Source organism: Cellulomonas composti, assembly GCF_007990245.1.
GTDB classification, from domain to species: domain Bacteria; phylum Actinomycetota; class Actinomycetes; order Actinomycetales; family Cellulomonadaceae; genus Cellulomonas; species Cellulomonas composti.
Genome location: NZ_BJWG01000001.1, coordinates 1 through 230,109, shown reverse-complemented (window position 1 = coordinate 230,109; position 230,109 = coordinate 1). Strand labels below are relative to the sequence as shown.

205 protein-coding genes, 1 tRNA gene and 1 riboswitch are annotated in these 230,109 nt (G+C 73.1%); of the genes, 59 read left to right on the top strand and 147 right to left on the bottom strand.

Features of this window, described 5'->3' with window-relative positions; all coding sequences use genetic code 11:
- The first annotated feature begins 56 nt into the window (after window positions 1-56).
- From CCO02nite_RS01025 to CCO02nite_RS01015, 3 genes are all read left to right on the top strand, one after another.
- A complete protein-coding gene (locus CCO02nite_RS01025) occupies window positions 57-830 on the top strand; it encodes an MBL fold metallo-hydrolase (RefSeq protein ID WP_146841124.1) in 774 nt (257 codons plus the stop codon).
- Window positions 831-935: 105 nt separating this feature from the next.
- Window positions 936-1,418, top strand: coding sequence for a GNAT family N-acetyltransferase (locus tag CCO02nite_RS01020; RefSeq protein ID WP_146841122.1), 483 nt, complete (start codon window positions 936-938; stop codon window positions 1,416-1,418).
- A gap of 75 nt (window positions 1,419-1,493) precedes the next feature.
- The gene (locus CCO02nite_RS01015; protein WP_146841120.1) at window positions 1,494-1,982 is read left to right on the top strand and encodes a GNAT family N-acetyltransferase; all 489 of its coding nucleotides are present in this window, start codon (window positions 1,494-1,496) and stop codon (window positions 1,980-1,982) included.
- Here the strand turns inward: CCO02nite_RS01015 and CCO02nite_RS01010 are convergent.
- The 3 genes from CCO02nite_RS01010 to CCO02nite_RS01000 are packed head-to-tail and all read right to left on the bottom strand — an operon-like array spanning window position 1,975 to window position 5,262.
- Complete coding sequence (locus CCO02nite_RS01010) at window positions 1,975-4,368, bottom strand: ATP-binding cassette domain-containing protein (protein ID WP_146841118.1); 2,394 nt, start codon at window positions 4,366-4,368, stop codon at window positions 1,975-1,977. The genes CCO02nite_RS01015 and CCO02nite_RS01010 overlap by 8 nt on opposite strands.
- Before the next feature lie 31 nt (window positions 4,369-4,399).
- Window positions 4,400-4,810: a VOC family protein gene (locus tag CCO02nite_RS01005; protein ID WP_146841116.1), complete on the bottom strand. Its 411-nt coding sequence runs from the start codon at window positions 4,808-4,810 to the stop codon at window positions 4,400-4,402.
- 5 nt (window positions 4,811-4,815) lie between these two features.
- A complete protein-coding gene (locus tag CCO02nite_RS01000; RefSeq protein ID WP_246117250.1) occupies window positions 4,816-5,262 on the bottom strand; it encodes a helix-turn-helix transcriptional regulator in 447 nt (148 codons plus the stop codon).
- Between the two features lie 90 nt (window positions 5,263-5,352).
- Between CCO02nite_RS01000 and CCO02nite_RS00995 the strand changes: the two genes are divergently transcribed.
- The 6 genes from CCO02nite_RS00995 to CCO02nite_RS00970 all read left to right on the top strand — a co-directional run bounded on the left by CCO02nite_RS00995 (window position 5,353) and on the right by CCO02nite_RS00970 (window position 10,836).
- Window positions 5,353-5,988 (top strand): SRPBCC family protein, encoded by a 636-nt coding sequence (locus tag CCO02nite_RS00995; protein WP_246117249.1) that lies wholly within the window; start codon window positions 5,353-5,355, stop codon window positions 5,986-5,988.
- A gap of 51 nt (window positions 5,989-6,039) precedes the next feature.
- Entirely contained in the window at window positions 6,040-6,654 is a 615-nt protein-coding gene (locus CCO02nite_RS00990; protein ID WP_186812536.1) for a DUF4166 domain-containing protein, read from the top strand.
- 74 nt (window positions 6,655-6,728) lie between these two features.
- Complete coding sequence (locus tag CCO02nite_RS00985; RefSeq protein ID WP_371862455.1) at window positions 6,729-7,163, top strand: helix-turn-helix domain-containing protein; 435 nt, start codon at window positions 6,729-6,731, stop codon at window positions 7,161-7,163.
- 48 nt (window positions 7,164-7,211) lie between these two features.
- Window positions 7,212-7,622 carry a VOC family protein gene (locus tag CCO02nite_RS00980; RefSeq protein ID WP_146841114.1) on the top strand — a complete coding sequence of 137 codons (411 nt, stop codon included), beginning with the start codon at window positions 7,212-7,214 and terminating at the stop codon, window positions 7,620-7,622.
- Window positions 7,623-7,717: 95 nt separating this feature from the next.
- Window positions 7,718-9,973 (top strand): LLM class flavin-dependent oxidoreductase, encoded by a 2,256-nt coding sequence (locus CCO02nite_RS00975; RefSeq protein ID WP_146841112.1) that lies wholly within the window; start codon window positions 7,718-7,720, stop codon window positions 9,971-9,973.
- A gap of 110 nt (window positions 9,974-10,083) precedes the next feature.
- Window positions 10,084-10,836, top strand: a complete 753-nt coding sequence (locus CCO02nite_RS00970; protein ID WP_146841111.1) for a hypothetical protein — start codon at window positions 10,084-10,086, stop codon at window positions 10,834-10,836.
- Window positions 10,837-10,880: 44 nt separating this feature from the next.
- Here the strand turns inward: CCO02nite_RS00970 and CCO02nite_RS00965 are convergent, their stop codons facing one another.
- Window positions 10,881-11,828, bottom strand: a complete 948-nt coding sequence (locus CCO02nite_RS00965; RefSeq protein WP_146841455.1) for an aldo/keto reductase — start codon at window positions 11,826-11,828, stop codon at window positions 10,881-10,883.
- A gap of 172 nt (window positions 11,829-12,000) precedes the next feature.
- On the opposite strand from CCO02nite_RS00965, the gene CCO02nite_RS00960 reads away from it, so the two are divergent.
- Window positions 12,001-12,345 (top strand): RNA polymerase-binding protein RbpA, encoded by a 345-nt coding sequence (locus CCO02nite_RS00960; protein ID WP_146841110.1) that lies wholly within the window; start codon window positions 12,001-12,003, stop codon window positions 12,343-12,345.
- A 57-nt stretch (window positions 12,346-12,402) separates the two neighbouring features.
- On the opposite strand, the gene CCO02nite_RS00955 is transcribed toward CCO02nite_RS00960, so the two are convergent.
- The 10 genes from CCO02nite_RS00955 to CCO02nite_RS00910 all read right to left on the bottom strand — a co-directional run bounded on the left by CCO02nite_RS00955 (window position 12,403) and on the right by CCO02nite_RS00910 (window position 24,303).
- Window positions 12,403-13,176: a polyprenol monophosphomannose synthase gene (locus tag CCO02nite_RS00955; RefSeq protein ID WP_146841108.1), complete on the bottom strand. Its 774-nt coding sequence runs from the start codon at window positions 13,174-13,176 to the stop codon at window positions 12,403-12,405.
- Window positions 13,173-14,735, bottom strand: coding sequence for an apolipoprotein N-acyltransferase (gene lnt, locus CCO02nite_RS00950; RefSeq protein ID WP_146841106.1), 1,563 nt, complete (start codon window positions 14,733-14,735; stop codon window positions 13,173-13,175). Before lnt ends, CCO02nite_RS00955 begins: the two co-directional genes overlap by 4 nt.
- 416 nt (window positions 14,736-15,151) lie before the next feature.
- Window positions 15,152-16,792 (bottom strand): amidohydrolase, encoded by a 1,641-nt coding sequence (locus CCO02nite_RS00945; protein WP_146841104.1) that lies wholly within the window; start codon window positions 16,790-16,792, stop codon window positions 15,152-15,154.
- A gap of 29 nt (window positions 16,793-16,821) precedes the next feature.
- Window positions 16,822-19,689: a DEAD/DEAH box helicase gene (locus tag CCO02nite_RS00940; RefSeq protein WP_246117248.1), complete on the bottom strand. Its 2,868-nt coding sequence runs from the start codon at window positions 19,687-19,689 to the stop codon at window positions 16,822-16,824.
- A gap of 93 nt (window positions 19,690-19,782) precedes the next feature.
- Window positions 19,783-20,709: a diacylglycerol/lipid kinase family protein gene (locus CCO02nite_RS00935; RefSeq protein ID WP_146841100.1), complete on the bottom strand. Its 927-nt coding sequence runs from the start codon at window positions 20,707-20,709 to the stop codon at window positions 19,783-19,785.
- On the bottom strand, window positions 20,706-21,530 hold the full coding sequence (tatC, locus tag CCO02nite_RS00930) for a twin-arginine translocase subunit TatC (protein ID WP_307724020.1): 825 nt from the start codon (window positions 21,528-21,530) through the stop codon (window positions 20,706-20,708). Before tatC ends, CCO02nite_RS00935 begins: the two co-directional genes overlap by 4 nt.
- A gap of 5 nt (window positions 21,531-21,535) precedes the next feature.
- Window positions 21,536-21,841, bottom strand: a complete 306-nt coding sequence (tatA, locus tag CCO02nite_RS00925) for a Sec-independent protein translocase subunit TatA (protein WP_222593106.1) — start codon at window positions 21,839-21,841, stop codon at window positions 21,536-21,538.
- 92 nt (window positions 21,842-21,933) lie between these two features.
- Window positions 21,934-22,257, bottom strand: coding sequence for a hypothetical protein (locus tag CCO02nite_RS00920; protein ID WP_246117247.1), 324 nt, complete (start codon window positions 22,255-22,257; stop codon window positions 21,934-21,936).
- Complete coding sequence (locus tag CCO02nite_RS00915; protein WP_146841098.1) at window positions 22,254-23,237, bottom strand: helix-turn-helix transcriptional regulator; 984 nt, start codon at window positions 23,235-23,237, stop codon at window positions 22,254-22,256. Before CCO02nite_RS00915 ends, CCO02nite_RS00920 begins: the two co-directional genes overlap by 4 nt.
- Entirely contained in the window at window positions 23,230-24,303 is a 1,074-nt protein-coding gene (locus CCO02nite_RS00910) for a helix-turn-helix transcriptional regulator (RefSeq protein ID WP_146841096.1), read from the bottom strand. Before CCO02nite_RS00910 ends, CCO02nite_RS00915 begins: the two co-directional genes overlap by 8 nt.
- Before the next feature lie 33 nt (window positions 24,304-24,336).
- On the opposite strand from CCO02nite_RS00910, the gene CCO02nite_RS00905 reads away from it, so the two are divergent.
- Window positions 24,337-25,473: a DUF3866 family protein gene (locus CCO02nite_RS00905; protein ID WP_146841094.1), complete on the top strand. Its 1,137-nt coding sequence runs from the start codon at window positions 24,337-24,339 to the stop codon at window positions 25,471-25,473.
- Window positions 25,474-25,477: 4 nt separating this feature from the next.
- Here the strand turns inward: CCO02nite_RS00905 and CCO02nite_RS00900 are convergent, their stop codons facing one another.
- The 26 genes from CCO02nite_RS00900 to CCO02nite_RS00775 all read right to left on the bottom strand — a co-directional run bounded on the left by CCO02nite_RS00900 (window position 25,478) and on the right by CCO02nite_RS00775 (window position 53,885).
- On the bottom strand, window positions 25,478-25,897 hold the full coding sequence (locus CCO02nite_RS00900) for a PH domain-containing protein (RefSeq protein ID WP_146841451.1): 420 nt from the start codon (window positions 25,895-25,897) through the stop codon (window positions 25,478-25,480).
- Between the two features lie 20 nt (window positions 25,898-25,917).
- A complete protein-coding gene (hisG, locus tag CCO02nite_RS00895; protein WP_146841093.1) occupies window positions 25,918-26,766 on the bottom strand; it encodes an ATP phosphoribosyltransferase in 849 nt (282 codons plus the stop codon).
- A gap of 42 nt (window positions 26,767-26,808) precedes the next feature.
- Window positions 26,809-27,072, bottom strand: a complete 264-nt coding sequence (locus CCO02nite_RS00890) for a phosphoribosyl-ATP diphosphatase (protein ID WP_146841092.1) — start codon at window positions 27,070-27,072, stop codon at window positions 26,809-26,811.
- 130 nt (window positions 27,073-27,202) lie between these two features.
- The gene (gene ribH / locus CCO02nite_RS00885; RefSeq protein WP_146841090.1) at window positions 27,203-27,676 is read right to left on the bottom strand and encodes a 6,7-dimethyl-8-ribityllumazine synthase; all 474 of its coding nucleotides are present in this window, start codon (window positions 27,674-27,676) and stop codon (window positions 27,203-27,205) included.
- Window positions 27,673-29,040, bottom strand: coding sequence for a 3,4-dihydroxy-2-butanone-4-phosphate synthase (ribB, locus tag CCO02nite_RS00880; protein WP_146841089.1), 1,368 nt, complete (start codon window positions 29,038-29,040; stop codon window positions 27,673-27,675). Before ribB ends, ribH begins: the two co-directional genes overlap by 4 nt.
- Window positions 29,037-29,633 carry a riboflavin synthase gene (locus CCO02nite_RS00875; protein ID WP_146841087.1) on the bottom strand — a complete coding sequence of 199 codons (597 nt, stop codon included), beginning with the start codon at window positions 29,631-29,633 and terminating at the stop codon, window positions 29,037-29,039. The genes ribB and CCO02nite_RS00875 overlap by 4 nt, the downstream gene beginning before the upstream one ends.
- 1 nt (window position 29,634) lies before the next feature.
- Window positions 29,635-30,690, bottom strand: a complete 1,056-nt coding sequence (gene ribD / locus CCO02nite_RS00870; protein ID WP_246117246.1) for a bifunctional diaminohydroxyphosphoribosylaminopyrimidine deaminase/5-amino-6-(5-phosphoribosylamino)uracil reductase RibD — start codon at window positions 30,688-30,690, stop codon at window positions 29,635-29,637.
- An 81-nt stretch (window positions 30,691-30,771) separates the two neighbouring features.
- A riboswitch (FMN riboswitch) is annotated at window positions 30,772-30,907 on the bottom strand.
- Between the two features lie 120 nt (window positions 30,908-31,027).
- Window positions 31,028-31,690 carry a ribulose-phosphate 3-epimerase gene (rpe, locus tag CCO02nite_RS00865; RefSeq protein ID WP_146841085.1) on the bottom strand — a complete coding sequence of 221 codons (663 nt, stop codon included), beginning with the start codon at window positions 31,688-31,690 and terminating at the stop codon, window positions 31,028-31,030.
- A 120-nt stretch (window positions 31,691-31,810) separates the two neighbouring features.
- Complete coding sequence (locus tag CCO02nite_RS00860) at window positions 31,811-33,391, bottom strand: RsmB/NOP family class I SAM-dependent RNA methyltransferase (protein ID WP_146841083.1); 1,581 nt, start codon at window positions 33,389-33,391, stop codon at window positions 31,811-31,813.
- A complete protein-coding gene (fmt, locus tag CCO02nite_RS00855; RefSeq protein ID WP_146841081.1) occupies window positions 33,388-34,338 on the bottom strand; it encodes a methionyl-tRNA formyltransferase in 951 nt (316 codons plus the stop codon). Before fmt ends, CCO02nite_RS00860 begins: the two co-directional genes overlap by 4 nt.
- Window positions 34,339-34,424: 86 nt before the next feature.
- Window positions 34,425-36,545, bottom strand: coding sequence for a primosomal protein N' (locus CCO02nite_RS00850; protein WP_246117245.1), 2,121 nt, complete (start codon window positions 36,543-36,545; stop codon window positions 34,425-34,427).
- Window positions 36,546-36,677: 132 nt separating this feature from the next.
- Window positions 36,678-37,877, bottom strand: coding sequence for a methionine adenosyltransferase (metK, locus tag CCO02nite_RS00845; RefSeq protein ID WP_146841080.1), 1,200 nt, complete (start codon window positions 37,875-37,877; stop codon window positions 36,678-36,680).
- Between the two features lie 91 nt (window positions 37,878-37,968).
- Entirely contained in the window at window positions 37,969-39,177 is a 1,209-nt protein-coding gene (gene coaBC, locus CCO02nite_RS00840; protein ID WP_146841078.1) for a bifunctional phosphopantothenoylcysteine decarboxylase/phosphopantothenate--cysteine ligase CoaBC, read from the bottom strand.
- A gap of 23 nt (window positions 39,178-39,200) precedes the next feature.
- On the bottom strand, window positions 39,201-39,470 hold the full coding sequence (gene rpoZ / locus CCO02nite_RS00835) for a DNA-directed RNA polymerase subunit omega (RefSeq protein WP_146841076.1): 270 nt from the start codon (window positions 39,468-39,470) through the stop codon (window positions 39,201-39,203).
- A gap of 65 nt (window positions 39,471-39,535) precedes the next feature.
- The gene (gmk, locus tag CCO02nite_RS00830; protein ID WP_146841075.1) at window positions 39,536-40,105 is read right to left on the bottom strand and encodes a guanylate kinase; all 570 of its coding nucleotides are present in this window, start codon (window positions 40,103-40,105) and stop codon (window positions 39,536-39,538) included.
- A gap of 43 nt (window positions 40,106-40,148) precedes the next feature.
- A complete protein-coding gene (mihF, locus tag CCO02nite_RS00825) occupies window positions 40,149-40,460 on the bottom strand; it encodes an integration host factor, actinobacterial type (RefSeq protein ID WP_146841073.1) in 312 nt (103 codons plus the stop codon).
- A gap of 139 nt (window positions 40,461-40,599) precedes the next feature.
- Window positions 40,600-41,460, bottom strand: coding sequence for an orotidine-5'-phosphate decarboxylase (pyrF, locus tag CCO02nite_RS00820; protein WP_146841071.1), 861 nt, complete (start codon window positions 41,458-41,460; stop codon window positions 40,600-40,602).
- Window positions 41,457-44,819: a carbamoyl-phosphate synthase large subunit gene (carB, locus tag CCO02nite_RS00815; RefSeq protein ID WP_146841070.1), complete on the bottom strand. Its 3,363-nt coding sequence runs from the start codon at window positions 44,817-44,819 to the stop codon at window positions 41,457-41,459. The genes pyrF and carB overlap by 4 nt, the downstream gene beginning before the upstream one ends.
- Window positions 44,819-46,003 (bottom strand): glutamine-hydrolyzing carbamoyl-phosphate synthase small subunit, encoded by a 1,185-nt coding sequence (gene carA / locus CCO02nite_RS00810; protein ID WP_146841069.1) that lies wholly within the window; start codon window positions 46,001-46,003, stop codon window positions 44,819-44,821. Before carA ends, carB begins: the two co-directional genes overlap by 1 nt.
- Window positions 46,000-46,563 carry a PH-like domain-containing protein gene (locus CCO02nite_RS00805; protein ID WP_246117244.1) on the bottom strand — a complete coding sequence of 188 codons (564 nt, stop codon included), beginning with the start codon at window positions 46,561-46,563 and terminating at the stop codon, window positions 46,000-46,002. Before CCO02nite_RS00805 ends, carA begins: the two co-directional genes overlap by 4 nt.
- On the bottom strand, window positions 46,560-47,870 hold the full coding sequence (locus CCO02nite_RS00800; RefSeq protein WP_146841067.1) for a dihydroorotase: 1,311 nt from the start codon (window positions 47,868-47,870) through the stop codon (window positions 46,560-46,562). The genes CCO02nite_RS00805 and CCO02nite_RS00800 overlap by 4 nt, the downstream gene beginning before the upstream one ends.
- Window positions 47,867-48,841 carry an aspartate carbamoyltransferase catalytic subunit gene (locus CCO02nite_RS00795; RefSeq protein WP_146841065.1) on the bottom strand — a complete coding sequence of 325 codons (975 nt, stop codon included), beginning with the start codon at window positions 48,839-48,841 and terminating at the stop codon, window positions 47,867-47,869. Before CCO02nite_RS00795 ends, CCO02nite_RS00800 begins: the two co-directional genes overlap by 4 nt.
- On the bottom strand, window positions 48,838-49,416 hold the full coding sequence (gene pyrR, locus CCO02nite_RS00790; protein WP_146841064.1) for a bifunctional pyr operon transcriptional regulator/uracil phosphoribosyltransferase PyrR: 579 nt from the start codon (window positions 49,414-49,416) through the stop codon (window positions 48,838-48,840). The genes CCO02nite_RS00795 and pyrR overlap by 4 nt, the downstream gene beginning before the upstream one ends.
- Before the next feature lie 171 nt (window positions 49,417-49,587).
- Window positions 49,588-51,321 carry a S8 family serine peptidase gene (locus tag CCO02nite_RS00785; RefSeq protein ID WP_186812535.1) on the bottom strand — a complete coding sequence of 578 codons (1,734 nt, stop codon included), beginning with the start codon at window positions 51,319-51,321 and terminating at the stop codon, window positions 49,588-49,590.
- Between the two features lie 221 nt (window positions 51,322-51,542).
- Window positions 51,543-52,313 carry a putative protein N(5)-glutamine methyltransferase gene (locus CCO02nite_RS00780; RefSeq protein WP_246117243.1) on the bottom strand — a complete coding sequence of 257 codons (771 nt, stop codon included), beginning with the start codon at window positions 52,311-52,313 and terminating at the stop codon, window positions 51,543-51,545.
- Window positions 52,314-52,382: 69 nt separating this feature from the next.
- A complete protein-coding gene (locus CCO02nite_RS00775; protein ID WP_146841060.1) occupies window positions 52,383-53,885 on the bottom strand; it encodes a S8 family serine peptidase in 1,503 nt (500 codons plus the stop codon).
- Between the two features lie 234 nt (window positions 53,886-54,119).
- Between CCO02nite_RS00775 and CCO02nite_RS00770 the strand changes: the two genes are divergently transcribed.
- Window positions 54,120-56,372: a putative bifunctional diguanylate cyclase/phosphodiesterase gene (locus CCO02nite_RS00770; protein ID WP_246117242.1), complete on the top strand. Its 2,253-nt coding sequence runs from the start codon at window positions 54,120-54,122 to the stop codon at window positions 56,370-56,372.
- An 18-nt stretch (window positions 56,373-56,390) separates the two neighbouring features.
- On the opposite strand, the gene CCO02nite_RS00765 is transcribed toward CCO02nite_RS00770, so the two are convergent.
- The 9 genes from CCO02nite_RS00765 to CCO02nite_RS00725 form a co-directional block, all read right to left on the bottom strand.
- Entirely contained in the window at window positions 56,391-56,876 is a 486-nt protein-coding gene (locus tag CCO02nite_RS00765; RefSeq protein ID WP_146841058.1) for a hypothetical protein, read from the bottom strand.
- Between the two features lie 136 nt (window positions 56,877-57,012).
- Window positions 57,013-57,429 carry a transcription antitermination factor NusB gene (gene nusB, locus CCO02nite_RS00760; RefSeq protein WP_146841057.1) on the bottom strand — a complete coding sequence of 139 codons (417 nt, stop codon included), beginning with the start codon at window positions 57,427-57,429 and terminating at the stop codon, window positions 57,013-57,015.
- Between the two features lies 1 nt (window position 57,430).
- Window positions 57,431-57,994 (bottom strand): elongation factor P, encoded by a 564-nt coding sequence (efp, locus tag CCO02nite_RS00755; protein ID WP_146841056.1) that lies wholly within the window; start codon window positions 57,992-57,994, stop codon window positions 57,431-57,433.
- Between the two features lie 150 nt (window positions 57,995-58,144).
- On the bottom strand, window positions 58,145-58,714 hold the full coding sequence (locus tag CCO02nite_RS00750; RefSeq protein WP_246117241.1) for a hypothetical protein: 570 nt from the start codon (window positions 58,712-58,714) through the stop codon (window positions 58,145-58,147).
- Between the two features lie 503 nt (window positions 58,715-59,217).
- Window positions 59,218-59,688 carry a hypothetical protein gene (locus tag CCO02nite_RS00745; RefSeq protein WP_246117240.1) on the bottom strand — a complete coding sequence of 157 codons (471 nt, stop codon included), beginning with the start codon at window positions 59,686-59,688 and terminating at the stop codon, window positions 59,218-59,220.
- A 259-nt stretch (window positions 59,689-59,947) separates the two neighbouring features.
- Window positions 59,948-60,826, bottom strand: a complete 879-nt coding sequence (locus CCO02nite_RS00740) for an endonuclease domain-containing protein (RefSeq protein ID WP_186812534.1) — start codon at window positions 60,824-60,826, stop codon at window positions 59,948-59,950.
- A gap of 109 nt (window positions 60,827-60,935) precedes the next feature.
- Window positions 60,936-61,388 carry a type II 3-dehydroquinate dehydratase gene (locus CCO02nite_RS00735; protein WP_146841052.1) on the bottom strand — a complete coding sequence of 151 codons (453 nt, stop codon included), beginning with the start codon at window positions 61,386-61,388 and terminating at the stop codon, window positions 60,936-60,938.
- 53 nt (window positions 61,389-61,441) lie between these two features.
- Window positions 61,442-62,563 carry a 3-dehydroquinate synthase gene (gene aroB, locus CCO02nite_RS00730; protein ID WP_146841051.1) on the bottom strand — a complete coding sequence of 374 codons (1,122 nt, stop codon included), beginning with the start codon at window positions 62,561-62,563 and terminating at the stop codon, window positions 61,442-61,444.
- Window positions 62,556-63,131: a shikimate kinase gene (locus tag CCO02nite_RS00725; protein WP_246117239.1), complete on the bottom strand. Its 576-nt coding sequence runs from the start codon at window positions 63,129-63,131 to the stop codon at window positions 62,556-62,558. Before CCO02nite_RS00725 ends, aroB begins: the two co-directional genes overlap by 8 nt.
- Before the next feature lie 198 nt (window positions 63,132-63,329).
- On the opposite strand from CCO02nite_RS00725, the gene CCO02nite_RS00720 reads away from it, so the two are divergent.
- Window positions 63,330-67,235 carry a fibronectin type III domain-containing protein gene (locus tag CCO02nite_RS00720; RefSeq protein ID WP_146841049.1) on the top strand — a complete coding sequence of 1,302 codons (3,906 nt, stop codon included), beginning with the start codon at window positions 63,330-63,332 and terminating at the stop codon, window positions 67,233-67,235.
- 62 nt (window positions 67,236-67,297) lie between these two features.
- Here CCO02nite_RS00720 and aroC read toward each other — a convergent pair whose 3' ends face one another.
- The 12 genes from aroC to CCO02nite_RS00660 form a co-directional block, all read right to left on the bottom strand.
- Window positions 67,298-68,485 (bottom strand): chorismate synthase, encoded by a 1,188-nt coding sequence (aroC, locus tag CCO02nite_RS00715; protein WP_146841048.1) that lies wholly within the window; start codon window positions 68,483-68,485, stop codon window positions 67,298-67,300.
- Between the two features lie 83 nt (window positions 68,486-68,568).
- Entirely contained in the window at window positions 68,569-69,396 is an 828-nt protein-coding gene (locus CCO02nite_RS00710; protein WP_146841047.1) for a hypothetical protein, read from the bottom strand.
- A 1-nt stretch (window position 69,397) separates the two neighbouring features.
- The gene (locus CCO02nite_RS00705; protein WP_186812533.1) at window positions 69,398-70,177 is read right to left on the bottom strand and encodes a PilN domain-containing protein; all 780 of its coding nucleotides are present in this window, start codon (window positions 70,175-70,177) and stop codon (window positions 69,398-69,400) included.
- Window positions 70,174-71,235, bottom strand: coding sequence for a type IV pilus assembly protein PilM (pilM, locus tag CCO02nite_RS00700; RefSeq protein WP_146841046.1), 1,062 nt, complete (start codon window positions 71,233-71,235; stop codon window positions 70,174-70,176). The genes CCO02nite_RS00705 and pilM overlap by 4 nt, the downstream gene beginning before the upstream one ends.
- A 103-nt stretch (window positions 71,236-71,338) precedes the next feature.
- Window positions 71,339-72,136 (bottom strand): prepilin peptidase, encoded by a 798-nt coding sequence (locus CCO02nite_RS00695; protein ID WP_222593105.1) that lies wholly within the window; start codon window positions 72,134-72,136, stop codon window positions 71,339-71,341.
- A 25-nt stretch (window positions 72,137-72,161) separates the two neighbouring features.
- Window positions 72,162-74,075, bottom strand: a complete 1,914-nt coding sequence (locus tag CCO02nite_RS00690) for a hypothetical protein (protein WP_246117238.1) — start codon at window positions 74,073-74,075, stop codon at window positions 72,162-72,164.
- Complete coding sequence (locus CCO02nite_RS00685; protein ID WP_246117237.1) at window positions 74,075-74,848, bottom strand: type IV pilus modification PilV family protein; 774 nt, start codon at window positions 74,846-74,848, stop codon at window positions 74,075-74,077. The genes CCO02nite_RS00690 and CCO02nite_RS00685 overlap by 1 nt, the downstream gene beginning before the upstream one ends.
- Window positions 74,845-76,767, bottom strand: coding sequence for a type II secretion system protein (locus CCO02nite_RS00680; protein WP_146841045.1), 1,923 nt, complete (start codon window positions 76,765-76,767; stop codon window positions 74,845-74,847). The genes CCO02nite_RS00685 and CCO02nite_RS00680 overlap by 4 nt, the downstream gene beginning before the upstream one ends.
- A gap of 177 nt (window positions 76,768-76,944) precedes the next feature.
- A complete protein-coding gene (locus CCO02nite_RS16190; protein ID WP_146841044.1) occupies window positions 76,945-77,394 on the bottom strand; it encodes a prepilin-type N-terminal cleavage/methylation domain-containing protein in 450 nt (149 codons plus the stop codon).
- A 177-nt stretch (window positions 77,395-77,571) separates the two neighbouring features.
- On the bottom strand, window positions 77,572-78,801 hold the full coding sequence (locus CCO02nite_RS00670) for a type II secretion system F family protein (RefSeq protein WP_146841043.1): 1,230 nt from the start codon (window positions 78,799-78,801) through the stop codon (window positions 77,572-77,574).
- The gene (locus CCO02nite_RS00665) at window positions 78,801-80,519 is read right to left on the bottom strand and encodes a type IV pilus twitching motility protein PilT (protein ID WP_246117236.1); all 1,719 of its coding nucleotides are present in this window, start codon (window positions 80,517-80,519) and stop codon (window positions 78,801-78,803) included. Before CCO02nite_RS00665 ends, CCO02nite_RS00670 begins: the two co-directional genes overlap by 1 nt.
- Before the next feature lie 100 nt (window positions 80,520-80,619).
- Window positions 80,620-82,293 carry a GspE/PulE family protein gene (locus CCO02nite_RS00660; RefSeq protein ID WP_146841042.1) on the bottom strand — a complete coding sequence of 558 codons (1,674 nt, stop codon included), beginning with the start codon at window positions 82,291-82,293 and terminating at the stop codon, window positions 80,620-80,622.
- Between the two features lie 142 nt (window positions 82,294-82,435).
- On the opposite strand from CCO02nite_RS00660, the gene CCO02nite_RS00655 reads away from it, so the two are divergent.
- Window positions 82,436-83,167 carry an alpha/beta fold hydrolase gene (locus CCO02nite_RS00655; protein WP_246117235.1) on the top strand — a complete coding sequence of 244 codons (732 nt, stop codon included), beginning with the start codon at window positions 82,436-82,438 and terminating at the stop codon, window positions 83,165-83,167.
- Between the two features lie 87 nt (window positions 83,168-83,254).
- On the opposite strand, the gene pyk is transcribed toward CCO02nite_RS00655, so the two are convergent.
- The 18 genes from pyk to CCO02nite_RS00565 all read right to left on the bottom strand — a co-directional run bounded on the left by pyk (window position 83,255) and on the right by CCO02nite_RS00565 (window position 105,621).
- Complete coding sequence (gene pyk, locus CCO02nite_RS00650) at window positions 83,255-84,682, bottom strand: pyruvate kinase (protein ID WP_146841041.1); 1,428 nt, start codon at window positions 84,680-84,682, stop codon at window positions 83,255-83,257.
- 86 nt (window positions 84,683-84,768) lie between these two features.
- Window positions 84,769-86,250: a glutamate synthase subunit beta gene (locus CCO02nite_RS00645; RefSeq protein WP_146841040.1), complete on the bottom strand. Its 1,482-nt coding sequence runs from the start codon at window positions 86,248-86,250 to the stop codon at window positions 84,769-84,771.
- Window positions 86,243-90,793: a glutamate synthase large subunit gene (gltB, locus tag CCO02nite_RS00640; protein ID WP_146841039.1), complete on the bottom strand. Its 4,551-nt coding sequence runs from the start codon at window positions 90,791-90,793 to the stop codon at window positions 86,243-86,245. Before gltB ends, CCO02nite_RS00645 begins: the two co-directional genes overlap by 8 nt.
- Before the next feature lie 179 nt (window positions 90,794-90,972).
- Entirely contained in the window at window positions 90,973-91,938 is a 966-nt protein-coding gene (lgt, locus tag CCO02nite_RS00635) for a prolipoprotein diacylglyceryl transferase (RefSeq protein ID WP_222593104.1), read from the bottom strand.
- Window positions 91,935-92,765 (bottom strand): tryptophan synthase subunit alpha, encoded by an 831-nt coding sequence (gene trpA, locus CCO02nite_RS00630; RefSeq protein ID WP_146841038.1) that lies wholly within the window; start codon window positions 92,763-92,765, stop codon window positions 91,935-91,937. The genes lgt and trpA overlap by 4 nt, the downstream gene beginning before the upstream one ends.
- Window positions 92,762-94,051, bottom strand: a complete 1,290-nt coding sequence (trpB, locus tag CCO02nite_RS00625) for a tryptophan synthase subunit beta (RefSeq protein ID WP_371862453.1) — start codon at window positions 94,049-94,051, stop codon at window positions 92,762-92,764. The genes trpA and trpB overlap by 4 nt, the downstream gene beginning before the upstream one ends.
- Window positions 94,048-94,860, bottom strand: a complete 813-nt coding sequence (gene trpC / locus CCO02nite_RS00620) for an indole-3-glycerol phosphate synthase TrpC (protein WP_146841037.1) — start codon at window positions 94,858-94,860, stop codon at window positions 94,048-94,050. Before trpC ends, trpB begins: the two co-directional genes overlap by 4 nt.
- Window positions 94,861-95,102: 242 nt before the next feature.
- Window positions 95,103-95,591: a DUF4190 domain-containing protein gene (locus CCO02nite_RS00615; RefSeq protein WP_146841036.1), complete on the bottom strand. Its 489-nt coding sequence runs from the start codon at window positions 95,589-95,591 to the stop codon at window positions 95,103-95,105.
- A 115-nt stretch (window positions 95,592-95,706) separates the two neighbouring features.
- Window positions 95,707-96,159 (bottom strand): DUF2752 domain-containing protein, encoded by a 453-nt coding sequence (locus CCO02nite_RS15945; RefSeq protein ID WP_246117234.1) that lies wholly within the window; start codon window positions 96,157-96,159, stop codon window positions 95,707-95,709.
- Window positions 96,160-96,804, bottom strand: coding sequence for a DUF4190 domain-containing protein (locus tag CCO02nite_RS00605; RefSeq protein ID WP_146841035.1), 645 nt, complete (start codon window positions 96,802-96,804; stop codon window positions 96,160-96,162).
- A gap of 52 nt (window positions 96,805-96,856) precedes the next feature.
- The gene (locus CCO02nite_RS00600) at window positions 96,857-97,162 is read right to left on the bottom strand and encodes an HGxxPAAW family protein (RefSeq protein WP_146841034.1); all 306 of its coding nucleotides are present in this window, start codon (window positions 97,160-97,162) and stop codon (window positions 96,857-96,859) included.
- 41 nt (window positions 97,163-97,203) lie between these two features.
- Complete coding sequence (locus CCO02nite_RS00595) at window positions 97,204-97,878, bottom strand: Trp biosynthesis-associated membrane protein (protein ID WP_146841033.1); 675 nt, start codon at window positions 97,876-97,878, stop codon at window positions 97,204-97,206.
- On the bottom strand, window positions 97,875-99,443 hold the full coding sequence (locus tag CCO02nite_RS00590) for an anthranilate synthase component I (RefSeq protein WP_146841032.1): 1,569 nt from the start codon (window positions 99,441-99,443) through the stop codon (window positions 97,875-97,877). Before CCO02nite_RS00590 ends, CCO02nite_RS00595 begins: the two co-directional genes overlap by 4 nt.
- Complete coding sequence (hisI, locus tag CCO02nite_RS00585) at window positions 99,440-99,877, bottom strand: phosphoribosyl-AMP cyclohydrolase (RefSeq protein WP_246117233.1); 438 nt, start codon at window positions 99,875-99,877, stop codon at window positions 99,440-99,442. The genes CCO02nite_RS00590 and hisI overlap by 4 nt, the downstream gene beginning before the upstream one ends.
- Before the next feature lie 43 nt (window positions 99,878-99,920).
- The gene (locus CCO02nite_RS00580; protein WP_146841031.1) at window positions 99,921-101,270 is read right to left on the bottom strand and encodes a hypothetical protein; all 1,350 of its coding nucleotides are present in this window, start codon (window positions 101,268-101,270) and stop codon (window positions 99,921-99,923) included.
- A complete protein-coding gene (locus CCO02nite_RS00575; protein ID WP_146841030.1) occupies window positions 101,267-101,800 on the bottom strand; it encodes an RNA polymerase sigma factor in 534 nt (177 codons plus the stop codon). The genes CCO02nite_RS00580 and CCO02nite_RS00575 overlap by 4 nt, the downstream gene beginning before the upstream one ends.
- A gap of 84 nt (window positions 101,801-101,884) precedes the next feature.
- Window positions 101,885-103,699: an ABC transporter ATP-binding protein gene (locus CCO02nite_RS00570; protein WP_146841029.1), complete on the bottom strand. Its 1,815-nt coding sequence runs from the start codon at window positions 103,697-103,699 to the stop codon at window positions 101,885-101,887.
- Complete coding sequence (locus CCO02nite_RS00565; protein WP_146841028.1) at window positions 103,696-105,621, bottom strand: ABC transporter ATP-binding protein; 1,926 nt, start codon at window positions 105,619-105,621, stop codon at window positions 103,696-103,698. Before CCO02nite_RS00565 ends, CCO02nite_RS00570 begins: the two co-directional genes overlap by 4 nt.
- Before the next feature lie 81 nt (window positions 105,622-105,702).
- Here CCO02nite_RS00565 and CCO02nite_RS00560 point away from each other — a divergent pair, with 81 nt between their 5' ends.
- The gene (locus CCO02nite_RS00560) at window positions 105,703-106,344 is read left to right on the top strand and encodes a TIGR03085 family metal-binding protein (protein WP_146841027.1); all 642 of its coding nucleotides are present in this window, start codon (window positions 105,703-105,705) and stop codon (window positions 106,342-106,344) included.
- A gap of 54 nt (window positions 106,345-106,398) precedes the next feature.
- Here CCO02nite_RS00560 and hisF read toward each other — a convergent pair whose 3' ends face one another.
- From hisF to CCO02nite_RS00530, 6 genes are all read right to left on the bottom strand, one after another.
- Window positions 106,399-107,169: an imidazole glycerol phosphate synthase subunit HisF gene (gene hisF, locus CCO02nite_RS00555; protein ID WP_146841026.1), complete on the bottom strand. Its 771-nt coding sequence runs from the start codon at window positions 107,167-107,169 to the stop codon at window positions 106,399-106,401.
- Between the two features lie 126 nt (window positions 107,170-107,295).
- The gene (locus CCO02nite_RS00550; RefSeq protein ID WP_146841025.1) at window positions 107,296-108,183 is read right to left on the bottom strand and encodes an FKBP-type peptidyl-prolyl cis-trans isomerase; all 888 of its coding nucleotides are present in this window, start codon (window positions 108,181-108,183) and stop codon (window positions 107,296-107,298) included.
- Window positions 108,184-108,240: 57 nt separating this feature from the next.
- Window positions 108,241-109,602: a Pup--protein ligase gene (gene pafA, locus CCO02nite_RS00545; RefSeq protein ID WP_146841024.1), complete on the bottom strand. Its 1,362-nt coding sequence runs from the start codon at window positions 109,600-109,602 to the stop codon at window positions 108,241-108,243.
- On the bottom strand, window positions 109,602-110,300 hold the full coding sequence (gene prcA / locus CCO02nite_RS00540; RefSeq protein ID WP_146841023.1) for a proteasome subunit alpha: 699 nt from the start codon (window positions 110,298-110,300) through the stop codon (window positions 109,602-109,604). Before prcA ends, pafA begins: the two co-directional genes overlap by 1 nt.
- Window positions 110,297-111,151, bottom strand: coding sequence for a proteasome subunit beta (prcB, locus tag CCO02nite_RS00535; protein ID WP_146841022.1), 855 nt, complete (start codon window positions 111,149-111,151; stop codon window positions 110,297-110,299). Before prcB ends, prcA begins: the two co-directional genes overlap by 4 nt.
- A gap of 6 nt (window positions 111,152-111,157) precedes the next feature.
- Window positions 111,158-111,352 (bottom strand): ubiquitin-like protein Pup, encoded by a 195-nt coding sequence (locus CCO02nite_RS00530; protein WP_146841021.1) that lies wholly within the window; start codon window positions 111,350-111,352, stop codon window positions 111,158-111,160.
- Between the two features lie 145 nt (window positions 111,353-111,497).
- Here CCO02nite_RS00530 and CCO02nite_RS15585 point away from each other — a divergent pair, with 145 nt between their 5' ends.
- Window positions 111,498-115,232: an SCO7613 C-terminal domain-containing membrane protein gene (locus CCO02nite_RS15585; RefSeq protein WP_186812531.1), complete on the top strand. Its 3,735-nt coding sequence runs from the start codon at window positions 111,498-111,500 to the stop codon at window positions 115,230-115,232.
- A gap of 17 nt (window positions 115,233-115,249) precedes the next feature.
- On the opposite strand, the gene dop is transcribed toward CCO02nite_RS15585, so the two are convergent.
- The 4 genes from dop to CCO02nite_RS00505 all read right to left on the bottom strand — a co-directional run bounded on the left by dop (window position 115,250) and on the right by CCO02nite_RS00505 (window position 120,914).
- Window positions 115,250-116,848, bottom strand: coding sequence for a depupylase/deamidase Dop (dop, locus tag CCO02nite_RS00520; RefSeq protein ID WP_146841020.1), 1,599 nt, complete (start codon window positions 116,846-116,848; stop codon window positions 115,250-115,252).
- Window positions 116,849-116,871: 23 nt separating this feature from the next.
- A complete protein-coding gene (arc, locus tag CCO02nite_RS00515; protein WP_146841019.1) occupies window positions 116,872-118,500 on the bottom strand; it encodes a proteasome ATPase in 1,629 nt (542 codons plus the stop codon).
- A 150-nt stretch (window positions 118,501-118,650) separates the two neighbouring features.
- Complete coding sequence (locus tag CCO02nite_RS00510) at window positions 118,651-119,682, bottom strand: tRNA (adenine-N1)-methyltransferase (RefSeq protein WP_146841018.1); 1,032 nt, start codon at window positions 119,680-119,682, stop codon at window positions 118,651-118,653.
- Window positions 119,683-119,780: 98 nt separating this feature from the next.
- Window positions 119,781-120,914, bottom strand: a complete 1,134-nt coding sequence (locus CCO02nite_RS00505; protein ID WP_146841017.1) for a site-2 protease family protein — start codon at window positions 120,912-120,914, stop codon at window positions 119,781-119,783.
- Window positions 120,915-120,987: 73 nt separating this feature from the next.
- Here CCO02nite_RS00505 and CCO02nite_RS00500 point away from each other — a divergent pair, with 73 nt between their 5' ends.
- Window positions 120,988-121,893 (top strand): RecB family exonuclease, encoded by a 906-nt coding sequence (locus tag CCO02nite_RS00500; protein WP_146841016.1) that lies wholly within the window; start codon window positions 120,988-120,990, stop codon window positions 121,891-121,893.
- Between the two features lie 44 nt (window positions 121,894-121,937).
- Here CCO02nite_RS00500 and CCO02nite_RS00495 read toward each other — a convergent pair whose 3' ends face one another.
- A complete protein-coding gene (locus CCO02nite_RS00495; RefSeq protein WP_307724026.1) occupies window positions 121,938-122,603 on the bottom strand; it encodes an HAD family hydrolase in 666 nt (221 codons plus the stop codon).
- 258 nt (window positions 122,604-122,861) lie between these two features.
- Here CCO02nite_RS00495 and CCO02nite_RS00490 point away from each other — a divergent pair, with 258 nt between their 5' ends.
- Window positions 122,862-123,716, top strand: a complete 855-nt coding sequence (locus CCO02nite_RS00490) for a PAC2 family protein (protein ID WP_146841015.1) — start codon at window positions 122,862-122,864, stop codon at window positions 123,714-123,716.
- Window positions 123,717-123,726: 10 nt separating this feature from the next.
- Here CCO02nite_RS00490 and mshC read toward each other — a convergent pair whose 3' ends face one another.
- Complete coding sequence (gene mshC, locus CCO02nite_RS00485) at window positions 123,727-125,013, bottom strand: cysteine--1-D-myo-inosityl 2-amino-2-deoxy-alpha-D-glucopyranoside ligase (protein WP_146841014.1); 1,287 nt, start codon at window positions 125,011-125,013, stop codon at window positions 123,727-123,729.
- Window positions 125,014-125,084: 71 nt separating this feature from the next.
- On the opposite strand from mshC, the gene CCO02nite_RS00480 reads away from it, so the two are divergent.
- Entirely contained in the window at window positions 125,085-126,155 is a 1,071-nt protein-coding gene (locus CCO02nite_RS00480; RefSeq protein ID WP_246117231.1) for a magnesium and cobalt transport protein CorA, read from the top strand.
- Between the two features lie 24 nt (window positions 126,156-126,179).
- On the opposite strand, the gene CCO02nite_RS00475 is transcribed toward CCO02nite_RS00480, so the two are convergent.
- Complete coding sequence (locus tag CCO02nite_RS00475) at window positions 126,180-127,055, bottom strand: undecaprenyl-diphosphate phosphatase (RefSeq protein ID WP_146841436.1); 876 nt, start codon at window positions 127,053-127,055, stop codon at window positions 126,180-126,182.
- Between the two features lie 44 nt (window positions 127,056-127,099).
- Here CCO02nite_RS00475 and CCO02nite_RS00470 point away from each other — a divergent pair, with 44 nt between their 5' ends.
- Window positions 127,100-128,074: an aldo/keto reductase gene (locus CCO02nite_RS00470; RefSeq protein ID WP_146841013.1), complete on the top strand. Its 975-nt coding sequence runs from the start codon at window positions 127,100-127,102 to the stop codon at window positions 128,072-128,074.
- A gap of 439 nt (window positions 128,075-128,513) precedes the next feature.
- Here CCO02nite_RS00470 and CCO02nite_RS15580 read toward each other — a convergent pair whose 3' ends face one another.
- Both CCO02nite_RS15580 and CCO02nite_RS00465 read right to left on the bottom strand, forming a co-directional pair.
- The gene (locus tag CCO02nite_RS15580) at window positions 128,514-128,684 is read right to left on the bottom strand and encodes a hypothetical protein (protein ID WP_186812530.1); all 171 of its coding nucleotides are present in this window, start codon (window positions 128,682-128,684) and stop codon (window positions 128,514-128,516) included.
- 72 nt (window positions 128,685-128,756) lie between these two features.
- The gene (locus CCO02nite_RS00465; protein WP_146841012.1) at window positions 128,757-129,074 is read right to left on the bottom strand and encodes a primosomal protein; all 318 of its coding nucleotides are present in this window, start codon (window positions 129,072-129,074) and stop codon (window positions 128,757-128,759) included.
- Window positions 129,075-129,407: 333 nt separating this feature from the next.
- Here CCO02nite_RS00465 and CCO02nite_RS00460 point away from each other — a divergent pair, with 333 nt between their 5' ends.
- Together CCO02nite_RS00460 and CCO02nite_RS00455 are read left to right on the top strand one after the other, a co-directional pair.
- Window positions 129,408-133,511, top strand: a complete 4,104-nt coding sequence (locus CCO02nite_RS00460; RefSeq protein WP_146841011.1) for a CARDB domain-containing protein — start codon at window positions 129,408-129,410, stop codon at window positions 133,509-133,511.
- Between the two features lie 135 nt (window positions 133,512-133,646).
- Entirely contained in the window at window positions 133,647-133,883 is a 237-nt protein-coding gene (locus CCO02nite_RS00455) for a DUF5703 family protein (RefSeq protein ID WP_146841010.1), read from the top strand.
- Window positions 133,884-133,936: 53 nt separating this feature from the next.
- Here CCO02nite_RS00455 and CCO02nite_RS00450 read toward each other — a convergent pair whose 3' ends face one another.
- Window positions 133,937-135,247: a M20/M25/M40 family metallo-hydrolase gene (locus CCO02nite_RS00450; RefSeq protein ID WP_146841009.1), complete on the bottom strand. Its 1,311-nt coding sequence runs from the start codon at window positions 135,245-135,247 to the stop codon at window positions 133,937-133,939.
- Window positions 135,244-137,385 carry a M3 family metallopeptidase gene (locus CCO02nite_RS00445; RefSeq protein ID WP_146841008.1) on the bottom strand — a complete coding sequence of 714 codons (2,142 nt, stop codon included), beginning with the start codon at window positions 137,383-137,385 and terminating at the stop codon, window positions 135,244-135,246. Before CCO02nite_RS00445 ends, CCO02nite_RS00450 begins: the two co-directional genes overlap by 4 nt.
- Before the next feature lie 205 nt (window positions 137,386-137,590).
- Here CCO02nite_RS00445 and CCO02nite_RS00440 point away from each other — a divergent pair, with 205 nt between their 5' ends.
- Window positions 137,591-138,058, top strand: a complete 468-nt coding sequence (locus tag CCO02nite_RS00440; protein WP_146841007.1) for a hypothetical protein — start codon at window positions 137,591-137,593, stop codon at window positions 138,056-138,058.
- Here the strand turns inward: CCO02nite_RS00440 and CCO02nite_RS00435 are convergent.
- From CCO02nite_RS00435 to CCO02nite_RS00420, 4 genes are read right to left on the bottom strand one after another with little or no spacing between them, the layout of a single operon-like run.
- Window positions 138,042-138,554 (bottom strand): ACT domain-containing protein, encoded by a 513-nt coding sequence (locus tag CCO02nite_RS00435; protein WP_186812529.1) that lies wholly within the window; start codon window positions 138,552-138,554, stop codon window positions 138,042-138,044. The genes CCO02nite_RS00440 and CCO02nite_RS00435 overlap by 17 nt on opposite strands.
- Before the next feature lie 41 nt (window positions 138,555-138,595).
- A complete protein-coding gene (locus CCO02nite_RS00430) occupies window positions 138,596-139,696 on the bottom strand; it encodes a lactate/malate family dehydrogenase (RefSeq protein ID WP_146841005.1) in 1,101 nt (366 codons plus the stop codon).
- A gap of 43 nt (window positions 139,697-139,739) precedes the next feature.
- The gene (ald, locus tag CCO02nite_RS00425) at window positions 139,740-140,855 is read right to left on the bottom strand and encodes an alanine dehydrogenase (RefSeq protein WP_146841004.1); all 1,116 of its coding nucleotides are present in this window, start codon (window positions 140,853-140,855) and stop codon (window positions 139,740-139,742) included.
- A gap of 38 nt (window positions 140,856-140,893) precedes the next feature.
- Window positions 140,894-142,099: an AI-2E family transporter gene (locus CCO02nite_RS00420; protein ID WP_146841003.1), complete on the bottom strand. Its 1,206-nt coding sequence runs from the start codon at window positions 142,097-142,099 to the stop codon at window positions 140,894-140,896.
- 141 nt (window positions 142,100-142,240) lie between these two features.
- On the opposite strand from CCO02nite_RS00420, the gene CCO02nite_RS00415 reads away from it, so the two are divergent.
- The 4 genes from CCO02nite_RS00415 (at window position 142,241) to CCO02nite_RS00400 (ending at window position 143,375) form a co-directional block, all read left to right on the top strand.
- Window positions 142,241-142,323: transfer RNA gene (locus CCO02nite_RS00415), tRNA-Leu, on the top strand.
- A 103-nt stretch (window positions 142,324-142,426) separates the two neighbouring features.
- Entirely contained in the window at window positions 142,427-142,840 is a 414-nt protein-coding gene (locus CCO02nite_RS00410) for a VOC family protein (protein ID WP_371862452.1), read from the top strand.
- Between the two features lie 35 nt (window positions 142,841-142,875).
- Entirely contained in the window at window positions 142,876-143,124 is a 249-nt protein-coding gene (locus CCO02nite_RS00405; protein ID WP_146841002.1) for a type II toxin-antitoxin system Phd/YefM family antitoxin, read from the top strand.
- Window positions 143,121-143,375, top strand: coding sequence for a Txe/YoeB family addiction module toxin (locus CCO02nite_RS00400; RefSeq protein ID WP_146841001.1), 255 nt, complete (start codon window positions 143,121-143,123; stop codon window positions 143,373-143,375). Before CCO02nite_RS00405 ends, CCO02nite_RS00400 begins: the two co-directional genes overlap by 4 nt.
- Before the next feature lie 160 nt (window positions 143,376-143,535).
- Here CCO02nite_RS00400 and CCO02nite_RS00395 read toward each other — a convergent pair whose 3' ends face one another.
- Window positions 143,536-144,318 (bottom strand): VanW family protein, encoded by a 783-nt coding sequence (locus tag CCO02nite_RS00395; RefSeq protein ID WP_146841000.1) that lies wholly within the window; start codon window positions 144,316-144,318, stop codon window positions 143,536-143,538.
- A 166-nt stretch (window positions 144,319-144,484) separates the two neighbouring features.
- Between CCO02nite_RS00395 and CCO02nite_RS15575 the strand changes: the two genes are divergently transcribed.
- Window positions 144,485-145,150 carry a hypothetical protein gene (locus tag CCO02nite_RS15575; protein WP_186812528.1) on the top strand — a complete coding sequence of 222 codons (666 nt, stop codon included), beginning with the start codon at window positions 144,485-144,487 and terminating at the stop codon, window positions 145,148-145,150.
- 258 nt (window positions 145,151-145,408) lie between these two features.
- Here CCO02nite_RS15575 and CCO02nite_RS00385 read toward each other — a convergent pair whose 3' ends face one another.
- A complete protein-coding gene (locus CCO02nite_RS00385; protein ID WP_146840999.1) occupies window positions 145,409-145,789 on the bottom strand; it encodes an SHOCT domain-containing protein in 381 nt (126 codons plus the stop codon).
- Window positions 145,790-145,944: 155 nt separating this feature from the next.
- Between CCO02nite_RS00385 and CCO02nite_RS00380 the strand changes: the two genes are divergently transcribed.
- The 4 genes from CCO02nite_RS00380 (at window position 145,945) to CCO02nite_RS00365 (ending at window position 152,344) form a co-directional block, all read left to right on the top strand.
- Window positions 145,945-146,562 (top strand): hypothetical protein, encoded by a 618-nt coding sequence (locus CCO02nite_RS00380; RefSeq protein ID WP_146840998.1) that lies wholly within the window; start codon window positions 145,945-145,947, stop codon window positions 146,560-146,562.
- 86 nt (window positions 146,563-146,648) lie between these two features.
- Window positions 146,649-149,363 (top strand): cation-translocating P-type ATPase, encoded by a 2,715-nt coding sequence (locus CCO02nite_RS00375; protein WP_146840997.1) that lies wholly within the window; start codon window positions 146,649-146,651, stop codon window positions 149,361-149,363.
- A 10-nt stretch (window positions 149,364-149,373) separates the two neighbouring features.
- Window positions 149,374-150,969 (top strand): MFS transporter, encoded by a 1,596-nt coding sequence (locus tag CCO02nite_RS00370; RefSeq protein ID WP_146840996.1) that lies wholly within the window; start codon window positions 149,374-149,376, stop codon window positions 150,967-150,969.
- Window positions 150,970-151,021: 52 nt separating this feature from the next.
- Complete coding sequence (locus CCO02nite_RS00365) at window positions 151,022-152,344, top strand: MFS transporter (RefSeq protein ID WP_146840995.1); 1,323 nt, start codon at window positions 151,022-151,024, stop codon at window positions 152,342-152,344.
- Window positions 152,345-152,383: 39 nt separating this feature from the next.
- Here the strand turns inward: CCO02nite_RS00365 and CCO02nite_RS00360 are convergent, their stop codons facing one another.
- Window positions 152,384-155,023 (bottom strand): winged helix-turn-helix domain-containing protein, encoded by a 2,640-nt coding sequence (locus CCO02nite_RS00360; RefSeq protein ID WP_146840994.1) that lies wholly within the window; start codon window positions 155,021-155,023, stop codon window positions 152,384-152,386.
- Window positions 155,024-155,118: 95 nt separating this feature from the next.
- Here CCO02nite_RS00360 and CCO02nite_RS15940 point away from each other — a divergent pair, with 95 nt between their 5' ends.
- Entirely contained in the window at window positions 155,119-156,033 is a 915-nt protein-coding gene (locus CCO02nite_RS15940) for a DUF8691 family protein (protein WP_246117229.1), read from the top strand.
- Window positions 156,034-156,082: 49 nt separating this feature from the next.
- A complete protein-coding gene (locus tag CCO02nite_RS00350; protein ID WP_146840993.1) occupies window positions 156,083-156,406 on the top strand; it encodes an SHOCT domain-containing protein in 324 nt (107 codons plus the stop codon).
- Window positions 156,407-156,478: 72 nt separating this feature from the next.
- Here CCO02nite_RS00350 and CCO02nite_RS00345 read toward each other — a convergent pair whose 3' ends face one another.
- Window positions 156,479-157,351, bottom strand: coding sequence for an alpha/beta fold hydrolase (locus CCO02nite_RS00345; RefSeq protein ID WP_146840992.1), 873 nt, complete (start codon window positions 157,349-157,351; stop codon window positions 156,479-156,481).
- A gap of 122 nt (window positions 157,352-157,473) precedes the next feature.
- Between CCO02nite_RS00345 and CCO02nite_RS00340 the strand changes: the two genes are divergently transcribed.
- Entirely contained in the window at window positions 157,474-158,028 is a 555-nt protein-coding gene (locus tag CCO02nite_RS00340; RefSeq protein WP_146840991.1) for an isochorismatase family protein, read from the top strand.
- Window positions 158,029-158,046: 18 nt separating this feature from the next.
- Here the strand turns inward: CCO02nite_RS00340 and CCO02nite_RS00335 are convergent, their stop codons facing one another.
- A complete protein-coding gene (locus CCO02nite_RS00335; protein WP_146840990.1) occupies window positions 158,047-159,606 on the bottom strand; it encodes an ATP-dependent DNA ligase in 1,560 nt (519 codons plus the stop codon).
- 165 nt (window positions 159,607-159,771) lie between these two features.
- Here CCO02nite_RS00335 and CCO02nite_RS00330 point away from each other — a divergent pair, with 165 nt between their 5' ends.
- Both CCO02nite_RS00330 and CCO02nite_RS00325 read left to right on the top strand, forming a co-directional pair.
- A complete protein-coding gene (locus CCO02nite_RS00330; protein ID WP_146840989.1) occupies window positions 159,772-160,395 on the top strand; it encodes an SRPBCC family protein in 624 nt (207 codons plus the stop codon).
- A gap of 11 nt (window positions 160,396-160,406) precedes the next feature.
- Window positions 160,407-161,174: a glycerophosphodiester phosphodiesterase gene (locus CCO02nite_RS00325; protein ID WP_146840988.1), complete on the top strand. Its 768-nt coding sequence runs from the start codon at window positions 160,407-160,409 to the stop codon at window positions 161,172-161,174.
- Window positions 161,175-161,189: 15 nt separating this feature from the next.
- On the opposite strand, the gene dnaE is transcribed toward CCO02nite_RS00325, so the two are convergent.
- The 3 genes from dnaE to imuA' are packed head-to-tail and all read right to left on the bottom strand — an operon-like array spanning window position 161,190 to window position 167,390.
- The gene (gene dnaE, locus CCO02nite_RS00320) at window positions 161,190-164,849 is read right to left on the bottom strand and encodes a DNA polymerase III subunit alpha (RefSeq protein WP_146840987.1); all 3,660 of its coding nucleotides are present in this window, start codon (window positions 164,847-164,849) and stop codon (window positions 161,190-161,192) included.
- The gene (locus tag CCO02nite_RS00315) at window positions 164,842-166,572 is read right to left on the bottom strand and encodes a DNA polymerase Y family protein (protein WP_146840986.1); all 1,731 of its coding nucleotides are present in this window, start codon (window positions 166,570-166,572) and stop codon (window positions 164,842-164,844) included. Before CCO02nite_RS00315 ends, dnaE begins: the two co-directional genes overlap by 8 nt.
- Window positions 166,569-167,390 carry a DnaE2-dependent mutagenesis accessory factor ImuA' gene (gene imuA', locus CCO02nite_RS00310; protein WP_146840985.1) on the bottom strand — a complete coding sequence of 274 codons (822 nt, stop codon included), beginning with the start codon at window positions 167,388-167,390 and terminating at the stop codon, window positions 166,569-166,571. Before imuA' ends, CCO02nite_RS00315 begins: the two co-directional genes overlap by 4 nt.
- 210 nt (window positions 167,391-167,600) lie before the next feature.
- Here imuA' and CCO02nite_RS00305 point away from each other — a divergent pair, with 210 nt between their 5' ends.
- From CCO02nite_RS00305 to CCO02nite_RS00290, 4 genes are read left to right on the top strand one after another with little or no spacing between them, the layout of a single operon-like run.
- Complete coding sequence (locus CCO02nite_RS00305; protein ID WP_146840984.1) at window positions 167,601-167,948, top strand: ArsR/SmtB family transcription factor; 348 nt, start codon at window positions 167,601-167,603, stop codon at window positions 167,946-167,948.
- Window positions 167,945-169,672: a SulP family inorganic anion transporter gene (locus CCO02nite_RS00300; RefSeq protein ID WP_246117228.1), complete on the top strand. Its 1,728-nt coding sequence runs from the start codon at window positions 167,945-167,947 to the stop codon at window positions 169,670-169,672. The genes CCO02nite_RS00305 and CCO02nite_RS00300 overlap by 4 nt, the downstream gene beginning before the upstream one ends.
- A gap of 40 nt (window positions 169,673-169,712) precedes the next feature.
- Complete coding sequence (locus CCO02nite_RS00295; protein WP_146840983.1) at window positions 169,713-170,252, top strand: YbhB/YbcL family Raf kinase inhibitor-like protein; 540 nt, start codon at window positions 169,713-169,715, stop codon at window positions 170,250-170,252.
- A gap of 57 nt (window positions 170,253-170,309) precedes the next feature.
- Window positions 170,310-170,873, top strand: a complete 564-nt coding sequence (locus tag CCO02nite_RS00290; protein ID WP_146840982.1) for a YbaK/EbsC family protein — start codon at window positions 170,310-170,312, stop codon at window positions 170,871-170,873.
- Window positions 170,874-170,897: 24 nt separating this feature from the next.
- Here the strand turns inward: CCO02nite_RS00290 and CCO02nite_RS00285 are convergent, their stop codons facing one another.
- From CCO02nite_RS00285 to CCO02nite_RS00240, 10 genes are all read right to left on the bottom strand, one after another.
- On the bottom strand, window positions 170,898-171,728 hold the full coding sequence (locus CCO02nite_RS00285; protein WP_371862467.1) for a TrmH family RNA methyltransferase: 831 nt from the start codon (window positions 171,726-171,728) through the stop codon (window positions 170,898-170,900).
- Between the two features lie 35 nt (window positions 171,729-171,763).
- Window positions 171,764-172,969, bottom strand: coding sequence for an endo-1,4-beta-xylanase (locus CCO02nite_RS00280; RefSeq protein WP_146840980.1), 1,206 nt, complete (start codon window positions 172,967-172,969; stop codon window positions 171,764-171,766).
- Entirely contained in the window at window positions 172,966-174,330 is a 1,365-nt protein-coding gene (locus CCO02nite_RS00275) for an MFS transporter (RefSeq protein WP_146840979.1), read from the bottom strand. Before CCO02nite_RS00275 ends, CCO02nite_RS00280 begins: the two co-directional genes overlap by 4 nt.
- Before the next feature lie 16 nt (window positions 174,331-174,346).
- Entirely contained in the window at window positions 174,347-177,349 is a 3,003-nt protein-coding gene (locus tag CCO02nite_RS00270; RefSeq protein WP_146840978.1) for a hypothetical protein, read from the bottom strand.
- Between the two features lie 64 nt (window positions 177,350-177,413).
- Window positions 177,414-179,393 (bottom strand): ABC transporter ATP-binding protein, encoded by a 1,980-nt coding sequence (locus CCO02nite_RS00265; RefSeq protein WP_146840977.1) that lies wholly within the window; start codon window positions 179,391-179,393, stop codon window positions 177,414-177,416.
- Complete coding sequence (locus CCO02nite_RS00260) at window positions 179,390-181,132, bottom strand: ABC transporter ATP-binding protein (protein WP_146840976.1); 1,743 nt, start codon at window positions 181,130-181,132, stop codon at window positions 179,390-179,392. The genes CCO02nite_RS00265 and CCO02nite_RS00260 overlap by 4 nt, the downstream gene beginning before the upstream one ends.
- Window positions 181,133-181,169: 37 nt before the next feature.
- Complete coding sequence (locus CCO02nite_RS00255; RefSeq protein WP_146841432.1) at window positions 181,170-181,808, bottom strand: TetR/AcrR family transcriptional regulator; 639 nt, start codon at window positions 181,806-181,808, stop codon at window positions 181,170-181,172.
- 157 nt (window positions 181,809-181,965) lie between these two features.
- Window positions 181,966-183,162: an SPFH domain-containing protein gene (locus CCO02nite_RS00250; protein ID WP_146840975.1), complete on the bottom strand. Its 1,197-nt coding sequence runs from the start codon at window positions 183,160-183,162 to the stop codon at window positions 181,966-181,968.
- Window positions 183,163-183,237: 75 nt separating this feature from the next.
- Complete coding sequence (locus tag CCO02nite_RS00245) at window positions 183,238-183,672, bottom strand: NfeD family protein (protein ID WP_146840974.1); 435 nt, start codon at window positions 183,670-183,672, stop codon at window positions 183,238-183,240.
- Between the two features lie 137 nt (window positions 183,673-183,809).
- Window positions 183,810-184,595, bottom strand: a complete 786-nt coding sequence (locus tag CCO02nite_RS00240; RefSeq protein WP_146840973.1) for an ABC transporter ATP-binding protein — start codon at window positions 184,593-184,595, stop codon at window positions 183,810-183,812.
- A gap of 108 nt (window positions 184,596-184,703) precedes the next feature.
- Here CCO02nite_RS00240 and CCO02nite_RS00235 point away from each other — a divergent pair, with 108 nt between their 5' ends.
- Window positions 184,704-185,507: an Rv1486c family protein gene (locus CCO02nite_RS00235; protein WP_146840972.1), complete on the top strand. Its 804-nt coding sequence runs from the start codon at window positions 184,704-184,706 to the stop codon at window positions 185,505-185,507.
- A gap of 58 nt (window positions 185,508-185,565) precedes the next feature.
- On the opposite strand, the gene glgA is transcribed toward CCO02nite_RS00235, so the two are convergent.
- Complete coding sequence (glgA, locus tag CCO02nite_RS00230) at window positions 185,566-186,795, bottom strand: glycogen synthase (RefSeq protein ID WP_146840971.1); 1,230 nt, start codon at window positions 186,793-186,795, stop codon at window positions 185,566-185,568.
- Between the two features lie 125 nt (window positions 186,796-186,920).
- On the opposite strand from glgA, the gene glgC reads away from it, so the two are divergent.
- Window positions 186,921-188,162, top strand: coding sequence for a glucose-1-phosphate adenylyltransferase (gene glgC, locus CCO02nite_RS00225; protein ID WP_146840970.1), 1,242 nt, complete (start codon window positions 186,921-186,923; stop codon window positions 188,160-188,162).
- 43 nt (window positions 188,163-188,205) lie between these two features.
- Window positions 188,206-188,880 (top strand): phosphoserine phosphatase SerB, encoded by a 675-nt coding sequence (gene serB / locus CCO02nite_RS00220; protein WP_281284542.1) that lies wholly within the window; start codon window positions 188,206-188,208, stop codon window positions 188,878-188,880.
- A gap of 36 nt (window positions 188,881-188,916) precedes the next feature.
- Here serB and CCO02nite_RS00215 read toward each other — a convergent pair whose 3' ends face one another.
- The 3 genes from CCO02nite_RS00215 to CCO02nite_RS00205 all read right to left on the bottom strand — a co-directional run bounded on the left by CCO02nite_RS00215 (window position 188,917) and on the right by CCO02nite_RS00205 (window position 191,051).
- Complete coding sequence (locus tag CCO02nite_RS00215) at window positions 188,917-189,450, bottom strand: SixA phosphatase family protein (protein WP_146840969.1); 534 nt, start codon at window positions 189,448-189,450, stop codon at window positions 188,917-188,919.
- Between the two features lie 15 nt (window positions 189,451-189,465).
- The gene (gene fabI / locus CCO02nite_RS00210; RefSeq protein WP_146840968.1) at window positions 189,466-190,236 is read right to left on the bottom strand and encodes an enoyl-ACP reductase FabI; all 771 of its coding nucleotides are present in this window, start codon (window positions 190,234-190,236) and stop codon (window positions 189,466-189,468) included.
- Between the two features lie 83 nt (window positions 190,237-190,319).
- Window positions 190,320-191,051 carry a beta-ketoacyl-ACP reductase gene (locus CCO02nite_RS00205; protein WP_146840967.1) on the bottom strand — a complete coding sequence of 244 codons (732 nt, stop codon included), beginning with the start codon at window positions 191,049-191,051 and terminating at the stop codon, window positions 190,320-190,322.
- A 218-nt stretch (window positions 191,052-191,269) separates the two neighbouring features.
- Between CCO02nite_RS00205 and CCO02nite_RS00200 the strand changes: the two genes are divergently transcribed.
- The gene (locus CCO02nite_RS00200) at window positions 191,270-191,578 is read left to right on the top strand and encodes a DUF7677 family protein (RefSeq protein ID WP_222593103.1); all 309 of its coding nucleotides are present in this window, start codon (window positions 191,270-191,272) and stop codon (window positions 191,576-191,578) included.
- Here the strand turns inward: CCO02nite_RS00200 and CCO02nite_RS00195 are convergent.
- Window positions 191,575-191,934 carry a transposase gene (locus CCO02nite_RS00195; protein ID WP_186812527.1) on the bottom strand — a complete coding sequence of 120 codons (360 nt, stop codon included), beginning with the start codon at window positions 191,932-191,934 and terminating at the stop codon, window positions 191,575-191,577. The genes CCO02nite_RS00200 and CCO02nite_RS00195 overlap by 4 nt on opposite strands.
- 239 nt (window positions 191,935-192,173) lie before the next feature.
- Window positions 192,174-192,554 carry a CPCC family cysteine-rich protein gene (locus CCO02nite_RS00190; RefSeq protein WP_146840965.1) on the bottom strand — a complete coding sequence of 127 codons (381 nt, stop codon included), beginning with the start codon at window positions 192,552-192,554 and terminating at the stop codon, window positions 192,174-192,176.
- 127 nt (window positions 192,555-192,681) lie between these two features.
- On the opposite strand from CCO02nite_RS00190, the gene CCO02nite_RS00185 reads away from it, so the two are divergent.
- The 3 genes from CCO02nite_RS00185 to CCO02nite_RS00175 are packed head-to-tail and all read left to right on the top strand — an operon-like array spanning window position 192,682 to window position 194,182.
- Complete coding sequence (locus tag CCO02nite_RS00185; protein WP_246117227.1) at window positions 192,682-193,023, top strand: DUF3099 domain-containing protein; 342 nt, start codon at window positions 192,682-192,684, stop codon at window positions 193,021-193,023.
- Entirely contained in the window at window positions 193,020-193,289 is a 270-nt protein-coding gene (locus CCO02nite_RS00180) for a hypothetical protein (protein WP_146840964.1), read from the top strand. The genes CCO02nite_RS00185 and CCO02nite_RS00180 overlap by 4 nt, the downstream gene beginning before the upstream one ends.
- Entirely contained in the window at window positions 193,286-194,182 is an 897-nt protein-coding gene (locus CCO02nite_RS00175) for an SURF1 family cytochrome oxidase biogenesis protein (protein WP_146840963.1), read from the top strand. Before CCO02nite_RS00180 ends, CCO02nite_RS00175 begins: the two co-directional genes overlap by 4 nt.
- 4 nt (window positions 194,183-194,186) lie before the next feature.
- Here the strand turns inward: CCO02nite_RS00175 and abc-f are convergent, their stop codons facing one another.
- Both abc-f and CCO02nite_RS00165 read right to left on the bottom strand, forming a co-directional pair.
- Complete coding sequence (gene abc-f / locus CCO02nite_RS00170; RefSeq protein ID WP_146840962.1) at window positions 194,187-195,785, bottom strand: ribosomal protection-like ABC-F family protein; 1,599 nt, start codon at window positions 195,783-195,785, stop codon at window positions 194,187-194,189.
- A 63-nt stretch (window positions 195,786-195,848) separates the two neighbouring features.
- Entirely contained in the window at window positions 195,849-197,687 is a 1,839-nt protein-coding gene (locus tag CCO02nite_RS00165) for a peroxidase family protein (protein WP_146840961.1), read from the bottom strand.
- Window positions 197,688-198,005: 318 nt separating this feature from the next.
- Here CCO02nite_RS00165 and CCO02nite_RS15935 point away from each other — a divergent pair, with 318 nt between their 5' ends.
- From CCO02nite_RS15935 to CCO02nite_RS00140, 5 genes are all read left to right on the top strand, one after another.
- A complete protein-coding gene (locus CCO02nite_RS15935) occupies window positions 198,006-198,716 on the top strand; it encodes a biotin transporter BioY (RefSeq protein WP_146840960.1) in 711 nt (236 codons plus the stop codon).
- Window positions 198,713-199,453, top strand: a complete 741-nt coding sequence (locus CCO02nite_RS15930; protein ID WP_146840959.1) for an energy-coupling factor ABC transporter ATP-binding protein — start codon at window positions 198,713-198,715, stop codon at window positions 199,451-199,453. Before CCO02nite_RS15935 ends, CCO02nite_RS15930 begins: the two co-directional genes overlap by 4 nt.
- Window positions 199,450-200,166, top strand: a complete 717-nt coding sequence (locus CCO02nite_RS00150; protein ID WP_146840958.1) for a CbiQ family ECF transporter T component — start codon at window positions 199,450-199,452, stop codon at window positions 200,164-200,166. Before CCO02nite_RS15930 ends, CCO02nite_RS00150 begins: the two co-directional genes overlap by 4 nt.
- Complete coding sequence (ypfJ, locus tag CCO02nite_RS00145; RefSeq protein WP_146840957.1) at window positions 200,163-201,056, top strand: KPN_02809 family neutral zinc metallopeptidase; 894 nt, start codon at window positions 200,163-200,165, stop codon at window positions 201,054-201,056. The genes CCO02nite_RS00150 and ypfJ overlap by 4 nt, the downstream gene beginning before the upstream one ends.
- Before the next feature lie 67 nt (window positions 201,057-201,123).
- Window positions 201,124-202,170 carry an NYN domain-containing protein gene (locus tag CCO02nite_RS00140; RefSeq protein WP_146840956.1) on the top strand — a complete coding sequence of 349 codons (1,047 nt, stop codon included), beginning with the start codon at window positions 201,124-201,126 and terminating at the stop codon, window positions 202,168-202,170.
- A gap of 286 nt (window positions 202,171-202,456) precedes the next feature.
- Here the strand turns inward: CCO02nite_RS00140 and CCO02nite_RS00135 are convergent, their stop codons facing one another.
- The 8 genes from CCO02nite_RS00135 to CCO02nite_RS00100 all read right to left on the bottom strand — a co-directional run bounded on the left by CCO02nite_RS00135 (window position 202,457) and on the right by CCO02nite_RS00100 (window position 209,246).
- Window positions 202,457-202,783, bottom strand: a complete 327-nt coding sequence (locus tag CCO02nite_RS00135) for a metal-sulfur cluster assembly factor (protein WP_146840955.1) — start codon at window positions 202,781-202,783, stop codon at window positions 202,457-202,459.
- Window positions 202,780-203,268, bottom strand: a complete 489-nt coding sequence (gene sufU / locus CCO02nite_RS00130) for a Fe-S cluster assembly sulfur transfer protein SufU (protein ID WP_146840954.1) — start codon at window positions 203,266-203,268, stop codon at window positions 202,780-202,782. The genes CCO02nite_RS00135 and sufU overlap by 4 nt, the downstream gene beginning before the upstream one ends.
- The gene (locus CCO02nite_RS00125) at window positions 203,265-204,572 is read right to left on the bottom strand and encodes a SufS family cysteine desulfurase (protein ID WP_146840953.1); all 1,308 of its coding nucleotides are present in this window, start codon (window positions 204,570-204,572) and stop codon (window positions 203,265-203,267) included. The genes sufU and CCO02nite_RS00125 overlap by 4 nt, the downstream gene beginning before the upstream one ends.
- Before the next feature lie 73 nt (window positions 204,573-204,645).
- The gene (gene sufC / locus CCO02nite_RS00120; protein ID WP_146840952.1) at window positions 204,646-205,401 is read right to left on the bottom strand and encodes a Fe-S cluster assembly ATPase SufC; all 756 of its coding nucleotides are present in this window, start codon (window positions 205,399-205,401) and stop codon (window positions 204,646-204,648) included.
- Between the two features lie 29 nt (window positions 205,402-205,430).
- Window positions 205,431-205,763 (bottom strand): non-heme iron oxygenase ferredoxin subunit, encoded by a 333-nt coding sequence (locus CCO02nite_RS00115; RefSeq protein ID WP_146840951.1) that lies wholly within the window; start codon window positions 205,761-205,763, stop codon window positions 205,431-205,433.
- On the bottom strand, window positions 205,760-207,061 hold the full coding sequence (gene sufD, locus CCO02nite_RS00110) for a Fe-S cluster assembly protein SufD (protein WP_146840950.1): 1,302 nt from the start codon (window positions 207,059-207,061) through the stop codon (window positions 205,760-205,762). Before sufD ends, CCO02nite_RS00115 begins: the two co-directional genes overlap by 4 nt.
- Complete coding sequence (gene sufB, locus CCO02nite_RS00105; RefSeq protein ID WP_146840949.1) at window positions 207,061-208,491, bottom strand: Fe-S cluster assembly protein SufB; 1,431 nt, start codon at window positions 208,489-208,491, stop codon at window positions 207,061-207,063. The genes sufD and sufB overlap by 1 nt, the downstream gene beginning before the upstream one ends.
- Window positions 208,488-209,246: a helix-turn-helix transcriptional regulator gene (locus CCO02nite_RS00100; protein WP_146840948.1), complete on the bottom strand. Its 759-nt coding sequence runs from the start codon at window positions 209,244-209,246 to the stop codon at window positions 208,488-208,490. Before CCO02nite_RS00100 ends, sufB begins: the two co-directional genes overlap by 4 nt.
- 264 nt (window positions 209,247-209,510) lie before the next feature.
- On the opposite strand from CCO02nite_RS00100, the gene CCO02nite_RS00095 reads away from it, so the two are divergent.
- The 6 genes from CCO02nite_RS00095 (at window position 209,511) to CCO02nite_RS00070 (ending at window position 215,073) form a co-directional block, all read left to right on the top strand.
- Window positions 209,511-210,359, top strand: coding sequence for a M15 family metallopeptidase (locus CCO02nite_RS00095; RefSeq protein ID WP_146840947.1), 849 nt, complete (start codon window positions 209,511-209,513; stop codon window positions 210,357-210,359).
- Between the two features lie 44 nt (window positions 210,360-210,403).
- Window positions 210,404-211,336: an ABC transporter ATP-binding protein gene (locus CCO02nite_RS00090; RefSeq protein WP_146840946.1), complete on the top strand. Its 933-nt coding sequence runs from the start codon at window positions 210,404-210,406 to the stop codon at window positions 211,334-211,336.
- The gene (locus CCO02nite_RS00085) at window positions 211,333-212,115 is read left to right on the top strand and encodes an ABC transporter permease (protein ID WP_146840945.1); all 783 of its coding nucleotides are present in this window, start codon (window positions 211,333-211,335) and stop codon (window positions 212,113-212,115) included. The genes CCO02nite_RS00090 and CCO02nite_RS00085 overlap by 4 nt, the downstream gene beginning before the upstream one ends.
- Before the next feature lie 73 nt (window positions 212,116-212,188).
- Window positions 212,189-213,193 (top strand): COX15/CtaA family protein, encoded by a 1,005-nt coding sequence (locus CCO02nite_RS00080; protein WP_246117226.1) that lies wholly within the window; start codon window positions 212,189-212,191, stop codon window positions 213,191-213,193.
- Between the two features lie 63 nt (window positions 213,194-213,256).
- Window positions 213,257-214,261 carry an ATP-binding cassette domain-containing protein gene (locus CCO02nite_RS00075; RefSeq protein ID WP_146840943.1) on the top strand — a complete coding sequence of 335 codons (1,005 nt, stop codon included), beginning with the start codon at window positions 213,257-213,259 and terminating at the stop codon, window positions 214,259-214,261.
- Window positions 214,261-215,073, top strand: coding sequence for an ABC transporter permease (locus CCO02nite_RS00070; RefSeq protein ID WP_146840942.1), 813 nt, complete (start codon window positions 214,261-214,263; stop codon window positions 215,071-215,073). Before CCO02nite_RS00075 ends, CCO02nite_RS00070 begins: the two co-directional genes overlap by 1 nt.
- Window positions 215,074-215,089: 16 nt before the next feature.
- On the opposite strand, the gene CCO02nite_RS00065 is transcribed toward CCO02nite_RS00070, so the two are convergent.
- The 13 genes from CCO02nite_RS00065 to CCO02nite_RS16305 form a co-directional block, all read right to left on the bottom strand.
- Window positions 215,090-215,701 carry an NUDIX domain-containing protein gene (locus CCO02nite_RS00065; protein ID WP_146840941.1) on the bottom strand — a complete coding sequence of 204 codons (612 nt, stop codon included), beginning with the start codon at window positions 215,699-215,701 and terminating at the stop codon, window positions 215,090-215,092.
- Window positions 215,698-217,365 carry a CTP synthase gene (gene pyrG / locus CCO02nite_RS00060; RefSeq protein WP_146840940.1) on the bottom strand — a complete coding sequence of 556 codons (1,668 nt, stop codon included), beginning with the start codon at window positions 217,363-217,365 and terminating at the stop codon, window positions 215,698-215,700. The genes CCO02nite_RS00065 and pyrG overlap by 4 nt, the downstream gene beginning before the upstream one ends.
- Window positions 217,366-217,371: 6 nt before the next feature.
- Complete coding sequence (gene murJ, locus CCO02nite_RS00055; RefSeq protein ID WP_246117225.1) at window positions 217,372-219,012, bottom strand: murein biosynthesis integral membrane protein MurJ; 1,641 nt, start codon at window positions 219,010-219,012, stop codon at window positions 217,372-217,374.
- Window positions 219,009-219,890, bottom strand: coding sequence for a hypothetical protein (locus CCO02nite_RS00050; protein WP_146840939.1), 882 nt, complete (start codon window positions 219,888-219,890; stop codon window positions 219,009-219,011). The genes murJ and CCO02nite_RS00050 overlap by 4 nt, the downstream gene beginning before the upstream one ends.
- On the bottom strand, window positions 219,887-220,960 hold the full coding sequence (locus tag CCO02nite_RS00045) for a copper transporter (RefSeq protein ID WP_146840938.1): 1,074 nt from the start codon (window positions 220,958-220,960) through the stop codon (window positions 219,887-219,889). Before CCO02nite_RS00045 ends, CCO02nite_RS00050 begins: the two co-directional genes overlap by 4 nt.
- 91 nt (window positions 220,961-221,051) lie before the next feature.
- Window positions 221,052-222,236 carry a putative cytokinetic ring protein SteA gene (gene steA / locus CCO02nite_RS00040; RefSeq protein WP_146840937.1) on the bottom strand — a complete coding sequence of 395 codons (1,185 nt, stop codon included), beginning with the start codon at window positions 222,234-222,236 and terminating at the stop codon, window positions 221,052-221,054.
- A 6-nt stretch (window positions 222,237-222,242) separates the two neighbouring features.
- The gene (gene recN, locus CCO02nite_RS00035; protein WP_146840936.1) at window positions 222,243-223,982 is read right to left on the bottom strand and encodes a DNA repair protein RecN; all 1,740 of its coding nucleotides are present in this window, start codon (window positions 223,980-223,982) and stop codon (window positions 222,243-222,245) included.
- Window positions 223,979-224,854 (bottom strand): NAD kinase, encoded by an 876-nt coding sequence (locus tag CCO02nite_RS00030; protein WP_146840935.1) that lies wholly within the window; start codon window positions 224,852-224,854, stop codon window positions 223,979-223,981. Before CCO02nite_RS00030 ends, recN begins: the two co-directional genes overlap by 4 nt.
- The gene (locus CCO02nite_RS00025) at window positions 224,851-225,738 is read right to left on the bottom strand and encodes a TlyA family RNA methyltransferase (protein ID WP_222593102.1); all 888 of its coding nucleotides are present in this window, start codon (window positions 225,736-225,738) and stop codon (window positions 224,851-224,853) included. Before CCO02nite_RS00025 ends, CCO02nite_RS00030 begins: the two co-directional genes overlap by 4 nt.
- Before the next feature lie 2 nt (window positions 225,739-225,740).
- A complete protein-coding gene (locus CCO02nite_RS00020) occupies window positions 225,741-225,977 on the bottom strand; it encodes a hypothetical protein (RefSeq protein WP_146840933.1) in 237 nt (78 codons plus the stop codon).
- A 152-nt stretch (window positions 225,978-226,129) separates the two neighbouring features.
- Window positions 226,130-227,161, bottom strand: coding sequence for an HAD-IIA family hydrolase (locus CCO02nite_RS00015; RefSeq protein ID WP_146840932.1), 1,032 nt, complete (start codon window positions 227,159-227,161; stop codon window positions 226,130-226,132).
- The gene (locus CCO02nite_RS00010; RefSeq protein ID WP_246117224.1) at window positions 227,158-227,988 is read right to left on the bottom strand and encodes a hypothetical protein; all 831 of its coding nucleotides are present in this window, start codon (window positions 227,986-227,988) and stop codon (window positions 227,158-227,160) included. Before CCO02nite_RS00010 ends, CCO02nite_RS00015 begins: the two co-directional genes overlap by 4 nt.
- 1,735 nt (window positions 227,989-229,723) lie before the next feature.
- On the bottom strand, window positions 229,724-230,109 hold a 386-nt coding region (locus CCO02nite_RS16305), incomplete at its 5' end, for a histone H1-like repetitive region-containing protein (RefSeq protein ID WP_186812526.1).

Genomic DNA, 230,109 nt, shown 5'->3' with positions numbered 1-230,109 from the left:
CCCGTCCGCGTGGGGTCGAGGTGCGTTGTCCGGGCAGGCCGGAGCAAGATGGCGCCATGACGACGATGACCTGGTGGGGGCACTCCTGCGTACGGCTCGACGGACCCGGGGGAGCCCTGGTGATCGACCCGGGTGCGTTCTCGGACTCGGCGTCCGCGTTGGCGGGTGCCGAGGCGATCCTCGTCACCCACGAGCACGTCGACCACGTCGACGTGGAGCCGGTCGCCGCGGCCGTCACGGGTGGAGCAAGGCTGTGGTCCACCGCCGCGGTCGTCGAGCTCGTCGCCGCCGCGGGAGCGCCCGCCGACCGGCTCACGGTCGTTGCCTCAGGCGACACGATCGACGTCGCGGGGTTCACCGTCCGGGTGATGGGGGAGCGGCACGCCGTCGTGCACGCCGATGTGCCGGGAATCGCGAACGTCGGCTACCTCGTCGGCGGCATGCTCCACCCGGGCGACGGGTTCGCCGCCGTCTCGGCGGACGTGGACCTGTTGCTCGTCCCGGTCTCGGGGCCGTGGCTGCGGCTGGGGGAGGCGATCGACTGGGCGCGGTCCGTGGCGCCGCGACGTGTGATGCCGATCCACGACGGTTTGCTGAACGAGCGCGGCCAGGCGCTGTCCCGCCGCCTGCTGGCCCTGGCGGGCGGCGAGCTCGTGACACCCGCCGTCGGCGAACGCGTCGCCCTGCCGGGCACCCACGACCCGCACGACGACGTCCCGGAGCTCGAGTACGACGAGACGGTGCCGCCCCGCCCCGAGGAGGAGATCGCCGACGTGGCCCGCAGCGTCCCCGACCCGCAGGGGCACGGGGGAGCGCCCTCGTCGGACTGAGAGCACGTCCGCGTCCGGCGAGTGACGAAGGCAACTGTGCAAGTCAGCGCGTCACTCGGGCGTGGTGTGCAGGACGCGCACCGGGCGATAGGGCATCCTGTGGGCGTGCAGATCACGCGCGCAGGTGAGGACGACTGGACGCAGGTCCGAGAGGCGCGCCTACGTGCGCTGCGCGAGGACCCGACGGCCTTCGGCTCATCCATCGCGCGCGAGGAGCGTTTCAAGGAGTCGCACTGGCGCATGCGCGTGCGCACCGTGCCCACGTGGCTCGCGATCGACGACGACGGGATCGTGCGGGGCCTGGTCTCGATGCTCCAGGAGCCGGGTTCACCGGTCGACGACAGGCACATCGTGAGTCTGTGGGTCGCGCCCGAGTCGCGGCGGATCGGCGTCGGCTGGAACTTGCTCGACGCGGCCAAACGCGCCGCCCGCGCGGAGGGTGTGCGGACGATGTCGCTGTGGCTCGTCGACGGCAACAACGCCGCCGGCGACCTGTACGTCCGCTCCGGCTTCACCCGCACCGGCGAGCGCATGGCCCTGCCGCGCGACCCGGACATCACCGAGGAGCGCTACGTCCTCACGCTGTAGTCGCTCGCGGGGGGAGATCCGCGGCGATCACCGTCCGACGCCGGCTGCGGCCGCCGACGTCGGTAGATTGTCATAATGCACATTATCGGCGCACAACCGGTACGTGTTGCATCTGATGTGGGAGCGGTATCAGTTGCCGCTCCAACTGACCGTCGTGAGCCGCCGGTCGGCCGCGGCTCCTCTAGCAAGCGTCGCGAGCACTTCTGGACAGCGGTCATCGCGGATGAGCGGTACCGCGACCGGGTCTCGGCTGTCGCCGAGGTGGACGGCACGATCGTCGGTCTCGCGCTGGCCGGTCCGCCGTCCGACGAGGATGCCGCGTGGGCGCAGCAGCTGTACGCGCTGTACACGTACGTGGCGTACCACGGCTCGGGCGCCGGATCGGCGCTGCTGGCTGCGGTGCTGGATCCGCGGGCGTCGGCGGGCCTGTGGGTCGCCGACCCGAACCCGCGCGCCCAGGCGTTCTACCGCAAGCACGGCTTCGTGCCCGACGGCACCACGAAGGTCGATCACGGCGTCCACGAGCTCCGCATGGTCCGCCCGGGCGCCCCCGGGATCACGTAGGCGCGACGTAGGTCGCGAGGTGCTGGGCCGTGAGGGTCGAGCCGGCCGCGATCAGGTCTGCCGGGGTGCCCTCGAAGACGATGCGACCGCCGTCGTGGCCGGCGCCGGGACCGAGGTCGATGATCCAGTCGGCGTGCGCCATCACGGCCTGGTGATGCTCGATCACGATCACCGACTTGCCCGAGTCAACCAGTCGGTCCAGCAGGCCGAGGAGCTGCTCGACGTCGGCCAGGTGCAGGCCCGTCGTCGGCTCGTCGAGGATGTAGACCCCGCCCGGCTCCCCCATCCGGGTCGCGAGCTTGAGGCGCTGCCGCTCGCCGCCGGACAACGTCGTCAGCGGCTGGCCGAGGCTGAGGTACCCGAGGCCCACGTCGGCGAGGCGGGCGAGGATCGCGGACGCCGCGGGTGTGCGCCCCTCCCCCGCCGCGAAGAACTCCGCGGCCTCCGTGACGCTCATCGCGAGCACCTGGGCGATGTCCTTGCCGCCGAGGTGGTACTCGAGCACCGCGGCCTGGAACCGCTTGCCCTCGCACTCCTCGCACATCGTCGACACGACGTCCATGAACCCGAGCTCGGTGAAGATCACGCCCGCGCCGTTGCACACCGGGCAGGCGCCCTCGGAGTTGGCGCTGAACAGGGCCGGCTTGACGCCGTTCGCCTTGGCGAACGCCTTACGGATCGGCTCCAGCAGCCCGGTGTAGGTCGCGGGGTTGCTGCGGCGCGAACCGCGGATCGCACCCTGGTCGATCGTCACCACCTCGTCGCGCCGCGCCAGCGAGCCGTGGATCAGCGAGCTCTTGCCCGAGCCCGCGACACCGGTGACGACGACGAGCACGCCCAGCGGCACGTCCACGTCGACGTCGCGCAGGTTGTGCGTGCTCGCGCCGCGGATCTCCACGTGGCCGGACGGCGTACGCAAGTCCGGCTTGAGCCGGGCACGGTCGTCCAGGTGGCGGCCGGTGAGCGTGCCGGACGCGCGCAGCTCGTCGAGCGTCCCCTCGAAGCAGATCGTGCCGCCGGCGGCGCCGGCGCCGGGACCGAGGTCGACGACGTGGTCCGCGATCGCGATCGTCTCGGGCTTGTGCTCCACGACGAGCACGGTGTTCCCCTTGTCGCGCAGTGCCACGAGCAGCTCGTTCATGCGCGCGATGTCGTGCGGGTGCAGCCCGATCGTCGGCTCGTCGAACACGTACGTCACATCCGTGAGCGCGGAACCGAGGTGCCGGATGAGCTTGGTGCGCTGCGCCTCTCCCCCGGACAGGGTCCCCGAGGGGCGGTCCAGCGACAGGTAGCCGAGCCCGATCTGGGTGAACGAGTCGAGCGTGTGCCGCAGGTTCGCCAGCACGGGCGCGACCGACGGCTCGTCGAGCCCGCGTACCCACTGCGCGAGGTCGCTGATCTGCATCGCGCATGCATCCGCGATGCTGATGCCCGCGACCTTCGACGAGCGCGCCGGCGCGTTGAGCCGCGTCCCGTCGCACTCTGGGCACGTCGTGAACGTCACCGCACGCTCGACGAACGCGCGGATGTGCGGCTGCATCGCCTCCTTGTCCTTGGACAGCATCGACTTGGTGATCTTCGGCACCAGGCCCTCGTAGGTCATGTTGGCGCCGCCCATCGGCACCTTCGTCGGCTCCTTGTAGAGGAAGTCGTCGCGCTCGCGCTTCGTGTACTCGCCGATCGGCTTGTCCGGGTCGAGGAAGCCCGACTCCATGAACAGCCGCACGTACCAGCCGTCCGGCGTGTAGCCCGGGACGGTGATCGCGCCCTCGGCGAGCGACTTCGACTCGTCGACGATCTGCGTGAGGTCGATGTCGTTGACGCGACCGGTGCCGTCGCAGCGCGGGCACATGCCTCCGAGCTGCGTGAACGTCACCCGCTCGGCCTTCTGGTTGCCGCGCTCGATCGTGCGGGCGCCGCTGGCGTGCACGGTCGGCACGTTGAACGAGAACGCGTTCGACGTGCCGATGTGCGGCTGGCCGAGGCGGCTGAAGAGGATGCGCAGCAGGGCGTTGACGTCCGTGACCGTGCCGAGCGTCGAGCGCGGGTTGGCGCCCAGCCGCTCCTGGTCGACGACGATCGCGGTGGTCAGGCCCTCGAGCGCGTCGACGTCGGGCCGCGCCAGGCTGGGCATGAACCCCTGCAGGAACGCGCTGTACGTCTCGTTGATCATGCGCTGCGACTCGGCGGCGATCGTGCCGAACACCAAGGAGCTCTTGCCGGAACCCGAGACGCCCGTGAACACGGTCAGGCGCCGCTTCGGCAGCTCGAGCGAGACGTCCTTCAGGTTGTTCTCACGAGCACCCTGCACGCGGATCAGGTCGTGCGCGTCGGCGCGGTGGGGCGCTCCGGGCGCATCGGTCTGCGTGCTCGTCGTCGTGTTCACAGGCGATCCCGTCCGTCGATCAGGCGGTTGGTCAGGTGGTCTGGTTGATGCGCAGCAGGTTGCCGGTCGGGTCCCGGAACGCGCAGTCGCGCACACCGTACGGCTGGTCGGTCGGCTCCTGAACCACCTCGGCGCCGCTCGCCGCGAGCTTCTCGAACGTCGCGTCGAGGTCGTCGGTGGCCAGGGTCAGCGAGGCGTAGGTCCCCTTGGCGATGAGCTCGAGGATCGTGCGGCGCTCGTCGTCGGTGATGCCCGGGTCGGCGGCCGGCGGGTGCAGGACGATCGACGTCTGCGGCTGGCCGGCCGGGCCGACCGTGAGCCACCGCATGCCGCCGTAGCCGACGTCGTTGCGCAGCTCGAAGCCCAGGGTGTCGCGGTAGAACGCCAGCGCGGCGTCCGCGTCCGTGTGCGGCAGGAAGGCGTAGTGGATGGTGATGTTCATGGGCGTCACGTTAGGCGCGCCCGGTCGGGGCGTGCTTCTCGATTCCTGACGGGTCGCGTGACCTGCCTGGTGACGCACGACGGCATCTCCGGAGCGCCCGACGCCGACAGTCGCCGATAGGTGCTCGGGGGCACGCCCACCAGCTCGGTGAAGCGCGTGCTGAACGTGCCCAGCGACGAGCACCCGACCGCGAAGCACACCTCGGTCACGCTCAGGTCCCCCCGCCGCAGCAGCGCCATCGCCCGTTCGATCCGCCGCGTCATCAGGTAGGAGTACGGCGACTCGCCGTAGGCCCGTTTGAACTCGCGGCTCAGGTGCCCGGCGGACATGTGCACACCGCGCGCCAACGCCTCCACGTCCAGCGGCCGGGCGTACTCGCGGTCCATCCGGTCCCGCACGCGCCGCAGGCGCGCGAGATCCCGCAGCCGCTGCTCGTCGACGTCCCCGCTCACCCCGGCGATGCTGCCACGTCCCTCCGACACGGCGCAGCCCGGGCGGGAGTCGTAGCGGTAGGTGCGGGCGCCGCCCCCTACCCTGGGCCCGTGGCGAGCCGCGGGATCTACGTCGAGACGCACGTCAGGGCGCCGCTCGACGTCGTGTGGGCGCGCACGCAGGACCCGGTGCAGCACGTGCGCTGGGACGTGCGGTTCTCGCGCATCGTCCCGGAGGTGCCCGACGACGACGGTGCCGCGCGCTTCACCTACGAACGGCGGGTGCCGCTGCGCACCGTCCGCGGCGACGGCATCAGCATCGGTGAGCAGGCCCGCCCCGACGGTACCCGCACGTCCGCGCTGCGGTTCGCGACCGCCGACCGCTGGTCCCCGATCCGCTCCGGGCGCGGCTACTGGCGCTACGTCCCGGACGGCGCCGGCGTCCGCTTCATCACCGGCTACGACTTCGCCCCCGGCTGGGGTTCGCTGCTGGACCGCGTCGCACGCCCGGCGCTGGGCTGGGCGACCGCCTGGAGCTTCGACCGGTTGCGCATCTGGGCGGAGCGCGACGAACCGCCCGAGCGATGGCCCCTGCGCAGCGTGCTGTGGTTCTGGCGGCCGGAGCGACCGCGTGCGTCGCGCTGCTTGCGCGCCCCGCGCGGCGGTCGTCGTCGCGACGACCACCTGCTGGATGCGCCCACGACGCTCGACGCGCTCGCCGCACCCCACGCGGAGCGGGCGCCGTGAGCTCGATCTTCCAGGAGGCGATGGGCGCCGGAGTTCGAGCGCCTGCACCCGATGATGCAGCGGCGGTTCTCGGTCGGGCTCGACTCCGCCGTGGCGTGCGTCGGGCGCGGCGTGATGACCTCGGTGCGTCGCGGCCCCTGGTGGACGGTGCCGTTCGTGCAGCTCGGTCGGCTGCGCAACATCCTGGTCCCGGACGTCGGCACGGACATCCCCTTCGTGATCGAGAACTACCCGTACACCGACCCACTGGGCCGCGAGACGGTCACCTTCGTGCGCTCCTACGACTTTCTTGGTCACGCCCGCCGGTTCGACGCGACGATGATCCGCAGCGAGCGCGGCGTCGTCGACTACCTCGGCACGCACCAGCACCTCGCGGTCGACCTGGACCTGCACGTCGACGACGAGGGCGGTCTCGTGCTGACCACCGGCGCGCAGCGCTTCTACGAGGGTCCGATCGCGTTCCGCTTCCCGATGATCGGCAGCGGGCGCGCGGTGCTGCGCGAGCGGTACGACGAGGAGGCACAGGTCTTCCAGGTCGACCTCGAGGTCCGCAACCACAGGTTCGGATTCCTGTTCGGCTACCGCGGCTGGTTCACGTGCGAGTGGGTGCCGGCCGACGACGCTCCGGCGCGTCTCAAGCCCCGCCGGCACGAGCGGCGCACCTGAGTCGGCCCCCCGCGCACGACAGCGCGGTCACCGCGTTCCTCCTCGCCGCCGGCGCCGGGCGTTAGCGTGACGACGTGGGTGCCGCGCAGGAGGACGTGAACCGGCGGCTGCTGCGTGCTCGGGACGCGATGGACCGGCGATACGCCGACCCGCTCGACGTCGCGGCGCTCGCGCGGATCGCGTACATGTCCACGTCGCACTTCGCGCGCGAGTTCCACCGTGTCTTCGGCGAGACCCCTCACCGGTACCTGCAGCGACGTCGCATCGAGCGGGCGATGTTCCTGCTGCGGACCACCGACGCAGCCGTGACCGAGGTCTGCGTCCTCGTCGGGTTCACGTCGTTGGGGACGTTCAGCCGCCGGTTCACGGAGGTGGTCGGATGCTCCCCCACGGAGTTCCGCTCGGTGACCGAGGGCGTGCCGATGCCCACGTCAGGGTCGTTCGCGATGCGCTGGGGCAGGCCGAGCAGTTTCGGAGAAGCGCGCGCGGGGCTCGAGCACCTAGCGTGACGAGCGCCGGGCACGACCGGCGACACCCACGACGATCCTGGAGCCGTCATGCTGCTGCGCAACAACATCTCGTCGATCTTCGTCCTCGACCAGGACCAGGCACTCGACTTCTACGTCGGCCTGCTCGGGCTCGAGGTCAGCGCGGACCTGAACTTCGGTCCGATGCGCTGGCTCACCGTGCGCGTCCCCGGTGACGCCAAGGAGATCCTGCTCGAGCGGCCCGGCGCCCCGGCGATCGACGACGCCACGGCCGAGCAGGTCCGCGAGCTGGTCACCAAGGGCGCGGGCGGCGGGTGGTTGGCGTTCACGACCGACGACGTCGACGGCACCTTCGAGCGGCTCGAGGCGGCGGGCGTGGACGTCACGCAGGAGCCCACCGATCAGCCGTACGGCCGCGACTTCGGCATCCGGGACCCGTTCGGCAACCACCTGCGCATCGGCAGCGTGTACGCCGGCTGAGTCCTCCGAGGACGCAGCGCGTCCGGGGCCGGAACAGGGGGTGCCGCCTCGGGGTTGTCGTCACTGGCGCATGACGACAGCAGAGGAACCCCCACATGCCTGACTACGGCCACGAGATCCAGCTCGGCACGTTCCTGACCCCCTCGGCGGCCGACCCGCGACGGGTCGTCGCGCTCGCGCAGGCCAGCGAGGACGCCGGGCTGGACCTCGTGACGTTCCAGGACCACCCCTACCAGCCGCGTTTCCTCGACACGTGGACGCTGCTGACCTGGGTCGCGGCCGCGACCGCACGCGTCACGCTCGCGGGCAACGTGCTCAACCTGCCGTTGCGCCAGCCCGCGGTGCTCGCCAAGGCCGCCGCGAGCCTGGACCTGCTCTCGGGCGGGCGGGTCGCGCTCGGGCTCGGCGCGGGTGCGTTCTGGGACGCGATCGAGGCCATGGGCGCGCCGCGCCTGTCCCCCGGCGACGCCGTGACCGCTCTCGACGAGGCGATCGCCGTGATCCGCGGGTTGTGGGACGACGACGAGCGCGGCGTGCTCAGCGCCGGCGGCCGGTTCCACGCGGTTCACGGCGCCAAGCGCGGGCCGGCGCCCGCGCACGACGTGCCGATCTGGGTCGGCGCCTACAAGCCCCGCATGCTCGAGCTCGTCGGCCGCACCGCCGACGGCTGGCTGCCGAGCCTCGGCTATCTCCAGATCGCCGACGCGGCCGCCGCGAACGCGCGGATCGACGAGGCGGCGCTCGCCGCCGGCCGCGACCCGGGCGAGATCCTCCGTCTGCTCAACGTCGGCTCCGGCACGTTCTCCGCGTCGTCGTCGGGCTTCCTGCAGGGCCCGCCGGAGCAGTGGGTCGACGACCTGCTGCCCCTCGTCCTGGACGAGGGCTTCTCGACGTTCGTGCTCGGTTCCGACGACGAGACGACGATCACGCGCTTCGGCGAGGAGGTCGCACCCGCACTGCGTGAGGCCGTGGCTCAGGCGCGGCGGGAGTCGGGCACGACGACCGGGACCGTTCGTCCGGCGGCGTCGCTGGCCGCGCGTACGCCGGGGCTGGACTACGACGCCGTGCCCGACGAGCTGCGCGGACGTGCCGTCGAACCCGGCGACCGGGCCTACCGGGACGTCCGTTCGACCTACGTGTGGCCCGGCTCCCCCGCGCTCGTGCTGCGGCCCGCCGACGCCGAGCAGGTCGGCGCCGCGGTGCGGTACGCCCGCACGCAGGACGTGCCGCTCGCGGTGCGTTCAGGCGGGCACGGACTGGCGGGCCGGGCGACGAACGACGGCGGGATCGTCGTCGCGCTCGAGGCCCTGTCCGGGATCGAGGTGCTCGACGAGTCTCGACGCCTGGTGCGGATCGGCGCGGGCGCCCGCTGGGGTGACGTCGCCGCCGCGCTCTCACCGCGTGGCTGGGCGATCAGCTCGGGCGACATGGGCGACGTCGGCGTCGGCGGCCTGGTCACGGCCGGCGGGCAGGGGCTGCTCGGCCGTGCGCACGGCCTCACGCTCGACCACGTCGTCGGTGCCGAGGTCGTCCTGGCGGACGGCTCGGTGGTCCGGGCCACGCCCGACAAGCACGCGGACCTGCTCTGGGCCGTGCGCGGTGCCGGGTCGCACGTCGGGGTGGTCACGTCCGTCGACATCGAGGCCGCTCCCGTCGGCGACGTCGTGTTCGTCGTCGTCGTGCAGGACGCGAGCGAACCGGAGCGCCTCATGACGCGCTGGGCGCGGCACGTCGAGGCCGCGCCGCGCGATCTGACCAGCTTCCTGACGTTCGCACCCGCGCGTGCCACGCAGCCGGCGGTCGCCTACTCGATGAGCGTGTGGGCGGACGACGACACCGAGGCGGCGGTCGCGGCGATCGAGCCGATCCTCACGCTGGCGCCCGTGCTGCAGCAGCAGGCGCAGCTCGTCCCGTACGCAGCGGTGGTGCCGGCGGCGCACGCGCGACACTCCGCGCAGGCCACACCGGCGTTCCGGGGCGGGCTCGTCGAGCACGTCACGGACCGCGTCGCGCAGGTGCTCGGCGGCCTCGTGCGGCACGGGCTGGCCGACATGACGCAGCTGCGCGCGGTCGGAGGCGCCGTCAACGACGTCCCTGCCGACGCCACCGCGTACGCGCACCGCACGCAGGCCTTCTCCCTGCTCGCGACGTCCTCCAGCGGCCGGTCGGCGACGATCGACGGGCACTGGGGCGCGCTGCGCGACGACATCACGGGCGTCTACCGCAGCTTCGACGCGGCCCCGGACCGCCTGGCGCTCGTGTACCCGCCGGCCACGCTCGCCCGGCTCCGGACGATCGCCGCGACCTACGACCCGGACGGCGTGTTCGGACGCGACCTGCCGCTCGCCTGACGAGCACACGAGCGCTCGCGACCCGCCCCCAGCCCGCGACGGACGCGCGCCGCGCACCGTTGCGGTCGGTGCGGCCGCACGGGTCTTCGGGCGCGCAGCAGGGTGGCGGCATGACGACCTCCAGCCGCCTCGGACCGACACCCGACGACGAGCGCCCCCGTGCGATCGACCTGTCCGCCCTGGGCGATCCCCCGACTCGGGCACACACGTTCGACCGGTTGTGCTGGTGCAGGGACGACGCCGGTGCGGACTACCTGCCGCCGTGGTTCGACGACCCGGACGAGCTCGACCGGCTGGATGACGGAGGGTTCTTCGACGGCCGGCTCCTGGATGACCGGCTGATCGATGACGGTGCGTACGACGACGAGGACGACGACGAGGACGACTGGTTCGACGTCGCCGGGCCGGACGACGACCTCGCGGACCTCACCGTGCCCGGGTACCCGTTGCTGACCGACGACGACGTGCTCACCACGCTGCTCGGCCTCGTCGGACCGCGCGACACCCCCATGTCGTTCTGGGGCCTGTTGCTCGACGACGAGCACCGCACCCTTCCGGTCGTGCTGACGTTGCCGCTGCCCGCGATCACCGGCAGTGGACGCGAGCACCACGTGCGCGCCCGCGGGATCTTCCGTCAGCTCCGCTCGGCGCTCGACGCCATGGCGCCGGGCGGGTCGGCCGTGGTCGCGCTCGTGCGCCGCGGCGGTGGCGCGCTCGCACCGCAGGAGCACGCCTGGCTGGAGGTCCTGGCTCCCGCCGCCGACGACTTCCGGGTGCCGATCCGGGCAGCCGCGGTGATCGGTCCGGCGCGCGCTCGAGTCGTACGGCCACGAGCAGGTCGTTCGGGACGCTCGTGGAGGTGAGCCCTGTGCGCGCGAGGTGCGTGCGCGTGCGTCGTCGCGACGTGTCAGGCCGGGCCCGGCGCCGCGTCGTCGATCGCGGCGAGCTGGTCGAGCGTGGGCTCCCAGAGGGTGGCGGTGACGTTCGCGCGCACCTGCTCGGGCGTGCGCGCCCCGGCGATGACGGTCGCGACCGCAGGCTGCGCGGCCAGGCCGCCGAGCGCCACGGTCGGCAGGTCGATCCCCCAGTCGGCGGCCAGTGCACTCAACGCGTCGATGCGGTCGAAGTCCGCCGCGCGCAGCCGGTCCGGCATACGGGTCAGCCGAACGCCGGCGGGCGCCGGCTCGTCGCGCCGGTACTTGCCCGTGAGCAGGCCGGACGCGAGCGGGACGTACGGGATCATGCCGACGCCGACCGCCTCCGTCGCGGGCACGAGCTCACGCTCGGCCGAGCGGTCGAGCAGGTTGTAGCGGTTCTGTGCGGAGACGAACGGGGTCAGCCCGGACGAGCGCGCGGTCCAGTCCGCCTCCACGACCTGCCAGGCGGCGAGGTTCGACGAGCCGACGTAGAGCACCTTGCCCTCGAGCACGAGCTCGTGCAGCGCCGCCAACGTCTCCTCGACGGGTGTGAGTGCATCGGGCGCGTGCAGCTGGTAGAGGTCGATCCGGTCGGTACCCAGGCGCCGCAGCGAACCCTCGACGGCGCGCCGGACGTAGCGCCGCGACCCGCGCGCTCCCCAGTCGGGCCCGTTCAGGCCGCCGGTGTCCATGCCGAACTTGGTCGCCACGACGACCTCGTCGCGCACCGCCCGCAACGCTGCGCCGAGCAGCTCCTCGCTCTGGCCGGGCGTGCCGCCGTAGACGTCGGCCGTGTCGAAGAACGTCACACCGGCGTCGAGCGCGGCCGCGACGAGGCCGGGCACGCCCTCGGGCGCGAGCGTCGCGCCGAAGGTGTTGCACCCCAGCCCGGCGGTGGAGACGGTCAGGCCGGAGTCGCCCAGGCGGCGAAAGGTCATGTCGGGGAGGTTCTCGTCAGGCACATCCGCACCCTAAGCCTCCCCGTCGCTCTCGGCGTGCGTTCACGAACCCTTCACGGGAGGCTGGAACAGTTGAGGGAGCCCCGCCGTTGTGCACGGTGGAACCCCCAGAACTCTCGACGGCCGAAACCCGGCACGGAGGCTGATCTTCATGGCAAACCGGTCCCTGCGCGGCATGCGCATCGGGTCGCAGAGCATGGAGTCCGACGAGGGCGTTGACTTCGCCCCGCGGCTCCAGGCCCACTACGACTGCCCCAACGGGCACACCATCATCCTGCCCTTCTCGATCGAGGCGGACGTCCCGGTGGTGTGGGAGTGCCGGTGCGGCGCCGAGGCGCTGCTGCGCGACGCGTCCAAGCCCGAGGCGAAGGCCACCAAGCCCCCGCGTACGCACTGGGACATGCTGCTCGAGCGCCGCACGATCGGCGAGCTCGAGGAGCTGCTCGACGAACGGCTCGACCTCCTGCGCGCCGGCAAGCTGCGCCGCAGCGCCTGAGCTCCACGCGAGCACCCGATGCTCAGGAACGACGTCTGAGCATCGGCACAGCCGGCGTCACGCGCCGACGTGCTCCTTCTTCCGGAACGCTCCCGCCACCCGGCGGGAGCGTTCTGCTATGCCCCACCGGGTCACGTTGACCAGCGCCTCGAACACGATGTCGCGGCTCATCTTCGAGACGCCCAGCTCGCGCTCGACGAACGTGATCGGCACCTCGACGACGCGGGCACCCTGCTGGACGGACCGCCACGCCATGTCGACCTGGAAGCAGTACCCGCGTGAGGAGACCTCGCCGAGGGGCAGCGCGCGCAGCAGCTCGGCACGGTAGGCGCGGAAGCCGCCGGTCGCGTCATGCACGGGGATACCGAGCATCAGACGCGTGTAGGTGTTGGCGCCGCGCGAGAGCACCTCGCGGTTCTTCGCCCAGTTCTCGACGCGTCCACCGGGGATCCAGCGCGAGCCCAGCACGAGGTCGGCGTCGTCGATCGCGGCCAGCAGCCGCGTGAGGTCCTGAGCACGGTGCGAGCCGTCCGCGTCCATCTCGACGACGACGTCGTACCCGCGCTCGAGCGCCCACCGGAAGCCCGCGACGTAGGCCGTCCCGAGCCCGAGCTTGCCCTCGCGGTGCAGCACCGAGATCGTGCGACCGGAGTCGGTCGCGGCCTCGTCGGCGGCGATCTTCTCGACGAGCGCACCCGTGCCGTCGGGCGAACCATCGTCGACCACCAGCACGTCGACGTCCGGCGTGTGCTGGGCGAGGCGGGCGAGTGCGACCGGGATCGACTCGCGCTCGTTGTAGGTGGGGACGACGACCAGCGTCCGCTCGCTCACGCGCCGACCTCCCGCGCGTCGGCACGCCGCCGCGAGGCACCGACCGCACCCGCGACGACGGCGCACACCGCCAGCGCCTCGGCGATCCACGCGGGCCAGCCGCCGAGCCGGGCGGCGGGGGTCAACGAGGTGCGCAACGGCAGGGTGGTGACCATCTGGTCCGCGGTGAACAGCTCGGTGGACTGCGTGACGACCCCGTTCGGCTCGATCACGGCGCTCACGCCGACGGTCGAGATCTGGACCGTCGCCCGGCCGTGCTCGATGGCACGCACACGCGACATCGCGAGCTGTTGCGTCGACTCGTCGGACCAGCCGAACGTCGCGTTGTTGGTCTGCACCACCAGCACCTCTCCGCCCGCACGCACCGTGTCGCGCACCAGCCCGTCGTAAGCCACCTCGAAGCAGATCACGTCGCCGATGCCGACCGTCCGCCCGAGGCGCGGTGAGTCCAGCGGCACGTACCCCGGCGAGTCCCCCGGAAGCATGTCACGGGTGACGCGGTCCACGGCCGACGAGAAGCGGCGCGCGATCGAACGCATCGGGATGTACTCGGCGAACGGCGCCGGGTGCTGCTTGGTGTACGTCGCCACGACGCCCACACCGGGCTCCCAGAGCACCGCGGTGTTGTACCGACCGCCCGTGGGCGGGTACTGCACGGTTCCGACGAGCAGCGGCGCGCCGACGGCCACCGCGGCGTCGTCGATGAGCCGGGCGGCCTCCTCGTCGACCTGCGGGTCGATGTCGGTGCCGTTCTCCGGCCACAGCACGAGGTCGAGGTCGCCCTGGTCCACCTGGTCCAGCAGCGCGTAGGTGCCGTCGATGTGGTTCTGCAGCACCTGCTCACGCTCGCCGAAAGCGTCGAGCCCCTGCCCGGGGACGTTGCCCTGGACCGCGCCGACGTGCAGCGACCCGGCCTGCGCGCTCGTGGGCAGCGGCACCAGCAGCCCGGCCAGCACCGCGACCAGGGCGACGAGCGCCGCGACGCTCGCCGCGAGCACCTGCGCGCGTCGCACGGTCACGACGACGCGCGCCAGGAGCACTCCGACCGCGCACACCAGCGCGCTGACCAGCGGGACCCCGCCCCAGGCGGCGAACGGGACGATCGGTGAGTCGGCCTGCGAGAACGCGAGCCGACCCCACGGGAAGCCGCCGAACGGCCACGCCGAACGCACCTCCTCGACCGCGACCCACAGGAGTGTGAACGTGAGCAGCTGCCACCAGGCCGAGCGCCACACCCCCGTGCCGCGGCGTGCCCACGTCCAGGCGACCGCGAAGCCGGCGACGTAGCCGGCCTCCGTGATCGAGAGCGCGAGCCAGGGCACGGGTCCGACGGCCTCGTCCGCCCAGGTGATCAGCAGCGGGAAGAAGGCCAGGCCCCACACGAGCCCGACGAGCGCGTTCCAGCGGGCGCTGTCGCGACGGAGCGCGAGGTACAGGAGCGCGATCCCGACGAAGGAGGTGGCCCACCAACCCGGCTCGGGGAACGCCAGCCGCGTCGCGATCCCGCCCGCTGCCGCCAGCACGAGCGTCCACCAGCGGGACGGTTGGACGGGGCTCACCGGGCAAGAGTAGGCGAGGAATCTGCGCAGGTGGTGGGCCGACCGACCGGCCCGCGTGTCCTTCGTACCGGACGGCCGCCGGGGCGGACCGACCGTTGTCTACTGAACACGCGGGCCCGGTCGGAGCCCATGGATCCGCCACCCCGAGCGACGCCCGGATCGGGTTGATCGACCTCGTCGTCGTCGTCCCGTGGCAGTGGGTCAGTGGGAAACCTATCGAACCCACGGGGCGTGTCAAGCGCGCGTCTACGCAGGTCAGGGCACTTCCTGCAGGTCATCTAGGTGAACAGCAGGCGGACATCACGCATCGGCACGGCGTGTCGCCCCGCGTGTCGCGGAAGCGATCTCCTTCAGGGTGCATCGCGAGGGCCGATCCGCGCGCGGGGTGCTCGCGAAGATCACCCGGACGGCCCACATCACCCGAGGGTGTCGAAGATCGTGACGCCCGCCCGGACGGTCCGCAGGCAGCTCGGCGGCGGCTCGTCGCCGCCGAGCAGGGGCAGCAACGGTGTCCCCGCCTGTGCGTCGGGGTTCCACGCCGACAGGCGGCCGTCGGGTGCCTGGACCGCGAGGTGGTCCGCGCGCCAGACCGCCAGGTGCGCGGGCGCCCCGACCCGCAGGTCGCCCGTCCCCCAGTGCTCGGGACCCGCGAGCCGCCAGCCGCCGCGCGTCGCGGCGCGGAAGGCCGCCCGCGCCGAGATCCGCTGCTCGGTGGCGTGGTGCTCGACCGCTGCGCGCACGCCCGCCCACGGGTCGACGGGCGTCACCGGGGCATCGGAACCGAACGCGAGCGGCACTCCCGCACCCGCCAGGTCCGCGAACGGGTTGAGCGTCGCCGCGCGTCCCGCGCCGAGCCGGTGGGAGTACATGCCGTCCGGCCCACCCCACGCGGCGTCGAAGGCGGGTTGCACGCTGAGGGTCACGCCCAGCAGGAGCAGCGTCGCGAGGGCCGGCGCGTCGACCATCTCGGCGTGCTCCAGCCGGATGCCGGTGCGCGCGAGCGCGGGCACGCCCTCGACGTCGCAGGCCGCGCGCAGCCCGAGCAGCACCTCGTCCATCGCACGGTCGCCGATGACGTGGAAGCCCGACTGCAGCCCGGCGCGCGAGGCTGCCGTGACGTGGTTCGTGATGCGCTCTGCGCTCAGGTACAGGCTTCCGGACCCGGCGGAGGCGTCGGAGTACGGCGCACGCAGGGCGGCCGTGCGCGAGCCCAGCGACCCGTCGACGTTGAGGTCTCCCCCGAGCCCGGTGAGCCCGGGGACAGCCGCCAGGATCTCTCGCGCGTCGTCGACCGTGACGCACACCTCACCCCGGTACGCGACCAGGTGCGGCAGCGCACTGCCCGGCTCCCCCGTGAGCTCGAGCAGCTCGACGAGGCCGGCGCGCGTGTCGATCCCCGGCGCGGAGTGCTCGTGGACGGAGACGACCCCCCGCGCAGCGGCGTGCTCCAGCGCCGCGCGGTACAGCCGCGTGCGCGTCGCGGGGGTCAGGTCGCGCACCGCGTCGCGCGCGCCGTGGTGCGCATCGCGCACGACGAGGCCGTCGTCGCGCCACCCCTCGAGCGCGGGCAGGCCGGCGCGTTCGGCGAGCGCGCTCGAGACGACCGCGGAGTGGATGTCGGCCCTCGCGAGGTACACCGGGGCGCCGCCCGCGGCGGCGTCGAGCTCGGTCCGGGACGGCGGGCGACCCTCGGGCCAGTCGCCCTCGTCCCACCCGAAGCCCAGCAGCGGCTCCTCGCGCCGGTCGCCGGGCCGCCCGGCCGCGGCACGGCGCACCGCGTCGAGCGCGTCCGCGAGCGTCCGGACGCCGCCCGAGGCCCCGAGGTCGATGCTCTCGAGCGAGAGCCCCGTCTCGAGGACGTGCACGTGCGCGTCGACGAAGCCCGGCGCGACGAGCGCGCCGTCCAGGTCGATCACCTCGTCGGCCCGGGCGGCGAACCCGTCGGCCGTGTCGTCGGCGCCCAGCCAGGCCACGACGCCGTCCTCGACGAGAACAGCCTCCGCGAAGGGGTCGGCGGGCGAGTGCACGACGCCGCCTCGGTACAGGGTGGAGCTCACAGCCGCACGATAGGGCAGGTCGCCGACCGCTACACCGACGAGTACGCGACCACGCCCCGGCGGATGGCGTCGATCGCGCGGGACGCGGTCGCCCGCAGGCGTTCCTGCGGTGCCGCCTTGGCGAGCTGGTCGAGCACGTCGATCACCTGCTTGCACCACCGCACGAAGTCGCCGGCCGTCAGGTCCGATCCGCGCAGGACCACGTCCAGGCTGCGACCGGCCGCCCAGCGGTGCACCGCCTCGACCAGGCCCTCGTCGAGCGGGACGATCGTCTCGAGCCGGTGCACGCCCTCGAGGTCGTCGAGCTCCGACCACGCCCGCAGCGTCCCTTCCAGCGCGAGGCCGAGCCGCCCGTGCGGTCCCCCGGGCACCCGAGCCTCGGTCTCGTCGTCGCGGCGCGAACGGTAGACGACGGTCGAGACGGCCGCCGCAAGGCCGGGCGCGTCGAGCTCGTCCCACACGCCCCGACGCAGGCACTCCGCGAGCAGCAGGTCGTTCTCCGCGTACAGGCGGCGCAGCCAACGGCCCTCGTCGGTCACGCGCAGCACGCCGTCGGTCTCGACGAGGTAGCCCAGCTCGACGAGCACGTCGCACGTGCGGTCGAAGACCACGGAGATCGAGCCCGTGCGGCCCGTGATGCGCTGCACCAGGCTCTCGTGCTCGGCGCGCAGCCGTTCCCAGCGCTCGGCCCAGCGCGCGTGCTCGTCGCGTTCGGGGCACTGGTGGCACGGGTGCGCCCGCAGTCGCCGTCGCAGCGCCTGCACGTGCTCGTCGTCCTCCTGCGCGCGACGACGAGCTCGCCCGGCGTGCGGCGCGGGGGCGCCGTCGAGCCCTGCGACCAGCGCGCGCAACGCGGCGGCCAGGTCACGACGGGTCGCCGCGACGCGCACGCTGAACCCCGGTGGGACACGCAGCCGCCCGACCCTCCGCACGCCCGGACCGACGTCGGCAGCCGTCAGGCGCCGCACCTCGCGATCGGGTGTGAGCACCGTGGGCTGCGGTCCGTCGAAGCCGCCCGCACCGCCCGGGTCCACCACGACGCCGTACCCCCGGCGCCGGCCGGTCGGGACCTCGACGACGTCGCCGACCTCCAGACCCTCGAGCGAGCGCACCGCGTCGGCGCGGCGTGCACCCGCGGCGGCGCGCGACGAGTCGCGCTCGGCCTGGCCGATCTCGCGTCGGATCTGCGCGTACTGCGCGAAGTCGCCGAGGTGGCACGACATCGCCTGCTCGTACCCTTCGAGCGCCTCGGCGTGCGCCTGGGCCTGCCGTGCGAGGCCGACGACCCCGCGGTCCGCCTGGAACTGCGCGAACGACGTCTCGAGCACCTCACGTGCGCGCTCGCGGCCCACCTGCGCGACGAGGTTGACCGCCATGTTGTACGTCGGGCGAAAGCTCGAGCGCAGCGGGTACAGGCGCCGCGACGCGAGGCCCGCGAGCTGCACCGGGTCCAGGTCGCGGTGCGCGAGCACCACGGCGTGCCCCTCGGTGTCGATGCCGCGCCGGCCCGCGCGGCCCGTGAGCTGCGTGTACTCCCCCGGGGTCACGTCGACGTGGCGGCTGCCGTCCCACTTGACCAGCTTCTCCAGCACCACCGAACGGGCGGGCATGTTGATCCCGAGCGCCAGGGTCTCGGTCGCGAACACGACCTTGACCAGCCCGCGCGAGAACAGGTCCTCGACGGTCTCCTTGAACAGCGGCAGCATGCCCGCGTGGTGGGAGGCGACGCCGCGGCTCAGCGCCTCGACGAGGTCCCAGTAGCCGAGGACGTCCAGGTCCTCGGGCGGCACGGCGGCGCAGCGCTGCTCGACCATCCGGCGGATCTCCGCCTGCTCGGCCGGCGACGTCAGCCGGACCCCGGCGGCCAGGCACTGCTGGACCGCGGACTCGCAGCCGGCCCGCGAGAAGATGAACACGATCGCCGGCAGCAGGCCCTCGCGGTCGAGCACGTCGACCACCGCGAAGCGCGGCGTCGGCCGCCCTCCTCCGCCGCCCGGCCCTCCTCCGCCGCCCGGCCCTCCCCCGGGTCGACCACCGGGGCCGCCCGCCGGCTCACCCGGCCGGCCGGGGCGCCGCCCGCCGCGTCCGCGGTACCCGCGGTCGCCGGGACCCCCCTGGTCCGCGCGGTCACGTCCGAGCAGGCGCCGCAGGTCGGGGTTGATCGGTGGGTCGACGCCGGGGTCGGTCGGGTCCACGTGTCCCGCGTACAGATCGACGAGCTCTCGTTGTACGAGGACGTGCTGGCCCAGCGGCACGGGCCGATGCTCGCTCACGACCACCGTGGTGTCGCCCCGGACCGTCGCCAGCCAGTCGCCGAACTCCTCCGCGTTGGAGACCGTCGCCGACAGCGAGACGAGCTGCACGTCGTCGGGCAGGTGGATGATGACCTCCTCCCAGACCGGTCCCCTGAACCGGTCCGCGAGATAGTGCACCTCGTCCATCACCACGAAACCGAGCCCGACGAGCGTCGGCGAGTCCGCGTACAGCATGTTGCGGAGCACCTCGGTGGTCATCACGACCACGGGCGCCTCGCCGTTGATCGTCGTGTCCCCCGTGAGCAGCCCGACCTGTTCCGGTCCGTACCGGCGCACGAGGTCCGCGTACTTCTGGTTCGAGAGCGCCTTGATCGGCGTGGTGTAGAACGCCTTGCGCCCGGCACCGAGCGCGAGGTGCACCGCGAACTCCCCCACGACGGTCTTGCCGGCGCCCGTCGGCGCCGCGACGAGCACGCCGCTGCCGCGTTCGAGCGCGACGCACGCCTCGACCTGGAAGTCGTCGAGCGGGAAGCCGAGCAGCTCGCGCAGCTCGCCCAACCGGCCCGTGTCCTGCGCCTGCCGACGACGTGAGGCGGCGTACCGCTCGGCCGGTGACGGTTCGGGCTCGGGTCCGCGCCCCACCGGACCGCCCCCGGGCGGGCTCACCGCGGCCGGGGCCGCCGGATCGGGCTGCGACCGCTGGCGATGACGATGGCGGGACGGCACGGGCCCACCCTAGGGCCGGGGTGGCGCCAGCACCTGCAGCGCACCGGCGACCAGCTCGGCGCGCAGCGGCAGGGGGCCGATCCGCTCGCCGTCCGCGAACGCCGGCGGCGGCGTCGCGCCGATCGTCGGGACGGGCTCGATCAGCACCGTGCGCGACCGGCGGATCTGCACCCGCGGGTCGTGCACGTGCCGTCCGCGGTAGATGCCCGGGAAGATGCGGACCACGCCGGGCTTGGTGAACGGTCCTGCGAGCACGACGTCGAGCAGGCCGTCGTCCAGCAGCGCGTCCGGCGCGACGTGCAGCCCGCCGCCGAACCACGGCGCGTTGGCCACCGCGACGAGCGTGCCGGCGGACTCCCACACGTCGTCGTCGAGCGTCACCCGGTACCCGTACGGGCGGAACGAGGTGAGCTCGGCGAGCAGCGCGCGCACGTAGCGCGCCTCGCCGCGCGGCCACCGCAGGCCGTTCGCGCGCGCGTTCACCGCCGCGTCGATGCCACCCGAGAGCACACCGACGTACCACTCGTACGCCTCGACCCCGGGGGGCGCGACCCGCACCGCGTCGACCGCGCGGGGACCGTGGGCGATCGCGTGCTCGAGCACGGCGAGCGCCGCGGCGACGTCGGTGCGCGGCAGCCCGAGTCCGCGCGCGAAGTCGTTCCCCGTCCCGGCCGGCACGATGCCCAGCGGCATCGTCGTGCCCGCGACCACGTTGGCGCCCAGGTGCACCATGCCGTCACCGCCCACGACGACGAGCGCGTCGAGCCCCGCGAGCGTCGCGGCGCGCGCCCGGTCGGTCGCCTGCGCGAGCGTCGGGGCCGAGAGGTCCTCCACGTCGAACCCGGCCGCACGCAGGCGCTGGTGGGCCTCGTGCCCGGCCTGCGTGCCGCGCCCCTTGCCCGCGGTCGGGTTCACGACGAGCCCGATGCGCGTCATGCGGCGACCTCGGGATCGGGTTCGGACGGCCACGAACCGTCGAGCCGCGGCAGACCCGCCGCGTCGCGCTGCCGGTCGACGCGACGGTCGTGCAGCACGCAGATCCCGAGCGCGACGAAGTACAGGACGCAGATCGGCATCGCGAGCACGAACATCGACAGCACGTCGGGTGTCGGCGTCATGACGGCCGAGAAGACGAATGCCGTGAGAACGGCCCACCGCCACCCGCGCGCCCAGGCGCGGGCCCGCACCACCCCGGCGAAGGTGAGCGCGACCATGATCACCGGCAGCACGAACGCGACCGCGAACGCGAGGATGAACCGCATGACGAACGAGAGGTAGGTCTGCGCGTCGATGAGGTTGGTCGCACCCTCCGGCGTGAACTCGGTGAGCACCCGCACCGCGTTGGGCAGCACGAGCGCCGCGAACGCGGCACCCGCCCAGAACAGCGGCAGCGCGGCCGCCACGAAGCTGTACGCGTACCGCCGCTCCTTGCGGGTCAGGCCGGGCGTGATGAACGCCCACAGCTGGTACAACCACCACGGGCTCGACAGCACGACGCCGATGAAGAACGCGACCTTGAACTTCATGTCGACCGCGGTGATCAGGCCCGCGAAGTTGACCGAGACGATGCTGCCGCGCTCCTCGGCCACGCTCAGCAGCGGCTCCTGCAGTGCCGCGAAGACCCGGTCGTAGAGGAACCAGCCGACCGTGGCCCCCGCCACGACACCGAGCGCGGCCAGCACGATCCGGCGGCGCAGCTCGCTCAGGTGCTCGCGCAGCGGCATCCGGCCGTCGGGCGGCCGGGCGGGTCGCGCCACTCGAGTCAGGCCGTCGGCCTGGAGTCGCCCGACGAGGGCGTCGCGGTGTCACCGTCGACCACGGGGTCGACGGGCGTCGTCGCGACCGGCGGCACGACAGGTCCGGCAGGCACGGCAGGTGTGGCGGGCGCGGCGGGCGTCGCCGGTGCGGACGGTGCCGGGTCGTCCTTGATGTCCTTCACCTCGGACTTGAAGATCTTGAGCGACTGCCCGACGCTGCGGGCCGCGTCCGGCAGACGCTTGGAGCCGAACAGCACGATGATCAGGACCAGCAGCGCGATGATCGTGACCGGGTGCTCGAGGATTCTCACGTCGGAACTCCTTGGGGGTGTCGTGCGCAACGGTCGCGCACAGGCGTCGTGCTGATCGTAACGCCCGGCCCGCGGCGGTCGCCGCGACCAGGTCAGGTCCAGTAGACGCGCCAGCCCCGCGCGACCTCGAGCCGGCGTGCCCGGCGCCCCGCACGTTCCGCCCGCAGCTCCTCGCGCCGCGCGCGCAGCGGCTCGGGGTCCGCGAACAGCGTCGGCCCGATGGGCACGCGAGAGGCGGCCGCGATGGCCTGCAGCTCGTCGACGCGCTGCGCGAGCTCCGCGGAGACCTCGGTCGCCCGAGCCAGCTCGCGACCGAGCGCGAGGGCCGAGCGCCACAGCCGCCGAGCCAGGAAGAACGCCCCGACGAGCGTGCCGACGACCAGAACGGTCCACAGCCAGAAGAACACCGTGCTCACCCCCGCCCGGCTTCGGCGTCCGCGAGCGGTCCGTACGCGGCCAGCGCGTCGCGCGCGGTCTGTGCGACGTCGACCGCGAGCCCGGCGGGCCGGACGTCGATCACGACACCGGCGACCTGCGTGAGCAGATGACGCAGCCACGCCGGCGAGACGACCCGCAGATCCACCTCGAACGAGCCGTCCTCGAGGTTGCGCACGTCCTCGACCGGGCTCGACTCGGCGACCCAGCGACCCTGGCTCGCCAGGTGCAGCGTCACCAGCTCGCCGTCCGGCCCCGGTGCGAACCGGTCCGAGCTCTCGCTCAGGGGGTGCAGCTCGGTCGGGACGTCGAGCACCTCGGCCGCGACGATCCGGTCCACGCGGAACAGCCGTTCGCCGTCGGCGGCGCGGCACCAGGCGAGCAGGTAGCCGCGGTCGGCCTCGGCGACCAGACGCACCGGGTCGACGTCCCGCTCGGTCACCGCGTCCGACGCGTCGACGTAGCGCAGGTGCAGCCGGCGGTCGAGTCGCAGCGCACGGGTGAGCGCCGCCGCGACCTCGGGCCGTGCTCCGACGGCGAGCTCCACGTCGACCGCCCCCGCGAGCTCGCCCGTCGCCGCACTGAGCTTGGTCAACGCCGAGCTCACCACCTGCGCGCGCTCGTCGTCGAGGGTGCCCTCGAGCGCCGCCTGCAGCGCGCGCAGCGCGGCGACGAGCGCGAGGCCCTCGCGTGCGCCGAGGCGCAGCGGACGGGTCATGTTCCGCGACTCGGTGAGCCGCACGACGCCCTCCTCGAGCGACGTGACGTCGAAGTCGATGAGGTCGTACGGGAGGTAGCCGGGCGTGCCGGTGAGCCACAGCGTCTCGACGTCGCGCACCACCTGCTGCGGTGTCACGCCGAACTGGCGCGCGAGCTCGTCGACGCGCACGCCCTCGTGCCGGGCCAGGTAGGCCACCATCCCGAGCAGCCGCAGCACCCGGTCGCTCGCGCGCTCAGCCACGGGACACCTCCTGCTCGTCGGAGGGCTCCTCGTCGGACGGCTGCTCGTCGGACGGCTGCTCGTCGAGGCGGGCCGCCGTGCGTAGCAGCGCGATCGCGTGCTCGCGCGCGTCGGGCGGGTCGAGCACCAGGACCGCGTCCCCGTACCCGACGACCTCCTCGGCGAGCTCCCAACCCGCACGGAACGTCACGTGCACCACGTCGCGCCCGACGAGCAGCGGCGCGAACGCCGGATCGCCGTGCAGCTCGGCGGCGTCGGCGGGAGCGGCCACCGCGCGGGCCCGCAGAGCCCCGGCGCGCTCCGGTGCGACCGCGAGCGTCGCGATGCGCTCGGGGCCGCCGCCCTGCCACTGCGCGCGCGCCCGCTCGAGCTCGTCGGCCGCGGGCGGGCCGAACGCGTCGTCGGGTCCCACCGCTCGGACGGCGCCCTCGATCCGGGACAGCCTGAACGAACGCGCCGCACCACGTGACCGGTCCAGCCCGATGAGCACCCAGCCCCCGCGGCGGCCGAGCAGCTGCCACGGCTCGACGACGCGCTCGCGGACCTCGCCCGTCGCCGCGGCCCGGTACGTGAACCGCACCGCACGGCGCGCCTGAACGGCGTCCAGCAACGGCTCGAGCGCACCGCCACCCGGGCGGACGCGCGGCGCGAGGCCGGGCAGGAGGTCGGTCGCGCCGGCGCCCTGGCCCACGGCCCGCAGCTTGGTCAGCGCACGCGACGTGTCGGTCCGCAGCGCGCGGTCCTGCCAAAGCTGTGCAGCGAGCGCGAGCACGCCCAGCTCGGCGGGCGTGAGCTCGAGCGGTGCGAGCTCGTACGCGTCGAGGTCGACGCGGTAGCCGATGTCGTCGCCGTGCCGCGGGTCGGTCACGGTGACCAACGGGATGCCGAGCTCGCGCAGCGTGTCCTTGTCCCGCTCGAACATCCGCTCGAAGGCTTCGCCGCCGTCGGCCTCGTGGTAGCCGGCCACGGACGTGCGCACCTGCTCCTTGGTCATCCGCCCGGTCGTGTTGACCAGGGCGATGACCAGGTTGAGCAGGCGTTCGGCGGCGTCGATCTCGGAAGGCATCAGGACAACCGTAGTGGCCGGTAGCGTGGAGCGGTGATCACATGGCGTGCGGGTGTCGTCGACGAGGTCGGGGCCGCGTGGGAGGGGGCGCAGGAGCTCGTCGTGGCGCTCGACCACCCGTGGGCGGACCCGGGCCTGCCGGCCCGCGTCAAGGCGCTCGCGTACCCGTTGCTGACCGGCCCGGTCGACAAGGGCTCGCGCGTGCTGCTCAACGTCTCGGCACTGGCCCGTGGGCTCGGCACCGGCGGCTACGCGTTCGTCGTCGGACCGGAGGGTGCAGTCCCGCGCGACACGCAGCGCGGCCCCGGCCACCTCGTGAAGGCGCGCTACACGCCCCTGCAGGCGATGGTCCTCGGCGTGGACGACCAGGAGTCGGAGCACCACGACGTGCTGCGCGACGCGGACGACCTGGGCGGGATGCCCGTCGTCGTCGCCGACCTGCACTCCGCGCTGCCGGCGATCGTCGCCGGCGCGCGCCTCGCCGCGCAACGGACCGGGCGGCCCGCACCGCGCGTGGCCTACGTCATGACCGACGGTGGCGCGCTGCCCGCGTGGTTCTCACGCACGGTCGCCGGTCTGCGCGAGGCGGGCTGGATCTCGACGTGCATCACGGTCGGGCAGGCGTTCGGCGGCGATCTCGAGGCCGTCTCGGTGCACACCGGTCTGCTCGCGGCCCGGTTGGTCGACGGGGCCGACCTCGCGGTCGTCGCACAGGGTCCGGGCAACCTCGGGACGGGCACGCGCTGGGGGTTCTCGGGCATCGCGGCCGGGGACGCGGTGAACGCCGTCGCCACGCTCGGCGGGCGTCCCGTCGCGTCGTTGCGCGTCTCGGGTGCCGACCCACGCGGACGCCACCGCGGCGTCTCGCACCACTCGCTGACGGCCTACGGGCGGGTCGCGCTCGTGCCCGCGGACGTCGTCGTGCCCGTCCCCGACCTGGGCGACAACGCACTCTCCGAGCTGGGGCGGCACGTCCGCGACCAGGTCAAGGAACTGGTCGCGCCGGCCGGCCGGCACCGTCTCGTCGAGCTGCGGGTCGACGACGAGCTCCGGGCCGCGCTCGCGGCCTCGCCGGTGCGGCTGTCCACGATGGGCCGCAGCCTCGAGCAGGACCCGCTCGCCTTCCTCGCCGCGGGCGCCGCCGGGGTGCACGCCGAGCACCTGGTGTAGCTGCTCAGTCGTCGCGTTCGGTGCTCGACATCGCGGCGACGAGCGTCGCGAGCCGGCGCGCCTCACCCTGCGCGTACTCGCCGTCGGCGCGTTGGATCCCCATGACGGCCAGCGTGTCCCCGTTCGCGAGGTCGAGCTGCACCCAGGGCCGGTCGCCGAAGCTCACCGCGACCACCTGGGCCCAGGTCAGCCGGGTCGTCACGACGAGGTTGCGGACCGTGAGGCCGTCCTCGTCGGGTACTGCCCGCACGCTCGCCTGACGCCAGCAGAACCACACGATGAGCAGCCCGAACACGACGAAGCTCGCCCGGTCGAACCCCGTCAGCCCGCCCATCAGCACGACGAGCGCACCCGCGGCGACCAGCACCACCGCGGCCAGACCCAGCGCAACGTTGCGCGCGAGCCGTGGCCGGAACGGGGTCATGTCCACGTGTGGTCCGCGTGCTACAGCCGGCAGGCGTGGATCGAGGTCACGAGGATCGCGCGCGCGCCCAGGTCGTACAGCGCGTCCATGACGCGGTTGGTCTCCTCGCGGCGCACCATCGCGCGCACCGCGGCCCATTCGTTGTTGTGCAGCGCAGAGACGGTCGGCGACTCGAGACCGGGCGTGATCGCGACGGCCTGCTCCACCAGCGACGTCGGCACGTCGTAGTCGAGGAGCACGTACTGCCTGGCGGTGAGCACGCCCTGCAGCCGGCGGGTCAGCACGTCGAGCCCGGCCGGCACGTCGACGTCGGACCGCCGCACGAGCACGGCCTCGGAACGCAGCAGCGGCTCGCCGAAGATCTCGAGCCCCGCGGCGCGCAGCGTCGTGCCCGTCTCCACGACGTCCGCGATCACGTCCGCGACGCCGAGCCGGATCGCGGTCTCGACCGCGCCGTCGAGGCGGACGACCGCCGACGGCGTGATGCCGCGCTCGCGCAGGTGCGTCTCGACGAGCACCGGGTAGGACGTCGCGACGCGCTGGCCGTCGACCTGCGCGAGGTCGGTCATCGTGCCCGCGGTCGTCGCGAACCGGAAGGTGGACCGTGCGAACCCGAGCGGCAGGTGCTCGGTCGCGGGCGACGACGAGTCGAGCAGCAGGTCCCGGCCCGTGATGCCGACGTCGACCGTGCCCGCACCGACGTACACCGCGATGTCGCGGGGGCGCAGGAAGAAGAACTCGGCGTCGTTGTCCGGGTCCGGCAGCACCAGCTCGCGCGCGTCGCGGCGCTGGCGGTATCCCGCCTCGCGGAGCAGGTCGGTGGCCGGCTCGGAGAGCGAGCCCTTGTTCGGGACGGCGATGCGCAGCACGGGAATCCTGTCGGGTCTGAAGGCTGGGGGTTCGGCGGCCGGTCAGAGGTGGCGGTAGACGTCCTCGAGCGTGAGCCCGCGCGCGATCATCAGCACCTGCACGTGGTAGAGCAGCTGCGAGATCTCCTCCGCCGCGCGCTCGTCGCCCTCGTGCTCGGCGGCCATCCAGGCCTCCGACGCCTCCTCGACGACCTTCTTGCCGATGAAGTGGACGCCGGCGTCGAGCTCGGCCACCGTGCCCGAGCCGTCCGGGCGCTCGAGCGCCTTCGTCGAGAGCTCGGCGAACAGCGTGTCAAAGGTCTTCACGTCGGCCAAGACTAGACGCAGGCGCACGCACGCTTCGCGGCGGCCCGTCCACTGGGACGCGCGTCATGGGGCCGGCCGGGCCTGGCCGGCCCCGGTCGGACCCCGCCGGGCCCGACCGGGCACCCGTGCGTCACTCGCGCAGCGGCCGCAGGGCGACGACGGTGGCGACGGCGGCCTGGGCAGCCTCGTAGCCCTTGTCCTCGATCGAGCCCGGCAGGCCGGCACGGTCCAGCGCCTGCTGCTCGTCGTCGCAGGTCAGGACCCCGAACCCGACCGGCACACCGGTGCTGGTCGCGACGTCGGTCAGCCCCGTCGTCGCACCCGAGCAGACGTAGTCGAAGTGCGGCGTCCCCCCGCGGATGACGACCCCCAGCGCCACCACGGCGTCGGCACCGCCGCGCGCGGCGACCGCGGCGCCGACGGGAAGCTCGAACGTGCCCGGGACGCGCACCAGGGTGACGTCCTGCACGTGCGCGTCGGCGAGCGCCCGGCGCGCACCGTCGACGAGTCCGTCCATCACGACGGTGTGCCAGCTCGCGGCGACGACGACGACGCGCAGGCCGGTCCCGTCGACGGTCAGGGTGGGTGCTCCGGCGCCGCTCATGCGAGGTCCTCCAGTGGTTCGAACGCGTGGTCGTGGGTGTCGGCGCCGGGGACGGTCGGTGCGGCGCGCACCGGGGCGACCGCGATCGCCGGGGCCACCGCGTCGATGTCGCCGTCGAGGTGCAGGTCATGGCCCATCGAGGTCGCCTTGGTGCGCAGGTAGGCCTCGTTGTGCGGCGTGCGGCCGACCTCGAGGTTGCGTACCTCCGCGACCTCGATGCCGTGCGCGCGCAGCCCCGCGACCTTGGCGGGGTTGTTGGTCAGCAGCGTCACGCGCTCGATGCCGAGGTCCGCCAGTATCGCGGCCGCGGCGCCGTACTCGCGCCGGTCCGCGGGCCAGCCGAGGTCGAGGTTCGCCTCGACGGTGTCGCGGCCCTCGTCCTGCAGCGCGTACGCCGCGACCTTGGCCAGCAGCCCGATCCCCCGGCCCTCGTGACCGCGCAGGTAGACGACCGCACCGCCCTGCTCCGCGGCCAGCCGCATCGCCGCCTCGAGCTGCGGCCCGCAGTCGCACCGCGCGGAGCTGAACGCGTCGCCGGTCAGGCACTCGGAGTGCACGCGCACCGCGGGCGTCGCCGCGAGCCCCCGCGTCGGCACGAGCGCGACGTGCTCGTCGCCCGTGCGCAGGTCGCGGTAGCCGTGGATGCGGAACTCGCCGTGCCGCGTCGGCAGGTACGCGGTGTGGGTCGCGTGCACGCGCGCCCTGGAGGCGCCGTCCGTGACCTGCTCGGCGCCCTCGACGGTGTCGCCGTGCTCGCGGCGCCAGGCGACCAGGTCCTCGATCGTCAGGAGCACGAGCCCCTCGTCGGCCGCGAGCCGAGCGGCGTCGTCGAGCCGCATCATCGTGCCGTCGTCGTGCACCAGCTCGCCGATCGCGCCGACGGGCGCCAGGCCCGCGAGGCGGCACAGGTCGACCGCGGCCTCCGTGTGGCCGGCGCGGTGCAGCACGCCGCCGGGCACCGCCCGCAGCGGCAGCACGTGGCCCGGACGGATCAGGTCCCCCCGGCCGCTCGCCGGGTCGGCCAGCACCCGGATCGTCCGGGCACGGTCCGCGGCCGAGATGCCGGTCGTGACGCCCGTGGCCGCGTCCACGGTCACCGTGTAGGCGGTGCGGCGCGGGTCCTGGCTGTGCGGGACCATGAGCGGCAGGTCGAGCGCATCGGCGCGCGCGGCCGGCATCGGCGCGCACAGGTAGCCCGACGAGTGCCGGATCGTCCACGCGACCCACTCGGTCGTCGCCGACTGCGCCGCGAGGATGACGTCGGCCTCGTTCTCGCGGTCCGGCGAGTCCGCGACGAGCACGGGCCGCCCCGCGCGCAGCGCGTCGAGCGCCTCCTCGACCGTCCCGAGCACGATCTCGCTCATGCGCGCACCCCCAGCAGCCGCTCCGCGTACTTGGCCAGCACGTCCACCTCGAGGTTGACCGCATCGCCCACGACGAGCGTGCCCAGCGTGGTCGCCGCCAGGGTCGTCGGGATCAACGAGACGCCGAACGACTCGTCGGACACGTGCGTGACCGTCAGGGAGATGCCGGACACCGCGATGGACCCCTTCTCCGCGACGTAACGCGCGAGCTCGGGCGGCAACGCGATCTCCACGTCGTCCCACCGCTCCCCCGGAGTGCGGCTCACGATCCGGCCCACGCCGTCGACGTGACCCTGCACGACGTGACCGCCGTAGCGCCCGCCGACGGGTAGCGCGCGTTCGAGGTTGACCGGTCGCCCGGTCGTCACCCCGCGCAGCGCGCTGCGTCGCAGCGTCTCGGGCATGACGTCGGCCGTGAATGTCCCGTCGCCGGGCAGCGCCGTGACGGTCAGGCACACGCCGTCGACCGCGATGGAGTCACCCGCTCGCGCGTCGGAGGTGACGAGCGGACCGCGCACGAGCAGCCGCGAGTCGGGACCGTGGTCCTCGACGGCGACGACGGTGCCGATCTCCTCGATGATGCCGGTGAACACGTCAGGCCTCCTGATGGGGCGGGGTGGGAACGGGGGTCGGGACGGCGACGACGAGCACGTCGGGGCCGAGGGGTTGCACGCTCGTCGGGACCAGGCGCAGCGCGTCCGCGATGCCGGCGATGCCGAGGTCGCCGATCGCGGTGGGACCCGCGCCGAGCAGCACGGGCGCGACGTAGGCATGGACCTCGTCGACGAGACCCGCGCGCAGGAACGCCGTCGCGAGCGTCGGGCCGCCCTCGACGAGCACATGGCGCACCTCGCGCTCGACCAGAGCGGCAAGGACGTCGGCCGGGTCGTGGCTGCGCACCTGCACCAGGTCGCCCCCCGGTCCGCGCAGCCGCGCGCCCGCGGGAACCTCCCGGTGCCCGACGACGACGCGCAGCGGCTGGTGCGCCGAGAGCTCGCCGGAGGCGGTGCGGGCCGACAGCGACGGGTCGTCACGCAGTGCGGTGCCCGTGCCGACGACGATCGCGCCGACCTGGCCGCGCAGCTCGTGCGCGTGGCGCCGGGCCATCTCCCCCGTGATCCAGCGGCTCGAGCCGTCGGATGCGGCCACCCGGCCGTCGAGGCTGGCCGCGATCTTGAGCGTGACGAACGGGCGGTCGCGCTCGACGGCCGGCAACCAGGCGCCGAGCAGCGCACGGCCCTCGTCGGCCAGGACGTCCGTGACGACCTGCACCCCTTGGTTGCGCAGGCGCTCAGCGCCGCCCGCGGCGAGCGGGTTCGGGTCCGTCACGGCGACGACGACGCGCGCGACGCCCGCCGCGAGCAAGGCGGCCGTGCACGGTCCGGTGCGGCCGGTGTGGTCGCACGGCTCGAGGGTGACGACCGCGGTCGATCCTCGCGTGGACGTCCTGCGCTGCGCGGCGTCCGCGAGGGCGGCGACCTCGGCGTGCGGGGTACCCGCGCCCCGGTGCCAGCCCTCGCCGATCGTCTCGCCGTCGGCGCCGAGCAGGACGCAGCCGACGCGCGGGTTGGGCCCGTGGTGCGGGCCGCGCCGGGCCAGGTCGAGCGCGCGGCGCATCGCCGCGACCTCGTGGGCGCTCACCGTGCTCATGTGCCACCTCCCCAGCCGTCGTCGGCTCCGGGGGTCGGCGGCAGGCACGCTCCGCCCACAGCGCACGTCAGACGTGCGCCGCCACGTACTTCCTCCCATCCGGACTTTCACCGTCGGTCCTGGAGTTCCACCAGGTCAACCGTCCGGTCCCGAAGGACCGTGCGGGTCGCGGACTGTCACCGCCGGCTCGGAATTGCACCGACCCCGGAGCACGTGTGTGTTGTTGCTCGCGACGCCTCGCGGCGTCGTTCGCGTCAACGATCATGCCACAACAAGGATTCCGGCAGCCGTGCCGGTCCGGTCAGTGATCGGCGGTCAGGCCGACGTCAGGCCGACTTCAGGCCCAGGTCAGCGTCGCGAGGTCGCGCAGCGCGGCGATCTCGGCCGCGATGTCGTCGGCCCCGTAGACCGCGGAACCCGCGACGAACACGTCGGCGCCCGCCTGCGCGACCCGAGCGATCGTCGCGCGCGAGATCCCGCCGTCGACCTGCAGCCACGTCCCCGTGCCGGCCGCGTCGATCGCGGCCCGCGTGCGGGCGATCTTCGGCAGCATCCCCTCGATGAACGACTGCCCGCCGAAGCCGGGCTCGACGGTCATCACGAGGATCATGTCGAGCTCCGTGAGCAGGTCGAGGAACGGCTCGACCGGCGAGGCCGGCCGCAGCGCCAACCCCGCGCGCACGCCCATCTCGCGCAGCTCGCGCGCCAGGCGCACGGGTGCCTGCGTCGCCTCGGCGTGGAACGTCACCGACGCCGCGCCGGCCCGCGCGTACTCGGGCGCCCAGCGGTCGGCGTCGTCGATCATCAGGTGCACGTCGACCGGGACGGGCGAGACCTCCGCGATGCGCTGCACCACGGGCAGCCCGAGCGTGAGGTTCGGCACGAAGTGGTTGTCCATGACGTCGACGTGCACGAGGTCGGCGCCCGCGATCCGCTGCAGGTCGCGCTCGAGGTTGGCGAAGTCGGCGGACAGGATGCTGGGGCTGATCAGGGCGGGCACGCGGCCAGACTAGCCAGCCCGGGGCCGCCCGCGCCCGACCTGTACCGCCCGCCCTGTGCCGCCTGTCCTGAGCCGTCCGTCCTGAGCCGTCCGTCCTGAGCCGCCCGCCCGGCGGCCCGCTCAGAGCCGGCGCAGCAGGGTCAGGTGCATCGCGTCGGTGCCGTGCACGTGCGGCCACAGCTGCACGTCCGGACGCTCGGGCAGGTCGAGCGGGCCCGCGGCGACACCCCGCACGACCGCGCGTGCGTCGAGGACCTCCACGGCCAGGCCCGCGCGGCCGGCCGCCTTCACGGCATCCGTGACGACGAGGCGGGTCTCGGCCAGGTGCGGCGAGCACGTCACGTACGCGACGACGCCGCCCGGCCGCACGGCCCGCAGCGCCGATCCCAGCAGCTCGCGCTGCAGCACGCCGAGCGTCGCGAGGTCGGCGGGCGTGCGGCGCCAGCGCGACTCCGGCCGGCGCCGCAGCGCGCCCAGCCCGGTGCACGGCGCATCGACCAGCACGCGGTCGTAGGCGCCCGGCTCCTCGTCCCCGAGCGTCCGCCCGTCTCCCGTGCGGACCTGTTCGACGGCGCCGTCCGGCGCGGCGCGCAACGCCTGCTCGACCAGCCGCGCCCGGTGCGGCTGCACCTCGTTGGCCACCAGCCGCGCACCCTGGCGACCGGCGAGCGCCGCGAGCAGTCCCGCCTTGCCGCCCGGCCCCGCGCACAGGTCGAGCCACCGCTCGTCGGGGCCGTCCAGCGGCGCGGCCGCAAGCGCGAGCGTGACGAGCTGGGAACCCTCGTCCTGCACCGCCGCCGCGCCCGAGCGCACCGCCGGGAGCCGGCCCGGGTCGCCGCCGCGCAGCACGACCGCGTCCGGCGCCACCGCCCCCGCAGTCGCCTCGTCGCCCGCCTCGGCCAGCAGGTCGGCGCCCTCCACCAGGCCCGGCCGCGCGACGAGCGTCACGCGCGGGGCCTCGTTGTCGGCCGCGAGCAGCGCGGCGACCTCGTCGGCGCCGCGACCGTGCCCGACGAGCGACTCCCGCAGTGCGCGGACCACCCATGCGGGATGGCTCTGCGTGACCGCGAGACGCGCGACCGGGTCGGAGTCTCCCGGGTCGGCCGCGTCGCCGATCGTCGTGAGCCAGGTCCCGAGGTCCCGCTCGGCGACGCGGCGCAGCACCGCGTTGACGAACTGCGACGCGCCGGCGCCGGCCCGCGCGCGCGCGAGGCCGACGGTCTCGGAGACCGCCGCGTGCGCCGGGACCCGCATGCCGAGCAGCTGGTGCGCGCCCAGGCGCAGCAGGTCGAGCACCGGCGGGTCGATGCTCGCGAGCTCGCGCGCCGCCGCCTGCTCGACGATCGCGTCGTACCGCCCGCGCAGCCGAAGCGTCCCGTAGGCGAGCTCGGTCGCGAACGCCGCGTCCCGGCCCTCGATGCGCCGCTCGCGCAGCAGCGGCGGCAGGACGAGGTTCGCGTACGAGTCGCCCTCGTCGACCGCCCGCAGCACGTCGTACGCCGCCGAACGTGCCGCGTCGCCGTGCCGGGACCGCTGCGACGGCGCCTGCGCCGAACGCTGCACCCGTCCGGCGGCGCGTGCGGCGCCGCGCTCGCGGCCGCGCTCGTCGCGTCGGTCGTCGCGTCGGTCGTCGGACCCCGACCGCCCGCCCGACGACGCACCCGACGAGTCCCCCGACGAACGGGGCCGGTCGCCGCTCATGCGTTCACCTGCGCCTGCGCGCCGAGCCGGGTCCCGTCGGCAGGCCGCGCACCGCGCGCCCAGTCCGCGGCGGGCATCGACCGCTTGCCGGCCGGGACGACGTCGCCGAGGCGGACCGCATGCGTCGCGGTCCCGACGAGCACGTCGCGACGCCCGACGCGCAGCTCACCGGGTGCCAGGTCGTCGACCTCGGGCGCGAGCGCGACCGGGCCCAGGCCCAGCCGCGACCCGTCGGGCAGCGTGGTCCACGCCCCCGGCGCGGGGGTGCACCCGCGCACGCGCCGGTCGACGGCAGCCGCGGGGTGCGACCAGCGCACGCGCGCGTCGTCGACCTCGAGCTTGGGCGCCAGGCTCACGCCGTCGGGTGGTTGCGGTACGGGACTGAGCGCGCCGTCCTCGAGCGCGTCGAGCGTGCGCACGAGCAGCTCGGCGCCCGCCACGGCGAGCCGCCCCAACAGGTCGCCCGCGGTGTCGCGCGGCCGGATCGTCTCGGTGAGCATCCCGAGCACCGGACCCGTGTCGAGTCCCTCCTCGAGCAGGAACGTCGTCGCACCCGTCACCTCGTCGCCCGCGATCACGGCGTGCTGCACGGGTGCGGCGCCGCGCCAGGCCGGCAGGACCGAGAAGTGCAGGTTGACCCAGCCGTGGCGTGGCACGGCCAGGAGCGCCGGCGGGACGAGCGCGCCGTACGCGACGACCGGCGCCGCGTCCACGTCGAGCGCGCGCAGGTCGTCGTCGAACGCACCTCCCCGCAGCGAGTCGGGCGTGAACACGGGGATGCCGTGCTCGAGCGCGACCTCCTTGACCGGGCTCGGGGCGAGCGAGCGCCCGCGGCCCTGCCGTGCGTCGGGCCGGGTCAGCACGCCGACGACGTCGTGCCGTGACGCGAGCAGCGCCTCCAGCGCGGGTACGGCGGGCGCGGGCGTACCGGCGAACAGGAGGCGCATGCCGCGATTCTAGGCGTGCGGCCGCGCAGCGCCCCGCCGGGACCGTCGTCGACGCGGCCGTGGCAGCGGCGGTGGGGACGATGCCGTCAGCGCAGGTCCTGGGGGTCGAGCTGCACGGTCAGGGTGCCGCCCTCCCGGCGTGCGCTGCGCACCGCGAGCGAGGCAGCCAGCGCGCGTGCGAGCACCGTCCCACCTGCACGCGGCACGCGCAGCACGGTGCGCACGTCGGGCGTCAGGTCCCCGGTACCGGGCACGGGCACCGGACCGAGCACCTCCAGGTCCGGGACGGTGACGCGTTCGACGACGGCGAGCACCGCCTCGCGCGAACCCTGCACCGCGGCGAGGCGGACCGCGGGTGGCAGCCCGAGCGTCCCGCGTTCGGCGAGCTCACGGCTCGCGAGCCCGACGGGGTCCCAGCGCACGAGCGCCTGCGTCGCACGCTCCTCGGCGTCCCCGACGAGCAGGACCACACCGCCGTCCGACGCGGGCCGCACGAGCGCCGCGGCCCCGAGCCAGCGCCGCAACGCATCGGGCAGCACCCCGAGCGACGAGCCCGCGGTGGCGACCGCGGCGTCCAGCAGCACGGCCGCGGCGTAGCCCGCGGGCGTCACCGGCTCGGCCCCGACGGTCGCCACGACGACCGCGGGCCGGTCCGGGACCTCGGCCAGCACGCCACCCGTGGCCCGACCCGAGACCCGCACCGTGATGCCGGGGAACGCCCGCCCGAGCTCCTCGGCCGTGCGCTGCGATCCGATCCGTACGGAGCGCAGCGTCGCGCCGCCGCACTCGGTGCAGCGCCAGTCGGCGGCAAGTCGCCCGCACCAGCCGCAGGTCGGCGTCCCGTCGGCCTTGGCGAGTCCGAGCGGGCCGTGGCACGTGCCGCAGCGGGCCGCCGCACGGCACCGACCGCACGCGACCGCCGGTACGTAGCCGGCGCGCGGCACCTGCACGAGCACGGGGCCGTCGGCGAGCCGTTCGCGGATGGCGCGCCACGCCGGGGTCGGCAGACGTGCCGCCGCGGCGGGGCCCTCCCGCGCGAGCTCGGTGGTCGTGAGGGCGCGCACCCGCGCGGTCCGGGCCCGCACCTGCCGCCGGTCCGCCGCGACCTCGTGCGCCCACCCGTGCTCGACGAGCGCCTGCGCCTCGACCGTGCGCGCGAACCCGCCCACCAGGAACGCGCAGCGCTCGAGCTCCGAGCGCAGCGCGAGCACCTCACGCGTGTGCGGGTACGGCGCTCGCGGTTCGGCGTGCAGCGGGTCGCCGTCGTCCCAGCACACGACGAGCCCGAGGTCCGCGACGGGGGCGAACGCCGACGCCCGCGTCCCCACGACGACGCTCGCGTGCCCGCGCAGCGCCGCGAGGAACGCCCGGTAGCGCGCGGCGGGCCCCTCGTCGGCCGTCAGCCGGACCGCTCCCCCGCTCGTGCCGGGCGTCCAGCGCGGCACGCCCGCCGCCGCCAGCGCCGCGAGCACACGGTCCACGTCACGCGCGTCCGGCAGCACGACGAGCGCGCCGCGGGCACCCAGGCGCGCGGCGACCACCGCCTGCGCGATCGCGTCGGGCCAGCCCCGCCCCGGTTCGCCCGGCAGCGCGGTCCACACCGCGCGCGGCGCCCCGCCCGCGGTCACATGCGTCAGGAACGCCGGCCCGCCCCGGTGGTCGGCCCAGGCGCTCGCCGCGGGGGCCGGCACGGGTTCGGGCGCACGCTCGTCGGAGCTCGGCACCTCGCCCTCGACGCGCGCGTGCCGCGGCGGCACCGCGAGGCGCAGCACGTCGGCCAGGGTGCCCGCCCACCGGTCCGCGGTCGCCCGGGCCAGGCGTGCGACCTGCGGTGTCACGACCGGCAGCCCGTCCACGACGCGCCGCAGCGGCACGAGCTCGCCGTCGTGCTCCGCCTCCGTCACGCGTTCGAGCACGTACGCGTCGACGTCCTGGCGTCCGAACCGCACCTTGACGCGCACGCCCGGGAGCGCCTGGTCCGCGAGTGCGGCGGGGACCGCGTACTCGAACGGGTGGTCCAGGTGCGGCGGCGGCAGGTCGATGCACACCCGCGCGACCGGGAGCTCCGTTGCGAGCACGACGCCCTCGGCACGCGTCCGCCGCCGGCGGCGGACCGTCGGCAGGCCCTCGAGGGTCAGCTGCTCGCCGCGGGCACCGGCATCGCTGCGCCGCGCATCCGTGGGCGGCAGGGCCGACTCTCCAGGCACGCGCCTATCTCACCACCCGCGGCCGACGCGCAGGACCGGTTCCCACAGACGTCGCCTCCGTCCGGTCTCGCGACGACAGCGGGGACGTCGACAGCTGCGGCGTCAGCAGTTGCGGCGTCGACTGCTGCGGCGTCAGCCGACCGCGGACAGCAGCTCGGCGGTGCGGTCCGTGCGCTCCCACGTGAACTGCGGCAGCTCGCGGCCGAAGTGCCCGTACGTCGAGGTGGCCCGGTAGATCGGGCGCTTGAGGTCGAGATCGCGGATGATCGCCGCGGGCCGCAGGTCGAACACCTCGCTGATGGCCGCGGTCAGGCGCTCGTCGGAGACCGCACCCGTGCCGAAGGTCTCGACGTACAGGCCCACGGGGTGCGCCTTGCCGATCGCGTACGCGACCTGGACCTCGCAGCGCCGGGCCAGCCCGGCGGCCACGACGTTCTTCGCGACCCAGCGCATCGCGTACGACGCGGAGCGGTCCACCTTCGACGGGTCCTTGCCGGAGAACGCGCCGCCGCCGTGCCGCGCGTACCCGCCGTAGGTGTCGACGATGATCTTGCGTCCCGTCAGACCGGCGTCGCCCTGCGGACCGCCGATCACGAACTGCCCGGTCGGGTTCACGTACAGCGCCATCTCGGACGCGTCGAGGTCGACCAGTGCGAGCACGGGCTCGATGACGTGCTCGACGATCGCCGGCTGGAGCTGCGACTCGAGGTGCAGGTTCGGCTCGTGCTGCGTCGAGAGCACGAGCGCGTCGAGCCGCACGGGGCGGTCACCCTCGTACCCCACGGTGACCTGCGTCTTGCCGTCCGGACGCAGCCCCGCGACGAGCCCCTGCTTGCGCACGAGAGCCAGTCGCTCGGACAGCCGGTGCGCGAGCCAGATCGGCAGCGGCATCAGCGACGGCGTCTCGTCGCACGCGTAGCCGAACATGAGGCCCTGGTCGCCCGCGCCCTGCTCGTCGAGCTCGTCGTGGTCCGAGGAGTCCTCGCGCAGCTCGAGCGACTTGTTGACGCCCTGGGCGATGTCCGCCGACTGCGCGCCGATCGACACCGAGACGCCGCACGACCGTCCGTCGAACCCGATGTCCGAGGACGTGTACCCGATGCCCGTGACCGTCTCGCGGACGATCGTCGGGATCTCGACGTACGCCTCGGTGGTGACCTCGCCCGCGACGTGCACGAGACCGGTGGTCACCATCGTCTCGACCGCGACGCGCGCACCGGGATCCTGCTCGAGGATCGCGTCGAGGATCGCGTCGGAGATCTGGTCGCAGACCTTGTCGGGGTGGCCTTCCGTCACGGACTCGGACGTGAACAGGCGCGCCGGGGTGGACATGTGCCCAGGGTAGTCGGGGCGACCGACAGCCCCGATCAGCGCCCGCGTCGTGGACCGTCGGGCCGTTCGTCGGGCCTTTCGTCGGACCGCACTACGGCTGGAACGGCTCGTCGAGCAGCGCGACCGTCGCGTCCCACACGGCGTCCGCGACCGTCTCCTTGGACCCGCGCGCCGTGGTGAGCACCGAGCCGTCCGCGCGCAGGATCGTCACGTCGTTGTCGCGGGTGCCGAAGCCGAGGCCGTCCCCGACGGCGTTCACGACGAGCAGGTCGGCACCCTTGCGCCGGGCCTTGGCCTGGCCGTGCTCGAGCACCGAACCCTCGGCGTCGCCGGTCTCGGCCGCGAACCCGACGACGACCTGACCTGCTCGCAGCCGGTCGCTCGCGAGCTCGGCGAGGACGTCCACGGTCTCGGCCAGCGCGATCGTCGGCGGCGCGGCGCCCGGGCGCTTCTTGATCTTGACGGTCGCCGGGTCCAGGGGCCGGAAGTCGGCGACCGCGGCGGCCATGACGACCGCGTCCGCGTCCTTCGCGGCGACGCGCACCGCCTCCCGCAGCTCGTCGGCCGTGCCCACGGGCACGACGTCGACCCCCGCCGGCGCGGCCACGGACAGGTGCGCGGCGACGAGCGTCACGCGCGCGCCGCGGGCCGCGGCCGTGGCGGCCAGCGCGACGCCCTGGCGGCCGGACGAGCGGTTGCCGAGGAACCGCACCGCGTCGAGGGGCTCGCGCGTGCCGCCCGCGGAGACGACGACGTGGCGACCCGCGAGGTCCCGCGGCCGGACCAGCGCCAGCGCGGCGGCGGCGATCTCGTCGGGCTCGGGAAGCCGACCGGGGCCTGAGTCCGTCCCGGTCAGCCGCCCCGAGGCGGGGTCGAGCACGTGCACCCCCCGTGCGCGCAGCGTCGCGACGTTCGCGACAGTCGCGGGGTGCTCCCACATCTCGGTGTGCATCGCGGGAGCGAGCAGCACGGGCGCCCGCGTGACGAGGAGCGTCGCGGTGAGCAGGTCGTCCGTCTGGCCCGTCGCGGCCCTGGCCAGCAGGTCCGCGGTCGCGGGGGCGACGACGACGAGATCGGCCTCCTGGCCGATCGCGACGTGCGCGACCCGGTCGACGTCCTCGAACACGTCGGACGTCACGGGTTGCCCGGACAGCGCCTCCCACGTCGGGCGGCCGACGAACTCGAGCGCAGCCCTCGTCGGGACCACGCGCACCTCGTGCCCCGCCTCGCGCAGCAGGCGCAGCAGCAGGACGGCCTTGTAGGCCGCGATCCCGCCGGAGACGCCCAGGACGACGCGCATGGCAGCGGGGCCGGGGTGGAGGGTCAGGCCTCGGAGGGGACCGACTCGACCGTGAGCAGGCCGCGGTCGATCTCACGCATGGCGATCGAGAGCGGCTTCTCCTGCGGGCGCGTCTCGACGAGCGGGCCGACGTACTCGAGCAGGCCCTCGTTGAGCTGCGAGTAGTACGCGTTGATCTGGCGGGCACGCTTGGCCGAGTACAGCACGAGTGCGTACTTCGAGTCGGCGCGCGCCAGCAGGTCGTCGATCGGCGGGTCGGTGATGCCCGTGGGTGCGGCGACGGTTCCGGCCATGGTGGACTCCCGGGGAGCTAGGGGGTGTGGTTTCGAGGCGGGGCCTCGCACGACTGCGGACGATTCTACCCGCTGACCACGCCCATGACGCGGACCAGCTCGTCGGTGGCCCGGTGCACGTCGTCGTTGACGATCACGTGGTCGAACTCCGAGGCTGCCGCGAGCTCGACGCGAGCGGTCTGCAGGCGGCGCTCGCGCTCGGCCTCGTCCTCGGTGCCGCGTCCGACGAGCCGGCGCACGAGCTCGTCGAATGACGGCGGGGCGAGGAAGACGAACTGCGCGTCCGGCATCGTCTGCCGCACCTGCCGCGCACCCTGCAGGTCGATCTCCAGCAGCGCGTGCTGCCCGGCGTCGAGGCGCTGGCGCACCGGCCCGCGCGGCGTGCCGTAGCGGTGCACGCCGTGCACGATGGCCCACTCCAGCAGCTCGCCGGCCTCGACCATGCGCTCGAACTCGTCGGCGGACACGAAGTGGTAGTGCACGCCGTCGATCTCGCCGGGCCGCGCGGGCCGCGTGGTCGCGGACACCGACAGCCAGACCTGCGGGTACCGGTCGCGCACGTCCGCGGACACCGTCCCCTTGCCCACGGCGGTCGGTCCGGCGAGAACGGTCAGCCGGGCGGGCGTCGTGGTCATGGGTGGTGCGGTGCTCCTCGGTGCGGGGGTGCGGACACTCACCTCACCCGAAGCGCTTGACCAGCTCCTCCACCTGGTGAGGGCCGAGGCCGCGGACGCGCCGCGTCTCGGAGATCCCGATGTCGGACATGATCGCACGAGCCTTGACCTTGCCGACGCCCGGCAGGGATTCGAGCAGCGCGACGACCTTGAGCTTGCCGATGGTCTCGTCCCGCTGGCCCTCGGCGACGACCTCCGAGAGCTTGCCGTTCGAGTACTTGAGGCGATTCTTGACCTCGGCGCGGGCCTGCCGGGCGGCGGCGGCCTTCTGCAGCGCTGCAGCGCGCTGTTCGGGAGTCAGCGGAGGGAGAGCCACGCGCGTCACCTTCTCATTCAGTGCTCGGACGGGACCGTTCTGACCTACCGGAGCAGGTCGTACCTGTGAACCTAGCGACCCCCGTGGACTCCGGCAATGCGGACGCGGGTGCCGCCACCTGCAAGAACGAGGGTGAAGCTCAGTCGCGGCCGAGTGCGACGCGCGCCTCGTCCGCTGCGGCGCGCGCGGTCGAGCGCAGCGCCGCCACGTCCGGACCCGCCTGCAGCACGCCGCGCGACGACGATGCGAGCACCTGTCGGCGCGCCGCACCGAACACCGCGGCGAGCTCGGCCGCACCGGCGCCCTGCGCGCCGACGCCCGGCGCGAGCAGTGGACCGTTGACGGCCAGGTCGGTACCCGTGCGCGCGGCCGCGTCGCCGATCGTCGCGCCGACGACGAGACCGATCGAGCCCATCGGCGCCGCGTCGGCGTTGAGCGCAGCGGCACGCGCGGCCATCAGGGCCGCGACGGTCCCGTCGTCGGTGGTGCGCGCGTGCTGGACCTCGTGGCCCTCCTTGTTGGAGGTCAGGCACAGCACGAACAGCCCGCGTCCCGACGAGAGCGCGAGGTCGACCGCCGGGTCCAGCGAACCGAAGCCCAGGTAGGGCGAGACGGTCAGGGCATCGGCCGCGAGCGGCGAGCCGTCCCGCAGGAACGCCTCGGCGTACGCCTCCATCGTCGAGCCGATGTCACCGCGCTTGGCGTCCAGCACGACGAGCGTGCCCGTCTCGCGCCCGGCGGCCACGACCTCCTCCAGCACCGCGACCCCGCGCGAGCCGTGCCGCTCGAAGAACGCCGCCTGCGGCTTCACCGCGGCGACGCGGCCGGCCACCGCCTCCATCACCGTCAGCGCGAACCGGCGCAGCCCCTCGGCGTCGTCGGACAGCCCCCACTGCGACAGCAGCGTGGCGTGCGGGTCGATGCCCACGCACAGCGGGCCGTGCGCGTCCATCGCCGCGGCGAGGCGGGCACCGAACGGAGCCCGCTCCCCCGCGCTCACGCGTCCACCGGCCCCGCGGACGCGCCCGTGACGGACGCTGCTGCGGCCGCCCGGCGGGCCGCCGTGGCCGCCTCGTGCTCCTGCAGGCTCGTGACCGTGAACGGCCCGGCCTGCGCGGCCTCGATCGCCTGGACGGCGGCGCCGAGCTGCTGCACGGTCGTCACGAGCGCCTTGTCGGCCGCGACCGTCGCGGCGCGGATCTCGTAGCCGTCGGCGCGCGCGCCCTGGCCCGAGGGCGTGTTGACCACCATGTCGACCAGCCCGTCGATGATGAGGTCGACGATCGTCGGCTCGCCGTTCGGGCCGCGGCCCGTCGAGTGCTTGCGCACGACGGTCGACCGGATGCCGTTGCGGCGCAGCACCGCGGACGTGCCCTCGGTCGCGAGCACCTCGAACCCGAGCTCGGTGAGCCGCTTGACCGGGAAGACGATCGAACGCTTGTCGCGGTCGGCGACCGAGATGAACACCTTGCCCGACGAGGGCAGCCCGCCGAACGCGGCGTCCTGCGACTTGGCGAACGCCGTCGGGAAGTCGGCGTCGAAGCCCATCACCTCGCCCGTCGAGCGCATCTCCGGGCCCAGGACGGTGTCGACCACGTGACCGTCGCCCGTGCGGAACCGCTTGAACGGCAGCACGGCCTCCTTGACGGCGATCGGCGCGTCGAGGTCGAGCACCGAGGCGTCGGTGGCCGGCAGCAGGCCCTCGGCCTTGAGCTGCGCGATCGACTTGCCCGTCATCACGTGCGCCGCGGCCTTGGCCAGCGAGACGCCGGTCGCCTTGGACACGAACGGGACGGTGCGCGACGCGCGCGGGTTGGCCTCCAGGACGTAGAGCACGTCGCTGACCAGTGCGAACTGGATGTTGAGCAGGCCGAGCACCCCGACGCCGCGCGCGATGGCCTCGGTCGAGACGCGGATGCGCTCGAGCTCGGCGAGCGAGAGCGTCACGGGCGGCAGCACGCACGCGGAGTCGCCCGAGTGGATCCCGGCCTCCTCGATGTGCTCCATCACGCCGCCCAGGAACAGCTCGGTGCCGTCGAACAGCGCGTCGACGTCGATCTCGATCGCGTCGTCGAGGAAGCGGTCGATGAGCAGCGGCGAGACCGTGCCCGCGCGGCCGCCGTCCGCGGCGTTCTCCAGCGCGCGCTCGACGTACCCGGTGAGCTGGTGCTCGTCGTAGACGATCTCCATGCCACGTCCGCCCAGGACGTAGGACGGGCGCACGAGCACGGGGAACCCGATCCGGCGCGCCGTCTCCTTGGCCCCCGCGAGCGTCGTCGCGGTGCCGAACGCGGGCGCGGGCAGCCCGGCCGCGGCGAGCACCTTGCCGAACTCGCCGCGGTCCTCGGCGGCGTCGATCGCCGCGGGCGAGGTGCCGAGGATCGGCAGGCCGGCGTCCTGCAGGCGCTGCGCGAGCGACAGCGGCGTCTGGCCGCCGAGCGTGACGATGATCCCGGCGACCGGCCCCGCCGCGAGCTCGGCCTCGTAGACCTCGAGGACGTCCTCGAACGTCAGGGGCTCGAAGTACAGCCGGTCGGAGGTGTCGTAGTCGGTCGACACCGTCTCGGGGTTGCAGTTGACCATGACGGTCTCGTACTCACCCTTGAGCGTGAGCGCCGCGTGCACGCACGAGTAGTCGAACTCGATGCCCTGGCCGATGCGGTTCGGGCCCGAACCGAGGATGAGGATCGCCTCGCGCTCACGCGGGCGAACCTCCGTCTCCTCGTCGTACGTCGAGTAGTGGTACGGCGTGAGCGCCGCGAACTCGGCCGCGCACGTGTCGACCGTCTTGAACACCGGCCGCAGGCCCACCGCGTGCCGCGCGCGGCGCACGGCGTCCTCGGTGGTGCCCCGCAGCTGTGCGACCTGCACGTCCGAGAGCCCGTGCCGCTTGGCGCGCGCCAGCACGTCGCGCGTGAGCGCGTCGGCCGTCCGGGTCGCCTCCGCGACCTCGTTGACCAGCACGATCTGGTCGAGGAACCACGGGTCGATGCCCGTCAGTTCGTGGACCCGCTCCACCGGCACCCCCGCGCGCAGCACCTGCTGCACGTCGATGAGCCGCCCCTCGGTGGGCCGCGAGATCGTCGCGACGACCGCCTCGAGGGCGTCGCCGCTCAGCGCCTGGCCGGCCCAGTGGAAGACCGAGCCCTTCTTGTCGATCGACCGCATGGCCTTGCCGAGCGCCTCGGTGAAGTTGCGGCCGAGCGCCATCGCCTCGCCGACGGACTTCATCGTCGTGGTCAGCGTCGGGTCCGCGGCCGGGAACTTCTCGAACGCGAACCGCGGCACCTTCACGACGACGTAGTCGAGCGTCGGCTCGAAGCTCGCGGGCGTCGAGCCGGTGATGTCGTTGGGGATCTCGTCGAGCGTGTAGCCCACCGCGAGCTTCGCGGCGATCTTCGCGATCGGGAAGCCCGTCGCCTTCGACGCGAGCGCGGACGAGCGCGACACGCGCGGGTTCATCTCGATGACGACGACCCGGCCCGTGTCCGGCTCGACGGCGAACTGGATGTTGCAGCCACCCGTGTCGACGCCGACCTCGCGGATCACCGCGATGCCGATGTCCCGCAGCCGCTGGTACTCGCGGTCCGTCAGCGTCAGGGCCGGCGCGACCGTGACCGAGTCGCCCGTGTGCACGCCGACAGGGTCGACGTTCTCGATCGAGCAGACGACCACGACGTTGTCGTGCTTGTCCCGCATGAGCTCGAGCTCGTACTCCTTCCAGCCGAGGATCGACTCCTCCAGGAGCACCTCGGTGGTCGGGCTGTAGTGCAGGCCCTGTCCGACGATCCGGCGCAGGTCGGTCTCGTCGTACGCGATCCCCGAGCCGAGCCCGCCCATCGTGAACGACGGGCGCACGACCACCGGGTAGCCGAGGTCCTGCACCGCGGCGAGCGCGTCGTCGATCGTGTGCACGATCGCCGACCGCGCCGACTCGGCACCGCAGACCTCGACGACCTCCTTGAACTGCTCGCGGTCCTCGCCCTTCTGGATCGAGGCGATGTTCGCGCCGATGAGCTCCACGTCGTACTGCTCGAGCACGCCGGCCTCGTCGAGCGCGATCGCGGCGTTGAGCGCGGTCTGGCCGCCGAGCGTCGGCAGGATCGCGTCCGGGCGCTCCTTGGCGATGATCGAGGTCAGCACCTCGGTGGTGATGGGCTCGACGTAGGTCGCGTCGGCGAACTCCGGGTCGGTCATGATCGTGGCCGGGTTCGAGTTCACGAGGACGACCCGCAGGCCCTCCTCCTTGAGCACGCGGCACGCCTGGGTGCCGGAGTAGTCGAACTCGCAGGCCTGGCCGATGACGATCGGGCCGGACCCGATGACCAGGACGCTGGAGATGTCGGTGCGGCGAGGCATCAGGCAGCGCCCTTCGTGTTCGTCGGGTTCGCGGTCATGAGGTCGAGGAAGCGGTCGAAGAGGTAGGCGGCGTCGTGCGGACCGGCCGCGGCCTCGGGGTGGTACTGCACCGAGAACGCCGGCAGGTCGAGCGCCCTCAGCCCCTCGACGACGTCGTCGTTGAGGTCCACGTGGCTCACGACGACGCGGCCGTAGCGACCGCCGTCGTGCGGCGCGACCGACTCGCCCTCGAGCGGTGCGTCGACCGCGAAGCCGTGGTTGTGCGCCGTGATCTCGACCTTGCCGGTCGCGCGGTCGACCACCGGCTGGTTCACGCCGCGGTGGCCGTAGCCGAGCTTGTACGTGCCGTAGCCGAGCGCGCGGCCCAGCAGCTGGTTGCCGTAGCAGATGCCGAAGAACGGGATCCGCCGGTCCAGCACGTCGCGCAGCAGCTCGATCTCGTGCGTCGCGGCGCTCGGGTCACCCGGGCCGTTCGAGAAGAACACCCCGTCCGGCCCGGTCGCCAGCACGTCCTCGATCGTCGCCGACGAGGGCAGCACGTGCACGCGGATCCCGCGCTCGGCCAGGCGCTGCGGGGTCATCGCCTTGATGCCGAGGTCGACCGCGGCGACGACCGCGCGCGGCTCGGCGAGCGGGGCGCCGTTCTCGTCGAGCGCGTCGACCACGTACGCCTCGCTCGTCGTGACCTCGCCCGCGAGGTCCGCGCCCGCCATGAGCGGTGCGTCGAGCACGTGCTCGAGCAGCTCGGAGTCCGTGCGGTCGCCCAGGGCGTCGCCCGAGAAGATGCCCGCGCGCATCACGCCGCGCTCGCGCAGGTGGCGCGTGAGGGCACGCGTGTCGATGCCGCTGATCCCGACGATGCCCTGACGCACCAGGTCGTCGTCGAGCGACCGGCGCGAGCGCCAGTTGGAGGGCACTCGTGCGGGGTCGCGCACGACGTAGCCGGCCACCCAGATGCGGGCGGACTCGTCGTCCTCGTCGTTGACGCCCGTGTTGCCGATGTGCGGCGCGGTCATCACGACGATCTGGCGGTGGTAGCTCGGGTCCGTGAGCGTCTCCTGGTAGCCGGTCATGCCGGTGTTGAAGACGATCTCGCCGAGGGTCGTGCCGACGGCGCCGTACGCCTCGCCGGCGAACGAGCGGCCGTCCTCGAGGACGAGGACCGCGCGGGTCGTGTCGGTCATGCGTTCTCCTTGCTTCGAGCCGCACCGTCGCCGGTCGGCGTCACGAGAGTGGCGACCGCGTCGACCAGGGGGTCGCGGTCGTCGTGGTCACGGGTGAGGAGGCCGGTGTCGAGCCCGCCGGCCTGTGCGTCGGTGTCTGCGTCGGCGCCGGGCGGCTGCCAGGTCACGACGACGAGCCCGTGCCCGCCGACGACCTTGCCCGCGATCCCCGGCGCGGTCGTCACGGCGCGCAGCGCGGCCGCCGGGACGAACAGGTCCGTGGCGCCCGTCCGCTCGACCAGCAGGCCGGCGTCGTGCACCGTGACCGTGGCCGGGCTGCGCACGCCGAGGTCGGCCGCGACGACGCGGTCGAGCCAGTCGCCCGCCGTCGTCGTCGAGACGTAGACCGCGGCCACAGGTCCGAACCGGGTCGCGCCGAGGTCCGCCGGACGCGTGGGCAGCGCGCCGACGACCTCCGCGGTCCGTCGTCGGCGGTGCTCCCAGCCGCGACGCATGCCCCACCACGACAGCGCGACGACGCCGACGAGCACGAGGGTCGCGGCCAGCTGGGTGCCGGTCACCGGGCGACCACCACGTCTTCGTCGCACGACCCGCCGTCGAGGACCGTCGCGCGGCCGCGCAGGAAGGTCGCCACCACGCAGCCCGAGAGCTCGCGCCCGCGGAACGGCGAGTTCACCGACTTCGTCGCCTGCTCGGCCGGGTTGATGACGCGCCGGATGCTCGGGTCGACGAGCGTGAGGTTCGCGGGCTCGCCGACCGCGATCGGGCGGCCGTGGCCCTCGACGCGGCCGATCCGTGCGGGGTTGGCCGACAGCACGCGCGCGACGTCCGTCCAGGTCATGCGGCCGGTGTCGACCATGGTCTCCTGCACCACCGAGAGTGCGGTCTCGAGCCCGGTCATGCCGAACGCGGCCGCCGCCCACTCGCAGTCCTTGTCCTCGCGCGGGTGCGGCGCGTGGTCGGTCGCGACGATGTCGATCGTCCCGTCGGCGAGCCCGGCGCGGACCGCCTCGACGTCGCTCTGCGTGCGCAGCGGCGGGTTGACCTTGAAGGTTGGGTCGTAGCCGCGGACCAGCTCGTCGGTGAGCATGAGGTGGTGCGGCGTGACCTCGGCGGTCACGTCGATCCCGCGCGACTTGGCCCACCGGATGATCTCGACCGAGCCCGCCGTGGACAGGTGGCACACGTGCAGTCGCGAGCCGACGTGCTCGGCGAGCAGCACGTCGCGCGCGATGATCGCCTCCTCCGCGACCGCGGGCCAGCCCGCCAGGCCCAGCTCGGCGGACACGACGCCCTCGTGCATCTGCGAGCCGGCGGTCAGCCGCGGCTCCTGCGCGTGCTGCGCGATCACGCCGTCGAACGCCTTGACGTACTCGAGCGCGCGCCGCATCACGACCGGGTCGTGCACGCACCTGCCGTCGTCGGAGAACACGCGCACGCGTGCGGCGGACTCCGCCATCGCGCCCAGCTCGGCGAGCCGTTCGCCCTCCAGGCCGACCGTGACCGCACCGACCGGGTACACGTCGACCCAGCCCGCCTGGCGGCCGAGCCGCCAGACCTGCTCGACGACCCCCGCGGTGTCCTGCGTCGGCGTGGTGTTCGCCATCGCGTGCACCGCGGTGAAGCCGCCCAGCGCCGCCGCCCGCGTGCCGGTCGCGATCGTCTCGGCGTCCTCGCGGCCCGGCTCGCGCAGATGCGTGTGCAGGTCGACCAGGCCGGGCAGCAGGACGAGGCCGGAGCCGTCGATCACGGTCGCGCCGTCCCGCGTCAGGCCCGCGCCGATCTCGGCGATCACGCCGTCGGCGAGGACGACGTCGGTGCGCCCCTCCCCGAGCGGGGAGACGTCGCGCAGGAGGTACTCGGTCACTGGCCCACCTTCTCGTTCGTCTGCTCCCCGGCGAGGAGCAGGTAGAGCACCGCCATCCGCACCGCGACGCCGTTGGCGACCTGCTCGACGATCACGGCCCGCGGGGAGTCCGCGGCGTCCGCCGAGATCTCCAGCCCGCGGTTCATCGGGCCTGGGTGCATGACGATCGCGTGCTCCGGCAGCGCGGCCAGTCGCGTGGCGTCCAGGCCGTAGCCGCGCGTGTACTCGAGCGGGCTCGGGAAGAACCCCCCGCCCGCGCTCGACATCCGCTCGCGCTGCACGCGCAGCATCATCAGCGCGTCCGGCTTGCCGTCGCGCACCACCTCGTCGAGGTGGTAGCTGACCTCGCACGGCCACGCGGAGACCCCGACCGGCACGAGCGTGGGCGGCGCGACGAGGGTCACCCGTGCGCCCAGCGTGGTCAGGAGCTGCACGTTCGAGCGCGCGACCCGGCTGTGCAGGACGTCGCCGACGATCGCCACGTGCAGACCGTCCAGACCACGTCCCGTGGCGTCCGTCCCGACGAGGTGGCGGCGCACCGTGAACGCGTCCAGCAGCGCCTGCGTCGGGTGCTGGTGCGTGCCGTCGCCCGCGTTGATCACGGCGCCGCTGGTCCAGCCCGCGGCCGCGAGAGTGTGCGGTGCGCCGCTCGCCTGGTGCCGGATCACGACCGCGTCGGCGCCCATCGCCTGCAGCGTGAGCGCGGTGTCCTTCAGCGACTCGCCCTTGGAGACGCTCGAGCCCTTGGCGGAGAAGTTGATGACGTCGGCCGACAATCGCTTGGCCGCCGTCTCGAAGCTGATGCGCGTGCGCGTCGAGTCCTCGAAGAACAGGTTGACGACCGTGCGGCCGCGCAGCGTCGGGAGCTTCTTCATCTCCCGGGACTGCGTCGCGGCCATCTGCGCCGCGGTGTCGAGGATCAGCACGGCCTCGTCGCGGGTCAGGTCCCCCGCGGACAGCAGGTGCCTCATGCGTCGTCCCCCTCGATGAGCACCGCGTCGCGGTCGTCCTGCTCGCGAAGGAGCACGCGCACGCGTTCGGACTGCGAGGTGGGCAGGTTCTTCCCGACGAAGTCGGCGCGGATCGGCAGCTCGCGGTGTCCCCGGTCGACGAGCGCGGCGAGCTGCACGGCGCGCGGGCGGCCCAGGTCGGAGATCGCGTCGAGCGCGGCCCGGATCGTGCGGCCCGAGAACAGCACGTCGTCGACGAGCACGACGACCTTGCCGTCGATCGTCCCCGGGATCTCCGTGGTGCCGATCGACCTCGTCGGATGGTGGTGCAGGTCGTCGCGATACATCGTGATGTCGAGGCTGCCGACCACGCGGCGGACGTCGAGCGTCGGCTCGACCTCGACGAGGCGGGCGGCGAGGCGGTGGGCGAGCGGGACGCCGCGCGTGGGGATCCCCAGCAGCAGGACGTCGTCACCACCCTTGTTGCGCTCGAGGATCTCGTGCGCGATGCGCGTCAGTGCGCGTGCGATCTCGGCTTCACCGAGAACGACCCGGGCGGCCGACCAGTCGTCGGACGCGGGCGTGGCTGAACCCATGCGGCATCTCCTTCTCCGCCTCACAGGACGGGAGTTAAAGGAAGCTGTGCGATCGCCCCACCCTACCCCGTGCCCTCACCCGTACCGGACACCGTGCCGGACACCGCCGGGGCCCGACCAGACACGCTGGTCGGGCCCCGGCGGACGTGCGGAGCGGGATGCGGATCTCGCTCAGGAGACCTTGCCGGTCGGCTTGGACGTGCTCGCCATCGACACGAACGAACCCGTGCTCTTCGGCGTGACCCGCACCGTGATCTGCTTGCCCTTGTCGGCGGAGACGAGCAGGTAGCTGGCCTTCGTCGCGCCGGCGATCGCGGTGCCGTTGCGGAACCACTGGTAGTTCTTCGTCGTGATCTTGCCCGTGAAAGCGACCTTGACCGACAACCGCTTGCCGACCTTGGCGCTGCCCGTGATCGTCGCGCGGCTGGTCGCCGTCAGGATCTTCGACAGGTCGAAGTAGCCCTTGCCGCACGTGCCGTTGCAGTTGTACTCCGCGACGGGGGACGTGCTGGCGTACTTCGGCAGCGGCGAGTAGGCCTTGCGGACGGCGTTCTCCAGGGCGCTGCCCTTCAGGCCGAGCGAGGCGATCAGCGCCGCACCGCCTGCGACGTTGGGTGTCGCCATGGACGTGCCCTGCATGTAGGCCCACGTCCCGGAGCCCGGCTTGGTGGTACCGAGGTTCCAGGTCGACAGGATCTGGTACGCGTTGGTGCTGGAGTAGCTCTGGCCGCCAGGTGCCGCGAGGTCGACGACCGAGCCGTAGTTGGAGTACGTCGCGCGGAAGCCGGTGTCGCTGATCGACGCGACCGTGATCACGCCGTTGCAGTTAGCGGGCATCGTGTTCGCGGCGTCCGTGGCATCGTTGCCGGCCGCGACGATGACGACCGCGCCACGGCTGCGTGCGCGGTTGATCGCGTCCTGCATCGTGGACGAGCACACGCCGGTGCCGCCGAGCGAGAGGTTGATCACGCGCGCCGGGGTCTTGTTGACCGGCTGGTCACCGACCTTGTCCCCCGCGGCCCACCGGACAGCGGCGGCGATGTCGGAGGTGGTGCCACCGCCGACGCCCAGGGCGCGCACGTGCTGGAGGCGGACGCCCGGGGCGTTGCCGAGGCCGGCCTTCCCGTCCTTGGCGGCCGCGATGATGCCGGCGACGTGCGTGCCGTGCCAGCTGCTGGAGCCGCCATCGCCGAGGTCGCCCTGGTCCTGAGGGTTCGCGTCGCGCCCGTTGCCGTCCCGCGCCCGCGATGCCTGCGAGATCATGTCGTACCCGGCGACCGTCTGGGAGTTCAGCTGCGCGTGCGACGTGCTCCCCGTGTCCACCACGGCGACGACGACGTCCTTGACGCCGAACGTCCGCTTCCACAGCGACGGCGCGTGAGTCGAGTACCCGCCCGCGGGGAACTTCACGCCCTCGTAGGTGCCGTCCCACGTGTCCCAGAGGTAGAACTGGTACTTCGAGAAGTACGGGTCGGACGGCTTGACGGGCGAGGCTGCCTGCGCCGTGAGCACGAGGTCCAGCTCGGCCGACTCGACGCCCACGACCTTCTGCACCGCGGCGAGCTCGTCGAGCGCCTCGGCGGGCGGAACCGGCTCCGGGAAGCTGAGCGCGTACGTCGTCCCGTCGTCCACCGCGGCCGGCGCCGTGCTCGTCGAGAGCGACGACGCCGTCGCGCGGGCCGAGGCGCCGGCGCCGTTGACGATCGCGGCGACTGCCGACGCGACGGAGTCGGCGCGCGACGGCGTTGCGCCGCGCGCGGCCGTCGTCGGGGCGTCCGCGAGGGTGTAGATCACGCCGGCCGCGAGCGTCTCCTGCGCGGGGGTGTCCTCGACGACGGGCGTGCCGCTGTCGCGTCCCGGGTCGGCCGCCGCCACCGGCAGCGCGTTCACGCCGGTCAGGGCCACGCACAGACCCGCCCCGGCTGCGACCGCCGCGATCTGCCGCCGCCTTGTCGTACTTCTCGCCACGAGATCAGCTCCTTCGGCCGCCGGACGGCCGTCGCTCGTCGGCGACACGCCCCTGCGCACCGCCCGGGGCGTCAAGCCGGTAGCCCCGGGCGACCATACCTGGCGAAACCGCCGATCCCCGCTCGAGTCCACCGATTCGTCCGTGTGCCGCGGGCATTTCACCTCCGCCCGACGACCACGGTGCCGTCGACGTCGTCGTCGCGCCGCACCGAGGTCGCGAAGCCAGCGTCGGCAAGGAGCGCGACCGTGGAGGCGGCCTGCTCGCGACTCGTCTCGACGAGCAGCACCCCACCTGGCACGAGCCACGGCGAAGCACCGCGGGCGATCCGGCGGTGCAGGTCGAGGCCGTCCGCGCCGCCGTCGAGCGCCACCGCGGGCTCGTGGACCCGTGCCTCGGGCGGCATCGTCGCGATCGCGGCCGTGGGGACGTACGGCGCGTTGGCCGCGATCACGTCGAAGTGCCCCCGCAGCGCGTCCGGCAGCGCCGCGAACAGGTCACCCTCGTGCACCCGGTCCGGGGGCAGGTTGCGCCGCGCGCAGGCGACCGCGGCGGGGTCGAGGTCGGCGGCGTGGACCTGCGCGTCGGGCCGTCGGGCGAGCACGGCGGCCGCGACGGCTCCCGTGCCGCAGCACAGGTCGAGCACGGCCGGATCGGCGCGCCCGGCCACACTCTCGACCGCGACGTCGACGACCAGCGCTGTGCGGCTCCGAGGGACGAACACGCCCGGAGCCACGACGACCCGCACACCCGCGAACGACGCCCAGCCGAGCACCACCTCGAGCGGCTCCCCCAGGCACCGGCGTACCAGCGCCCGCTCGAGGGCCGCGTCGTCCAGACCCTCGCCGAGCAGCAGCGCGGCCTCGTCCTCCGCGAACACGCACCCCGCGGCGCGCAGCCGCACCACCACGTCGTCCAAGGAGTCGGTCACACCCACACCCTGACACGACGACGGGTGGCGGCCCGGACCTGCCGGACCGCCACCCGTCGATGGTTGCTGCTAGAGCGCCTTGCTCAGGTCGAGGATGCCCTCGCCGCACAGCGCCTTGGTGCAGTTGTTCCCGGTGTAGAAGCTGTACGTCGGGAAGCCCCGCACCGACTTCAGGAGCTTCTTCTCGAGCGCCGCGCCCTTCAGGCCCGTCGAGGCGAGCAGAGCGGCGGCACCTGCGACACCCGGCGTCGCCTGGCTGGTACCCATCATGAAGCCGTAGCCGGCGGCCACCGGAGTCTTCTTGCCGGTGTTCACGGTCGACTTGATGAGCAGGTACGGGCCGTAGTACGGGTCCTCACCACCGGTCGTCGCGATCTCGATGGTCGAGCCGTAGTTCGAGTACGACGCGCGCTGGCCGTACTGGTCCAGCGAGGCGACCGTGATCACGCCCTTGCAGTTGGCGGGGGCGAAGTACGAGGCGTCGTAGTTCGAGTTGCCCGCCGCGACGATGACGACGCTGCCGCGCGAGCGCGCACCGTCGATCGCCGACTGCAGCGCCGGGTAGTCGCTGCACTGCGCGTAGCCGCCGAGCGACAGGTTGAGCACCCGTGCCGGCGTCTTGTTCTTGGTCACGCCCGAGACCGAACCGCCGGACGCCCAGGTGATCGCGGCCGCGATGTCGGACATCGAGCCGCCGTCCTTACCGAGCACCCGCACGTGCTGGATGCTCACGTTCGGGGCGTTGCCGACGATCGTCTTGCCGTCCTGGAGCGCGCCGACGATGCCGGCGACGTGCGTGCCGTGCCAGGAGCTGGGAATCAGCGAGCCCGAGTCCGACGTTCCCCAGTCGCCCTGGTCCTGCGGGTTCGCGTCGCGACCGTTGCCGTCGCGGGCGTTGGAGGCGGAGCTGATCATGTCGTAGCCCGCCACGGTGTGGGCGTCGAGCTGGGGGTGCGCGGTCCGGCCCGTGTCGATCACGGCGACGACCGTGCTCAGCTTGCCCTTGGTCTTGGTCCAGAACGACGGCGCGTGGCTGCTGTACCCGCCCTTCGGCAGGGTGATCGCGGCGCCACCCGAGACGGGCGACGGGCGCTTGTCCTTGAAGTCCCAGATGTTGAACAGCGTGCCCTTGCGGAAGTCCGGGTCGCTCGGGTTCACCGGCGGCGTCGAGTCGGTGGTCAGCAGCAGGTCGGGCTGGGCCCAGGTCACGCCGGGCACCTTGGCGAGGCGCGTCGCGGCATCACGTGCGGCCAGGACCGAGACGGGCTCGACGAAGTCGACGACCCCCGCCTCGTCGACCGTCTGCAGTCGCACCCCGGCGACCGACGCGCCGACGCCGAGAACGGCGGACCGCACCAGCGTGGCGTCGACCTTCGCGCCGGGCGCAACCGTGTACATCACACCCGAGGCGCGCTGCTGCGCCACGAGCTGCGCCGCGGTCGTCCGACCGGCGGTGTCCTTGCCTGTGCTCTCGCCTGCCGCTGCCGGCAGGAGCGCCGATCCCAGCATCGCTGCCGCCAGACCGACGGTCGCGACCGCCCCTACCGTCCGGCGTCGGGTCGTCCAGTTCACGAGTCTGTCCCCCTTCTCTCCGCCTCGGCTCCCGCACACGGTCCCCGGACGGTCGAATCGCCTGCGTCTCCAACGGCACAGGCGCTTCGGTGAGCCTAGCCACCGAGCACACAACTCGGACACCGTGCCGGGGGGTGACGTTTCGTCGGAAGCCGTGATTCCACCTACGCGTCACCCGGATGCCACGTCAGGTTCATCCTGAGGTGAGCCGATGTCACCGAGGTGCTCGGGTCCGTGCCTACGTGGGTCGGCGTCATCCAGTTGCTCGCGGCTGGCCTCGTCGCCGGTCTCTGCGTGCTCCAGTGGGTGTGGTGGCGCGGCGAGCAACGGTCCGCGGGTGCGATGTGGGGCTTCGCGTGGTCGTGCGACATCGGCCTCATGCTGCTCGTCGGCGGGCTCGGCGCCTTCCTGGGCGACGGCCCGTGGAACACGCTCGTCGGGTTCGTCCACGCACAGCTCATGGGCGGCTTCCTGCTGATCGCGATCCCCGCGACCTGCGCGTTCGGCCGCGGGCCCCGCGTGCGCTGGTGGGTGCTCGGGGCGGCTGCGCCTCTCGTCGTGAGCCTGCTGGCCTGGTTCTGGCCGATGGCCGACGAGAACGTGCGCATGACCGTCATCGGCAGCGGGCTCATCGTGAGCGCCGTCGTCGTGCTCGGCTACGTCGTCGCGACCGTCGGGCGGCTGTCCGTGTCGCTGTGGGGCGTGCTGCTCGTCGTCGCGGGCCTGGAGTCGCTCGCGATGCTCACGGTCGGCGGGCTCGTCCCGGACCGCACCGTCGGCGGGTTGCTCGTGGCGCTGTGGGCGCTGCCGATCGCGTTCGGCCTGGCGGGCCTCGCGCTCGCCCGGGTGCGCGAGGCGCAGGACGCGGCCCGCCGTCAGCACCGCATGCGCGACGCCACCGCCCGGCTGTCCAACACGGCCTGGTTCGCGCACGACGCCGACGCCCTGCTGCTGCGGGCGCGCGACGAGGCGCGCACCGTCGTCGGCGATCCTTCGGTCGAGGGCTCGCTACGACCCATCTCGCACGGCCGGTTCGTCGCCGAGCTGTTCTCCGCCAACCATGCGCCGCACGACGGCCAGGAGCGGGCCTTCCTCGTCGACCTCGCGCAGGTCGTCGCGACCGCGGCCGAGCGGTACGCGCTCACCGAGCGCCTCAACCGGACCGCGTTCAGCGACGCGCTCACCGGGCTGCCCAACCGTCGCGCGGTCGAGAAGCACCTCGTCGAGATGATCGAGCGCGCCAACGTCGAGCGGACCCGCGTCTCGCTCGTCTACTGCGACCTCGACGGGTTCAAGCGCTACAACGACATGCACGGGCACGCCGGCGGTGACGCCGTGCTCGTCCGCGTCGCCGAGTACCTGCGCGGCGTCATGCGCGGCGACGACACGTTCGTCGGCCGGCTCGGCGGCGACGAGTTCGTCATGGTGATCGCGCGCGCCCCGCAGGACGTCGAGCTCGTCTCGCTGGCCCGCTCGATCCGCGAGGGCTTCGTCGACCGCCGGTTCGGCAACCGCCCGGCCCGCCTGTCCGTCGGCGTGGCGACCTGGGTCCCCGGCGACGTCGTCGACCCCGACGCGCTCGTCCGGCATGCGGACACCGCGATGCTCGAGGCGAAGCGCTCCCGGTCCGGGTTCCGTGTGTTCGACCGCGCCCTGCGCCGGCGAGTCGAGGCCGAGCGCCTGCAGCGTGCCGCGCTCGAGTCGGCGGTCGAGCAGGGGCTGTTCACCGCGCACTTCCAGCCGATCGCGGACTCACTCACGCTCGAGGTCGTCCAGGTCGAGGCCCTTGCCCGGTGGGACCACCACGGCAACCTCATGCTGCCCGCGGACTGGCTCGACCTCGCCGAGGAGACCGGCCTGATCCTGCCGATCGGGCTGCAGATGCTCGCCGAGGCGCGGCGTGCCCTGACGCGCTTCCAGGTGCCCGTCGCGGTCAACATCACCGGCCGGCACCTCTCGGAGCCCGATGCGCTCGAGCAGATCGAGACCGCTTGGGGCGACGAGTACTGGGAGCACCTGACGCTCGAGATCACCGAGAGCGCGCTGGTCCAGACCGTCGCGGCCGTGCCCGTGCTGTCCGAGCTGCGTGCGCGCGGCGCGCGCATCGCGGTCGACGACTTCGGAACCGGGTACTCCTCGCTGGCCCGCCTGTCGCGGCTGCCGGTCGACATCCTCAAGATCGACCGCTCCTTCGTCAAGGAGATCGACACCGACCGCGGCCGGTCCGTCGTGCGGGCGATCGTCGAGCTCGCCGGCACCCACAACCTCGAGGTCGTCGCCGAGGGTGTGGAGCGCGCCTCCGACCTCGCGACCCTCGTCGAGCTCGGCGTGCGTCGCGTGCAGGGCAACTTCCTGGGCCGCGCGATGCCGTCGCTGCCGGTCCGCGGCCCACGCCCGGGAAGCATCGAGGAGACGCGTCCGCTGCGGGTCGTGCCCGAGCCTCGACCGGCCGAGGGCGGCTACGCGGCGCTGCACCGTCAGGCCTGACCCGTCAAGCCTGACCCGTCAGTCCTCGTCGACCGGCACCACGCGCACCTCGCCCGTCGCCGCTTCACCGCCCTCACGTACGACGACGAGCGTCGCGGTGCCCTGGGTGGCGTCCGCCGGTACCTGCGACGTGAGCTGGAACAGCCCGCCGTCGACGAGCCGGGACTCCCCTAGCTCCTGGTCCGTGCCGGACTGGCGCCAGTACACGACCACGTCGCGATCCCCCGTCACGCGGCCCTGCTGCGAGCAGAACTCCGACCCGGTGTCGTCGCAGAACCCGAAACCGTAGCCGACGACACTGATCGGGGCGCCGGGCGCCAGGTCGGGCGGGTCGTCGAACTGTGGCTCATCGGCGTGCGGGTCGTCGGCCAGCCTGACCCCGACCCCCGGGGGCGCGCACGCCGAGGCCGTCGGTATGCACCCGGACGCCACACCGACCATGCCGACGATCAGCACGCCCGTGACCGTCAGGCCACCCACGACCCACCAGGACGTTCGCGCCATCGCTCCCCCTCGTCACCAGCACCTGGCTCCGGTCTACCAGCCGGCAGGCGCCCGGCACCGAGGCACGGGTCACGGTTCGACGACGAGAGTGCGGCGTTGTCGTCTCGAGGCTGACGTCGGCCTCGGGGAGCCGTCGTCAGGCGAGCAGCGTCGGCTTCAGGTCGACGACACGGCCCAGCAGCCCGTTGACGAAACCGGGCGAGTCGTCCGTCGACAGCGACCGGGCCAGGTCGACAGCCTCGTCGACGGCGACCGCGTCCGGGACGTCGTCGTTGAACAGGACCTCCCACGTGCCGATCCGCAGCAGCGCGCGGTCGACCGCGGGCATGCGATCGATCGTCCAGCCGTGCGAGTGGGTCGCGAGGATCTCGTCGATGCGGTCACGATGCGCGACGACGCCCTCGACGATCTCGACCGCGTACTGCGGCAGTGCGGCCTCGGTCCCCGGTTCGGAGATGCGCTGCGCGAGCAGCGTCAGCGGCACGAGGTCGCGCTGATCCGCCTCGAACAGCACGTCGAGGGCCCGCTTGCGGGCCTTGGTGCGCGCACCCACGTCAGTCGTTCACGCGGCCCAGGTAGCTGCCGTCACGCGTGTCGACCTTCACCTTGGTGTTCGCCTCGAGGAACAGCGGCACCTGGATCTCGTAGCCCGTCTCGAGCGTCGCCGGCTTGGTGCCCGCGCTCGAGCGGTCGCCCTGCAGGCCCGGCTCCGTGTACGTGACCTCGAGGACCACCGACGGCGGCAGCTCGACGTACAGGGGCGCACCCTCGTTCGTCGCGACCAGCGCGGTCTGGTTCTCGAGCATGAAGTTCGCCGCGTCGCCGACCGTGGCGGCCGGGACGTGCAGCTGGTCGTACGTGTCCGTGTCCATGAACACGAAGTCGTCGCCGTCCTTGTACAGGTACTGCATGTCGCGCTTGTCGACGCTCGCGGTCTCGACCTTGATGCCGGCGTTGAACGTGCGGTCCACGACCTTGCCGCTCAGGACGTTCTTGAGCTTCGTGCGCACGAACGCACCGCCCTTGCCCGGCTTGACGTGCTGGAACTCGATGACGGTCCACAGCTGGCCGTCGATGCGCAGCACGATGCCGTTCTTGAGGTCGTTGGTGGTCGCCACGATTCGTCGCTTCCTGTCGAGGTTCGGCGGAGGCCCGGGTGTCCCGGACTCGTCGGTGGTCTCACCGTCGCACGTCCGTCCGCAGGCCGTCGGTCATCCTACCGCCCGCTCAAGCGGCGACGCGCCCCGGCCGGTCGGTCCGGCACCTCGTCAGACGAGCAGCGCGCGCCCCAGCGCACCGATGCCGACGGCCCAGACCAGCGACGCGAGCGTGCCGATCACGAACCGCTCCGAGGCACCGGGGTTCTCGCGCAGCTCCGGGTAGCGGCCAAGGCCCTTGATCGCGACGACGACAGCGATCCCGGTCGGCTCCCCCAGCAGCACGGTCCCCGTGACGGCCAGCCGCTCGAGCAGACCCACCCACGTGCCGCCGCGCAGCACCGCCTTCGCACGCGCCCCGTCGGGCCCGTCCAACCCGGCCGCACCCCCAACCGCCGACGAGGCCGCTCCGGCCGCTCCCGCCGAACCCGCGGACACAGCCGCCCCGCCACCCGCCGCCGGCCCGCCCGCTCCTGTCGAACCCGCGGACGCCGCCGGCCCGCCACCCGCTGCCGGCCCGCCCGCTCCCGACGAGCCCGCGGCACCCGACGAGCCCGCAGCACTCGCCGAGCCACCGGCATCCGGTGAGTGCGAGGCCAGGCGCAGGGTGCCGCCGACGACCAGCCACCCGCCGCCCACAGAGACCAGCAGCGCGAGCACCACCACGACCGCGTCCAGCACACGAGCTCCCTCCGTCGCGACGACTCCGCCGCAGGCACACAACCACATCCCCGCCTCCCCCGCACCCACCCCGCACCCCGCCGACTCCCACCCACCCACCACACCGATCGGGATCGTTCGAAGATTCGGCCACAATTCGTGGCCCATTCCTCGCACGATCCCCATCGGGCCGCCTGAGTGCAGGTGGCGCAGCGCCCGGGCGGACGGGGACCGCTGCGGGGCGGCCGGGCGGGCGGACGCCGGCGCACCGATCGCGGTCGTTCGAAGATTCGGCCACGATTCGTGGCCCATTCCTCGCACGATCCCCATCGGGCCGCCTGAGTGCAGGTGGCGCAGCGGTCGGGCGGGCTGGGGCAGCTGAGAGGCGGCCGGGCGGGCGGACGCCGACGCACCGATCGCGGTCGTTCGAAGATTCGGCCACGATTCGTGGCCTATTCCTCGCACGATCCGCGTGAGGCGCCTGGGTGCGGGTGGGTCGGGGCGGGCGGGTCGGGGTGGGTGGGTCAGGGGTGGGCGGTGGTGAGGAGGTGGGTGGCGGCGCGGGTGGCTGCACGGGTCTCGTCGTAGAGGGCGGTGCGCAGGCGCTGGCTGACGGCCTGCTGCGAGATGCCCAGGCGCGCGGCGACGTCCTCCTGGCGCGTTCCCCCGGCCTCCTCCACGGCGTCGACCGCCTCCCAGCCGGCCGCCGATCGACGGGCGCCGGTCGCCGCGACCAGCATCAGGACGGCTTCGGCGTCGAGCGCCGCACCCTCGTCGGACCCCCTCACGGCCAACGGCACCATGCGCTGTCGACTCTTGGCGGCCTCGACCGCCTCGCGTGCGAGCACGAACGCCGGGCCTGCCGCCTCCCGCGGGCTCGCGGGCATCGGCTCGTCCACCGCGCCGCACCCGATCCCGACGCTCCACCCGCCACGCCGCAGCATCCACAGCACGACGTCGACGACGAGCCCGGCGGACCGCGCGACGGCCTGCACCTCGTCCCCTACCGTCCGCTCGAACCCCAGCACCAGCCCCGGATCGCGATCGTGCGAAGGATTGGCCACGATTCCTGGCCACTTCCTCGCACGCTCGAGGTCCGCCAGGAGGTGCGGGACTCGGTCTCCTGTGCGGCGGGAGGCGCGTTGGTCGGCGGTGATGACGAACATGGGACCAGCCTGCCCCGTTGTCCGTGGGAGTACAAGTGGTCATGCTTGTTCGAGAGACAACAAGTGTGATGACTTGTGGAGGACGAGACTAGGCCGACCGCTTGTGCAGCAGCGCAGTCAGCACCCCGTCGATCTCCTCGGCCACGGCCAGGGGACGCGCCGTGAGGTCGGCCCAGGTGTAGCGCAACACCGTGCACCCGGCCGCGACCAACGCGTTCTGCCGGGTGCGGTCCTGCTGGAACCGACCCCGGTGCGCCTCCTCACCGTCAACCTCCAGCACGAGCCGCACCGCGGCGAACCACACGTCCGCCCGGGCCCACACACCGATCTCGTCGTACAGCGGCACGTTGGCCCGCCAGCCCTTGATCCCCGCTCGACGCAGGATCGCGAGCAGCCGCTCCTCCGCGACGCTGACCGCACCGCTGCGCAACCGCCGCAGTGCGACCCGTCGCCGCGCATTGCCGAGCGCGCCGGGATGCTCCGCGAGCCACCGCTCGAGCTCGGCGGTCGGCAGTGTGTCGTGCGCCGCGACCCAGGCGAGGAGCCGGTCGCTCTCGTCGGGGTCGAGCCGGCCGAGGCAGTCGATCACCGTGCGCCACCTCGTCGTGACGGAGCCCGGTCCGAGTCGTTGACGGTCGCGGAAGCCCACCGGCACCAGATGCGGCGTCAGCCTGCCGCGCGCAGGGCGGCGGGTGGGAACGAAGACGTGCACCTTGTCGTCGTCCTCGACCGGCAGGCCGTGCACGAGCGCGGCCGTGGTGAACGCGACCGTCGCCGCCGGCCAGGTGAGCACCGCGCCCAGAGCGAGCCGCTGCGGTGTGGCCGGCACGTCCGCCTCGACGAGCGCGTCGCCGACCAGCCGCCGCCAGCGGCCCGAGTCGATCGCGTGGCGCACCTGCCGACGTGTGCGGCCCTCGTCGTACGCCTGCCTGGCGGTGAACACGCGGTTCACCGCGGCGCGAGGCACCCACCCCTTCTCCACGCCCCGACGATCCCGCAACTCCCGTCGACCCGTCCGTCACCGTCCACAGGTGCCCGCCCGTGAGAGGAATCGGCCACTGAGCGTGGCCAGTTCCTCACACGCTGCGGGAAGAAGGTGGGGAGAGGGCCGAGAGGGCCAAGCGGTAGGAGTCGAAGCCGAAGCCTGCGACCGTGCCCGAGGCGATCGGGCCGATGACCGACACGTGGCGGAACGTCTCACGCGCGTACGGGTTGCTGATGTGCACCTCGACGAGGCGTAGGCCGGCGGCCGTGACCTGTGCGGCCGCGTCGCGCAGCGCGTAGGAGTAGTGCGTGAACGCCGCGGGGTTGAGCACCACGTCGCAGCGGGTGTCGACCGCCTCGTGCAGCCAGCCGACGAGCTCGGACTCGGAGTCGGTGCGGCGCACCTCGGCGGCCAGTCCGAGCTCGGCGGCCCAGCCGGCGACGGCCGCGACCAGGTCGTCGTGCGAGGCGGACCCGTAGACCTCCGGCTCGCGCGCCCCGAGGCGCCCGAGGTTGGGTCCGTTGAGCACCAGCACACGCGTCATGCGGGCAGCCTAGGGGACGACGACAGCCGCGAACGCGTGACGTGCGGCACGCGCTACAGCGAGATGGCCGACGACCGGACCGCACCCTCGGCGATCTCGGCGTACGCGGCGACCAGGAGCGTCGGGTCGGGGCCTTCGAGCCGCACCGGCCGCCCGACGCCCTCGAGCACGACGAACCGCAGCAGGTCGCCGCGGGACTTCTTGTCGCGCCGCATGGCGCTGAGCAGCTGCTCCCAGCGGTCGCCGCGGTAGGTCGTCGGCAGGCCCAGCGCGGTCAGCACGGCGCGATGCCGCGCCACCACGTCGTCGGACAGCCGCCCGGCGAGGCGCGCGAGCTCGGCGACGTAGACCATGCCCACCGAGACGGCGGCGCCGTGCCGCCACTGGTAGCGCTCGACCTGCTCGACCGCGTGCCCGAACGTGTGCCCGTAGTTGAGGATCTCGCGCAGGTCCGCCTCGCGCAGGTCCTGTCCGACGACGTCCGCCTTCACGACGACGGCGCGTTCGACGAGCTCGAGCAGCACGTCGGAGCCGGCCGCGGCGGCCGGGTCCCGCAGCAGCGCGACGTTCGCCTCGACCAGCTCGAGGATGCGCTCGTCGGCGATGAAGCCGGCCTTGACGATCTCCGCGAGCCCGGCGACGAAGTCGAACGGCGCCATCGAGGACAGTGCGGCGAGGTCGCACAGCACGCCCGCGGGCGGATGGAACGCCCCGACCAGGTTCTTGCCCTCGGCGGTGTTGATGCCCGTCTTGCCGCCCACGGCGGCGTCGACCATCGCGAGCACGGTCGTCGGGACCTGCACCACCTGGATGCCGCGCAACCAGGTCGCGGCGACGAACCCCGCCAGGTCCGTCGTGGCACCGCCGCCGACCGCGACGATCGCGTCGGAACGCGTGAAGTCCGCCTGGCCGAGCACACCCCACAGGAAGGCCGCGACCTGCGCGGTCTTGGCCGCCTCGGCGTCGGGCACCTCGGCGCCGAACGCCTCGTACCCGGCCGCGCGCAGGTCCTCCAGCACGGTGTCGGCCGTCGTCGCGAGCGCCGCGGGGTGCACGACGAGCACGCGGCGCACACCCGTCCCGAGCAGCGGTGCGATCTCCCCCAGCAGGTGCCGCCCGATCACGACGTCGTAGGGACGCTCACCGGCCACCGTGACCGTACGGACCTCAGTCATCTGCCTGCTCCCCCGCCTCCCGCGCGAGCCGCAGGCCCGCGAGCTCCCGTTCGATCTGCTCGGCGACCTCCGCCGGCTTGAGCCCGTCCGTGAGCACGCGCACGGTCGCGACCTCGTTGTACACCGGCCGCCGGGCCTCCATGAGCGCCGACCACTGCGCGCGGGGGTTGCCCAGCAGCAGCGGCCGCGACTGGTTGAGCCCGACGCGCGGCACCGCGTGCGCGAGCGTCACGTCGAGGAACACGACGACGCCGCCGGCCTCACGGTAGGCCGCGAGGACTGACTGCGTGCCCTCGTCGAGCACCGCGCCGCCGCCCAGCGCCAGCACCCCGTCGTGCTCCGCGACCGCGCGGGCCACGGCGTCGCGCTCGAGCGCCCGGAACGCAGGTTCGCCGTCGTCGACGAAGATCTCGCCGATCGGCTTCGCGGCCGTCGCCTCGACGTCGGCGTCGGTGTCCCGCACCGTGAGCTGCCACCGCTGCGCGAGGGCGGTGCCGACGGTCGTCTTGCCGGCGCCGGGTGGTCCGACGAGCACGATCCGCGGTCCCGGGACGTCGTGATGAGGCACGCCGCGAGGGTACTCGCACCGCCGTCCGCGTCGTGCTGGCGCCCGTCGCCGCGCACGATGCGCCTCCGGCCACGGCCAGGGCACAGCGCCGGGCGTGGCATCCGGGTGAACGCGGCCGCAATCGGGCATGCGCGCTCAGCCGCACGTCCGGGCGTGCCGAGATCACGTCGGGTTGTGTCACGTCTCAGGGGAGGTCCCGTGTTGCTTCGTCGAACGGCCGCATTCGCCGTGTCCGCGGCGCTCGTCATCGCCGGTGCTGCGGCTGCGGCGGTGCCGGCCTCGGCCGCCACCGTCGCGTTCGTCCCGGCGGCGCCGACGGGCCTGACCTACGGCACGACCGGCGACGACCCGATCCTGTCCTGGGAGGCCGTCGAGGGCGCGACCCAGTACAAGATCGACCTCGCGACCGACCCGTCGTTCAGCACCGGGACCATCGTGGCGACGACCCAGACCTACGCGCGCAGCTGGGTGCCGCTGACGCAGCTCGGCTCGATCCTGGGCCGCGACCTGTACTGGCGCGTGTTCGCACTGTCCGGCAGCACCGTGGGCGATGCGTCCGACGTCCAGGCGATCTGGGCGGACCCTGCGCCCGCCCCGACGCTGCTGATGCCGGCCGACGGCGGCGTGGTGACCTACCCCGACCCGGTCCAGTTCACCTGGACGCCGGTTCCCGGTGCGATCAGCTACACGATCACCTACTCCTCCGACCCGGGCTTCCCCACGGGCTCGACGACGTACAGCTCGACGGTCGAGGGCACGAGCTACACACCGGCCGCGATGCTCAACCGCAAGAGCGGCGCCGACGACATCGTCTGGAGCTGGCGGGTCGCCGCGAACTTCGCGCCCGCCACCGGGGCCAGCTCGACCTCGAACTTCAGCGGTCCGGCCTCATCGGTGCAGCAGTTCTCGGTCGTCTGGCCGACGAACGCGTCCACGCCGACGCTGCTCAGCCCGACCGATCCGGGCCAGGTCTACAGCGACCCCAAGTTCAGCTGGACCCCGGTCGCCGGGGCGGTCAAGTACCACATCGAGATCGGTTCGGCCTCGGACGGCACCAACGTCACGACGATCCTCGAGTACGCCGACACGACGGCGACGACCTACGTCCCGACCGAGCAGTGGCCCGACGCCGTGTACTGGTGGACGGTGTGGGCGATCGACCCGACGAACAACAAGGGCGGTACGCCCACGCCGGTCTCGTTCACCAAGGCCTGGGGGACGCAGACCGGCGCGAGCATCGCCACCGCGTCGTACACACCCGCCTACCCGGTGCCGACGTTCGGCTCGCTCCCGGGCGCGGAGGAGACGGTCGTCCCGCTCGACGAGCTCGAGCTGACGTGGCAGCCCCTTCCGCGGGCGACGCTCTACGAGGTCGAGGTCGTGCCGCACAACGGCCAGCCGCGCCTCACGTGCCGCACCGCCAGCACGTCGGCGACCATCATCGAGACCGCCGCGCCGGGGAGCGTCTCGAGCGAGTACGCCGCCGGTTACGGCAGGTGCCTGTGGTCCACCACCGCGATCGCGCGGATCCAGCCTGGCGTGGAGTACACCTGGCGCGTCCGGGCCGTCGACTTCGCGGGCAACGCCCCCGATCCCCTGCAGGGCAACGGGTACACCTCCGGCACGCGGATCTCCCCATGGTCGGACCCCGAGGGCAGCGACACGTCGCGTGAGCGCCACTTCCAGGTCTCCGAGCCGCCTGCGACCGGCGCGGTGACGTCGGGGGCCGACATGGCCGCGTGGGCCACCGAGCGGCTGGCCTCGGCGAGCAAGGCAGCACCCGAGTTCCGGTGGAACCGGGTCAACGGGGCGAACGTGTACGACGTCGACGTCTACCGCGACGCTGCACTGACCAACCACGTCGCGTCGTTCCGCACGCCGCAGACCGTCCTGCGCGTCAACGGGGTCTTCGACGACACCACCGCGGGCGGTTACTACTGGACGGTTCGCGCGGCCTACACGCCGGACTGGACGAACTTCGTCTACCCCGGCGGCTCGGTGAGCTCCGACCCGGTGGACTGGACCAAGCTGTCCACACCGTCGGACTTCGTCGGCGTCACGCCCGTCACCCAGCTCGCGAACGGGTCCGTCCTGCTGGCGTGGCGCCCGCAGGCGCAGTCCGCGCCCGCCGACGGAGGCAGCCGCGGCTACCGCGTGCAGATCTTCAAGAGCACCGACGAGAGCCTCGGGTCGATCGACGTCGAGAACCCGTGGTTCGTCGCGGCGAACCCCATCAACGGCAAGGCCCTGACCGCCGGCGGGTACAAGTTCCGGGTCGCGCCGCTCGACGCGCTCGGCGAGCCCGGCAGCTACTCGGCGAAAGTGTCGTTCGACGTCGCCGTCCCCGCACCGACCGCGCTGACGGCCGAGGTCGGCGCGGGCGACGGTGCCGCAGCCGCCACCAGCGTGCGCCTGACCTGGGCGAACACATCCCCGTACACCAAGTTCGTGGTCGACTACGCGCCGCACGGCACCGCGACCTGGACCACCGCCCCCGGCACGCTGGTCCAGACGGGAACCGCTGTCACCAACCTCGCCCCGGGCGACTACGACTGGCGGGTGACCACCTATCTCGACGCGACGGGCACGAGCCGGTCCGCCGCGACCTACGGCGAGACGTTCACGATCGCCGGCCCGGCACCCACGCCGACCACCCCGGTGGGTGCGACGCTGACGACCGCCGACCGTCGCCTGTCGTGGGAGGCGGTGCCGGGTGCCTCCCGGTACCTCGTGCGGATCGCCGACACCTCCACGGCCGCGACGACCACGAGCTACACCGAGACCGCGGCGACGTCCCTGGTGCTTCCCACCAACCTGGTGTTCGGCAAGCAGTACTATTGGACCGTCGCAGCGGTGCCGGAGAAGAAGAGCACGTCGTCCGCGCGTGTCGTGCTCGGCATCAGTGCGCCGCGCGCCTTCCAGGTGGTCACGCCCCCCGGCCCGATCACCCTCGCGACGCCGAAGGTCACCGGTACGAGCATCGCGTTGAGCTGGACGGCCCTGACCGGCGCGGGTGCGGGCTCGTCGCAGGCGCCGCAGTACCGGCTGGCCTACCGCGCCAAGAACACCACGGGCACGCCCGACGAGTGGCAGGTCGTCGAGCTCGGCTCAGGTGTGGCGGCGACGACCTTGACGGGGCTGGCACTCGCCCAGACCTACGAGCTCAAGCTGATGGCGTACAACGCCGAGGGCAGCGGTCCCTGGACCTCGACTCGTGAGGCGACCACCGCCTCGCTGCCGGGCGCCGTGGGCAACCTGCTGGCGACGCCGGGCTACGAGAGCCTCAAGGTGTCCTGGGTCCGGGGCGCCGACGGCGGCGCGGCGATCACCGGCTACCACGTGCAGTACCGCGTGGCCGGCACCGACGTCTGGAGCGATGCCCCCGGCACGACGACGAGCACGTCGACGACCACGACCGTCACCGGACTGTCGGGGCAGAAGTCCTACGAGGTCCAGGTCGCCGCGATCAACGCCGCCGGCGAGGGCGCGATCGCGATCACCACGGCGGTGACGATCGGCGCACCGGGCAAGCCGCGCACCGTCGCGGTCAAGCGTGGCGACCGCTCGGCGACCGTGACCTGGGCGGCGCCCGCCGTCAACGGCGGCGCCGCGATCAGCGGCTACCTGGTCGACGTGCGCTCGTACAACGCGACGACCAAGACCTGGGGCGCCTGGGCGACGAAGCTGCGCCCGGTCGCATCCGTCACGTCGGCGGTCGTCCCGTCGCTCGTGAACGGCACGAAGTACCAGATCCGGATGGCGTCCAAGACCGTGTACGCGCAGAGCGCCTACACGTCGGTCTACACCGTCACCCCCGCCGGCCTGCCGTCGGCCCCGACCTCGGTCAAGGCGACCGCGGTCAAGGGCAAGATCACGGTCACCTGGGTGAAGCCGAGCGACAACGGCTCCCCGCTGACGGGCTTCACGGTGCAGTACTCGACGAACGGGACGACCTGGAAGAACCTCGCGTCCAAGACTGCGACCACGACCAAGGTCGACTGGACCGGCGCCACCAAGGGCACGAGGTACTACTTCCGTGTGCTCGCCAAGAACGCCGTCGGGACGAGCAGCCCGAGCAGCTCCGCGTTCGTGACCGCGCTCTAGCAGGGACGACGAGCGGGGCCCGACCGGACGACCGGTCGGGCCCCGCTCGTGTGCGTGGACGGTCAGCGCAGCAGGTCGGGGACCGCCTCGAGGTAGGCCGCCAGGTTGCGACGGACCTCGCTCAGGGAGTCCCCACCGGTCTTCTCGAGCAGCGCGTCGGCGAGCACGAGCGCCACCATCGCCTCGGCGACGACCGCGGCCGGCGGCACGGCGCACACGTCGGACCGCTGGTGCTGGGCACGCGCGGGTTCGCCCGTGCGGGTGTCGATCGTGGCGAGCGCGCGGGGCACGGTCGAGATCGGCTTCATCGCCGCACGCACGCGCAGGATCTCGCCGTTGGTCATGCCGCCCTCGAGGCCACCGGCGCGGTTGGAGCGGCGTGTGACGCGCCCGTCGACGCGGTCGATCTCGTCGTGCGCCTGCGAGCCGCGCCGCGCCGCGGTGCGGAAGCCGTCACCGACCTCGACGCCCTTGATCGCCTGGATGCCCATGAGCGCGCCCGCCAGCCGTGCATCGAGGCGCCGGTCGGCGTGCACGTACGAACCCAGGCCGGACGGCACGCCGTAGGCGAGCACCTCGACCACGCCGCCCAGCGTGTCCCCTGCCTGGTGACACTCGTCGATCTCCGCGACCATCGCGGCCGACGTCGCGGCGTGGAAGCAGCGCACCGGGTCGGCGTCGAGTGCCGCGATGTCCTGCGGTGACGGGAGCTCGGCGTCGTCGGGCACCGCGACCGGGCCGATGGACACGACGTGCGCGACCAGCTCGATACCCGCGGCCTGCGCGAGGAACCTCGCGGCGACCGTCCCGAGCGCCACGCGCGTGGCCGTCTCGCGCGCCGAGGCCCGCTCGAGCACCGGACGGGCGTCGTCGAACGCGTACTTGCGCATCCCGACGAGGTCCGCGTGGCCGGGACGGGGCCGCGTGAGGGGCGCGTTGCGCGCCCGCTCGAGGACGGAGGCGTCCGCCACCGGGTCGGCTGACATCACCTCGTCCCACTTGGGCCACTCGGTGTTGCCGACCTCGATCGCGATCGGACCGCCCTGGCTCAGCCCGTGCCGGACGCCGCCGAGCAGGCGCACCTCGTCCTGCTCGAACTTCATCCGGGCACCACGGCCGTAACCGAGCCGACGCCGCGCCAGCGCGTCCTGGACGTCCTGGGTGCGCACCTCGACGCCTGCGGGCAGGCCCTCGAGGACACCGACGAGAGCGGGGCCGTGCGACTCCCCCGCGGTCAACCAACGAAGCATGCGGTGATCCTCCCACGCGACGACGGGCGCCCCCGGTGTGGTCCACACCGCGGGCGCCCGTCGGGCGCGTCGTTGCTGACCGGCTAGGAGACCGGCACCAGCGGGTTCTTGCCGGCAGGCGGCACCGGCAGGGTGGTGGGCTCGGGCGTCGGCTCGGCCGTCGGGTCGTCGGTCGTGACCGGCTCGGCGGGAAGCACGTACGTGAAGCCCGACAGGACGATCTGCTGGTCACCGAGCTTGGTGGCCGGCAGTCCGTTGCCCTCGCCGCTCTCGAGCTGGCTCAGCCCCGAGATGTCGGTGACCAGGAAGAGCTGCGCGCTCGCCTGCTGAAGGTCGTTCACGAACGCCAGGGTGTCGGCGTAGGTGCCCAGCACGGTCATCGTGTACGGCACCGTGACGAGCCCGGCCGGTGCCTTCGCGACGTTCGACGGGTTCGGCTGGACGATCACGCCGTCGCCCGGCTCCGGCGTGGCCTGCGCGCTCGGGTCGTCGGTCGCGCCGTCGGTACCCTCGGTCGCCGGGTCCGTCGGTGCCGCAGCCGCGCCCACCGGCTCGGCGGCCACGAACGGGGCAGCCGCACCCGGAGTGACCTGGACGATCGTCACCGAGTGGGCGGTCGCGATCGTGTCGAGCTGCCCCAGGAACGCCGAGAGCTCGAGGTGCGTCGGGATCTGCGTCTGGAGCGCCGCCAGGTCCGACTTGTAGGTCTCGAGGTTGGCCGCGTCCGCCCGGAGCTGGTTGAGCTGGATCGTGAGCAGGTCGTTCTGCTGCTCGGTCCTCGCCGCGTCGTCACGCGTCTGGGCCGCCGTGTCGCGGGCGGGTCCGATCGCGAGGAACCACGCCAGGGCCACGATCACGACCGCCCCGAGGACCGTCCCGCCGATCCACGTGCTGCGCTTGGTGCCGCCCACGTCAGTTGCCTTCCTCGGTGGTGCCGGCGGCGTCCTCGGACGCCCCCGTCGAGTCGGTCGCGGTGTCGTCGCCGGACTGCGCGGCGAGCGCGTCGGGCGTGAACCGGTTCGCGTACGCGGTGTCCTGGACCTGCACGGTCGCCTGGACCCCGTAGAACGTCGGGGCGAGGTCGTCGCCCGTCACGTCGAGCGTCTGCACCCAGGCGTCGGTGAAGCCGTACACCGAGTTGAGCGCGTCGACGAGCGCCACGGTGTTGGGCACGGTCAGGCTGCGCAGCGTGAACGTGAGCTGCCCGACGCTGGGCGCCGCGAGCGGGTTGTCCGACGGGGCGACCGTCGTCATCGGCGTCGCACCCGTGAAGGCGTACGTGTCGATGCTGACGCCCTCCGGGAGCACCGCCGTGACGGCGGCGATCCGCTCCTGCCAGAAGATCTCCGTGCTCATGCCCACCTCGCGGGCGGCCTGGGCGTCCGCGAGCTGCTGCTTGACCTGCGGCACCTCGGCGTACTTGGCGATCTCGGCCTGCAGGGACATCGTCTCGGTCTGCGCGGCGTTGAGGCTCGTGGTCGCGTTCGCCTGCTCGACGAGCGCCAGACCGTAGCCACCCACGCACAGCACGGCCACCAGACCGAGGCTGATGAGCAGCCACCGCTTGGTGACCGCGAGACCGCGCGCGGCGCGCACCTCGGGCGGCAGCAGGTTGACCTGGGGCAGCGTGACCCGCAGGGACGTGTTCGACGAGCGGGACTTGGACTTGGGCCGCTCGAGCAGCGAGGTCATGCGGCAACTCCGTACGCGAGACCGACGGGCAGGGCGATGAGCGACGACTGGTCGCCGAGGACGTCACGGCGTGCACTCTTGCCCCAGCGCAGCCCCGCGAGCGGGTCCCCGATGGTGGCCGGCAGCCGCGACGCGCTGGACAGGTACTGGCCGAGACCCGGCAGGTGAGCGCCGCCGCCCGTGAGGACGACGACGTCGATCTGCCCGAGCCCCGTGCCCGCGAAGTACACGAACGTGTTGCGGACGGACTCGACGAGCCCTCGCACCACCGTGCTCACGGCCTCCACGGCCTCGGCGCGACCCGGCGCGGGGGCGAAGCCCACGCCGACCTCACGCTTGAGTGCCTCCGCCTCGGGGGCCGAGACGCCGCACGCGCTCATGACGGCGTTGGTGATGTGGTGCCCGCCGGTGGGCAGCGCGCGCACGAGGCGCGGCACGCCCTGGGTGGCGATGACGACGGTGGTGAGGGTGGCGCCGATGTCGACGAACGCTGCGGTCGCCCGCGACAGCTCACCGCGCGTGAGAGCGCGCAGCAGCGCGAAGCCGTTGAGGTCGACCATCACGGGCCGCAGCCCGGCGCCCTCGACCGCCACGATGTTCGCGGTCACGGTGTCCCGCTGCGCGGCGACGAGCATGCCCTGCAGCATCCGCCCCTGCGGCCCCGTGGTCTCGCCCGTCGGGTAGTAGTCGAGCAACGCGTCCTCGGTGGACATCGGCAGCGAGTCGCCCACCTGGAACGGCAGCGAGTCGCGCAGGTGGGCCGCCGGCATGAACGGCAGCTCCATCTCGCGGACGATGACCCGCTGGTTGCCGACGCCGATCACGACGTCCTTGGACTCGAACTTGGTCTGCTGCCACAGCTGGCGCAGGGCGCCCGAGACGGTCTCCGGCTGGACGACCTCGCCGTCGCGCACGGCGCCGACGGGCAGGCCGACCTGACCGGCACGCACGAGCGTGGGCGGGTTCTTGCCCATCGGCCCGCCGCTGCCGAACTCGAGCTCGACCGCCCGGACGCCAGTGGCGCCGATGTCGAGCCCGATCACACGTGTGCTGGCCACGAGGTCCCTCCGAGTGTCGTCGATCGTGCTGCTGTCTCATCGGGCACCCGCGTGCCGGACTTGAGTACTCCGGCCGATTTCTGCAGGCCGGAACAGGCTCGGCTCAGAGCGCGCCGAGGTACAGGTCGGCCAGCGGTTGGCCCCAGACGATCCCGACGACCGCGCCGAGGATCATCCACGGACCGAACGGGATGCCCGAGCGGCGGCCCGCGCGACGCAGCACCAGCAGACCGATCGAGAACACGCCGCCGAGCACGAACGCCGCGAACCACCCGACGACCAGGGACGCCCACCCGAACCAGCCGAGGTACATCCCGAGCACGCCCGCGAGCTTGACGTCCCCGAAGCCCATGCCGGCCGGGTAGACGACCAGGAGCAGGAAGTACACGACGAACATCGCGGCACCGGCGACGAGCGCGCGCACCAGCGCACCCCAGTCGGCCTCGCCGCCCGGGTTCCACGAGGCGAGCGCCAGCAGCGCGAGCACGACGACGTAGGACGGCAGGACGATCGCGTCGGGCAGCTTGTGGGTGTCGAGATCGATCAGCGTCAGCGCGACGCCGATCGTGACCAGGTAGAGCAGCGCCGGCAGGATCCAGGTGATCCCGGCGTACCAGGTCGCGAGCCCGAACAGCGCACCGGTCGTCGCCTCCACGGCCGGGTACCGCGCGGAGATCGGCTCGCCGCAGTCGCGGCAACGCGCGCGCAGCAGCAGCCACGAGACCACCGGGACGTTGTCCCGTCGCCGGATGGCGTGGCCGCACCGCGGGCACGCACTGGGCGGGTGCACGACCGACTCGCCCCGCGGCACGCGCCACACGACGACGTTGAGGAACGACCCGATCGCCAGACCGAGCAGCGTGGCCAGGGCGATCGCGAGACCAGGGGCGCCGCCGATCACCGGGCACCCCCGAGACCCGTCCGCACTACTTCTTGACCGCCTTGGGCGTGACCATCTCGCCGAAGTACCGCTGCGACCACTGCGCGTTCACCCATCGAGGGAAGTATGGCGGAGCGGAGAACCTCAGGCGCGTGTCGTACACGTAGTTCTTGAGGTAACCCGTCGAGCACGATCCCGTACCGACCGCACCACGCCAGCGCTGGGCGATCGAGCCGTTCACCTGGATCGTGTTCTGGCACCCGCCCACGTTGTACTTCTGCACGTAGAACGAGTGCTGCAGCGTCTGGATCGAGCCCATGATCTGCACACCGTTGACCTGCGTGCTCACGGTGCTGTCGTTGTACTGGCGCGGCCAGCCGGACACGTTCGAGCTCGAGACCGACGGGGTGTCCCACTTGTACGTGCAGCTCTTGGTGCACGACGAGTTCGACTTGACCGAGGTGACAGTGCCCATGATCGGGTGGAACACCTCGACCGAGTTCGTCGCCACGAGGCCGAGCATCGACGTGCCGTTGAGACCACCCTGCAGCACCACGTCGCCGGTGACCACGATCGACTGTTGCGCGGCCACAGTCAGCCGACCCTTCACCTCGCCCTCGACGTAGAGATTGCCCTCCGCGCAGTACCGGTTCGACTCGGTCATGTTGGTGTCGTAGGTGTACGTGAGCCCGGCCGAGGTCGGGGTCGTCGGCGTGGTCGACGAGTAGGTCCCGAGCGGGAGTGTGTAGCCGGACGGCCCGCCCAGCTCACCGGCGTAGCACTGCCGCGACGTCACCGCGTTCGGCGCGGTCGTCGGGGCGTGATCGACGTAGACGACCATGTCGTCGGGCACTGGGATCGTCTGACCCGCGGCCGTGTCCAGCTGCGTGACGTTGCCGCACGCAGGTGCGCTGCCGCCGTCGGGAGCGATGGCCAGGGGTGCCTTGCCCCCGTTGACCGACTTCTTGTTCCAGACCGTCATCGTGCCGTCGTCGTGGAACACGATGCGCGTCGACCCGTAGTAGTGGCAGCCCGGGTAGGCGGCGAACGCCGCCGACGTGTCGTCGAGGTAGAGCGTCTCCGAGTACTGCGGGACGTGACCGTTGAAGTTCGCCGTGCTGTACGTACCGCTGGTCGACTTGCGCAGGCAGTACTTCCACGTGTTCGTGTTCGTCAGCACGACGTTCTTGCAGTCGGGGTTCGCCGACATGAAGCCGTCGGTGAACGTCGGGTTGGACGCGAGCACGGAGTCGTTGCTGAACACCGATCCCTGCAGCGTGTCGCCCGAGACGAACGTGATCTCGACGCACGACGCACTGCTGCGGCCCTCCCACCAGTACAGGGCGGCGTTGTAGCCCGAGCCCCCGCACGCCGCTGCCGGCGCACTGCTGTAGGCGACCGTGTTGGACGGGTCCGCCGACTCGAAGTCCGTGTAGTACACGTAGTCCGTCGAGCCGCCCTTGCCGACCGCGGACTCGACCGTGCGGTACTCACCGTTCGCGCGACCCGTGACGCGCAGGATCACGGTGCCCTGCGTGCCGGCCTTCGACGCGTCCACCGAGTAGTGGAAGAAGCCGTCCTTCGGACCGGTCTTGCTCGAGTCGACGGGCAGCCAGCCCGGCGTCGTCGTCGAGTTCCACCCGCAGGTGTTGCTGGACGTCGTCGGGCCCTTGAGTGCCGGGTTCGTGCAATCGATCGTCGTGAAGTAACCGTCCTGACGGTTCAGGCGCGAGATGTACTCGTCGACGCCGGACTGCGCAGCGGCCATCGCACCCGAGTAGTCCTGGTCGTACCGCGCGAACTTCTGGCTGCTCATGGTGTACGCGAGCGCCGTGAGCGCGAGCACCGCGAGGATGAACATCGTGCCCACGACGAGCACGAGCGCCATGCCGGACTCGGGCTCCTCGCGGGCGGTGTCGATCGCGCGGCGCAGCGGTCCCCGGGAACCGATCCTGTCCATCAGCTGTCCTCGCTCTGTCGCATGACGGCCTGCGCGTTCGGCAGGGTGATGCGCTGGATGTACGTCGTACCGTTCGCCTTCACCGCCGACTGCTGCTGCACCGTCAGGTGCAGCTCGACCCCGAGCACGTTCGAGAGGTCGGTTGCCGTCAGCCCGGCACTCGCCGGCGTCAACCGCGTCCCGGACTGGTTGTAATAGGAGAACAGCGGTGTCGAGGTGTCCACGCCACGCGCGAGGATGCGGGTCTTGAGCCGCGCCTTGCACGCCGCGCTCGCACTGCTGAGCTCGGCGTTGCAGTACTGGTAGCCCGATGCCGTCGGCGTCGCCGAGTCCGGGACCTGGACCTTCTCGACCAACGTGCCGAACCCGCCCGAGATGTTGGTCACCTGGTAGGTGACGCGGCTCGGTCCGACGGTGTTGCCGGTGTTGTCGACGTTCGCGTAGAACTGCACCTCGAGGTTCTTGCCGAGCACGAACGCATCCTCGGTGCAACCCGTGCAGGTGGCCGACATCTGGCTCGGCATCACCGCAGTGCGGACGTTGCGCGACATGCGCTCCACCGACGAACGCGCCACGTCGACCTGGTCCTGACGGTTCATGTTCTCCGCGTTGGTGCGCGCGAAGCCGATGGACAGCGTCGCGACGCTCGCGACGATGATCCCGAACAGGAACATCGCTGCCGCGAGCTCGACGAGACTCGTTCCAGACTCGTCGCGCCGGTGCGGCAGGCGCCGCATCACGCGGGCCTGCAGCGCTCCCCAGCCCCCGGTCACCAGGACACCGACTTCGTCAGCGTCGTCGTGGAGGGTGTCACGGCGAATGTCGTCGTCTTGCACGTCTGCCCCGATCTCCACGCGTACGCAGTCCACGTGTCGGTACCCGAACCGGGCCTGACCACCGTGCCCGTGAGGCTGCCGCCCTTCGCTCCACCCGTCACGGCTACCACACCCGCGACCACGGTCGGCGTCGTGGTACCGCACGTAAAGGTCGTGACGGTTGGCGGAACCAGGTACAGGTTCCACGCGGTCCCGGCGGTCGTCCAGGTCGCGGTCACGGTCAGACCAGCGGTGCCGTTGCTCCAGCCGACGGTCGTCGTCGTGTCGTAGACGAGCGTCACCGGGTTCGCTGTCGGGAAGCTGCCGCACGCGGCGGTCGCCGCGCCGCCGGTCTGGTAGACGTACCAGACTCCCGCGGGCAGCTCGAGATCCTGAGACCGCGCATTGCTGATGTCGATCGCCAGCGTGCCGGCGGAACCGGACGTCAGCGGGCACGTTGCGAGCGAGGTGAGCCCCGAGGCCGCCTTGTTCAGCGCCCACACCTTGCCAGCCGCGGGCGCGCCGGTGAGCCGGACCTTCGTGGTACCCCACTCGATGCCGTCGTTCGGACCGGAGGCGAGCGGCACCGCGACGGGACCGGGCGAGCACGAGTACCCCTCGCCGAAGACGTACAGGTCGTAGGTGCCGGGCAAGAGCGAGAGCGAGGCGCTAGAGCCGGAGACCGAGGTGGCCGTTCCGACGCCCGCCGGACAGGTCGCCGCGGTGCCCGCGGGGACCGCCAGCACGCTCGTGGGGTTGTTCGGCAGGTTGTCGACGTCTACCTCGGCGGTCGCGAACTCGGTGTCGAGCGTGATGATGCCACCGGGTGGCAGCTTGACAACCGCGTAGCCCCCGAGCGGCGGGATGGTCCCGAAGAATGCTCCGTACTGGGTAGGCCACATCTTGGTGAGCGTCGTCGTGACGCCCGCGGCGGTGTACACCGCGCTGCTGCTCGCTCCGCTCGAGGCGGAGGTCACGAGCGTGAACTGGGCCCCCGCGACGTCAGCCGCAGTGAGCGGCGTGCCGTCCGCGCGCTGCAGCACGACCTTGACCGTGCCGGGCTTCGCGATCTGGAACGACGCGCTCGAGTAGATCGTCGCGCGCTGCAGCACGCCGGTGGTCTTGCTCGGGTTGGTGGCGCCCGAGATGTCGATGTACGACGAGTCCGCGACGTACACGGTGTACGTCGACCCCGTTGTCGCGGGACTGATCTTGATGACCGCGCAACCGGTGTCGTCGGTGTAGGAGATCGACCCGCCGGGGCCCGTCGCGCCCATCGCCACTCCCGCGAGCGGGTTCGCGTCCTGGTCGGTGACCTTGGTCGCGATGTACGAGTCGGTGGTCTGCGCGCCGGTCTTCTTGTCCGGCGTCAGGATCGCGCGCTGCACGATGGGGGCCGCGCCGCCCATGTGCGGCCAGGTGACGGTCACGGACACACCGAGGCTCGGGTACGTCACGAGGGCGCCGCCCTCGCACGCCGAGGCACCGCTGCCCGTGATGTTCCACTCGACCGAGCGCTTGACGGTGTACGGGGTGCCGTCGACGACCAGCGGGTCACCCTGCACGAAGCCGGCGAACTGGTTGGGGTTGGTCTGCAGTCCCGCGTTCGCGATGGTCAGCGGTCCCGTGCTCGAGCCGCTGAATACCGCACGCACCATGTCGAGCTCGCGCGCAGCCAGGTTGGAGGCCGCGACACGGTTGCGGTTGACGACGCTCTGGGCCTGCGCGTTGAGGATGACGCCGATCACGGCCATGCTCAGCGCGCCGAGCACGACGATCGCGACCAGCAGCTCGACCAGCGTGAAGCCGTCGGTGCCCGACGCCCGCCACCGCGCGAGAACGGATGCCCGGCGCCCGCCTGCCGCCTGCGTGTCCATGCGTCTCCCGTTCCTGGTTCCGGTTCTCGTCAGTACGTCGGCGTGCCGAGCGCCCGAGTTGAGCGGTGCGTACCGTCCGGCTCGGGCGATTCACCCGATCGGCCGTCGTTCCGCGCACGCCCGAAGGGGCGGGACCGTGTGGTCCCGCCCCTTCGGGGTCTAGCGTCCGTCAACCGATCAGGCCGTCGGCTCGCCGAGGCCCTTCGCGGCGTCGTAGGTGATCGTCGCGCCGTCGCCAGCGGTACCGCCGGAGAACGTCAGCGTGACCACCACGTCAGAGGCGTCCGTGCCGGTCACCGCGACCGCCGGGTCCTCGAGGCTGCCCGACACCGGGCCGATGATCTCGGCCGCGGCCAGGCCGGCGCCCGTCATCTCGTACGACTCGCCGTCGGCCGTCACGGAGACGGTCGGCATGTCGGTGTTGTCGACGAGGTAGGTCGCCACCTGCTTCGAGATGGTCGTGACGTCCGCACGGGCGGCGGCGTCGACGGCCTTCTTGCGCTGGTTGAGGAAGATCGGGATGGCGATGGCCGCCAGGATGCCGATGATGATGATGACGACGAGGAGCTCGATAAGGGTGAAGCCCTTGTCCTTCTCGTCGAGGGACTTACGAACACGAGCGATCATTGTCACTCCCATGTAGGTCTGGACGGATGAGTTGTCACCTTCGGTCCGGCGCCTGCCTGGGGCCCTTGCCGGTTCAGTCGTGCACACATGGAATCGGCCCCCGGGCCGCTCTCCTTGAGCGTTCCGGGGGCCGACTTGTGGATTCACTCTCTCGGCCTATCGGCCGCCGTGAATGTCCTATTTGATCAGGTCGAAGATCTTGAAGATGGGCAGGTACATGGCGATGACCATGGACCCGATGATCGAGCCGATGACGACGATCATGAGCGGCTCGATGAGGCTCGTGAGCTGCTCGGTGGTGGCCTCGACCTCTTCGTCGTAGAAGTCCGCGACCTTGCCCAGCATGGTGTCGAGCGCGCCGGTGTCCTCACCGACGGCCATCATCTGCACCACCATCGGCGGGAACACCGAGTGGTTGGACAGCGGGCCGGCCAGGGACTCGCCGCGACGCACCGACTCCTGCACCGACCGCGCCGCGCGTTCGATCACCAGGTTGCCGCTGGTCTCACCGACGATGTCGAGCGCCTGCAGCAGCGGCACGCCCGCGTGGATCATCGTGCCGAAGTTGCGCGTGAACCGGGACACCGCGATCTTCTGGAACAGCTTGCCGAACACCGGCACCCGCAGCTTCCACGGGTCCAGCTTCTCCCGGACGGCGCGGTCGTTCTTGTGCTTGCCCCACCACACCGCGAAGATCACCAGGCCGATGATGATCGGCACGATGGCAACCTTGATGAAGTTGGACATCGCCATGAGGATCTTGGTCGGGGTCGGCAGCTCGCCGCCCAGCTCGGTGAACATGCCCGCGAACACCGGGACGATGAAGATGAGCATGCCGATCGTCGCCAAGATCGCGACGATGAAGATCACCACGGGGTAGGTCATCGCGGACTTGATCTTGCCGCGCAGCTTGACCTCGGCCTCGAAGTTGTTCGCCACCGAGACGAGCGTCTGGTCGAGGAAGCCACCCACCTCGCCCGCCTTGACCATGTTGATCATGAGCGGCGGGAAGACCGACGGGTGCTTGGCCAGCGCGACCGAGAACGAGGTACCGACCTCGACGTCCGTGCGGACCTGGTTGAGGATCTTCTGCAGCGCCTTGTTCTCGGTCTGCTCGGTGAGGATCGTCAGCGCACGCAGCAGCGACAGGCCCGCGTCGATCATCGTCGCGAGCTGGCGGGACATCACCGCGATGTCCTTGAGCGAGATCTTGTCGGTGATGCCCGGGATGTGAAGCTCGGCGTTGAGGCCGCCGGTGTTGACCTCGGAGATCGAGACCGCGGCCATGCCCATCTCGCGCAGCCGGTTGGCCACCGCTGCCTGGTTGGGCGCGTCGACGCGACCCTTGACGAGCTTGCCCGCGCGGTCACGGACCGCGTACTCGTAGGTCTTGCTCTGCCCGGCCATCACAGCGACTTCCCGAACGCGTTGGTCTCGCCGCCGCCGACGAGGTCACCACCGCCGAGGCCCGCGGACCCCTGGGTCTGACCCGAGAAGCGGCCCGTGAGGCGGTTGAAGTCCTCGACGTGGTGGCACTTCTCCAGGCCGACCTCGTAGGTGATCTTGCCGGTCTTCACCAGCTCGGCGAGGTGCTGGTCCATGGTGTGCATGCCCTGCTTCGCGCCGGCCTGCATGGACGAGTAGATCTGGTGCGTCTTGCCCTCACGGATGAGGTTGCGGATCGCAGGCGTCGCCACGAGCACCTCGGTGGCCACGGCACGTCCGGGTGTGTCGGCCCGCTTGCACAGCGTCTGGCAGACGACGCCCTGCAGCGCACCGGCCAGCTGCGTGCGCACCTGGTCCTGCTGGTGCGCGGGGAACACGTCGATCACGCGGTCGATCGTCTGCGCCGCGTCGGACGTGTGCAGCGTCGCGAACACGAGGTGGCCGGTCTCGGCGGCGGTCAGCGCGACCGAGATCGTCTCGAGGTCACGCATCTCGCCGACGAGGATGATGTCGGGGTCCTGGCGCAGCACGTGCTTGAGGGCGTTCGCGAACGAGAGCGTGTCCGCGCCGACCTCGCGCTGGTTCACCAGGCACTTCTTGTGCCGGTGGAGGAACTCGATCGGGTCCTCGACCGTCATGATGTGGTCCTCGCGCGTGCGGTTCGCGAGGTCGACGATCGAGGCGAGCGTCGTCGACTTGCCCGAACCGGTCGGTCCCGTCACGAGCACCAGACCACGCGGCAGGCCGGCGAAGGTGCCGACGACGGCCGGCACCCCCAGCTGCTCGAGCGGCTTGATCTCGTAGGGGATCACACGGAAGGCGGCGCCGATAGACTCGCGCTGCTGGTAGATGTTCACGCGGAAGCGGGCCAGCCCGCGCACCGCGTAGGACAGGTCGAGCTCGAGGTTCGACTCGAACGTCTCGCGCTGCTTCTGGGTGAGGATCCCGTACAGCACGCGGCGCAAGGGCTCCGGGGACATCGTCCCGAAACCGTCGAGCTGCTGCAGGTTGCCCGAGACACGGACCATCGGCGGCGCGCCGGTGGTCAGGTGGACGTCGGACGCGCCCAGACGGACCATCTCCGCGAGCACCTCGTCGATCGGCAGGTCGTCGTCGCGCTGCTCGCTGGACACCCCGAGCCGCGAGGTGCGGTCGCGCTGGGCGACCGCCGGGCGCTGGAACGTCGGTTCGACGGGCTTGTCCTGCACCTCGGCCGGCGGCGGCACCACGGCGGGCGTGAACGTCACCTGGCCACCGAACTTGGGTGCCGACGGCAGCACCGCGGTCTGCTCGATCGGGGAGCGGTACGCCTCGCGCACGGCGGCGACCGACGCCGAGCCGGGCGCTGCCCCCGCGGGCACGTACCCCGACGTCGCCGTGGGCTGCATGGTGGGCTGCGCGGTGGGCTGCACGATGGGCTGCGGAGCGCGGGCCTGCGGCGCCAGCGGCTGCCCGGCCTGGGAGGTCGCCATCGGCGCACCCGGGGCCTGCGACGGCTGCGGCGGGTACGGTGCGGGCGCTGCGGGCGCTGCGGGCGCGGTGCTCTGCGACGGGATCGGCGAGAACATCACCGGCCCACCCGGCGCACCGGGCGCTGCTGCAGGCTGCGGACCGGCGGGGCGGTACGGCGGCAACGGACGGGTCGGCTCACCCGACACCGGACGGCTGGGTTCGGTCACGTCACTCTCCTCCTCGGGAGACGGGCGGCCCATGCCGATGCCGTCGCTCGGTGCTCTCGACGGTTCATCGGCGGTCCATACGGGCGACTTGAGCGAGTCGTCACGCGACGACGCGCAGGATCTCCTCGATCGACGTCGTTCCGGCGACGACCTTGTACCAGCCGTCGTCGCGCAGGCCGGTCATGCCCTGCTGCAACGCGGTCGCCATGATCTCCGCCGAGGACGAGTGCGCGACCGCATGGCGCTCGATCTCCTCGGTCACGCGCATGACCTCGTGGAGCGCGATGCGCCCGCGGTAGCCGGTCTTGGAGCAGGTCACGCAGCCGACCGGGCGGTACAGCTCGGGCACCCGCTCCCCCGGCACCCACGGGAACCGGGCCGCGACCATCTCGGCCTCCGACGGCTGGTACGGCTCCTTGCACTTCTCGCACAGCTTGCGCGCGAGTCGCTGGGCGACCACGCAGTCGAGCGCGGACCCGACCAGGAACGGCTCGATGCCCATCTCGGTGAGTCGCGTGACCGCCGAGGGCGCGTCGTTGGTGTGCAGCGTCGAGAGCACGAGGTGACCGGTCAGGGCCGCCTCGATCGCGATCTGCGCGGTCTCGTGGTCACGGATCTCACCGAGGAGGACGACGTCGGGGTCCGAGCGCAGGATCGAGCGCAGCGCACTGGCGAACGTGAGGCCCGCCTTCGGGTTGACCTGCACCTGGTTGATGCCCGCGAGCCGGTACTCGACCGGGTCCTCGACCGTGATGACGTTGATCTCCGGCTTCGAGACCGCGTTGAGCGTCGCGTACAGCGTGGTCGACTTGCCCGAACCGGTCGGGCCGGTGACCAGGATCATGCCGTAGGGCTTCGTGTACGACTGCTGGTACGTCTGGTAGTTGTGCTCGAGGAAGCTCAGGTCGCGCAGGTCGAGGCTCGCGGTCGAGTTGTCGAGGATTCGCATGACGATCTTCTCGCCCCACACCGTGGGCAGCGTCGCCACGCGCAGGTCGATCTTGCGGCCGTTGTGCATGACCGACATACGGCCGTCCTGCGGCTTGCGCCGCTCGGCGATGTCGATGTCGCTCATGATCTTCACGCGGCTGATGACGCCGCTCGAGATGTTCTTGGGCGAGCGCTGCGTCTCGTGCAGCACGCCGTCGATCCGGTACCGGACGCGCAGGTCGTGCTCGGTCGGCTCGATGTGGATGTCGGAGGCTCGGTCCGTGATCGCCTGCGTGACCAGCAGGTTGACGAACCGGACGATCGGCGCGTCGTCGTCGGCGATGTCGCCCATCTTCGACAGGTCGGCCTCGGGCTCCGGCAGCGCGTCCTCGAACGCCGAGGTGAGGTTCTCCATCTCGCCGTCCGCGCGAACGAACCGGTCGATCGCACGCAGCACGTTGTCGTACGTCGCGATGACCGGGATCACGGCCATCCCCGAGACGGTGCGCACGTCGTCGACCGCCATCACGTTCCCGGGGTCGGCCGTCGCGAGCAGGATGGCGCCGTTCTGGATCGCGACCGGCAGGACCGTGTACCGGCGGCACAGCGCGGCGGGCACCATCGCGAGCGCGGCACGGTCAACCTGGAACTCGTCGAGGTCGATGTACTGCATCCCGACCTGTGCGGCGAGCGCCTGCACGAGCTGGTTCTCCGAGAGGATGCCGAGCTCGACGAGCGTGCGTCCGAGCGAGCCGCCCTCGGTCATGGTCTCGTCGAGCGCCGCGAGCAGCTGCGCCTCGGTGACGAGACCTTCCTCGAGCAGGATCTCACCGAGCTGCTTCACATCGCCTCCTGAGTGTCCTGGCACGGCCCGAGTGGCCCTGATCGCTCATCGGCACCGCAGCGGCACCGGCTTGAGCGATGCGCACGATTTCGCCCCAGATCCTCCGCCCGAACCCACGGGTGCGGTGCGTAGCATCGCACCCGTGCCCGCCCCCACCACCGACCCCGCAACCGACACCGTGACCGTCGCCGACGCTGTGGCTGACGCCGTGGCTGACGTCGTGGCCGGAGCGGTCGAGCTCGGGCGGCCGGTCGTGTTCGTGCACGGCACGCGCACGTCGTCGCAGATCTGGCGCGAGCAGGTCGAGGCGGCCGAGGCCGGCGGCCACCGCAGCGTCGCGATCGACCTTCCGGGACACGGTTCGCGCTCGGGCGAGCGGTTCACGCTCGAGGGTGCGATCGCCGCGATCGACGACGCGGTCGCGGGCTGCCCGACGCCGCCTCTGCTCGTCGGGCTCTCGCTCGGGGGGTACGCCAGCCTCGCGTACGCGGGACGCCACCAGGACCGTCTGGCAGGGGTGGTGCTCGCGGGGTGCTCGACGACGACGCGGGGCAAGCCGCTGCGGCAGTACGGGCGCCTGTCGACCTGGCTGACGCGCGCGCTGCGCACGGGCGACGGCACCTGGCACGTCGTGAGCGACATGCTGCACGCCCTGCACGGCTACTCGCCGCTGTCGGACCTGCGCCGGCTCACGGTGCCGGTGTGGCTCGTCAACGGGGCGCGCGACCCGCTGCGCGTCGACGAGCGCCGCTACGTGCGAGCGCTGCCCGGTGCGCGGCTGACCGTGGTGCCGGGTGCGGGCCACGACGTGAACTCGCACGCCCCCGCCGCGTTCAACCGCATCCTGCTCGCCGCCCTGCACGACGCGCGCTGAGCCTGCTCTCCCCGCCCCGACGCCCGGACACGGCAGAGGGGCCCGACGCACGTGGCGTCGAGCCCCTCTGTGGATCCTGGGACCAGGTCAGGCCTTGCGGTCCGACTCGTCACCGATCTTGTGCACCACGACCGAGTTGGTCGAGCCGACCACACCCACCGGGGCGCCGGAGACGACCACGACGTACTCCCCCACCTCGGCGAGGCCGTTGGCGCGCAGCGTCTGGTCGACCTGGCGCACCATCTCGTCGGTGCTCGCAACCTGCGGCACCTCGTACGTCTGCACGCCCCACGACAGCGCCAGCACGTTGCGCACCGAGGTGATCGGCGTGAACGCGAGCAGCGGGATCGACGAGCGCAGGCGGGACATCCGGCGCGCGGAGTCCCCCGACTGCGTGAACGTCACGAGGTACTTCACGCCGATCGTCTCGCCGATCTCGGCCGCCGCCCGCGTGATGACGCCACCACGCGTGTAGGGGGTCGAGCCGAGGGGTGCGATGCGCTCGCGGCCCAGCTCCTCGGTCGACTCGATGATCCGCGCCATGGTGCGCACGGTCTCGACCGGGTAGTCGCCGACGCTCGTCTCACCCGAGAGCATGACGGCATCCGCACCGTCGAGCACCGCGTTGGCGCAGTCGGACGCCTCGGCGCGCGTCGGGCGCGGGTTCGTCGTCATGGACTCGAGCACCTGCGTCGCGACGATGACCGGCTTCGCGTTGCGGCGGGCGAGCTCGACCGCGCGCTTCTGCACGAGCGGCACCTGCTCGAGCGGCAGCTCGACGCCCAGGTCACCACGGGCGACCATGATGCCGTCGAACGCCGCGATGATCTCGGCCAGGTTCTCGACGGCCTGCGGCTTCTCGATCTTGGCGATGACCGGGACGACCCGGCCCTCCTCCTCCATGATCTGGCGCACGCGGTCGTAGTCCTGCGCCGAGCGCACGAACGACAGCGCGATGAAGTCGCACCCCTGGGCCAGGCCCCAGCGCAGGTCGGTCTCGTCCTTGTCGCTGAGCGCGGGCACGGAGACGGCGACGCCGGGCAGGTTGAGGCCCTTGTTGTTCGAGACGGTGCCGGGAACCTCGACGCGCGTGATGACGTCGGTGCCCTGCACCTCGACGACGCGCACGAGCACCTTGCCGTCGTCGATGAGGATCGGGTCGCCGGGGCTCACGTCGCCCGTGAGGCCCTTGAACGTGGTCGACACACGCTCCTTGGTGCCCTCGACGTCGTCGGTCGTGATGGTGAACGTGTCACCGACCGCGAGTTCGTGGTGGCCCTCGACGAAGCGGCCGAGGCGGATCTTGGGGCCCTGCAGGTCGACGAGGACGGCCACCGAACGGCCGGACGACTGGGCGGCGGCACGGACGTTGGCGATCACCTTCGCGTGCTCCGCGGGGTCGCCGTGGCTGCGGTTGATCCGGGCGACGTCCATTCCTGCGTCGACGAGTGCCTGGATCATGTCCAGGGTCTCCGTCGCAGGGCCGAGGGTGCAGACGATCTTTGCTCTACGCATGAAGGCGAGCCTATGCCTTTCGGGTGTGGGTGGTCGGTCCGAACGTCCCGTCGGACCTGTCCGGCCCGCCGGTAGTGCGGGGGTCGTCAGGGGCGCATCGCCACCGTGGTGGCGGTCACCGGGCTGGGCAGCTCGGAGGAGCCGGACAGGTACGCGTCGACGCCGGCGGCCGCGGCACGGCCCTCCGCGATCGCCCACACGACCAGTGACTGGCCACGACCGGCGTCGCCGGCGACGAACACGCCGGGGACACTGGTCGCGAAGTCGTCCCCGCGCGCGACGAGGCCGCGGGAGGTCAGCTCGACACCGATCTGACCGGTCAGCTGCTCGGTCTCGGGACCGGTGAAGCCCATCGCGACGAGCACCAGGTCGGCCGGGATGTCGCGCTCCGTGCCCTCGGTCGGCACACGACGCCCGTCGGGCAGGTACTCCGTGGTCGCCAGCCGGAGCCACGCGACGCGCTCACCATCCTCGTCGGGCAGGAAGGCGACCGTCGAGGCGAGGTACTCGCGCTGCCCGCCCTCCTCGTGCGACGACGAGACCTCGAACACGATCGGGTCGGTGGGCCAGGGCTGGCCGGCCGGCCGCTCCGTCGGGGGCATGCGGCCGATCGCGAGCGTCGTCACCGACGCCGCCCCCTGGCGCAGTGCCGTGCCGAGGCAGTCAGAGCCGGTGTCGCCACCGCCGATGATCACGACGTGCTTGCCCTGCGCCGAGATGGGCGTCAGGCCCAGGGCGCTCGGGTCCTTGCCGGCCGCCTCGGCGTTCGCCGGGTGCAGGTAGTCCATCGCGAAGTGCACGCCGTCCAGCGCCGTCCCCGGTACGCGCAGCTCGCGCGGCACGGTCGCCCCGGTCGCGACGACGATCGCGTCGTAGCGCGCCTCGAGCTGGGCCCACGTGATGTCGCGCCCGATCTCGACGCCCGGGCGGAAGCGGGTGCCCTCGGCCTCCATCTGGATCAGCCGACGGTCGATGTGCCGCTTCTCGAGCTTGAAGTCCGGCACGCCGTAACGCAGCAGGCCGCCGATCGCGTCGTCCCGCTCGTAGACCGCGACGGTGTGACCCGCGCGCGTGAGCTGCTGGGCCGCGGCCAGACCGGCCGGGCCGGAGCCGACGACGGCGACCGTGTGGCCCGTGAGCCGCTGCGGCACCTGCGGCACGATCAGGCCACGGTCGAACGCCTCGTCGATGATCGAGACCTCGACGTTCTTGATCGTCACGGGCGGCTGGTTGATGCCCAGCACGCAGGAGGACTCGCACGGCGCCGGGCAGATCCGGCCGGTGAACTCCGGGAAGTTGTTCGTCGCGTGCAGGCGCTCGCTCGCGTCCGCCCACTGCCCGCGCCACACGAGGTCGTTCCACTCGGGGATCAGGTTGCCCAGGGGGCAGCCGTTGTGGCAGAAGGGCACGCCGCAGTCCATGCAGCGGCCGGCCTGCTCCTTGAGGAACGGCTGACCCGCCTCGAGGTGCGCGTGCACGTCCTTCCAGTCACGCAGTCGAACCTCGACGGGCCGGTTCGGCGGGAGCTCACGGTCCCGCACCTTCAAGAAGCCGCGGTGGTCAGCCACGGGCCACCTCCAGGATCTGGTCCCACACGCCGGGCGCGGCGGGGTCCAGACCGTCCGCCTCGGCCTTCGCCAGCGCACGGCGCACCCGCGCGTACTCGGTCGGCAGGAGCCGCGTGAATCGTGCGCGCCAGTCCCCTGCGAGCAGCTCGGCGGCCACCGGCGAGCCGGTCTCGTCCTGGTGGCGGCGCAGGAGGCGCTCGACGAGCACGGCGTCCTCGTCGTCCAGCGGGTCGAGCGAGAGCTCTCCCGTGCGGACCGCGTCGAGGTTGACCAGCGCCGGGTTGAGGTCCAGCACGTACGCCGTCCCGCCCGACATGCCCGCGCCGAAGTTGCGACCCGTGCGGCCGAGCACCAGCACGGTGCCGCCCGTCATGTACTCGCAGCCGTGGTCGCCCACGCCCTCGACGACGAGCGTCGCACCCGAGTTGCGCACGCCGAACCGCTCCCCGACGAGCCCGCGCAGGAACGCCTCGCCCGAGGTCGCGCCGTAGCCGATGACGTTGCCCGCGATGACGTTGCGCTCCGAGGAGAGCACCGCGTTGCGGTCGGGGCGCACCACCACCCGGCCGCCCGACAGACCCTTGGCGACGTAGTCGTTGGCGTCGCCGAACAGCCGCAGGGTCACGCCGCGCGGCAGGAACGCGCCGAAGGACTGACCGGCCGAGCCGGTGAGCGTCACGTCGATCGTGTCGTCGGGCAGGCCCTGGCCGCTGTAGCGGCGGGTGACCTCGTGACCCAGCATCGTGCCGACGGTCCGGTTCACGTTCCGCACCGGCAGGTCGATGCGCACGGGTTCGGCGCGCTCCAGAGCGTCGGCCGCCAGCTCGATGAGCCGGTTGTCGAGCGCACGGTCCAGGCCGTGGTCCTGCAGCTTGGTGTGGTGCAGGGCGGAACCCGGCAGCGGCGAGGGGACGGCGAGCACGGGGGCCAGGTCCAGGCCCTCGGCCTTCCAGTGGTCGATGGCGGCGCGGGTGTCGAGCAGCTCGACGTGACCGACGGCCTCGACGAGCGAGCGGAAGCCGAGCTTGGCGAGGTACTCGCGCACCTCGGTCGCGATGAACTCGAAGAACGCCTCGACGAACTCCGGCTTGCCGGAGAACCGCGCGCGCAGCTCCGGGTTCTGGGTCGCGACGCCGACGGGGCAGGTGTCGAGGTGGCAGACCCGCATCATGATGCAGCCGGACACGACGAGCGGCGCCGTCGCGAAGCCGAACTCCTCGGCACCGAGCAGCGCGCCGATGACGACGTCACGGCCGGTCTTGAGCTGGCCGTCGACCTGCACGACGACGCGGTCGCGCAGGTCGTTGAGCACGAGCGTCTGCTGCGTCTCGGCCAGGCCGATCTCCCACGGCGTGCCGGCGTGCTTGAGGCTCGTCAGCGGGCTCGCACCCGTGCCGCCGTCGTGACCGGAGATGAGCACGACGTCCGAGTGCGCCTTGGCGACGCCCGCCGCGATCGTCCCGACGCCGAACTCGGAGACCAGCTTGGTGTGGATCCGGGCGCGCGGGTTCGCGTTCTTCGCGTCGTGGATCAGCTGCGCGAGGTCCTCGATCGAGTAGATGTCGTGGTGCGGCGGCGGCGAGATGAGGCCCACGCCCGGAGTCGAGTGCCGGGTCTTGGCGACCCACGGGTACACCTTGTGCCCCGGCAGCTGACCGCCCTCGCCGGGCTTGGCACCCTGGGCGAGCTTGATCTGGATGTCGTCCGCGTTCGTCAGGTACTCGCTGGTCACGCCGAAACGGCCCGAGGCGATCTGCTTGATCGCCGAGCGACGTGCGGGGTCGTGCAGGCGCTCGGGGTCCTCCCCGCCCTCACCCGTGTTGGACTTGGCACCGAGGCGGTTCATCGCGATCGCGAGCGTCTCGTGCGCCTCGGCCGAGATCGACCCGTAGGACATCGCGCCCGTGCTGAACCGCTTGACGATCTCGCTGACCGGCTCGACCTCGTCGAGCGGGACCGGCGGGCGCTCGCCCTCGCGGAACGTGAGCAGGCCGCGCAGCGTCATCAGACGAGAGCTCTGCTCGTCCACGCGGTGCGTGTACTGCCGGAACACGTCCATCTGCCGCGTGCGTGTCGCGTGCTGCAGGCGGAACACGGTCTCCGGGTCGAACAGGTGGTCCTCGCCGTCGCGACGCCACTGGTACTCGCCGCCGACCGCGAGCCGCTGGTGCGGCAACCGGTTGCCGGATGCCGGATACGCGTCCGCGTGGCGCGCCGCGACCTCGGCGGCGATGACGTCGAGCCCGATCCCGCCGAGCCTGCTCGTCGTGCCCGCGAAGTAGCGGTCGACGAGCGGCTGGGACAGGCCGATGGCTTCGAAGACCTGCGCACCCCGGTAGGACGCGATCGTCGAGATGCCCATCTTGGACATGACCTTCAGGACACCCTTGCCGAGCGCCTTGATGAGGTTCTTGACGGCCTTCTCCGGGCCGACGTCGCCCAGGTAGCCGTGCCGGGCGAGGTCCTCGACCGTCTCCATCGCGAGGTACGGGTTCACCGCGGCCGCGCCGTACCCGATCAGGAGCGCGACGTGGTGCACCTCGCGCACGTCGCCCGCCTCGACGACGAGCGAGATCTGCGTACGCGTGTGCCGGCGCAGGGTGTGATGGTGCACCGCCGACAGCAGCAGCAACGAGGGGATCGGCGCGAGCTCGGCGTCGGAGTTGCGGTCCGAGAGCACCAGGAAGCTCACACCGTCCGCCACGGCCGCGTCGACCTCGGCGAAGATCTCCTCGAGGCGCGCCTCGAGCGCCTCGCCGCCGCCGGAAGCCTTGTACAGGCCGCGGATGATGATCGACCGGAAGCCGTGCTGGGGCTCCTTGGCGACGTGCACGATCTTCGCGAGCTGGTCGTTGTCCAGCACCGGGAACGGCAGCACGAGCTTGCGCGCGTGCTCGGGGCCGTCGACGAGCAGGTTCGGCTCCGGGCCGATCGCGCCGCCGATCGACGTCACGAGCTCCTCGCGGATCGCGTCGAGCGGCGGGTTCGTGACCTGGGCGAACATCTGCGTGAAGTAGTCGAAGAGCATCCGGGGACGCGTCGAGAGGACCGCGACCGGCGTGTCGGAGCCCATCGCACCCAGGGGCTCGGCGCCCGCCGACGCCATCGGCGTCAGCAGGATCTTCAGCTCCTCCTCGGTGTACCCGAACGCGCGCTGGCGCCGGCGCACCGACGCGGCCGAGTGCGCCACGTGCTCGCGCTCCGGGAGCTGCTCGAGGTAGACCGAGTTCTCCTGCACCCACTGCGCGTACGGACGCTGCGCCGCGAGCTGGGCCATCACCTCGGAGTCCGCGACGATCCGGCCCTGCCCCGTGTCGACCAGGAAGAACAGCCCGGGCTCGAGCCGACCCTTCGCGACGATCGAGGCCGGGTCCAGCTCGAGGACGCCCGACTCCGAGGCGCACACGACCAGCCCGTGCTCGGTGACCCAGTACCGGCCGGGGCGCAGCCCGTTGCGGTCCTGCACCGCTCCGATCAGCGTGCCGTCGGTGAACGTCATCGCCGCCGGGCCGTCCCACGGCTCCATGAGCGTGGAGTGGTACTCGAAGAACGCCCGCGTCGCCGGGTCCATCTGGGCGTGGTTCTCCCAGGGCTCCGGGATCATCATCATCACCGCGTGCGGCAGCGACCGACCCGAGAGGTGGAGCAGCTCGAGCACCTCGTCGAACGATCCGGAGTCGGAGCCGCCAGGCGTACAGACGGGCAGCAGCGGGCCGAGGTCGCCGAGCTCGTCCGACTCGAGCATGCCCTCACGGGCCGCCATCCAGTTCCGGTTGCCACGAACGGTGTTGATCTCGCCGTTGTGCGCCACCATCCGGAACGGCTGCGCGAGCGGCCACGACGGGAAGGTGTTCGTCGAGAAGCGCGAGTGCACGAGCGCGATCTCGCTGGCGTAGCGCGGGTCGGACAGGTCCGCGAAGAACGGTTCGAGCTGCCCCGTCGTGAGCATGCCCTTGTACGTGATGGTGCGCGCCGACAGCGACGCGAAGTACACGCCGTGCTCGCGCTCCGCGCGCTTGCGCAGCCGGTAGGCGCGACGGTCGAGCGCGATGCCCGCGAGCTCCCGCGAGGGGTCCGCGACGACGAGCTGGCGGAACACCGGCATCGACGCGCGCGCGGTCGGCCCGACGAGGTCGGCCGTGACGGCCACCTCACGCCACGCCAGGACCTCGAGCTTCTCCTCGACGGCGATCGCCTCGACGGCCGCGACCGCGGCTGCGCGCTCGTCGTCGTCGACCGGCAGGAAGGCCATGCCGATCGCGTAGTGCCCGGCGGGCGGGAGCTCGGCGTCCACGACGTCGCGCAGGAACGCGTCCGGGATCTGCGTGAGGATGCCGGCGCCGTCGCCGGAGTCCTCCTCGGCGCCCACGGCGCCGCGGTGGTCGAGGTTGAGCAGCGCGGTCAGGCCGGCGTCGACGATGTCACGGCCGGGCGTGCCTCGCAGCGTCGCGACGAACGCGAAACCGCACGCGTCGTGCTCGGCGGCGGGGTCGTAGAGACCCACGCCGGGCGGCGCAACCGGCAGACCGGATGACGACGTCATCTTCACCGTCCTCACGGCACCCCTGGGGCAGGGGCACCCTCACGTACTCGGGGGGATCGGGACGTCGTCGGCCCTGGTGTGCGGCGACGATACCGCCCGTTCGCACGGGGATCGGCATCGGCTCCGCAGTGACCCGGGTCACACCCCGGATCACGGACGCTTCGACCGCGGGGTCCGCCTCAGGGGCGGGCCGGATCGGCCGCGTCGTCCTCGTCCTGCTCTTCGTTCTCGTCGACCTCGACCTCGGGCGCCACGTGAGCGCCCTCGTCCGTCTGGTCGTCCTCCTGCTGCGTGGGGGGTTCCAGCAGGAGGGTCGTCTCGCGTCCTGGATGCCGACGCCCGACTATGACGAACGCTACCAGCGCGCCCAGGAAGAGCAGGATCGACGTCCAGACGTTGATCCGCAGTCCCAGGAAGCCGTGCGCGGGGTCGATCCGCACCATCTCGATCCACAGCCGGCCACTGGTGTAGATCATCACGTACAGCCAGAACACGCGGCCGTAGCCGAGCCTGAACCGGCGGTCCGCCCACACCAGGATCGCCGCACCGCCGAGGTTCCAGAGCATCTCGTACAGGAACGTCGGGTGGAACAGCGTGCCCGGCGGGTAGCCCGCCTCCTGCGCGACGTCGTCGTCGACGCGCAGCCCCCAGGGCAGCGTCGTCGGACCGCCGAACAGCTCCTGGTTGAACCAGTTGCCGAGCCGACCCAGCGCCTGCGCGACGAACAGGCCGGGCGCGACCGAGTCCGCGAACGGTGCCAGGCGCACCCCCTGGCGCCGGGCGCCGATCCACGCGCCGAGCCCGCCGAGCGCGACCGCGCCCCAGATGCCGAGGCCGCCCTCCCAGATCGCGAACGCGCGCCACGGGTGCCCGCCCGCGCCGAAGTACGCGTCCGGGGACGTGATCAGGTGGTAGAGCCGGCCGCCGACGATGCCGAAGGGCACCGCCCAGAACGCGATCTCGACGACCGTGTCGGGGTCTCCCCCGCGCTCCGCGTACCGCCGACGCCCGATCCAGACCGCCGCGAGGATCCCGACGAGGATCGCGAGCGCGTACGCGCGCAGCGGCAACGGACCCACGTGCCACACGCTCTGCGGGGGGCTGGGGATCGCCGCGACGAGCGCGGCGTGCACCGGCCCGCTCACGAACCCGTCCGATGGGGCGCACGGCGCACACCCGCGGCCAGGTCGGCCGTCAGCGCGGCGAGCCTGGCCCGTCCCGTCGGCTCGTCGGGTGCGTCGACGAGGGTGCGCACGAGCGCCGATCCGACGATCACGCCGTCCGCGTAGCCCGCGACGCGCTCGGCCTGCTCGGCGGTCGAGACGCCGACACCGACGCACACGCGCGCCGCGCCCGCCGCACGGGTGTCCGCGACGAGCTGCTCGGCGCGTTCGCCGACCGTCGCCCGCTCACCGGTCACGCCCATGGTCGACGCCGCGTAGACGAAGCCCCGGCACGCCGCTGCCGTGGAGGCCAGCCGCTCCGGGGTCGAGCTCGGCGCGACGAGGAAGACGCGGTCCAACCCGTGCGCGTCCGACGCCGCGATCCAGTCCGCACCCTCGTCGGGCACGAGGTCCGGGGTGATCATCCCCGCGCCGCCGGCCGCGGCGAGGTCGCGCGCGTACGCGTCCACGCCGTAGCGCAGCACGAGGTTCCAGTACGTCATCACCAGCACCGGCGTGCCCGTGGCCGCGATCTGCTCCACCGCCGTGAGCACGTCGCGTGTGCGCGTGCCGCCGCGCAGCGCCGCGTCCGCCGCGCGCTGGATGATCGGGCCGTCCATCACCGGGTCGGTGTACGGCATGCCGAGCTCGACGACGTCGACCCCCGCGTCGACCATCGCGCGCACCGCGTCGATCGAACCCGGCACGGTCGGGTAGCCCACCGGCAGGTACCCGATCAGCGCCGAGCGGCCCTGCGCGCGCAGGTCGTCGAGCAGCGCACCGGTCTGCGATGCGACCGTGACGCTCATGCGGGTGCTCCCTCGTCGTGCTGCTCGTGCTCGTCGGGCTCGTCGAGCAGGCCGAACCAGGCCGCGGCCGTGGCGACGTCCTTGTCCCCGCGACCCGACAGGTTCACGAGGATCACCGGCTCGTCGGACCACTCGCGCGCCTGCGGGCCGATCTGGATCGCGCCCGCCAGCGCGTGCGCCGACTCGATCGCGGGGATGATTCCCTCGGTGCGGCACAGCAGCCGGAACGCGTCCATCGCCTCGACGTCGCTGACCGGCAGGTACGTCGCGCGGCCGAGGTCGTGCAGCCAGGAGTGCTCCGGGCCGACGCTCGGGTAGTCCAGTCCCGCCGACACCGAGTGGCTCGGCACGGTCTGGCCGTCCTCGTCCTGCAGCAGGTAGCTGCGCGCACCGTGCAGCACGCCCGGCGCGCCGCCCGAGAACCGCGCGGCGTGCTCGCCGAGCCCGCTGCCGCGTCCGCCGGCCTCGAAGCCGAACAGCCGCACGTCCGGCTCGTCGAGGAACGCGTTGAAGATGCCCATCGCGTTCGACCCGCCACCCACGCACGCGGCGACCGCGTCGGGCAGCCGGCCGATCTCGGCGAACAGCTGCGCGCGCGCCTCCTCGCCGATCACCTTGTGGAAGTCACGGACCATCTCGGGGAACGGGTGCGGTCCGGTGACCGTCCCGAGCAGGTAGTGCGTCGTCTCGACGTTGGCGACCCAGTCGCGCAGCGCCTCGTTGATCGCGTCCTTGAGCGTGCGCGTGCCGATCGTCACCGGGATGACCTCGGCACCGAGCAGCCGCATCCGGGCGACGTTGAGGGCCTGGCGGCGGGTGTCCTCCTCGCCCATGTACACCGTGCACTCGAGGTCGAGCAGCGCCGCAGCCGTCGCGGTCGCGACACCGTGCTGGCCCGCGCCCGTCTCCGCGATCACGCGCTTCTTGCCGAGCCGCTTCACGAGCAGCGCCTGTCCCAGCACGTTGTTGATCTTGTGCGAGCCGGTGTGGTTGAGGTCCTCGCGCTTGAGGAACACCCGCACGCCCTCGCCGACGTGCGCCGCGAACCGCGGCACCTCGGTCAGCGGGCTCGGGCGGCCCGTGTACGTCCGGTGCAGCCGCGCGAGCTCGGCGCCGAAGCCCGGGTCCGTCAGTGCCTTGTGGTAGGCCGTGTCGAGCTCGTCGAGCGCCGCGACGAGCGCCTCGGGCACGAAGCGACCGCCGAAGTCGCCCCAGTAGGGGCCGACGTGCGCGGCGAGGGAACCGCCCGCGGCCTGCTGGCCGGGCACGGTGGGTCGTCCGCTCACTGGCGCACCGCCCGCAGCGACGGATGGGCGCCGGCCGCGACGAGGTCGGCGACCGACTCGCGCGGCGCGTCGTCCGTGACCAGCGCCTCGCCGACGAGCACGGCGTCCGCGCCGGCGCGCGCGTAGTCCATGACGTCGTGCGGTCCGCGCACGCCCGACTCCGCGATCTTGACGATCCCGGCGGGGATCGACGGCGCGACCTTGGCGAACGTGCCGCGGTCCACCTCGAGCGTCTTGAGGTTGCGCGCGTTCACGCCGATGACGCGGGCGCCCGCACCGACCGCGCGGGCCACCTCCTGCGCGTCGTGCACCTCGACGAGGGCCGTCATGCCGAGCGAGTGCACCCGGTCGACGAGCGACTCGAGGACCGTCTGCTCGAGCGCCGCGACGATCAGCAGGCACAGGTCCGCGCCGTGCGCGCGGGCCTCCCACACCTGGTACGGCGTGACGACGAAGTCCTTGCGCAGCACGGGGATGTCCACCCGCGCACGCACCGCGTCCAGATCGGCGAGCGACCCGTTGAAGCGCCGCTGCTCCGTGAGCACCGAGATGACGGCCGCGCCGCCCTTCTCGTACTCCGCGGCGAGCGCCGCCGGGTCCGAGATCGGGGCGAGGTCGCCCTTGCTCGGGCTCGACCGCTTCACCTCCGCGATCACCGTCACCGCGTCCTCGACGCGCAGCCGGTTGACGCACTCGATCGCCGACGGCCGACGTGCCGCGAGCTCCTTGACGGCTGCGAGCGGAGTTGCCGCCTCCCGCACCGCGAGGTCCTGCCTGACACCAGCGACGATCTCGTCGAGCACGGTCATCGCAGCCTCACCCCATCCACCGATCGGCCCGGTCCGCACCGAGCGCAAGCGCCTGGAGTCCGGGGAGTCGTCTCACCGGCCATGGTACGGGCGCCCCGAGGTGACCCGGACCACAGCCCGCCCCTCGGGACACCGCACGGACCGGCCCCTGCCTGCAGCGTTCGTCGCCGTGCGCAACGAACGCTGCCCGCCACGGTGGAATCCGTGGCGGGCAGCGACCGAGCTGATGCGGGTCGGGGCGGTCAGGGCGAGGTGGTCGTGCCCGCCGCGAGCCCGAAGGCGAGGAGGACGACCCACAGCACGATGCCGAGCAGCGAGAGCGCGGTCCCGATCCAGCCGGTGATCACACCACCCTGCGCGGTGCCCAGGTTGTTGGCCTCGCCCGCCGCGACCGCCTTCTTGGCGTTGTTGCCGACGATGATCGCGGGGATGCCGGTGAACAGGCCGCACATCACGATGCTGAGGATGCCGAGCACCAGCGACCACACGCCCAGGCTGTTCTTGGCGTAGTTCTGGAGGCCGTACTGGCTGCCCCCGTAGACGGGTGCGGCGCCGTAGGCGGGCGGTGCCCCGTACGCGGGCGCGCTGCCGTAGGCCGACGGCTGGGCACCGTAGGCAGGCGGCTCGGCACCGTAGGCGGGTGGCTGGGTGCCGTACGGGGGCGGCGTGGCGCCAGGTTCCTGCGGCTGTCCCTGCGGCTGTCCCTGCGACGGGTCGTCCGGCGTGCTCATCGCGCTCTCCTCGCTGCTGTCGCGGCCCAGCTCCCCGGGGCCGTCGTCGAGATCGTAGGGCTGTCGACCGCCGCGCGGGTGGACGTCCACCGCCGACCGCGCGCGCGGCCCTCGGTCACGGCGCGAGCCAGGGTGCGAGCGCCGGCACGTTGCGCAGCACGCCGAACGCCACGACGAGCACGAGCAGCCCCCACCATGCCCACGGACGCAGTGCGGGTCCGGGCCGACCGCGCAGCGCGCGCACGAGCCACACCACCCACAGCACCACCAGCACCGGCGCGAGCACGACCCAGAGCGCGTTCATCCCCCAGGCCCCGGCGACGTCGCCGTGCAGCAGGTCGTGCGTCGCGCGCAATCCACCGCACGCGGGGCACCACCAGCCGGTCAGCGCGAGCATCGGGCAGAAGCCGTAGCTGCCCTGCTGGTGCGGGTCGTGCAGCGCGACGACGAGCGCGGCGGCGCCCACCGCGACGCCGATCGCCGCGGGCGTGCGCCAGGCCGGTGACCTCGACGTCACCGGTCCGTGCACCTCGGCCTCAGGTGCCGAGCCCGCCCTGGTCGCGCTCACTCATCCGCCCGTGCCCGTGGTGAAGGTGCCGTTCGAGGCCAGCGCGATCCCGCTGATGATCGCGAGCACGACGCCGATCCAGCCGAGCACGATGCCCGCGGTACCCAGGCCCCCGTTCGTGGCCAGACCCTGCGCCGCGTACCGCCGGCTCCGGTTGCCGAGCACGATCGCGACGATCGACGCTGCGAGTCCCAGGAAGCACATGCAGTTGACGACCAGGCCGACGATCCCGAGGACGAGCGACGCGGTGCCGGCGCCGTTCTTGGTCGGCGGGCCGTAGGGCGCGTACGGGCCGGCGCCGTAGCCAGGCGGACCGTAGGCGCCGGCCTGGCCGTACGCCGGGGGCTGGCCGTACGCAGGCGGCTGCCCGTACGCAGGCGGTTGCCCGTACGCGGGAGGCTGGCCGTACGCCGGGGGCTGGCCGTACGCGGACGGCTGCTCGTACGCGAGGGGCGTGTCGTACGCGGGCGGCGTGCCGTAGACCGGCGGCTGGCCGTAGGTGCCGGACGTCGGCTCCGTCGGGGCGCCGTACGTCGGCGTGATCGGCGGCTCGGCGAACAGCGGGTCGACGTACGGCGACTGGGGCTGCTGCGGCTCCTGCGGTGGCAGCGGCTCCTGCGGGTCCTGCGGATCGGGCGTCGACATCGGCACTCCAGGTCCGGTGGCGCGCCCGGGCGGGGCGCGCGTGGGTCGTCGGTCAGTGGCCGCCGGTACGGGCGGCGCGTGCGGCCGTGGCCGCCCCGCCCTGACCGTGGCCGAGCACCTGCAGCGTCTTGCCGACGACGAGGCCGAGCAGCGCGACACCGATGCCGACCCAGAAGATCCAGGCCTGCGCCGCGACCATGCCGCCCGCGGCGATCAGACCGCCGAGCACCACGACCCAGGTCGTGGTCCAGGCGGCGACGGTGCGCCCGTGGTTGGTCGGGGGTGCGCTCGGCGGCAGATGGGCCGCCTCGGTGACCGTGGCGTTCTGCGCGCGGTGCGCGAGGGTGTTGTCCGACATCATCAGGCCCTTCCTGCGTGGTTCGCGATCACCCTAGTGGGTCAGGAGGGGTCGTCGCCGCGGCTGAGCGCGTCCCACGCCGCGCGTTCGTCGTCGACCGGTGCGCTCGCGTGCGCCGCATCCGCCGTCCCGCCCGCACCGCCGGCGTCCACGTCGTGCCGCCCCGACCCTGCCCACGCGCGCGAGGCCCGCACGAGCCAGCCCCCGCACACGACCGTCACCAGGCCGAGCACCGCCGCGACCCACGGCCACACGCTCACCTCGACGTCCCCGACGACGTGCGCGACGCCGGTCGCGTCCGCGACGGCGCCCGCGGCGGCTCCCCCCGGGTCCGCCAGCACGCCGACGGCACCCGCGACGACGAGCACACCCGCGCCCACGACGACGACCGCGACGACCCACCGCCCGATCCGCCCGACGAGCGCGAGCGCGGCGGCCGCGGCGGCCAGCACGAACGCCGCGCCGACGATCGCGGGTGCGGCGTGCGAGCCGGGCACGCGCACCGTGACGTCGCCGGCGAGCGCGGACGTGCCGTGCGCGGTGAGCCACGTCGGCACCCCCACCAGCGCGGACAGGCCCGCCAGGAGCAGCACGGCGAGCGCGGCCCGGCCGCGACCCGATCGCGAGCGGCGCTCCGGTGCCGGCGCCGGCCCGGCGCCCTCGTCGGACCCGCGCTCCCCCGGCTGCGGGCCGGACGGGCCGGACGGGACGGTCACGGTGCGACGCGGCGCAACCGCGAGGCCACCTGGATGGCGCCGACGACCGCGGCGGCCTTGTTGCGCGACTCGGCGTACTCCAGCTCGGGGACGGAGTCCGCGACGATGCCCGCGCCCGCCTGCACGCTGGCGCGGCCCTCGCGGATCAGCGCGGTGCGGATCGCGATGGCCATGTCCATGCCGCCCGCGAAGTCGAAGTACCCGACCGTGCCGCCGTAGATGCCGCGGCGCGCGGGCTCGATCTCGTCGATCAGGGCGATCGCGCGCGGCTTGGGCGCGCCCGACAGCGTCCCCGCGGGGAACGTCGCGGTGAACGTCTGCAGCGCGGTCGCGCCGGGCCGCAGCCGCCCGACGACCGTCGACGTGATGTGCATGATGTGCGAGAACCGCCGCACGGACATGAAGTCGATCACCTCGACCGACGACGGCTCGCACACGCGCGCGAGGTCGTTGCGGGACAGGTCGACCAGCATGATGTGCTCGGAGCGCTCCTTCGGGTCGGCGAGCACCTCGTCGGCCAGCGCGCGGTCCTCCTCGGGCGTGGCGCCGCGCGGCCGCGACCCGGCGATCGGGTACGTCGTGACGTGGCCCGCGTCGACCTTGACCAGCGTCTCGGGGCTCGAGCCGACGACCGCGAAGTCGACGCCGTCGGCGTCCTGGAGCTGCACGTAGTACATGTACGGGCTCGGGTTGATCGTGCGCAGCACGCGGTACACGTCGATCGGCTCGGCCGGGCAGTCCAGGTCCAGCCGCAGCGAGAACACGACCTGGAACACCTCGCCGTCCCGGATCGCCTCCTTGCCGAACCGCACGGCCTGGTCGAACTCGTCGCGGTTCGAGCGGAACCGCAGCTCGGGCCCCGCGTCGTCGCCGAGCACGGCGAGCGCGGGCGTCGCGGGGTGCAGCAGCGCCTCCTGCATCGCGTCGAGCCGTTGCACCGCGTCGGCGTGTGCCTCGTCGACCCTCTCGTCGGTGTCGTCGAAGTTGATCGCGTTCGCGATCAGCCACACCGAGCCGTCCTGGTGGTCGACCACCGCGAGGTCGGTCGCGAGCAGCAGCGTGAGCTCGGGGACGCCGAGCTCCTCGGGTGCCTTGCGCGGCAGCGTGGGCTCCCAGTGGTGCACGATGTCCCAGCCCAGCGCGCCGACGAGGCCGCCCGTGAGCGGCGGCAGGCCCGGGATCGCGGGCGTGCGCAGCACGTCGAGCGTCTCGCCCAGCACGTCGAGGACGTCACCGTCGGTCGGCACACCGACCGGCACGTCGCCCGACCACACGGCCGCGCCCTCGCGCACCGTCAGCGTCGCGCGCGAGCGCACCCCGACGAACGACCAGCGTGCCCACGTGCCGTCGGCCTCGGCCGACTCCAGGATGAACGTTCCGGGCCGCCCGGCCGCGAGCGTGCGGTACAGCCCGACGGGTGTCACGTCGTCGGCGAGCAGGCGTCGCACCACGGGGATCACGCGGCGCGTGGCCGCGAGCTCGCGGAACCGCGGCAGTGCGGGCCACGTCGTGCCCCACGGCACCTGGTCGGCCGTGCGGGCGTCGCCCGGGTCGGGCGCCGTCATCGGTCCTCCCCCGCGTCCGTACCGACAGCCGTACCCGCAGCCGTACCCGCAGCCGTACCCACGGCCGTGTCCACGACCGTGACGGGCAGCGGCCCGCCCGCCTCGAAGCACGTGCGGGCGCCGGTGTGGCACGCGGCGCCCACCTGGTCCACCTCGACGAGCAGCGCGTCGCCGTCGCAGTCGATGCTCACGGCGCGCACGTGCTGCACGTGGCCCGACGTGTCCCCCTTGCGCCAGTACTCCTGCCGCGAGCGGCTCCAGAACGTCACGCGCCCGCTGGTGAGCGTGCGGTGCAGGGCCTCGTCGTCCATCCAGCCCAGCATGAGCACCTCGCGGGTGTCGTGCTGCTGGACGATCGCGGCGACGAGGCCGTGCTCGTCACGCTTGAGGCGCGCGGCGACGGCGGGGTCCAGGGCGGTGTCGGCTGTCGGCACCCGCGCATCCTCCCACGTCGGTCCGACACGCCCGGGCGCCCGTTCACGCCGGTCGGCAGCCCAGCGGCTCGGCCGCGGTGACGGTGTCCGGGCAGGTCTCGGTCGAGATCCCCGCGTCGGGGCCGCCGAACCGGTCCTGCGTCGCGTCCGTGGTGATCTCGAGGCCGTCGACATCCGGACCGACGCGGTAGGTCGTGACGATCGGGTCACCCTCGGTCGTCGGGAAGGTCACGACGAGGGTCGCGCCCGTTCCCGTCGCCGCGTCGAGGCACGCCCAGGCCGTGGCGGGCACCTGCTCGCCCTGACCGAGGACGATCTCGCCGCACGTGCCGGTCGGCTCCGGCACGGCATGCCGCCCCAGATCGACCGACGACGCCGACGGACCCTCGGGCGCCGGGGCGCCGGTGAGGTACCAGGTCACGAGGCCGACGACGCCGTAGTCCCCCGCCGGCAGCGCGACGCCGCCGCAGTCGAGGCCGGCGAGCGGGAGCTCGAGCTCGACCGACGTCCCGGCCGTCGTGGTCGTCACGTACGGGTCCGCGTAGCCGACGACCGCACCGTCCGCGTCGGTGAACGCCAGGGTCGTCCGGGCCGAGACGAGCGTGGAGCCGGGGACGTCCTGCCACGACGCCGACAGTCGCGCGACCGCACCCGGCGTGCCGTCGTCGACGATGACCCCCGTCAGGTCGACCGCCCCCGACTCCGGCACGGTGGCCGGGACCGCGACGGGCGCTCCGCAGCCGAGGTCCTCCTGCCCGTCGGCCAGCCGCACGGGAAGCCCGCCGCCGAGCGCGACGTGCTCGGTCTCCATCCCGCTCGCCACGGCCCGCTGGTACGCGTACACGCGGTAGTCGCCGTCGGGCAGCAGCTGCCCGGTGCCGCAGTCGACCGGATCGATCCCGACGGACGTCAGAGACCGCCCGCGCGCCGCGAGCTCGCCGTCACCGAACGGCTGCGACCCGACCGCGACGACGCGCCCGTCCTGCACCAGGTAGACCGCCCCCGGCGTGGCCGCGACGTCGAGCGCCGCCTCGCCGCGTCCCTCGAGCAGGACGGCCGCACCGACGCCCCAGGAGGGCGTCGCGTCGTGGAACACGCTCACGACGAGGTCCTCGTCCGCGACCGTCGCGGGCATCACGTCGCCGCACGTCGGCGCGCCGGTCGGCACGACGCCGGTCGGTGCCGGCTGCGCCGGCGGGGCGCTCGTCGTCCAGGACGCGTGCGGCACGGCGAGCGCGACGGCCGCGACGACCGCGACGGCGCCGACCGTGGTGCCACCGACGCGGCGCCGGCGGCGCTGCGCGGCGCGCGCGTCGATCCGGTGGACGTCGAGCGCAACGGTGGGCGCGTCCTGCTCGAGCGCGCGCAGCGAGCGTCGCAGGTCGTAGGTCATCGCGGGTTCCTCCCGATCACGACGTGCTCACCTTCCTGGTCGTCCACCGGGCCGAGCACCGCGCTCATGCGCGCGTTCGCCTCGCTGAGGTAGCGCTTGACCGCACCCTCCGAGACACCGAGCGCATCGGCGATCTCCCGTCCGGACAGGTCCTCGACGTAGCGCAGCACGGTGCACGCGCGCTGCCGCGGGCTCAGCGTCGCGAGCGCCGTCTCCAGCAGCGAGGCCCCGACGACCTCGGCGGCCGCGTCCGGCACCTCGTCGGGTGTCGCGACGAGGTGCCGGACGCGCCGCCAGCGCTGCGCTCGTCGGCCCTCGTCCACGACCATCGTGAGCATCACGCGACGGACGTAGGACTCGAGCGTCACGACGTCGCGCAGCCGGGGCTTGCGGGCGAGCACCCGGGCGACCGCCTCCTGGACGAGGTCCTGCGCGTCGGCAGTGCTGCCGGTGAGCAGGTAGCCGTAGCGCGTCAGCGCGGGCCCCCGCTCGCGCACCAGCGCGTCGAGCGTGCTCGACCAGGTGTGCATCGGCTCTCCTCGTCCGCGGCGCGACCCGGGCGGGCCGTCAACTACCACGACGTTCTCGGCACCCGTTCGGTTGGGGACGAGCGCTCAGCGGGTCTGGGCCATCCAGGCGGCGTGCATCTGCGCGTACGGGCCGTCCTGCCCGACGAGCTCGTCGTGGTGACCGTGCTGGACGACGCGGCCGCGGTCGACGACGACCACGGCGTCCGCGGCCTCGGCGGTCGAGAGGCGGTGCGCGATGGTGATCGTCGTGCGGCCCGCGGTGAGCCCGCCGAGCGCGCGCGCGATGCGCACCTCGGTCGCCGGGTCGACGGCCGAGGTCGCCTCGTCGAGCAGCAGCACGTCCGCGTCGGCGAGGTAGGCGCGCGCCAGGGCGACGAGCTGGCGCTCGCCCGCGGACAGCGACTCACCGCGCTGGCCCACAGGAGTCGCGAGGCCGGCGGGCAGCTCGTCGACCCACGTCGCCAGTCCGAGGGCGTCGATCGCGGCGCGCACGCGCGGGTCGTCGGGGCTCGGGTGCAGCGCCAGGTCCTCGCCGCGCAGGCCGTAGGCGATGTTCTCGGCCAACGTGCCGTCGAACAGGAACCCCTCCTGCGGCACCAGCACGACGCGCCGGCGCAGGTGCTCGAGCCGGACGTCGCGCACGTCGGTGCCGTCGAGCAGCACCGCGCCGTCCGTCGGGTCCATGAACCGGGCGACGAGCCGCGCGATCGTCGTCTTGCCCGAGCCCGTGGCCCCCACGACCGCCACCGACGAACCGGCGGGGACGACGACGTCGACGTCCTGCAGCACCGGCGGGCCGTCCGGGTACGCGAAGTGCACGCCGCGCAGCTCGACGTGCGCCGCCGCACGCGGGCTGGGAGCGCCGGCGTGCGCCGGATCGGCCACCTCGACGGGCGTCTCGAGCACCCCGAGCACGCGCCGCCAGCCCGCGACGGCGTTCTGCAGCTCGTTGAGGATCTCGGTCGCCATCTGCACCGGGCCCGTGAACAGCTGCACGAGGAACAGGAACGCGAGCAGGCTGCCGGCGCTGACGTCGCCCGCGACACCGAGGTGCGTGCCGAGGACGATCACGGCCGCGAGCACGAGGTTCGCGACGAGCACGCCCGAGGCGAACGTCGCGCCGACGAGGTTCTGCGCGCGGACCATCGCACGCCGTGTACCGCTCACCGAACCGTCGATGCGCCGCTGCGTGCGGCCCGCCGCGCCGTACGCCCGGATCGTCTCGGCACCGACGACCGCCTCGGACACCGCGCCGAGCATCGCGCCGTAGCGCTCGCGCACGAAGGAGTACCGCCGGTTCACGCGCTTCTGCAGCACCGGGAGGACCAGCGCGAGCGGCAGGAAGCCGAGGTACACGATCAGCGTGAGCTGCCAGGAGTACACGGCCATGAGCACCGTGGCGACGCCGATCTGGAGCACCGAGACGAGCAGCATGATGCCGCCCCACTGCACGAACAACGAGATGGTGTCGACGTCCGAGGTCACGCGGCTGACGAGGCTCCCGCGGCGCTCGGTGTCGCGCGTGAGCACCGACAGGTCGTGCACGTGCCGGAACGCGCGCCGCCGCAGCGTGAGTAGGCCGGCCTCGCTCGACCGGAACAGCCGGATGTTCACCACCGCGGAGCACGCCGCGCCGAGCAGCAGGCCGATCGCCGCGATCGTCGCGAGCGTCACGACCCGGGCGGTGTCAGGGCCGCCCTCGGCGAGGATCCCGGTGTCGACGGTCTGCTGGACCGCGATCGGGACGAGCACCCGCCCGACGGCCGCCGCGACCGCGAGCAGGATCGTCACCGTCAGCCCCTGCGCCAGCTCGGGCGAGACGCGCAGGCCGTGGCGCAGGGTCGCGCGCACGCTCGCGGTGCTCGTCGGGCTCATACCCGTCGAGGTGCCGGCGCTCATGCCACACCCCCGTCGTCGTCGCGCGCGTCGGACCCGGACCCGACGAGGTCGAGCGCCTCGTCCCAGTCCGCACCCTCGCGGCGCGCGCTCTCGCGCTCGTACGCCGTCGCGAGCTCGCGGTAGCCCGCGTCGCGAGCGAGCAGCTCGGCGTGCGTGCCGCGGTCGACGACGCGGCCACCGTCGACGTGCACGACCTCGTCGGCCAGCAGCACCGACGACATGCGGTACGCGACGAGCAGCACGGTCGGGGCGTCGCCGCGCTCGCGCAGCCCGCGCAGGATGGCCTGCTCGATGCGGGGGTCGACCGCCGAGGTCGCGTCGTCCAGCACGAGCACGCTCGGCCGGCGCACCAGGGCCCGCGCGAGTGCGAGGCGCTGCCGCTGACCGCCCGACAGGTTCGCGCCGCGCTCGCCGAGCCGGGCGTCGAGGCCGCCGGGCAGGGCCGCGACCGTCTCGTCGAGCCGCGCGAGCCGCAGCGCCTCCCACACGTCGTCGTCGGACGTCCCGGCGTCGTCGGACCCGCCGGTGCCGTCGGGTCCGGGCGCCGCGTCGTCGTCCGCGAGCGTGACGTTGCCACGCACGGTGTCCTCGAACACGAACGCCTGCTGCGCGACGAACGCGACGTGCCGCGCCAGGTCCGCCGGGCGCACGTCGCGCAGGTCGAGCCCGTCGACCGTGACCGCGCCGCGGCTGGGGTCGTCGAGCCGCGCGACGAGCTGCACCAGGCTGGTCTTTCCCGACCCGGTGGCCCCGACGATCGCGACCGTGCGGCCCGCAGGAACCTGCAGGTCGACGTCCTGCACGAGCACGTGGTGACCGTGCGTCGTCGCGACCGTGCGCGTGACGTCGTCGAACGCGACCGCCGCCGCACCGTGCGGGTGCCACGGCAGCTCGCCTGCGGGCAACGCGCCGCGCGAGTCGACGACGCGCGCCACCCGGTCGTACCCGACGAGGGCGCGCGGCAGCTCCCCGAGCACCCAGCCGAACGAGCGCACCGGCACGGAGAACAGGGTCAGCAGGTAGGCCGCGGCGACGACGTCCCCGGTGCCGATCGCGCCCTCGGTGACCCGCACGGTCCCGACGACGAGCACGAGCAGCGTGCCCAGGCCCGGCAGCACGTCGATGATCGGGTCGAAGAACGCCCGCACGACGCCCACGTGGACGTTGGCGCGCGCGAGCTCACCCGCCCGGGCAGCGAACCGCGCCTCCTCGCGCGCCTGCGTGCCCAGCGCCGTGACCAGCGTGGCCGCCTCGAAGCTCTCGTGCGCGATGTCCGCGACCTCGGCCCGCAGCTGCTGCGCGTGCGCGATCGCGGGCGACATCCGGCGCTGGAACACCAGGTTCACGACGATCGCGACCGGCAGGATCGCGAGCGCCGCGAACGCGAGCCAGACGTCGGTCAGGAACAGCATCACGGCTGCCACGACGAGCATGACGACGACGCCGAGCGCGAACGGGAACGGGTTGAACACGCCGGTGGCCGCCTCGACGTCGGCACCGGCGTTCGACAGGAGCTGGCCCGTGGGGTGCCGGCGGTGCCAGGTCATCGGCAGTCGCAGGTACTGGCGCGTGACGCGCAGCCGGTGGTCCTCCTGGATCTGCGCGTAGCCGAGACCCGCGAAGATGCGCCGCCCGGCCACGCTCAGCGCGAGCGTGATCGCGACCAGGACCATCACCGCGCCGGCCCACCAGATCCGCCCCTGCGCGACGTCGTCGCCCGCCAGCGCGGGCACGACGACCTCGTCGGTCGCCCAGCCGAGCACCCGGCTCACGGCCACGGTCGCCGCGCCGAACACCGCGGACGTGCCGATCGCGACCGTGTACGTCCAGGGGTGGGCCCGCAGACCGCGCCAGATCAGCGTCGTGGCCCGGCGAGGGGCCGATCCGCTCAGCCCCATGGGGCTGGGTGCGGGCGCAGGCATGAAGACGGCCTTCCGGAGGGGGTGGCCGCCATCGTCTCACGTCGCTGCGCGCGCTCGTCCGGTCCGTGCCAGCATGTGCCGGTGACCTGGCACGAGAGCCTGCGGGCCGACCTGACCGCCGCGCTGCGCAGCGCCGGACCCGACGCGCCGACCCTGTGCGAGGGCTGGCGGACGCGTCACCTCGCGGCGCACGTCGTGCTGCGCGAACGTTCCGTGAAGGTCGGGCTCGGGCTCGTCGTACGCCCGCTCGCGAACAGCGCCGAGCACGCGATCCAGGAGCTCGCGGCGGGCGCCGAGTCGCCCGAGGGCTACACCGCGCTCGTCGGACAGGTGGCGGCGGGGCCCTCACGCTGGCACCCCGTCGCGTGGGCGCCCGACGCCGCCAACACCACCGAGCTCTGGGTGCACACGCAGGACGTCCTGCGTGGCGACGGCGCACGCCCGGCGTCGCCCGCACCCGAGCTCGACGACGAGCTGTGGCGCCAGGTCGAGCGGGCCTCGCGGCTCAGCCTGCGCGGCGTGCCCACCGGGGTCGTGCTCGTGCGCGACGGAGGCGAGCGCCGGCGTGCCCGCGCACCGCACGGCGAGAACGGCACGGTCGTCGTGCGGGGCGGTGCGGGCGAGCTGCTGCTGTGGCTCAACGGGCGCGGCGCCGCGGCCGGCGTCACGTTCGAGGGGCCCACCCCCGACGTCGCCGCGCTCGCCGCGCGCCTGCCGGTCTGAGCGCGATCCGGTCTGAGGACGATCGGCGCTGACGACGATCCACGCTGAAGACGGTCAGCGCACGACGACGCCCGCGGCGCGCATCGCGGCCTTGACCTCGCCGATCGTGAGCGCGCCGAAGTGGAACACGCTCGCCGCGAGCACCGCGTCGGCACCCGCCTGCGCGGCCTCGACGAAGTGCTGCGGTGTCCCGGCGCCCCCGGACGCGATCAGCGGAACGGCCACCTCGGCCCGGACGTCGCGCAGCATCTCCAGGTCGAAGCCCGCAGTCGTGCCGTCGGCGTCCATCGAGTTGAGCAGCACCTCGCCCGCGCCGAGCGCGACCGCACGCGCGGCCCACGCGACCGCGTCGATGCCGGTGCCGCGACGGCCGCCGTGCGTCGTCACCTCGTACCCCGACTCCGTGCGGGTCTCGCCCGTCACGCGGCGCGCGTCGACCGACAGGACGAGGACCTGGCTGCCGAACCGGTCGGCGATCTCCGCGACCAGCTCCGGGCGCGCGATCGCCGCGGTGTTCACGCCGACCTTGTCCGCGCCGGCCCGCAGCAGGCGGTCCACGTCGTCGACGCTGCGCACGCCACCGCCGACGGTCAGCGGCACGAACACCTCGCCCGCGGTGCGGTGCACGACCTCGTAGGTCGTCTCGCGGTTGCCGGACGAGGCCGACACGTCCAGGAACGTCAGCTCGTCGGCGCCCTCGGCGTCGTAGCGGTGCGCGAGCTCGACAGGATCGCCCGCGTCGCGCAGGTTCGCGAAGTTCACGCCCTTGACGACGCGGCCCGCGTCGACGTCCAGGCACGGGATGACGCGCACGGCCACGCTCACGACGACCTCCTCACCACCGGGGGCCTCCCCCGCACGGTCATCCTGCCGCGCCCGGCACCGTCCGCGCCGCCGTGTCCACGGCCGTGTGCACGGGCAAGGTCCACGGCCAGGGTCTACGGGCGAGCGTCACCCGTCGCCGGTCGAGCCCAGCGGCGCGCGCGAGTCGAGGATGTCCACCACGAACACCACGGTCTGGCCGGCGAGCTCCTCGCTCTGCGTCACGCCCAGCGGGTAGGACGGCGGGACGACGACCATGACCTGCGACCCGGTCGTCTGGTCGACGAGCGCGTCCGCCCACGTCGGCACGTCGAGCAGGGACAGCGAGACCGGGATGCGCTGGCCCCACGTCGAGTCGAACTCCACGCCGTCCCAGGCCCACCCGGTGTACTGCACGGTGATCGTGTCCTTCGCGGCGACCTGTCGGCCGGTTCCGCGCAGCAACGGCTGGGTGACCAGCTCGGTCGGCGCGTCGCCGGTCGCCGGCGTCAGGCTCGGGCGCCCGTCGTCGTCCCGGGTCACCGTCGGCAGGTCCGTACGTGTGACGTCCACGGGGTCACCGGACGCGCGCGTCGGCAGCACGTCGATCACCGTCACGGTCGGGTAGTCCGTCGCGGACTCGTCGCTCGAGGGCGGGCTGATCTGCAGCAGCCGCGCGCCGACGTGCTGCCCGACGAGCGTGTGGTAGAGGTCCTCACCCAGGTCCTGCGGCGTGAGGAACTGCGAGCTCGGGTTCGTCGAGTAGCTCTCGCGCACCAGGGTCGCGTCGGTCGCGTTCTCGAGCCAGTAGTCGATGAGCACCGGCTGGTCCGCCTCGAGCACGGGCCCGGTGCCGTCCCAGATCGTCTCGCGCTGAGTCTTGTCGACCGCGAGCGGCGCGACGTAGGTGAGGGTCGGTGCGACCCCGGCGTCGCCGGTCACGGTCACCTCGATCGGCTCGGGTGGCGCGTCGGTGCAGGCCGCCAGGGCGAGCACCGCGAGGGCCACGACGGCGCAGGCCGTCCGGAGTCGTCGCACGTCCACCTCTCCTCGCACGGGAGTGCAGCCTGACACTGTACGTGCCCGACCCGTGCGCTACATCGACTCGATCAGGCGCTCCACGCGGTCGTCGACCGACCGGAACGGGTCCTTGCACAGCACGGTGCGCTGCGCCTGGTCGTTGAGCTTGAGGTGCACCCAGTCGACGGTGTAGTCCCGCCGTGCCTCCTGGGCCGCGCGCACGAAGTCGCCGCGCAGCTTGGCGCGCGTCGTCTGCGGCGGCAGCGCGGTCGCCTCGAACACCTCGAGGTCCGTCGTCACCCGGTCCACGAGACCCTTCGCCGCCAGGAGGTTGTACAGGCCTTCGGTGCGCGAGATGTCGTGGTACGCCAGGTCGAGGCGCTGCACGCGCACGTCCGAGAGCGGCAGGTCGTGCTTGGCGCGGTAGCGCTCGATCAGCCGGCACTTGATCACCCAGTCGAGCTCACGCTCGACGAGCGAGAGGTCGTCGGTGCGCAGCGCCCGCAGCCCGCGCTCCCACAGGTCGAGCACCTGCTTCGTCTCGGCCCCCGCGCCGCCGTGCTGCTCGACGAAGTCCGTCACCCGCTCCAGGTACTCGTCCTGCAGGTCGATCGCCGTCACCGTCCGCCCGTTCGCGAGCGTGACGGGGTGCCGGCCGGACATGTCGTGGCTGATCTCGCGGATCGCACGGATCGGGTTCTCGAGCGACAGGTCCCGCATCGGGACGCCCGCCTCGATCATGCGCAGGAGCAGGTCCGTGCTGCCGATCTTGAGCATCGTCGTCGTCTCGGACATCGACGAGTCGCCGACGATCACGTGCAGGCGCCGGAAGTGCTCGGCGTCGGCGTGCGGCTCGTCGCGCGTGTTGATGATCGGACGCGACCGCGTGGTCGCGCTCGAGACCGCCTCCCAGATGTGGTCGGCGCGCTGCGAGAGGCAGTACTGCGCGCCCCGCGGCGTGATGAGCACCTTGCCCGCACCCGTGAGGATCTGGCGCGTGATGAGGAACGGCACGAGCACGTCCGACAGGCGTGCGAAGTCGCCCTGCCGCCGCACCAGGTAGTTCTCGTGGCAGCCGTAGGAGTTGCCCGCGGAGTCGGTGTTGTTCTTGAACAGGTGGATCCGCCCGGGCAGCCCCTCGTGCTCGAGGCGCTGCTGCGCGTCCGCGACCAGCCCCTCCAGGATCCGCTCGCCCGCGCGGTCGTGCGTGACGAGCTGGCGCACGTCGTCGCACTCGGCCGTCGCGTACTCCGGGTGCGAGCCGACGTCGAGGTACAGACGCGACCCGTTGCGCAGGAAGACGTTCGACGACCGGCCCCAGGCGACGACCTTGCGGAACAGGTACCGCGCGACCTCGTCGGCCGACAGCCCGCGACCGTCCGTCGCGGCGCACGTCACGCCGTACTCCGTCTCGATCCCGAAGATCCGCTTGTCCATCAGCCCTCCAGCAGATCGGCCAGCTGCTCGCCCGCGAGGCGCTTGAACGCGCGCCGCGGCCGGGTCCGGTCGAGCACCGCGACCTCGAGCTGCGCGGACGTGAGCGTGCGCTGCTCGCCACCCTCCTCGACCGGCGACCCGAGCACGCGCACCGCGAGCCCGAGCACCTGCGGCAGCGTCATGCCCTCGCCCCAGCCCTCCGCGACCAGCCCGCCGAGCCGGTCGGCCTGGCCGCCCATCACGACGAAGCCATGCTCGTCGGCCACCGAACCGTCGTAGGTGAGGCGGTAGATCTGGTCGGTGTCCGGCGTGCGTCCCACCTCGGCGACCACGAGCTCGACCTCGAGCGGCTTCGACTCCGTGGTGAAGACCGTGCCGAGCGTCTGCGCGTACGCGTTCGCGAGCGCACGGGCCGTCACGTCCACGCGGTCGTAGGAGTAGCCGCGCAGGTCGGCGTAGCGCACCCCGGCCACGCGCAGGTTCTCGAACTCGTTGTACTTGCCGACCGCGGCGAACGCGATCCGGTCGTAGATCTCCGAGACCTTGTGCAGCGCCCGCGAGGCGTTCTCGGTCGCGAACGCGATGCCCTCGTCGTACTGCAGCACGACGACCGAGCGGCCGCGCGCGATGCCCTTGCGCGCGTAGTCCGCGCGGTCCTTCATGAGCTGCTCGGGTGAGACGTAGAACGGCATGCTCATCGCGCACCCCCACGCTCGTGCCCGCGGTCATGTGCCGCGCGCCTGCGTCCCTCGACGTCCGCGACGACCGCCGCGAGCTCGTCGTCGGGAACGCGCAGGTAACCGGCCTGCGTCACGGTCGCGACGACCGGCCAGATCCGGCGGGTGCTGTCCGGGCCCCCGGTCGCCGAGTCGTCGTCCGCGGCATCGACGAGCGCCTCGACCGCGACCGCGACGCCGTCCGCGCTCGACATCGCGTGGCGCCACAGCTTCTTGAGCGAGCCGCGCGCGAAGACCGAACCCGAACCCACCGCGTGGTGGTCGTGCTCCTCGTAACGGCCGCCCGTGACGTCGTAGGAGAAGATCCGCCCGATCCGGCGCTCCAGGTCGAAGCCGCCGAACTGCGGAACGACCGCGAGCCCTTGGATCGCGAGGCCCAGGTTGCCGCGGATCATCGTCGCGAGGCGGTTCGCCTTGCCGTCGAGCGAGAGGACGCTGCCCTCGATCTTCTCGTAGTGCTCGAGCTCGAGCTGGAACAGCCGGACCAGCTCGACGGCCAGCCCGGCCGTGCCGGCGATGCCGACCGCCGAGTAGTCGTCGGCCGGGAAGACCTTCTCGATCTCGCGGCTCGCGATCATCGAGCCCATCGTCGCGCGCCGGTCACCCGCCATGACGATGCCGTCCGCCGTGACCAACGCGACGATCGTCGTGCCGTGCGGTGCGACGAGGTCACCCGCGCCGGCCGCCATCGGGCGGTTGCCGGGCAGCAGGCCCGGTGCGTACGCACCGAGGAACTCGACGAACGACGACGAGCCCGGCGTGAGGAAGGCGGCCGGCAACCGGCCGGCCGCGAACGGGTCAGCGTGCGTCATGGGCGCTCACTGACCGCCCTTCTGCACGAACCCGCGCACGAACTGCTCGGCGTTCTGCTCCAGGACGTCGTCGATCTCGTCCAGCAGGGCGTCCACCTCGGCGTCGCGCGCCTGGGCGGCGGGCGTGGCCGGTGCCGGGGGGGCGTCGTCGATCGGTTCCTCGTCGTCACGACGCGGGTTGACGCGTTCCTGACCTGCCATGTCCGTCTCCTTCGCCTCGACGTCCCTCCGATCACACCCTAGGCCCATCGGCCGGGCGGCTCACGGACGTCTCGTCGCCGTCCTCACCCGGACGCACCACGCGAACCGGTCCCCGCGGCGCCCGTGCACTGCGAGGATGCGCGCCATGGACGACGCGATCCTGGACGCGGCCCGGCGCCGCCTGCTCGACACACTGACGTGCCCGGCGTGCCGCACGTGGCTGGTGGGCACCGCGTGCCCGGCGTGCGGGCTGGACCTGGCCGGCGCGGACGGCGCGACGATCTGGCAGGCCTCGCACGCCGCCGCTGGGGCGGTCGCGCACCGCGAGGACGTCGTGCGGCGCGTCCTCGCCGAGCAGTACGCACGCCGGTCCGCGCCGACCCCGGCGCCCGCACCCGCACCCGTCCAACCCGCGTCCGTCCAGCCCGCATCCGTCCGGCCCGCGTCCGTCCAGCCTGCGCCCGTCCACCCCCCATCCGGCCACCCAGCACCCCTCCACCCCGCGCCGGGCGCGCCTTCGGTCAGCGCGCCTCCGGTCGGGCCGCCCGCGTACCGGGCGAGCCCGGCGGCCCCGCGGCCGGCGCGCGCGCCGTGGCCGGTGCAGACCGTCCTCGTCGTGCTCGGCGCCTCGCTGCTGGCCCTCGCGGGCCTCGTGTTCCTCGCGTTCACGTGGGACGTGCTGTCGCTGCCCGTGCGCGCGCTCGTCGTCGCGGTCGCGACCGGCGGCGTGCTCGTGCTGGCCGTCGCGCTGCGCCGGCGCGGGCTGGATCAGTCGGCGGAGGCGGTCGCGGGCCTGGGCGCCGCGCTCGTCCTGCTGGACGCGTGGGCGGTGCGTGCGACCGGCCTCGTGACAGCGGTCAGCGGCACGACCTACGCGGTCGGCGCGCTCGTCGTGTGCGCGGCGGTCCTCGCGTGCTACGGCCTGGCCACGGGCCTGCGCGCGGGCACGGTCGCGGCCGCGGTGCTCGTCCCGGCCGTCGCGGTGCCCTTGGCACTGGCCGCCGACGGCCCGGCGCAGGTCGCGCTCGCGTTCCTCGCGTCGCTCGCCCTCACGACGCTCCGGTTCGTGCCGACCGGTGCACGCGCGCTGCGCGCCGAGCGCCGGGTGCTGGGTGTCGCCGCGGCCGGCTGCGCGGGCGTGGCCGGAGTCGTGATCGCCGGCGCGCTCGTGCTCGACCGCGCGTTCGAGGGCGAGTTCGACGTCGGGTCGACCGGGGTGCTGGCGGCCGCCGCGCTCGCCGTGCTGCTCCTGGGCGCCCAGGCGGTCCTCGCCCGCGGCACCCGTCGTGCCGGGCGAGCCTGGGCCGCCGGGACGCTCGTCCTGGCCACCGCGGTCGCCGCGGCCGCGGTCCCTGCCCTCCCGGGTGCCTCGGTGTGGTCGCTGCCGGCCGCCGCGGGCGTCGCGCTCGCCGCTCAGGGCTGCGCGCTCGCCGGCATCGCCCGGCGGCCCCGCCTCGACGCGCTCGTGCGCACCGGCGCCGCCGCCTCGCTCGCGACCGCGCTGCTGCTCGCGGTCCCCGACGCCGTCCTGGCCGGGTTCGCGGTGCTCGCACGGTTCGCCGGGGAGCTGGACGCGCCCGACGAGGCCGCGTCCACGCTCGTCGGCGCCGCGGTCCTCGCCGGGGCGCTGCTCGTGGCCGGTCTGCGGGCGCCCGCCTGGCGGCACGCGGGTCTCGTGCTCGCGACCGTCACGCTGGTGGCCGCTCCCCTGCTGCTCGTGCCCGGACCCGTCGCGCTCGCGCTCACGCTCGCCGCGCTCGTCGCCGGAGGCGCGCTCGCCTCGGTCCGCACGGCGCCGGCCTGGCGGGTGCACCCGAGGCTGCTCGCCGTGCTCGCGGCCCTCGCGGGTGTGGCCGCGACGCTGCCGGACGCGGGGGCGTCGGCCCTCGCGCTCGCCGTCGCCGCGGGGCTCGCCGTGACCGCCCGGACGTGGTCGGTGCGGTCGTCGACCGCGGGTCCTGCGCGCGCGGCCTGCTCGGTCGCCGCCGCGGTGCTCGCCTGGTGCGCGCTGGTGCAGGTCGGCGCCGTCGTCGACCTCGCCGGTGCCGACGCCGCGTGCCTCGCCGCGGCCCTCGTCGGCTCCGCGTGCGTCGTGGTCGCGCTGCGCGGCACGACGAGCGTCGAGGCGAACGCCCTGCTCGCGACGGCCGCGGTCGGCGAGGCGGTGACCTGGGCGGTCGCGGTCCTCGGGCGCGGCGACGCCGCCGCTCGGACGCCGGCCGACCTGGTCGCCGCCTGGCGCGACGGCCGCACGAGCGGGATCGGCGCGCTCGTCGTCGGTGCCTTCGTGGTGGTGCAAGCACTCGTGGTCGGGCACCCGGCCCGGCGCGGGACCGACGCGCACGACTCGGCGACGTCCGACGTACCGCCGGCGGCCGGGATCCTCGCCGCCCGGGTCATCGCTGCCGGTCTCGTCGCACCCGCCGCGGCGGCCTGGGTCGGCACGCTGCACGCGCTCGCGGGCGTCCCGGACCGCGCGGCCGCGCTGCTCGTCGTGACCGTGATCGGCCTCGCGTCGGTCCAACTCGTGCGGCCGGGTGCGTCCGCGCGCGCGGTGGTCCAGGTCGCCGGGGCCGCGACGGCCGCGATCGGGCTGCTCACGGCCTGGTCGACCGGCACGGACCACGTCGCGACGATTCAGCTCGTGCTCGCGGCGGGCACGGCGGCGGCGCTCGCGCGCGAACCGGGCCGGCGGTCGCTGCGCTGGTGGGCGCTCGGCCTGCTCGCGGCCGCGTCGTGGAACGGGCTCGCGGTCGAGTCGGTCGGGGTGCCCGAGGCGTACCTCGCGCCCTGGGGCGTGGTGCTGGCCGGGATCGGGGCGCGCCGCGTCCGGCGCGGCGGCGACGGCGCGGCCCTCGTCGGTGTCGGGACCCTCATGGTCGGCCTGCCGTCGGCGCTCGTCGACGAGCCCTGGCACCTGGGCACGACCGCCGTCGAGCGCGGCACGGTGCTGACCCTCGGGCTCCTCGTCGTCGCCGCCGTGGCGGCGCGCCTCGCCGGGCCGGGGCCGCGCGGCGCCGCTGCCCTCGCGGCCGCCGAGGCCGCCGCCCTGCTCGCGGTGCTGGGACCGCTGCGACGGGCCGCCGTGGCGCTGACGGGCACCACGGACCTCGTCGAGGCTTACGCGCTGCCCGCGGCGGCCGTCCTCGGGCTCGCGCTCGTCGCGCTGCGGCGCTCCCGCGGGCTGTCCCGGCCGGCGCTGGTCGCCGCCTCCTGGCTGCTGCTCGCCGTCGCGACGGTGCCGACGCTCGTCGCCGCGCTCACGGCATCCGCCGCGCCCGGCGGGTCGGCCGCGCAGGTGGTGCGGATCGCCGCGCTGGCGGTGGTCGCGTCGGTGCTCGCGGTCGGCGGCGCGGCGACCGGTCGGCCGGTGCCGCGCGCCCAGGGGCTCGCGCTGCTCGCCGCGCTCACGCTCGTCGCGCTCGCCGCGCAGGTCGAGGCCGGTCCGGCGCCCGACGCGCTGCTCGCCATGGCCGGCGCCGTCTCACTCGTCATCGGCGTGCTCGACCTGCGGCGCGGTCCGGTGGGCTCGTGGCCAGCGCTCGGACCGGGGCTCGTCGCGGTGCTCGTCCCGACGTTCGTCGGGCTGCAGGTGGAGCCGACCGCGTGGCGCGTCGCGGTGGTGGTCGTCGGCGGCGTCCTCGCGGTCGGCGCGGGCGCGCGGCAGCGGCTGCAGGCGCCGTTCGTCGTGGGCACGCTCGTGCTCACGGCCGAGGTCGTCGTGCAGCTCGTCGCGGCGGCCGGCCCGGTGCTCGGCCGGGTCGGCTGGTGGCCGCTGCTGTTCGTCGGCGGTGCCCTGCTGACCGCGCTCGGCATCACCTACGAGGCGCGGCTGCGCGACGCGCGCGAGGCCGCGCGCTACGTCGGCTCGATGCGCTGAGGTCGCGGGCGCGCCCGTCAGCCGCCGAGCGAGGCGAGCAGCGTCGCGGCGTCCGGGCTCGTCTCCAGCAGCGCCCCCACGTGGGCCTGGGTGCCGCGCAGCGGGTCGCGCATCGGGACGCGCTGCAACGTCGCGGAGCCGGGGACGTCGAACACGATCGAGTCCCACGACGCGGCGGAGACGTGCTCGCCGTAGCGCGCGACGGCCTCGCCACGGAAGAACGCGCGCGTGTCGGTCGGCGGGTGCGCGACCGCACGGTCCACCTCGGCCTGCGTCGTGAGCTGCTCGACCGCACCGGCCGCGGCGAGTCGGTGGTAGAGCCCGCGCTCGGGGCGCAGGTCCGACCACTGCAGGTCGACCGCGGCCAGGCGGGGGTGGTCCCACGCCAGGCCCTCGCGGCGGCGCATGCCGTCCAGGAGACGCAGCTTGGCGACCCACTCGACCTCGCGCGCGCAGTCGGCGGGGTCGACCGCGAGCCGGTCCAGCAGGCTCTCCCACCGGGCCAGCACGTCGGCGGTCTGCTCGTCGGGCTCGTCGCCCAGAACCTCGAGCTGGGCCTGCACGGCCCGCAGGTACTCGCGCTGGATCTCGAGCGCCGTGAGCCGACGGCCGTCGGCCAGCTCGAGGCGCGTGGTCAGCGACGGGTCATGGCTGACGGCGTGCGTGGCCGCGACCGGGTCGCGCAGCGCGAGCCGGTCGATCACCCCCAGCGCGCCGCCCTCGCTGACCGCCTGCTCGATGAGCCACAGCACCAGCGAGGTCGTCCCCAGCCGCACGTACGTGGCCGCCTCGAGCATCGTCGCGTCGCCGACGATCACGTGCAGCCGCCGCCAGCGGGCGGGGTCGGCGTGCGGCTCGTCGCGCGTGTTGACGATCGGGCGGCGCAGCGTCGTCTCGAGCCCGACCTCGGCCTCGACGTAGTCCGCGCGCTGCGAGAGCTGGAAGCCCGGCCGCTCGCCGCGCTGGCCGAGCCCCACCCGGCCCGCGCCCGTGTAGACCTGGCGCGTGACGAAGAACGGGATCAGGCGCGCCGCGAGGTCACCGAACGGCACCGCGCGGTCCACCAGGTAGTTCTCGTGCGTGCCGTACGTCGCGCCCTTGCCGTCGACGTTGTTCTTGTAGAGCACCACGTCGGGCAGCGCCGGGAACGACGCCAGCGCGCGTACGGACGCGAGCATCACCAGCTCGCCCGCCCGGTCCCAGACCACCGCGTCGCGCGGGTTGGTGACCTCGGGCGACGAGTACTCGGGGTGGGCGTGGTCGACGTACAGCCGGGCACCGTTGGTGAGGATCACGTTCGCGGCGCCGGGGTCCTCGTACTCCTCCACCATCGGCCGCTCGACGTCCTGCGGACCGTCGCCCGACGGCGCGGGCCGCGCCGGGTCGTCGGTGAGCAGCGACGGGTGCGCCGACGCGCGGACCAGGTGGAAGCCGCGCGCGTCGTGCAGCGGGTCCTCGTCGTCGTAGTCCCAGCGGGCCTTCGTCCGCCCGCCCCCGCGCAGCCCGGCGTGCACGGCGACGACGTGGCTCGACAGCAGCATCGGGTTGGCCATCGGCTTGCCCGGCTGAAGCACGCCGTACTCGGTCTCGATCCCCATCACGCGGCGTACGGTCACGCCGCCACCCTAGTGACCGATGTCTACAGGTACTGGCCTGTGCTGGTCACCGTCTCGATCGTGCGCGACCCGTCCGTGCCCTTCTTGCCCTGGACGATCGTGCGGATGAAGACGATGCGCTCGCCCTTCTTCCCGCTGATCCGCGCCCAGTCGTCGGGGTTGGTGGTGTTCGGGAGGTCCTCGTTCTCCTTGAACTCGTCGACGCACGCGGTCATGAGGTGGTCGACGCGGATACCGCGCTGGCCCGTGGCGAGCAGGTCCTTGATGGCCTGCTTCTTCGCCCGGTCGACGACGTTCTGGATCATCGCGCCCGAGTTGAAGTCCTTGAAGTACAGGATCTCCTTGTCGCCGCTCGCGTAGGTGACCTCGAGGAAGCGGTTCTCCTCGGTCTCGTTGTACATGCGCTCGACGACGCGCGTGACCATCGCGTCCACCGCGGCCGACTTCGAGCCGCCGTGCTCGGCGAGGTCGTCCGGGTGGATCGGCAGGTCGGTCGTGAGGTACTTGGTGAAGATCTCGCGCGCACCCTCGGCGTCGGGACGCTCGATCTTGATCTTCACGTCGAGCCGACCCGGACGCAGGATCGCGGGGTCGATCATGTCCTCGCGGTTGGACGCGCCGATCACGATGACGTTCTCGAGCCGCTCGACGCCGTCGATCTCCGCGAGCAGCTGGGGCACGATCGTCGTCTCCACGTCCGACGACACGCCCGTGCCGCGCGTGCGGAACAGGGACTCCATCTCGTCGAAGAACACGACGACCGGGTGACCCTGCGACGCCTTCTCGCGCGCCCGGGCGAAGATCAGGCGGATGTGCCGCTCGGTCTCGCCGACGTACTTGTTGAGCAGCTCGGGCCCCTTGACGTTGAGGAAGTAGCTCTTGGCCTCCGCCACGTCCTCGCCGCGCGCCTGGGCTGCCGTCGCGGCCAGCGAGTGCGCGACCGCCTTGGCGATCAGCGTCTTGCCGCAGCCCGGCGGGCCGTACAGGAGCACGCCCTTGGGCGGCCGCAGACCATGCTCGCGGAACAGCTCGGGGTGCAGGAACGGCAGCTCGACCGCGTCCTTGATGGCCTCGATCTGCGGCCCCAGACCACCGATGTCCTCGTACTCGATGTCCGGCACCTCCTCGAGGACGAGTTCCTCGACCTCGGCGCGCGGGATCACCTCGAACACGAACCCGCTCCGCGAGTCGATCGTGAGCGCGTCCCCGACGCGCACGTTGGAGTCGGTCACCTGGCCCGCGAACCGCACGACGCGTTCCTCGTCGCCCCGGCCCACGACGAGCGCGCGGTGACGCCCGAGCATCTCCTTGACCGTGACGATCTCGCCGACGTTCTCGTAGCCGCCGGCCTCGACGACCGTGAGCGCCTCGTTGAGCATGACCTCCTGGCCGGGGCGCAGCCGGTGCACGTCGACCACCGGGCTGGCGCCGACGTGCATCTTGCGGCCGGCCGAGATGATGTCCACCGTGCCGTCGGCACGCGCGCCGAGGAAGGTCGCGTACGTGCCGGGCGGCTTGGCGAGGTCGTCCACCTGGCGCTTGAGCTCGACGATCTGCTCACGCGCCGCGAGCAGTGCGTCGCTCAGGCGCTCGTTCTTGGCGGCCAGGAGCGCGAGCTCCCGCTGCAGGTCCCGCCCTGTCGGATCGGTCATGGTCCCGCCTCCGTCCCCTGGGGTCCATCGGGTTCGTCACCCTAACCACCAGTGTCAACATCTGTCGGCGCGTCCGCGCCCGTTGTTGACTCTCGTAACCCAAACGTCACCCGACGAGCGCACTCGCGCATCCGCAGGGTCGTCCGTCGCTCAGGGACGCGGGCGCTCCGGGTGGGCGGCACGCTGCGCCCGGCGAATGTTCTTGTCCGACGTGGCGCGCTCGCCCATCGCCTCGGGGGTCCACAGGTCCGCGTCGACCGCGGGCGCTCCGTCGTCGGCCACGGGGTACGAGCCCTTCGCGGGCCGACGCTTGCGGAACGGGGCCTCGACACCGTCAGCGAGCCGCCGCGTGGTGAGCAGGAAACCCGTGTGGCCGATCATCCGGTGCTGCGGCCGCACGGCCAGACCTTCGAGGTGCCACCCGCGCACCATCGACTCCCACGCCTCGGGTTCGGTGTAGCGACCGTCGGAGCGCACGTCCTCCGCGAGCCGCGACAGCTGCGTAGTCGTCGCGACGTAGCAGATCAGCACGCCGCCGGGCGCGAGCGCGTCCGCGACGACCTGCAGGTTCTCCCACGGTGCGAGCATGTCGAGCACCACGCGGTCCACCGAGCCGGGCTCCGCGACGGTCGGCAGCACGTCGGCGAGGTCGCCGACCGACAGCTCCCACGCCGGGTGCGGCGCGCCGAAGAACTGCTCGACGTTGCCGCGCGCGATGTCCGCGAAGTCGGCCCGCCGCTCGATCGAGTGCAGCGATCCCCCGTCGCCGACGGCCCGCAGCAGCGACATCGTGAGCGCGCCCGAGCCCACCCCGGCCTCCACGACCCGCGCCCCGGGATAGATGTCCGCCATCGTGACGATCTGGCCGGAGTCCTTCGGGTAGACCACGGCGGCGCCGCGCGGCATCGACAGCACGTAGTCGGCCAGCAGCGGCCGCAGCGCGAGGTACTCGGTGCCGCCCGAGATCGTCACGACCGTGCCCTCGTCGGCGTCGATGAGCTCCTCGTGCCGGAAGAATCCGCGGTGCGTGTGGAACGTCCCGCCCGGCGCGAGCGTGATGGTGTGCAGCCGTCCACGCGGGTCCGTGAGCTGGACGCGCTCCCCCACGCGGAACGGTCCGCGCCGCAGCGCGGCGCCCGTCGGGCCGTCGGTTGCGCTCGCGTCCTGCTGGGGGGTGGTCACGGGCGACGAGTCTAGGCGTCGTCCCGTCGGGCGCCGACGACAGGTGTCGACGACAGGTGTCGACGACGAGCCCCGACGACGAGCGTCCGCGACGAACGTCAGGGGCGCAGCGCAGCGATCACGTCCGTCGCGCGGATCAGGCCGATCACGCGGCCGTCCACCAGCACGGCGACGACCGGTGAGTACCGCGTGGCGCGACCGACGTCGTCGACCAGCGCCCGGCCCGAGAGCTGTCCGTCGACGCTCGCCCCGACCGGCAACGGCACGCTGACCGCGGTCACCGGCGTCGTCCCGGCCACCTCCGCCGGCACGGCGGCCGCGGCCGCGCGGTCCACGTACGCGGCCGGTCTCCCGTCCGGGGAGAGCACGACGACCTCCTGCGCCCCGCCCGTCGCCGCGACGGCCCCGGCGTGCGCGACCGAGTCGCTCGCCCCGACCGTGACGGCACGTCGCGCGACGCTCGAGAGCGTCACGCCGTCGACGCGCCGCACGACGTGCGCGTTCTTGATCGCCGCCGAGGCCCCGGACCACAGGAACGCGCCGATGATTGCGCACCAGGCCACGAGGAAGAAGTCGGGTTCCCCGCCGTCGCCCGTCGAGGCGAGCAGCGCCCACGCGACGAAGCCGACCGCGAACACGCGCCCGCACCAGCCGGCGACGATCGTGCCGCGCAGCCGGTCGCGGCTCGTCGCCCACACGATCGCCTCGAGCACGCGGCCGCCGTCCAACGGCAGCGCCGGGACGAGGTTGAACAGCCCGACGAAGCCGTTCGCGGCGGCGCCCGACCACATCAGCGCCCAGAGCACGGTGTGCGGCTCGAGCAGGTCGAGGCGCAGCGGCACGAAGAACGCGGCCGCGAGCACCAGGTTGACCACGGGCCCTGCCACCGAGATCAGCGCCGAGGTCGCGGGCGTGGCCGAGACCGCGTCGAACGACGTGTGGCCGCCCCACAGCGTGAGGACGAACTCGCGCGGCTGCTGCCCGCGCGATCGTGCGACGAGACCGTGCGCGAGCTCGTGCAGGAACACCGAGGCGAACAGCAGCACGACGAAGGACAGCGCGACGACGTAGACGGCGCTGCCGCTCAGGCCGGTGAGCGCGCGGGCCGTGTCGGCGTACAGGAACGTCAGGACGCCGACCGCGAGCAGCCACGACGGCGCGACGATCACGGGCGCTCCCGCGACGTGCCCGACGACCCAGCCCGACTTGCGACGTGACGACGGGCTGCTCATGCGCACAGGCTAGGCGGTCCACCCGTGCGGGTCGCGCACGGTCGTGTGGGTGGGCCGATCTACGCTCGTCGTCGTGACCTCCCCCCTCGGCACCGACGCTCCTGGTGCAGCCGCCGTCCCGGCCGCACCCGGCGACGAGCCCGCTGCGGCGGGTGAGTACCGTCCGGGCCTCTCGCCGTCGCGTGCGGGTGACTACCTGCGCTGCCCGCTGCTGTTCCGGCTCCGCTCGATCGATCGGCTCCCCGAGCCACCGAGCGCGGTCGCCACGCGCGGCACGCTCGTGCACGCGGTGCTCGAGCGGCTGTTCGACCTGCCGGCCGCCGAGCGCACGCACGCGAGCGCGGTCGCGCTGCTGCCGGAGCGCTGGGCCGGCCTGCTCGAGGCCGAGCCCGGCCTCGCGGCGCTGTTCGCCGACGAGCAGGAGCTCGCCACCTGGACCGAGAGCGCGGCCGCGCTGCTCGGCACCTACTTCACGCTCGAGGACCCCACGCGGCTGGAGCCGGCCGAGCGCGAGGCACGCGTGAGCACGGACGTCGAGGACGGCCCGCAGCTGCGCGGGATCGTCGACCGGATCGACGTCGCGCCCAACGGCTGGATCCGCGTCGTCGACTACAAGACGGGCCGCTCGCCGGCCGCGGGGTTCGAGAGCTCGGCGATGTTCCAGCTCCGGTTCTACGCCTACGTCATCTGGCGCACGCGCGGCGTCCTGCCCAAGCGCCTGCAGCTCGAGTACCTGGGTGACGGCGTGGTGCTGCAGCACGACCCGACGGAGGCCGAGATGGCCACGTTCGAGGCCCGCATCCGGTCGATCTGGGCCGGGATCCAGGACGCCGCACGCACGGGCGACTGGCGTCCCCGCCCCTCGAAGCTCTGCGCGTGGTGCTCGTTCCAGGACCACTGCCCGCAGTTCGGCGGCACGCCGCCCGTGCTCGAGCCCGCCGCCGTCGAGCGCGCCACCGGCGTCACGCCCGCCGCGTGATCGGTGCGTGAGCGGCGCGTGCCCGAACCCTGCCTGCCGGCACGTCAGCGCAGGTCGAGGACCTCTCCCGCGACGAGCCGCGCGAGCACGTCGAGGCTCAGCGCGTCGAGGTGTCCGGTCCTGCTGAGGCGGGCGTCGTCGGGCACGACCTGGTGCCCGTCCACCGCGACCGTCCGCGCGCCCGAGGCGAGGGCGGCCGCGACACCGGAACGCGAGTCCTCGACCGCGATGCACGCCTCGACCGGCACGCCGAGCAGCTCGGCGGCCCGCCGGTACGGCTCGGGATGCGGCTTGGCGTGCACCACCTCGTCACCCGCGACGACCACGTCGAAGACCTGCGCGGTGTCGGCGAACGGGTAGGCCAGCTCCCCGAAGGACGACGTCACGAGCGCCTGCGGCACACCGGCCGCCCGCAGCCGCGCCAGTGCGGCCAGTGCGCCGGGTCGCCACGGCGTCTCGGCGGCGACCCCAGCGCGCACCTGCGCGTTGAGCGCCGCGATGATCTCGGCGTCCTCCAGCTCGACGCCGGCCGCGCGCAGGTGCGCCCCCGCGACCGCCATCGGGCTGCCGATCATCGCCACGGCCTGCGCGGCCGTCCAGACGCCTCCGTGCGCGGCGACCAACGTGCTCTCGGCCGCCATCCACAACGGCTCGGTGTCGATGAGCGTCCCGTCCATGTCCCACAGCACCGCGGCGGGCGGCGTCCGCACCTCTGTCAAGCCTCTGACCTCGCACCTCATCCGGAATGGTGGACCACCACGATGTCGGTATCGACCGACGACGTGCAGTCCCACGTGCAGTCTGACGTACCCGGGGCCCGACCCCGTGAGGCGGACACGCCGAACCCGGGCCCGGCCCGCAGGGAGCGAGCAGATCTGCTCATGGCCAGGAAGACGCACGCGCCGGCGTGCCCCGACGCGCCGGACGACGCCGAGGACGTCGTGGGTACGGCGTCATAGGCTGGGCGAATGACCGAGGATCCGCGCCAGCTGCCCGCCGGTGAGACGGTGCTGCTGGCCGCGTTCGAGGGCTGGAACGACGCCGGCTCGGCGGCGACGCACGCGCTCGAGCACCTGCACGACGTGCTGGACGCGGAGCAGGTCGACGAGCTCGACCCGGAGGAGTACCACGACTTCCAGGTGAACCGGCCGCACGTGAGCATCGGCGCCGACGGCAAGCGCGAGATCACGTGGCCCACGACGGCGGTGGCCGTCGCCGAGACGCGGCGGTCGGGGCGGCGGGTCGTGATCGTGCACGGGATCGAGCCGTCGATGCGGTGGCGCCGGTACACGCACGAGCTGCTGGAGATCGCGCAGTCGCTCGGGGTGAGCACGGTCGTGACCGTCGGTGCGCTGCTTGCCGACGTCCCGCACACCCGCCCGATCCCGGTGACCGTCTCGAGCGAGCATGCCCCGACGCGCAAGCGGCTCGGGATCGACTCGAGCACCTACGAGGGGCCGACGGGGATCGTCGGGATCCTGCAGCACGAGGCCGGAGTCCGCGGGATGGCGTCGTTGTCGGTGTGGGCGGCCGTCCCGCACTACGTCGCGCACCCGCCGTCGCCGAAGGCGACCCTCGCGATCCTGCACCGCCTCGAACAGCTCCTGGGCGAGCCGATCGACCTCGGCGAGCTGCCCGACGACGCGGCGGCATGGCAGCACGGCGTCGACGAGCTCGCGGGCGAGGACGGCGAGATCGGTGAGTACGTACGCCAGCTCGAGGAGGCCAAGGACACCGCCGAGCTCCCGGAGGCCAGCGGCGAGGCGATCGCGCAGGAGTTCGAGCGGTACCTGCGCCGCCGGGACGAGCCGGGCACTCCCTAGGGTCGGACCTCTAGAGACGCACCCCGAGCAGCGCGTCCACGGTCCGGGCGACGACGCCGGGTGCCCCTTCGACGAGCTCGCTCTCGTCGTCGCCGACCGCGATGGAACGCGCAGCCCACTCGTCGACGACCTCGAGCGCGCGCGGGGTGTCCAGGTCGTCGGCGACGGCCGCCCGCACGCCGGTCAGCACTCCGGACGCGTCGGGGCCGCCGTTGCCGGACAGCGCCCGCCGCCAGGTCGCGAGCCGCGTGCGCGCGGACGACAGGCCCTCGTCGGTCCAGTCCCAGTCGTCGCGGTAGCGGTGTGCGAGGATCGCGAGCCGCACGGCCATGGGGTCGACGCCCGCCGCGCGCAGCGTCGAGACCAGCACGAGGTTGCCGCGCGACTTGCTCATCTTCTCGCCGTCGAGGCCCACCATCCCTGCGTGCACGTGCACCCGGGCGCCCTCGCCGCTGTCGAGCAGGCGCGCGTGCGACGTGCTCATCTCGTGGTGCGGGAACAGCAGGTCGGACCCGCCCCCCTGCACGTCGAACGGCAGCCCGAGCGCGTCGCGCGCGATCACGGCGCACTCGACGTGCCAGCCCGGCCGGCCGCGGCCGAGCAGCCCGCCGTCCCACGCAGGCTCGCCGACGCGTTCGCGGCGCCACAGCAGCGGGTCGAGCGGCGAACGCTTGCCCGGCCGGTCGGGGTCGCCGCCGCGTTCGCGCGCGAGGTCGGTCATGGTCGCGGCGTCCAGCCCGGCGACCGAGCCGAACGCGGGATCCGCGGACAGGTCCGCGTACACGTCGCCGTCCTCGGGCTCGTCGGACCCGATGACACCCTCGCGAGAACCCTCGAACGGCACGCGGTAGGCCGCGCCCGACGAGAGCAGCTTCTCCACCGCGGCGACGATCGCGGGCACCGACTCGACGACGCCGGACCACACGTCGGGCGGGATCACGCCCAGGGCCGTCATGTCCTCGCGGTACAACGCGATCTGCTCGTCGGCGAGCAGCCGCCAGTCGACGCCCGTGGCAGTGGCCCGCTCCAGGAGCGGGTCATCGACGTCGGTCACGTTGGACGCGAACGTCACGCGCTGCCCCGCGTCCCGCCACGCGCGCTGGAGCACGTCGAACGCGACGTAGGTCGCGGCGTGCCCGAGGTGCGTCGCGTCGTACGGCGTGATGCCGCACACGTACAGCGTCGCGTTCTCGCCCGGGGCCGCCACGACGAGCCGGCCCGACGAGGCGTCCCGGACCCGGACGGGTCCGCCACGACCGGGTAGGGCAGGGATCGCGGGGGCCGGCCAGGTGAACACGTCCGAAGCCTAACCGGCGAGCCGCGGCCGTTCGCACGGCGCTCGGCGGCCGACCGCGACACAATGCGGACGTGGCAGACGAGCAGGGTCGCACGTTTTACGTGCCCGGCGAGGGCGGCTGGCACCGGGTTGCCGAGCTCCCCGCGCTACGGCCGGTGTGGGTCGACACCGTCGGCCCGCACGAGCTGCGAGCTGCCGCGGAGGCACTCGGGGTCGGCGTGCAGGGGCTGCGCATGCTGGACTCGCACCCGGTGTTCGACGAGGTCGCGCGCTGGGCGGACCCCACCACTCGACCCTCGCCGCAGGACCTCGACGACTCGGGGCGCCACGTGCGGGGCCGCGTCAACCGGTCCAACGACGGCGAGGTGATGCTCTCGATGCCGACGGTCGCCTACGTCGAGTCGACGCGCGACGTGCACACCGGGATCCTCACCTGCGTCGTCACCGAGGACTTCCTGATCACGTGCGAGCTGGGCGACGCGGGGGTCCTGAGCCGCGCGGCGGAGAAGCTCTGCGACGGGCTCCCGCTGCCGGACACCGGCGTCCGGCAGGTCCTCGCGGCGACGCTGGTCACGCTCGTGAACCGTGCCGCGGACGTCGAGGCGGCCCTGGGCGACGCGGTCGCGCAGGTCGAGCGGACGGTGTTCTCCGACGACGGCGACGGCACGAACCCGCTCAGCGACGTCTACGGTCTCAAACGCGAGATCGCCGAGGCTCGCCGCGCGCTCGGCCCGATGAGCAGCACGTTGCCGGAGCTGGAGGCCGAGACGTCGTCGTCGCGCGGCGGCGGACGCATGCGCCTGCGGCCCGGATCCGACGACCGGTCGGTGGCCTGGCTGCGGCACGTGCGTGACCGCGCCGATCGGATCGGCTCCCACCTCGACGCGCACGACGGCCTGCTCGACGCGATGCTCTCGGTCCACCTGAGCCAGGTCTCGGTGCGTCAGAACGAGGACATGCGCAAGATCTCGGCCTGGGCCGCGATGATCACCGTGCCGACGCTCATCGCGGGGATCTACGGCATGAACTTCCGCTACATGCCGGAGCTGGACTGGAAGCTCGGGTACCCGCTCGTGCTCGTCGTGATGGGTGCCGTGTGCGCGGTGCTGTACCGCTCGTTCCGGCGCTCGGGCTGGCTCTGAGCCGTCGCCGGACGTGCCGTCGGGTCACGCCGGGACGGCCTCGACCGCGCCCGTGAGCAGCAGCACGACGACGAACGCGGAGACCCCGAGCCGGTACCAGACGAACGGCTTGTAGCTGAAGGTCGAGATGATCTTCAGGAACACGATGATCACGAGGTAGCCGACGACGAACGCGACGAGCGTGGCCAACAAGGTCGCACCGAACCCCGGCGTCCCGGCCGCGCCGAAGTCGTCCGCGGACTTCACGAGCTGGAACAGCCCGGAGCCGAACACCGCCGGGATGGCCAGCAGGAACGAGTAGCGCGCGGCGGCCTCACGCGTGTAGCCCATGAGCAGGCCGCCGGTGATCGTGCCGCCCGAGCGTGACACGCCGGGCACGAGCGCGAGCGCCTGCCAGAAGCCGAACTGCACCGCGTGCCGGGGCGTGAGCTGGTCGAGCGGCCGCACCTTGGTGCCCACGCGGTCGGCCCAGCCCAGCACCAGCGCGAAGCCCGCGAGCGTGAACGCGACGAGCCACAGGTTCCGGAACGTGTGCTCGATCGAGTCCTGGAACGCCAGCCCGAGCACGACGATCGGCACCGTCCCCAGCGTGATGAACCAGGCCATCAGCGCGTCGTGGTCCACGGGTCTGTCCTGCGGCGCGCCCAGCCGGGCCCGCAGATCGGTGCCGTACGCGCCGCGCAGCGCCGCCCACCACGCGAGCACGATCCGCTTGATGTCCCTGCGGAAGTACAGCAGCACGGCCGTCTCGGTCCCGAGCTGGGTGATCGCGGTGAACGCCGCGCCGGGGTCGGCGCCGAGCAGCTCGCCGACGATCCGCAGGTGGGCGCTCGAGGAGACCGGGAGGAACTCGGTGAGTCCCTGCACGAATCCCAGGATGATCGCTGCGCCCGCGCCCATGTCTGCCACGGGCGGCAACGATAGCCGGGCTAGGGTGACGCACCATGGAACTGCGCCACGTCGGAGGCACCGGGCTGCGGGTCTCGCGCCTCGGTCTGGGCACCATGACCTGGAGCCGCGACACCGACGAGCACGAGGCTGCCGAACAGCTGCGCGACTTCGTCGAGGCCGGTGGCACGTTGGTCGACACGTCAGCGTCGTACGCGGACGGCGGCGCCGAGGAGCTCCTGGGCGAGCTGCTCTCCGGACCGTTCACGCGTCAGGACGTGGTGCTGTGCACCAAGGCGGGGATCCGACGAACGGCCGACGGAGCCGTGGTCGACGGTTCGCGCGGCGCGCTTCTCGCCTCGCTCGACGAGTCGCTCGCCCGGCTGCGGACCGACCACGTGGACCTGTTCCTGGTGCAGACCCCCGACCCGCGCACGCCGCTCGCCGAGACCGCGGGCGCGCTCGCGCACGCCGTCTCGAGCGGCCGGGCGCGCTACGTCGGGCTCGCGAACCATCCCGGCTGGCAGGTCGCCCACGTCGCGACCCTGCTCGCCGGCGCAGGACCGCTCGGTGCGGCCCTGACCGCCGTCGAGGCGGAGTACTCGCTCCTCGAGCGCGGCATCGAACGAGAGGTGCTGCCCGCGGCACAGGCCCTCGGTGCCGGCGTGATCGCCTGGTCGCCGCTCGGCCGCGGAGTGCTCACCGGCAAGTACCGCCGGACCATCCCGGCGGACTCCCGTGCCGCGTCACCGCACCTGGCCGGCTTCGTGCGGCCCTACCTCGGTGCCGGCGCCGCGGCGGTGGTCGACGCGCTGCTGACCGCTGCGCAGGGCCTCGGTCGCGCGCCGCTCGAGGTCGCGCTCGCGTGGCTTGCCGAGCGCCAGGGCGTCGCGAGCGCGCTCGTCGGAGCGCGGACGGCGGACCAGCTCCGCGGTTCGTTGGCGGCGCTCGACCTCGTGCTCCCCGACGAGCTCGTCGCGGCACTCGACGACGTCAGCGCCCCCGCGCTCGGCTACCCCGAGCGCTTCTAGCCGCACCCGTCGGTACAGCCACCGCTGCAGAACTCGCGGGCCCCACCCGCCCAGACCTGCACCCACCCCTTCACCGACAGTCGGCGCGGGGATGGGGCGCCGATGGAGCGGGGGCGGCGGAGGTCGGCGGGTGGCCAGGCCGGCGCCCGCCGCACCCGACGATGCAGCCATGGGTGCAGAACTCGCGGGGTCCACCCGCCGAGATCTGCACCGATCCCTGCACCGATAGTCGTCGCAGGGCGGGGCGGCGGCCGGTGGGACGGGGCGGCAGGGCGGCGGTCGGTGGGCGCGGCGGCGGGCGCCGAACCCGTCGATGCAGCCATGGGTGCAGAACTCGCGGCGCCTACCCGCCGAGACCTGCACCCATCCCCGCACCGATCCCTGCACCCATGACCGGCGGACCGACGAGGGCGCGCACCCGGCCACCAGGGGGCGGCGCTCAGTGCGGCTGGGGGAAGTCGGCGCCCGGCGGGGCGAGGTCGAGGGCGGCGAGTGCCTGAGCGAGCACGTCGTCGTCGCGGTGATGGTGGAACGCCGCGAAAGTGTTGACGAGCGCCTCGAGCGCGACGTCGAGGGCGTCGTCCTGTTCGTCGGCGGCGCGGAGAATCATGTACAGGCTCCAGCCCGGATCCGTTCCCGACGACTCCTACGCCCGGTCGGGATCGTCGTGGCCCTGGCGCGATCAGTGCACGGGGTCGACGTCCAGCTCGTCCTCGTCGAGCTCGTCCAGCTCGTCGCCGGCCTCGTCGAGCCCGTCCTCGTCCAGCTCGTCCTCGTCGAGCTCGTCCTCGTCGTCGTCCTCCTCGGCGAGGTAGAACGGCGTGGCCTCGCCGTGCACGGTGCCGAGCGCGTCGTCGTAGACCTCGAACGCGTCCGCGAGCACGTCGTACGCGTCGTCCACCGCCGGGTCGTCCTCGCCGTGCCGCTGCACGACGGCGTGGTAGTGCGCCTCCAGGGCGGCGATCAGGCGGTCCAGCGCGGCACGCGGGTCGACGGTCATGCGACGACGGTACCGCCGCGGGACCAGCTCGCGCCGGGTCGATCGTCCGTCGCTGCCGAATCGCAACGTCGACCTTGCCGTCAGCACCTTGACGCACTGGACAACCGTGCGTAGCCTCGCGAATCGTACATTGCAAGAAGTTGACAGACGCGCAGCACAAAGTAGTGCTGCTCTGGCAACAGATGCACGAGCCGCCAAGGCGAGCCCCATCGGACCCGTCCCGGCGACCGCACCGCTCGACATGCATCACGCAGGTCCCTCGAAGTTCGACCGAGCCCGCGCTCCCCACTGCGCGGGCCCCGACCCGCACCCGCGGGAGAACAAGGACGACCCATGAGAAGCATGTTCCGCAGAGCCGTCGTCGCCGCGGCGACGGCCGCGCTGGTGGTCCCGGCCGGCGTGGTGGTGCTCCAGAGCGCCGACGCCGCCACGGTCAACCTGGCCGCCGGCAGGACCACCTCCGCCTCGAGCACCAACAACCCGTACGTGACCGCCAACGCCGTCGACGGCAACCAGGGCAGCTACTGGGAGTCGACGAACAACAGCTTCCCGCAGTGGTTCCAGGTGGACCTCGGCGCGAACGCGAACGTCACCGACGTGACGCTCAAGCTCCCCACCGGCTGGGGCACCCGCTCCCAGACGGTCACGGTGCAGGGCTCGAGCAACGGCTCGTCGTTCAGCACGCTGCGTGCGCAGGCCGCCTACACGTTCGCGTCGTCGTCGAACACGGTGAACATCGACGTCACCGACTCCTCCGTGCGGTACGTGCGGCTCCAGTTCGCCGCGAACACCGGCTGGTCGGCCGCGCAGCTCTCCGAGCTCGAGGTCCTGGGCACCAGCGGCCCGACGGACCCTCCGACGACACCGCCCGCGGGTTCCAACCTCGCGCAGGGTCGGCCCGCGCAGTCGTCGTCGGTCCAGCAGAGCTACGTCGCCGGCAACGCGGTCGACGGCAGCACGTCGACCTACTGGGAGGGCGCACCGAACGCCTACCCGAGCACGCTGGACGTGAACCTCGCGCAGTCGAGCGCGCTCACCGACGTGGTCGTGCGGCTCAACCCCGACGCGGCCTGGGGCAACCGGTCCCAGACCTTCGCGGTGCTGGGCCGTCAGGGCACGGGCGCGTGGACGACGCTCAAGGCGTCCGCGACGTACGCGTTCTCGCCCTCGACGGGCAACCAGGTGACGATCCCCGTGTCCGCCACGGCGACCGACGTCCGGCTGCAGGTGACGGCGAACACGGGCGCGTCCAACGGCCAGGTCGCCGAGCTCCAGGTGTTCGGCACGCCGGTCACCACACCCACCGCCCCCGATCTGCAGGTCACGCTCGGCACGCCGACGCCGGCCAGCCCGAGCCCGACCGACGGCATCACGCTGTCGGCGACCGTCCGCAACGCCGGCACCGGCGCGTCCGGCGCGACCTCGGTGGTGCTCGTCGTCGACGGCACGAACGTCGCGACGATCGCGGTGTCGGGCCTCGCCCCCGGAGCGACGCAGACGGTCTCGACGAACATCGGCACGCGCCCGGCCGGCACCCACACCTGGGGTGCCACCGTCGACCCGTCCGGGACGGTGACGGAGTCCGACGAGAACAACAACAGCGCCAGCGGCACGTTCGCCGTCACCGCCGGGCCGGTCGACCCGCCGGTCGGCCAGAACCTCGCGCTGAGCCGGCCGGCCACGGCGTCGTCGACCGAGTGGCAGTTCGTCGCCGCGAACGCCGTCGACGGCAACCGTGCGACCTACTGGGAGGGCGCGAGCGGTCAGTACCCGTCCACGCTCGCCGTGAACCTCGCGTCGCAGAGCTCGGTCACGGGCGTCGACGTGTTGCTCGACCCGAACGCCATCTGGGGTGCGCGCACGCAGACGTTCTCCATCGAGGCACGCACGGGCACCGGCGCGTGGTCGACCGTCAAGGCGTCGGCGACCTACTCGTTCGCCCCGGCGAGCGGCAACCAGGTGACGATCCCGGTGACGGCCTCCGCCACCGACGTCCGTCTGGTCTTGACCGCGAACTCGGGCTCCGGCAACGGTCAGGTGGCCGAGCTCGAGGTCATCGGCACACCGGCCGCGAACCCGAACCTCACGGTCACGGCGGTCGCGGTCTCCCCGGCGAGCCCGCTCGAGTCCGACCCGGTCACGCTCACCGCGACCGTCCGCAACTCCGGCACGCTGGCCTCGGCCGCCACCACCGTGGCGTTCACGATCGACGGGCAGGTCGTCGCGACCGGCAACGTCGGCGCCATCGCCGCAGGTTCCACCGCGACGGCGAGCGCGAGCATCGGCGCCCGCGCCGCAGGTCAGTACACGGTCGGCGCGAACGCCGACCCGTCGAACACCGTCGTCGAGCAGAACGAGGCCGACAACTCGTTCACCAGCCCGACGAAGCTCACGGTCTCGGCGGTGCCGAGCTCCGACGTCGTCCCGGTGGTGTCCTGGAACCCGAGCAACCCGGCGGCGGGTGCGACCGTGACGTTCACGGCCTCGATCTCGAACATCGGCAACATCGCCACGGCCGCCGGCGCCCACGGCATCACCGTGACGGTCAAGGACGCGCAGAGCGGGGCGACCGTGCGGTCGTTCACCGGTTCGGTCACGGGAGCGGTGGCCGCGGGGGCGACCTCGGGCACCGTCACGCTCGGCACCTGGACGGCCACGAACGGCTCGTTCACCGTGACGTCCGTCGCCGCGGCGGACGCCAACGAGGTCGCGGGCAAGCAGGCGAACAACACCACGTCCGCCGGCATCTACGTCGGCCGCGGCGCCAACCTGCCGTTCGACTTCTACGAGGCCGAGGACGGCCGCACGGGCGGCGGCGCGCAGGTGCTCGGCCCGAACCGGACCGTGGGCGACCTCGCGGGCGAGGCGTCCGGCCGTCGCGCCGTGCAGCTCTCCGCCACCGGCTCGTACGTCGAGTGGACGCTGAAGAACCCGACGAACACGCTCGTCACGCGCTTCTCCATCCCGGACAGCGCAGCGGGCACGGGCCTCGACGGCTCGATCGACGTCTACGTCGACGGCACGTTCCTCAAGCGGCTGCCGCTCACGTCGAAGTTCGCGTGGCTCTACGGCAACGAGACGCAGCCGGGCAACTCCCCGAGCGCGGGCGGCCCCCGTCACATCTACGACGAGGCCAACATCCTGCTCGGCACCACGGTGAACGCGGGCCAGACGATCCGCCTGCAGCGCACCGCGAGCAACCCGCAGCCGGTCACGGTGGACTTCGTCAACACCGAGCTGGCGACCGCGAAGGCCAACCCGAACCCGACCCAGTACGTGCAGCCCACGGGCTTCACGCACCAGGACGTGCAGAACGCGCTCGACAAGGTGCGGATGGACACCACGGGCACGCTCAAGGGCGTCTACCTGCCGACGGGCGACTACTCGACCGCGAGCAAGTTCCAGGTGTACGGCAAGGCGGTCGACATCGTCGGCGCCGGTCCGTGGTTCACCCGGTTCTTCGCGCCGAGCGGCCAGGACGGCACCGACATCGGCTTCCGTGCCGAGGCGTCCGCCAACGGGTCGAAGTTCCGCAGCTTCTCCTACTGGGGCAACTACACGTCGCGCATCGACGGCCCCGGCAAGGTGCTGGACTTCACCAACGTCTCGAACATGACGGTCGACGACCTGTGGGTCGAGCACATGATCTGCATGTTCTGGGCGAACAACATGGACAACAGCACGATCACGAACTCGCGCATCCGCAACACCTTTGCCGACGGCATCAACATGACCAACGGCAGCGCGAACAACCGGGTCGCCAACATCGAGGCCCGCGGTACCGGTGACGACTCGTTCGCCCTGTTCGCGGCGACCGACTCCGGCGGTCTCGGCCAGACCGGCAACGTCTACGAGAACCTCACCTCGCTGGTCACGTGGCGTGCCGCCGGCCTCGCCGTCTACGGCGGTTACGGCAACACGTTCCGCAACATCACGATCGCGGACACGCTCGTCTACTCCGGCGTCACGGTGAGCTCGCTCGACTTCGGCTACCCGATGGACGAGTTCGGCTCGGCGGCACCGACGACGATCGCGAACATCTCGATCGTGCGGTCGGGCGGGCACTTCTGGGGCAACCAGACGTTCCCGGGCATCTGGATCTTCTCGGCCTCCAAGAAGTTCCAGGGCATCCGGATCAACGATGCCGACATCGTCGACCCGACGTACTCCGGGATCATGTTCCAGACGAACTACGTCGGCGGACAGCCGCAGAACCCGGTGACCGACACGGTGTTCACCAACACGTCGATCAGCGGGGCGCGCAAGAGTGGGGACGCCTGGGACGCCAAGTCCGGGTTCGGCATCTGGGTGAACGAGATGCCCGAGGCCGGGCAGGGTCCCGCGGTCGGCTCGGCGACGTTCCACGACCTGCGTCTCTCGAACAACGTGCAGGACATCAGGAACACCACCACGACGTTCACGATCATCCGGGACTGAGCATCGGGTAGTGCCACCGGACGGCCCGACGAGCGGCGACACGCTCGTCGGGCCGTCCGCGCGCCTACCGTGCGCGCCGGCCGCCTGCGGTGGCACCATGGGTCGCCACGGCTCGTACGGTGAGAGGCGGCACGCATGGCGATCGGTACCAGGACGCGGCGCACATGGGTCGCCCAGGGCGGCCAGTACGAGTTCCGCGTGGTGACGATCCCGCCGTCCATCAGTCGCAGCGACGCGCAGCGCCAGCTCACCGAGGCCGCCGAGTACGGCCGCTGGGAGCTCGCCCGCACGGTCCTGTACGTGGGCGGCGAGCGCAAGGTCTGGCTGCGGCGCAAGGTCATCCGGGTCCGCAGCACGCTCGCCGACGCGTAGGCCGGCCGGCGCCCGACCGTCAGCTGGTCGTCAGCTGATCGTCAGCACCGTCGTCAGCAGGTCGCCAGCAGCCGGTCCAGGACCCGCGTGCCGAACCGCAGCGCGTCGGTGCTCACGCGCTCGTCGACGCCGTGGAACATCCCCGCGAAGTCGAGCTCGGGCGGCAGCCGCAGAGGCGCGAACCCATACCCGGTGATCCCCAACCGCGACAGCGACTTGTTGTCCGTCCCGCCCGAGAGCGTGTACGGCAGCACCGCCGCACCGGGGTCCTCCGCGAGCAGCGCGTCGGTCATGGCGTCCATGAGCGCGCCCGTCGTCGGCGCCTCGAGCGCGACGTCGTGGTGCACGCGCTCGATCCGCACGTCGGGCCCGGCCAGCTCGCGCACGGTCGTCGTGAACTCCTCCTCGAGGCCGGGCAGGAACCGCCCGTCGACCACGGCCTGCGCGCTGCCGGGCACGACGTTCGCCTTGTAGCCCGCGTCGAGCTGCGTGGGGTTCGTCGTGTGCCGCAGCGTCGCTCCGACGAACCTCGCGGCGGGGCCCAGCGCCGCGACGAGCGCGTCGACGCTCGTCGGGTCCTGCGGGTCGAACGGCAGGCCGGTGAGGTCGGCGACGCCCTCCAGCAGCGCCCGGACGGTCGGCGTGAGCTGCAGCGGCCAGGGGTGCCGCCCGATCCGCGCGACCGCCTCCGCGAGCTTGGTCACCGCGTTGTCGGGCGTGACCTGCGAGCCGTGCCCGGCGCGCCCGTCGGCCACGAGCCGCAGCCAGGACAGGCCCTTCTCGGCGGTCTGCACGAGGTACGCGCGGCGCCCGGCCAGCGTGACGGAGAAACCGCCGACCTCGCTGACGGCCTCGGTAGCGCCCTCGAACAGCTCGGGACGGTTGCGCACCGCCCAGCCGGCGCCGAACGTGCCGCCCGCCTCCTCGTCGGCGAACATCGCGAGCACGACGTCGCGCGCGGGCCGACGACCCTCGCGGGCCATCTGCCGCACGACCGCCAGGATCATCGCGTCCATGTCCTTCATGTCGACCGCGCCGCGCCCCCACAGCAGCTCGTCGTCCTGGTGCCCGGCGAACGGGTCGACGCTCCAGTCCTGCGCCTGTGCGGGGACCACGTCAAGGTGGCCGTGCAGCACGAGCGCGGGTCGTGCCGGGTCCACGCCCGGCAGGCGCACGACGAGACTCGTGCGCCGCGGCGCACTCTCGAAGACCTCGGGCTCGAGCCCGACCTCGTCGAGCAGCCCGGCGACGTGCTCAGCCGCCGCCCGCTCCCCCGGACCCTCGCCGTCGCCGTAGTTCGACGTGTCGATGCGGATGAGGTCACGGCACAGGTCGACGACCTCGTCGGCCGCGGTCGTCGTCATCGCTCTGCCCCCGCGCCCGACCCCGCAACAGACCCCGCGCCCGACCCCGCGCCCGGCGCCTGCGCAGCGGCGAGCAGGCCGCGCCGCGCGAGCAGCGGCTCGATGCGCGGGTCGCGGCCGAGCAGGTCGCGGCACGCCTCCATCGGGTCCACCGAGCCACCCCGTCCCAGCAGCCGCGTCCGGAACGCGTCGCCGACCTCGCGGCGCAGCCCGCCGCTCTCGCGGAACCACTCGACCGTGTCCGCGTCGAGCACCTCGGACCAGATGTACGAGTAGTACCCCGCCGAGTAGCCGCCGCTGAACACGTGGTTGAAGTACGCCGAGCGGTAGCGCGGCGGAACGGACGCGAGGTCGACGCCGGCGGCCGCGAGCGCCGCGAGCTCGAACGGCTCGACCTGCTCCGGGTCGGTCGGCACCTCGTCGGGCCCCAGCCGGTACCAGGCCTGGTCGAGCAGCGCGGCAGCGAGGTACTCGGTGGTCCTGAAACCCTCGCCGTCCTGCCGGCCCGCCAGCAGCGTGCGCACCCACTCCACCGGCATGGGTTCACCCGAGTCGTGGTGGAGCGCGAACGCCCGCACGACGTTCGGCTCCCACGCCCAGATCTCGTTGACCTGCGACGGGTACTCGACGAAGTCGCGCGGCACCTCGGTGCCCGACTGCGACGGGTAGCGCACGGCCGAGAGCAGGCCGTGCAGCGCGTGGCCGAACTCGTGGAACATCGTGATGACCTCGTCCCAGGCCAGCAGTGTCGGCTTGCCGTCCGGCGGCTTGCGGATGTTGAGGTTGTTCACGACGACGGGCGCCTCGCCCAGCAGCGTCGACTGGTCGACGAGGTTGTTCATCCACGCCCCGCCGCGCTTGGACTCGCGCGTCCAGTAGTCCGCGAGGAACAGCCCCAGCCCCGACCCGTCGGCGTCGAACACCTCGAACACGCGCACGTCCGGGTGGTAGCCGACCAGGTCGTGCCGTTCGGCGAACGTGAGCCCGTACAGCGCGTTCGCGGCGTGCAGCACACCGTCCGCGAGCACCCGGTCCAGCTCGAGGTACGGCCGCATCGACGCGTCGTCGAGCGCCCGCTCGTGCGCCCGGACCCGCTCGGCGTAGAACGCCCAGTCCCACGGCTCGAGCGTCGCGCCGGGCTCGTCCTGCTCGAGCAGCGCCTGCAGCGGCGCGGCCTCGGCGCGCGCGTTGGCGACCGCGGCCGGCGCGAGCCGCGTGAGGATCTCCTCGACCGCCTCGGCGGAGCCTGCGGTCGCGTCCGCTGCGATGAACGCGGCGTGGTGCGGGTACCCGAGCAGGCTGGCACGTTCGGCACGCAGCCGGGCCAGCTCGAGCAGGGTGGCCCGCGTGTCGTGCGCGCCGCCCAGTCCACGCCCGACGGACGCGCGGAACAGCCGCTCGCGCGTGCTCCGGTCGGTCAGCACCGCCAGCTGCGGCTGACCGGTCGGGAGCTGCAGCTCGAGCAGCCAGCCCTCGTCGTGACCGCGCTCGCGTGCTGCTCGCGCCGCCGCGTCGCGTGCGTCGTCGGGCAGACCGTCGAGCTCGTCCTCGTCGGTGACGAGCACCGCAGCGTCGTTCGTCGCCGCGAGCACCTCACGGCCGAACACCGTCTCGAGCGTCGTGATCCGTCCGTTGAGCTCGCGCAGCCGCGCCTGGGCGGCCTCGTCGAGCCGCACGCCCGCACGCTCGAACTGCGTGCGCGTGCGGTGCAGCAGCCACGCCGTGTCGGGCGCCAGCTCGAACTCGCCCGCCTGCGCGCGGGAGTGCAACGACTCGAGCCGCGCGAACAGACGCGCGTCCAGGCGGATCGCGTCCTGGTGCGCCGCGAGCAGCGGGGCGATCTCCTCCTCGACCGCGTCGAGCTCGGGCGTGCCGTCAGCGCTGGTCTGGTTGAAGAACGCCACGGCGGCCCGCTGCAGGAGCCGCCCCGATCGCTCGAGCGCCTCGAGCGTGTTCTCGACGCTCGGCTCCGCGGGGTCCGCGCTGATCGCCTCGACCTGCGCGCGGTGCTCGGCCATCCCGGCCAGCAGCGCCGGGCGGTAGTGCTCGCTGCGGATGCGCGTGTAGTCCGGCAGTCCATAGGGCAGCGTCGAGGGCGCGGCGAACGGGTTGTCGGCGTCGAGGTGGGCGTCGCTCATGCACAGATCCTCGCCCATGTTCTCCGGTGCGGCAGGCGTGAGCGGCGGTGTCACGCCTCACCGAGCCGGGCGATCCACCTGGGTGCACGGTCGCGGCGCGGGGACGGGCGTGGGCGAAATCGTCACGGGCGCGCGGTTTCACCCGCACGGCCGGCGCTCGTCGCGCTCCTGTCCTGGTGAAGTCACCGACGACGAGAGGACCCCGATGTCCGTCACGACCACCACCGCCCACTCCCCCCGGCGGTCTCGCGCCGCGATCACCGCCAAGGTCGGTGCCGGCATCGGCGCGGGCCTTCTCGCCGGCTTGGTCGCCGGTACCGCGGCACGGCTGCTCATGCGGCTGGTGACGGTCGCGGCCGGGGAGCCCGGCGAGTTCAGCGCCCTCGGAACGGCGATGATCCTGGTGTTCTTCGGGCTCGCCGTGACGCCCGGGGCGATCGCGCGGGCGCTCGGGGCGAGGCGCACCGCCGCGGTCCTGCTGACCCTGGGGGCAGGGTTCGTCGCGTTCGAGGCGGTCGTCACGGCGTCGCAGGACCTCGGATCTCTCGATCTGGCGCTCACGGCGGGTCAGTGGGTTGCGCTGGTCGCGATCCTCGCGGGGTTCGTCTCGTCGTTCGTCGCCCTCGCGCTGCTGGCCTCGGGGCTCGCGACGCGGTTCATCGGTCCGCGTTGACGACCGCCACGGGCTCCGGGCCGGAGGGGGCGGGTGGCGGTTCGATGACGAGTGCCGTGCTCGTCGCGCCCGCTGCCCGCGCGGCGGCCACGACGAGCTCGACGTCGACCAGCGGCCCCTCGACGAGCACGGGTTCGCCCAGCTCCGCGCGGCCCGACCAGCTCACGCCCGCCTGCGGTGGCGGGCGGAACGGCACGTCGCGCGGCAGGTGCACCGCCGCGGCGGCGCGGACGCCGAGGTCGGCGGACCGCCGCACCACGACTCCCGAGACGGCCGCGAGCCGCTCGACGGCGCGCACGAGCTCCCGTCGGCGCCGGTCGGTCGTCCGGAACGTCACCGTCACCAGGCCACCGCCGTCGTCGTCACCCGTGGACAGGGGGCTCGTCGACAGCGAGTCGAAGCTCACGCCGCGCGTCGAGAACACCGCCGTCACGGCGGCCACGGTGCCCGGCCGGTTCGCACCGCGCGCGAACACCACCCAGCGCTCGTCGTCCATGCGTCCTCCGCTCTCGTGTGCCGGGTCGGTCCCGGGCCGACTCATCGACGGCCGTCGACCTGTGCGTCGACCCGCTCGTCGAGCCACGGTCGGACACCCGCCGCGATGCGGCCCGCGACGGCCGCCAGCCGCCGCTCCTCATCGGGCGCCAGCTCGGGCAGCAGCACCTGCGTCCAGCCCTCGGGTCCGAGCACGACGGGGACACCGAGGACGCCGTGCACGGGCGCGCCCTCGAGCGTCACCTCGCCGTCGAGGGCCACCTGACCTGCGACGACGATGTCCCGACCGTCGAGCACGGTCTCGATGAGGTCGATCGTCGCGCTCGCCGTCGCGACCGCCGTCTTCGCCCCGCTCTGCTGCGTCATCCACGGTCTCGCGGCGAGTCGCACGTCGGGCGGCCACGAGTCGACGAGCCGGAACGCCGCACCCATGTCACTGCTCGCGCGCTCGGCGAGCGCGCCCTTCGCCGCCTGGAGCTCGGCGCCGTAGTCGTCGAGCGTGCGCTCCCCGCGCACCTGCGCCACCACCCCGGCACGCTCGTCCGCCGACAGCCCGCTCACGCGCACCGTGGACCACAACGGCACCAGGTCGTCGCCGTGCTGGCCGACCGCGAAGCCCGTGACGCGGTGCCGCCGCACGCCGATCGAGACCGCGACCTCACGCCGGAATCGCAGCGTGTCGAGCCACGCGCCCATCCCGATGACGCGGCGGCGCGGGAGCCGCTGCGCCATGATCGCCACCCCGAGCTCCACGGGGTTGCCGACGACGACGACGACCTCGTGCCCCGAACCGTTCTCGGCCAGCGCGTCCGCATACGTCGCGAACACCTGCGCGTTGTGCGCCGCGAGCTGCGCGCGGTCGGTCGGGACACCCGGTTCGGTTCCCCCCGTACGTCCCGCGGCCACCACGACGACGTCCGCGACGACCTCCGAGGGGTCGAGGGCGACGTCGAGCATCGGGGCATGTTCGTCGTACGCGTCCGTGAGGTCCGCTGCGAGGCCGTGCACGGCCCGGCCCGAGGGGCCCTGCGGGCGTCCGACGAGCTGCAGGCGCGAGGTCGGCGGCAGCACGCGCCGCTCGACGAGCTGCGTGCAGACCTGCCGTCCCACATCGCCCGTCGCGCCGAGCACTGCCACGTCCATGCGGTGAGCGTAGGGCGCCCACGTCGCCAGGGCGTCACGACTGTCAGCCCAGGGCCTCCGCGAGCGGGACGCTCGGATAGCCGTGTGCGGCGGCGACCGCCGCGTTGACCAGGTGCCCGCCCTGCGTCGTCAGGCCGCCGCCGAGCGCCCGGTCCGCCGCCAGCGCCCCGCGCCAGCCTCGGCCGGCGATCGCCACGACGTACGGCAACGTCACGTTGGTCAGCGCGTGCGTCGAGGTGACCGGGACCGCTCCGGGCATGTTCGCGACGCAGTAGAAGACGCAGTCGTGCACCAGGAACGTCGGCTCGTCGTGCGTCGTCGGGCGCGTGGACTCGAAGCACCCGCCCTGGTCGACGGCGACGTCCACGAGCACGGAACCCGGACGCATGCGCGCGACGAGCTCGTCGGGCACGAGCCGGGGCGCCCGGGCGCCCGGCACGAGCACCGCGCCGATCACGAGGTCCGCGGCGGCGACCTCGCGCTCGAGCACCCATCGGCTCGACGCGAGCGTGCGCACCCGGCCGCCGAACCGCGCATCCAGGTCCCGCAGTCGCGGCATCGACAGGTCCAGCACGGTGACGTCCGCGCGCATGCCGACGGCGATCTCGGCGGCGTGCGCCCCGACCACCCCGGCGCCGAGCACCACTACCCGCGCAGGCGGAACGCCCGGCACGCCGCCGAGCAGCCGCCCCGCGCCGCCCTCGTTGCGCATCAGGTGGTACGCGCCGACCTGGGTCGCCAGGCGGCCGGCGACCTCGCTCATCGGGGCCAGCAGCGGCAGCGAGCCGTCGGCGAGCTGGACGGTCTCGTACGCGATCGCCGTGGTACCCGCGGCCAGCAGCGCGTCCGTCGCGGAACGGTCGGCGGCCAGGTGCAGGTACGTGAACAGCACGAGGTCGCGGCGCAGAAACGGGTACTCGGCGGGCATCGGCTCCTTGACCTTGCACACCAGCTCGGCCTCGCCCCAGACGGTCTCGGCGCTCGCGACGAGCGTCGCGCCCGCGGCGCGGTACTCGTCGTCGTCGAGCGCGGACCCGAGCCCTGCACCCTCCTGGACGAGCACGCGGTGCCCGTCGGAGACCAGCTGGTGCACGCCCGCGGGCGTGAGCGCGACGCGGTACTCACGGTTCTTCGTCTCGGTCGGGATGCCGACGATCATGCAGTGCTCCGTTCCCGGGCGGGGCGCCCGATGTCGTCTCAGGACTCGATCGATACCTCGTCGACGGGTTCGACGGCCTCCTGCGCCTCCTCGAGCTCGTCCGCGCCCATCGGCGGATCGACGGTGCGCAGCCGGGAGAAGACCGACCAGCAGACCGCGACGAGCGGGACCGCCACGACCGCGCCGAGGATGCCCGCCGTCAGCGTGCCCGCCATCACCGCGAGCGCGACCACGACGGGATGCAGCGCGACCTGCTTGCCCATGACGAACGGCTGCAGGATGTGTCCCTCGAACTGCCCGATGAGCGCGATCCCGAGCCCGACGAAGACCGCGGGCCAGAACCCCTCGGCCGCGAGCGCGACGATCATCGCGATGATCATGGCCGCGGGTGCGCCGATGAGCGGGATGAAGGCACCGATGAACACGAGCACCGCGAGCGGCGCCGCGAGCGGCACGCCGATGATCCTCAGCAGGATGAACGCGAGGATGCCGTCGGTGACCGCGATGATCACGGTCCCGCGCGTGTAGTTCGAGAACGTGTACCAGCCGGCGCCGCCCGCGTCCGTCCAGCCCTCACGCACCCTGGCCGGAAGCTGGTTGAGGAACCACGTCCAGAGCTCTTGGCCCCGGGCCAGGAAGAAGACCGTGCAGAACACCGCGAGCGCCAGGCACGTGAAGATCTCGACCACCGACCCGGCGCGCGAGGCGGCCTCGCCCGCGAGGTCGCCGGCATGCTCCTGGACCCACTTCTGCGCCTCGGCGATCCAGCTCGCGATCTGCTCGGACGTGATCGTGAACGGCAGCGCGCCGCTCTCGAGGTAGTCCGTGATCTGCGAGAGTCCGTCCCCGAACTTCTCGGTCAGCTCCTCCCACTCGTTCGCGACCGAGTAGCCCACGTAGGTCAGCAGGCCCGCGAAGAACAGGAAGCCCGACAGGATCGCCGCCCCGGTGGCCACGAACCGCGGCATCACCCTGGCGAACAGCTCGACGAGCGGGCGCAGGACGGCAGTGAAGACGAGCGCGAGGAACAGCGCGATGAACAGCAGCTCGATCTTGGCGGTCGCGTAGAACACCAGCCCGATGGCGGCCACCACCACGATCAGTCGCCACGAGACGCCGGCCGCGTTGCGCAGCCAGTGCGGCGCGTCGGGCTCGGGGACCTGCGTGGAGCCGCGCCGTATCCCCGCCACCCGTCGGACCGGTGGGGTCGTGGAAGCTCGCGGCCGGTCGCTCAGGTCGGCCATGTCACCACCCCTCGTCGCAGGCTCGTCGGCCCGTCTCGACCCGAGTCTGCCCCCGGTGACCGATGCATGCCCGTCCGGCACACCGTGCTATCTTTTCTGCCGCACCGCAGGGCGCCCACGGGCTCCCGCACGGTCCACCCCGTCCGGGTGGCGGAATGGCAGACGCGCTAGCTTGAGGTGCTAGTGCCCGTAAGGGCGTGGGGGTTCAAGTCCCCCTCCGGACACTCGTTGAGACAGCGACGACGAAGGCCTCGACCAGCGGAGACGCAGGTCGGGGCCTTCGTCGTCCGCCGCGGCGGCAGACTCGCAGCCTGGTTGGATGGCGAGGTGACCGAGCGCGGAGCGATCCACCACGTCGAGCTGTGGGTGCCCGATCTCGCCGTGGCGAGCGCGTCGATCGGATGGTTGTTGGGCGAGCTCGGCTACACCGTCGCCGACACGTGGGCCACCGGTGAGAGCTGGGGACGCCGTGATGCGTACGTCGTCCTGGAGGCCGGACCCGACGTCACGAGCGAGCGCCACGAGCGCCGACGCCCCGGTCTCAACCATCTCGCTTTCCACGCCGGTGCCATCGCCGACGTCGACAACCTCGTCGAGCGGGCCGGCCGGCATGGCTGGTACCTGCTGTTCGAGGACCGGCATCCGTGGGCCGGCGGCCCCCGGCACTATGCGGCGTACCTCGAGAACGCGGATGGCTTCGAGGTCGAGCTCGTGGCTGACCTTCAGATCGCGCGAGGCTGACTGGTACGCTTTTCGGTACCACTAGGAGGTTCGAGATGGCGATCACCGCCAGCGAGGCGCGCCGGACGCTGTTCCCGTTGATCGAACGCGTGAACGACGACCACGACGCCGTCGAGATCGTCTCCAAGCACGGCTCCGCGGTCCTGATGTCGGGTGAGGACTATGCCGCCTGGCAGGAGACCGCGTACCTGTTCCGGTCGCCCGCCAACGCGCGACGACTTCTCGACGCGGCCGAGCAGGCAAGCCGTGGCGCGGTCGCCGAACACTCGCTGGACCGCGGGTGAGGCTTGTCTTCACGTCGCACGGCTGGGATGACTACACGCACTGGCAGACCGCCGACCGCGCTGTCTTGAAGCGTCTGAATCGGTTGCTCGACGAGGCCCTGCGCGATCCCTATGCAGGCGTCGGCAAGCCGGAGCAGCTTCGGTTCGGGGTGCCGGGCGCGTGGTCGCGACGGATCACCGACGAGCACAGGCTGGTCTACCTGGTGGACGGTGAGGACGTCGTCGTGCTCCAGGCGCGGTACCACTACTGAGAGTCGTCGGTGTCTGCCCAGGCCGGTGGATGCCACGACCCTGGTGACGATCGTGTTCTCCGACCGACGAGGAAGGCCGTCCCGCGTGTCGCGGACGGCCAAGTCCCCCCGGGGGCACGCCACCCCGACGGCTCGGATCGCGGGACGTGACCATGCGCGACTATCCGGCGCCGCCGGCCTCCAGGAACGGCTGATACATCAGCCGGCCCTCGTTGACCGCGACGAGCTCGTCGCTCACCTCGTTGCCAGCCAGATCGAGCATCCGTCGCCTCAGCACGTTGCGCCGAGTGAAGACACCAGGCAGATCGTTCGTCATCACATGTTCGGCCTCGTACACCTCGTAGGTGTTCGACCGCGGCTGGTCGCTGGTCCACGCTCCGACCAGGTCCGTCTGCTCGACCGTCAGCGACAGCCTGAACGTCGCAGCCGTGCGGTTCTCGATCTGCAGGTCGAGAACCGGCCAGGAGCACGTCGCACCGCTGCCGAACGGTTGCGTGCGGCCGTTGTCCGGGAAGACGTCGAAGGTGTGCCGCCAACGCTCCACCACGGTCAACGGCGAGTGCACGGTCATCCAGTACAGCAGGTTGGTCATCTGGCACAGCCCGCCGCCGACTGCCTCGTCGACCTGGCCCTGCCGCAGGACCAAGCCGTCCTTGAACCCGCGTCGGTAGCTCGGTCTGCCGACCAGACGCCAGAACGACATCCGCTGCCCGGGCCGCAGCACGATGCCGTCCAGCCGCGTGGCGGCGATCGCAAGGTTGACCGCCTTGTTCTCCTGCAGCCGACGGTCCACACCGGCCAGCTCGCGGTAGATCGGCGTGCTGTGGGACGCGACCTCGTGCTCGAAGCAGTCCGATGCCGCACGGTCCAGCCGTGCGGGGACCCCGGCCCGCCGCCACTGCCACTCCCCCGCAACGTAGGCGACACGCCCCGCTCCGGACACTCGTGGAGACCGCGACGACGTCGGCCGATCGGGCGACGTCGACCGTCCCAAGTCGGTCACGGTGTCGTGGCGTACTTCCACCTGGAGGGTTGCACTCTGTACGGTCGGGCCCACGCGTTCCGGCACCGGCCGCAGCGTTCTCGTCGGAGACTGACGGAGGCTTGACGTGAGTGCAACGAGGCCGGCCGTGCGCCGGTGGGTGGCCGTGGTGGGCGTGCTCGTCGTCGGGCTGCTGGTGACGTCGTGCGACGGCGAGGGGATCAACCGTCCCGACTCCACGCGCACCGCGCGGCCGTCGCCGTCGTTCTCGATCCCGCCCCGGCCGACGCCGAGCGCCGAGCCGACGCCGAGCGCCGAACCGTCACCCGAGCCGACCCGCACCCGCAACCCGCTACCCCGCCCGACCCGGACGTCGGAGGGCACGCCGGCTCCGACGTCAGAGCCGACGCAGGAGCCCACGCAGGAGCCGACGCAGGAGCCCACGCAGGAGCCCACGCAGGAGCCGACGCAGGAGCCGGAGCCGACCGAGAGCGCCGAGGCGCCGATCCCGCCGGCGACCACGTCGCCGACGCCCAGCCCGACGCCCTCGCCGACTCCGACGCCCACCCCTACGCCGACGCCGACACCCACGCCCACCCCGACCCCGACCCCTGAGGTCACGCCGTCGCCGTCCGCTTCGGCCGACGAGTCGACGCCGACGGACGAGGGCGGCACGCCCGCGTGGGTGTGGTGGCTCCTGGGGCTGCTCGTCGTCGGGCTCGGCGTCGGTATCCCGCTCGTCGTCCGGTCGCGCCGTCAGGCCGCCCAGGCCGCCGGGCCCGGCGAGGCCTGACGGTCGCATCGGGCCGTTCGTGCACAGCGCCGACGGTCATCCGCGCTGTGGTCGCCGGCGCTGGTGGCGGGCGCCGCCCTGACCGCCGTGCGCCCGCGCGTCGGGTCAGGATCGGGATCGTGCGCAGGACTGGTCACAAGGATCCGTAGCCATGTCCTCGCACGATCATCTCTCGCTCGATCGTCCATGTGGCCTCGGCGCAGCTCGGGTACGACGAAGCCCCCGGTCCCAGGCGGGACCGGGGGCTTCGGTGAGATGTCAGGCGAGGGCCTTGGCCTTCAGCGACGCGAACTCGTCGGCGGTGATCGCGCCCGAGTCGAGCAGCGACTTCGCCTCGGCGATGTCCGACGCCGCGGAACGGCTCGGCCCGGCGGTCGCGCGGATGTACTCGTCCTGCGCGTTGCGCACGCGCACGGCGTCCTTCATCTGCCGCTCGGCCATGCCCTGGCCACGCGCGATGATGTAGATCAGCGCGATGAGGAACGGCATGACGATCAGGCCGATCGTCCAGAACGCCTTCGCCCACCCGCTCGTCGCGGTGTCGCGGAACAGGTCACCGATGATCTGGAACAGCAGGATGAGGTAGGCGAAGAAGCAGAACCACCACACCATGAGCCAGAACCAGTCCCAGAACTCCATCAGTCTCTCCTTGTCGTCGATCGGCACGGGTGCCGTTAGTCCATCACCTTCCGTGCCCCGACTGCAGTGTCCATCACCCGTGGCGGGTAGTCGTCCTCTCGCGCACGGTGTCGCGTGATCTGTCGTCCTGCGGCGTCAGGTGTCAGGATGCTTCGGTGACCGACACCCCCGGGCCAGTTCCGCCGACGCCGGCACCGCTGCACCCCACGGCCGGTCCGGACCGGGACGAGGTCGTCGACCCCGAAGTGGTCCGTGCCGACATCCAACGCGACCTGACGGCGACGGCCGAGCACGAGACGTCACCCGAGCGGCTGCACCGACGACGCGCGTCCCACCTGTACGGGCTCGTGGTCAGCGGCTCGGTCCTCGCGGCCGCGCCGTCGTCGTTCGGCCTCGGGCGCATCGCACTCGCCCTCGTGCTGACGCTCTTCGTGTACTGGGCGGCGGAGTCCTACGCGCACTGGATCGCGGCCAGGACGATCCACCGCCGCGACCTCACGCGGCAGGAGCGCCGCATGGTGCTCAGCGACGGGCTACCGCTCGTTGCCGCGTGCCTGATCCCGGCGGGGGTCCTCGTCACCGAGGCCCTGCTCGGGGTCGAGACCGAACGCGGGGTCGACATCGCTCTCGTCGTGAACGTCGTGCTGCTGCTGATCGTCGGCTGGCGGATGTCACGCGCGGGCGGGCTGACCGGGTGGGGCCGCGTCGGCGCGACCGTCAGCACCGGCATGTTCGGCATCGCGATGATCGTGCTGAAGCACGCACTGCACTGACGACTCGGGTCGCGGTACCCGCCACGGGTGAGGCATCGCGACCATTCACCTGTGAAGTTGGCCCGGAGTATGGAGAAGGAGTCGCCATGACCACACCCACGGCTTCCCGCGTCGCCGTCCGCCCGCACGCCGTAGCCGCCGAGCAGGTGTGCGGCGAACTCGGCGTGGACCCCGCGCTCGGCCTCACGTCCGAGCAGGTGGCCGAGCGGCGCGCCCGCTACGGACCGAACGCCCTCGCCGAGGAGGCGAAGGAGCCGGCGTGGCAGGCGTTCGCGCGCCAGTACAAGGACCTCATGCAGCTCGTCCTCGTCGGTGCGGCGCTCGTCAGCATCATCGCGCTCCAGGACATGACGACGGGCGTCGTCGTGCTGGGCCTGACGGTGCTCAACGCGCTGATGGGCCTGCACCAGGAGGGCAAGGCCGCCGAGAGCGTCGCCTCGCTGCGCCAGATGCTCGTCATGAACGCGCGCGTGCGGCGCGACGGCCAGCAGGTGATCGTCCCGGCCGAGGAGCTCGTGCCCGGCGACATCGTGGGGTTCGAGGCGGGCGACAAGGTGCCGGCGGACGGCCGCATCCTCGTCGCGGCGGCGCTCGAGATCGAGGAGTCGGGCCTGACGGGCGAGAGCGCGCCGGTGCCCAAGTCGATCGGCGCGGTGCCCGGTGAGGACGTCCCGCTGGGCGACCGGGTCGACATGGCGTACATGAACTCGCAGGTCACCCGCGGTCGCGGCGAGATGGTCGTCACCGCGACGGGCATGTCGACCGAGGTCGGGCGCATCTCCGGGATGCTCACCGGCGTCGAGCAGGACAAGACGCCGCTCACCAAACAGCTCGACCGGATCACGATCCTCATCACGACGATGGCCGCGATCGCGCTGGTCGCGATCGTCGCGCTCGGGCTCGCCCGCGGCCAGGAGTTCGACGAGCTGTTCGTCGTGGGCATCAGCCTCGCGATCGCCGCGATCCCGACCGGCCTGCCCGCGGTCGTCACGATGCTGCTCTCGCTCGGCACGCGCCAGCTCGCCGAGAAGGGCGCGATCGTCAAGCGGCTCAAGTCGGTCGAGACGCTGGGCTCGACCTCGGCGATCTGCTCCGACAAGACCGGCACCCTGACGCTCAACCAGATGACCGCGCGCCGCATGGTCGTCGCCGGACACCGCCTGTCCGTGGACGGCGAGGGCTACTCGACGGTCGGCCGGATCATGACGGTCGCGGGCACCGGCGACCTCCCGCTCGAACCGTTCGCGCTGCCCATGGCGCTCGCGAGCGACGCGGTGGTCCGCGACGGCGCATGCGTCGGCGACCCGACGGAGGGCGCGCTCGTCGTGCTCGCCGCCAAGGCGGGACTCGACGTCGAGGAGACGCGACGCACGTTCCCGCGCATCGCCGAGGTGCCGTTCGACGCCGAGTACAAGCTGATGGCGACGTTCCACGAGATCGACGGCGGCGTGCGGTGCTACGTCAAGGGCGCGCCGGACGTGCTGCTCGCCCGCTCGACCCACGCGCGGGCCGACGGCGGTCTCGCCACGGTCCTCGAGGACGGCGACCGCGCGAAGGTCCTCGAGGAGAACGACCTGCTCGCCGCCGAGGGCATGCGTGTCCTCGCGGTCGCGCAGCGCGACGTCGCGGCCGCGGACCTCGTGGACGCCGGGCCCGACGAGCTGCTCGCGCTGGTCCAGGGCCTCGAGATCCTCGCGCTCGTCGGCATCGTCGACCCGCCCCGGCGCGAGGCCGCCGCGGCCATCGCCGAGTGCCGCGAGGCAGGCATCCGCGTGCGGATGATCACGGGCGACCACGCGACGACCGCCGCGGCGATCGCGCAGCAGCTCGGCATCGAGGGCCGTGCGCTGACCGGCGCGGAGTTCGCCGCGATGCCCGACGCGCAGCTCGAGGCCGAGATCGACGAGATCGGCGTCGTCGCGCGCGTCGCCCCGGAGGACAAGGTCCGGCTCGTCGACGTGCTCAAGCGGCGCGGCGAGATCGTCGCGATGACCGGTGACGGCGTGAACGACGCGCCGGCACTGACCCGCGCCGACATCGGCGTCGCGATGGGCATCACGGGCACCGAGGTCACCAAGGACGCGGCCGAGATGATCCTCACGGACGACAACTTCGCGACGATCGTCGCGGCCGTCGAGGGTGGCCGCGGGCTCTACGACAACCTGATGAAGTACATCCGCTTCCAGATGGTCGTGCTCACCGCGTTCATCCTCACGTTCGTGGGCGCGGGCGTCTTCACGGTCGCGAACGGCACGCCGCTGACGCCGCTGCAGATCCTGTGGATCAACTTCGCGATCGACGTGCTGCTCGCGATCGGCCTCGGCTTCGACGCCGCGACCGCCGGCCTCATGCTGCGCAAGCCGCGCTCGCCCGAGGAACCGGTGATCGGCCGCTCGCTCGGCGCGCGGCTCGCCATCGGCGGCGTGCTCATCTCGGTCGGCACGCTGCTCGTCGTCGCGTGGGGCGAGGACCGCTACGACCTCACGGTCGCCACGACCATGGGCCTGACGGCCATGTCGCTCATGCACGTCGTCGTCGCGATGCAGTGGCGCGACCCGCTCGCGAGCATCTTCTCCAGCGACACGCTGAAGAACGGCCGGTTCGTCATGCTCATGCTCATCTGCATCGGCCTGACCTTCCTCGTGACGACGCTGGGCGGGCTGCAGCGGATCTTCGGGACCACCGAGCTCAGCGGCGAGCAGTGGCGCGCGTGCCTGCTGATCACGCTCGCGTACCTCGTGATCGCCGAGATCGGCAAGGCGATCATGCGGTTCGCGACCCGTCGTCGCGCCGAGGCGTGAGGGGCGCACGATGAGCACCGACACGGGCGACTCGACGACGATCGCCGGGCCGCAGCGTCGGCTCGCGATCCTGCTCGCGATGGCGATGTTCGTGCTCGTCGTCGACACGTCGATCATGAACGTCTCGATCTCGGCCGTCGTGCACGACATCGGGACGACCGTGAGCGGCGTGCAGACGGCGATCGCCCTCGAGGCGCTCGTCTCGGCCGCGTTCATCCTCATCGGCAGCAAGATCGGCGACCTGTTCGGCCGCAAGCGCGCCTACCTCCTGGGTCTGTGCGGCTACCTCGTCGGCGCCCTCGCGATGACCGTCGCGCAAGGGCTGACGATCGTGGTCATCTGCTGGGCCGTGGTCGGCGGGCTCGGCGCCGCGCTGCTGCTGCCCGCGATGCAGTCCCTCATCCACGGCAACTTCCCCGGGCCTGTCCGCAAGCGCGTCTACGCGCTGGTCGGCGCGGCGGCGTCGATCGCGGCGGCCGTCGGTCCGCTCGTCGGCGGCTTCATCACGACGTACCTGTCATGGCGCGTCGCGTTCGGTCTCGAGGCGGTCGTGATCCTCGTCGTGCTCTCGGGTGCCGGGCTCGTCAAGGATGCACCGTACGTCGGCGAACGCTCGATCGACCTGTTCGGGGCGGCGCTGTCCGTGGTCGGCATGGGTGGCGTGGTGCTCGGCGTCCTCGTCTGGCAGGAGGGCGGGGAGTCCGTCGCGGCACTGATCGTGCTGGGTGTCGGCGCGCTCCTCGGGCTCGCCCGCTGGCTCGTCGTGCGCCACCGCCGCGCACGCGCGACGCTGATCGACCCGGACCTGTTCCGCTCGCCGCTGTTCCGGCTCGGCGTGACGCAGCAGATGCTCCAGCAGATCGCGCTGGGCGGCGCGATGATCTCGCTGCCGATCTTCCTGCAGATGGTGCTCGGCTACAACGCGATGCTCGCGGGCCTCTCGCTCGCGCCGCTGTCGCTGAGCATGTTCGCGGCGGCGCTGCTCGCCGGGAAGCGCGCCGGACGCCGCCGCCCGGCAACGGTGGTCCTCACCGGGTTCTCGCTGCTCGTCGTCGGAGTGGGCGCGTTGCTCCCGATCGTGCCGCGCGCCACCGCCGGCTGGTGGCTCGCGGTGCCGCTGGTGATCGCGGGCAGCGGGCTCGGACTGCTCGTCTCGCAGCTCAACAACTACACGCTCTCGCCCGTCAGCCAGGAGCGCGTGAGCGAGGCGGCCGGCGTCAACTCCGCGACCGGCTCGTTCGGGCTGTCGTTCGGCCTCGCGCTGGCGGGTGCCGTGATGCTGGCCGCCGTCGTCTCCGGCTTCACCACCCAGACGCAGGCGAGCGACGTGCTCCCGCCCGACGACAAGGCGCATGTCGCGAGCGTCCTCAAGGAGGACGCCCAGCTGATGAGCGACGCGCAGCTCCAGACCCTGCTGGCCGACGAGCCGGCCGACGTCAGTGCCGAGATCATGCGGATCAACACCGAGGTCCGCCCGCGTGCGCTGCAGATCGCCCTCCTGGTGCCGCTGCTGGCCGGTCTCGCGGGCGTCGTCGGCGCGCTGCGGATGCGACGCCAGCCCGACCCGACCCCCAACGAGGCCGCGGAGTCGGTGCTGGGCGGCTGATCGTCGCGTCCCGTCCCGCGACTACAGTTTCGGTCGCGACGAAGGGGCGAGGGTGAAGACCGACACGACGAGCGAGACGAGCACGACGAGCACGACGAGCAGGGCACGCCCGGTCACGGCCACGGCCACGCGCCGGGCCCGGGTCTCGCGCATCGTCGGCTCCGCGGGCAACCTCATCGAGTGGTACGACTTCGCGGTCTTCGGGGCGTCGATCGTGCTGCTCGCGGCGGTGCTGACCCCCGGCGGCGGTGCTGCCCTCACCGGCGTCTACGCGGTGTTCGCGATCTCGTTCCTCGCGCGGCCGCTCGGCGCCGTGCTCGTCGCACGCGTGGCGGACCGGCGCGGTCGGCGCCGTGTGCTCACGAGCATGCTCGGGCTCATGACCGCCGCGACGGCGGGCATCGGCCTGCTGCCCTCGTGGGCGGCGATCGGGGTCGCCGCGACCGTGGCCCTTCTGGTCCTGCGGCTCGTGCAGGGCTTCTCGTCCGGTGGCGAGATGCCGGTCTCGGTCGCCTACCTCGTCGAGCACGCACCGCCGCGCGCACGCGGGCTGTGGGGCGGGACGCACCTCGCGACGACCGCGCTCGGCTTCGCCGCCGGCACGGGGGCGGTCGCGGCCGTGCGTGCCGCGCTCGACGACGACGCGCTGCTCGCGTGGGGCTGGCGCGTGCCGTTCCTCGTCGCCCTGCCGCTCGGCCTGCTCGCGGTGGGTCTGCTGCGCCGCGCCGCGGAGTCGCCCGACTTCGAGTCACCCGACCTCGAGACGCCCGACGACGCCGCGGCGGGTGGGCCTGGGCCTCGACCCGCGATCGGGCCCTACCTGCCGCACATCGTGCGGGGCTTCGCGCTGTCGGCGGCCTTCAGCAGCTCGTACAACATCTGGTTCGTCTACCTGCCCGCGCGGCTCGTGACCGACGGCGAGTACGCGCTGGACGTCGCGCTCACGGCTTCCGTGGTCGGGACCCTCGCGCTCGCCGCGTCCGCGGTGCTCAGCGGGCGACTCTCGGACCGCATCGGGCGACGCCCCGTCCTGCTCGGGGGGGCGATCACGATGACGGTGGCCTGGCTCGCGTGCGACTGGCTCATGGGTCGCGGCGCAGCAGGCCTGTTCGCGGCCGACACCCTCGCGGGCGTCGCGCTCGGGGCGTTCGTCATCCAGTCCGCCCTCGGCGACGTGCTTCCCGCGCGTGTCCGCGCGTCGGGGATCGCGTACTCCCTGACCGCCGCGAGCGCCGTCGTCGGCGGTTCCGCGCCGCTCGTCGCGTCGCTCGTCGAGGGCGCCGGCGTCCAGCTCGTCGGGCTCTACGCGGTGACGTGGCTCCTCGCGGCTCTCGTCGCGGCGGCCACGTGGTCGCGCACGGGGCACGCGGCCTGACGCGCCCGAGCGCCTCCGACGCTCGGCTGCTGCCGGCGCTCAGAGCAGGCCGAGCTCGCGCCCGCGCCGCACGGCCTCACGGCGGCTGTCGACGCCGAGCTTGCGGTACAGCGACTTCAGGTGCGCCTTGACGGTGTTCACCGACACGAAGAAGTCGGAGGCGATCTCCGAGTTGGTCCCCATGGTGGGCAGGGCGCCCAGGATCGCGAGCTCACGACTGGTGAGCGCCTCCACCAGCGGCTCCGGCTCGTGCTCGTGGTGCCGCTGGTCGACGAGCAGCCGGGTGCGCAGGCGGTTCGCGAGCTCGCCGGGATGCGTGTCCAGCAGTGTGCGTGTCCTGGCCACCAGGCTCGCGGTCGGCAGCAGCAGGAACGGGCGCACGAGCACCGGCTCGGCCGCGACGCGCAGCGCCCGCTCGAGCGCTTCGTCGCACGAGGCGGTCGTCCCTGTCCTCTCGTACGCGCGCGCGAGCATGAGCAGCGCCTCGACCTGCACGAGCGGGTCCTGCTCACGATCCGCGAGCACGCTCGCCTCGATCGCCGACGTGATCGCATCGCCGGTGTCGCCTCGGTCGAGGTGCGCCTGCGCGTCGTGCACGTGGCCCAGCGCGGTCGTCGGATCGATCGTCGTGCCATCGGTGAGCTCGGCGCGGCCCGCGCGCTGCGCGACCTCGCGCACCACGCGCGCGGCGAGGTCCGCCAGCGCCGGCGGGATCGTGTCGTCCAACGGGCCGGCCGAGCGCAGGGCAGCCTCCGCCGCACGCAACCGACCGCGCTGGACCGCGACCATCGCCTGCATCAACCGGACGGCGAGCGTCGTCTGCGGCTCCTGGCCGTTGAGGTCGCTCGCGAGCCCCAGTGCGAGCATCCGGTCCGCTTCGTCCTCGACGCCACGCAGCAGCGCGGCCCAGGCGACGGCCGCGTACGCCGGACGACACTGCAGGTGGGAGGCCCAGCCGAGATCGCGGGCGTCGTCGATCACCTGCAGGCCGTGCTCGCGCGCGAGGTCGAGCCGCCCGAGGAGAGCCTCGGCGAACGCGTGGTACGAGCGGGCGTTGAGCACGGGCAGCAGCGGCGCCATCGTCCGGGTCGTGGCCACGAGGGCGTCGAGCTGGCGCCGCGCCTCCTCGACGTCGCCGCGCCACAGCAGTCCGACGGCGTGGCTGTTCACCGCGAGCACGTGGTAGCCGGGCCATGCGGCCGACGGTCGGATGGCCCCGTCGAGCGCGACGAGCGCCGCGGCGGCCGCGCGGCGCGCCGCCTCCGGGTCGCCCGCTCCCCGGGACGCGGTCGCCGCGACGATCTCCAGCAGCGCGGTGTCGGCCGCGTCGGCATCGTCGTCGAGGAGCGCGCGAGCCCGCATGACGTGGGTGGTCGCTGCGGCGAAGCGCCCGGTCGCGACCGCGAGCGACGCGACGCACAGCTCGATCCCGACATCGGGCTCCAGCTCCGCGTACGGGATCGACCCGAGCAGGTCGATCATCTGCCCCCGCGCGGCGGAGACCAGCGGGACGGAGCCGACCTCGACGAACAGCCGCCCGAACAACGCCCAGTCCCCCGCGTGCCTGGCCTGCACGAGCGCGAGCACCGGTTCGCCGTGCGACGCAAGCCATCGAGCCGCGCGGCGGTGTGCCCGCAGCGCGTCCTGCGGCGCGTCCGCACGGAGCCGGCCGAGCAGCATGTCGCGCAGCAGCGGGTGGTAGCGGTACCAGGTGCCGTCGGCGCCGATCGGCGTGACGAACGCGTTGCGGGTGACGAAGGCGCGCCACCGTCGCCTCGCCTCGCCTCCGGGCAGGACAGCCTCCACGAGGTCCTCGCACACCGCCGTCGTCACGCTGGTCATGAGCAGCACGTGCCGCATGTCCGGCTCGAGGCGGTCGAGCACCTCGGCGACGAGGTACTCGGACGCGTGCTGCTGGGGCACGACGGTCGCGCCAGGGTGTCCGGGTGCCGGCATGACGAGCCGCACGCCGACCGCCCAGCCGTCCGTCTGCTCGAGCACCCGAGCGACGTCGTCGCCCGTGAGCTCACGTCCCCGGGACCGCGCGAGTTCGGCGACCGCGGTCCCGTCGAACGCGAGATCGGCGGCGAACACCTCGCTCAGCTCCCCCTCGACCCGCAGCCGGTGCTGGCGCAGCAGCGGGTCGATGCGCGTGACGACGACGAGGCGCAGCGGCAGGTCGTAGCGCAGCAGCTCGTCGATCACGTCGAGGATCTCGCGCCGCGTCACGTGGTGGAAGTCGTCGAGGACGAGGACGACGCGCTCCGGAAGTGCCTCGAGCGCGTGGAAGAGCTGGGCGTGGAACTCGGAGGTCTCGACGGCCGGCACCCGCAGGGCGGCCAACGGGTGATCGGCGGGGACGACCTCGCTCGCGCGCAGGGCCGCCAGCACCTCGGACCAGAACGGCACCGACGAGTCGTTGCTCGCCTCGAGCGTGAGCCACGCCACCGCGCGGTCCGTCGTCGCAGCCCACTGCGCCACAGCGACGGTCTTTCCCCAGCCAGGTCCTGCCGAGACGACCGTGAGCCGACGGTCGACCGCATTCTCGAGCAGCTCGTCGAGGGCGGCGCGACGCACCACGCGCGCGGGTGTCGGAACCGTGCAACGCGCCCGCAGCATCGCCGGAGCGCCATGCGCCGCGACCGCGGCGCGAACGGTGCTCGCGACCTCTACCGACATGAGCCGAAGCCTACGTCGTCCCCATACCCGGAACGGGTGATTACCCACGGGCGCGGCCCGCACAGAGTGGACGCAGCCACGACGGAGGAGGGCGCGTGCGTTCCAGGACGATCGAGCTCACGATCGAGGGACCGGTGCGCGAGGAAGCGCTCGAGTACCTGGAGGACTCCGGTGTGCGTCGTGCGGCCGACCACACCGTTCTCGAGGCGGAGATCCGCGACACCGCCGCGCTGTTCGGACTCCTGCAGCGCATGGGTTCGCTCGGGCTCGACGTCGTCGGGCTGCGCACCACCGACGCGGGGGGACGTCCGGACGTCGAGATCGTCGTGCGCGGCGCCGTCGGACCACTGATGGCCCAGATGCTCGGCGACGAGAACGCCGCGCTACGGTCGAGCTCGCACACCTACCATCTCGAAGACGTCCAGCTGGCCGACCTGCTCGTTCGGGTCGAGACTGCGAGCCACGACGACCGGTCGCGCCGCGCGCCCGACCGGCTGATGCACCGCGCGGGGTCGTCGACCCCACGCACGAACGGCACCGGGACCGCCCCGGTGCGTGAGGAGGAAATGATGGATGTCGACCTGGAGGTAATGGGACCCGTCGACTACCTCGTCGTCGAGTTCCCGAAGGATCGGCTCGACGGAACGGCGTTCCCGCTGCTCGTCGATCTGGTGGACCGCGGCATCATCCGCGTGCTCGACCTGGCCTTCGTGACGAAGGACGCCGACGGGATCGTCACCGGTGTCGAGCTGCACGACCTCGACACCAGCGGCGACGTCGACATGACGATCTTCGCGGGCGCCTCGTCCTCGCTCCTCGGCGACGACGACCTCGAGGAGGTCGGTGCCGCGCTCGAGCCCGGCAGCGCGGCCGGTGTCCTGGTGTACGAGAACGCGTGGGCGGCGCCCTTCGCCGCTGCGCTGCGCAAGGGCGGCGGCCAGCTGGTCGCCGGCGGGCGCATCCCGATCCAGGCGATCCTCGCGGCGCTCGACGCGTCCGAGGACGAGTGACACCCACAGCGATCTCGACGAGCACCAGGACAGGAACGAGGAGGACGACATGCCAGGACTGATCCGCGGGGTCGCCCGCACGGCCGTGGTCGCCGGTACGGCGAGTGCGGTCTCGGGGCGCGTGCACCACCGCCAGCAGGGTCGGTGGGCCGAGCAGGAGGCGGCGCAGTACGCCCCGCAGCCCACCTACGCCGCACCGCAGCCGACGTACGCACCGGCGCCGGTCTACGTCACCCAGGCGCCCGAGCCGGCGGAGCCCGAGCTCACGATGGACGAGAAGATCGCCCACCTGAAGGAGCTCGCCGGGCTGCGCGACGCGGGCGTGCTCACGCAGGCGGAGTTCGACGCGCAGAAGGCTCAGCTTCTCGGCTGAGCATTCCTTCGCAGACGCCGACAGCCCCGAGCGCCTCGAGCGACCGGGGCTGTCGTGCGCTCCAGGGGTGAGTCAGCCTCGCACCTGGAACACCCGCGGGCGACGCGCGGTGCCGTTCGCCCCCGGCGTGCCGGCCGTGGCTGCCTCGTCGAGAACCTCGTCGGTGATGTCGATCCCGTCGAGCCAGCAGGACACGACGCGGGCGAGCTCCTCGGGGTGGCTGAAGTTCATCGCGTGCGCGGCGTCGCGGATCACGGCGACCGTCAGGTTGTCGGGGGCGAGCCGGGCGAGCTCGCGCACGCGCCACGGCGGCGGCATCATCGGGTCACGCGTCCCGACGATCGCGAGCGTGGGCACGGTGATGCGCAGCAGCCGCTCCATCGAGGGGAAGCGCATGAGCTCTGCGAACAGCTGCATCGCGTTCACGGGTCCGAAGCGCAGGTAGTCCGGCACCGCCACGCTCGCCATCCGCGGGCTCTCCCGCACCGCGTCGCGCACGAGCTGCTGCACCGCGCGCACGAGGGGCTGGTTGTGCACACCTCCGGCCGGCGAGCACAGCACGACCCGCTCGACCCGGTCGGGTTCGCGGTGTGCGACCTCGAGCGAGATCGGGCAGCCCATCGAGTTGCCGACGAGCACCGCCTTGTCGAGCTCGAGCGCGTCGAGCAGCCCGACGACCGCGTCGGCGAGCGCCGGCACGCCCAGCGTGTATCCCCAGCCGGGTGAACGGCCGAATCCCGGCAGGTCGGGCACGTAGCACGTCGCGCGGCTCGCCAGCAGTCGGGCCGTCGGCATGAGCGACCGGCCCGAGATCGCGAACCCGTGGATGTGCACCTGAGGCGTCGCGCCCTCGACCTCGTCGGAGCAACGCACCAGCATCTCGTGACCCTCGACGACCACCCAGCGCTCGGTCCAGCCGTCCACCGCCGTCTCGCTGTGCACCATCCTCTGAGCCTCGCACGTCGGGCGCCCCGCGTGTGTCGCCCGACACGGGTGATCCGCCGGTGACCGCGCGTCCGCATGGTGCGGGAGGGGTGCGTGTCAGACCCCTGTGAGTCACTGGTGCCATGACCACTCTCGAGAACCGCCCAGGAACCGCACTCCTCGTCGTCGACGTGCAGGTCGGCGTCGTCGCCCAGGCCTACCGCCGTGACGAGGTGCTCGCCAACATCGCCGCTCTCGTGGACCGCGCGCGCGAGCAGGGCACCCCCGTCGTGTGGGTCCGCCACTCGAGCGACGAGCTCCCGCTCGCGAGCGAGCAGTGGCAGATCGCCCCCGAGCTCGCGCCTGCTCCCGACGAGCCGATCGTCGAGAAGCGCTACGGCGACTCCTTCGAGGACACGACCCTCGAGGCGACCCTCGCCGAGCAGGGTGTGGGCCGGCTCGTCGTGACCGGTGCACAGACCGACGCGTGCGTGCGCTCCACGCTGCACGGCGGGTTCGTCCGCGGCTACGACGTCACGCTCGTATCGGACGCCCACACGACCGACGACTTCTCGCAGTGGGGAGCCCCCACGCCCGACCTCGTCGTCGCGCACACCAACCTGTACTGGCAGTTCCAGGGCGGACCGGGCCGCACGGCCGACGTGGCATCGACCGCCGACGTCACCCTCGGCGCCTGACCCGCCTCACCGCGCTGCTCAGTGCACGAGTGCACGCACCGCGTCGATCGTGTCAGCCTCGGCGGCCGGCTTGTCGTCCCGGTAGCGCAGGACGCGGGCGAAGCGGAGCGCGACGCCGCCCGGGTAGCGGGTCGAGCGCTGGACACCGTCGAAGGCGATCTCGACCACCTGCTCCGGGCGGACCGTCACGACCCAGCCGTCGTCCTGGACCTCGAGCTCGCGGAAGCGCTGCGTCTGCCACGCGAGCAGCTCGTCGGTCATGCCCTTGAAGGTCTTGCCGAGCATGACGAAGCCGCCTGCGGGGTCTCGAGCGCCCAGGTGGATGTTCGAGAGCAGGCCTGCACGACGACCGGAGCCGCGCTCGACCGCGAGGACCACGAGGTCGAGCGTGTGCCGGGGCTTGACCTTGACCCAGGCGGCGCCGCGACGGCCCGCGGCGTACGGCGCGTCGAGCGCCTTCACGACGACGCCCTCGTGGCCCGCCGCGACTGCCGCCGCGAGCTGGGCGCCCGCGGTCGCCGTGTCCGGCGCGAGCACGCGCGCGACCGCGGTCCCGGTGCCCGCGAGGAGCCGGTCGAGCTCGGCGATCCGGTGCTGGAGCGGCTCGTCGAGCAGGTCCTGGCCGTCGAGGTGGAGGCAGTCGAAGAAGAACGGCCGCAGCCGGCCCCCGTCGGCGAGGTCGGCGTCGCGGGTGGACGTGCGCGCGGACGTGTCCTGGAACGGCACCGGGCGCCCACCGTCACCGATCACCAGGGCCTCGCCGTCCAGGACGAACGTGCGCGCGGGCAGGCCGCGGGCCACGGCCACGATCTCCGGGACGCGGGACGTGATGTCGTCGAGGCTGCGCGTGAAGACGCGGACGTCCGCACCGTCGCGGTGCACCTGGATGCGGATGCCGTCGAGCTTGGTGTCGACGACCGCGACGGCTCCGGGCGCACCGTCGGCGTCGGTGGGCGCGACGGTCGCCAGAGCCGCGCCGACGTCGGGGGCCGACTGCGCGAGCATCGGGCGGACCGGGCGGCCGACGGTGAGCCGGAAGCCGGCCAGGTTCGCGGCGGCCTGCGCCGGATCCGCGGCGGTGAGCGCGGCGACCGCGACCGGCGGTGTCGCACCGGCCAGCATCGCCGCGCGGCGCACGTCGTCGGCCGGGACACCCGCCGCCTCCGCCACGGCGTCCAGCAGCAGCGCATCGAGCGCACCCTGGCGCACCTCGCCCGTGACGAGACCGCGCAGGAACCTCTGCTCCGGCTCGGTCGCCGCGCCGAACAGGGCTGCAGCGAGCACCGCCCGCTCCCCCGCCGAGCCGGGCCCGGACAGACCCGCCATCTGCTCGAACGCGGCATCCACCGCAGGCACCGTGAGCGTCTCGGTCGACGCAGGTGCAGGCAGCCTGGCGACCGACCGCCATCCCAGACCCGTGCGCCGCTGCGTGAGCTCGCCGGCGAGATACCGCGCGACGACCCCGACCTCGTCATCGGGTGCCCGACGCAGCAGGTCGGCGATCAGGGCGCGCTTGGTCAGCCGCGACCGCGTCGCGGCCACCGCGAGGGACGTCGTCACGAGCTCGGCGAGCAGCACGGCTCCATCCTGACCCGGACCCCCGACATCCGCGGGCTGCGGGCTGTCGTCGGGCGGACGCGACGGATGTCCTCGGGTCGGGTGCGCCCGTCGGGGACGCGGCGCGCGGGGTCTCGGGACGTTCGTCGGTTCCGCGCGGCGCGGTTCCCGGGGTCGGATGGGGACATGACCCCGCGACGGACGACGAGAACGCTCGTGCTCATCGCCGGGCTCGCGGCCGTCGTGGTCCCGCTCGCCCGGACGTGGGCGCTGCAGTGGGGCGCGACGGACGACGATCTCGACGCCGACCTGCCGGGTGACGAGCTGGTACCCGACCCGCTGATCGGCGCGACCCGCGCGATCACGATCGACGCGCCGCCCGAGCAGGTCTGGCCGTGGGTCGTGCAGCTGGGCCTGGGCCGCGGCGGGTTCTACTCCTACGACCGGCTGGAGCGCGCGTTCGGCCTGGACGTGCACTCCGCCGACCGGGTCGAGCAGCGGTGGCAGTCGCTCGCCGTCGGCGACGCGGTCCACCTCGGTCCCGAGGTCGCGCTCGAGGTCGTCCGCCTCGATCGCAACGCCGCGATGGTGCTCGCGGCGCCCGACTCGGCGTGGGTGTGGGCGTTCGTCCTGCGGCCCGGGCGGTACGGGACGACGCGCCTGGTCGTGCGCGAGCGGTACGCACGCCTCGGTTGGTGGTCGCGGGCGGCGTTCGAGGTGCTGGGGGTGGCGAGCACGGTGATGAGCCGCGCGATGCTGCGCGGTATCCGCGACCGGGTGCAGGGCGCGCGGGGGCCAGAGGTCCCGTAGCGTCGCGTCGCATGACGCTGGTCAGCGCCCACCGTGGCGGTGTGGGCAGGGAGCGGCGCCGCGAGGGCACACTCGCCTCGATCGACGAGGCGAGCCGACTCGGGGTCGACCTCGTGGAGATCGACGTGCGCGTCCTGGCGGACGGGTCGACGGTGCTGCAGCACGACCCGACGACGCGGCTGCGCGGGCGGCGCCGGGCCGTCTCCTCGCTCGACCTGGCGACGTTCCGTGCGAGCACCGGCCGCGCGACGTTCGACGAGGCGTTGGGTCTCCTGGCCGGGCGCGCGGGCGCCCACGTCGACCTCAAGAGCGACCCCACGAGCGACCTCGCGGGCAGCCCGCCGCAGTGGGCGGTCGGCACGGCGCGGCGTGCGGTCGAGCGGCTCGGGGCGGCGCACGTCGTCGTGACCAGCGAGGACGACGCCGTGGTCGCGGCCGTCCGGGCGTGGTCACGCGCAGCCGCGCCGGGGCTGAGGGTCGGCCTGTCGATGCAGCGGGCGCCGGGCGGACCGGACCGCGAACGGGTGCGCGGCGCGCTCGCCGACCGGCTGGCCGCGTGCGACGCGACGCTCGTCGTCGCCCACCACCGGCTGGCCCGCACGCATCTCGCCGCGGTGGCGGACGGGGCCGGTCTGCCGATGCTCGTCTGGACGGTGGACCGCACCCGCGACCTCGCGTACTGGCTCGACGACCGGGCGTGGGCCGTGACGACGAACCGGCCGGCGACGGCGCTGCGGGTGCGGGACGCGCTACGCCCATCGTCGGAGACCGCCCGCTGACACGCACGGAACCGGTCACCGGAAGTCCCGCGACGAGCTGCGCACGCGCAACGACAACGGCGCCAGGTGCTCGGCGACGAGGTTGGTCGCGCCGTCCGCGCGTTCCAGCAGGCCGCGCACGACGAGCGCGCGCGAGGTCCGGGCCACCGCGCGGTGGCGCTGCCACAGCCCCGCCGAGCAGATGACGTTGAGCAGCCCGGTCTCGTCCTCGAGCGACAGGAACGTGATCCCGCCGGCGGTGCCGGGCCGCTGACGGTGGGTCACGACCCCGGCCACCGCGACCCGCCGACCCACCTCGTGCCGGTAGGCCTGCTCGACGCGCAGCACCCCCTCCGCGTCGAGTCCGGCGCGCACGAACTGCGTCGGATAGGAGTCGACCGAGACGCCGGTCGCCCACACGTCCGCGGTCGCGGTCTCGAGCTCGCTCAGGCCCGGCAGCGTAGGCGCCTGCACGCCGACGCTCACCCCCGGCAGCGTCTCGGGGCCCTCCTGTGCGAGCGCGCCCGCGGCCCACAAGGCCTCGCGCCGAGTCACGCCCAGCCCGTCGAGCGCACCCGCGGTCGCGAGCGCCTCGACCTGCGCGGTGGTCAGCCGCACGCGGCGCACCAGGTCGCGCTGGTCGACGAACGGCCCGCCCGCCGCGCGTTCGTCGGCGATCCGCTCCGCGAGGTCCGTGCCGATCTCGCGCACCGCCACCAGGCCCAGCCGCACGACGAGCGAGCGCCCCCGGCCCCGGCCCGTCGGGACGCCCGAGGGCGGCGTCGGCCCCGTACCGCTCGGCCGCGGCTCGAGGCGTGGCTCTCCCCCGGCCGGTGCGGGCGCCGCGCGCTCGACCCTCGCCTGCGCGTCCGAGAGCTGCACGTCGGGCCGCCGCACCTCGATGCCGTGCCGCCGGGCGTCGGCCGCCAGGCTCTGCGGCGAGTAGAACCCCATCGGCTGCGCGGCCAGCAGCCCCGCGTAGAACGCGGCGGGGTGGTGCACCTTGAGCCACGCGCTCGCGTAGACCAGGTACGCGAAGGAGTACGCGTGCGACTCGGGGAAGCCGAAGTCCGCGAACGCCTTGAGCTTGGCGAAGATCTGCTCGCCCACCTCGGCCGTGATCCCGTTGTCGGCCATCCCGTCCATCAGCCGGCCCTTGAGCGCGAGCATCCGCTCGGTGGACCGCTTGGACCCCATCGCCCGCCGGAGCTGGTCCGCCTCGGCCGGGGTGAAGGCCGCGACGTCGATCGCCATCTGCATGAGCTGCTCCTGGAACAGCGGCACGCCGAGCGTCTTGCTCAGCGACGCCTCGAGCAGCGGGTGCAGGTACTCGACCTTCTGCCGCCCCCGCGAGCGTTCGATGTACGGGTGCACCGAGCCGCCCTGGATGGGGCCGGGCCGGATGAGCGCCACCTCGACGACGATGTCGTAGAAGCACCTCGGCTCGAGCCGCGGCAGCGTGCCCATCTGCGCGCGCGACTCCACCTGGAACACGCCGACCGTGTCCGCCGCGCACAGCAGGTCGTACACCAGCGGGTCCTCCTGCGGCAGCGCGTGCAGGTCCAGCGCGCGTCCCTCGTGCTCGCCGACGAACCCGAACGCGATCCGCAGCGCGGTGAGCATGCCGAGGCCCAGCAGGTCGAACTTCACCAGTCCCGCATCGGCGCAGTCCTCCTTGTCCCACTGCAGCACCGTGCGCCCGGGCATCCGCGCCCACTCGACCGGGCAGACCTCGATCACCGGCCGGTCGCACATCACCATCCCGCCCGAGTGGATGCCCAGGTGCCGCGGCAGGCGCAGGAACCGGTCCGCCAGGTCGATCACCTGCTCCGGGATCTCCTCGAGGTCGCTCGCGGCGGGTGGGGTGTGCGTCGGGACCACGTCGTGCCCGTCCGCGGTCGCCAGCCCGGGCACCTCGGTCCCTCGCGGCGAGCGCGCGGTCTGAGACGAGCCCGCGGGCCGACCGGTCGGAGCGCCCGTACGCGCGTCCGGCTCCCCGTTGGTCCCCCACATCGCCTCGCGCGCCCGGCCCCGTTCCTGGCGGCCCGTCGTCGGGACCGTTCCCGACGAGACAGGGCGCAGGCTTCCCCAGCGCTCGATCGACTTCGCCCAGGCGTCCTGCTGCCCGACGTCGTAGCCCAGCGCCCGCGCGGCGTCCCGGATCGCCGAGCGCGGCCGGTAGGAGATGACGTTCGCCACCTGCGCGGCGTGCTCGCGTCCGTGCTTGGCGTAGACGTACTGGATGACCTCTTCGCGACGCGCGGACTCGATGTCGACGTCGATGTCCGGCGGCCCGTCGCGCTCGGGCGCCAGGAACCGCTCGAAGAGCAGCCCGTGGCGCACCGCGTCCACCGCGGTGACCCGCAGCACGTAGCAGACCGCCGAGTTGGCGGCCGAGCCGCGGCCCTGCGCCAGGATCCCGTTGCGCCGGCAGAAGTCCACCAGGTCGTACACGACGAGGAAGTAGCCCGGGAACCCCAGCTCCTCGATGATCGTCAGCTCGTGCTCGAGCTGACGGTAGGCGCCCTGCACCCGTTCGGCCTCGGGCGGGCCGTAGAGCTCGAGCGCGCCGCGGCGCACCAGCTCGCGCAGCCAGGTCGCCTCGGTGTGACCGGGCGGCACCGGGTAGGGCGGCAGCGCCGGCGCGACGAGCGAGAGGTCGAACGCGCACTCGGCCGCCAGCGCTGCCGCCGTGGCGACCGCCCGCGGGTGCCGACGGTGACGTTCGAGCATCTCCGTCGCGGAGCGCAGGTGGGCGGTGGACGCACCCGGCAGCCAGCCGTCCAGGTCGTCGAGCGAGGACCTGGCCCGCACCGCCGCCAGCGCCGCCGCGAGGTCGCCGTCCCGCGGCGTGGCGTGGTGCGCCGCCGTCGTCGCGACCAGCGGCAACCCGGCCGCCCTGGCCAGCGCGTCGAGGGCGTCCGCGCGCTCGTCGTCGTACGCGTCGTCGTGCCGGGTCACCTCGACGGCCACGTTGTCCCGGCCGAACAGCGCGACGAGCCGGTCCAGCTCGCGCGCCGCCGCCTCGGGGCCGCCCGCGGTCACCGGGACGACCCCCGTCGGGTCGCCACCCGCCAGCGCCCGCCGCACGGCACCCTTGCGGCAGCCGGTGAGCACCAGCCACTGGCCTGCGGCCGCCTCCGCCAGCTCCTCGAGCCGGTACTCCGCGGCTCCCTTGCGCCCGGTGCGCAGGTGACCCCGTGCGATCGCGCTCGACAGCGCGCGGTACCCGTCCGGGCCGCGGGCCAGCACGACGAGGTGGGTTGCCCGGGGGTCGGGGACGCCCGTGGGCTCGTCGAGCACCGGGGGGCCGGGCGTCGGTGCCGGCTGGCGTCCGTGCCGACGCGCATCGGGCGCCGGCAGGTGCAGCTCCGCCCCGAACACCGTGGGCACGCCCACCCGCCGGGCCGCCTCGGCGAGGCGTACCACGCCGTACAACCCGTCGTGGTCGGTCAGCGCGAGCGCCGTCAGGCCCAGCCGGGCAGCCTCCGCCGCGAGCTCCTCGGGCTGGCTGGCGCCGTCGAGGAAGCTGAACGCCGAGTGCGCGTGCAGCTCGCCGTACCGCGGGCCGGGCGTGTTCGAGGCACTGGTCGAGGCACTGGTCGACGAGCTGGTGGACGCACTGGCCGTCGGCACGTCGGTCGTCGGTGCACTCGTCGTCGGTGCACTCGGCGTCACGCTCGTCGGGTCAGTCATAGCGCGCCTCGCACGCCCAGCCGGTCGCGGTGGTGACCAGCAGCACGGCCGGCCCGTCGTCGAACGTCACCTGCAGGTGCGCACGCGGCCGGCCCACCCGCGGCCCGTCGGCGGGCGACCCCCACCACCGGCCCGACAGCAGCCACGGCCCGGCCCAGCCGGCCACCCGGTCCCGTCGGCCCGGCCCGCACACCCAGGCCGGCGACCCGCTCAGGCGGGCGCGCTCGTCGAGCAGGACGGGCCGACCCGCCGCGTCCTGCACCTCGACCGGCTCGGGGTCCGGGAGCACCGTGGCGGGAGCCGGGTCCGGCAGCCGACCGGGCCAGGGGCGGTCGGTGGACCGGGGCGCCGCGGCCTGCTCCCCCCACGGCCGCAGGTGGACCTGCTCGCGCACGTCCCGCCCGCCCTGCAGGCTCGCGGTGAGCAGACCGGACCCGCCGACGATGCCCTGCACGCGCTCGAGCACGCGCTGGGCGCGTAGGTCCCCGCCCGAGGGCCCACCCCACAGCCGCGGCTGCTCCGCACCGGCGGGCGCGACGTCCAGCGCGGTGATCGCCAGCCGCACCAGCGTCACCGGCCGCGCGGGCTCGTGCTCGCCCGGCCAGTCCGGGAGCTCACCCGGCGCGGGCTGGTCCTCCTCGCGCCCGCGCGCGACACGGGCGGCGCGGGACACGTCGCGCGACCGGTCGCGGGCGGCGTCCCGGACCCGGTCGCGGGCGGTGGCGACCGCGGTGGCCGTGAGCCAGCTCTCGAGCTGCCAGCGCACGCGGTCGGTGATGCGCGCCGGCGTCAGCCCGCCCCAGCCACCGAGGTCGGTGCGCCAGGTGCGCACCAGGTCGGCGCCCTCGTCGGTGCGGGCGGCGATCTCGAGCCGCCCGCACGTCGCCGACCGTCCGACGAGCATGTGGTGCAGCTCCTCGGCCAGCCGGCGTCCCGCGAAGGTCGCGGTGTCCACCCGGTCCACGGGCGGGTCGAGGTCGCTGCTCACCGCGACGTCCGGCTCGGGCCGGCGCCGCACCGGGGGTCGCTCGTCCTGACCGTTGGCCAGCAGGTGGGCCCACGACCCGAGCCGGCCGAACCGCGCGTGCACGTCTGCGGCGGGCAGCGCGGCGAGCCTGCCGAGCGTGCGCAGGCCGAGACGGTGCAGCAGGTCCACCAGGGCGTCCACCTCCCGCACGGCCTCCTCGCTGGTCGCGACGAACGCGAGCTCGCTCACCGGCCGGTCCGCCAGGAACGCCGGCGACCCGCCGGGCGGCACCCGTCGGCCGGTGCGTGCCGCCAGCACCGCCGCGAGCAGGCCGTCCGCCGTCCCGACGGCGCACTCGTGCCCGGTGCGCTCCGCGACCGCCTCGGCCAGCCGGTCCGCGAGCGTCTCCTCCGAGCCGTGGTAGCGGCTCGCCCCGTCCGAGGGCAGCAGGAGCAGCCCGGGCCGGGCCACCTCGAGACCCGCGACCACCGTCTCCGCAGCGAGCACGACCGGCTCGAACAGCCGGACGTCCCGTGCGTCGTCGGCCGCCAGCGCCACCAGCTCCGGGCAGCAGCCCTGCGCCTGCCGCCGACGCATGCCGCGCCGCACGCCCTCCAGCCTGGCCAGCGCGTTCACCGCGGTCACGCGCTGCCCTGCCAGGACCGCGACGGGCAGGTGGCGGGGGGTCTCCTGGGCGAGCGCCGCGGCGACGACCGGCCAGTCGGGCACCCACAGGACGGTGGTGCGGGTGCTCATCCGACGAGCCTCAGGTCCGGGCGTCCGGCGGCCAGCACAGTCGCCTGCGCAGCCGACTGCGCCACCTTCTGCGTGGTGCTGCGGGTGCCGACCTCACCCGACAGAGGCAGCGTGAGGTCGACCCACGCGGGACTCGACGCGCTGCTGCGACCCGACCGCGTGACGCGGACGGCATGCGTGCGCAGCCGCCCCTGACCGTCGCCGACCCCCGTCCAGCGGCCGGGCCCGGCCGTGAGCACCGTGTCCGCACCCGGCCAGGGCTGCGCCGCGAGCAGCACGGCACCCCGCTCCCGGACCCGCGCCGACAGCCGCCGCCGGTCCGCGTCCACCAGCCGGGCCTCGGGTCCGGCGACCACCACGTCCATCCCGTCCAGCAGAGCGGCCAGCACCCGGGCGCAGTCTGCCCCGGGCGCGGGCACCACGGCGAGCCGGTCGAGCCCGACCCCGGCCTGCGCGGCGGCCAGCAGGCCGAGCGTCGGCTGACCGACCACGGCCGCCCAGGCGCCGCCCGAGCACGCCGCGGCCAGCACGGCCAGCACCAGCGACGTCGAACCCGCCACCACCGTGGTGGCCCCGCGGCGCAACCCGTCCGGCAGCAGCGGGGCGAGCTCGACCGGGACGGGCAGCGGCGGCCGCTCCGCCGTGAGCAACGACACCCGAGGAGTGCCCTGGTCCTGCTCGACATCGCCCGCCCGGCCCACTTCTGCCCGGTCCTGTTCGACGTCCGGCCGGACGATGCTGCGCGCACCGGTGCGCTGCTCGGCTCGTGCCAGGACGAGCCGCGCGTGCGCCGCACGCTCCTGGACGTCGACCGTCATCGCTACCTCTGTGCATGCCTCTGACCTGCAACAACAGGCCGTTCGAGCTTCCCCCGAACTGTCATTTTCGAACGTCTGTTCGACTTCCTAGTACACGCCTTCCCCGGCCGCACTGTCAACTGGTCGCACCCACCCCGAACAGCGGAGTATCGTCAGAAGCACTTGATCGATTCATCAAGTCACCAAACCGCCTCATCTCCCGGAGAAGTCGTGCCGCTGCGCGCACTGGGGGTCGACCGCCCGCTCGCGGACGTCAAGGCCGACCTCTTCAAGGCCCTCGCCCATCCCGTGCGCGTCCGCGTGCTCGAGCTCCTCGTCGACCAGGACCGTCAGGTCAGCGAGCTGCTCACCGAGCTGGGTCTGGAGGCCTCGCTCCTGTCCCAGCACCTCGCCGTGCTGCGCCGCAGCGGGGTCGTCACCGCCAGCCGCACCGGCAACGCCGTCCAGTACGCGCTCGCGCTGCCAGCCGTGGCGGACATGCTCTCCGCGGCCCGCGCCGTGCTGGTCGACGCCGCCGCGCGTCGCCAGGACCTGCTCGCCCTCGAGGCGCACCCGTGAGCGCAGACGCCGCGCCGGCCGACGAGATCTCCTGGTGGACGCTCGCCCGGCGCCGGGCCAGAGCCCTCGCCCCGCACCGCCTGGACTACGCCGGGCTGAGCCGATCGTGGCGCCGCGACCTGCTGGCCGGGCTCACGGTGGCGGTCGTCGCGCTGCCGCTCGCGCTCGGCTTCGGCGTCTCGTCGGGCCTCGGCGCCGCCGCCGGCCTGGTCACCGCGGTGGTGGCCGGCGCGGTCGCCGCCGTGCTCGGCGGGTCGCACCTGCAGGTCAGCGGGCCGACGGGCGCCATGACGGTCGTCCTGCTGCCGGTCATCGCGCGGCACGGCACCGAGGCGGTACCCGTCGTCGCGATCATGGCGGGTGGGCTCGTCGTGCTCGCGGGCGTGCTCGGCCTGGGTCGCCTCGTCGCCTACATCCCGTGGCCGGTCGTGGAGGGGTTCACGTTCGGGATCGGGATCGTCATCGCGCTGCAGCAGGTGCCGCTCGCGCTCGACACGCCCAAGGCCGAAGGCGAGAACGCCGCGCTCGTCGCGCTGCGCACGATCGGCGACGTCGACTGGCACGCCGCGCTGGCCCCCCTCGGGCTCGTCGCGCTCGTCGTGGTCGTGTGCGTCGTGCTGCCCCGGCTGTACCGCGGCGTGCCCGCGTCGATCGTCGCCGTGGTCCTCGCGACCCTCGTCGCACAGGTCCTGCACCTGGACGTCGACCGGATCGGCGCGCTCCCCGACGGGCTGCCCGCCCCGCACCTGCCCGTGGTCGACCTCGAGACGACGAGCGCCCTGTTCTCGTCGGCGCTGGCGGTCGCGGCGCTCGCCGCGCTCGAGTCGCTGCTGTCGGCGCACGTCGCGGACGGCATGGGTGACCACCTGCCGCGCACGCGGCCCAACCGCGAGCTCTGGGGACAGGGCGCGGCGAACGTCGCCTCCGGCCTGTTCGGCGGCCTGCCGGCCACGGGCGCGATCGCGCGGACCGCGGTCAACGTGCGGGCGGGCGCCCGCACGCGCGTCGCCGCCCTGAGCCACGCCGCGATCCTCGCGCTCGTCGTCTACCTCGCCGCGCCGTGGGTCGCCCGCATCCCGCTGTCGGCGCTCGCGGGCGTGCTGCTGGTCACCGCCGCGCACATGGTCGACCTGCGCACCGCGGGCGCGATCTGCCGCTCCGGGCGGTCCGGCGCCTTCGTGTTCGTCGCGACGCTCGTCGTGACCGTGGTGTTCGACCTCGTGCTCGCGGTCGAGGTGGGGGTCGCGGTCGCCGCCGTGCTCGCGCTGCGCTCGATGGCGCGGGCCAGCGGGCTGCACCGCGAGGACCCGCCCGACGAGACCGTGCCGGACGACGAGGAGCAGGCGCTGCTGCACGAGCACATCGCCGTCTACCGCCTCGACGGCGCACTGTTCTTCGCCGACGTGCGCCGGTTCCTCGACGAGCTCGCGCAGGTCACCGACGTGCGCGTCGTCGTGCTGCGCCTGTCCAGCGTCAGCGTGCTGGACACCAGCGGCGCGCACGCGCTCGCCCAGATCGTCACGGACCTGCAGCACCGCGGCATCGTCGTGCTGCTCAAGGGCCTGCGACCCGCGCACCGCAAGGTCGTCGAGGAGGTCGGCGTGCTCGACGCTCTCCAGCACGAGAACCACCTGTTCGAGGACCTCGACCTCGCTCTCGAGCACGCCCGCTCGCACGTGCGGCGGCAGGTGCGCGAGGCGCACGGGACGGCCAGGATGGGCTGAGTCGCCCGACGACCGACGTCGGGCCGGACCGGAGGTCGTCGTGCCCTCGATCACCCGCCCCGTCGCCCCGGACCCCTACGCCCTGCTGCCCGCGGTCCCCGTCTTCACGCTGCGTTCCGACGACGTCGCCGACGGCGACCCGCTGCCCGACGTGCACACCAACACCCCGGCGGGCGCCAACGTCTCGCCGCACCTGGCGTGGTCCGGCTTCCCGCCCGAGACGCAGGGGTTCGCGGTCACGTGCTTCGACCCCGACGCGCCGGGACCGGCCGGCTGGTTCCACTGGACGTTGCTGGACGTCCAGGTCACGACGACGACGCTCCCGCGCGGCGCCGGCACCGTCGACGGCGACGCGCTGCCCGCCGGATCGTTCCAGCTCAAGGGCGACGACGGCGTCGCGGCCTACGTCGGCTCGGCACCGCCTCCCGGCGACCAGGTGCACCGGTACTACTTCGTCGTGCACGCCCTCGACACGGCCGGCATGGGACTGGGCCCGGACGCGATGCCCGGCGCCGCGAGCTGCGCGCTGGTCTTCCACACGCTCGCGCGCGCGGTCCTCGTCGCGACCTACCAGCGCTGAGCCGCCCGCTGAGACACCCCCTCCGACGAGGGCGCGGCGGCCGCTAACCTGCGGGCCATGACGCTCGGCACGCTCGACTGGCAGCCCGCACTCGCGCACCTCGACCTGCTCGCGCCGAGCACGGCGGCCGCGCTGCGGTCCTGGGCCGAGCACGACGACGAGGCCGCGAGCGCCGTGCTGGTGACCGAGATCGACCCTGACCTCGCCGACACGGCCGCGCTCACCGCCGCCTACGCGCTCCCGCCCGCCGCGTCGGCCAACTGCGTGCTCGTCGCGGGCCGCCGCGAGGGCGACGAGCGCGTCGCGGCGGCCGTCGTTCGCGCCACCACGCGCGCCGACGTGAACAACGCGGTCAAGCGCCTGCTCGACGTGCGCAAAGCGTCCTTCCTGCCGATGGACCGCGCCACCAGCGAAGCGGCCATGGAGTACGGCGGCATCACGCCGATCGGGCTACCCGCCGCCTACCGCGTGCTCGTCGACACACGCGTGACCGTGCCGCACCCGGAAGCGGGCGAGCTCGTCGTGATCGGCAGCGGCCTGCGCCGTTCCAAGCTCGCCCTGCCGGGCCCGCTCCTCGCGCGTCTCCCCGGCGCCGAGGTCGTCACAGACCTCGCCTTCTAGGGTCTCGCCCGTGTCGGGCCGGCGTCAGGCCCGGGTGGCCCAGAACGCGACTGCAGCGGCGGCGGCGACGTTGAGCGAGTCCACGCCACCGGCCATCGGGATGCGCACGACGAGGTCGGAGGCCGCCACGGTCGCCGGCTTGAGGCCGTGACCCTCGGCGCCCAGCACCAGTGCGAGGCGCTCGGGCAGGTCCGCGACGAGGGCGTCGAGCGTGATCGCGTCGTCGGACAGCGCGAGGGACGCGGTCACGAAGCCGAGTTCGCGCAGCTGGTCGATGGCGCCGGGCCACGGGTCGATCCGCGTCCACGGCACCTGGAAGACGGTGCCCATCGAGACCCGCACGGACCGACGGTAGAGCGGGTCGGCGCAGCGGGGCGTGACGAGGACGGCGTCGACGCCCAGCGCGGCGGCGGACCGGAACGCCGCGCCGACGTTCGTGTGGTCGACGACGTCCTCGAGCACCGCCACGCGCCGCGCGCCCGCGAGCACCGCCTCGACCGGGGCCAGCGGCGGCCGGTGCATCGCCGCGAGCGCGCCGCGGTGCACGTGGAAGCCGGTGATCGCCTCGAGGACCGCCTCGTCGGCGACGAACACGGTGACGGCTCCGGGCGAACCGGGGTCGGCGGACAGGTCGGCGACCATGCGCTCGAGGTCCGGCACCCAGCGCGGCGCGAGCAGCACGGAACGCGGCCGGTGCCCGGCCCGCAGCGCGCGTTCGAGCACGGTCGAGCTCTCGGCGATGTACAGGCCCCGGGCCGGCTCGTGCCGAGAGCGCAGCGCGACGTCCGTGAGCGAGACGTAGTCGGCGAGGCGGTCGTCGGCGGGGTCGGTGACCGGCGTCAGGTCGAGGTGCAGCACGCGCCCATCGTCCCAGCCGTCCGTGCCAGCCGTCAGGGCGCCAGTCGCACGTCGACCTCGTCGGGCGTCCCGACGACGAACGACCCGCTCGCCGCGCCCGCGCGGACGGCGTAGTCGCCGCGCCAGCCGGTCACGCGCACGCGCCCGGCGTCGTCGGTCCGCAGCGTCGTCGGACCGTGCCACCACTGCCCACGGACGAGGTCGCGCAGCGCGTCGTAGGCGGGCTTGGGCGTGCCGTCGGCGCGCACGAGGCCCGCGGGCGCACCCAGCCAAGCGCCCGCGTCCGTGAGCCCCCAGTACGTCGCGGACTGCACCGCGGGGTGCGCCAGCAGCGTCCGGTAGTGCCGGACGATCTCGTCGGCCTGCCGCTGCTCGCCCTCGGCGGTCGACGGCCACATGTCGACCACCCAGTCGTTGAGGTCCTCGATGTGCGGGGGCATGAGGTCGCCCGAGACGAGCGTCGTCTCGGTCAGGTGCAGGGGCAGCCCGAACCGCGCGAACCGGTCGAGCACCCGCTGCGTCTTCTCCTCGCCGACGTAGCCCTGGTGCATGTGGGTCTGCAGGCCGATCGCGTCGACCCGGATGCCGGCCTCGAGCACCTCCTCGACGAGCTGCTCGTACGCGGGCGACAGGTCGAAGTCGTTGATGAGCAGGGTCGCGTCGGGGTTCGCGGCGCGCGCGGTCTCGAACGCGAGGCGAACCGTCTCGACGCGCCCGCGCGCCCGTGCCAGCGGCGTGATCGCGTTCTCCTCGGCGGTGAACACGGGCATGATCACGACCTCGTTGATCGCGTCCCAGGTGTCGACGACACCCGCGAAGTCACCGACGTCGCGCGTGATCCGCTCGCGCTGGAGCCGCTCGACCTCGTCGGGACCGCGCTCGAGCAGCCACTGCGGCGCGAGCGTGTGCCACATCAGGGTGTGGCCCTTGACGCGCGCCCCGCGCGCGACGAACCAGCGCGCGGCGGCCAGCAGGCGGTCGGTGTCCGGGTGCCCCTGCTCGGGCTCGAAGTAGCGCCAGTAGAACGGCAGCGTCGCGGTGTCGAACAGGTCGAACCACTGCTCCGCGAGGCGGGCGTCGGCCTCGGACCCCTCGTGCCCGACGAAGTCGAAGCCGATGCAGCCGAAGCCGAACTCGTGCCGGCGCTGCTCGACCACGACGTCGCGCCCGGTCAGCGGCGTGCCGTCAGGTCCACGCACGGTCAGCACGACCTCACGGACACGGTGCGTCAGGGTCATCGGGTCACCTCCACGACGGATGCGGTCGCGGTGGGCCGCCCGACGAGCCGCCCTCCGAGCACCGCTGCGGCCAGGCCCAGCACCGCGATCACGGGCACGACGACGAACGCCGCGTGCATGCCCACGGCGTCCGCGAGCGCGCCGAGCAGGAACGGCGCGACGCCGATCGCCAGGCCGCCGGCGAGCGTCGCACGCGCCTGCGCCGCGTCGCCCGCGTGCGGTGCGGTCGACAGCAGCAGCGAGATCGCGAGCGGGTACTGCACGCCGTACCCCAGACCCGCGACGAAGAGCCCGACGAGCGCGATCACGGTCTCCGTCGAGGTCCACAGGACCGCCCAGCCGGCGACCGCCACGACGAAGCCCGCGGCCAGCAGCAACGCCGGCGGCACCCTGAGCGACATCGGCCCGACGACGAAGCGGATCGCGGACATGCCGGCCACCAGGCCTGCCGTCGTCGCGGTCGCGATGCCCGGTCCGGCGCCGGTCTGCTCCCGCACGAGGTCGGTGGACCAGTACGTCGTCGCGTTCTCGAGCGCGATCGCCGCCACGACGGCCGCCAGGAAGCACCACGCCGGCAGTCCGGCGTGCCAGGCGCGGCGCTCGGCGGGCGTCTCGTCGTCGGACACCACCGCGAGCGCGAGCGCCTCCACGGAGCCGACGACCGGATCGACGCCGTGCGGACCGGCGAGGGTGACGTGCGGCTCGTCGGCGGTCTCGGTCGCGGCCGCGGTCTCGGTCGTGGTCGCGGCTCCCGAGACGGTCCGGTCGGCCGCTGCGACGGCGCGGCGGCCGACGGTCGGCGGGGTCATCGCCCCGCCGACGGGCCGACGGGCCGTGAGCCACGCGGTGACTGCGACGAGGACGATCGTCACCGCGACCGCGGGCCGCCAGCCCCACCCGATCGCGACGGTGAGGCCCACCGCGAGCGGTCCGACGAGCCCGATCGTCGAACCCACGCCGTTCGCCTCGGTCACCGCGGCCGAGGCCGCCTCGCCGTGGTGGAAGGCGAGGCCCGGCTGCGCGCAGCTGATCGCGATGTTCCCGCCGAGCGCGATGACGAACATCGCGGGCAGGCTGGCCCACAGCGCGGGCGCGAGCACGAGCCCGACGACGCCGAGCACGATCAGACCGAGCGCGGCGAGCAGCGCAGGCCGTCGACCCCACCGCGCGACGACCCGCGGGGTGAGGAACGCCGCGAGCACCGCGCCGCCGGCCATCGCCGTGCCGTGCAGCCCGGCCTGTGCCGAGGTGATGCCGAAGTCGTCGGCCAGCAGCGGGACGCTCGGGCCGAAGCTGTACAGGAACCAGCCCCACACCACGAAGCAGCCGTAGAAGGCGAAGGTGAGCCTGTCCCGATGCACCTCGTGAGCCTAGTGCTCAGCCGGTCGGTGCCCTCGGGACCTCCTCCGGAGCCACCAGTCGCAGGGTCGTCACGAGCCGGTCGAGCTCCTCGCGGTACTGCGGGGTCGCGGGGTAACCGCTGTGCGCCGCGACGGTCAGCAGGTACGCGCGCTCGTCGACCTCCGCGGCGGCGCTGTCGATCCGCGAGCCGGCGTAGCCGTCCACGGGGAACCCGATGAAGTCGGTGCGCCGCCACAGGCTGCGCCACCGCGAGCGCCGCGCCGCGGCGCCAGGCTCGGCGCCCCGGCCGGACGGGGCGGCGTCCAGGGTCTCGGCGAGCGTCGGCGACGGCACGGGGCGCTCGGGGTCGGGCGGCGCGAGGGCCGGCGTGAGGCTGGCCCACGGGTCCGCGAGCCACACGCGCGCGCCCGCCACGGGTGCCGTGCCCAGCGCCACCGGGCCCAGCAGCTCGGGGAAGAACCGCCCGAAGTACGCCCGCAGCTGCGTGCCGTAGGTCAGCAGACCCACGCGCTTGTCGAACGGCCCCGACACGCCGTCCCAACGGCCGAACAGGGCGGCCACCGCGACCACGCCACCGAGCGAGTGCGCCGAGATCACCACACGCCGGCGCTCCCGCTCGCGCTCGGCCATCGGGTTGCCGTCGTCACCGAGCCACGAGTCGATCCGCGAGCGCAGCTCGGGCACGACGCGTTCGGCGTAGCACGGCGGCGCGAACGGGTGCGCGGCGCGCGGCAGGAAGCACATGAGGTCCCACAGCAGCCCCCACGGCCGCGCGAGCGACTTCTTGGAGCCGGCGAGCACGACGCTCGCGACGATCAGCCCGGTGCCTGCGACCACGGCCTTCGTCGACCAGTCGACGCACACCTGCCAGACGTCGTGGACCCAGACCGGCGCGTCAGGTGCGGGCGCGCCGACGCGCAGGGTCGCGACGAGCGCGGCGAACGCGAACAGCGCGAGTGCCCCGACCAGGCGCTCGGCCCGGTGCGCGAGCGTCGCCCGGTGCCGGCCCGCCTGCACCGCGACCGCCTCCCGGCTCGGCGGGGTGGCGTCCGGGTCGACCACCCGGTCCCGCCGCCGCACCGGCGGCACGACCGGCACGTCCGGCACGTCGTCGCGGCGCAGCACCGCCGAGCGCAGCCCCAGCACGGCCAGCAGGACCGCGAGCACCAGCAGCACCGCGACGCTGACGATCGCGAAGTCCTGGTAGCCCTCGGGCGTCACGAGCGTCTGGGGTGTGCCGAGGCGCACCACCACCGGATCGCGCAGGGTGTCCTGGGAGGTCGCCGCCTCCAGGGCGGTCGAGACGGCGCTCGGGACGGTCGCGTTCTCCGCCGCCGCAGGAGCCTGCAGCCATGCGACGAGCCCGAGCACCGCCGCCGCGCTGAGCACCATCGCGACCCCCGCGGCGATCGAGAGCATCACGAAGGGCCCGCGCCCACCCCAGCCCTGCGCACGTCGCCCCGGGTTGCGCAGCCCGCGCACGAGCACGACGAGGAACAGGGCTCCCGCGAGCACGGCCGCGAGCACCTCGCCCCAGGCGTGGGCCGCACCGTCCTGCCAGAGCGTCGCGACGAGCCCGGCGAGCAGCGAGCCGACGACGAGCGGGACCCAGACGCGCGCACCGACGTGAGCCCGCAGCCCCGCGGAGGCGATCGCGAGCAGCACCATCGCCGCGACGATCGTCGTCGGGACCGCGGCGAGCCCGACGAACGGCGGGCCGCCGTCGACTACCCACGGCGTCTGGTCGTCGAGCCGCCCGACGCGCCACAGCGTCCAGGTCAGCACGGCTGCTCCCGCGACGACGAGCACGACGTCGAGGCGCGTCGAGGCGCCGGAGCCCGTGCCGGCCGCCGCGTCGGGTGCACCGCCGGGGTCGTCCGCCGTGGGCTGCGTCGTCGGGTCCAGGCGCATGCTGCCGGTGCGCCACGCCGCGCCGATCCCGACGACGAGCGCGAGGACCACCATCGCCATCCACGGTCGCGACGCTTCGGTCGCCCACAGGTCCGGGTCCAGGCACCCGGCCTCGCCGAACCCGCGTGACTGCCGGCACCCGGGCACGTCGCGGTACAGGTGGTGCCACGCCAGCATGCCCGCGAGCAGCGCGAACGCGGCCGCGAGGTGCTGGCACCACTGCGCCTGCGAACTGCGGGCGTGCGTCCAGAAGCTGCGCCGCGCGAGCATCGGCCACACGTCTCCCGACCGCAGGTGCGGCGCGTCGGCCATGCCGTTGGCCTTGGTCCACGACATGCGCCGCTCGTAGCGGACCTGCCCCGTCGAGCCCACGGCCGCGAGCAGCAGCACGGCCAGGATCGCGACGAGCGAGAGCGCGACCGTGCGGGTGCCGGGGGTCCATCGCGCCCACGAGCCCATCCAGCCGGGCAGCGCGGTGCACGTCATCACGTACTCGACCGGCGCGGGCTGCCCGGCGACGTCGAGCTGCTGCTTCTCGCCGAAGCACTGCGCGCCGACCACGCCCAGCGTCATCGTCGTGACCGTGGCGACCCACAGGAGCGTGAGCAGAAGCCCGAACAGCCGCACGAGCCCGCCGCCGGCCGACGAGCGCCGCCCCGCCGGCTCGTCGGCGTCACGCGTCCAGTACGCGACGTTGACGAACCCGAACGGGATGATCAGCACCCACAGCGCACGCGTCAGGCCCGCGATCGTGCCCGTGACCTTGCCCAGCCCGGGAATCGTCGAGAGCCGGGCCATCGCGCCCCACGAGTAGGCCTCACGCCGCACGCCGGGCGGCACGGCGCGCGGATCGTCGGCGGGCCGGGGCACCGCCCGCGCCGCGGGCGTCGCGCACCAGAAGCTGCCGAGCTCGTCGCCCTCGACCTGCTCGATCTCGGTGGGCGCGAGCCCGAGCATCGCGGCGGGCGGGGTGTTCGCGACGCCGTGCACCCGCAGCTCGAGGACGTCGACGTCCGCGGGTCGCTCGTCGTGCGCCTCACGCCGCCACCAGAGCACGCGCATCGCAGGCTCCCCGCCCCGGGCGCCGCCCGGCACGGCGTCCCTCACCCGGCAACCTACCGACGACGGGCCTCGCCCGCTATCACCCGGTTCGTCCGGTCCGACGAGGGTGTCAGGCCTCCTCGGTGACCGCGGCGGCGAACTGGCTCTCGTACAGCCGCGCGTACGCGCCGCCCGTGGCGAGCAGCTGGTCGTGCGTGCCCTGCTCGACGATCGACCCGTGCTCCATCACGAGGATCGAGCTCGCGTCGCGGATCGTGGACAGGCGGTGCGCGATGACGAACGACGTCCGCCCCGCCCGCAGCGCGTTCATCGCCTTCTGCACCAGCACCTCGGTGCGGGTGTCGACCGACGACGTGGCCTCGTCGAGGATGAGGATGGTCGGGTCGGCCAGGAACGCGCGCGCGATGGTCAGCAGCTGCTTCTCGCCCGCGGAGACGCCCGCACCCTCGTCGTCGATGACCGTCGCGTAGCCGTCCGTCAGCGTGCGCACGAAGTGGTCGACGTGCGTCGCCTCGGCCGCCGCGACGACCTGCTCGTGCGTCGCGCCGTCCACGCCGTAGGCGATGTTCTCCTCGATCGAGCCGCCGAACAGCCACGTGTCCTGCAGCACCATGCCGAGCTCACCGCGCAGCTCGTCGCGCGTGAGCTCGCGCGTGTCGACACCGTCGAGCGTGATACGGCCCTCGTCCACGTCGTAGAACCGCATGAGCAGGTTCACCAGCGTCGTCTTGCCCGCGCCCGTGGGTCCGACGATCGCGATCGTCTGACCCGGTTCGGCGACGATCGACAGGTCGGTGATCAGCGGCGCGTCCGGGGTGTACGAGAACGCGACGTGCTCGAACGCGACCCGGCCGGCCGGCCGGTCGGGCAGCCGCGCGGGCTCGTCCGGGTCCGGGGTCTGGTCCGGCGCGTCGAGCAGCTCGAAGACGCGCTCGACCGACGCGACGCCCGACTGCAGCAGGTTCGCCATGCTCGCGAGCTGCGTGATCGGCTGCGTGAACTGCCGGCTGTACTGGATGAAGGCCTGCACGTCGCCGAGCGTCATCGCGCCCGAGGCGACCCGCAGCCCGCCGACCACGGCGACGATCACGTAGTTGAGGTTCGCCAGGAAGCCGAGCGCCGGCTGGATCGTGCCCGAGATGAACTGCGCGCGGTTGCTCGCGTCGTACAGCGCCTCGTTGCGCTCGGCGAACGTCTTCGCCGACTCCTCCTGACGACCGAAGACCGTCACGAGCGTGTGCCCGGTGAACATCTCCTCGATGTGCGCGTTGAGCTCGCCGGTGTGCCGCCACTGGTCGATGAACCGCGGCTTGGACTGCCTCGCGATCAGCGCCGCGACCAGCATGGACAGCGGCACGGTGAGCAGCGCGACCCCGGCGAGCAGGGGCGAGATCCAGAACATCATGGCCAGCACGCCGATCACCGTCAGGACCGACGTGATGACCTGGCTGAGCGTCTGCTGCAGCGTCTGGGCGACGTTGTCGATGTCGTTCGTGACGCGGCTGAGCAGCTCGCCGCGCGGCTGGCGGTCGAAGTAGCTGAGCGGCACGCGGTGCAGCTTGGCCTCGACGTCCGCGCGCAGTCGCAGCACCGAACGCTGTACCACCCCCGCGGTCATCCGCCCCTGGACCCAGCCGAACAGGAACGAGCCCAGGTAGATCACGACGACGACGAGCAGGATCCGCCCGAGCCGGTCGAAGTCGACGCCGACCCCGGGAACGACGTCCATGCCGCTGACCATGTCCGCGAACTGGTCGTTGCCCTGCGCCCGCAGGCCGGCGACCGCCTCGTCCTTGGTGAGCCCCGCGGGGAGCGTCGCGCCGACGAGGCCGTTGAACAGCACGTTCGTCGCGCTCCCGAGCAGCTTGGGTCCGATCACCGCGAGCGTCACCGACGCGACCGCGAGCACGGTGATCGCGACGATCCGCGGGCGCTCGGGGCGCAGCTCGCGCAGGAAGCGCGCGCCCGAGCTGCGGAAGTTGGAGGACTTCTCCCCCGGCATCCCCATCATGCCCATCGGTCCACCGGGCCCGCGGCGAGGCGGCCCGGGCAGTCGCGCCGGTGCGGTCGCCGGCCGGTCCTGGCTCATGCCGCCTCCTGCGCGCTCAGCTGCGAGTACACGATCTCCTGGTAGGTCTCGTTGGTCGCGAGCAGCTCGGCGTGCGTGCCGCGGCCCACCACCTCGCCGTCCTCGAGCACGACGATGACGTCCGCCTGGCGGATCGTGGCGACCCGCTGGGCCACGACGAGCACCGCGGCGTCCCGGGTCTCGGGCACCAGCGCCGCCCGCAGCGCGGCGTCCGTCGTGTAGTCGAGCGCCGAGAACGAGTCGTCGAACAGGTACAGCCGCGGTCGTCTGACCAGGGCGCGGGCGATCGCGAGTCGTTGCCGCTGCCCACCCGAGACGTTCGTGCCGCCCTGCGCGATCGCCGCGTCCAGCCCGCCGTCCATCCGCTCGACGAACGCGCGCGCCTGCGCGACCTCGAGCGCGTGCCACAGCGCGTCGTCGTCGGCGTCCACGTCGCCGTACAGCAGGTTCGAGCGCACGGTGCCCGAGAACAGGTAGGGCTTCTGCGGGACGAAACCGATCTGCGCCCACAGCTGCGCGGGCTCGACGTCCCGCACGTCGACGCCGCCGATCAGCACCTGGCCGTCGGTCGCGTCGTACAGGCGCGGGATCAGGTGCAGCAGCGTCGTCTTTCCCGAGCCGGTGGAGCCGATGATCGCGGTGGTCTGGCCCGGCTCGGCGACGAGGTCCACGTGCTGCAGCACGGCCTTCTCCGCACCGGGGTACCCGAACTCGACGTCACGCAGCTCGAGCCGGCCGCGGGCGACCGGGTCCTCGGGCAGCGGGATCGGGGCCACCGGCGGGACCACGCTCGGCTCGGTGTCGAGCACCTCGCCGATCCGGCCCGCCGAGACGATCGCCCGCGGGAACAGCACGAACATCATCGTGCTCATCATCACGGCCATGAGGATGTAGGCGATGTAGGACAGGAACGCGGTGAGCTGGCCGATGAGCATGGCCCCGTCGGCGACGCGGTGCCCGCCGAACCAGATCACCGCGGTGCTCGTCAGGTTCATCACGAGCATGACCGCCGGGAACATGAGCGCCATGAGCTGGCCGGTGCGCAGCGACGTGTCGTACAGCGCGTCGTTCGCCTCGTCGAAACGTTCGGTCTCGCGCCGCTCGCGCACGAACGCGCGGACCACCCGGATACCCGTGATCTGCTCGCGCATCACGCGGTTGATGGCGTCGATGCGCTTCTGCATGACGCGGAAGTACGGGATCATCCGCGACACGACGAACCCGATCAGGATGCCCAGCACGGGCACGGCGACCACGAGGATCCCGGACAGCACGACGTCCTCGCGCAGCGCCATCACGACGCCGCCGATCAGCATGATCGGGGCCATGATCACGAACGTGAACGTCATCAGGACCACCATCTGGACCTGCTGCACGTCGTTCGTCGTGCGCGTGATGAGCGTCGGCGCGCCGAACTGCCCCATCTCGCGCGCCGAGAACCTCTGCACCGTGGCGAACAGTCGGCTGCGCACGTCGCGGCCGAAGCCCATCGCGGCACCCGCGCCGTAGTAGACCGCGACGATCGCGCAGACCACCTGCAGGAGGCTGACCGCGAGCATGACGCCCCCGAGCCGCAGGATCTCGTCGACGTCGCCCTGGGTCACGCCGTCGTCGATGATCCGGGCGTTCAGGCTCGGCAGGTACAGCGTCGCGAGGGTCTGGACGAGCTGGAGCACCACGACGGCGACGACCGCGAACCGGTAGGGCCGCAGGTGCTCACGCAGGAGTCGGACGAGCATCACACGCTCCGGGAGGACGACACGGTTCGGATCGGGGTCATCGGCGCACCAGCACGCCGTCGAGGAAGGCCGTCACGAGAACGTCGGCCGACGGCGTGCTCGGCTCGACACCGCGCCGCCGGGCGTCGATCGTCCGCACCGTCACACCCATGAGCATGACGTCGAGGAGCTCCGCCGTCTCGTCGGGCGACCACGTGAGGCGGTCCTGGTCGGGCTCGAGGAGCTCGAGCAGCGCGGCACGCACCTGGGCGCGACCGAGCTCCGAGCGGGCGTGCACGTCCCGCATGTGCGCGCGGTGGTCGGTGCCCGGCTGGGGCGGGTCCAGGCGTGCGACCTCGTGCAGGATCATCATCCAGCGCATGCCCTCGGCGGCTCTGGCCAGGCCGAGCGCGACCACCAGAGCCAAGCGCTGCTCGAGAGGCAGCGACCGGTCGATCGCGGCGATCGCCGCGAGGTCGCCAGCGGGGTCGACCGCCTCGGCCGCCGCGGCGCGCACCAGCGCCGACTTGTCGTCGAACACCCGGAACAGCGTGCCTTCCGCCACCCCGGCGGCCCGGGCGAGCTCCTTGGTGGTCACGGCCAGCCCGCGCTCGAGGACCACGGGACGCACCGCCCGCAAGATCGCGGCGCGCCGCTCCGCGGGAGGCAGCGGTGCGGCACGGCCGGTTCGTACCATCACGCGGGGAGCGTAAGTGAGTGAGCACTCACTCGCAAGCGGTTTCGCGCTCGGCGATCGGCGTTGCCGCACCGAACGCGGCGATCGGCGTTGCCGCAGCGAACGCGGCGACGCCCGCCGGCGTTGCCGCACCGGCGGGCGTCGTCGCTGCTCCGGCCTACGGTGCGGTGTCCCCCGCGTCCGGGCTCGGCTCGTCGACCGGCGGCACGGGCGGCACGGGCGGGGTCGCCGGCCGCGGCGGCACCGCGGCTCCACCGGGGCGCTGGCCGAGCTCGACCGACGGGTCGAACGGGCGCCCGCTCAGGGTCCCGGCGCTCGTCGCGTCCGCGGTCGCGGCCGCGGACTCGCGGCGGGCCTCGGCGAGCGCCTCGGCCGGATCGCGCAGCGCGACGGCCGGCAGGTCGTCACCGAGCGGCGACGTGCCCGCGGGTCGCGCTGGCTCGCTCGGCGCGGGCGCGCCGAACCCTCCGCCGAACCCGCTCGCGAGCTGGCCGAGCGCGCCGGTGAGCTCCGCCGGCAGGAACCACATCTTGTTCGACGGGTACGCCGCGATCTTCGGCAGCGTCTGCAGGTACTGGTAGGCCAGCAGCTTGGGGTCCGCGTCGCCGCGGTGCACGGCGTCGAACACCTGCAGGATCGCGCGTGCCTCGCCCTCGGCGCGCAGGATCGCGGACTGCGCCTCACCCTCCGAGCGCAGGATCGAGGCCTGCTTCTCGCCCTCGGCGGTGAGAATCGCGGACTGCTTGACGCCCTCGGCCGTGAGGATCGCGGCGCGCCGGTCGCGCTCGGCCCGCATCTGCTGCTCCATCGAGCCCTTGATGCTGTCCGGCGGGTCGATCGACTTGAGCTCGACCCGGTTGACGCGCACGCCCCAGCGGCCGGTGGCCTCGTCGAGCACCCCGCGCAACTGGCCGTTGATCTGGTCGCGGCTCGTGAGCGTCTGCTCGAGGTCCATCGACCCGACGACGTTGCGCAGCGTGGTGACGGTGAGCTGCTCGATGCCCGTGATGTAGTTCGCGATCTCGTACACCGCCGACTTGGGGTCGGTCACCTGGAAGTAGATGACGGTGTCGATGCTCACGACGAGGTTGTCGGACGTGATGACCGGTTGCGGCGGAAACGAGACCACCTGCTCGCGCAGGTCCACCCCCGCCCTCACGCGGTCGACGAACGGGATCAGCAGGTGCAGCCCGGCGTCCAGGGTCCGCGAGTACCGACCGAGCCGCTCGACGATGATCGCCACGGTCTGCGGCACGATCCGCACCGAGCGGAACAGCGCGACGACGACGAACAGCAGGACGAGCGCGATGACGACGATCAGGGCGATCCGACCGACGTCCGTGTCATCTGGCAAGGCAACCTCCGGGTCCGGGACGGGCAGTACGTGCAGCGGCGCTGCGGAACTTCGTGAACGAGCCGGGCGTGCCGGTCAGGCCGCGTCGGTCGGCGCGACCACCGCGGTGGCGCCGTCGATGCGGTCGACGCGGACGGACACCCCGGGCGGGATGGAGACGCCCGCCGCGGCGCGCGCGCTCCACACCTCGCCCGCGAGCTTGACGCGCCCGCCCTCGCCCGTGACCGTCGAGACGACGACGGCGGGGCGCCCGACGAGCGCGGCGGTGTTGGTCTCGACGAGCTGCGTGCGGTCCCGCAGGCGGTGCAGCAGCCACGGCCGCAGGGCGAAAAGCAGGACGGCGGACGTCACCGCGGCGACCACGACCTGCAGCCACAGCTCGGCACCGAGCAGGTTGGCCAGGCCGCCGGCGAGCGCTCCCCCGGCGAACATGATGAACACGAGGTCGAGCATCAGCATCTCGAGGATGCCGAGCAGCAACGCCCCGCCGACCCACCACAGCCAGTCCACGCCGGATCCCCCTCGTGTTGCGCGCCGCGTCGTCGACGACGCCCGTGAGTCGATCCTAGGCCGAGCCTCACCCTGGACGGGCGACTTCTCCACAACCGAACCCGCGCACCGCCGGATCGCAGGCCGGTGAACCCGGATCAGGTCCGGGCGCGTGCCACCCAACGGCCCGACTGCTCCTGGACGTCGAGGTCCACGCCGAATGCGCCGCTGAGGTTCTCGGGCGTCAGCACCTGCTCGATCGGCCCCGCCGCGTGCACACCGCCGTCGCGCAGCAGCAGCAGGTGCGTGAAGCCCGGCGGGATCTCCTCGACGTGATGCGTCACGAGCACGAGCACGGGCGAGCGCGGGTCCGACGCCAGCTCCGAGAGCGCCGCCACGAGCTCCTCGCGCCCGCCGAGGTCGAGCCCGGCCGCGGGCTCGTCGAGCAGCAGCAGCTCCGGGTCGCTCATCAGCGAGCGGGCGATCTGGACCCGCTTGCGCTCGCCCTCGCTGAGCGTGCCGAAGAACCGCTCGGAGAGGTGCTCGACACCGAACGCGCGCAGCAGATCGCTCGCCCGCGACTCGTCGAGCTCCTCGTAGGACTCGCGCCATCGTCCCGTCACGCCGTAGGCCGCGGTGAGCACCACGTCACGTACCGACTCGCCGCCCGGGATGCGGTCCGCGAGCACTGCGCTGGACAACCCGATGCGGGGCCGCAGCTCGAACACGTCGACGCGCCCGAGCCGCGCGCCGAGCAGATCGGCGGTGCCGCTCGTCGGATGCATCCGACCCGAGGCGACCTGCAGCATCGTCGTCTTGCCCGCGCCGTTGCGGCCCAGCACGACCCATCGCTCGCCCTCGCGGACGGTCCAGGTGACCCGGTCGAGGATCGTCGTGGTGCCCCGGCGGATCGTCACGTCCTGCAGGTCGAGCACGTCGGTCATGCCCCGACCCTAACGGCCCGGTCCCGGCTCGGGGTGACACCGCGGCGAAGTCACGTCCGGCGCGGACTCCTGCACCACCCGGGTCGCCGACCGCTCTACGGTGGACCTGTGAGCCGCACGCTGACGTTGCCTCGATCTGCGCTGCTCGCGCTGTGGCTGGGGTGTGACGACGACGGGCGCCCCAACGCACGCGGGCAGCTCGATCGCGCCGTGCGTGCGGTGCAGTCGGACGACGAGCCGCACACTGTCGAGGACGCGCTCACGGGTGCGACGACGACGCTCGCGGAGTCCCTGGCGACGTGGCTCACGCCCGGCGGCGAGGTTCAGGTCGTGGCGCTGTTCCCCGCACCGGGCGACGTCCAGTCGGTGCCCGCGGCGGTCAGCGTGTCGTCGCTGCACGTCGGCGAGTGCGTGCTGCTGCGCGCACCGGACGGACGCGACCTCGCCCTGGTCCCCCAGGTCTCCGAGTTCGGCTCCCCGTACGAGCCCGGTCACGTGGTGCGCTGGCGCGCCACGCCCGTGCCCGAGTGGATCACGGCCGCGCTCGCGCTGGGCTCGCTCACCGACGCGGACCGCGACCTGCGGATCGGGCTCGCGACGATCACGCAGGCGCTCATCCGGCTCGACATCGCGCACTGGGACTCGCGGGACACCGAACGGGTCGCGGCGATCCGCGACGGCGCGCTGGCCGCGTGGCGCCTCCCCGAGCACCTCGACGGTCGGCGGGCTCGCGTGCTGGCCTCGGCCGCGCGGCTGCGCGCGATCGCGGACCTCGCGGGCGCCGACGACGGCGCGGCGATCAACGTCTGGCAGGCCGACCAGCGGTCGGCCGCGCTGCGCGACGTGGACCGGATGGCGCGCCGCGCGCTCGCCGCCGCCACGGCCTCGCTCATCGGCCGCGCCGCCCTGTGACGTTCGCTGTGACACCGGCAGCGTGCCCGAGAATCCGCCGTGGGGCGGACCCGCGGCGTCAGCCCCGGAGCACCTGGGCGTAGATCTCGAGAGTGCGCTCGGCGATGGCGTCCCACGAGAAGTGGTCCTCGACGCGCCGCCGTGCGGCCACGCCCCACGTCCGCGCGCGCTCCTCGTCGGACACGACCTCGACGAGCGCGGCCGCGAGGTCCGCGACGAACGCGTCCGGGTCCCGGGGTGTGCCCGTGCCGTCGCGCACCTGGTCGATCGGGACCAGCCGGCCCGTGACCCCGTCGTCGACGACCTCCGGGATGCCGCCGGTCGCCGTTCCGACCACGGGCAGCCCGACAGCCATGGCCTCGAGGTTGACGATGCCGAGCGGCTCGTACACGGACGGGCACGCGAACACGGTCCCGTGCGCCAGCACGGCCACCAGGTCGCGCCGCGGGAGCATCTGCTCGATCCACACCACGCCCGAACGCCGTGCGCGCAGCTGCTCGACGAGCCCGCTGACCTCGGCGGCGATCTGCGGCGTGTCCGGCGCACCCGCGCACAGCACGACCTGCACGTCCGCCGGCAGCTGCTCGGCCGCGCGCAGGAAGTAGGGCAGCCCCTTCTGCCGGGTGATCCGGCCGACGAAGACCACCGCGGGGCGTGACGGGTCGATGCCCAACTCCCGGACCGTCGCGTCGGCGTGCTCCAGGTCGGCGGCGTCGACGGGCCGCTGCCAGCCGTCCAGGTCGATGCCGTTGTGCACCACGTGCACGCGTGCGGGGTCGACCGCCGGGTAGGAGCGCAGGATGTCCTCACGCATGCCGCCGCTGACGGCGATCACGCCCGCGGCCGCCTCGTACGCGGTCCGCTCGACCCAGCTCGACAGCGCGTACCCACCACCGAGCTGTTCGGCCTTCCACGGCCGCAGCGGCTCGAGGCTGTGCGCAGTCAGGACGTGGGGCACGCCGTGCAGCAGCGACGCGAGATGGCCGGCCATGTTGGCGTACCAGGTGTGCGAGTGGACCAGGTCGCTGCGCACGCCGTCGATGCCGACCGCACCGACCGCGTCCACCATCTCGAGGTCGACCCCGAGCGTCTGGAGCGCCGGGTTGGCCCCCGCCAGCGTCGCCGGGACGTCGTAGCCCGCGACGCCGGGCTCGTCGCGGGCACCGTCGAAGCAGTGCACGCGCACGTCGACCGAACGACGAAGCACCGCCGCGAGCTCCGCGACGTGCACACCGGCGCCGCCGTAGATGTTCGGCGGGTACTCACGGGTCAGCAGGTCCACGCGCACGGCGTCCTCCAAGCGGCTCGTCGGGAGGCCCGGGACGATCCTGCGCCCGTGCCCTCCGCGACACGCTAGCGCTCACAGGTCCCCAGGCCTCGCCGCAACCGCCCCACGGAACTAGGGTCATGCTCATGGCAGCGCCGCGCGTCCTCGCAATCGTCCTCGCAGGTGGGGAGGGCAAGCGACTGATGCCGCTCACGGCCCACCGTGCCAAGCCCGCAGTGCCGTTCGGCGGCCTGTACCGCCTGATCGACTTCGCACTGTCCAACGTCATCAACTCGCACTACCTGCACGTCATCGTGCTGACGCAGTACAAGTCCCACAGCCTGGACCGGCACGTCTCGAAGACGTGGCGCATGTCGTCGCTGCTGGGCAACTACGTCGCCGCGGTCCCCGCACAGCAGCGGGTCGGCAAGCACTGGTACCTCGGCAGCGCCGACGCGATCTACCAGTGCCTCAACATCATCGAGGACGAGCGGCCCGACATCGTCGTGGTCGTCGGCGCCGACCACGTCTACCGCATGGACTTCTCCCAGATGGTGGACGCGCATATCGCGTCGGGCGCCGAGTTCACGGTCGCGGCGATCCGCCAGCCGATCGAGGAGGCCGACCAGTTCGGCGTCATCGAGGTCGACCCGAGCGACCCGACGAAGATCAAGGCCTTCCTCGAGAAGCCCAAGAACCCGGTCGGCCTGGCGGACTCGCCGAACGAGGTGCTGGCCTCGATGGGCAACTACGTCATCAACGCCGACGCGCTGGTCCGCGCGGTGACCGAGGACGCCGAGAGCGCGACGTCGCGGCACGACATGGGCGGCGACATCGTGCCTGCGTTCGTCGAGCGCGGCACCGCCGGCGTGTACGACTTCATCCGCAACGACGTGCCCGGCTCGACGCCGCGCGACCGCGACTACTGGCGCGACGTCGGGACGCTCGACGCGTACTTCGACGCGAACATCGACCTCATCGCGGTCGAGCCAGTATTCAACCTCTACAACGACGAGTGGCCGCTCTACACGGGCTACACGAGCCTGGCGCCCGCCAAGTTCGTGCACGCCGGCGCCGGTCGTCTCGGGCACGCGGCCGACTCGATCGTCTCCCCCGGCGTCGTGATCTCGGGGGCCACGGTCTCGGGTTCGATCCTGTCGCCCGGCGTGCGGATGCACTCGTGGGCGCAGGTGACCGACTCGGTGATCATGGACGGCGTCGACGTGCAGCGGTACGCCCAGGTGCACCGCGCGATCCTCGACAAGAACGTCATCGTCCCGGAGCGCGCGCGCATCGGCCTGGACCGCGAGCACGACCTCGCCCGCGGGTTCACCGTCACGCCGTCCGGGATCACGATCGTCCCCAAGGGCACGATCATCACGGAATGACCACGCGGCCCTCGAGGGTCACGGCGCCGGTAGCCTCGGCGCCGTGACCCTCGACCGCGACGCCGACCTCGCTGCTGAGCCGACTGTGCCCCGGCTCCTCGTCATGGACGTGGACTCCACGCTCATCACGGGCGAGGTCATCGAGCTGCTCGCCGCCCACGCGGGCGCGCTCGAGCTCGTCACCGAGATCACCGAGCGCGCGATGCGCGGCGAGATCGACTTCGCGGAGTCGTTGCACGAGCGCGTCGCGACCCTCGCAGGTCTTCCGACGAGCGTGCTCGACGACGTTCGCGCGCAGCTCGAGCTCTCCCCCGGCGCCCGCGAGCTCATCACCGAGGTGCAACGCCGCGGCTGGCACGTCGGGCTCGTCTCCGGCGGCTTCATCGAGCTCGTCGGGCCGCTCGCCGACAGCCTGGGCATCTCGCTCACGCGCGCGAACGCGCTGGAGGTGGCCGACGGCCTGCTGACCGGCCGGGTCAGCGGTCCGGTGGTCGACCGGGCGGCCAAGGCCGTCGCGCTGCGCGACTACGCGGCGCTGGTCGGTGCCGCTCTCGAGCACACCGTCGCGATCGGCGACGGTGCGAACGACCTCGACATGCTGGCCGTGGCGGGCTTCGGGATCGCGTTCAACGCGAAGCCCGTCGTGGCCGCGCAGGCCGACGCCGTCCTGACGGACCGCCTCGACGCCGCACTCGACCTGGCACCGCTGCGCGCATGAACCCACGCCCCGGCGCACCGGGGACGACCCCGCCCGTCAGTGGGGCGTGACGACCTTGATCAGGCGGCCGGCCTGCGACGCGACCGTGTCCCAGTCTCCGTCGAGCTCGATGAGCGACCACGACGCGGTCGGCACGCCGACCTGCACCCGCGACCACGCATCCTCGTCGGACCCCGGTCCCGCGAGCGTCGCGGCCGTGTGGGACATCGTCGGCTCGTGCCCGACGACGAGAAGCGTGGACACCGACGCCGGCGCGGTCGCGACGAGCGCGAGCAGCGAGCGCACGCCCGCCTCGTACACGTCGTCGAGGAACTCGGCGGGCGGCTGCGCGCCGAGCGTCCCGCGCACGAGGTCCCACGTCTGGCGGGTGCGCGTGCTCGACGAGCACCACACGAGGTCGGGCACGAGGCCCGCCGCCGCGAGGGCGGTGCCCACCCGGGCGCTCTGGCGCCGACCCTGCAGCGCGAGGGGACGCGAGTGGTCGCTCACGCCGTCGGGATGCTCGGCCTTGGCGTGCCGCAGCAGCACCAGCCGACGTGGCTCATCGGACACGCTCGGCGGCTGGTTCATCGCCTCAGCCTGCCATCACTGACCCATGGCGTGCACACCGCCGTCGACGTGGATGATCTCGCCGGTCGTCGCGGGGAACCAGTCCGACAGCAGCGCGGCGACCGCGCGGGCGGTCGGCTCGGGGTCGTAGACGTCCCAGCCGAGCGGCGCACGATCGGACCAGCGCTCCTCCATCTGCTCGAAGCCGGGGATCGACTTGGCCGCCGTCGTGCGGATCGGGCCGGCGGACACGAGGTTCACGCGCACCCCCGACGCGCCCAGGTCACGGGCCAGGTAACGCGACGTCGCCTCGAACGCGGCCTTCGCGACGCCCATCCAGTCGTACACGGGCCACGCGAACTTCGCGTCGAACGTCAGCCCGACGATCGAGCCACCGCCGGTCAGCAGCGGCTGGGCCGCCACCGCGAGGGACTTGAGCGAGTACGCCGACACCTCAAGCGCGACCGCGACGTCCGACCACGGCGCGCCCAGGAACTGGCCGCCCATGACCGTCTGCGGTGCGAAGCCGATCGAGTGCACCACACCGTCGAGCGAGTCGAAGCCGGCCTCGCGCACGCGGTCCGCGAGCGCGGCCAGGTCGTCGGGGTCCGTGATGTCGAGCTGCACGACGGGCGCCTCGACGGGCAGTCGCCGGGCGATCACCTGCGTCAGGCGGAACTGGCGCCCGAAGGAGGTGAGCACGACCTGCGCGCCCTGCTCCTGCGCGAGCCGCGCGACGTGGAACGCGATCGAACCGTCCGTCAGGACGCCGGTGATGAGGAGCTTCTTGCCGGTGAGCAGGCCCATGGGCGTTCTCGCCTTCCTGTGGTGCTGGTGTTCGTCGTCGAGCTGGTGTTCGTCGTCGAGCTGGTGCTGGTGGTCGGTCGGGGTCAGTGACCCATGCCGAGGCCGCCGTCGACCGGCAGCACCGCGCCGCTGATGTACGCGGCGGCGGGTGAGGCGAGGAACTCGACGGCCGCCGCGACCTCGTCGGGCCGCGCGAACCGGCCGGCGGGGATCGCCGCCTTGTACCCGTCCTGCGTCGCCTCGGGCAGCGCACGGGTCATGTCGGTGTCGATGAAACCGGGTGCGACGACGTTGGCGGTGATCCCGCGCCCGCCGAGCTCGCGCGTGATCGACCTCGCCATTCCCACGAGCGCGGCCTTCGACGCGGCGTAGTTGACCTGGCCGGGCGAGCCGTACAGCCCGACGACCGACGAGATCAGCACGATGCGCCCGCGGCGCAGCCGGATCATGCCCTTGCTCGCGCGGCGCGCGCAGCGGAACGCCCCCTTGAGGTTCACGTCGAGGACCTCGTCGAACTCCTCGTCGGACATCCGCATGAGGAGCTGGTCACGCGTCACGCCGGCGTTGGCCACGAGCACCTCGACCGGTCCGAGCTCCGCCTCGACGGCCGTGAACGCTGCGTCCACGGACGCCGTGTCGCGCACGTCACCGACGACGCCGAACACCCCCTCGGGCAGCTCGCCCGACCGGTACAAGGTGGCGACCTTGTCCCCGGCAGCGACGAACCGCTCGGCGATCGCGCGGCCGATGCCACGGTTGGCACCCGTCACGAGGACGACGCGCGGGGCTGCAGGGGTCTCGAGAATCTCAGGCACGGGACACGACGCTATCCGAGCCCCGCGCACCCGGACGGCACCGCCGCGACACAGAACCACCCGACCCAATTGTGGAAGCCCCACAACCCCGCCTGCGACCCGATGATCCGCCGTCCCCTCCCCTCAGCGCGACCTCGGCACGATGACCGCCCGCGCGACTAGGGCGTGTCTCCTAACCTGAGCCGCTTGGTCACCCGGCGACCCCTACAGTTCGCGTCGTGGTCACAGGGCTATCGCATGGGGCATCGGGCGCGCTGCGGCGCTTCGCCGGCTGGGTCTTTCGTGGGTCGGTCGGGCATCCGATCCTCGAAGGAATCGACTACTGGGACGACCTGCGCGACTCGCCGAGCCAGATGGAGACACTGTTCGCTATCTTCGCCAACGTCTTGGAGCTCGATGACCAGGGCGAGCCCGTGAACGAGAAGTACGCGGAGCGGCGGGCGGCGGTGTGGCTCTACCAGTACTGCACCGGCAGTGCGCCGGATGGAGAACCCCCGCTGGAGAGCTGGGAGGTCGAGCTCTACTAGGACCGCGCGTCGCCGAACCGCCTGAGCCCCAGGAGGATGGCCCGAAGGATGGCGGCTCCGCGGTAGACCAGTGCGAGTCTGTCGCACCGGGTGGCCAACCCGCGCCACTGCTTGGTGTCGTTGAAGCCGCGCTCGACGACGTTGCGACCGCGATGGTCATCGCGGTCGAGGGCCAGCGGGCGGCGTACGCGTGAGCCGCGGCGCCTGCGATGGGCGATCTGATCGGACGGCTGCGGGATGACGGCGACGATGCCCCGTGAGCGCAGCAGCGCCCGGTTGCCGCGCGAGGAGTACGCCTTGTCCGCGCGCAGCCGGTCCGGGCGCGTCCGCGGGCGTCCCGGTCCCAGGCGGGCCACGCGCAGGTGACCCAGCAGCGCGCCCAGCGGCTCAACCCGAGCCCACGCAGCATCCGAGAGCGCCCCTGCACGCGATACCCGGCGAGCCTGGCATCACAGGCAAGCCGGACTTAGGAGGCACGGCCTAGGGCGTGCCTCCGATATCTGGGGTGAGGCCCGCTACGACAAGCTCGCTATCACCTACCGCGCCGACGCCGTCCTCGCCGTCTGCATCGGGTGGGCCAAGGCGTCGTCCGGCACTACGCGTGCCGCCAGAAGGTGGGCCGCCACCAGTACAGCGTCGTGTGATCCGAAGGCCAGGGGGCCTCTTGGACGCCTCGCACCTCGAACTCATCGACCGCGAGATCGATCGGCCGCCATCCCTCGTCCAGCGGTTCGGACTCGTCAGCGGCGCGCACGTGTCCGATGAACCGGCTCTCCATGGCGCCGACTTCAGCAAAGGTGCGCTGGGCCTCGATCAGCGAAGGCGTGTTGGCACCGCCATACCAGTCCGGCCACCGCAGTTGGACCGCGTCGTCCTCCCAGAAGCACACAGCACAGATCTCGTAGCTACCGGGAGGTTCGCCGAACGTGACGCGCCCACAGCACGGGCACGGATAGCCCAGATCCGATCGACTCACGATGCCAAAGGCTCCACATCCCGCCCGTGCTCGTCAACCCGAATGGGCGACACGCCCTAGCTGCCACCCGCGCGAAGAGCCGGGGCCGACGGAAGGGGTGGGGGTGGGGGCGAACTAGGATCGGGGGGTGAGTGCACGCCGTCGCGAGACCCCCGCCGAGGTGCACCGGATCACCGCCGCCCCCGAGCCGCTCGCCGAGGACCAGGCTCGCCGCCAGCGGCGGTACCTGGCGCAGATGGGCGTGCGCCTGGTGTGCTTCCTGCTCGCGATCTTCACGTGGTCGCGCATCCCGGTGTGGATGTCGGTCGTGCTGCTCGTCGGCGCGGTGGTCCTGCCGTACGTCGCGGTCATCTTCGCGAACGCCGGACGCGAACGCCGCGACGACGCTCCCCCGTTCGTCGACCCCCGCGAGATCGGTGGCGGTCCCGGCGACCGGGACCGGCCCGGTGGTTCGGAGGATGGCTCATGAGCCTGCTCGGTCCCGTGCCCGACCCCGTCGACGAGCCGATCTGCAGCGCACGCGGCTGTCGCGCCGACGCGACATGGGGGCTCCTGTGGAACAACCCGAAGCTGCACACGCCGGACCGGCGCAAGGTGTGGCTCGCGTGCGACGCGCACCTCGAGCACCTCACGCAGTTCCTGGACGTGCGCGGCTTCCTGCGCACGACGGTCCCCGTGACCGACCTGCCCGCTCCTGAGCCTCCCGCACGCGATCCGTCCGACGGGTCGTCGTGAGGCCGGCGGTGCGCCGCGCCGTCGGGCTCGTCGTGCTCGGTGTCGTGCTCGCAGTCACCTGCACGTTTCTCGGCCGCTGGCAGTGGCACCGCCACGAGTGGCGCGACGCGCAGATCGCGGTCGCCGAGGCCAACTACGACGCCGAACCCGTCCCGTTCGCGGACGTCGTCGCGGGCCCCTCCGACCCGCTGGCCGACGACGAGCAGTGGCTCCCGGTCACCCTCGTCGGCACCTATCAGCCCGAGGCGACCGTGCTGCTGCGCAACCGCCCGGTCGAAGGCCAAGCCGTCTACCACGTCCTCGTCCCGTTCCAGGTGGACGGGCCGGACGGGGCGTTGTTCGTCGTCGACCGCGGCTGGGTGCCCACCGGCGAGGATGCGACCACCACGGTCCCGGTACCGGCTCCGCCGACCGGCGAGGTCACGCTCGTGGCGCGCCTACGGCCCGCCGAGTCGGGTTCGACGCGCACCGCGGAGGGCTACGCGCAGTCGATCGACCCCGCGCAGGTCGTCGCGTCGGGCGGTCTCGACGCGTCCGGCAACGCGGTCTACACCGGCGTGTACGGCCAGCGGGTCTCGGAGGACCCTGCTCCGACGAGCGTCCCGGGCGACCTCCCGACGCCCGACCTCGATCCCGGCTCGCACCTGAGCTACGCGTTCCAGTGGTGGGTGTTCGCGCTCGGCTCGCTGATCGGGTTCTCCTGGCTCGCGCGCCGCGAGCTCGTCGATGAGCGCGAGGAGCTCGAGGAAGCGTCCGCGTCCCCGAACCGCGACGAGGGTGAGCCGCGCGAGCGGTCCGTGGCACGGCCGCGCCGTCGCGAGGGCCGGGCCGAGGCCGAGGAGGACGCGCTGATCGACGCCCAGCTCGCGGACCGTCCGGGCCCGGAGTCCTGAGCCTTCAGGCCAGGGTGATCAGGTCCAGGTAGTCGGCGTTCCAGAGGTCCTCGTCGCCGTCCGGCAGCAGCAGGACGCGCTCGGGATCGAGGGCCGCGACCGCCCCCTCGTCGTGGCTGACCAGCACGACGGCGCCCTTGTAGCCGCGCAGTGCGGCGAGGATCTCCTCGCGGCTGGCGGGGTCGAGGTTGTTCGTCGGCTCGTCGAGCAGCAGGACGTTGGCCGACGAGACGACCAGCGCGGCGAGGGCGAGCCGGGTCTTCTCGCCGCCCGACAGGACCCGTGCGGGCTTGTCGGCGTCGTCGCCCGAGAACAGGAACGAGCCGAGGACCGAGCGCACCTGGGTGTCGCTCAGGTCCGGCGCCGCCGTGCGCAGGTTCTCGACGACCGTGCGCGTCAGGTCGAGCGTCTCGTGCTCCTGCGCGTAGTAGCCGAGCTTGAGCCCGTGGCCCGGGTGCACCTCACCGGTGTCGGACTTCTCCAGCCCCGACAGCAGCCGCAGCAGCGTCGTCTTGCCCGCGCCGTTGAGGCCCAGCACGACGACGCGCGAGCCGCGGTCGATCGCCAGGTCGACACCGGTGAAGACCTCCTGCGACCCGTAGGACTTCGACAGGTCCGATGCGGTCAGGGGCGTGCGCCCGCACGCGGCCGGCTCGGGGAACCGCAGCTTGGCGACCTTGTCGGCCACGCGGACCTCGTCCAGACCCGACAGCAGGCGTTCGGCACGGCGCGCCATGTTCTGCGCGGCGACGGTCTTGGTGGCCTTCGCGCGCATCTTGTCGGCCTGGGCCATGAGCGCCGCGGCCTTCTTCTCGGCGTTCGCGCGCTCGCGCCGGCGGCGCTTCTCGTCGGTCTCGCGCTGCAGCAGGTACGCGTCCCAGCCGAGGTTGTACTGGTCGAGCGCGGAACGGTTCGCGTCCAGGTGGAACACCTTGTTGACGGTCGCGCGCAGCAGCTCGACGTCGTGCGAGATCACGACGAACCCGCCCGCGTACCCCTTGAGGTAGTCCCGCAGCCACGTGATCGAGTCGGCGTCCAGGTGGTTGGTCGGCTCGTCGAGCAGGAGCGTGTCGACGCCGGAGAACAGGATCCGCGCGAGCTCGACGCGGCGGCGCTGACCGCCCGAGAGCGTGCCCATCGTCTGGCCGAGCACGCGGTCGTCGAGGCCGAGGTTCGCGGTGATGCGGTGCGCCTCGCTCTCGGCCGCGTAACCGCCGGCGGCGTTGAAGCGCGAGTCGAGCCGCGAGTAGCGCGCCATCGCCTTCTCGCGCTCGTCGTCGTCGGTGCTGGCCATGAGCGTCTCGGTCGCGCGCATCGAGCGCACGATCTCGTCGAGACCGCGCGCCGAGAGCACGCGGTCGAGCGCCAGGACGCCCAGGTCGCCGTGCGCCGGATCCTGCGGGAGGTAGCCGACCTCGCCCGAGCGCGTGATCTGACCGCTGGTCGGCTGCGTCTCGCCCGACAGCGTGCGGGTCAGGGTCGTCTTGCCCGCGCCGTTGCGCCCGACGAGGCCGATCCGGTCCCCCGAAGCGATACGGAACGAGGTCTCGGCGAGCAGCTCGCGGGCGCCGATGCGCAACCCGACGCCGTGCGCGGTGATCACAGTGGTGGACTTCCTGGGAGGGGACGCGTCCGGACGTCGTCGCGGACGCAAGCTGTCGCCAGTCTACGGCCGGGCGCGCTGCCAGATCGCGAACGCGTTGGGCAGGTGCTCCACGTACCTGGTCAGCTGCGGGCAGTGGCGCATCAGCACCGATCCCATGGTGTTCTCGCGGACCCACGCCATCCCCTCGGGCGTGTACACCTCGTCGGTGAACGCGTCGGTGAAGAAGCGGTCGCTGTTGAGCCGCCGCGAGGCCATCAGCACGAAGATCCGGAACGCGGTGTCGGAGAACGCGAACCCGTCGGGCAGGTCCTCGGCCATCATGCCCGGGACGAGGTCGAGGTCCTCGATACGGCCGGCGTACACGTCCTCGAGCTCGGCGGCCCACTGCGGGTTGCTGGTCACCTCGTCGAACCTCGTCGGCACCCTCAGGTGCAGGAGCCGGCGGAACTCGCAGTACCGCGGCACGCCGAGCTCGCGGCAGCGCAGCACGTCGAGCGCGGCCATGTCCATCAGCTTGCCGTCGGGCCGGCGGTAGGTCTGCAGGCCGCGCGGGAAGTTGTGCAGCGTGACCAGGCCCGGGTTCATGGTGCCGAACGTGTACAGCAGGTCGGCGAGCGACTGGTCGCGCAGGATCGGCACGGACTGCGGCCCCGTGAGGTCGGCGAACGTGAGCGGACCGAGCGTCGGCGAGTCGTCGTCGGCCGAGCGGAAGTCGTAGTCGTCCGGCACGAGCGGGTGCATCCGGTAGACGGCGACGAACTCCTCCGTGAGCGAGTAGGGCACGCCGAAGTCCTCGGTCGGCGTGCCGGGGATCCCGCGCAGCGCCTCGTCGTCGGAGAACTTCCCGACGAACCCGCTCAGCCGGCGGCCCGCGAGCCCGTACCAGTTCGCGTGCAGCGCGCTGACGGCCGTCGGATGGGCGGTGACCGCGGGCGTCCACTCGATCGTGTGGATCTTGGCGATGAGCGCGCACGTGACCAGGCGCGCCTTCTGGAACAGCAGCTCGTCGTCGTAGCCGGGGTGCGCCCCGGCGATCGCGTCGGCGATCGCGTTGTGCTCGCGCGTGAACAGGGTGTGCATCATGCCCAGGCCCAGCCAGAAGCCCGGCGTGCGGGTGGGGTCCAGCCGCGGGTCGTCCGGCACCGGCGGCATGCCGTCGACGAGCCGCAGGTGACCGCCCTTGCCCGAGCGCAGGAACCGCTGCGCGTCGAGGTCGTTGCCGTACAGCGACGAGCCGTCCCACCAGTGCGTGTTGTCGTTGCGGAACGTCGGCGGGTGCGGCGAGTCGGGCGGGCTCGTCGGGTCCGGCGGCGTGCGCATCACGAGCACCGGCGGCGTCGGCCAGTCGTCGCCCTCGACCGGCGGCAGCACCCAGGGGTTGCTCGTCAGGCTCGTGCCGTGCCGGATCCAGTCGTGGATCATGAACTGCAGCCACGCGGTGATGATCACGTTGCCGCCCGTGGCGGGGTTCAGCTTCTCGCGGGTCATGAGCCGGCGGCTGATCTCGCGCGGGTTCGGCACCAGCATCCGCTCGCGGTCGGGCCAGGTGTGCTCGAGCGGCACGTTGCGGCCGAACCGCGTGCCGGCCATGCCCATCTCGGGGTGTGCGAGGTCGTTCCAGCTGCCGTCGGCGGTCCGCTGCACCGTGAACCGCTCCTCGAACTGCGGCGGCTGCAGCTCGTGCACGGCCGGCAGCCGTGACGTGTCGTGCAGGTTCTCGAGGCGCAGCGTGTCCCGGATCCCGATCAGCTCGACGAGCCCCAGGGCGTGCGGCAGCTCGTACCACGGGTGCTCGCGCGAGATCTCGTCGACGACCTCGTCGAACGCCCGGCGCAGCAGGCTCGGGTCCTCGGGGACGTCCGACGAGCTCTCGTGCTCAGGGCGCTCCTCGTCGGTCATGGCGACCCTCCCCCGTCGGACCCCGTCGCACCCCCGCGCGGGCGTGGCTGCGGTCGAGACCACGCTAGCCATCCGCGGACATTCCGGACAGCGTCGGCACGGATGAGATGTGACGCAGACCACAGGGGGGCGCGCCGGGTCTCGTGGTGATTTCCTCCGGATTCGCGCACCGCATGTTGGTCGGGCGCACAGGCGTGCCTGCTCCCTTGCGCGCACTAGCGTTCTGGACGTCGCAGAGCCACCGACCGGGCCTTCCTCGCCCGACCGACAGGCTTGCGACGAGCACACCCGACGAGCACGCCGACCCAAGGAGCAACCGTGGCCGACGCCCGCACCGCCGACTCACCCGCCGACTCGACCGCCGACTCGACCGCGGACTCGACCGCCGAGGTCGTCGCGACCAGCACCGCCGACCTGACGGTGTCCGGCGGCGCCGTCGCGATCGCCGCACCGGTGCCCGTGGTCCGCCGCTCCGCCGCGACCGACCTCGCGCTCGTCGCGACATTCGCCGCGTTCATCGTCGTGTGCGGCGTCCTGCCGGACATCGCCGGGCCCAGCGGCGTGCCGTTCACGCTGCAGACCTTCGGCGTGGTCCTGGCCGGTCTGGTGCTGGGGGCCCGCCGCGGCGCGCTCTCGGTGCTGCTGTACCTGGCCGTCGGCGCCGCGGGCGTCCCGGTGTTCGCCGGCCACAAGGGCGGCCTGGCCATCCTGGTCGGGCCGACCGGCGGCTACCTCGTGGGCTTCGTCGCCGGGGCCGTGGCGGCGGGCGCCCTGGCGGGCCTCGCCCTGCGCCGGGCCGGTTGGCGGCGGGCGGCTCTCGTCGCGGTCGCCGCGTTGGTCGCGAGCCCGGTGGTGATCGACGTCTTCGGCATCGCCGGCCTCATGTGGCGCGCCGGAATGAGCCTGGACGTGGCCTGGACCGCCAACCTCGCGTTCGTGCCCGGCGACGTCGTGAAGTCGCTGCTCGCGGCCGCGGTCGCGCTCGTCGTCTTCCGCGCCTACCCGAGCCTGCTGCGCTCGCGACGGTGATCGCGCTCGACGCCGTCCACGTCACGGCCTGGTCCCCGGACCCGGCCGGCGGCGCCGACCGCGTCGTGACGCTCCTGCACCCGCTCTCGCTGCGTCTCGACGAGCCGCGCGTGGCCGTGATCGGGGCGAACGGCTCCGGCAAGTCGACGCTCGCGCGGCTCCTGAACGGGCTCGTGCTGCCGTCGTCGGGCCGGGTCACGGTCGACGGCCTCGACACCGCCCGGGACGGCGCCGCCGTGCGCCGCCTCGTCGGGTTCGTGTTCACCGACCCGGACGCCCAGATCGTGATGCCGACGCCGGTCGAGGACGTCGCGCTGTCGCTGCGGCGCACGCACCCGGACGCCCGCGAGCGCGCGCAGGCCGCACGAGCCGTCCTGGCACGGTTCGGGCTCGCGGCGCGCGCCGACCAGCCGGTGCACTCGCTGTCGGGCGGGCAGCGTCAGCTCCTCGCGCTGGCCGCCGTGCTCGCGACCGAACCCCGCGTCCTCGTGCTCGACGAGCCGACGACGCTGCTCGACCTGGCCTGGCGTGCGGTGGTCGACGACCTGGTCGCCGGCCTCGAGCAGCAGGTCGTCGAGGTCACGCACGACCTGGACGCAGCCGGCCACGCCGACCGCGTGCTCGTCGTCGACGAGGGCCGCGTCGTGCACGACGGCGCGCCCGACGAGGCGGTGCGGCACTACCGCACCCTCATGGCCGCACGCGCGTCCCGCGTCCGCGACGGATCGCCGTCGTGACCCCCACCCCGGACGGGCCTGAGGCGACCGGCAGGCCGCTGCGTGCGCCGTGGAGCGGACCGCTGGGGCTCTACCGGCCGGGGACGAGCCCGGTGCACCGCGCACCTGGCGGCGCCAAGCTCGTCGCACTGCTCGTCGTCACGACGCTCGGGGTCGTGCTGCAGGGTGTGCCCTCGGCGCTGGTCCTGCTCGCGCTCGTGCTGCTGGCCTACGCGGTCGCGCGCGTCCCGTTGCGCGGCAGCGCAGGCGGCTTGACCGCGACGCTGCTCGGCATCGGGGTGCTCGCGGTCTTCCGCTGGTGGTCCGACGGGCCTGCGGGCGCGATCGAGCTCACCGCGGACCTCCTGGCCGCGGTGCTGCTCGCCGCGCTGGTCACGGCCACGACGCGCTCGGACGTGCTGCTCGACACGCTCGCGCGCGCGGCGCGGCCGTTGCGGCACGTCGGGCTGGCACCCGAGCAGGTCTCGCTCGCGATCGCGCTCATGCTGCGCACCGTGCCCGTGCTCGTCGTCTCGACGGTCGAGTCGCGCGACGCCGCGCGGGCCCGCGGGCTCGGGCGCGACCCGCGCGCGGTCGTCGTCCCCGCGGCGGTGCGCATGGTCGGGCACGCTCACCGGGTCGGCGAGGCGCTCGCGGCCCGCGGCCTGGGCGAGCCCGACGGGCCGACGCCCCCGCGCGCGGCTGACAGCCACCCTCTACGCTCCGGGGCATGACCTTCCAGGAGGGCGGCAGCTTCGGCGGCGGCCGCGTGCAGTCGCGGCGCGGCGGCGGCCGCGGGGGTACCCGGGGTGTCGCGATCGGCGGCGGTGTCGGCGGGCTCGGCCTGCTCGTCGTACTCGCGATCATGCTGCTGGGCGGCGGACCGGACCTCGGTGCGCTGCTCGGTGACGGCGGCACGGGCGAGGTCGAGGACGACGCGACCATCGGCGAGTGCACCGCCGAGCAGGCCAACACCGACCGCGCGTGCCGGCTGTCCGCGACGCTCGACTCGCTCGACACCTACTGGGCCCCGACGCTGCAGGCCGCGGGCGTCGACATCCCCGAGGCGGCCGAGTTCGAGTCCGCGGTGTCGACGGCATGCGGTCAGGCCTCGTCGTCGTCGGGCCCGTTCTACTGCCCTGGCGACCGGACGATCTACCTCGACCTCGGCTTCTTCGACCTGCTGACCAGCGAGTTCGGTGCGCAGGGCGGTCCGCTCGCCGAGATGTACGTGTACGCGCACGAGTACGGCCACCACATCCAGCACGCGACCGGCGTGTTCGACGACGCCGACCGCGGTGACACCGGCGCCGGCTCCGACTCCGTACGCGTCGAGCTGCAGGCCGACTGCTACGCGGGGCTGTGGGCGGGTCACGCGGCGTCGACCGTCGACCCCGACACCGGCGTCGCCTACCTCGACCCGATCACGAGGGCCGAGCTCGCGCAGGCGCTCGACGCCGCCGCGGCCGTCGGCGACGACCACATCCAGGAGCAGTCGTCGGGCGGTGTGAACCCCGACGCGTGGACGCACGGCTCGAGCGAGCAGCGCGAACGGTGGTTCCTCGTCGGGTACGAGCAGGGCGAGCTCGCGGCGTGCGACACGTTCGCGGCGGACCCGCTCTGAGGGGCCCACGAGCCCGACGAGCGCGCCCGTGCCGGCCGGTAGGGTCGGGGCGAGCCAAGGAGGCCCCATGCCGGAGCTGACGGACACCGACCGCGCGGCGGTCTACATCGACTTCGACAACATCGTGATCTCGCGGTACGACCAGCTGCACGGCGACGGCGCGTGGCGCAAGGAGAACGCGCGCGACGCCCGCAAGGAGGTCGCCGCCCGGCTCGACGACGCCCGCGTCGACGTCAGCGCGATCCTCGACTTCGCCTCCTCGTTCGGCACCGTCGCCGTCGCGCGCGCCTACGCGGACTGGTCCGTCCCCGCCAACGCGACGTACAAACGCCAGCTCGTCGACCGGGCGATCGACCTCACGCAGCTCTTCCCCGCGTCCGGCACCAAGAACGGCGCCGACATCCGGCTCGCGGTCGACGTGCTCGAGGACCTGTTCCGGCTGCCCGACATCACGCACGTCGTCATCGTCGCGGGCGACTCCGACTACATCGCCCTCGCGCAGCGCTGCCGCCGCCTGGGCCGCGTCGTCGTGGGCATCGGCGTGCCCGGCGGCACCAGCCGCGCGCTGATCTCCGCTTGCGACGAGTTCGAGTACTACGACGAGGTCGTGCGGTCCGACGACGACGAGCTCGAGGACGCCGACGACGAGCCCGGCCCCGACGCCGCCCCGTCCGAGCCGGCGGACGACGAGCAGGCCGAGCCGGCCGCGCCGGCCGAGGCGGGTGGCGACGGCGACGCTCCCCCGGCCGAGCCGAGCGAGCCCGCACCGGCGCCGACGTCCCGCCGCGCGACCCGCGCCGCCGCGCCGCCCTCGGTCTCGGAGGCCGACAGCTCACCGACGCCGACGGGTCAGCCGATCGGCGGCCCGGGCGCGACCCGGCTGCTGATCAAGGCGCTCGGGCTCGTCGGGAAGGACGACGACGGCTGGAGCCCGGCGGCGACCGTCAAGGCGCAGATGAAGCGCCTGAACCCGCAGTACAACGAGCAGGCGCTCGGCTACCCGACGTTCACCGACTTCCTGCGCTCGCGCAACGGGCAGGTCGAGCTCCGCGAGGAGGGCCAGAGCCGCTGGCTGCGCCTGCGCGCCCCCAAGGCCAAGCCGAAGAAGTCCTGACGGGCCTGCGCGACGGCAACGGGTCCCCCGACTGCCTGACGAGACCCTCGGCTCGTCCGTCGTCTGGCGGGCCAGCAGGCGGGCGTACGCCCCGCCCGACGCGGCGAGGTGCGCGGGCGCGCGCTCGAGCGTGGCGTCCAGCGCCGCCCGCCGGGCACGCCGTCGCGAGCTCGTCGTCCGACGCAGCGGGCCGGGCCGGGCGCAGGTTGTCCTCGATCGTGCCCGCGAACCGGTAGGGCCGTTGCGCGACGACGGCGACCAGGTCGCGCGCGGCGAGCGGGGCAGCTCAGATGTTGAAGCCCAGGGCCCGCATCTGCTCGCGACCGTCCGAGGTGATCTTCTCGGGACCCCACGGCGGCATCCACACCCAGTTGATGCGGAAGCCGTCGACGATGCCGTCGAGCGCCTGCGCCGACTGGTCCTCGATGACGTCCGTTAGCGGGCAGGCCGCCGACGTGAGCGTCATGTCGATGACCGCGGTGTTGTTCTGCTCCAGCACGATGCCGTAGACGAGGCCGAGATCCACGACGTTGATCCCGAGCTCGGGGTCGATGACGTCGCGCATGGCCTCCTCGACGTCGGCGACGTTGACGGGCGACGACTCGGTACTCATACGTCCTCCGGGTGGTTCGGGGTGACGCCGGTCTTGATGAGGGCGTCGTTCAGCGCGACCCAGCCGAGCAGCGCACACTTCACGCGGGCGGAGAACCGGCCCACGCCGGTGAAGGCCGCCGCATCGCCCAGGGCGTCCTCGGCCTTCTCGTCGTCGAGCCCGGCGCCGCGCGACTGCAGGAGCGCGCGGAACGTCTCGGACAGCGAGCCGACGGTCTCGAGCGGCTGGTCCAGGACCAGGTCGTGCAGGACGGAGACCGAGGCCTGCGAGATCGAGCAGCCCTGGCCCTCCCACCGCAGTCCGCGCACCACGCCGGCGTCGTCGACGTCGACCTGGAGCGTGACCTCGTCGCCGCACGTCGGGTTGACCTGGTGCGACTGCGCGCTGTGGGCGCCCTCGACCGACTCCCCCAGCCCCCGGCCGTGCGGGTACTTCGCGTGATCCAGGATCACCTGCTGGTAGAGCTGCTCCATCGAGCCCGTCATGCCACCACCTCGCGCGCCGCGTCCGTCAGTCCGAAGAACGCGCGGACCCCCGCGAGTGCTTCCCGGAACACCGCGATCTCCTCGTCGGTGGTGTAGACCGCGGCGCTCGCGCGTGCGGTCGCGGCGATGCCGAAGCGCCGGTGCAGCGGCTGCGCGCAGTGGTGGCCCACGCGCACGGCCACTCCCGCGTCGTCGAGCACCTGCCCGACGTCGTGCGCGTGCACGCCGTCAACGACGAACGAGACGTTCGCGAGCCGGTCGCGCGTGTCGGTCGGGCCGATCACGCGCACGCCGGGCACCGAGGCGACGGCGTCGAGCAGCAGACCGGTCAGGTGCGCCTCGTGCGCCGCGACGGCGTCCATCCCGAGGTCGTCGAGGTAGGTCGCCGCGGCGCCCATGGCCACCGCCTGCGAGACCATCTGCGTGCCGGCCTCGAACCGCTGCGGCGGCGGTGCGTACGTCGTCTCGGTCATCGTCACGACCTCGACCATCGAGCCGCCCGTGGTCACCGGCGGCATCGCGTCGAGCAGCTCACGACGTCCGTACAGCGCTCCGACGCCCGTCGGGGCGAGCATCTTGTGGCCCGAGAACGCCGCGAAGTCCACGCCGAGCCCGTGCAGGTCGACCGGCACGTGCGGGACCGACTGGCAGGCGTCCAGGACCGTCAGCGCACCGACCTCGCGCGCACGGGCGACGAATGCCGCGACGTCGCTGATCGCCCCCGTGACGTTCGAGGCGTGCGTGAACGCGAGCACGCGCGTGCGGTCGGTCACGACGTCCGCGAGCTCCTGCGTGCGCAGCCGCCCGTCGTCGGCGACGCCGATCCAGCGCAGCGTCGCCCCGGTCCGCGCCGCGAGCTCCTGCCACGGCACGAGGTTGGCGTGGTGCTCCGCCTCGGTGACGACGATCTCGTCGCCCGGATGCAGGGCGAACCGGCGCGCGGCCGCGCCGCCGCGACCGAGGGACGCGTTGGACATCGCGTACGCGACGAGGTTGATCCCCGCTGTGGCGTTCGTCGTCCACACGAGCTCACCCGGACGCACCCCGACGAACGAGGCGACCCGGGCCCGGGCGTCCTCGAACTCCTCGGTGGCCTCCTCCGCGAGCTGGTGCGCGCCGCGGTGCACGGCGGCGTTGCGCTGCAGGTAGAAGTCCTGCTCGGCGTCGAGCACCACGTCCGGCTTCTGGGACGTGGCCGCCGAGTCGAGGTACACGAGCGGGCGACCGCCGCGCACGGTGCGCTCGAGCAGCGGGAAGTCCGCCCGCACGGCCGCCAGCTCGGCGGCTTCCAAGGTGCTGCCCACGATCGACCCCCGGTTCAGAGCTGGGGCGGGGACCCGGCGGCCAGCCGGCACCAGGTCCCCGCACGCGTGTGTGTCAGGCCGTCGCCAGGAAGCGGTCGTAGCCCTCGTTCTCGAGTCGCTCGGCCAGCTCCGGGCCGCCCTCCTCCGCGATGCGGCCGTCGACGAAGACGTGCACGAAGTCCGGTTCGATGTAGCGCAGGATGCGCGTGTAGTGCGTGATGAGCAGCACGCCGACGTCGGTGTTCGCACGGACGCGGTTGACGCCCTCGGACACGACGCGCAGCGCGTCGACGTCCAGGCCGGAGTCGGTCTCGTCGAGGATCGCGATGCGCGGCTTCAGGAGCTCCATCTGCAGGATCTCGTGACGCTTCTTCTCACCGCCCGAGAAACCCTCGTTGACCGAGCGCTCGGCGAACGTCGGGTCCATGCGCAGGTCGTCCATCGCGGTGCGGACGTCCTTGACCCAGGACCGCAGCGGCGGCGCCTCGCCGTCGATCGCGGTCTTGGCGGTGCGCAGGAAGTTCGACACCGAGACGCCGGGGACCTCGACGGGGTACTGCATCGCGAGGAACATGCCGGCGCGCGCGCGCTCGTCGACCGACATCGCCAGCACGTCGGCGCCGTCGAGCAGCACCGAGCCGCCGGTGATCTGGTACTTCGGGTGGCCGGCGAGCGAGTACGCGAGCGTCGACTTGCCCGAGCCGTTGGGGCCCATGATCGCGTGCGTCTGGCCGCTGTTCACGGTGAGGTCGACGCCGCGCAGGATCGGCTTGGGGCCTTCCTTGGTCTCGACGCTGACGTGCAGGTCGCGGATCTCCAGGGTGGTCATGCGGGGGTGCTCCTAGGTCAGAGAGGGGCTCAGAGGGGGCGATCCACGTCGACGAGCACACGCTCGCCGTCGAGGGTCACGGGGTAGACGGGGACGGGGGTGACGGCGGGTGGGCCGAGCGGCTTGCCGGTGCGCAGGTCGAAGCGCGACCCGTGCAGCCAGCACTCGATCGTGCAGCCGTCGACCTCGCCGTCGGACAGCGAGACGGCGCCGTGCGAGCAGATGTCGCTGATCGCGTGCAGCTCACCGTCGTCGTCGCGCACGACCGCGACCTCGACGGTGCCGCTGTCGGCCTCGAGCTCGACGCGCAGCGTGCCCCCGACGGGCACGTCGGACGCGAAGCATGCGAGCTGCGCGCTCATGCAGTGGCCTCGGGAGCGACCCCCGCCTGCGCACCGTCGTCGACAGCGACCCGGTCGAGCACCGACATCGACTCCTCGAGCTCGGCCTCGATCGCGGCCAGCAGCCGCTCCTCGACCTCCGGGACGCCGATCTCGTGCACGAGCTCCGCGAAGAACCCGCGCACGACGAGACGGCGCGCGTCGGGCTCCGGGATGCCACGTGCCCGCAGGTAGAAGAGCTGCTCGTCGTCGAAGCGACCGGTGGCCGAAGCGTGCCCGGCACCCTCGATGAGACCGGTCTCGATCTCGAGGTTCGGCACCGAGTCCGCGCGCGCACCGTCGGTGAGCACGAGGTTGCGGTTGAGCTCGTAGGTGTCGGTGCCCTCGGCCTCGGCCCGGATCAGCACGTCGCCGACCCAGACCGTGTGTGCACCGGCACCCTGCAGCGCGCCCTTGTAGGTCACGCGCGAGATGCAGCTCTGCTCGGCGTGGTCGACGAACAGGCGGTGCTCCTGGTGCTGACCGGCGTCCGCGAAGTACAGCCCGATCATCGTGACCGAGCCGCCCTCGCCGGAGAACTCCGCGTCCGGCGTGACGCGCACGACGTCGCCGCCGAGCGTGACGACGATGTGCTTGACCGTCGCGTCGCGCCCGACCTTGATGCGGTGCGAGGCGGCGTGCACCGAACCCTCGGCCCAGTCGTGCACGGACACCACCGTGAGGTGGGCACCGTCCTCCGCGACGATCTCGACGGTCTCGGTGAGCACCGCGTGACCGACGTGGTCGATGACGACCGTGCCCTCGGACAGCTCGCGCGCGCGGATGACCAGGTGCGACGCGGTCGGCTCGAGCGGCGCGTCGTGCGTGCCCGCGCCCTCGACGCCCTCGACGCGGATCGAGGTCACCTTGGAGGCGACCGCCTCGCGCGGCAGGGTCACGAGCGTCGCGCGCGACGCCGAGGCCCAGGCCACGGCGGCCGTGCGGTCGCCGGGCTTGCCGACGACCCCGAGGCGGTCGTCGCCGCGCTCGACGATCTCGACCGTCGCCTCGGGCGACTCGACGACCGTGGTCAGGACGCCGTGCCCGTCGAGCACGCCGTCGGTCGCGGCGGCGAACAGCGGCGCGATCCGGCCGATCGGCGAGAAGCGCCACTCCTCCTCACGCCCGTTCGGCACGGGGAAGTCGGCGACGTCGAAGGACGCGAGCCGCTCGGCACGCGACGACTGCGGTGTGCCGCCGACGCCGTGCGTGTGCTCGCCGTCCGCGACAGCGCGGGAGTGGTCGGTGGACAGCCCCGACTCGTTCATGGTGGTCGTCATCAGCCGACGGCCCCTTCCATCTGCAGCTCGATGAGGCGGTTCAGCTCGAGGGCGTACTCCATGGGCAGCTCACGCGCGATGGGCTCGACGAACCCACGCACGATCATGGCCATGGCCTCGGTCTCGGGCATGCCTCGGGACATCAGGTAGAACAGCTGGTCCTCACTCACGCGCGACACCGTGGCCTCGTGACCCATCGACACGTCGTCCTCGCGGACGTCGACGTACGGGTAGGTGTCCGAACGCGAGATCTGGTCGACGAGCAGCGCGTCGCACAGCACGTTGGACGCGCTGTGCGAGGCACCCTCGAGGATCTGCACGAGGCCGCGGTAGGACGTGCGACCGCCGCCGCGGGCGACCGACTTCGACACGATGGACGACGAGGTGTGCGGTGCGGCGTGCACCATCTTGGAGCCCGCGTCCTGGTGCTGGCCCTCACCCGCGAACGCGATCGACAGCGTCTCGCCGCGCGCGTGCTCGCCCATGAGGTAGATCGCCGGGTACTTCATGGTGACCTTGGAGCCGATGTTGCCGTCGACCCACTCCATCGTCGCGCCCTCGGCCGCGGTCGCCCGCTTCGTCACGAGGTTGTAGACGTTGTTCGACCAGTTCTGGATGGTCGTGTACCGCACGCGGGCGTTCTTCTTGACGATGATCTCGACGACCGCGGAGTGCAGCGAGTCCGACGAGTACACGGGGGCGGTGCAGCCCTCGACGTAGTGCACGTAGGAGCCCTCGTCGGCGATGATCAGCGTCCGCTCGAACTGACCCATGTTCTCCGTGTTGATGCGGAAGTAGGCCTGCAACGGGATCTCGACGTGCACACCCGGCGGGACGTAGACGAACGAGCCGCCCGACCACACCGCGGTGTTGAGCGACGCGAACTTGTTGTCCCCGGGCGGGATGACCGAGCCGAAGTACTGCTCGAAGATCTCCGGGTGCTCGCGCAGGCCCGTGTCGGTGTCGAGGAAGATGACGCCCTGCTCCTCGAGCGACTCCTGGATCTGGTGGTAGACCACCTCGGACTCGTACTGCGCGGCGACGCCGGCCACGAGACGCTGCTTCTCCGCCTCCGGGATGCCGAGCCGGTCGTACGTGCTGCGGATGTCCTCGGGCAGGTCCTCCCAGCTCGCCGCCTGCTTCTCGGTCGAGCGCACGAAGTACTTGATGTTGTCGAAGTCGATGCCCGACAGGTCGGCGCCCCACCAGGGCATCGGCTTCTTGTCGAACATGCGCAGCGACTTGAGCCGCGTCTTGAGCATCCACTCGGGCTCGTTCTTGAGCCGCGAGATGTCGCGCACGACGTCCTCGGACAGGCCACGGCGCGCCGTCGCACCCGCGACGTCCTCGTCGTGCCAGCCGTAGTTGTAGTTGCCGATCGAGGCGATCGCCTCGTCCTGGGTCATCGGCTCCTGCGTGGGTGCACTCATCGAGTCGTTCCTTCCGGGGACGTCGCGGGGGCAGCGGGTGGTGTGGTGCTGGTCGTCGCGGACCCGAAGCCCGGCGTGACCGTGGGGATGCTCGTCGTGCAGACGTGGCCGCCTGCGGCCAGCGTCGACAGCCGCTGCACGTGCACGCCGAGCAGGTCGGAGATGGCCTTGGTCTCGGCCTCGCACAGCTGCGGGAACTCGTGCGCGACGTCCTGGACCGGGCAGTGACCCTGGCAGAGCTGGACGACGTGCGTGCCGGGCACGGGCCGCGCGGACGCGGCGTAGCCCTCGACGGTCAGCGCGTTCGCGAGGACCTCGGCCCGATGGGACACGTCCGAACCCGCGTCGACGAGCGCAGGCGCGATGCGCGCCGTGAGCTCCGCCGCGCGCGCCCGAGCGAAGCCGTCGAGCGCTTCGGCGCCGGCCGAGTCCCGCAGGAAGTCGAGTGCCTGCTGCGCGATCTCGGCGTACCGGTGCGCCAGTCCCGCCTGCCCGTGGTTGGTGACCACGTAGCGGCGCGCGGGGCGGCCGCGGCGCACCGGCGAGGCGGAGGACGACTCGTGCACGCTGATCTGGTCGGCCTGCTCGAGCGCGAGGATGTGGCGCCGGATGGCGGCCGGCGTCAGGTCGAGCCGCTCGGCCAGGGTCGACGCGGTGATCGGACCGTCGGTCACGACCAGCTCCAGCACGCGCTGACGGGTACCGGCGTCGACGTCCGGTGCCGGGGTGTGCTCGAGCGGGAGGGTCGTGCTCATGCTCACCTCCGCGGTCGTCGGGCGTTGATATTGGCAACATCGTCGTTTCCAAATTCATCCTGCGCAAGCAAGGCCAACCTTCCCTCACCTCGAGCCCTCACCTCGAGCCCTCACCTCGAGCCCTCCCCTGGCCGTCACCGGAGTGGTCGACGCTGCGGGCGCGCCGCGCACATGCAGGGCTCCCCACAGGCGTGCGGGTTAGCGTGGATCCGACGCCGGACGGTCCGGTGGGCGCGGCCGGTGCCGCTCGCACGAGGGGTGTCCATGGTGCGTGCCGACGGCCGGACGACCGTGCTGGCGGTCGCGGTCGCGGCCGTCGCGGGCGCCGCACTGGCCGCTGCGCTCAGCGCGTCGGGCGACCCGTCGGACGTCGCAGCCCCCACCGCCACCGCGTCGACCGGCACCCGCGTCGTCGTGGACAGTCCGACCGCCACGTCGTCGCCGCACCCGACCGCGACTCCGAGCCCCACGCCGAGTCCCACGCCGATGCCGACCTCGAGCCCGACGCGCACGTTCCCCGCGACCGACGACGAGCTCGCCCAGGTCGACGACGCCACCACCAACCTCGTCATCGTCAACAAGCAGCGCCCGATGCAGCCGATCGACTTCGCGCCCGAGGTCGTGTCGGTCGGTCACGGCCATGCGCTACGACCCGAGGCCGCCGCCGCGCTCGGCGAGCTCGAGGCCGCCGCCGACGCCGACGGTGTCGGGATGTACGCCAGCAGCGGGTACCGCTCCTACGCGGAGCAGGCCTCGACGTACGACGGGTGGAGGCGCAAGCTCGGGTCAGCCCGCGCCGACGAGCTCTCGGCCCGTGCCGGCTACTCGGAGCACCAGACCGGACTGGCCGCGGACATGCGGCCCCTGACCGGCAGCTGCCGCGCGTACTCGTCGTGCTTCGCGGACACCCCCCAGGCTGCGTGGCTCGCCGAGCACGCCTACGAGTACGGGTTCGTCGTGCGCTACCCGGCGGGCCAGGCGGACGTGACCGGCTACGACCCTGAGCCCTGGCACATCCGGTTCGTCGGCGTCGACTTCGCCCGGACGTTCCACGACTCGGGCGCGCCGACCCTCGAGGCGTACTTCGGACTGCCCCCGGCGCCGACGTACTGACGCGGACACCGACGCCCCGTGGCGGCGCTGGCCTAGACTGCCCGATCGTGCCCACGCCCGCAGTCGAGATCGCCGGTCTCGTCAAGCGCTACGACGGGCGGGCGGTGGTCGACGGGCTCGACCTCGTCGCGCACCAGGGCCGGGTCACCGCCGTGCTCGGGCCCAACGGGGCGGGCAAGACGACGACGATCGAGTGCTGCGAGGGGTTGCGGCGGCCCGACGACGGCGTGGTGCGCGTGCTCGGACTCGACCCGCTCGCCGACGCGCACGAGCTGCGCCCCCAGGTCGGCGTGATGCTGCAGGACGGTGGCCTGCCGACGGGCGTGCGTGCCGCAGAGATGCTCGAGCACGTCGCCCGGATGTACGCGGACCCGCGACCGGTCGACGAGCTGTCCGAGCGGCTCGGCCTGGGGGCGTTCGCGCGGACCACCGTGCGGCGGCTGTCCGGAGGCCAGCGGCAGCGCCTCGCGCTCGCCGCGGCCGTCGTGGGACGCCCGCGGGTCGCGTTCCTCGACGAGCCGAGCGCGGGCATGGACCCGCAGTCCCGGCACGCGGTCTGGGACCTGGTCCGCGAGCTGCGCGACGAGGGCGTCGCGGTCGTGCTGACCACGCACCTCATGGACGAGGCCGAGGACCTCGCCGACCACGTCGTCGTCGTCGACCACGGCGTGGTCATCGCCGAGGGGTCGGTGCGCGACCTGGTCGCGTCGGCCGACGACCGCACGCTGCGGCTCGACGCGACGCCCGGCCTCGACCTCGCCACCCTCGCCGTCGCGCTGCGCACGTCCGGGTCGGCGCCTGAGGTGAACGAGATCGCACCCGGCTCCTACACCGTCGTGGGCGGGGTCGACGCGCGCACCGTGGCCGCGCTGACGGCGTGGCTCGCCGAGCGCGACGTGCTCGCGACCCGGCTGACCGTCGGTCGCCGCACGCTCGAGGACGTCTTCCTCGACCTGACCGGACGGACGCTGCGATGAGCACCGACGAGCACGCACCACGCGCGGTGCACGCCGGTGCGGCGCCCGCGCGCCGCCGGGTCGTCGCGCAGACCCGGTTCGAGGCGCGCGCGATCCTGCGCAACGGCGAGCAGCTGCTGGTGACGGTGGTCGTCCCTGTCCTCGCGCTCGTCGGGCTCGTGAAGGTGGAGGCGTTCGACGTCGACACCGCCGGACTGAGCCGGATCGACTTCTTCACACCGGGCGTGCTCGCGCTCGCCGTGATGACCACGTCGTTCACGTCGCAGGCGATCGCCTCGGCGTTCGACCGGCGCAACGGGGTGCTGCGACTGCACTCGACCACCCCGCTCGGCCGCCGCGGGCTGCTCACCGGCAAGGTGCTCGGCGTGCTCGTCGTCGAGGTCGTCCAGATCGTCGTGATCGGCGTGGCGGCGTTCGCGCTCGGCTGGCGGCCCGACGCACGCGGAGTGCTGCTGTCGGTCGTCGCCGTTGTGCTGGGCACGGCCGCGTTCACGTCGCTCGCTCTGCTCGTCGCCGGGACGTTGCGTGCGGAAGCCGTGCTCGCCGTCGCGAACCTCGCGCTCCTGCTCCTGGCCGTCGCGGGCGGGGTCCTCGTGCCCGCCGACCGCCTGCCCGGGCCGATGCAGCACATCGCGCTCCTGCTGCCCTCGGGCGCGCTGGGTGAGGCGATGCGCGCCGCGTTCCAGACCGGCACCCTGCCGCCGTGGTCGGTCGTCGTGCTCGTCGCCTGGACCGCCGCGCTCGGGTGGGGTGCGGCCCGGCTGTTCCGCTGGCACTGAGCGACGCGAGTCGCGGGCGAAGGTCACACCCGCGGCGCCCGGGTCGCCCGCACCCGCCGCCTACGCTGGTCCCGTGAGTACGCCGCCCCCCACCGTCGAGGTCAGCGCCCCCTGGTGGCGGCGCACGCTGGAGCGGATGCGCTGGTACGACCTGCTCGCGTGGCTGCGTCGTCGGACGCACGCCGTGCTCGTCACGAACCTCGTCCTGCAGATCGCGATCATCGGGACCGGCGGTGCCGTCCGGCTCACCGCATCCGGCCTCGGCTGCTCGTCGTGGCCGCAGTGCGAGCCGGGCACGTTCGTCCCCGAGGTCCACGACCAGATGACGTACCACCCGTTCGTCGAGTTCGGGAACCGGCTCATGACGTTCGTGCTGACGGCCGGCGCCGTCGCGGTGGCATACGTCGTGTGGAGCGACCGCTCGCGCGGGCTCGCGTACCGCCGGCTGGGCTGGCTGCCGCTGGGCGGCGTGCTCGGCCAGGCCGTGCTCGGCGGGATCCTGGTGATCAAGCAGCTGCCGCCGATCCTGGTCTCGCTGCACTTCCTGGTCTCCTCGGCCCTCGTCGCCGGCTCACTGCTGCTCCTGCACCGCTCCCAGGAGACCGACGACCGACCCCGGCCGCTGGTCGACCCGGCCACGCGGCAGCTCACGCACGTCCTCGGCGGCGTGCTCGGCGTCGTCCTGGTCCTCGGCACGCTGACCACGGGCGCCGGTCCGCACTCCGGAGACGACGAGGTCGGCTACCGGCTCGCCGTCGACCCGCTGCTGATGGCACGGATCCACGCCGCGTGGGTGTGGCTGTTCGCGCTCGTGCTGCTCGTGGTGCTCTGGCGCACGCGTCGGGGCGGACCCGCGGGTGCGTCAGCCGCAGCGATGCACCGTGCGGCGGTCGTGCTGCTCGTGATCACCCTCGCGCAGGGTGCGATCGGCTACGTCCAGACGGCGACCGGTCTGCCGATCGCGCTGGTCAACCTGCACCTGATCGGGGCGGCACTGCTGACCGCCGGGACCACCCGGGTGTGGTTGTGCGGCCGTACCCGCACCGCGGACCTCGCCGTGGCGGTGCCCGCGGCCTGAGGCCGCCGTCGACCGTGGAACTTCGTCGCGCCTGTGTCGGAGGTCACACCTAGAGTCGCGTGCATGAGTCACCACCAGTCCGACCCCGGGGGCGGCGCGGCGCCGGCGATCGTCGCGCGCGGCCTCGTCAAGCGCTACAAGGGCGTCACCGCTCTTGCCGGCATCGACCTCACCGTCCCGCAGGGCACGGTGCTCGCGCTGCTCGGTCCCAACGGCGCGGGCAAGACCACCGCCGTGCGCATCCTGACGACCCTGCTGCGCCCCGACGCCGGCTCCGCGCGCGTCGCGGGTGTCGACGTGCTGCACGAGCCGCGTGCGGTCCGGCGCCGGATCGGCCTGTCCGGCCAGTACGCGGCCGTCGACGAGTACCTCACGGGGTACGAGAACCTCGAGATGGTCGGCCGGCTCTACCACCTCGGCAGGAAGCGCTCGCGCGAACGAGCACGCGAGCTGCTCGCCGGGTTCCGGCTCGAGGAGGCCGCCGACCGGCCCTCGCGCACCTACTCGGGCGGCATGCGCCGCCGGCTCGACCTCGCCGCGGCGCTCGTCGCGAACCCTCCGGTGATCTTCCTGGACGAGCCGACCACGGGCCTGGACCCGCGCGGGCGGGCGGACATGTGGGAGGTGATCCAGACGCTCGTCGCGGGTGGGACCACGCTGCTGCTGACGACGCAGTACCTCGAGGAGGCCGACGTCCTGGCGGACGACATCGTCGTGATCGACCACGGCGAGGTGATCGCGCAGGGCACGGCCGACGAGCTCAAGCTGCAGGTCGGCGGTGAACGCCTCGAGCTGACCGTGAGCGAGCTCGGGACGCTCGAGCGCGCCGGGCGCGTGCTCGAGCCGCTCGGCGTCGGCCGACCCACGCTCGACGAGGGTCGCCGGTCGCTGCTCATGCCGGTCACCGGCGGCGCACGCACGCTCACCGAGGCGCTGCGCGTGCTCGACGCCGAGGGCATCGCGCTCGACGACGTCGGGCTGCGCCGACCCACGCTCGACGACGTGTTCCTCACGCTGACCGGTCGCCCCGCCGAGGACGATGCGGCAACGACGGAAGTGGGTGCCTGATGGCCATGCCGACCGTGCTGAGCGACGCGCACGTCGTCGCGCGACGCAACATCATCAAGATCAAGCGGGTCCCGGACCTGCTGGTCTTCACGACGCTCTCGCCGATCATGTTCGTGCTGCTGTTCGCGTACGTGTTCGGCGGCGCGATCGCGGTGCCCGGCGGGGCCGACCCGAACGCGTACCGCGAGTTCCTCATGGCCGGGATCTTCGCGCAGACGGTGATCTTCGGTGCGACGATCACCGGCGCCGCCCTGGCCGAGGACGTGAAGAAGGGGATCATCGACCGGTTCCGGTCGCTGCCCATGGCACCGTCGGCGGTGCTCACCGGCCGCACGCTGTCCGACGTGGTCAACAACGTCCTCGTGCTCGTGGTCATGTCGCTGACCGGCCTGCTCGTCGGCTGGGGCATCCACAGCTCGGTGGGCGAGGCGGCGCTCGGCTTCGCGCTGCTGATCCTGTTCGCCTATGCGATCTCGTGGATCATGGCGTGGCTGGGCATGCTCGTACCGTCGGTCGAGGTGTTCAACAACGCGACGTTCATCGTGATCTTCCCGCTCACGTTCGTCGCGAACACCTTCGTGCCGCTCGAGTCGCTGCCCGGGCCGCTGCAGACCTTCGCCGAGTGGAACCCGGTCTCCGCGGTCACCCAGGCGTCGCGCGAGCTGTTCGGCAACATCCCGGCCCAGGTGCCGGAGCCCACCGCGTGGCCCTTGCAGCATGCCGAGCTCTACACGCTGATCTGGACCGTGCTCATCGTCGCGGTCTTCGTGCCGCTCGCGAACCTGCAGTACCGCCGCAGCACGAGCCGCTGACGGCCGTCGGAGAGGATCAGTGGCCCGGCTCGGCGGGCGTGAGCGTCGCCCACCCGCGCGCCTTCGCAGCCGCCGCCGCGAGCACCCCGGTGACCGTCGTCGGGCAGTGGAAGCGTCCGGTCAGGACGCCGTCGACCGCCTCGTCGAGCGGCACCCAGATCGGCACCATGCCCGCCTCCTCGTCGGTCCGGGCGTACCGGTCGGCCTCGGGGACCGGGCTCAGGTCGCGCGCGAGGAACACGACGATCCGCTCGGAGCTGCCTCCGGGGCTCGTGAAGAAGTCGAGCAACCGCCACCACCGGCCGGCGACGAGGTCGGCCTCCTCGGCGAGCTCCCGGGCGGCCGCCAGCACGGCGTCCTCGCCCGGGACGTCGAGGAGGCCGGCCGGTGGCTCCCACAGCTCGTGCTGCACCGGGTGCCGGTACTGCGAGAGCAGGAGCACACGGTCGTCGTCGTCGAGCGCGATCACCGCGACGGCCCCGGGGTGGTCCACGTACTCGCGGACCACCTGGACCTCACCGAGGTCGACGAGGTCGCTCGCGAGGTCCCAGACGCGCCCGTGGTGCAGCAGGTCGTGCGTCAGCACCGGGCGGTCGACGGGGACGTCGCGGAGCTCGCCCACGGTCAGTGCTCGTCCTGGAACGTGATCGCCGCTCCGATGAGGCCCGCGAACAGCGGGTGCGCCCGGGTCGGCCGAGACTTGAACTCGGGGTGCGCCTGCGTCGAGATGAAGTACGGGTGCACGTCGCGCGGCAGCTCGACGAACTCGACCAGCGACGTGTCGGGCGAGACGCCCGAGATCACGAGGCCCGCCTCCTCGAGCTTGTCGCGGTAGGAGTTGTTCACCTCGTACCGGTGCCGGTGCCGCTCCGTGATCCGCTCGGCGCCGTAGACCTCCGCCGCGAGCGAACCGGGCGCGAGCACGGCCTCGTAGGACCCGAGGCGCATCGTGCCGCCGAGGTCACCCTCGCCGCCGACGATCGCGAGCTGCTCGGCCATCGTCGCGATGACCGGGTGCGCCGGGTCGTCGTCGAACTCCGACGAGGACGCCCCCTCGAGGCCGAGGACCGTGCGTGAGTACTCGATCACCATGCACTGCAGGCCGAGGCAGATGCCGAGCGTCGGCACCAGGTTCTCGCGCGCCCAGCGCAGCGCGCCGAGCTTGCCCTCGATCCCCCGCACGCCGAACCCACCGGGCACGAGGACCGCGTCGACGCCCTCGAGCGCGGCACGCGCACCCGCCGGCGTCTGGCAGTCGTCGGACGTGACCCAGCGGATGACGACCTTCGCGTCGTGGTGGAAGCCACCCGCGCGCAGCGCCTCGGTGACCGACAGGTACGCGTCAGGCAGGTCGATGTACTTCCCAACGAGCGCGACCTCGACCTGCCGCGACGGCGCGTGCACGCGGGTCAGCAGGGCGTCCCAGCCGCTCCAGTCGACGTCCCGGAACGGCAGCCCGAGCCGCTGCACGGCGTACGCGTCGAGGCCCTCGGCGTGCAGCACGCGCGGGATGTCGTAGATGCTCGGCGCGTCCTTGGCGGTGACGACACCCTCGACGTCGACGTCGCAGAACAGCGCGATCTTGCGCTTGATGCTGTCCGGGACGTCGCGGTCGGCGCGCAGCACGATCGCGTCCGGCTGGATGCCGATGCTGCGCAGCGCTGCGACCGAGTGCTGCGTCGGCTTCGTCTTGAGCTCGCCCGACGGGCCGATGTACGGCAGCAGCGAGACGTGCAGGAAGAAGACGTTGTCGCGCCCGAGGTCGTGCCGCACCTGCCGGGCGGCCTCGAGGAACGGCTGCGACTCGATGTCGCCGACCGTCCCGCCGATCTCGGTGATGATCAGGTCGACGTCCTCGCCCGCCTGCGAACGCATGCGCGCCTTGATCTCGTCGGTGATGTGCGGGATGACCTGGACCGTGTCGCCCAGGTACTCGCCGCGCCGCTCCTTCGCGATGACCTGCGAGTACACCTGTCCGGTGGTCACGTTCGCGGAGCCGACGAGGTTGACGTCGAGGAATCGCTCGTAGTGGCCGACGTCGAGGTCGGTCTCCGCCCCGTCGTCGGTGACGAACACCTCACCGTGCTGGAACGGGTTCATGGTGCCCGGGTCCACGTTGAGGTACGGGTCGAGCTTCTGCATGGTGACCTTCAGGCCACGCGATCGCAGGAGGCGGCCGAGGCTGCTCGCCGTCAGGCCCTTGCCGAGGGAGGAGGCGACACCCCCGGTGACGAAGATGTGCCGGGTCAGATGTTCCGACCGCCCGGCGAGTCGGTGCGCGCGCTCTGTCACGGGCTTTCACCCTACCGGACGGGAGCCACCGTCGAGCACGCGCTCGCGTTCGGCCCGCAGGATCCCCGTGACGGTCCCCCGGTCGAACAGCGCCACCGCGCCCAGCACCGTCCCCGCCGCGACGACGCCCGCCCCGAGAGCCGCCCCGACTCCCGTCATCGCACTGCCGCCGGCGACGTCCTGGACGACGTCGCCCACCCACCTGCCGACGACCGAGCCCGCGACGGTCGCGACGGTCAGCACGGCGCCCGTGCGCGCGAGACCCGCCAGCGCACCCGGACCCGCCGCGCGGCGCAGCGCGACGAGGGCGGTCGTGCCACCGACGAGCATGCCGATGCTGCTGGCCGCCGCGATCGAGGTGACCGCGTCGTCCCCGGGCACCTGGGCGGGCACCAGGACGACGACGAACACCGCGAACACGCCCCAGCCGACGACGTTGGCGATCACGGCCGCACGACCCCGCTCGAGCGCGTACAACGACCGCGAGCCGTGGAACAGCGCCGCGAAGCCGATCAGACCCGGCATCATCCACACGAGGCCGTCGGCCATGCGCGGCGCAAGACCGGGGTCGTGCGCGATGGCCGCGAAGATCGTGCCGATGGCCACGGCAGCGGCGACGACGGCCGCGACGCCGCACGCCGCAGCGACGACGACGCCGCGCGTCGTGACGGCCGCCATCGAGGCGAACCCGGCGCGGTCGCCGCGGGAGGCGCGCTGCGCGAGTCGCGGGAACGTCGAGGTGGCCAGCGGCACGACGAGCACCGCGTACGGCAGCAGGTAGACCTGCTGGGTGAACATGAAGGCGGTGTAGGTGCCCTTCCCCGCCACCGCCCACGACGAGGCCGCCAGCACGACGACCAGTGCGATCTGCTGCGCCGCGACCGAACCGACCCCGGCCAGCGCGAGCGTGCGCAGCCTCGTCGCCACGCCGGGCGGGAAGTGCAGCGTCGGGCGCAGCCGCACGCCGAGCGCACGGACCGGCCAGAACATCGGCAGGCACATCGCGGCGACACCGAGCGTCGTGCCCCATGCGAGCACCGACAGCGCCCCGTGCGGAAGCGCGGAGGGGTCGGAGCGTTCGCCGTCGGCCATCGCGCCGTACACGAGGTAGGTCGCGATGAGGACGAGCGAGAACAGCACCGGCGCGAACGCCGGCCAGAAGAACCGGCGATGCGACTGCAGGACGGCGTACAGCAGCACCGCGACGCCGTACATCGGCACCTGCAGCGAGAACACGAGCACGAAGAACCGCACGGCGTCGACCAGCGCCGGGTCGCCGTGCCCGAGCCAGCGCGCGATGAGCCCGGAGCAGGCGGCCAGCAGCGCGGCGAGCGGCACGAGGACGAGCAGCGTCCAGCCCAGCGCACCGGACGCGGTCCGGTCGATCTCCGCGCGGCTCCCGCGCGCGATCGGCCCGGCGAGCAGCGGCACCACCGCGCCGGCGAGCGCCCCGCCCGCAGCAATCTCGAAGAGCACGTTCGGGAGCACGTTCGCCGAGTTGTAGGCGTCGGCGATCGCCACGCTGCCCACCGCGGCGGCCAGCAGCAGCAGCCGCACGAAGCCGAGGACGCGCGACAGCACCGTGATGCCGGCGATCATCGCCGCCGCGCCGGCGAGCCCGGTGAGCGGCCGCCGGGACGCGCTCACGGGCGCGGGGAAGGCGGGGGCAGGCGTCGTCGGCCCCACCGGTCGAGGTCACGCAGCACCGGCGTCGACTCGATCACGCGCGTGAAGCTCACGCGTTCGCTCGCGACCGTCAGCGCCGTGGTGATCGCCAGCGCACCGAGCCGTACGGGTCGCGGCGCGCTCAGCACGAGAGAGGTGCCCAGCGCCGCGCCGAGCGCGTTCGCGCCGCCGTCGCCCAGCATGTCCGTCTCCGCGAGGTCCTGGTCCGCCGCGGCGGCGCTGGCGCCCAGCACGGCCGAGGCGGCGGACCCGCCGCGACCAGGCAGGAACGAGACGGGTGCGGCGGCGATCGTCGCCGCCTTGAGCGCGCGCCCGGGCCGCAGGTCGAGCAGGTTGACGAGGTTGGCGCTCGTCGCGATCAGCGCCCCCGAGGTCGCGACGTCGAGGCCCCACCCGACCGCCGAGCGGCGTGAGCCGTCGGTCCGGTGAGCGGGCGTGGCGACCGCGGCCGCCACGAGCGCGCCGACCCCGATGCCCAGAACCTTGAGCCCACCCGTGGTGAGCCGGCCGTGCGCGAGAGCACCGAGGTGCCCGCGCAGCCCCTTGCGCTTGTCCTCGGTGTCCTCCGCGAGGTCGTCGATCACGCCGAAGACACCGCCGGCGGACGTCGCGATCGTCGTGGCGAGGGCCGCCCGCCGGTCGGGTGAGGCGACGAGCGCGCCCACCACGAGGCCGACCGCGACCGCGGGGCCCTCGAGCATGCTGACGTCCTCACAGCGGTGGTTCGTCCGCAGCCAGCGCTGCTGCCCGCCGGGCGGATGATCCTCGAGCGCAGCCCGCATGAGCGCGGTCACGGACCGTGCCGCCACTGCGGCCCCGATCCGGCGCCCGGCGCTCATCCCTGCGTCCCCTCGGTGGCCGCCGCGGTGGGCTCACCCGACGGAGCGGGCGTCGGCTCGCCCTCGGGCAGCTCCGGCTCGACGACGGGCGTGCGGTCGACCGGCTCGAGCTGGACCGCCGGCGGCACCGGGGTCTCGCCGTCGCCGAAGCCGTAGTGGCCGTTCGTCCCGCCGATGCGCGCGGCGAGCGCGAGCGGCCCGTTCACCTGGCCGGCGACCTCGTCGGCACCCGAGACCGTGGTCAGTGCCGCGGCGAGCGAGTCGTCGTCGAGCACGGCGTCGACCAGCGAGCCGGCACCGCGCGGCCCGTCGACCAGGACCGCACCCTCGGTGAGGCCCTGGGCCGCCTGCACGACGGCGATCTGCGCGTCGATGCTGCTCTGCTCGGGCTGGGGGGTCGGACTCGTGTCGTCGCCGTCGGTGGACACCGGGACCGCGAGCACGACGATCGCGTCCGCACCCGTCGTGACCGGGTCGGCCAGCGCGATCATCGGGTTGTCGCCCTGGGACAGGATCGCCAGGATGTTCGCCGCGTCCGCCGTCAGGGCGTCCGGGGCGGCGGGGTCCGCGCCGGCGAGGCCCTGCACGAGCGCCTGCGCGAGCTGTGCGTCGAGGGTGGCGCCGTCGGCCGGCACTGGGTCCAGGTTCTCCGCGAGGAGGCTCGCGAGGGCCTGCCGGTAGGAGCGCAGGTCGGAGTCGAACCACGCGTCGGTGAGCGTCACGTGCGCGGTCACCGTCGCGCCGGACTGGTCGAGCCGCGCGTCGATCGCCGTGCGCTCGTCCTCCGGCACGTCGCCGAGCGCGACGACCGCGACCCGGCGGTCGGCGAGCGCGCCGTCCAGCAGCTGCGGGCCGGCCGCGTCGATGTACGAGTTCGCGTCGTCGAGGTCGGCCGACGTGCGGTCGAGCTCGGTCCGGAGGTCGTCCTTCTCGGTGCGCAGCTGCTCGACCTGACCCGTGAGGGTGTCGCCGATCGTCTCCTTGAGCGGCCCTGCGCCGAGCGCGATGCCGACGGCGAGCGCCAGGAACACCGAGATCAGCGAGACGAGGTGGTACCGGAAGTCGATCACGAGGTGCTGTCTCCCACAGTGGCTGAGCTGGTCACGGCTGGGCTGGTCACCGCTGGGTTCGTCACAGCCGAGCTGATGTCGGTCGAGCGGCTCACGCGCCACCCCCGAAGATGCCGGACACCCAGGAGGTGAAGTCGTCGACGCGCGCGCCGAGCAGTCCGAAGAACGTCTGGCCGGCGGCCGTCGACGCGAGTGCGACGCCGAGCGCGAGCAGCCCGGCCAGGACGAGCAGCGTGAGCTGCAGGTTCGAGATGCGCTGCCGGTAGAGCCGCGAGACGCCCTTCGCGTCGATCAGCTTGCTACCGACCCGCAGGCGCGTGAGGAACGTGCTCGCCATCCCGGAGCGCCCCTTGTCGAGGAACTCGACGAGCGTGGCGTGAGTGCCGACCGCGACGATGAGCTCCGCGCCCTTGTCGTCGGCCAGCAGCATCGCGACGTCCTCGCTCGTGCCCGTCGCCGGGAAGACCACATGCTTGACGCCGAGCTGTTCGACGCGAGCCAGGCCCGGAGCGCGACCGTCCCGGTAGGCGTGCACCACGACCTCCGCGCCGCACGTGAGCGCGCGGTCCGAGACCGAGTCCATGTCGCCGACGATCAGGTCGGGCCGCCAGCCGGCGTCCAGGATCGCGTCCGCACCGCCGTCGACCCCGATCAGGACGGGTCGGTACTCGCGGATGTACGGGCGCAGCGTGACCAGGTCCTCCTTGTAGTGGTACCCGCGCACGACGATCAGCACCTGACGGCCGTCGATGACGGTGTCGATGTCCGGCACGCCCACCCCGTCCAGGAGCAGGTCACGCTCCCGGCGCAGGTAGTCCATGGTGTTGGCGGCGAACGACTCGAGCTGGACGGACAGGCCGGCGCGGGCCTCCTCCATCGCGAGCGCGACGCTCGCGTCGGTCTGCTCGACGCCCTCGGCGACGAGACGCTCGCCGTCGTAGACCGCGCCGTCCAGCACGCGCAGGCCGTGGCCCTCGGCGATGGTCATGACGTCGGGACCGAGGTCGTCGATCAGCGGGATGCCGGCGTTCAGCAGGATCTCGGGGCCGAGGTTCGGGTAGCGACCCGAGGTCGACCGGGCCGCGTTGAGCACGACCGAGGGCTGGCACGCCACGAGGGCTTCGGCCGACACACGGTCGATGTCCTCGTGGTCGATGACAGCGATGTCACCGGCGCGGAGCCGCTTCGTCAGCGACTTCGTGCGGCGGTCGACACGGGCGGGGCCGGCGAGCCCGGGTTCGGGCGCGACGGCGCGACGGCGCAGGGTTGGTCTCATCGTCGCTCATCGTCCCACGCCAGACTGTGCGAGGAGCTCCGCGGCATGCGTGCGCGCCGCTGCGGAGTCGTCCTGGCCCGAGAGCATCCGCGCGAGCTCGCGTACCCGGTCCTCACCCTCGACCGCACGCACGTCCGAGGCCGTGACCAGGTCAGACCCGTCTGCGTGCGACTTCGTCACGACGAGATGGCGGTGCGCGAACGCCGCGACCTGGGCGAGGTGCGTGACGACGATCACCTGCGCGTCGGTCGCGAGCTCGGCCAGCCGGCGCCCGACCTCGACCGCCGCCCGTCCACCGACCCCCGCGTCGACCTCGTCGAAGACGAACGTGCCGGGCCGCAGCGCTCGCGCACCGGGCGCCGTCGCGAGCGACACCTCGAGGGCGAGCATGACGCGCGACAGCTCACCACCGGAGGCACCCTTGGCCAGCGGACGAGCCGGAGCTCCCGCATGCGGCACAAGGAGCATCTCCACGTCGTCGCCGCCGGACGGGCCCGGTTCCGCGAGCCGCTCGACGACGATCTCGACCCGCGCCCCGGGCATCGCCAGGCCCCCGAGCTCGGCCTCCACCGCGGCGGCGAGTCGTTCGGCCGCCTCCCGACGCGTCGCCGCGATCTCGTCGGCCAGCGCGTGCACCTGGGCGTCGAGCTCGCCGCGCTCGACGCGGAGCTCGTCGATGCGCTGGTCGCGGCCGTCGAGCGCGAGCAGCCGGTCCCCCGCGTCCTGCGCCCACGCCAGCACGGCCGCGACGTCGGGGCCGTAGCTGCGGGTGAGGGTCGCCAGCTCGGCACGCCGCTGGTGGACGACCTCGAGCCGGCGGGGGTCGGCCTGCAGGTCGTCGACGTACGCCGAGAGCTCGGCCGCCACGTCCGCCAGCAGGTAGCCCGCCTCGGCGACCCGTCCGGCGAGCGCCCCCAGCACCGCGTCGTGCGCACCCGCACCCTCGAGCGCCCGACGAGCGTGCTCGACGAGCGCGGTCGCGTTCGTCGCACCGCCGACCTCGTCGGGCTCGGCCGCGAGCGCGGTGTGGGCACCAGCTGCGGCGACCCGCAGGTCCTCGACGTGCGCGAGGCGCTGGCTCTCGGCGGCGAGGTCGACGTCCTCACCGGGCTGCGGGTCGACGCGCTCGACCTCGGCCAGCCCGAGGCGCAGCAGCTCCGCCTCACGCGCCCGGTCCTGGGCGCGCGCGACGAGCTCGTCCAGCTCACCGCGCACCCGTGCACGGCGCGTCCACGCGTCGCGGTACCGCTCGAGCGTCTCCTGGTGCGCAGGCCCGGCGAACTCGTCGAGTGCCGCGCGTTGGTGCGCGGCCGAGCGCAACCGCGCCTGGTCGGCCTGTCCGTGGACGGTGACCAGCTGCTCCGCGAGCTCGGCGAGGACCGCCTGCGGCACCGACCTGCCCCCGACGAACGCGCGCGAGCGCCCGCTGCCGCCGTCCGTGCCGGCTCCGACGGTGCGCGCCAGCACCAGGCTGCCGTCGTCGTCGAGCTCACCACCGGCGTCGAGCGCGCGAACCACCGCCGGGTGGTCGGGGGCGAGCAGCACGCGCCCGTCGACGGAAGCACCCGTCGAGCCGGTGCGCACGGTCGCCGGATCAGCCTTCCCGCCCAGGAGCAGGTTCAGCGCGGTGAGCACCATCGTCTTGCCGGCCCCGGTCTCGCCCGTGAGCACCGTCAGCCCGGGTCCGAGCTCGACCCGCGCCGCACCGATCACCCCAAGGTCGGCGATCCGCAGCTCCTCGATCACGGCCGCTCCCGATCCTTGGCACGCGGTGGCCGACCGCGCCAGCCGTCGACCGGCAGCGCAAACTTCTGGACGAGCCGCGTCGTGAACGGTGCGGGAGTGAGCCGCGCCAGCTGCACAGGGAGGTCGCTACGGGTGACCTCGACCCGGGTGCCCGGCGGGACCTCGTGCCGACGCCGGCCGTCGCACGTCACGAGCCCCGGCGCGGGCGAACGGTCCAGCACCTCGAGCGCGAGCCGGCTGCGCGGTCCGAGGACCAGGGGACGCGCGAACAGCGCGTGCGCCGACAGCGGGACCACGATCATCCCGTCCACGTCCGGCCACACCACCGGCCCCCCGGCGGAGAACGCGTGAGCGGTCGACCCGGTCGCTGTCGCCGCGACCACGCCGTCGCAGCCGAAGCTCGACAGCGGGTGTCCGTCGATCTCGACGGCGACCTCGAGGATGCGGGAGCGGTCGGCCTTCTCGAGCGCGGCCTCGTTGAGCGCCCAGTCGTGCTCGACGTGTCCTCCCGGCAGCAGCAGCCGCACCTCGAGCGTGCCGCGCTCCTCGACCTCGAACTCGCCGGCCGTGAGGCGTCGCACCGACTCACGCACGTCGTCCCGCTCGCTCTCGGCGAGGAAACCGACGTGCCCCAGGTTGATGCCCAGCAACGGCACCCCGGTGCCGCGCGTCAGCTCGGCCGCACGCAGGATCGTCCCGTCGCCGCCGAGCACGACTGCGAGGTCGAAGGTGGGCAGCTCGGCCGCCGTGGTCTCGTCGGTGGTCAGGACCGGCTCGATCCCGGCTGCCCGCAGACCCTTGACCGCTTCGTCGGTCGCCTCGAGGGCCTCCGAACGCCTGCGGTGGGTCACGACCAGCGCGCGTCGGGTCATGACGCGACCGCCGGATTCTCGCGCGCCTCGACCCGCGCGCGCTGGGCGAGCACCGCGTCCTGGGCGAGCACAACGTCCTGTGCGAGCACAGCGTCCTGCGAGAGCACCGCTGCGCGTACCTCGTCGGGCTCCAGTCCTGTGCCGACCTGACCGGAGCGCCGCAACCAGAGGAAGAACTCGACGTTCCCGCTCGGCCCCGGCAGCGCGGAGGTGACCACGCCGCGCACCTCAAGGCCCAGGTCCGCCGCACACGTCGCGACTCCGACGACCGACTCTGCCCGCAGCTCAGGGTCGCGCACGACGCCTCCCGAACCGAGCCGCTCCCGGCCGACCTCGAACTGCGGCTTCACCATCACCAGGAGGTCGGCGCGGTCCGCCGCGACGGCGACGAGCGCCGGCAGCACGAGCCCCAACGAGATGAACGACAGGTCCGCGACGACAAGCTCGGGCACCGGGTCGACGGCGCCCGGGACGAGGTCACGCACGTTGACGCCTTCACGGACGTCCACCCGGGCGTCCGAGCGCAGCCGTTCGACGATCTGGCCGTGCCCGACGTCCACCGCGCACACGTGGGCCGCTCCGCGCCGGAGCAGCACGTCGGTGAAGCCGCCCGTGCTCGCGCCGGCATCCAGGCAGACCCGCCCACCGACCGGTACCGGAAGCGCGTCGAGCGCCCCGGCGAGCTTGTGCCCAGCACGAGACGCGTACCCGGGGTCGTCGTCGCCGGTGACGCTCACGGAGCTCTCGGCCCCGACCGGCGTGGCACTGCGCAGTGCGACGCTCCCGTCGACCGTGACGCGCCCCTGCGCGATGAGCTCACCGGCATGGCGGCGCGACCGGGCGAGGCCCTGACGCACCAGCTCGGCGTCGAGTCGCGCGTGCACCGTCAGCCCTGTGCCTCGGCGAGGCGGTCCTGCAAGGCGCCGTGCACCGCGTCGAGCACCGCGACGTGCTCGGCGAGCGGCCGCTCCGGCAGCCCGTCGAGCAGGCGCAACGCCTCCCGCACGGCCTCGTCGACGACCGGCACGTCATCGATCGACACCTCGTCGACCGAGACCTCGTCGACCGGCACGTCGTCGACCGGCACGTCGTCGGACGGCACGCCGTCCTGCGTCTCGCTCACCTGCGTCCCCTCCATCCGGCGTGACCCGCCGGGTCCTCGTCCGGTCCGTCCACGAGCGCCCCACATGAGCGCCGCGCCCACGCTACCCGCACCGCCCGACACGCCGCGCGACACCTTCCACAGGCGACGCCCACGAACGACCTCGCCCGGTGCTAGCGCTCCACGTCCAGCTCGGGCACGGTCGTCGCGTCGAGGTCCTGCCCGGCGTCGACCGCGTCCCACGCGGCCGCGCACGCCGCGCGCACCTGGTCGAGCCGACCGTCGCGCGAGTCGGCCGCGCCGCGCCCGAGCTCGAGCACACCGCCGGCGACGCGCGCCGTCGCGGACCCGCACCGCCACCAGCCGTCGCCCGCAGCGCTCGGCTCCGGGTGCACGACGAGCAGAGAGCCAAGGTCCGCTCCGATGAAGTGCGGGCGCTCACCAGGATGCGCGAGCACGTCGTCGCGCGCGGAGCTCACGCCCGTCAGGACGTGCAGACCGGCGAAGCCGCCCGCCCGCGCACCCGCGAGGTCCGTGTCGAGACGGTCCCCCACGACGAGCGCCTCACGCGCACCGGCTCGCTCGACCGCCATGTGATACATCGTCGGCGACGGCTTGCCGGCGCTGTCCGGCTCCACGCCGGTTGCGGCCCGCACGGCTCCGACGAGCGAGCCGTTGCCCGGCGCGAAGCCCCGGGCCGTCGGCAGGCTGAGATCCAGGTTCGACGCGACGTGCCACGCCCCCCGCTCGACGGCGTACGCGGCCTCGGCAAGCTGAGCCCACCCCAGGTCCGGGGCAAACCCTTGCGCGACGGCGGCGGGCTCGTCGTCCGCCGACTCGACGACCTCGTAACCCGCCAGCCGTACCGCCGTGACCAGGCCCGCTCCCCCGACGACGAGCACGCGCGCACCTTCGGGAAGTCGGGTGCGCAGCAGCTGCGCGCACGCCTGCGCCGCCGTCATGACCTCGTCGGCGGTCGTCGGGATGTCCAGGCTCGTGAGCTGGTCGGCGACCGACTGCGGCTCCCGCGACGCGTTGTTGGTCACGAAGACCAGCCGCATCCCGCGCGCCCGTGCCGCCGTCAGCCCGTCGGACGCGCCGGCGATCGGCTCGTGCCCCCGGTAGGCGACACCGTCGAGGTCGACGAGCGCGAGGTCATACCGCTCAGCGAGCGGCTCCTGCGACCCGATCAGCCCGCCGCTCACTCCTCATCCCCCGCGTCGACATCGCCCGCCTCATCCACGCCCACGGCGTCCTCGGCCCGACCCTGAGCCTCGACAGCGTCGGCACCCCCGTCGACCGAGTCCCCGTCGGAGTGACCGACGATCGAGTCGTCGTCCTCGTCAGAGCCGTCCTCGTCAAAGTCATCGCCGCCGCGGTCGTCGGACCCGTCCTGCGCGCCGTCGTCGGACTCGTCGTCGGACTCGTCGTCGTCGTCCTCGAGATCGAACACGACGATGTCGTCGTCGAAGTCGTCCTGCGCGTCGTCGTCGTGCTCGACGATGCCGTGCCGCGCGAGCTCGGCCGCCGCTTCGTCCGCTCGTCCGAGGGCGGTGAGTGCCGCGGCGCGCGCCTCGGCGACACGCGCGGCCTCCTCACCCTTGGCCGCCCGGACCTCGGCGGTGTCGAGGACGGCCAACGCCGCCTCGGGCTGGTCGAGGTCGAGCCGCGCACCGCTGACCACCATCGCCAGCTCCAGGCGCGCTGCGGGCGTCAGGGTGTTCGCCTCGGGCTCCTGCGCGAGGGAGACCGCTCGCTCCGGACGACCGAGCCCTCGCTCGCAGTCGGCCATCACGGCCAGGTGCTCCGACGAGCCGTTGAGCCGTCGCACCGTGCGCAGCTCGCGCAGCGCCTCGGCGTAGCGACCGGTCCGGTAGGCCGCGAGGCCCGCCGCCTCGCGCACCACGTCGACGCGACCGGCGCGGGTCACCGCCGCGTGCGCGTGCAGGTAGGCGAGCTCGGGGTCGGAGTCGAGCAGTCGCCCGACCATCACCAGGTGCCGTCCGACCTGCGTGGCGTTCTCCTTGCTCAACGTCCGCAGGGGCCCCCGCGCCGCGCGATCGAGATCGCTGAACGACACGTCCTCAGGAATCTCCGGGCCGACGACGCGCTGGTCCTGCGGCGGCCGCGTGGGCCGCCGGTCGGAGCTGTCGTGACGCTCGTAGGGCGGATGACCCGACGGCTGACGCTCGTGCGGGGGGCGTCCCGCTCCCCCGCGGTACTCCCGCCCGGTCGACGTACCGCTGCGCGACTGCCCACCGCTGCCCGCCCCGTCAGGACGCGCGCCCTGACGCCGGTCGTCGTACGGACGCCCATCGCCCTGCCGCGGCGCATCCCCACGCGGGCGCGACGAGTACTGACCTCCTGACGAGCGCGGCCCACCAGACGAGTACCCACCGGACGAGTACCCACCGGACGAACGCTCACCGCTCGACGAGCGTCCCGCGCCGCTCGGGCGTCCGCTGTCCCCCGCACCGCCGCGGGGTCGGTCACCGTACCCACCAGCTCCGCGAGGGCCCGAAGCGTCACGTCCACCACCGCCGGCGCGCGTCGGATACCCGCCGCGACTGTCGCCGCTCTGCCGCGAACCGGAACCGCCCTGACCCGAACGCTCGTAGCCGCCGCGCCCAGACCCCTGCGGAGACCCACCGGAGCGCGAACCCGCCCCGGAACCACCCGAGCGCGAGCCACCCGAGTACCCACCGGACCGAGAACCCTCACCGGCACCACCCGAACGCGAACCACCCGAGTACCCACCCGAGCGCGAACCCTGATCAGAACCGCCCGCCCGAGAGCCACCCGAGCGCGAACCCTCACCGGCACCACCCGAACGCGAACCACCCGAGTACCCACCCGAGCGCGAACCCTGTGAGTATCCGGATCGTGCATCGCCCGAACGCGAGGGCGAGGACCCCGAGCCGCGTTGCCCGTACCCACCGCTGCGCGCGCCGTCGGGACGAGAACCACCACCGGCAGAGGACCGCTCGCCGCCCGACGAACGACTACCGCCGGAGGGAGCGCCCCCTCGAGATGCACCGCCACCCGAGGCGTAGCCGCCGCCCGAAGAACGACCACCGGACGACGAGTAGCCACCGCCCGAAGAACGACCACCGGACGACGAGAAGCCACCGCCCGAAGAACGCCCGCTACCCGACGAGTAACCACCGCCAGACGAAGAGCCTCCGCTGGACGAAGAGCCGCCGCGCGAGTACGAGCCACCGCCGGACCCGGAGGGCCAGCCGCTCGAGTAACCGCCCGAGCGTTGATCGCTGTCGGTACCTCGGGAAGACGAGCGCGAGTCAGGTCCGCCGTACCGTCCCGACGATCCGCCCGTGCTGGACCGACCGGCACCGCCGTACGTACCGCCTGAGCGACCGCCGGACTGGTGAGAGCTCGTGCTGCCGGAGCTCGCCGGACGACCACCGCCGGAACGACCCGACGACGACGCACCGGAGCCGCCGTTCGAGCGGTCGTTGCCTCCCGAGCGACCGCCGCCGGCGGACCTGCCGCCCCCGTAGGAATCTTCGGATCTACCGGAGTCGCGCCCCGGGCGCTCGTCGCTGTTCATCTGTGTGCTCTCCTCGCCGCTGCAGCGGCCATCGTCTCATCCGTCGCGAACACCGACCAACCCGCCACAACGACGACGCCCACCCAGTCCGCCTGCGCCGACCCACTCAACTGCAAGATTCTGGCCCGGAGCTGATGCCGACGAGCCCCTCACGAGCCACAACTGCGCGCCGAAGAACCACGCACAAATGGGGCTGGTGCTAAGAATCGGCCATGATTCGTGGCCAATTCTTCGCACGGAAGCTGGTGGCGGGAACTCGTGGCGGACACGGGTGGGCGGGGCAGCCGGTGGGCGGGGAAGCCGCTCGGCGCGCAGCCGCTCGACGCGCAGCGGCTCGGCGCGCAGCCGGTCGACGCGCAGCCGGCCGACGGGAAGCCGCTCGGCGGGAAGCCGCTCGGCGGGAAGCCGGTCGGCGCGCAGCCGGTCTGCGCGCAACCGGTCTGCGGGAAGTCGCTCGACGAGAAGCCAGTCGGCGGGCAGCCGATCGACGCGCAGCCGCTCGACGGGCAGCCGCTCGACGGGCAGCCGCTCGACGGGCAGCCGGTCTGCGCGCAGCCGCTCGGCCGGGAACCGGTCGACGGGAGG

Bases quoted from the DNA above. Each gene is read 5' to 3' on its own strand.
- CCO02nite_RS00580 (WP_146841031.1), bottom strand. From the start codon at position 101,270: ATGACCTACGACCTGCGACGCTCGCTGCGCGCGCTCGAGCAGGACGCG.
- CCO02nite_RS00085 (WP_146840945.1), top strand. From the start codon at position 211,333: ATGAGCACCGACGAGCACGCACCACGCGCGGTGCACGCCGGTGCGGCG.
- CCO02nite_RS15580 (WP_186812530.1), bottom strand. From the start codon at position 128,684: ATGATTCTCCGCGCCGCCGACGAACAGGACGACGCCCTCGACGTCGCG.
- prcB (WP_146841022.1), bottom strand. From the start codon at position 111,151: ATGACGCACGCTGACCCGTTCGCGGCCGGCCGGTTGCCGGCCGCCTTC.
- CCO02nite_RS00180 (WP_146840964.1), top strand. From the start codon at position 193,020: ATGAGCCTGCTCGGTCCCGTGCCCGACCCCGTCGACGAGCCGATCTGC.
- CCO02nite_RS00735 (WP_146841052.1), bottom strand. From the start codon at position 61,388: ATGACGCGTGTGCTGGTGCTCAACGGACCCAACCTCGGGCGCCTCGGG.
- CCO02nite_RS00350 (WP_146840993.1), top strand. From the start codon at position 156,083: ATGCCAGGACTGATCCGCGGGGTCGCCCGCACGGCCGTGGTCGCCGGT.
- CCO02nite_RS00440 (WP_146841007.1), top strand. From the start codon at position 137,591: ATGTCCGTCACGACCACCACCGCCCACTCCCCCCGGCGGTCTCGCGCC.
- CCO02nite_RS00100 (WP_146840948.1), bottom strand. From the start codon at position 209,246: ATGAGCACGACCCTCCCGCTCGAGCACACCCCGGCACCGGACGTCGAC.
- CCO02nite_RS00325 (WP_146840988.1), top strand. From the start codon at position 160,407: ATGACGCTGGTCAGCGCCCACCGTGGCGGTGTGGGCAGGGAGCGGCGC.
- CCO02nite_RS00705 (WP_186812533.1), bottom strand. From the start codon at position 70,177: ATGACCTCGCTGCTCGAGCGGCCCAAGTCCAAGTCCCGCTCGTCGAAC.
- carA (WP_146841069.1), bottom strand. From the start codon at position 46,003: ATGACCGACACGACCCGCGCGGTCCTCGTCCTCGAGGACGGCCGCTCG.
- ribB (WP_146841089.1), bottom strand. From the start codon at position 29,040: ATGAGCGAGATCGTGCTCGGGACGGTCGAGGAGGCGCTCGACGCGCTG.
- CCO02nite_RS00135 (WP_146840955.1), bottom strand. From the start codon at position 202,783: ATGAGTACCGAGTCGTCGCCCGTCAACGTCGCCGACGTCGAGGAGGCC.
- carB (WP_146841070.1), bottom strand. From the start codon at position 44,819: ATGCCTCGCCGCACCGACATCTCCAGCGTCCTGGTCATCGGGTCCGGC.
- pyk (WP_146841041.1), bottom strand. From the start codon at position 84,682: ATGCGTAGAGCAAAGATCGTCTGCACCCTCGGCCCTGCGACGGAGACC.
- CCO02nite_RS00975 (WP_146841112.1), top strand. From the start codon at position 7,718: ATGCCTGACTACGGCCACGAGATCCAGCTCGGCACGTTCCTGACCCCC.
- ald (WP_146841004.1), bottom strand. From the start codon at position 140,855: ATGATCGTCGGCATCCCGACCGAGACGAAGAACCGTGAGTACCGCGTC.
- CCO02nite_RS00420 (WP_146841003.1), bottom strand. From the start codon at position 142,099: ATGGCCGACCTGAGCGACCGGCCGCGAGCTTCCACGACCCCACCGGTC.
- imuA' (WP_146840985.1), bottom strand. From the start codon at position 167,390: ATGACGGTCGACGTCCAGGAGCGTGCGGCGCACGCGCGGCTCGTCCTG.
- ypfJ (WP_146840957.1), top strand. From the start codon at position 200,163: ATGACCTTCCAGGAGGGCGGCAGCTTCGGCGGCGGCCGCGTGCAGTCG.
- CCO02nite_RS00900 (WP_146841451.1), bottom strand. From the start codon at position 25,897: ATGACCCCGTTCCGGCCACGGCTCGCGCGCAACGTTGCGCTGGGTCTG.
- CCO02nite_RS00795 (WP_146841065.1), bottom strand. From the start codon at position 48,841: ATGAGGCACCTGCTGTCCGCGGGGGACCTGACCCGCGACGAGGCCGTG.
- CCO02nite_RS00240 (WP_146840973.1), bottom strand. From the start codon at position 184,595: ATGACCGACGTGCTCGACCTGCAGGACGTGACGATCCGCCGGGGCACC.
- CCO02nite_RS00605 (WP_146841035.1), bottom strand. From the start codon at position 96,804: ATGTCGACGCCCGATCCGCAGGACCCGCAGGAGCCGCTGCCACCGCAG.
- CCO02nite_RS00290 (WP_146840982.1), top strand. From the start codon at position 170,310: ATGACGCTCGGCACGCTCGACTGGCAGCCCGCACTCGCGCACCTCGAC.
- CCO02nite_RS01005 (WP_146841116.1), bottom strand. From the start codon at position 4,810: ATGAACATCACCATCCACTACGCCTTCCTGCCGCACACGGACGCGGAC.
- arc (WP_146841019.1), bottom strand. From the start codon at position 118,500: ATGACCGATCCGACAGGGCGGGACCTGCAGCGGGAGCTCGCGCTCCTG.
- CCO02nite_RS00445 (WP_146841008.1), bottom strand. From the start codon at position 137,385: ATGAGCGACGCCCACCTCGACGCCGACAACCCGTTCGCCGCGCCCTCG.
- prcA (WP_146841023.1), bottom strand. From the start codon at position 110,300: ATGAGCATGCCGTTCTACGTCTCACCCGAGCAGCTCATGAAGGACCGC.
- sufU (WP_146840954.1), bottom strand. From the start codon at position 203,268: ATGACGGGCTCGATGGAGCAGCTCTACCAGCAGGTGATCCTGGATCAC.
- CCO02nite_RS00450 (WP_146841009.1), bottom strand. From the start codon at position 135,247: ATGACGACGACCGCGGCCGACGAGGTCGTCGACCTGTGCCGTGACCTC.
- CCO02nite_RS00370 (WP_146840996.1), top strand. From the start codon at position 149,374: ATGAGCACCGACACGGGCGACTCGACGACGATCGCCGGGCCGCAGCGT.
- CCO02nite_RS00430 (WP_146841005.1), bottom strand. From the start codon at position 139,696: ATGGACGTGGCAGTGCTCGGCGCGACGGGCGATGTGGGACGGCAGGTC.
- CCO02nite_RS00465 (WP_146841012.1), bottom strand. From the start codon at position 129,074: ATGACCGTCGACCCGCGTGCCGCGCTGGACCGCCTGATCGCCGCCCTG.
- CCO02nite_RS00575 (WP_146841030.1), bottom strand. From the start codon at position 101,800: ATGCACACCTGGTCGAGCACGCTCGACGCGCTGGTGCGCGAGCGGGGG.
- pafA (WP_146841024.1), bottom strand. From the start codon at position 109,602: ATGGACAAGCGGATCTTCGGGATCGAGACGGAGTACGGCGTGACGTGC.
- CCO02nite_RS00565 (WP_146841028.1), bottom strand. From the start codon at position 105,621: ATGCCTGCGCCCGCACCCAGCCCCATGGGGCTGAGCGGATCGGCCCCT.
- CCO02nite_RS00140 (WP_146840956.1), top strand. From the start codon at position 201,124: ATGCCGGAGCTGACGGACACCGACCGCGCGGCGGTCTACATCGACTTC.
- CCO02nite_RS00070 (WP_146840942.1), top strand. From the start codon at position 214,261: ATGGCCATGCCGACCGTGCTGAGCGACGCGCACGTCGTCGCGCGACGC.
- ribH (WP_146841090.1), bottom strand. From the start codon at position 27,676: ATGAGCGGCGCCGGAGCACCCACCCTGACCGTCGACGGGACCGGCCTG.
- CCO02nite_RS00340 (WP_146840991.1), top strand. From the start codon at position 157,474: ATGACCACTCTCGAGAACCGCCCAGGAACCGCACTCCTCGTCGTCGAC.
- CCO02nite_RS00765 (WP_146841058.1), bottom strand. From the start codon at position 56,876: ATGGCGCGAACGTCCTGGTGGGTCGTGGGTGGCCTGACGGTCACGGGC.
- CCO02nite_RS00505 (WP_146841017.1), bottom strand. From the start codon at position 120,914: ATGAGCAGCCCGTCGTCACGTCGCAAGTCGGGCTGGGTCGTCGGGCAC.
- CCO02nite_RS00360 (WP_146840994.1), bottom strand. From the start codon at position 155,023: ATGTCGGTAGAGGTCGCGAGCACCGTTCGCGCCGCGGTCGCGGCGCAT.
- aroC (WP_146841048.1), bottom strand. From the start codon at position 68,485: ATGCTTCGTTGGTTGACCGCGGGGGAGTCGCACGGCCCCGCTCTCGTC.
- CCO02nite_RS00460 (WP_146841011.1), top strand. From the start codon at position 129,408: ATGAGAAGCATGTTCCGCAGAGCCGTCGTCGCCGCGGCGACGGCCGCG.
- CCO02nite_RS00980 (WP_146841114.1), top strand. From the start codon at position 7,212: ATGCTGCTGCGCAACAACATCTCGTCGATCTTCGTCCTCGACCAGGAC.
- CCO02nite_RS01025 (WP_146841124.1), top strand. From the start codon at position 57: ATGACGACGATGACCTGGTGGGGGCACTCCTGCGTACGGCTCGACGGA.
- sufB (WP_146840949.1), bottom strand. From the start codon at position 208,491: ATGAGTGCACCCACGCAGGAGCCGATGACCCAGGACGAGGCGATCGCC.
- CCO02nite_RS00530 (WP_146841021.1), bottom strand. From the start codon at position 111,352: ATGGCAGGTCAGGAACGCGTCAACCCGCGTCGTGACGACGAGGAACCG.
- coaBC (WP_146841078.1), bottom strand. From the start codon at position 39,177: ATGCGCGTCGTCCTGGGCGTCTCCGGCGGGATCGCGGCCTACAAGGCC.
- glgC (WP_146840970.1), top strand. From the start codon at position 186,921: ATGGCAGCGCCGCGCGTCCTCGCAATCGTCCTCGCAGGTGGGGAGGGC.
- CCO02nite_RS00265 (WP_146840977.1), bottom strand. From the start codon at position 179,393: ATGAGCCAGGACCGGCCGGCGACCGCACCGGCGCGACTGCCCGGGCCG.
- CCO02nite_RS00095 (WP_146840947.1), top strand. From the start codon at position 209,511: ATGGTGCGTGCCGACGGCCGGACGACCGTGCTGGCGGTCGCGGTCGCG.
- rpoZ (WP_146841076.1), bottom strand. From the start codon at position 39,470: ATGGCCGGAACCGTCGCCGCACCCACGGGCATCACCGACCCGCCGATC.
- CCO02nite_RS00330 (WP_146840989.1), top strand. From the start codon at position 159,772: ATGACCCCGCGACGGACGACGAGAACGCTCGTGCTCATCGCCGGGCTC.
- steA (WP_146840937.1), bottom strand. From the start codon at position 222,236: ATGAGACCAACCCTGCGCCGTCGCGCCGTCGCGCCCGAACCCGGGCTC.
- CCO02nite_RS00490 (WP_146841015.1), top strand. From the start codon at position 122,862: ATGACCGAGGATCCGCGCCAGCTGCCCGCCGGTGAGACGGTGCTGCTG.
- fmt (WP_146841081.1), bottom strand. From the start codon at position 34,338: ATGCGCCTCCTGTTCGCCGGTACGCCCGCGCCCGCCGTACCCGCGCTG.
- CCO02nite_RS00375 (WP_146840997.1), top strand. From the start codon at position 146,649: ATGACCACACCCACGGCTTCCCGCGTCGCCGTCCGCCCGCACGCCGTA.
- CCO02nite_RS00405 (WP_146841002.1), top strand. From the start codon at position 142,876: ATGGCGATCACCGCCAGCGAGGCGCGCCGGACGCTGTTCCCGTTGATC.
- ribD (WP_246117246.1), bottom strand. From the start codon at position 30,690: ATGAGCACGGTGAGCGCCCACGAGGTCGCGGCGATGCGCCGCGCGCTC.
- CCO02nite_RS15585 (WP_186812531.1), top strand. From the start codon at position 111,498: ATGGACGACGCGATCCTGGACGCGGCCCGGCGCCGCCTGCTCGACACA.
- CCO02nite_RS00615 (WP_146841036.1), bottom strand. From the start codon at position 95,591: ATGAGCACGCCGGACGACCCGTCGCAGGGACAGCCGCAGGGACAGCCG.
- CCO02nite_RS00690 (WP_246117238.1), bottom strand. From the start codon at position 74,075: ATGGACAGGATCGGTTCCCGGGGACCGCTGCGCCGCGCGATCGACACC.
- CCO02nite_RS00570 (WP_146841029.1), bottom strand. From the start codon at position 103,699: ATGAGCGCCGGCACCTCGACGGGTATGAGCCCGACGAGCACCGCGAGC.
- CCO02nite_RS00260 (WP_146840976.1), bottom strand. From the start codon at position 181,132: ATGCTCGTCCGACTCCTGCGTGAGCACCTGCGGCCCTACCGGTTCGCG.
- gmk (WP_146841075.1), bottom strand. From the start codon at position 40,105: ATGACCACGACGCCCGCCCGGCTGACCGTTCTCGCCGGACCGACCGCC.
- CCO02nite_RS01015 (WP_146841120.1), top strand. From the start codon at position 1,494: ATGCACATTATCGGCGCACAACCGGTACGTGTTGCATCTGATGTGGGA.
- CCO02nite_RS00970 (WP_146841111.1), top strand. From the start codon at position 10,084: ATGACGACCTCCAGCCGCCTCGGACCGACACCCGACGACGAGCGCCCC.
- CCO02nite_RS00990 (WP_186812536.1), top strand. From the start codon at position 6,040: ATGATGCAGCGGCGGTTCTCGGTCGGGCTCGACTCCGCCGTGGCGTGC.
- sufC (WP_146840952.1), bottom strand. From the start codon at position 205,401: ATGACCACCCTGGAGATCCGCGACCTGCACGTCAGCGTCGAGACCAAG.
- pyrR (WP_146841064.1), bottom strand. From the start codon at position 49,416: ATGGGTTCAGCCACGCCCGCGTCCGACGACTGGTCGGCCGCCCGGGTC.
- CCO02nite_RS00670 (WP_146841043.1), bottom strand. From the start codon at position 78,801: ATGGCCGGGCAGAGCAAGACCTACGAGTACGCGGTCCGTGACCGCGCG.
- CCO02nite_RS00475 (WP_146841436.1), bottom strand. From the start codon at position 127,055: ATGGGCGCGGGCGCAGCGATCATCCTGGGATTCGTGCAGGGACTCACC.
- CCO02nite_RS00590 (WP_146841032.1), bottom strand. From the start codon at position 99,443: ATGACGGCGCCCGACCCGGGCGACGCCCGCACGGCCGACCAGGTGCCG.
- CCO02nite_RS00115 (WP_146840951.1), bottom strand. From the start codon at position 205,763: ATGAGCGCGCAGCTCGCATGCTTCGCGTCCGACGTGCCCGTCGGGGGC.
- CCO02nite_RS00470 (WP_146841013.1), top strand. From the start codon at position 127,100: ATGGAACTGCGCCACGTCGGAGGCACCGGGCTGCGGGTCTCGCGCCTC.
- sufD (WP_146840950.1), bottom strand. From the start codon at position 207,061: ATGACGACCACCATGAACGAGTCGGGGCTGTCCACCGACCACTCCCGC.
- CCO02nite_RS00680 (WP_146841045.1), bottom strand. From the start codon at position 76,767: ATGGACACGCAGGCGGCAGGCGGGCGCCGGGCATCCGTTCTCGCGCGG.
- CCO02nite_RS00910 (WP_146841096.1), bottom strand. From the start codon at position 24,303: ATGCCTTCCGAGATCGACGCCGCCGAACGCCTGCTCAACCTGGTCATC.
- dnaE (WP_146840987.1), bottom strand. From the start codon at position 164,849: ATGACTGACCCGACGAGCGTGACGCCGAGTGCACCGACGACGAGTGCA.
- metK (WP_146841080.1), bottom strand. From the start codon at position 37,877: ATGTCCACCCCGGCGCGCCTGTTCACGTCCGAGTCCGTGACGGAAGGC.
- CCO02nite_RS00280 (WP_146840980.1), bottom strand. From the start codon at position 172,969: ATGACCCTGACGCACCGTGTCCGTGAGGTCGTGCTGACCGTGCGTGGA.
- fabI (WP_146840968.1), bottom strand. From the start codon at position 190,236: ATGGGCCTGCTCACCGGCAAGAAGCTCCTCATCACCGGCGTCCTGACG.
- CCO02nite_RS00215 (WP_146840969.1), bottom strand. From the start codon at position 189,450: ATGAACCAGCCGCCGAGCGTGTCCGATGAGCCACGTCGGCTGGTGCTG.
- CCO02nite_RS00385 (WP_146840999.1), bottom strand. From the start codon at position 145,789: ATGGAGTTCTGGGACTGGTTCTGGCTCATGGTGTGGTGGTTCTGCTTC.
- trpA (WP_146841038.1), bottom strand. From the start codon at position 92,765: ATGAGCGTCACGGTCGCATCGCAGACCGGTGCGCTGCTCGACGACCTG.
- CCO02nite_RS00960 (WP_146841110.1), top strand. From the start codon at position 12,001: ATGGCAAACCGGTCCCTGCGCGGCATGCGCATCGGGTCGCAGAGCATG.
- CCO02nite_RS00315 (WP_146840986.1), bottom strand. From the start codon at position 166,572: ATGAGCACCCGCACCACCGTCCTGTGGGTGCCCGACTGGCCGGTCGTC.
- gltB (WP_146841039.1), bottom strand. From the start codon at position 90,793: ATGACGTCGTCATCCGGTCTGCCGGTTGCGCCGCCCGGCGTGGGTCTC.
- CCO02nite_RS00165 (WP_146840961.1), bottom strand. From the start codon at position 197,687: ATGACCGACGAGGAGCGCCCTGAGCACGAGAGCTCGTCGGACGTCCCC.
- CCO02nite_RS00860 (WP_146841083.1), bottom strand. From the start codon at position 33,391: ATGAGCGGCGACCGGCCCCGTTCGTCGGGGGACTCGTCGGGTGCGTCG.
- CCO02nite_RS00965 (WP_146841455.1), bottom strand. From the start codon at position 11,828: ATGACCTTTCGCCGCCTGGGCGACTCCGGCCTGACCGTCTCCACCGCC.
- CCO02nite_RS00075 (WP_146840943.1), top strand. From the start codon at position 213,257: ATGAGTCACCACCAGTCCGACCCCGGGGGCGGCGCGGCGCCGGCGATC.
- aroB (WP_146841051.1), bottom strand. From the start codon at position 62,563: ATGACTGAGGTCCGTACGGTCACGGTGGCCGGTGAGCGTCCCTACGAC.
- CCO02nite_RS00030 (WP_146840935.1), bottom strand. From the start codon at position 224,854: ATGACCCGACGCGCGCTGGTCGTGACCCACCGCAGGCGTTCGGAGGCC.
- CCO02nite_RS00435 (WP_186812529.1), bottom strand. From the start codon at position 138,554: ATGGACGACGAGCGCTGGGTGGTGTTCGCGCGCGGTGCGAACCGGCCG.
- CCO02nite_RS00050 (WP_146840939.1), bottom strand. From the start codon at position 219,890: ATGAGCGCCGGGCGCCGGATCGGGGCCGCAGTGGCGGCACGGTCCGTG.
- CCO02nite_RS00255 (WP_146841432.1), bottom strand. From the start codon at position 181,808: ATGGTACGAACCGGCCGTGCCGCACCGCTGCCTCCCGCGGAGCGGCGC.
- CCO02nite_RS00600 (WP_146841034.1), bottom strand. From the start codon at position 97,162: ATGTCGGACAACACCCTCGCGCACCGCGCGCAGAACGCCACGGTCACC.
- CCO02nite_RS00455 (WP_146841010.1), top strand. From the start codon at position 133,647: ATGGCGATCGGTACCAGGACGCGGCGCACATGGGTCGCCCAGGGCGGC.
- CCO02nite_RS00935 (WP_146841100.1), bottom strand. From the start codon at position 20,709: ATGACGCGCATCGGGCTCGTCGTGAACCCGACCGCGGGCAAGGGGCGC.
- trpC (WP_146841037.1), bottom strand. From the start codon at position 94,860: ATGACCGTGCTCGACGAGATCGTCGCTGGTGTCAGGCAGGACCTCGCG.
- CCO02nite_RS00345 (WP_146840992.1), bottom strand. From the start codon at position 157,351: ATGGTGCACAGCGAGACGGCGGTGGACGGCTGGACCGAGCGCTGGGTG.
- CCO02nite_RS16190 (WP_146841044.1), bottom strand. From the start codon at position 77,394: ATGATCGCTCGTGTTCGTAAGTCCCTCGACGAGAAGGACAAGGGCTTC.